Origin of the sequence: Hydrogenophaga sp. SNF1 (assembly GCF_034421675.1) — a bacterium.
GTDB lineage: Bacteria > Pseudomonadota > Gammaproteobacteria > Burkholderiales > Burkholderiaceae_C > Hydrogenophaga > Hydrogenophaga borbori.
In genome coordinates this window covers 3,343,184-3,561,131 of record NZ_CP139793.1, presented here as the reverse complement: position 1 = coordinate 3,561,131, position 217,948 = coordinate 3,343,184, and the positions used below count along the sequence as shown (strand labels likewise).

221 protein-coding genes, 6 tRNA genes and 1 pseudogene (2 of these 228 cut by a window edge) are annotated in these 217,948 nt (G+C 70.5%); 122 read left to right on the top strand and 106 right to left on the bottom strand.

Features of this window, described 5'->3' with window-relative positions:
- Nucleotides 1-1,683, top strand: partial view of an Hpt domain-containing protein gene (locus tag SOM08_RS17135; RefSeq protein WP_322469366.1) — the final stretch only. 4,311 nt of this gene lie to the left of the window's left edge; 1,683 of the gene's 5,994 nt are visible here — the last part of the coding sequence; its start codon lies beyond the left edge, outside the window; the stop codon is at nt 1,681-1,683.
- Here the strand turns inward: SOM08_RS17135 and SOM08_RS17130 are convergent, their stop codons facing one another.
- Complete coding sequence (locus SOM08_RS17130; RefSeq protein ID WP_116959327.1) at nt 1,684-3,165, bottom strand: cryptochrome/photolyase family protein; 1,482 nt, start codon at nt 3,163-3,165, stop codon at nt 1,684-1,686. It lies immediately after the preceding gene.
- A 66-nt stretch (nt 3,166-3,231) separates the two neighbouring features.
- Here SOM08_RS17130 and SOM08_RS17125 point away from each other — a divergent pair, with 66 nt between their 5' ends.
- The 7 genes from SOM08_RS17125 to SOM08_RS17095 are packed head-to-tail and all read left to right on the top strand — an operon-like array spanning nt 3,232 to nt 8,906.
- Nucleotides 3,232-3,828, top strand: coding sequence for a YqgE/AlgH family protein (locus SOM08_RS17125; RefSeq protein ID WP_116959329.1), 597 nt, complete (start codon nt 3,232-3,234; stop codon nt 3,826-3,828).
- The gene (ruvX, locus tag SOM08_RS17120; RefSeq protein WP_116959331.1) at nt 3,812-4,237 is read left to right on the top strand and encodes a Holliday junction resolvase RuvX; all 426 of its coding nucleotides are present in this window, start codon (nt 3,812-3,814) and stop codon (nt 4,235-4,237) included. Before SOM08_RS17125 ends, ruvX begins: the two co-directional genes overlap by 17 nt.
- Nucleotides 4,234-4,734 (top strand): bifunctional pyr operon transcriptional regulator/uracil phosphoribosyltransferase PyrR, encoded by a 501-nt coding sequence (gene pyrR / locus SOM08_RS17115; protein WP_116959333.1) that lies wholly within the window; start codon nt 4,234-4,236, stop codon nt 4,732-4,734. The genes ruvX and pyrR overlap by 4 nt, the downstream gene beginning before the upstream one ends.
- Nucleotides 4,731-5,693 (top strand): aspartate carbamoyltransferase catalytic subunit, encoded by a 963-nt coding sequence (locus SOM08_RS17110; RefSeq protein ID WP_116959335.1) that lies wholly within the window; start codon nt 4,731-4,733, stop codon nt 5,691-5,693. The genes pyrR and SOM08_RS17110 overlap by 4 nt, the downstream gene beginning before the upstream one ends.
- Nucleotides 5,690-6,808, top strand: coding sequence for a histidinol-phosphate transaminase (gene hisC, locus SOM08_RS17105; RefSeq protein WP_322469365.1), 1,119 nt, complete (start codon nt 5,690-5,692; stop codon nt 6,806-6,808). The genes SOM08_RS17110 and hisC overlap by 4 nt, the downstream gene beginning before the upstream one ends.
- Nucleotides 6,805-8,124, top strand: a complete 1,320-nt coding sequence (locus SOM08_RS17100; protein WP_116959339.1) for a dihydroorotase — start codon at nt 6,805-6,807, stop codon at nt 8,122-8,124. Before hisC ends, SOM08_RS17100 begins: the two co-directional genes overlap by 4 nt.
- Nucleotides 8,121-8,906 carry a lysophospholipid acyltransferase family protein gene (locus tag SOM08_RS17095; RefSeq protein WP_245980968.1) on the top strand — a complete coding sequence of 262 codons (786 nt, stop codon included), beginning with the start codon at nt 8,121-8,123 and terminating at the stop codon, nt 8,904-8,906. Before SOM08_RS17100 ends, SOM08_RS17095 begins: the two co-directional genes overlap by 4 nt.
- Before the next feature lie 18 nt (nt 8,907-8,924).
- Here the strand turns inward: SOM08_RS17095 and SOM08_RS17090 are convergent, their stop codons facing one another.
- Complete coding sequence (locus SOM08_RS17090; RefSeq protein WP_116959341.1) at nt 8,925-10,112, bottom strand: helix-turn-helix domain-containing protein; 1,188 nt, start codon at nt 10,110-10,112, stop codon at nt 8,925-8,927.
- 244 nt (nt 10,113-10,356) lie between these two features.
- Here SOM08_RS17090 and SOM08_RS17085 point away from each other — a divergent pair, with 244 nt between their 5' ends.
- Nucleotides 10,357-12,483 (top strand): PQQ-dependent dehydrogenase, methanol/ethanol family, encoded by a 2,127-nt coding sequence (locus SOM08_RS17085; RefSeq protein ID WP_116959343.1) that lies wholly within the window; start codon nt 10,357-10,359, stop codon nt 12,481-12,483.
- A 112-nt stretch (nt 12,484-12,595) separates the two neighbouring features.
- On the opposite strand, the gene SOM08_RS17080 is transcribed toward SOM08_RS17085, so the two are convergent.
- Nucleotides 12,596-13,240: a glutathione S-transferase gene (locus SOM08_RS17080; protein ID WP_116959345.1), complete on the bottom strand. Its 645-nt coding sequence runs from the start codon at nt 13,238-13,240 to the stop codon at nt 12,596-12,598.
- 110 nt (nt 13,241-13,350) lie between these two features.
- Here SOM08_RS17080 and SOM08_RS17075 point away from each other — a divergent pair, with 110 nt between their 5' ends.
- The 3 genes from SOM08_RS17075 to SOM08_RS17065 all read left to right on the top strand — a co-directional run bounded on the left by SOM08_RS17075 (nt 13,351) and on the right by SOM08_RS17065 (nt 15,558).
- Complete coding sequence (locus SOM08_RS17075) at nt 13,351-13,737, top strand: DUF2946 family protein (RefSeq protein ID WP_322469364.1); 387 nt, start codon at nt 13,351-13,353, stop codon at nt 13,735-13,737.
- A 68-nt stretch (nt 13,738-13,805) separates the two neighbouring features.
- A complete protein-coding gene (locus SOM08_RS17070) occupies nt 13,806-14,288 on the top strand; it encodes a copper chaperone PCu(A)C (protein WP_322469363.1) in 483 nt (160 codons plus the stop codon).
- 25 nt (nt 14,289-14,313) lie between these two features.
- Complete coding sequence (locus SOM08_RS17065) at nt 14,314-15,558, top strand: PepSY domain-containing protein (RefSeq protein WP_322469362.1); 1,245 nt, start codon at nt 14,314-14,316, stop codon at nt 15,556-15,558.
- On the opposite strand, the gene SOM08_RS17060 is transcribed toward SOM08_RS17065, so the two are convergent.
- On the bottom strand, nt 15,559-16,689 hold the full coding sequence (locus SOM08_RS17060; RefSeq protein WP_245980969.1) for an ABC transporter ATP-binding protein: 1,131 nt from the start codon (nt 16,687-16,689) through the stop codon (nt 15,559-15,561).
- Between the two features lie 83 nt (nt 16,690-16,772).
- Between SOM08_RS17060 and SOM08_RS17055 the strand changes: the two genes are divergently transcribed.
- The 3 genes from SOM08_RS17055 to SOM08_RS17045 all read left to right on the top strand — a co-directional run bounded on the left by SOM08_RS17055 (nt 16,773) and on the right by SOM08_RS17045 (nt 20,214).
- The gene (locus SOM08_RS17055; RefSeq protein ID WP_322469361.1) at nt 16,773-18,380 is read left to right on the top strand and encodes an iron ABC transporter permease; all 1,608 of its coding nucleotides are present in this window, start codon (nt 16,773-16,775) and stop codon (nt 18,378-18,380) included.
- 77 nt (nt 18,381-18,457) lie between these two features.
- A complete protein-coding gene (locus SOM08_RS17050; protein ID WP_322469360.1) occupies nt 18,458-18,922 on the top strand; it encodes a hypothetical protein in 465 nt (154 codons plus the stop codon).
- Nucleotides 18,923-18,960: 38 nt separating this feature from the next.
- Nucleotides 18,961-20,214 (top strand): nucleoside recognition domain-containing protein, encoded by a 1,254-nt coding sequence (locus tag SOM08_RS17045; RefSeq protein ID WP_322469359.1) that lies wholly within the window; start codon nt 18,961-18,963, stop codon nt 20,212-20,214.
- A gap of 16 nt (nt 20,215-20,230) precedes the next feature.
- On the opposite strand, the gene SOM08_RS17040 is transcribed toward SOM08_RS17045, so the two are convergent.
- The 7 genes from SOM08_RS17040 to SOM08_RS17010 all read right to left on the bottom strand — a co-directional run bounded on the left by SOM08_RS17040 (nt 20,231) and on the right by SOM08_RS17010 (nt 29,725).
- On the bottom strand, nt 20,231-20,662 hold the full coding sequence (locus SOM08_RS17040) for a VOC family protein (RefSeq protein ID WP_116959360.1): 432 nt from the start codon (nt 20,660-20,662) through the stop codon (nt 20,231-20,233).
- A 147-nt stretch (nt 20,663-20,809) separates the two neighbouring features.
- Nucleotides 20,810-20,884: transfer RNA gene (locus SOM08_RS17035), tRNA-Arg, on the bottom strand.
- A gap of 55 nt (nt 20,885-20,939) precedes the next feature.
- On the bottom strand, nt 20,940-25,031 hold the full coding sequence (locus SOM08_RS17030) for a translocation/assembly module TamB domain-containing protein (RefSeq protein WP_322469358.1): 4,092 nt from the start codon (nt 25,029-25,031) through the stop codon (nt 20,940-20,942).
- A gap of 7 nt (nt 25,032-25,038) precedes the next feature.
- Nucleotides 25,039-27,081: an autotransporter assembly complex protein TamA gene (locus SOM08_RS17025; RefSeq protein ID WP_322469357.1), complete on the bottom strand. Its 2,043-nt coding sequence runs from the start codon at nt 27,079-27,081 to the stop codon at nt 25,039-25,041.
- A 7-nt stretch (nt 27,082-27,088) separates the two neighbouring features.
- Complete coding sequence (locus SOM08_RS17020; RefSeq protein WP_070397354.1) at nt 27,089-28,276, bottom strand: vWA domain-containing protein; 1,188 nt, start codon at nt 28,274-28,276, stop codon at nt 27,089-27,091.
- Nucleotides 28,277-28,292: 16 nt separating this feature from the next.
- On the bottom strand, nt 28,293-28,886 hold the full coding sequence (locus SOM08_RS17015; RefSeq protein ID WP_322470712.1) for a GNAT family protein: 594 nt from the start codon (nt 28,884-28,886) through the stop codon (nt 28,293-28,295).
- Nucleotides 28,883-29,725 carry an AAA family ATPase gene (locus SOM08_RS17010; protein WP_116959366.1) on the bottom strand — a complete coding sequence of 281 codons (843 nt, stop codon included), beginning with the start codon at nt 29,723-29,725 and terminating at the stop codon, nt 28,883-28,885. Before SOM08_RS17010 ends, SOM08_RS17015 begins: the two co-directional genes overlap by 4 nt.
- Nucleotides 29,726-29,851: 126 nt before the next feature.
- On the opposite strand from SOM08_RS17010, the gene SOM08_RS17005 reads away from it, so the two are divergent.
- A complete protein-coding gene (locus tag SOM08_RS17005) occupies nt 29,852-30,520 on the top strand; it encodes a c-type cytochrome (protein WP_116959368.1) in 669 nt (222 codons plus the stop codon).
- Between the two features lie 54 nt (nt 30,521-30,574).
- Here the strand turns inward: SOM08_RS17005 and SOM08_RS17000 are convergent, their stop codons facing one another.
- Together SOM08_RS17000 and SOM08_RS16995 are read right to left on the bottom strand one after the other, a co-directional pair.
- Nucleotides 30,575-31,009, bottom strand: coding sequence for a DUF1841 family protein (locus SOM08_RS17000; protein ID WP_116959370.1), 435 nt, complete (start codon nt 31,007-31,009; stop codon nt 30,575-30,577).
- Between the two features lie 20 nt (nt 31,010-31,029).
- Nucleotides 31,030-31,620: a trimeric intracellular cation channel family protein gene (locus SOM08_RS16995; RefSeq protein ID WP_322469356.1), complete on the bottom strand. Its 591-nt coding sequence runs from the start codon at nt 31,618-31,620 to the stop codon at nt 31,030-31,032.
- Nucleotides 31,621-31,685: 65 nt separating this feature from the next.
- Here SOM08_RS16995 and SOM08_RS16990 point away from each other — a divergent pair, with 65 nt between their 5' ends.
- The 3 genes from SOM08_RS16990 to SOM08_RS16980 are packed head-to-tail and all read left to right on the top strand — an operon-like array spanning nt 31,686 to nt 33,627.
- Complete coding sequence (locus SOM08_RS16990) at nt 31,686-32,450, top strand: sulfite exporter TauE/SafE family protein (protein WP_070397359.1); 765 nt, start codon at nt 31,686-31,688, stop codon at nt 32,448-32,450.
- Nucleotides 32,451-32,503: 53 nt separating this feature from the next.
- Nucleotides 32,504-33,112: a ParA family protein gene (locus SOM08_RS16985; protein ID WP_116959374.1), complete on the top strand. Its 609-nt coding sequence runs from the start codon at nt 32,504-32,506 to the stop codon at nt 33,110-33,112.
- A gap of 59 nt (nt 33,113-33,171) precedes the next feature.
- Nucleotides 33,172-33,627: a MaoC family dehydratase gene (locus SOM08_RS16980; protein ID WP_116959376.1), complete on the top strand. Its 456-nt coding sequence runs from the start codon at nt 33,172-33,174 to the stop codon at nt 33,625-33,627.
- A 9-nt stretch (nt 33,628-33,636) separates the two neighbouring features.
- Here the strand turns inward: SOM08_RS16980 and SOM08_RS16975 are convergent, their stop codons facing one another.
- From SOM08_RS16975 to SOM08_RS16965, 3 genes are all read right to left on the bottom strand, one after another.
- The gene (locus tag SOM08_RS16975) at nt 33,637-34,038 is read right to left on the bottom strand and encodes a hypothetical protein (RefSeq protein ID WP_139146913.1); all 402 of its coding nucleotides are present in this window, start codon (nt 34,036-34,038) and stop codon (nt 33,637-33,639) included.
- A 65-nt stretch (nt 34,039-34,103) separates the two neighbouring features.
- Entirely contained in the window at nt 34,104-34,577 is a 474-nt protein-coding gene (gene trmL, locus SOM08_RS16970; RefSeq protein WP_116959379.1) for a tRNA (uridine(34)/cytosine(34)/5-carboxymethylaminomethyluridine(34)-2'-O)-methyltransferase TrmL, read from the bottom strand.
- 28 nt (nt 34,578-34,605) lie between these two features.
- Entirely contained in the window at nt 34,606-35,157 is a 552-nt protein-coding gene (locus tag SOM08_RS16965) for a ComF family protein (protein WP_322469355.1), read from the bottom strand.
- 243 nt (nt 35,158-35,400) lie between these two features.
- Here SOM08_RS16965 and SOM08_RS16960 point away from each other — a divergent pair, with 243 nt between their 5' ends.
- From SOM08_RS16960 to SOM08_RS16930, 7 genes are all read left to right on the top strand, one after another.
- Nucleotides 35,401-36,306, top strand: a complete 906-nt coding sequence (locus tag SOM08_RS16960) for a biotin synthase (RefSeq protein WP_322469354.1) — start codon at nt 35,401-35,403, stop codon at nt 36,304-36,306.
- A 264-nt stretch (nt 36,307-36,570) separates the two neighbouring features.
- Nucleotides 36,571-37,743 (top strand): cytochrome c oxidase subunit II, encoded by a 1,173-nt coding sequence (coxB, locus tag SOM08_RS16955; RefSeq protein WP_116959618.1) that lies wholly within the window; start codon nt 36,571-36,573, stop codon nt 37,741-37,743.
- Nucleotides 37,744-37,783: 40 nt separating this feature from the next.
- Nucleotides 37,784-39,403, top strand: coding sequence for a cytochrome c oxidase subunit I (ctaD, locus tag SOM08_RS16950; RefSeq protein ID WP_070397366.1), 1,620 nt, complete (start codon nt 37,784-37,786; stop codon nt 39,401-39,403).
- Nucleotides 39,404-39,422: 19 nt separating this feature from the next.
- Nucleotides 39,423-39,533 carry a cytochrome oxidase small assembly protein gene (locus SOM08_RS16945; RefSeq protein WP_220377561.1) on the top strand — a complete coding sequence of 37 codons (111 nt, stop codon included), beginning with the start codon at nt 39,423-39,425 and terminating at the stop codon, nt 39,531-39,533.
- A 13-nt stretch (nt 39,534-39,546) separates the two neighbouring features.
- Nucleotides 39,547-40,149, top strand: coding sequence for a cytochrome c oxidase assembly protein (locus SOM08_RS16940; RefSeq protein ID WP_116959385.1), 603 nt, complete (start codon nt 39,547-39,549; stop codon nt 40,147-40,149).
- 35 nt (nt 40,150-40,184) lie between these two features.
- Nucleotides 40,185-40,355 carry a DUF2970 domain-containing protein gene (locus tag SOM08_RS16935; RefSeq protein ID WP_322469353.1) on the top strand — a complete coding sequence of 57 codons (171 nt, stop codon included), beginning with the start codon at nt 40,185-40,187 and terminating at the stop codon, nt 40,353-40,355.
- Between the two features lie 66 nt (nt 40,356-40,421).
- A complete protein-coding gene (locus SOM08_RS16930) occupies nt 40,422-41,303 on the top strand; it encodes a cytochrome c oxidase subunit 3 (RefSeq protein WP_116959387.1) in 882 nt (293 codons plus the stop codon).
- Between the two features lie 76 nt (nt 41,304-41,379).
- Here the strand turns inward: SOM08_RS16930 and SOM08_RS16925 are convergent, their stop codons facing one another.
- On the bottom strand, nt 41,380-41,625 hold the full coding sequence (locus tag SOM08_RS16925) for a twin transmembrane helix small protein (protein ID WP_416186969.1): 246 nt from the start codon (nt 41,623-41,625) through the stop codon (nt 41,380-41,382).
- Nucleotides 41,626-41,679: 54 nt separating this feature from the next.
- Here SOM08_RS16925 and SOM08_RS16920 point away from each other — a divergent pair, with 54 nt between their 5' ends.
- Genes SOM08_RS16920 through SOM08_RS16900 form a run of 5 tightly spaced genes read left to right on the top strand, consistent with a single transcriptional unit; the run spans nt 41,680 to nt 45,714 of the window.
- Entirely contained in the window at nt 41,680-42,417 is a 738-nt protein-coding gene (locus SOM08_RS16920) for an SURF1 family protein (RefSeq protein ID WP_322469352.1), read from the top strand.
- Nucleotides 42,398-43,096 carry a hypothetical protein gene (locus SOM08_RS16915; RefSeq protein ID WP_322469351.1) on the top strand — a complete coding sequence of 233 codons (699 nt, stop codon included), beginning with the start codon at nt 42,398-42,400 and terminating at the stop codon, nt 43,094-43,096. The genes SOM08_RS16920 and SOM08_RS16915 overlap by 20 nt, the downstream gene beginning before the upstream one ends.
- 4 nt (nt 43,097-43,100) lie before the next feature.
- Complete coding sequence (locus SOM08_RS16910; RefSeq protein ID WP_116959393.1) at nt 43,101-44,222, top strand: COX15/CtaA family protein; 1,122 nt, start codon at nt 43,101-43,103, stop codon at nt 44,220-44,222.
- Between the two features lie 8 nt (nt 44,223-44,230).
- The gene (gene cyoE / locus SOM08_RS16905; RefSeq protein WP_416187021.1) at nt 44,231-45,121 is read left to right on the top strand and encodes a heme o synthase; all 891 of its coding nucleotides are present in this window, start codon (nt 44,231-44,233) and stop codon (nt 45,119-45,121) included.
- Nucleotides 45,115-45,714 (top strand): SCO family protein, encoded by a 600-nt coding sequence (locus SOM08_RS16900; RefSeq protein ID WP_116959397.1) that lies wholly within the window; start codon nt 45,115-45,117, stop codon nt 45,712-45,714. The genes cyoE and SOM08_RS16900 overlap by 7 nt, the downstream gene beginning before the upstream one ends.
- Nucleotides 45,715-45,780: 66 nt before the next feature.
- Here the strand turns inward: SOM08_RS16900 and SOM08_RS16895 are convergent, their stop codons facing one another.
- On the bottom strand, nt 45,781-46,743 hold the full coding sequence (locus SOM08_RS16895; RefSeq protein ID WP_116959399.1) for a Bug family tripartite tricarboxylate transporter substrate binding protein: 963 nt from the start codon (nt 46,741-46,743) through the stop codon (nt 45,781-45,783).
- A gap of 27 nt (nt 46,744-46,770) precedes the next feature.
- Nucleotides 46,771-47,802, bottom strand: a complete 1,032-nt coding sequence (locus SOM08_RS16890; RefSeq protein WP_116959401.1) for a CDP-6-deoxy-delta-3,4-glucoseen reductase — start codon at nt 47,800-47,802, stop codon at nt 46,771-46,773.
- An 88-nt stretch (nt 47,803-47,890) separates the two neighbouring features.
- Here SOM08_RS16890 and SOM08_RS16885 point away from each other — a divergent pair, with 88 nt between their 5' ends.
- Nucleotides 47,891-48,811 carry an NAD-dependent epimerase/dehydratase family protein gene (locus SOM08_RS16885; RefSeq protein ID WP_322469349.1) on the top strand — a complete coding sequence of 307 codons (921 nt, stop codon included), beginning with the start codon at nt 47,891-47,893 and terminating at the stop codon, nt 48,809-48,811.
- A gap of 61 nt (nt 48,812-48,872) precedes the next feature.
- Here SOM08_RS16885 and SOM08_RS16880 read toward each other — a convergent pair.
- Nucleotides 48,873-48,957 (bottom strand) — tRNA-Leu (locus SOM08_RS16880).
- Nucleotides 48,958-48,992: 35 nt separating this feature from the next.
- Between SOM08_RS16880 and cysM the strand changes: the two genes are divergently transcribed.
- From cysM to SOM08_RS16860, 4 genes are all read left to right on the top strand, one after another.
- The gene (cysM, locus tag SOM08_RS16875; RefSeq protein WP_116959404.1) at nt 48,993-49,895 is read left to right on the top strand and encodes a cysteine synthase CysM; all 903 of its coding nucleotides are present in this window, start codon (nt 48,993-48,995) and stop codon (nt 49,893-49,895) included.
- 108 nt (nt 49,896-50,003) lie between these two features.
- Nucleotides 50,004-50,543: an NUDIX hydrolase gene (locus tag SOM08_RS16870; protein WP_116959406.1), complete on the top strand. Its 540-nt coding sequence runs from the start codon at nt 50,004-50,006 to the stop codon at nt 50,541-50,543.
- 36 nt (nt 50,544-50,579) lie between these two features.
- Nucleotides 50,580-50,807, top strand: a complete 228-nt coding sequence (locus SOM08_RS16865; protein WP_116959620.1) for a sulfurtransferase TusA family protein — start codon at nt 50,580-50,582, stop codon at nt 50,805-50,807.
- An 11-nt stretch (nt 50,808-50,818) separates the two neighbouring features.
- Complete coding sequence (locus SOM08_RS16860) at nt 50,819-51,865, top strand: NAD(P)-dependent oxidoreductase (protein WP_245980971.1); 1,047 nt, start codon at nt 50,819-50,821, stop codon at nt 51,863-51,865.
- A gap of 81 nt (nt 51,866-51,946) precedes the next feature.
- On the opposite strand, the gene SOM08_RS16855 is transcribed toward SOM08_RS16860, so the two are convergent.
- The 4 genes from SOM08_RS16855 to SOM08_RS16840 form a co-directional block, all read right to left on the bottom strand.
- On the bottom strand, nt 51,947-54,826 hold the full coding sequence (locus SOM08_RS16855; RefSeq protein WP_322469348.1) for a valine--tRNA ligase: 2,880 nt from the start codon (nt 54,824-54,826) through the stop codon (nt 51,947-51,949).
- 110 nt (nt 54,827-54,936) lie between these two features.
- Nucleotides 54,937-55,122, bottom strand: coding sequence for a DUF2783 domain-containing protein (locus SOM08_RS16850; protein ID WP_116959413.1), 186 nt, complete (start codon nt 55,120-55,122; stop codon nt 54,937-54,939).
- Entirely contained in the window at nt 55,119-56,858 is a 1,740-nt protein-coding gene (locus SOM08_RS16845; RefSeq protein WP_116959415.1) for an FAD-dependent oxidoreductase, read from the bottom strand. Before SOM08_RS16845 ends, SOM08_RS16850 begins: the two co-directional genes overlap by 4 nt.
- 12 nt (nt 56,859-56,870) lie before the next feature.
- Nucleotides 56,871-57,494: a VOC family protein gene (locus SOM08_RS16840; protein ID WP_070397385.1), complete on the bottom strand. Its 624-nt coding sequence runs from the start codon at nt 57,492-57,494 to the stop codon at nt 56,871-56,873.
- A gap of 159 nt (nt 57,495-57,653) precedes the next feature.
- Here SOM08_RS16840 and yaaA point away from each other — a divergent pair, with 159 nt between their 5' ends.
- From yaaA to SOM08_RS16820, 4 genes are all read left to right on the top strand, one after another.
- Nucleotides 57,654-58,430 carry a peroxide stress protein YaaA gene (gene yaaA / locus SOM08_RS16835; protein WP_116959417.1) on the top strand — a complete coding sequence of 259 codons (777 nt, stop codon included), beginning with the start codon at nt 57,654-57,656 and terminating at the stop codon, nt 58,428-58,430.
- Between the two features lie 20 nt (nt 58,431-58,450).
- Nucleotides 58,451-59,341: a 2OG-Fe(II) oxygenase gene (locus SOM08_RS16830; protein ID WP_322469347.1), complete on the top strand. Its 891-nt coding sequence runs from the start codon at nt 58,451-58,453 to the stop codon at nt 59,339-59,341.
- 7 nt (nt 59,342-59,348) lie between these two features.
- Nucleotides 59,349-60,200, top strand: coding sequence for an NADPH-dependent 7-cyano-7-deazaguanine reductase QueF (queF, locus tag SOM08_RS16825; protein WP_116959421.1), 852 nt, complete (start codon nt 59,349-59,351; stop codon nt 60,198-60,200).
- Between the two features lie 233 nt (nt 60,201-60,433).
- Nucleotides 60,434-60,724 carry an RNA-binding protein gene (locus SOM08_RS16820; RefSeq protein WP_322469346.1) on the top strand — a complete coding sequence of 97 codons (291 nt, stop codon included), beginning with the start codon at nt 60,434-60,436 and terminating at the stop codon, nt 60,722-60,724.
- A 57-nt stretch (nt 60,725-60,781) separates the two neighbouring features.
- Here SOM08_RS16820 and SOM08_RS16815 read toward each other — a convergent pair whose 3' ends face one another.
- A complete protein-coding gene (locus SOM08_RS16815; RefSeq protein ID WP_116959423.1) occupies nt 60,782-61,570 on the bottom strand; it encodes an anti-sigma factor domain-containing protein in 789 nt (262 codons plus the stop codon).
- A gap of 10 nt (nt 61,571-61,580) precedes the next feature.
- Complete coding sequence (locus SOM08_RS16810; protein WP_116959425.1) at nt 61,581-62,162, bottom strand: RNA polymerase sigma factor; 582 nt, start codon at nt 62,160-62,162, stop codon at nt 61,581-61,583.
- 181 nt (nt 62,163-62,343) lie between these two features.
- Between SOM08_RS16810 and SOM08_RS16805 the strand changes: the two genes are divergently transcribed.
- Together SOM08_RS16805 and SOM08_RS16800 are read left to right on the top strand one after the other, a co-directional pair.
- Nucleotides 62,344-62,913 (top strand): ferritin-like domain-containing protein, encoded by a 570-nt coding sequence (locus SOM08_RS16805; RefSeq protein WP_322469345.1) that lies wholly within the window; start codon nt 62,344-62,346, stop codon nt 62,911-62,913.
- A gap of 73 nt (nt 62,914-62,986) precedes the next feature.
- On the top strand, nt 62,987-63,535 hold the full coding sequence (locus SOM08_RS16800; RefSeq protein ID WP_181936490.1) for a DUF3455 domain-containing protein: 549 nt from the start codon (nt 62,987-62,989) through the stop codon (nt 63,533-63,535).
- Nucleotides 63,536-63,638: 103 nt separating this feature from the next.
- On the opposite strand, the gene SOM08_RS16795 is transcribed toward SOM08_RS16800, so the two are convergent.
- The 3 genes from SOM08_RS16795 to SOM08_RS16785 are packed head-to-tail and all read right to left on the bottom strand — an operon-like array spanning nt 63,639 to nt 66,802.
- Nucleotides 63,639-64,700: a histone deacetylase family protein gene (locus tag SOM08_RS16795; protein ID WP_181936491.1), complete on the bottom strand. Its 1,062-nt coding sequence runs from the start codon at nt 64,698-64,700 to the stop codon at nt 63,639-63,641.
- A gap of 13 nt (nt 64,701-64,713) precedes the next feature.
- On the bottom strand, nt 64,714-65,559 hold the full coding sequence (locus tag SOM08_RS16790; RefSeq protein WP_322469344.1) for an enoyl-CoA hydratase-related protein: 846 nt from the start codon (nt 65,557-65,559) through the stop codon (nt 64,714-64,716).
- Nucleotides 65,522-66,802: a DNA polymerase Y family protein gene (locus SOM08_RS16785; protein ID WP_245980972.1), complete on the bottom strand. Its 1,281-nt coding sequence runs from the start codon at nt 66,800-66,802 to the stop codon at nt 65,522-65,524. The genes SOM08_RS16790 and SOM08_RS16785 overlap by 38 nt, the downstream gene beginning before the upstream one ends.
- 72 nt (nt 66,803-66,874) lie before the next feature.
- Here SOM08_RS16785 and SOM08_RS16780 point away from each other — a divergent pair, with 72 nt between their 5' ends.
- Nucleotides 66,875-67,600 (top strand): SIMPL domain-containing protein, encoded by a 726-nt coding sequence (locus SOM08_RS16780; RefSeq protein ID WP_116959433.1) that lies wholly within the window; start codon nt 66,875-66,877, stop codon nt 67,598-67,600.
- A gap of 21 nt (nt 67,601-67,621) precedes the next feature.
- Here SOM08_RS16780 and SOM08_RS16775 read toward each other — a convergent pair whose 3' ends face one another.
- A complete protein-coding gene (locus SOM08_RS16775; RefSeq protein ID WP_116959435.1) occupies nt 67,622-68,776 on the bottom strand; it encodes an alpha-hydroxy acid oxidase in 1,155 nt (384 codons plus the stop codon).
- A gap of 169 nt (nt 68,777-68,945) precedes the next feature.
- Between SOM08_RS16775 and SOM08_RS16770 the strand changes: the two genes are divergently transcribed.
- Complete coding sequence (locus tag SOM08_RS16770; protein WP_116959436.1) at nt 68,946-69,278, top strand: DUF4124 domain-containing protein; 333 nt, start codon at nt 68,946-68,948, stop codon at nt 69,276-69,278.
- Nucleotides 69,279-69,296: 18 nt separating this feature from the next.
- Here the strand turns inward: SOM08_RS16770 and SOM08_RS16765 are convergent, their stop codons facing one another.
- From SOM08_RS16765 to argH, 4 genes are all read right to left on the bottom strand, one after another.
- Nucleotides 69,297-70,301, bottom strand: a complete 1,005-nt coding sequence (locus SOM08_RS16765) for a Bug family tripartite tricarboxylate transporter substrate binding protein (RefSeq protein WP_322469343.1) — start codon at nt 70,299-70,301, stop codon at nt 69,297-69,299.
- Between the two features lie 36 nt (nt 70,302-70,337).
- Complete coding sequence (locus SOM08_RS16760; RefSeq protein WP_116959438.1) at nt 70,338-71,492, bottom strand: mandelate racemase/muconate lactonizing enzyme family protein; 1,155 nt, start codon at nt 71,490-71,492, stop codon at nt 70,338-70,340.
- 154 nt (nt 71,493-71,646) lie between these two features.
- Nucleotides 71,647-72,534, bottom strand: coding sequence for a LysR substrate-binding domain-containing protein (locus tag SOM08_RS16755; protein ID WP_116959439.1), 888 nt, complete (start codon nt 72,532-72,534; stop codon nt 71,647-71,649).
- Between the two features lie 22 nt (nt 72,535-72,556).
- Nucleotides 72,557-74,008, bottom strand: coding sequence for an argininosuccinate lyase (gene argH, locus SOM08_RS16750; protein WP_116959440.1), 1,452 nt, complete (start codon nt 74,006-74,008; stop codon nt 72,557-72,559).
- A 96-nt stretch (nt 74,009-74,104) separates the two neighbouring features.
- Here argH and SOM08_RS16745 point away from each other — a divergent pair, with 96 nt between their 5' ends.
- Together SOM08_RS16745 and SOM08_RS16740 are read left to right on the top strand one after the other, a co-directional pair.
- Nucleotides 74,105-75,166: a sensor histidine kinase gene (locus SOM08_RS16745; protein ID WP_116959441.1), complete on the top strand. Its 1,062-nt coding sequence runs from the start codon at nt 74,105-74,107 to the stop codon at nt 75,164-75,166.
- Nucleotides 75,167-75,202: 36 nt separating this feature from the next.
- Nucleotides 75,203-75,943: a LytR/AlgR family response regulator transcription factor gene (locus SOM08_RS16740; protein WP_070397404.1), complete on the top strand. Its 741-nt coding sequence runs from the start codon at nt 75,203-75,205 to the stop codon at nt 75,941-75,943.
- A gap of 23 nt (nt 75,944-75,966) precedes the next feature.
- Here SOM08_RS16740 and recJ read toward each other — a convergent pair whose 3' ends face one another.
- A complete protein-coding gene (recJ, locus tag SOM08_RS16735; protein ID WP_322469342.1) occupies nt 75,967-77,688 on the bottom strand; it encodes a single-stranded-DNA-specific exonuclease RecJ in 1,722 nt (573 codons plus the stop codon).
- Nucleotides 77,685-78,635 carry a phosphoglycerate mutase gene (locus tag SOM08_RS16730; protein ID WP_116959443.1) on the bottom strand — a complete coding sequence of 317 codons (951 nt, stop codon included), beginning with the start codon at nt 78,633-78,635 and terminating at the stop codon, nt 77,685-77,687. Before SOM08_RS16730 ends, recJ begins: the two co-directional genes overlap by 4 nt.
- 37 nt (nt 78,636-78,672) lie before the next feature.
- Between SOM08_RS16730 and SOM08_RS16725 the strand changes: the two genes are divergently transcribed.
- Complete coding sequence (locus SOM08_RS16725) at nt 78,673-79,929, top strand: lipoprotein-releasing ABC transporter permease subunit (RefSeq protein WP_116959444.1); 1,257 nt, start codon at nt 78,673-78,675, stop codon at nt 79,927-79,929.
- The gene (gene lolD, locus SOM08_RS16720) at nt 79,922-80,596 is read left to right on the top strand and encodes a lipoprotein-releasing ABC transporter ATP-binding protein LolD (RefSeq protein WP_116959445.1); all 675 of its coding nucleotides are present in this window, start codon (nt 79,922-79,924) and stop codon (nt 80,594-80,596) included. Before SOM08_RS16725 ends, lolD begins: the two co-directional genes overlap by 8 nt.
- A gap of 6 nt (nt 80,597-80,602) precedes the next feature.
- On the opposite strand, the gene SOM08_RS16715 is transcribed toward lolD, so the two are convergent.
- Nucleotides 80,603-81,028 (bottom strand): META domain-containing protein, encoded by a 426-nt coding sequence (locus SOM08_RS16715; RefSeq protein ID WP_322469341.1) that lies wholly within the window; start codon nt 81,026-81,028, stop codon nt 80,603-80,605.
- 66 nt (nt 81,029-81,094) lie between these two features.
- On the opposite strand from SOM08_RS16715, the gene SOM08_RS16710 reads away from it, so the two are divergent.
- From SOM08_RS16710 to SOM08_RS16700, 3 genes are read left to right on the top strand one after another with little or no spacing between them, the layout of a single operon-like run.
- The gene (locus SOM08_RS16710; RefSeq protein ID WP_116959447.1) at nt 81,095-81,934 is read left to right on the top strand and encodes a TatD family hydrolase; all 840 of its coding nucleotides are present in this window, start codon (nt 81,095-81,097) and stop codon (nt 81,932-81,934) included.
- A complete protein-coding gene (locus SOM08_RS16705; protein WP_116959448.1) occupies nt 81,931-82,425 on the top strand; it encodes a DNA-deoxyinosine glycosylase in 495 nt (164 codons plus the stop codon). The genes SOM08_RS16710 and SOM08_RS16705 overlap by 4 nt, the downstream gene beginning before the upstream one ends.
- Before the next feature lie 26 nt (nt 82,426-82,451).
- Nucleotides 82,452-83,147 carry a haloacid dehalogenase type II gene (locus SOM08_RS16700; RefSeq protein ID WP_116959449.1) on the top strand — a complete coding sequence of 232 codons (696 nt, stop codon included), beginning with the start codon at nt 82,452-82,454 and terminating at the stop codon, nt 83,145-83,147.
- 20 nt (nt 83,148-83,167) lie between these two features.
- On the opposite strand, the gene SOM08_RS16695 is transcribed toward SOM08_RS16700, so the two are convergent.
- The 6 genes from SOM08_RS16695 to SOM08_RS16670 all read right to left on the bottom strand — a co-directional run bounded on the left by SOM08_RS16695 (nt 83,168) and on the right by SOM08_RS16670 (nt 87,703).
- Nucleotides 83,168-83,983 carry a DUF4399 domain-containing protein gene (locus tag SOM08_RS16695; protein WP_322469340.1) on the bottom strand — a complete coding sequence of 272 codons (816 nt, stop codon included), beginning with the start codon at nt 83,981-83,983 and terminating at the stop codon, nt 83,168-83,170.
- A 69-nt stretch (nt 83,984-84,052) separates the two neighbouring features.
- Nucleotides 84,053-85,222, bottom strand: coding sequence for an NAD(P)/FAD-dependent oxidoreductase (locus SOM08_RS16690; RefSeq protein WP_116959451.1), 1,170 nt, complete (start codon nt 85,220-85,222; stop codon nt 84,053-84,055).
- Between the two features lie 34 nt (nt 85,223-85,256).
- Nucleotides 85,257-85,715 (bottom strand): DoxX family protein, encoded by a 459-nt coding sequence (locus tag SOM08_RS16685; RefSeq protein ID WP_116959452.1) that lies wholly within the window; start codon nt 85,713-85,715, stop codon nt 85,257-85,259.
- The gene (locus tag SOM08_RS16680) at nt 85,712-86,500 is read right to left on the bottom strand and encodes a DNA-binding domain-containing protein (protein ID WP_116959453.1); all 789 of its coding nucleotides are present in this window, start codon (nt 86,498-86,500) and stop codon (nt 85,712-85,714) included. The genes SOM08_RS16685 and SOM08_RS16680 overlap by 4 nt, the downstream gene beginning before the upstream one ends.
- Nucleotides 86,497-87,399 (bottom strand): DUF692 domain-containing protein, encoded by a 903-nt coding sequence (locus SOM08_RS16675; RefSeq protein WP_116959454.1) that lies wholly within the window; start codon nt 87,397-87,399, stop codon nt 86,497-86,499. Before SOM08_RS16675 ends, SOM08_RS16680 begins: the two co-directional genes overlap by 4 nt.
- Before the next feature lie 22 nt (nt 87,400-87,421).
- Entirely contained in the window at nt 87,422-87,703 is a 282-nt protein-coding gene (locus SOM08_RS16670; RefSeq protein WP_116959455.1) for a DUF2282 domain-containing protein, read from the bottom strand.
- A gap of 141 nt (nt 87,704-87,844) precedes the next feature.
- Between SOM08_RS16670 and SOM08_RS16665 the strand changes: the two genes are divergently transcribed.
- From SOM08_RS16665 to SOM08_RS16655, 3 genes are all read left to right on the top strand, one after another.
- On the top strand, nt 87,845-88,417 hold the full coding sequence (locus SOM08_RS16665; protein ID WP_116959456.1) for a sigma-70 family RNA polymerase sigma factor: 573 nt from the start codon (nt 87,845-87,847) through the stop codon (nt 88,415-88,417).
- Nucleotides 88,414-88,626 (top strand): zf-HC2 domain-containing protein, encoded by a 213-nt coding sequence (locus SOM08_RS16660; RefSeq protein ID WP_116959457.1) that lies wholly within the window; start codon nt 88,414-88,416, stop codon nt 88,624-88,626. Before SOM08_RS16665 ends, SOM08_RS16660 begins: the two co-directional genes overlap by 4 nt.
- Nucleotides 88,627-88,807: 181 nt before the next feature.
- Entirely contained in the window at nt 88,808-89,245 is a 438-nt protein-coding gene (locus SOM08_RS16655; RefSeq protein ID WP_322469339.1) for a hypothetical protein, read from the top strand.
- A gap of 15 nt (nt 89,246-89,260) precedes the next feature.
- Here the strand turns inward: SOM08_RS16655 and ftsY are convergent, their stop codons facing one another.
- Nucleotides 89,261-90,334 carry a signal recognition particle-docking protein FtsY gene (ftsY, locus tag SOM08_RS16650; RefSeq protein WP_116959459.1) on the bottom strand — a complete coding sequence of 358 codons (1,074 nt, stop codon included), beginning with the start codon at nt 90,332-90,334 and terminating at the stop codon, nt 89,261-89,263.
- A 29-nt stretch (nt 90,335-90,363) separates the two neighbouring features.
- Between ftsY and SOM08_RS16645 the strand changes: the two genes are divergently transcribed.
- The 5 genes from SOM08_RS16645 to SOM08_RS16625 all read left to right on the top strand — a co-directional run bounded on the left by SOM08_RS16645 (nt 90,364) and on the right by SOM08_RS16625 (nt 94,595).
- On the top strand, nt 90,364-91,740 hold the full coding sequence (locus SOM08_RS16645; RefSeq protein ID WP_322469338.1) for a pitrilysin family protein: 1,377 nt from the start codon (nt 90,364-90,366) through the stop codon (nt 91,738-91,740).
- Nucleotides 91,737-93,071 carry a pitrilysin family protein gene (locus SOM08_RS16640; RefSeq protein WP_322469337.1) on the top strand — a complete coding sequence of 445 codons (1,335 nt, stop codon included), beginning with the start codon at nt 91,737-91,739 and terminating at the stop codon, nt 93,069-93,071. Before SOM08_RS16645 ends, SOM08_RS16640 begins: the two co-directional genes overlap by 4 nt.
- A gap of 117 nt (nt 93,072-93,188) precedes the next feature.
- The gene (gene rsmD, locus SOM08_RS16635; RefSeq protein WP_116959462.1) at nt 93,189-93,770 is read left to right on the top strand and encodes a 16S rRNA (guanine(966)-N(2))-methyltransferase RsmD; all 582 of its coding nucleotides are present in this window, start codon (nt 93,189-93,191) and stop codon (nt 93,768-93,770) included.
- A gap of 20 nt (nt 93,771-93,790) precedes the next feature.
- Entirely contained in the window at nt 93,791-94,291 is a 501-nt protein-coding gene (gene coaD / locus SOM08_RS16630) for a pantetheine-phosphate adenylyltransferase (protein WP_070397426.1), read from the top strand.
- 13 nt (nt 94,292-94,304) lie between these two features.
- Nucleotides 94,305-94,595: a YfhL family 4Fe-4S dicluster ferredoxin gene (locus tag SOM08_RS16625; RefSeq protein ID WP_116959463.1), complete on the top strand. Its 291-nt coding sequence runs from the start codon at nt 94,305-94,307 to the stop codon at nt 94,593-94,595.
- Here the strand turns inward: SOM08_RS16625 and pth are convergent.
- The 7 genes from pth to SOM08_RS16590 all read right to left on the bottom strand — a co-directional run bounded on the left by pth (nt 94,553) and on the right by SOM08_RS16590 (nt 100,407).
- The gene (gene pth, locus SOM08_RS16620; protein ID WP_116959464.1) at nt 94,553-95,203 is read right to left on the bottom strand and encodes an aminoacyl-tRNA hydrolase; all 651 of its coding nucleotides are present in this window, start codon (nt 95,201-95,203) and stop codon (nt 94,553-94,555) included. The genes SOM08_RS16625 and pth overlap by 43 nt on opposite strands.
- 149 nt (nt 95,204-95,352) lie before the next feature.
- A complete protein-coding gene (locus SOM08_RS16615; protein WP_070397429.1) occupies nt 95,353-95,982 on the bottom strand; it encodes a 50S ribosomal protein L25/general stress protein Ctc in 630 nt (209 codons plus the stop codon).
- 87 nt (nt 95,983-96,069) lie between these two features.
- The gene (locus tag SOM08_RS16610; protein WP_070397430.1) at nt 96,070-97,044 is read right to left on the bottom strand and encodes a ribose-phosphate pyrophosphokinase; all 975 of its coding nucleotides are present in this window, start codon (nt 97,042-97,044) and stop codon (nt 96,070-96,072) included.
- Between the two features lie 94 nt (nt 97,045-97,138).
- A tRNA-Gln gene (locus SOM08_RS16605) sits at nt 97,139-97,215 on the bottom strand.
- A gap of 83 nt (nt 97,216-97,298) precedes the next feature.
- A complete protein-coding gene (gene ispE / locus SOM08_RS16600) occupies nt 97,299-98,156 on the bottom strand; it encodes a 4-(cytidine 5'-diphospho)-2-C-methyl-D-erythritol kinase (protein WP_116959465.1) in 858 nt (285 codons plus the stop codon).
- Nucleotides 98,153-98,650: a lipoprotein insertase outer membrane protein LolB gene (locus tag SOM08_RS16595; RefSeq protein ID WP_322469336.1), complete on the bottom strand. Its 498-nt coding sequence runs from the start codon at nt 98,648-98,650 to the stop codon at nt 98,153-98,155. Before SOM08_RS16595 ends, ispE begins: the two co-directional genes overlap by 4 nt.
- Entirely contained in the window at nt 98,647-100,407 is a 1,761-nt protein-coding gene (locus tag SOM08_RS16590; RefSeq protein WP_116959467.1) for a tetratricopeptide repeat protein, read from the bottom strand. The genes SOM08_RS16595 and SOM08_RS16590 overlap by 4 nt, the downstream gene beginning before the upstream one ends.
- A 103-nt stretch (nt 100,408-100,510) precedes the next feature.
- On the opposite strand from SOM08_RS16590, the gene mutM reads away from it, so the two are divergent.
- The 3 genes from mutM (at nt 100,511) to mutY (ending at nt 104,465) form a co-directional block, all read left to right on the top strand.
- A complete protein-coding gene (gene mutM, locus SOM08_RS16585) occupies nt 100,511-101,326 on the top strand; it encodes a bifunctional DNA-formamidopyrimidine glycosylase/DNA-(apurinic or apyrimidinic site) lyase (RefSeq protein ID WP_116959468.1) in 816 nt (271 codons plus the stop codon).
- 74 nt (nt 101,327-101,400) lie between these two features.
- The gene (locus SOM08_RS16580) at nt 101,401-103,344 is read left to right on the top strand and encodes a dynamin family protein (RefSeq protein ID WP_116959469.1); all 1,944 of its coding nucleotides are present in this window, start codon (nt 101,401-101,403) and stop codon (nt 103,342-103,344) included.
- 59 nt (nt 103,345-103,403) lie between these two features.
- A complete protein-coding gene (mutY, locus tag SOM08_RS16575; RefSeq protein WP_116959470.1) occupies nt 103,404-104,465 on the top strand; it encodes an A/G-specific adenine glycosylase in 1,062 nt (353 codons plus the stop codon).
- On the opposite strand, the gene rapZ is transcribed toward mutY, so the two are convergent.
- From rapZ to SOM08_RS16560, 3 genes are read right to left on the bottom strand one after another with little or no spacing between them, the layout of a single operon-like run.
- Nucleotides 104,447-105,331: an RNase adapter RapZ gene (gene rapZ / locus SOM08_RS16570; protein ID WP_116959471.1), complete on the bottom strand. Its 885-nt coding sequence runs from the start codon at nt 105,329-105,331 to the stop codon at nt 104,447-104,449. The two genes, mutY and rapZ, sit on opposite strands and share 19 nt — an antisense overlap.
- Nucleotides 105,331-106,974 carry a DNA repair protein RecN gene (gene recN, locus SOM08_RS16565; RefSeq protein WP_116959472.1) on the bottom strand — a complete coding sequence of 548 codons (1,644 nt, stop codon included), beginning with the start codon at nt 106,972-106,974 and terminating at the stop codon, nt 105,331-105,333. Before recN ends, rapZ begins: the two co-directional genes overlap by 1 nt.
- A gap of 28 nt (nt 106,975-107,002) precedes the next feature.
- A complete protein-coding gene (locus tag SOM08_RS16560) occupies nt 107,003-107,920 on the bottom strand; it encodes an NAD kinase (RefSeq protein ID WP_116959473.1) in 918 nt (305 codons plus the stop codon).
- A gap of 89 nt (nt 107,921-108,009) precedes the next feature.
- On the opposite strand from SOM08_RS16560, the gene hrcA reads away from it, so the two are divergent.
- The 4 genes from hrcA (at nt 108,010) to greB (ending at nt 109,871) form a co-directional block, all read left to right on the top strand.
- On the top strand, nt 108,010-109,029 hold the full coding sequence (gene hrcA, locus SOM08_RS16555; RefSeq protein WP_116959474.1) for a heat-inducible transcriptional repressor HrcA: 1,020 nt from the start codon (nt 108,010-108,012) through the stop codon (nt 109,027-109,029).
- Between the two features lie 31 nt (nt 109,030-109,060).
- Nucleotides 109,061-109,137 (top strand) — tRNA-Ile (locus SOM08_RS16550).
- Nucleotides 109,138-109,164: 27 nt separating this feature from the next.
- A tRNA-Arg gene (locus tag SOM08_RS16545) sits at nt 109,165-109,241 on the top strand.
- A gap of 72 nt (nt 109,242-109,313) precedes the next feature.
- Nucleotides 109,314-109,871, top strand: a complete 558-nt coding sequence (greB, locus tag SOM08_RS16540; protein WP_116959475.1) for a transcription elongation factor GreB — start codon at nt 109,314-109,316, stop codon at nt 109,869-109,871.
- On the opposite strand, the gene SOM08_RS16535 is transcribed toward greB, so the two are convergent.
- The 4 genes from SOM08_RS16535 to SOM08_RS16520 all read right to left on the bottom strand — a co-directional run bounded on the left by SOM08_RS16535 (nt 109,872) and on the right by SOM08_RS16520 (nt 114,038).
- Nucleotides 109,872-112,136 (bottom strand): RelA/SpoT family protein, encoded by a 2,265-nt coding sequence (locus SOM08_RS16535; RefSeq protein WP_116959476.1) that lies wholly within the window; start codon nt 112,134-112,136, stop codon nt 109,872-109,874.
- A gap of 140 nt (nt 112,137-112,276) precedes the next feature.
- Nucleotides 112,277-112,480 carry a DNA-directed RNA polymerase subunit omega gene (gene rpoZ, locus SOM08_RS16530; RefSeq protein WP_009519945.1) on the bottom strand — a complete coding sequence of 68 codons (204 nt, stop codon included), beginning with the start codon at nt 112,478-112,480 and terminating at the stop codon, nt 112,277-112,279.
- 18 nt (nt 112,481-112,498) lie between these two features.
- Entirely contained in the window at nt 112,499-113,119 is a 621-nt protein-coding gene (gene gmk / locus SOM08_RS16525) for a guanylate kinase (RefSeq protein WP_116959477.1), read from the bottom strand.
- A 7-nt stretch (nt 113,120-113,126) separates the two neighbouring features.
- Nucleotides 113,127-114,038: a YicC/YloC family endoribonuclease gene (locus tag SOM08_RS16520; protein ID WP_322469335.1), complete on the bottom strand. Its 912-nt coding sequence runs from the start codon at nt 114,036-114,038 to the stop codon at nt 113,127-113,129.
- Nucleotides 114,039-114,097: 59 nt separating this feature from the next.
- Between SOM08_RS16520 and SOM08_RS16515 the strand changes: the two genes are divergently transcribed.
- The 5 genes from SOM08_RS16515 to hemW are packed head-to-tail and all read left to right on the top strand — an operon-like array spanning nt 114,098 to nt 118,595.
- Nucleotides 114,098-115,108, top strand: a complete 1,011-nt coding sequence (locus tag SOM08_RS16515) for a serine/threonine protein kinase (RefSeq protein ID WP_070397458.1) — start codon at nt 114,098-114,100, stop codon at nt 115,106-115,108.
- Nucleotides 115,105-116,007: a PP2C family protein-serine/threonine phosphatase gene (locus SOM08_RS16510; protein WP_116959479.1), complete on the top strand. Its 903-nt coding sequence runs from the start codon at nt 115,105-115,107 to the stop codon at nt 116,005-116,007. Before SOM08_RS16515 ends, SOM08_RS16510 begins: the two co-directional genes overlap by 4 nt.
- Before the next feature lie 28 nt (nt 116,008-116,035).
- Nucleotides 116,036-116,764, top strand: a complete 729-nt coding sequence (rph, locus tag SOM08_RS16505) for a ribonuclease PH (protein WP_116959480.1) — start codon at nt 116,036-116,038, stop codon at nt 116,762-116,764.
- A complete protein-coding gene (gene rdgB, locus SOM08_RS16500) occupies nt 116,761-117,378 on the top strand; it encodes an RdgB/HAM1 family non-canonical purine NTP pyrophosphatase (RefSeq protein ID WP_116959481.1) in 618 nt (205 codons plus the stop codon). Before rph ends, rdgB begins: the two co-directional genes overlap by 4 nt.
- Nucleotides 117,375-118,595 (top strand): radical SAM family heme chaperone HemW, encoded by a 1,221-nt coding sequence (gene hemW / locus SOM08_RS16495; protein WP_322469334.1) that lies wholly within the window; start codon nt 117,375-117,377, stop codon nt 118,593-118,595. The genes rdgB and hemW overlap by 4 nt, the downstream gene beginning before the upstream one ends.
- Nucleotides 118,596-118,612: 17 nt before the next feature.
- Here hemW and SOM08_RS16490 read toward each other — a convergent pair whose 3' ends face one another.
- Both SOM08_RS16490 and SOM08_RS16485 read right to left on the bottom strand, forming a co-directional pair.
- A complete protein-coding gene (locus tag SOM08_RS16490) occupies nt 118,613-120,001 on the bottom strand; it encodes a heavy metal sensor histidine kinase (RefSeq protein WP_220377562.1) in 1,389 nt (462 codons plus the stop codon).
- The gene (locus SOM08_RS16485; protein WP_116959483.1) at nt 119,998-120,681 is read right to left on the bottom strand and encodes a heavy metal response regulator transcription factor; all 684 of its coding nucleotides are present in this window, start codon (nt 120,679-120,681) and stop codon (nt 119,998-120,000) included. Before SOM08_RS16485 ends, SOM08_RS16490 begins: the two co-directional genes overlap by 4 nt.
- Nucleotides 120,682-120,888: 207 nt before the next feature.
- On the opposite strand from SOM08_RS16485, the gene SOM08_RS16480 reads away from it, so the two are divergent.
- Nucleotides 120,889-121,290, top strand: coding sequence for a DUF4148 domain-containing protein (locus SOM08_RS16480; RefSeq protein WP_116959484.1), 402 nt, complete (start codon nt 120,889-120,891; stop codon nt 121,288-121,290).
- 140 nt (nt 121,291-121,430) lie between these two features.
- On the top strand, nt 121,431-122,681 hold the full coding sequence (locus SOM08_RS16475; RefSeq protein WP_181936492.1) for a serine hydrolase domain-containing protein: 1,251 nt from the start codon (nt 121,431-121,433) through the stop codon (nt 122,679-122,681).
- Nucleotides 122,682-122,690: 9 nt separating this feature from the next.
- Here SOM08_RS16475 and SOM08_RS16470 read toward each other — a convergent pair whose 3' ends face one another.
- The 9 genes from SOM08_RS16470 to SOM08_RS16430 form a co-directional block, all read right to left on the bottom strand.
- The gene (locus tag SOM08_RS16470) at nt 122,691-123,224 is read right to left on the bottom strand and encodes a DsrE family protein (protein ID WP_116959486.1); all 534 of its coding nucleotides are present in this window, start codon (nt 123,222-123,224) and stop codon (nt 122,691-122,693) included.
- Nucleotides 123,225-123,304: 80 nt separating this feature from the next.
- Nucleotides 123,305-123,392 (bottom strand) — tRNA-Ser (locus tag SOM08_RS16465).
- Nucleotides 123,393-123,454: 62 nt separating this feature from the next.
- Nucleotides 123,455-124,126, bottom strand: a complete 672-nt coding sequence (gene ureG / locus SOM08_RS16460) for an urease accessory protein UreG (protein WP_116959487.1) — start codon at nt 124,124-124,126, stop codon at nt 123,455-123,457.
- Entirely contained in the window at nt 124,123-124,839 is a 717-nt protein-coding gene (locus tag SOM08_RS16455; protein WP_116959488.1) for an urease accessory protein UreF, read from the bottom strand. Before SOM08_RS16455 ends, ureG begins: the two co-directional genes overlap by 4 nt.
- Complete coding sequence (gene ureE / locus SOM08_RS16450) at nt 124,805-125,371, bottom strand: urease accessory protein UreE (protein ID WP_322469333.1); 567 nt, start codon at nt 125,369-125,371, stop codon at nt 124,805-124,807. The genes SOM08_RS16455 and ureE overlap by 35 nt, the downstream gene beginning before the upstream one ends.
- The gene (gene ureC, locus SOM08_RS16445; protein ID WP_322469332.1) at nt 125,371-127,089 is read right to left on the bottom strand and encodes an urease subunit alpha; all 1,719 of its coding nucleotides are present in this window, start codon (nt 127,087-127,089) and stop codon (nt 125,371-125,373) included. The genes ureE and ureC overlap by 1 nt, the downstream gene beginning before the upstream one ends.
- Nucleotides 127,089-127,394: an urease subunit beta gene (locus tag SOM08_RS16440; protein WP_322469331.1), complete on the bottom strand. Its 306-nt coding sequence runs from the start codon at nt 127,392-127,394 to the stop codon at nt 127,089-127,091. Before SOM08_RS16440 ends, ureC begins: the two co-directional genes overlap by 1 nt.
- A 5-nt stretch (nt 127,395-127,399) precedes the next feature.
- Nucleotides 127,400-127,987: a HupE/UreJ family protein gene (locus SOM08_RS16435; RefSeq protein ID WP_322469330.1), complete on the bottom strand. Its 588-nt coding sequence runs from the start codon at nt 127,985-127,987 to the stop codon at nt 127,400-127,402.
- 16 nt (nt 127,988-128,003) lie between these two features.
- Nucleotides 128,004-128,306: an urease subunit gamma gene (locus SOM08_RS16430; protein ID WP_070397473.1), complete on the bottom strand. Its 303-nt coding sequence runs from the start codon at nt 128,304-128,306 to the stop codon at nt 128,004-128,006.
- An 83-nt stretch (nt 128,307-128,389) separates the two neighbouring features.
- Here SOM08_RS16430 and SOM08_RS16425 point away from each other — a divergent pair, with 83 nt between their 5' ends.
- The 12 genes and pseudogenes from SOM08_RS16425 (at nt 128,390) to SOM08_RS16370 (ending at nt 143,630) form a co-directional block, all read left to right on the top strand.
- On the top strand, nt 128,390-131,902 hold the full coding sequence (locus tag SOM08_RS16425; RefSeq protein WP_322469329.1) for an ATP-binding protein: 3,513 nt from the start codon (nt 128,390-128,392) through the stop codon (nt 131,900-131,902).
- Nucleotides 131,895-132,911 carry a response regulator gene (locus tag SOM08_RS16420; RefSeq protein ID WP_116959494.1) on the top strand — a complete coding sequence of 339 codons (1,017 nt, stop codon included), beginning with the start codon at nt 131,895-131,897 and terminating at the stop codon, nt 132,909-132,911. The genes SOM08_RS16425 and SOM08_RS16420 overlap by 8 nt, the downstream gene beginning before the upstream one ends.
- A 49-nt stretch (nt 132,912-132,960) precedes the next feature.
- A complete protein-coding gene (locus tag SOM08_RS16415) occupies nt 132,961-134,289 on the top strand; it encodes a cache domain-containing protein (RefSeq protein WP_116959624.1) in 1,329 nt (442 codons plus the stop codon).
- A gap of 8 nt (nt 134,290-134,297) precedes the next feature.
- Nucleotides 134,298-134,933 (top strand): annotated as a pseudogene (locus SOM08_RS16410) (response regulator).
- Between the two features lie 166 nt (nt 134,934-135,099).
- Entirely contained in the window at nt 135,100-137,172 is a 2,073-nt protein-coding gene (locus SOM08_RS16405) for a carbon starvation CstA family protein (protein WP_116959496.1), read from the top strand.
- Nucleotides 137,173-137,194: 22 nt separating this feature from the next.
- Complete coding sequence (locus SOM08_RS16400) at nt 137,195-137,389, top strand: YbdD/YjiX family protein (protein WP_070397764.1); 195 nt, start codon at nt 137,195-137,197, stop codon at nt 137,387-137,389.
- A gap of 189 nt (nt 137,390-137,578) precedes the next feature.
- On the top strand, nt 137,579-138,886 hold the full coding sequence (gene urtA, locus SOM08_RS16395; RefSeq protein ID WP_116959497.1) for an urea ABC transporter substrate-binding protein: 1,308 nt from the start codon (nt 137,579-137,581) through the stop codon (nt 138,884-138,886).
- Between the two features lie 18 nt (nt 138,887-138,904).
- Nucleotides 138,905-140,503 (top strand): urea ABC transporter permease subunit UrtB, encoded by a 1,599-nt coding sequence (urtB, locus tag SOM08_RS16390; protein WP_181936494.1) that lies wholly within the window; start codon nt 138,905-138,907, stop codon nt 140,501-140,503.
- A complete protein-coding gene (urtC, locus tag SOM08_RS16385) occupies nt 140,500-141,624 on the top strand; it encodes an urea ABC transporter permease subunit UrtC (protein WP_416186968.1) in 1,125 nt (374 codons plus the stop codon). Before urtB ends, urtC begins: the two co-directional genes overlap by 4 nt.
- The gene (urtD, locus tag SOM08_RS16380) at nt 141,621-142,496 is read left to right on the top strand and encodes an urea ABC transporter ATP-binding protein UrtD (RefSeq protein WP_116959499.1); all 876 of its coding nucleotides are present in this window, start codon (nt 141,621-141,623) and stop codon (nt 142,494-142,496) included. The genes urtC and urtD overlap by 4 nt, the downstream gene beginning before the upstream one ends.
- A gap of 10 nt (nt 142,497-142,506) precedes the next feature.
- Nucleotides 142,507-143,211, top strand: a complete 705-nt coding sequence (gene urtE, locus SOM08_RS16375; RefSeq protein WP_116959500.1) for an urea ABC transporter ATP-binding subunit UrtE — start codon at nt 142,507-142,509, stop codon at nt 143,209-143,211.
- Between the two features lie 218 nt (nt 143,212-143,429).
- Nucleotides 143,430-143,630: a hypothetical protein gene (locus SOM08_RS16370; protein WP_116959501.1), complete on the top strand. Its 201-nt coding sequence runs from the start codon at nt 143,430-143,432 to the stop codon at nt 143,628-143,630.
- Nucleotides 143,631-143,639: 9 nt separating this feature from the next.
- Here SOM08_RS16370 and SOM08_RS16365 read toward each other — a convergent pair whose 3' ends face one another.
- From SOM08_RS16365 to SOM08_RS16355, 3 genes are read right to left on the bottom strand one after another with little or no spacing between them, the layout of a single operon-like run.
- Nucleotides 143,640-144,608, bottom strand: coding sequence for a tripartite tricarboxylate transporter substrate binding protein (locus SOM08_RS16365; RefSeq protein WP_322469328.1), 969 nt, complete (start codon nt 144,606-144,608; stop codon nt 143,640-143,642).
- Between the two features lie 41 nt (nt 144,609-144,649).
- On the bottom strand, nt 144,650-146,236 hold the full coding sequence (locus tag SOM08_RS16360; protein WP_322469327.1) for an indolepyruvate oxidoreductase subunit beta family protein: 1,587 nt from the start codon (nt 146,234-146,236) through the stop codon (nt 144,650-144,652).
- Between the two features lie 7 nt (nt 146,237-146,243).
- The gene (locus SOM08_RS16355) at nt 146,244-148,403 is read right to left on the bottom strand and encodes an indolepyruvate ferredoxin oxidoreductase subunit alpha (RefSeq protein ID WP_116959504.1); all 2,160 of its coding nucleotides are present in this window, start codon (nt 148,401-148,403) and stop codon (nt 146,244-146,246) included.
- A gap of 98 nt (nt 148,404-148,501) precedes the next feature.
- Here SOM08_RS16355 and SOM08_RS16350 point away from each other — a divergent pair, with 98 nt between their 5' ends.
- Nucleotides 148,502-149,410, top strand: a complete 909-nt coding sequence (locus SOM08_RS16350; RefSeq protein WP_181936495.1) for a LysR family transcriptional regulator — start codon at nt 148,502-148,504, stop codon at nt 149,408-149,410.
- Nucleotides 149,411-149,439: 29 nt separating this feature from the next.
- On the opposite strand, the gene SOM08_RS16345 is transcribed toward SOM08_RS16350, so the two are convergent.
- From SOM08_RS16345 to SOM08_RS16320, 6 genes are all read right to left on the bottom strand, one after another.
- The gene (locus SOM08_RS16345; protein ID WP_116959505.1) at nt 149,440-151,110 is read right to left on the bottom strand and encodes a response regulator; all 1,671 of its coding nucleotides are present in this window, start codon (nt 151,108-151,110) and stop codon (nt 149,440-149,442) included.
- A gap of 206 nt (nt 151,111-151,316) precedes the next feature.
- Entirely contained in the window at nt 151,317-152,147 is an 831-nt protein-coding gene (locus SOM08_RS16340) for an urease accessory protein UreD (RefSeq protein ID WP_322469326.1), read from the bottom strand.
- A 154-nt stretch (nt 152,148-152,301) separates the two neighbouring features.
- Entirely contained in the window at nt 152,302-153,078 is a 777-nt protein-coding gene (locus tag SOM08_RS16335; RefSeq protein WP_116959507.1) for an ABC transporter permease, read from the bottom strand.
- Nucleotides 153,079-153,085: 7 nt separating this feature from the next.
- Complete coding sequence (locus SOM08_RS16330; protein ID WP_116959508.1) at nt 153,086-153,922, bottom strand: ABC transporter ATP-binding protein; 837 nt, start codon at nt 153,920-153,922, stop codon at nt 153,086-153,088.
- A 63-nt stretch (nt 153,923-153,985) separates the two neighbouring features.
- Entirely contained in the window at nt 153,986-155,020 is a 1,035-nt protein-coding gene (locus tag SOM08_RS16325) for an ABC transporter substrate-binding protein (RefSeq protein ID WP_116959509.1), read from the bottom strand.
- Between the two features lie 298 nt (nt 155,021-155,318).
- Complete coding sequence (locus SOM08_RS16320) at nt 155,319-157,595, bottom strand: NADP-dependent malic enzyme (protein WP_116959510.1); 2,277 nt, start codon at nt 157,593-157,595, stop codon at nt 155,319-155,321.
- A gap of 230 nt (nt 157,596-157,825) precedes the next feature.
- Here SOM08_RS16320 and SOM08_RS16315 point away from each other — a divergent pair, with 230 nt between their 5' ends.
- Nucleotides 157,826-158,743, top strand: coding sequence for a hypothetical protein (locus SOM08_RS16315; protein ID WP_322469325.1), 918 nt, complete (start codon nt 157,826-157,828; stop codon nt 158,741-158,743).
- Between the two features lie 2 nt (nt 158,744-158,745).
- Nucleotides 158,746-160,119 carry a hypothetical protein gene (locus SOM08_RS16310; RefSeq protein ID WP_322469324.1) on the top strand — a complete coding sequence of 458 codons (1,374 nt, stop codon included), beginning with the start codon at nt 158,746-158,748 and terminating at the stop codon, nt 160,117-160,119.
- Between the two features lie 67 nt (nt 160,120-160,186).
- Here SOM08_RS16310 and SOM08_RS16305 read toward each other — a convergent pair whose 3' ends face one another.
- Genes SOM08_RS16305 through SOM08_RS16290 form a run of 4 tightly spaced genes read right to left on the bottom strand, consistent with a single transcriptional unit; the run spans nt 160,187 to nt 164,853 of the window.
- Nucleotides 160,187-161,434 (bottom strand): M20 family metallopeptidase, encoded by a 1,248-nt coding sequence (locus SOM08_RS16305; protein WP_116959513.1) that lies wholly within the window; start codon nt 161,432-161,434, stop codon nt 160,187-160,189.
- Between the two features lie 2 nt (nt 161,435-161,436).
- Nucleotides 161,437-163,218: a 2-oxo-4-hydroxy-4-carboxy-5-ureidoimidazoline decarboxylase gene (uraD, locus tag SOM08_RS16300; protein ID WP_322469323.1), complete on the bottom strand. Its 1,782-nt coding sequence runs from the start codon at nt 163,216-163,218 to the stop codon at nt 161,437-161,439.
- A 4-nt stretch (nt 163,219-163,222) separates the two neighbouring features.
- Nucleotides 163,223-164,170 carry an allantoinase PuuE gene (puuE, locus tag SOM08_RS16295; RefSeq protein ID WP_116959515.1) on the bottom strand — a complete coding sequence of 316 codons (948 nt, stop codon included), beginning with the start codon at nt 164,168-164,170 and terminating at the stop codon, nt 163,223-163,225.
- An 8-nt stretch (nt 164,171-164,178) separates the two neighbouring features.
- The gene (locus tag SOM08_RS16290) at nt 164,179-164,853 is read right to left on the bottom strand and encodes a GntR family transcriptional regulator (protein ID WP_116959516.1); all 675 of its coding nucleotides are present in this window, start codon (nt 164,851-164,853) and stop codon (nt 164,179-164,181) included.
- 65 nt (nt 164,854-164,918) lie between these two features.
- On the opposite strand from SOM08_RS16290, the gene uraH reads away from it, so the two are divergent.
- A complete protein-coding gene (uraH, locus tag SOM08_RS16285; RefSeq protein WP_116959517.1) occupies nt 164,919-165,272 on the top strand; it encodes a hydroxyisourate hydrolase in 354 nt (117 codons plus the stop codon).
- 86 nt (nt 165,273-165,358) lie between these two features.
- On the opposite strand, the gene SOM08_RS16280 is transcribed toward uraH, so the two are convergent.
- Nucleotides 165,359-165,913, bottom strand: coding sequence for a hypothetical protein (locus tag SOM08_RS16280; protein WP_245980973.1), 555 nt, complete (start codon nt 165,911-165,913; stop codon nt 165,359-165,361).
- A 153-nt stretch (nt 165,914-166,066) separates the two neighbouring features.
- Here SOM08_RS16280 and xdhC point away from each other — a divergent pair, with 153 nt between their 5' ends.
- From xdhC to SOM08_RS16245, 7 genes are all read left to right on the top strand, one after another.
- Nucleotides 166,067-166,894: a xanthine dehydrogenase accessory protein XdhC gene (gene xdhC / locus SOM08_RS16275; RefSeq protein ID WP_322469322.1), complete on the top strand. Its 828-nt coding sequence runs from the start codon at nt 166,067-166,069 to the stop codon at nt 166,892-166,894.
- Between the two features lie 141 nt (nt 166,895-167,035).
- Nucleotides 167,036-168,232, top strand: a complete 1,197-nt coding sequence (locus SOM08_RS16270; protein WP_116959519.1) for a urate hydroxylase PuuD — start codon at nt 167,036-167,038, stop codon at nt 168,230-168,232.
- A 98-nt stretch (nt 168,233-168,330) separates the two neighbouring features.
- Nucleotides 168,331-169,437 carry an S-(hydroxymethyl)glutathione dehydrogenase/class III alcohol dehydrogenase gene (locus tag SOM08_RS16265; RefSeq protein ID WP_116959520.1) on the top strand — a complete coding sequence of 369 codons (1,107 nt, stop codon included), beginning with the start codon at nt 168,331-168,333 and terminating at the stop codon, nt 169,435-169,437.
- Nucleotides 169,437-170,285 carry an S-formylglutathione hydrolase gene (gene fghA, locus SOM08_RS16260; RefSeq protein WP_116959521.1) on the top strand — a complete coding sequence of 283 codons (849 nt, stop codon included), beginning with the start codon at nt 169,437-169,439 and terminating at the stop codon, nt 170,283-170,285. The genes SOM08_RS16265 and fghA overlap by 1 nt, the downstream gene beginning before the upstream one ends.
- Nucleotides 170,286-170,288: 3 nt before the next feature.
- A complete protein-coding gene (locus SOM08_RS16255; protein WP_116959522.1) occupies nt 170,289-170,945 on the top strand; it encodes an HAD family hydrolase in 657 nt (218 codons plus the stop codon).
- 12 nt (nt 170,946-170,957) lie between these two features.
- Nucleotides 170,958-171,338 (top strand): Rieske (2Fe-2S) protein, encoded by a 381-nt coding sequence (locus SOM08_RS16250; protein WP_116959523.1) that lies wholly within the window; start codon nt 170,958-170,960, stop codon nt 171,336-171,338.
- Nucleotides 171,286-172,326, top strand: coding sequence for a S49 family peptidase (locus SOM08_RS16245; RefSeq protein WP_116959524.1), 1,041 nt, complete (start codon nt 171,286-171,288; stop codon nt 172,324-172,326). Before SOM08_RS16250 ends, SOM08_RS16245 begins: the two co-directional genes overlap by 53 nt.
- Here SOM08_RS16245 and galE read toward each other — a convergent pair.
- Together galE and SOM08_RS16235 are read right to left on the bottom strand one after the other, a co-directional pair.
- On the bottom strand, nt 172,314-173,345 hold the full coding sequence (galE, locus tag SOM08_RS16240) for a UDP-glucose 4-epimerase GalE (protein WP_322469321.1): 1,032 nt from the start codon (nt 173,343-173,345) through the stop codon (nt 172,314-172,316). The two genes, SOM08_RS16245 and galE, sit on opposite strands and share 13 nt — an antisense overlap.
- Nucleotides 173,346-173,353: 8 nt before the next feature.
- Entirely contained in the window at nt 173,354-174,784 is a 1,431-nt protein-coding gene (locus SOM08_RS16235; protein ID WP_116959526.1) for a mannose-1-phosphate guanylyltransferase/mannose-6-phosphate isomerase, read from the bottom strand.
- A 121-nt stretch (nt 174,785-174,905) separates the two neighbouring features.
- Here SOM08_RS16235 and galU point away from each other — a divergent pair, with 121 nt between their 5' ends.
- Entirely contained in the window at nt 174,906-175,793 is an 888-nt protein-coding gene (gene galU, locus SOM08_RS16230) for a UTP--glucose-1-phosphate uridylyltransferase GalU (protein WP_116959527.1), read from the top strand.
- Between the two features lie 14 nt (nt 175,794-175,807).
- Here galU and SOM08_RS16225 read toward each other — a convergent pair whose 3' ends face one another.
- Nucleotides 175,808-176,581 (bottom strand): SAM-dependent methyltransferase, encoded by a 774-nt coding sequence (locus tag SOM08_RS16225; RefSeq protein WP_322469320.1) that lies wholly within the window; start codon nt 176,579-176,581, stop codon nt 175,808-175,810.
- Nucleotides 176,578-177,177 carry a Maf family nucleotide pyrophosphatase gene (locus tag SOM08_RS16220; protein WP_116959529.1) on the bottom strand — a complete coding sequence of 200 codons (600 nt, stop codon included), beginning with the start codon at nt 177,175-177,177 and terminating at the stop codon, nt 176,578-176,580. Before SOM08_RS16220 ends, SOM08_RS16225 begins: the two co-directional genes overlap by 4 nt.
- Nucleotides 177,178-177,211: 34 nt before the next feature.
- Here SOM08_RS16220 and SOM08_RS16215 point away from each other — a divergent pair, with 34 nt between their 5' ends.
- From SOM08_RS16215 to nagZ, 22 genes are all read left to right on the top strand, one after another.
- Complete coding sequence (locus tag SOM08_RS16215; protein WP_116959530.1) at nt 177,212-177,778, top strand: YceD family protein; 567 nt, start codon at nt 177,212-177,214, stop codon at nt 177,776-177,778.
- Between the two features lie 150 nt (nt 177,779-177,928).
- Nucleotides 177,929-178,111, top strand: coding sequence for a 50S ribosomal protein L32 (rpmF, locus tag SOM08_RS16210; protein WP_009518787.1), 183 nt, complete (start codon nt 177,929-177,931; stop codon nt 178,109-178,111).
- Nucleotides 178,112-178,239: 128 nt separating this feature from the next.
- Nucleotides 178,240-179,301, top strand: coding sequence for a phosphate acyltransferase PlsX (gene plsX / locus SOM08_RS16205; protein WP_322469319.1), 1,062 nt, complete (start codon nt 178,240-178,242; stop codon nt 179,299-179,301).
- Nucleotides 179,302-179,310: 9 nt separating this feature from the next.
- Nucleotides 179,311-180,288, top strand: a complete 978-nt coding sequence (locus SOM08_RS16200; RefSeq protein WP_322469318.1) for a beta-ketoacyl-ACP synthase III — start codon at nt 179,311-179,313, stop codon at nt 180,286-180,288.
- A gap of 46 nt (nt 180,289-180,334) precedes the next feature.
- Nucleotides 180,335-181,285: an ACP S-malonyltransferase gene (gene fabD, locus SOM08_RS16195; RefSeq protein WP_322469317.1), complete on the top strand. Its 951-nt coding sequence runs from the start codon at nt 180,335-180,337 to the stop codon at nt 181,283-181,285.
- A gap of 29 nt (nt 181,286-181,314) precedes the next feature.
- Nucleotides 181,315-182,076: a 3-oxoacyl-ACP reductase FabG gene (gene fabG / locus SOM08_RS16190; RefSeq protein ID WP_070397518.1), complete on the top strand. Its 762-nt coding sequence runs from the start codon at nt 181,315-181,317 to the stop codon at nt 182,074-182,076.
- A gap of 75 nt (nt 182,077-182,151) precedes the next feature.
- Complete coding sequence (gene acpP / locus SOM08_RS16185; protein ID WP_070397519.1) at nt 182,152-182,391, top strand: acyl carrier protein; 240 nt, start codon at nt 182,152-182,154, stop codon at nt 182,389-182,391.
- Nucleotides 182,392-182,398: 7 nt separating this feature from the next.
- Nucleotides 182,399-183,643 (top strand): beta-ketoacyl-ACP synthase II, encoded by a 1,245-nt coding sequence (gene fabF / locus SOM08_RS16180; RefSeq protein WP_116959534.1) that lies wholly within the window; start codon nt 182,399-182,401, stop codon nt 183,641-183,643.
- A gap of 4 nt (nt 183,644-183,647) precedes the next feature.
- A complete protein-coding gene (locus SOM08_RS16175) occupies nt 183,648-184,097 on the top strand; it encodes a hypothetical protein (protein ID WP_147326232.1) in 450 nt (149 codons plus the stop codon).
- A 54-nt stretch (nt 184,098-184,151) separates the two neighbouring features.
- Nucleotides 184,152-184,793: an RNA polymerase sigma factor RpoE gene (rpoE, locus tag SOM08_RS16170; protein WP_070397522.1), complete on the top strand. Its 642-nt coding sequence runs from the start codon at nt 184,152-184,154 to the stop codon at nt 184,791-184,793.
- A gap of 27 nt (nt 184,794-184,820) precedes the next feature.
- Nucleotides 184,821-185,483, top strand: coding sequence for a sigma-E factor negative regulatory protein (locus tag SOM08_RS16165; protein WP_116959536.1), 663 nt, complete (start codon nt 184,821-184,823; stop codon nt 185,481-185,483).
- 11 nt (nt 185,484-185,494) lie between these two features.
- The gene (locus SOM08_RS16160; protein ID WP_245980974.1) at nt 185,495-186,571 is read left to right on the top strand and encodes a MucB/RseB C-terminal domain-containing protein; all 1,077 of its coding nucleotides are present in this window, start codon (nt 185,495-185,497) and stop codon (nt 186,569-186,571) included.
- Nucleotides 186,572-186,606: 35 nt separating this feature from the next.
- Nucleotides 186,607-188,094 (top strand): DegQ family serine endoprotease, encoded by a 1,488-nt coding sequence (locus SOM08_RS16155; RefSeq protein WP_322469316.1) that lies wholly within the window; start codon nt 186,607-186,609, stop codon nt 188,092-188,094.
- 533 nt (nt 188,095-188,627) lie between these two features.
- The gene (lepA, locus tag SOM08_RS16150) at nt 188,628-190,436 is read left to right on the top strand and encodes a translation elongation factor 4 (RefSeq protein WP_116959539.1); all 1,809 of its coding nucleotides are present in this window, start codon (nt 188,628-188,630) and stop codon (nt 190,434-190,436) included.
- The gene (gene lepB / locus SOM08_RS16145; RefSeq protein WP_416186967.1) at nt 190,436-191,413 is read left to right on the top strand and encodes a signal peptidase I; all 978 of its coding nucleotides are present in this window, start codon (nt 190,436-190,438) and stop codon (nt 191,411-191,413) included. The genes lepA and lepB overlap by 1 nt, the downstream gene beginning before the upstream one ends.
- A 23-nt stretch (nt 191,414-191,436) precedes the next feature.
- Nucleotides 191,437-191,784 carry a DUF4845 domain-containing protein gene (locus SOM08_RS16140; protein WP_116959540.1) on the top strand — a complete coding sequence of 116 codons (348 nt, stop codon included), beginning with the start codon at nt 191,437-191,439 and terminating at the stop codon, nt 191,782-191,784.
- Nucleotides 191,785-191,803: 19 nt separating this feature from the next.
- Nucleotides 191,804-192,487: a ribonuclease III gene (rnc, locus tag SOM08_RS16135; RefSeq protein ID WP_116959541.1), complete on the top strand. Its 684-nt coding sequence runs from the start codon at nt 191,804-191,806 to the stop codon at nt 192,485-192,487.
- An 11-nt stretch (nt 192,488-192,498) separates the two neighbouring features.
- Entirely contained in the window at nt 192,499-193,497 is a 999-nt protein-coding gene (gene era / locus SOM08_RS16130; protein ID WP_116959542.1) for a GTPase Era, read from the top strand.
- Nucleotides 193,498-193,587: 90 nt separating this feature from the next.
- A complete protein-coding gene (recO, locus tag SOM08_RS16125) occupies nt 193,588-194,385 on the top strand; it encodes a DNA repair protein RecO (protein WP_322469315.1) in 798 nt (265 codons plus the stop codon).
- Between the two features lie 12 nt (nt 194,386-194,397).
- On the top strand, nt 194,398-195,153 hold the full coding sequence (locus SOM08_RS16120) for a pyridoxine 5'-phosphate synthase (RefSeq protein WP_322469314.1): 756 nt from the start codon (nt 194,398-194,400) through the stop codon (nt 195,151-195,153).
- Nucleotides 195,150-195,560: a holo-ACP synthase gene (gene acpS, locus SOM08_RS16115; RefSeq protein ID WP_322469313.1), complete on the top strand. Its 411-nt coding sequence runs from the start codon at nt 195,150-195,152 to the stop codon at nt 195,558-195,560. The genes SOM08_RS16120 and acpS overlap by 4 nt, the downstream gene beginning before the upstream one ends.
- Entirely contained in the window at nt 195,557-196,636 is a 1,080-nt protein-coding gene (nagZ, locus tag SOM08_RS16110; RefSeq protein WP_322469312.1) for a beta-N-acetylhexosaminidase, read from the top strand. The genes acpS and nagZ overlap by 4 nt, the downstream gene beginning before the upstream one ends.
- Before the next feature lie 18 nt (nt 196,637-196,654).
- Here the strand turns inward: nagZ and SOM08_RS16105 are convergent, their stop codons facing one another.
- The 19 genes from SOM08_RS16105 to SOM08_RS16015 form a co-directional block, all read right to left on the bottom strand.
- Complete coding sequence (locus SOM08_RS16105; protein ID WP_322469311.1) at nt 196,655-197,335, bottom strand: LON peptidase substrate-binding domain-containing protein; 681 nt, start codon at nt 197,333-197,335, stop codon at nt 196,655-196,657.
- A complete protein-coding gene (gene accD / locus SOM08_RS16100) occupies nt 197,332-198,210 on the bottom strand; it encodes an acetyl-CoA carboxylase, carboxyltransferase subunit beta (RefSeq protein ID WP_070397536.1) in 879 nt (292 codons plus the stop codon). The genes SOM08_RS16105 and accD overlap by 4 nt, the downstream gene beginning before the upstream one ends.
- 38 nt (nt 198,211-198,248) lie before the next feature.
- Complete coding sequence (trpA, locus tag SOM08_RS16095) at nt 198,249-199,058, bottom strand: tryptophan synthase subunit alpha (RefSeq protein ID WP_116959548.1); 810 nt, start codon at nt 199,056-199,058, stop codon at nt 198,249-198,251.
- On the bottom strand, nt 199,055-200,326 hold the full coding sequence (trpB, locus tag SOM08_RS16090; protein ID WP_116959549.1) for a tryptophan synthase subunit beta: 1,272 nt from the start codon (nt 200,324-200,326) through the stop codon (nt 199,055-199,057). The genes trpA and trpB overlap by 4 nt, the downstream gene beginning before the upstream one ends.
- A gap of 46 nt (nt 200,327-200,372) precedes the next feature.
- Complete coding sequence (locus SOM08_RS16085) at nt 200,373-201,059, bottom strand: phosphoribosylanthranilate isomerase (protein WP_116959550.1); 687 nt, start codon at nt 201,057-201,059, stop codon at nt 200,373-200,375.
- 11 nt (nt 201,060-201,070) lie between these two features.
- Nucleotides 201,071-201,859, bottom strand: a complete 789-nt coding sequence (truA, locus tag SOM08_RS16080) for a tRNA pseudouridine(38-40) synthase TruA (protein WP_322470710.1) — start codon at nt 201,857-201,859, stop codon at nt 201,071-201,073.
- A gap of 51 nt (nt 201,860-201,910) precedes the next feature.
- Nucleotides 201,911-203,845, bottom strand: a complete 1,935-nt coding sequence (locus SOM08_RS16075; RefSeq protein ID WP_322469310.1) for a FimV/HubP family polar landmark protein — start codon at nt 203,843-203,845, stop codon at nt 201,911-201,913.
- Nucleotides 203,846-204,723: 878 nt separating this feature from the next.
- Nucleotides 204,724-205,854 carry an aspartate-semialdehyde dehydrogenase gene (gene asd / locus SOM08_RS16070; RefSeq protein WP_322469309.1) on the bottom strand — a complete coding sequence of 377 codons (1,131 nt, stop codon included), beginning with the start codon at nt 205,852-205,854 and terminating at the stop codon, nt 204,724-204,726.
- A 245-nt stretch (nt 205,855-206,099) separates the two neighbouring features.
- On the bottom strand, nt 206,100-207,170 hold the full coding sequence (gene leuB, locus SOM08_RS16065) for a 3-isopropylmalate dehydrogenase (RefSeq protein WP_116959553.1): 1,071 nt from the start codon (nt 207,168-207,170) through the stop codon (nt 206,100-206,102).
- A gap of 10 nt (nt 207,171-207,180) precedes the next feature.
- Entirely contained in the window at nt 207,181-207,831 is a 651-nt protein-coding gene (gene leuD / locus SOM08_RS16060; RefSeq protein WP_116959554.1) for a 3-isopropylmalate dehydratase small subunit, read from the bottom strand.
- Between the two features lie 11 nt (nt 207,832-207,842).
- Entirely contained in the window at nt 207,843-208,037 is a 195-nt protein-coding gene (locus tag SOM08_RS16055; protein WP_116959555.1) for an entericidin EcnAB, read from the bottom strand.
- A 25-nt stretch (nt 208,038-208,062) separates the two neighbouring features.
- Nucleotides 208,063-209,484: a 3-isopropylmalate dehydratase large subunit gene (gene leuC / locus SOM08_RS16050; protein ID WP_116959556.1), complete on the bottom strand. Its 1,422-nt coding sequence runs from the start codon at nt 209,482-209,484 to the stop codon at nt 208,063-208,065.
- 124 nt (nt 209,485-209,608) lie between these two features.
- Entirely contained in the window at nt 209,609-210,916 is a 1,308-nt protein-coding gene (locus SOM08_RS16045) for a citrate synthase (protein ID WP_116959557.1), read from the bottom strand.
- Nucleotides 210,913-211,224: a succinate dehydrogenase assembly factor 2 gene (locus tag SOM08_RS16040; RefSeq protein ID WP_116959558.1), complete on the bottom strand. Its 312-nt coding sequence runs from the start codon at nt 211,222-211,224 to the stop codon at nt 210,913-210,915. The genes SOM08_RS16045 and SOM08_RS16040 overlap by 4 nt, the downstream gene beginning before the upstream one ends.
- 23 nt (nt 211,225-211,247) lie before the next feature.
- Nucleotides 211,248-211,949 carry a succinate dehydrogenase iron-sulfur subunit gene (locus SOM08_RS16035; protein ID WP_116959559.1) on the bottom strand — a complete coding sequence of 234 codons (702 nt, stop codon included), beginning with the start codon at nt 211,947-211,949 and terminating at the stop codon, nt 211,248-211,250.
- Nucleotides 211,950-211,971: 22 nt separating this feature from the next.
- Complete coding sequence (gene sdhA, locus SOM08_RS16030) at nt 211,972-213,777, bottom strand: succinate dehydrogenase flavoprotein subunit (RefSeq protein WP_116959560.1); 1,806 nt, start codon at nt 213,775-213,777, stop codon at nt 211,972-211,974.
- A 4-nt stretch (nt 213,778-213,781) separates the two neighbouring features.
- The gene (sdhD, locus tag SOM08_RS16025) at nt 213,782-214,147 is read right to left on the bottom strand and encodes a succinate dehydrogenase, hydrophobic membrane anchor protein (RefSeq protein ID WP_322469308.1); all 366 of its coding nucleotides are present in this window, start codon (nt 214,145-214,147) and stop codon (nt 213,782-213,784) included.
- Nucleotides 214,148-214,167: 20 nt separating this feature from the next.
- Nucleotides 214,168-214,599: a succinate dehydrogenase, cytochrome b556 subunit gene (sdhC, locus tag SOM08_RS16020; protein WP_322469307.1), complete on the bottom strand. Its 432-nt coding sequence runs from the start codon at nt 214,597-214,599 to the stop codon at nt 214,168-214,170.
- 159 nt (nt 214,600-214,758) lie between these two features.
- On the bottom strand, nt 214,759-215,535 hold the full coding sequence (locus SOM08_RS16015) for a GntR family transcriptional regulator (RefSeq protein ID WP_116959563.1): 777 nt from the start codon (nt 215,533-215,535) through the stop codon (nt 214,759-214,761).
- A gap of 198 nt (nt 215,536-215,733) precedes the next feature.
- On the opposite strand from SOM08_RS16015, the gene SOM08_RS16010 reads away from it, so the two are divergent.
- The 3 genes in view from SOM08_RS16010 to SOM08_RS16000 are tightly spaced (at most 15 nt apart) and all read left to right on the top strand, a layout consistent with a single transcriptional unit that may run on beyond the window.
- A complete protein-coding gene (locus tag SOM08_RS16010) occupies nt 215,734-216,720 on the top strand; it encodes a malate dehydrogenase (protein ID WP_070397552.1) in 987 nt (328 codons plus the stop codon).
- A gap of 15 nt (nt 216,721-216,735) precedes the next feature.
- Complete coding sequence (gene tam, locus SOM08_RS16005) at nt 216,736-217,512, top strand: trans-aconitate 2-methyltransferase (RefSeq protein ID WP_116959564.1); 777 nt, start codon at nt 216,736-216,738, stop codon at nt 217,510-217,512.
- Nucleotides 217,509-217,948: the 5' portion of an HpcH/HpaI aldolase/citrate lyase family protein gene (locus tag SOM08_RS16000; protein ID WP_116959565.1), read on the top strand. It continues 538 nt past the right edge of the window; only the first 440 of its 978 coding nucleotides appear in the window; its start codon is at nt 217,509-217,511; its stop codon lies beyond the right edge, outside the window. The genes tam and SOM08_RS16000 overlap by 4 nt, the downstream gene beginning before the upstream one ends.

Genomic DNA, 217,948 nt, shown 5'->3' with positions numbered 1-217,948 from the left:
GAGACGCAGATGCAATCGCGCCTGGCCCAGGCCCGCGACCACGTGCAGGCCTTCGACCCGCTGGAGTTCGACCGCTTCACCCGTGTGCAGGAGCTCACCCGCATGATGGCCGAGTCGGTGAACGACGTGGCCACGCTGCAGCGCAACCTGCAGCGCGCCGTGGAGGCGACCGAAGACAACCTGGTGGCCCAGGCGCGCCAGACGCGCGAGCTGCAGCGCGACCTGCTGCGCACGCGCATGGTGGAGTTCGAGGGCATCTCCGAACGCCTGTACCGCGTGGTGCGCCAGGCCTCCAAGGAAACCGGCAAACAGGTGCGCCTGGACATCACCGGCGGCAACATCGAAATGGACCGGGGCGTGCTGGACCGCATGACCGGCACCTTCGAACACCTGCTGCGCAACCACGTGGCCCACGGCATCGAATCGCCCGAGCTGCGCGAGCAGCGCGGCAAGCCGGCCGAAGGCCGCATCGACATCGAGCTGCACCAGGAGCGCAACGACGTCTCGCTGGTGTTCGCCGACGACGGTGGCGGCATCGACCTGGAGCGCCTGCGCGAGAAGGCCCGCGAGGCCGGCCTGCTGGCGCCCGATCAAGTGATCGACGACGAGCACGCCGCCCAGCTCATCTTCGAGGCCGGCATCAGCACGGCCCGCGAAGTCTCCGAGCTGGCCGGGCGCGGCATCGGCATGGACGTGGTGCGCAGCGACGTGCTCGCGCTCGGTGGCCGCATCGAGACCGCCACGCGCGCCGGGCAGGGCACCTCGTTCAAGCTGGTGCTGCCGCTGACCACGGCGGTCACGCAGGTGGTGATGCTGCGCGCGGGCGAGCTCACGTTCGGCGTGCCGTCGAACCTGGTGGAGATCGTGCGCCGCGTGCCGCCGGCCGAGCTGCAGGCGGCCTACGCCAGCGGCCACATGCGCCATGGCGACGAGGACGTGCCCTTCTTCTGGAGCGGTGCCCTGCTGCAGTCCACGGCGCAGTCGCAGGAGCCGCAGAACCGCACGCTGCCGGTGGTGGTCTTCCGCAGCGCGTCCCAGCGCCTGGCCATGCACGTCGACGAGGTGCTGGGCAACCAGGAAGTCGTGGTCAAGAACCTGGGCGCGCAGCTGTCGCGGCTGCCGGGCCTGGCGGGCATGTCGGTGCTCGCCTCGGGCGCGGTGGCGCTGATCTACAACCCGGTGGCGCTGTCCACGGTGTACGGGCCGCAGGTGCCCGAGTGGGTGCGCCAGCAGGCGGCCCTGCCCCAGGCCACGGAGCGCGTCGCCACCGGTGGCGACGCGGGCGCGGACGCCGCGCTGGCCAGCGTGCCACTGGTGCTGGTGGTCGACGACTCCATCACCGTGCGCCGCGTCACCCAGCGCCTGCTGCAGCGCGAGGGCTACCGCGTGACGCTGGCGGCCGACGGCCTGCAGGCGCTGGAGCGGCTGCAGATGGAGCGCCCGGCCGTGGTGCTGTCCGACATCGAGATGCCGCGCATGGACGGTTTCGACCTCGTGCGCAACATCCGGGCCGACGCCCGCCTGGCCGATCTGCCGGTGATCATGATCACCTCGCGCATCGCCGAGAAGCACCGCGAGCACGCGCGCGAACTGGGCGTGGACCACTACCTGGGCAAGCCCTATTCCGAAGACGAGCTGCTGGTGCTGGTGGCGCGCTACGCCCGGGCCACCGCCGACGCCTGATCAGGCGTTGCCCTGCTCCTTCACCACCGCATACCGCGCCAGGGTCTTCTCGCGGGCCTGCGCGTGGTCCACCAGCGGCAGGGGGTAGTTGTCGCCCAGCACCAGCCCGGCGGCGGCCAGCTCCACGGGGCTGGCCTTCCAGGGCGCGTGGATCGCCGCGTCGGGCAGGCCGGCGAGCTGGGGCAGGTAGCGCCGGATGAAGCGGCCCTGCGGGTCGAAGCGTTCGCTCTGGGTGACGGGGTTGAAGATGCGGAACCAGGGTTGCGCGTCGCAGCCGCTGGAGCTGGCCCACTGCCAGCCGCCGTTGTTGGCCGCGAGGTCGAAGTCGATCAGGTGCTCGGCGAAGTAGCGTTCGCCCCATTGCCAGTGGATGCCGAGGTCCTTCACCAGGAAGCTGGCCACCACCATGCGCAGGCGGTTGTGCATGTAGCCGGTCTGCAGGATCTGCGCCATGGCCGCGTCCACCAGCGGGTAGCCGGTGCGGCCCTCGCACCAGGCCTGGAACAGGGCGTCCGCGGCCTTGCCGTGCTCGTAGCGCACGGCGTCGTAGGCGGGCTTGAAGGCGCGCTGCGCCACGTGCGGAAAGTTGGCCAGGATCTGGTGGTAGAAGTCGCGCCAGATGAGTTCGGACAGCCAGGTGCTGGCGCCCGGGTTGCCCTGGGCGTGCAGGCCGTGCGCGATGGACGCCAGCGCACGCACCGACACGGTGCCGAAGCGCAGGTGCGCGCTCAGGTAGCTGGGGCCCTTGACCGCCGGGTAGTCGCGCGCCTCGTCGTAGCGGTCGATGCGCTGCAGAAAGTCGTCGAACAGCTGGTGCGCGCCGTCCTCGCCGGTGGGCAGGGCGAGCTGCGAGAGGTTGGTGCGCTGGAAGCCGATCTCCGCCAGCGTGGGCACCGGGCGCGACAGGCCTTCGGGCAAGGGCGCCAGGGCGCCCGCGTGCTTGGCGATCGGGTAGGCCTTGAGGTGAAAGGGCGTGAGTGCCTTGAGCCAGGCGTTCTTGTAGGGCGTGAACACGCCGAAGGCCCGCTCGGACTGCGTGAGCACCTCGCGGCGCTCGAAGATCACGTGGTCCTTGTGGGTGCGCAGCAGCACGCCCTGGTGCGCCAGCGCGCCCAGCACCTGGGCGTCGCGCGCCAGCGCGGCGGGCTCGTCGTCGTGGTTGGCGAACACGGCTTGCACGCCCAGGCGCTCGGCCAGGGCGGGGATGGCGCGCGAGGCCTGGTCGTGCAGCACGATCAGGCCGGTGCCCGGCCGGCCGTGCTCGGCGCCCAGCTCGCGCAGCCGCGCGTCCAGCGCCACCAGCGATTCGCGGATGAACTCCACCCGGCGGTCGGCGCGCGGCAGCGGGTCCAGGATGTCGCGGTCGAACACGAATACGCACCACAGCTGGCGGCAGTGGCGCAGCGCGTGGTGCAGGGCCGCGTTGTCGCTGGCGCGCAGGTCGCGGCGGAACCACATCAGGCCGGTGTCGAAATGGCTCATGGGCGGTGGTGGGCGGAGGTGACCGGCGAAGCCGGGCGGGCGGGGGGCGGGACATAGAATCCACGCATGGCCGCCGATTTTGCTCCGACCAACCTGACCCATCATTTCCTGATCGCGATGCCGGGGTTGACCGACGAGTTGTTCGGCCGCAGCGTGGTGTTCATGTGCGAACACAGCGAACGCGGCGCCCTCGGCCTGGTCATCAACAAGCCCAGCGACATCCTGCTGCCCAAGCTGTTCGAGAAGGTCGAGCTGCCGCTGTCGCGCGAAGACCTCATGGACCTGCCCGTGTTCCAGGGCGGCCCGGTGCAGACCGAGCGCGGCTTCGTGCTGCACGAGGCCGTCAACCCCGAGCAGGACGGCGAGTCGGTCTACGCCTCCACGCTGTCCATCCCCGGCGGCCTGGAAATGACCACCTCCAAGGACGTGCTCGAGGCCATGGCGGCCGGCGCCGGCCCGCGCCGCGTGTTTGTCTCGCTGGGCTATGCCTCCTGGGGCCAGGGCCAGCTCGAATCCGAGCTCGCCGAGAACGCCTGGCTCACCGTGCCGGCCGACATCGAGATCATTTTCGAGGCCCCGGTGGCCGAGCGCTACGACCGCGCCATGGCCCTGCTGGGCCTGCAGCAGCCCTGGATGCTCTCGCCCGATGCCGGCCATGCCTGAGCCGGCCATGCCCGAAGTCGCCGCCACGCTGCAGACCTTCCTGGCCTTCGACCTGGGCCAGCGCCGCACCGGCGTGGCCAGCGGCAACCGGCTCACCCGCAGCGCCACGCCGCAGCCCACCATCGTGGCCACCGGCGACGCGCGCCTGGAGCGCGCGGCCGAGCGCATCCGCGAGTGGGCGCCCGACGCGCTGGTGGTGGGTGTGCCCTTCCATCCCGACGGCGCCGAGCACGCCAACACCGCCATGGCGCGCAAGTTCGCGCGCCGCCTGCACGGCCGCCATGGCCTGCCCGTGTTCGAGGTGGACGAGCGATACAGCACCACCGAGGCGCACGCGCAGGGCGCGCGGGACGCCGACGCCGCGTCCGCCTGCATCATCCTGGAACAGTTCCTGAGGAGCCTGCCTTGACCCCACCCGATGCCGAAGCGCTCTACGCGCAACTGCTCACGCGCGTGCGGGCCGTGCTGGAGGCCGAGCCCGCGACGCGGCTCGTGGGCATCGCCACCGGCGGCGCCTGGATCGCCGAGCGCCTGCACGCCGACCTGAAACAGCCCGGCGCCTGCGGCGTGGTCTCGTCCGTCATGCACCGCGACGACTTCGCGCGCCGTGGCCTGGCCAGCAGCGTGCAGACCCGGCTGCCCTTCGAGGTGGACGGCGCGAGCCTGCTGCTGATCGACGACGTGCTCTACACCGGCCGCACGCTGCGCGCCGTGCTCAACGAGCTCTTCGACCACGGCCGCCCCGCGAGCGTGCGCCTGGCCGTGCTGGTCGATCGCGGCGGACGCCAGCTGCCGATCGAGGCGCAGCTGAGCATGGCGCGTGTCGAGGTGCCCGCCGGCCAGTCGCTCGAACTCGCGCGCGACGGCGACGGCCGCCTGCGCTTCGTGCTGGAAAGCCAAACATGACCCCCGCCCGCAACCCCCAGCTCAACAAAAACGGCGAGCTCATCCACCTGCTCTCCACCGAAGGCCTGTCGCGCGACATCCTCACGCACATCCTGGACACCGCGGCCAGCTTCACCAGCGTGAGCAACCGCGAGGTGAAGAAGGTGCCGCTGCTGCGCGGCAAGAGCGTGTTCAACCTGTTCTTCGAGAACAGCACACGCACGCGCACCACCTTCGAGATCGCGGCCACTCGGCTGTCGGCCGACGTCATCAACCTCGACATCGCGCGCAGCTCCACCGCCAAGGGCGAGTCGCTGCTCGACACCATCGCCAACCTCAGCGCCATGGCGGCCGACATCTTCGTCGTGCGCCACAGCGAATCGGGCGCGCCCTACCTCATCGCACAGCACGTGGCCCCGCACGTGCACGTGGTCAACGCGGGCGACGGGCGCCACGCGCACCCCACGCAGGGCCTGCTCGACATGTACACCATCCGCCACTACAAGCGGGACTTCACGCAGCTGTCGGTGGCCATCGTGGGCGACGTGCTGCACTCGCGCGTGGCGCGCTCCGACATCCACGCCCTCACCACCCTGGGCTGCCCCGACGTGCGCGTGGTCGGCCCGCGCACCCTGGTGCCGAGCGATCTCTCGCACATGGGCGTGCGCGTGTGCCACACGCTCGAAGAGGGCATCAAGGGCTGCGACGTGGTCATCACCCTGCGCCTGCAGAACGAGCGCATGAGCGGCGCGCTGCTGCCCTCCAGCCAGGAGTACTTCAAGAGCTTCGGCCTCACGCCCGAGCGCCTGAAGTGGGCCAAGCCCGACGCCATCGTCATGCACCCGGGGCCCATCAACCGCGGCGTGGAGATCGACTCCGCCGTGGTGGACGGTCCGCAGAGCGTGATCCTGCCGCAGGTCACCTTCGGCATCGCCGTGCGCATGGCGGTGATGTCCATCGTCGCGGGCAACGAAGCGTGAGCACGCCCGCGCCCGACCCCGACACGCGCTTCTGGAGCCCGGCCCTGCGCGGGCTGAGCGCCTACACGCCCGGCGAGCAGCCGCAGGGCACGGGCTGGATCAAGCTCAACACCAACGAATGCCCCTACCCGCCCTCGCCGCTGGCGCTGCGGCGCATGGCCGAGGCGGTGGACGAGCGGCTGCGCCTCTACCCCGATCCCTCGGCGCTGGCGCTGCGCCAGACCATCGCCGCGCAGCACGGGCTGCGGGTGGAGCAGGTCTTCGTGGGCAACGGCTCGGACGAGGTGCTGGCGCACGCCTTCATGGGCCTGCTGCGCCACGGCCGGCCGGTGCTGGTGCCGGATGTCAGCTACTCCTTCTACCCGGTCTACTGCGCGCTCTACGGCGTGGCCTGCCAGCCCGTGCCCCTGGACGCCGATTTCCGCGTGCGGGTGGCCGACTACCTGCAGCCCAACGGTGGCATCGTGCTGCCCAACCCGAACGCGCCCACCGGCATCGCGCTGCCCCTGGACGAGATCCGCTGGCTGCTGCAGCGCAACCCCGATTCGGTGCTGGTGGTGGACGAGGCTTACGTGGACTTCGGCGCGCAGAGCGCCGTGTCGCTCATCGACGAGTTTCCCCAGCTGCTGGTGGTGCAGACCTTGTCCAAGTCGCGCGCGCTCGCGGGCCTGCGCGTGGGTTTCGCCCTGGGCCACGCCGACCTGATCCGGGCGCTGAGCACCGTCAAGGACAGCTTCAACTCCTACCCGCTGGACCGCGTGGCGCTGGCCGGCGCGCAGGCCGCGCTGGAGGACCAGGCGCACTTCGCCTCGCTCACGCGGCGCATCGTCGACAGCCGCGAATGGCTCGCGCGCGAGCTGCAGGCCCTGGGCTTTCACTGCCTGCCCTCGAGCGCGAACTTCCTGCTCGCGCGGCACCCGCGCCACGGCGCGGCCCGGCTGCAGCAGGACCTGCGAGAGCGCCGCATCCTGGTGCGCCACTTCAGCCAGCCGCGCATCGCCGAGCACCTGCGCATCACCATCGGCTCGCCGGCCGAATGCGAGGCCCTGGTGGCCGCGCTGCGCGAGCTGATCGATCCCGTCCGGCACCGCGATTCCAAGGTGACACCCGCATGAAAATCCTGATCCAGAACGGCCGCGTGATCGACCCGGCCAGCGGCCGCGACGAGATGGCCGACGTCGCCATCGCCGCCGGGCGCATCATCGCCATCGGCCGCGTCGCCGCCGACTTCCACCCGGCGCGCACCATCGACGCCGGTGGCTGCGTGGTCGCGCCGGGCCTGGTGGACCTGTCCGTGCGCCTGAAGGAGCCCGGCCAGGAGCACGCCGGCATGCTGGAGAGCGAGACCGCGGCGGCGGTGGCCGGCGGCGTCACCTCGCTGGTCTGCCCGCCCGACACCGAGCCCGTGCTCGACGAGCCCGGCCTGGTGGACATGCTCAAGTTCCGCGCCGAGAAGCTGCACCGTTCGCGCGTCTTCCCGCTCGGCGCGCTCACGCGCGGCCTGGCCGGCGAGGTGCTGACCGAGATGGCCGAGCTCACCGAGGCCGGCTGCGTGGGCTTCGGCCAGGCCGAAACCACCATCCAGAACACCCAGGTGCTGCTGCGCGCGCTGCAGTACGCGGCCACATTCGGCTACACCGTGTGGCTGCGCCCGCAGGACCTGTGGCTGGGCAAGGGCGTGGCCGCCAGCGGCCCGCTGGCCACGCGCCTGGGCCTGGCCGGCGTGCCCGTCGCGGCGGAGACCATCGCGCTGCACACGCTGTTCGAGCTGATGCGCGCCACCAAGGGCGGTGCGCGCGTGCACCTGTGCCGCCTCAGCAGCGCGGCCGGCGTGGACCTGGTGCGCGCCGCCAAGGCCGAGGGCCTGCCCGTCAGCTGCGACGTGAGCGTGCACAACCTGCACCTCACCGACGTGGACATCGGCTTCTACGACAGCCGCTTTCGCCTGCAGCCGCCGCTGCGCCAGCAGCGCGACCGCGACGCCCTGCGCGCCGGCCTGGCGGACGGCACCATCGACGCGCTGGTGTCGGACCACAACCCGGTGGACAGCGACGCCAAGACCCTGCCGTTCGCCGAGGCCGAGCCCGGCGCCAGCGCGGTGGAGCTGCTGCTGGGCCTGGCCTGCACCTGGGCGCAGCAGGACGGCCTGGGCCTGATGCAGGCGCTGGCGGTGCTCACGCACGGCCCACAGCGCGTGCTGGGCGCCAGCCTGGGCACGCTGCAGGCCAGCGTGGGCCAGCTCGCCGTGGGCGGCGCGGCCGACGTGCTGGTCTTCCACCCCGACGCGCCCTGGACCGTGTCGCCCGCGGCCCTGCGCAGCCAGGGCCGGCACACACCGTTCGAAGGCCACGAGATGCCGGTGTCGGTGCGCGCCACGCTGGTCGGCGGGCAGATCGCGCACGCGGCCGAGGGCGTGGCGGCGCCGGCGTGAACGCGCCGCACGGCCAGGCCGGGGGCGTGCGCCTCCGGGGAGGGCAGCTGCGCGCGGCCTGGCGCGCCCTGCGCGCCGTGCTGCACGTGCTGCGCGGCCTATGGATCATCCGCAGCGAGTTCGGCCGCCTCACGCACGCGCAGAGCCAGCTCATCGTGCGCGAGTGGTCGCGCCGCATGCTGGCCATCATGGGCGTCGCGCTCGACGTGCAAGGCCAGCCGCCCGCGCGCGGCGCCGTGCTGATGGTGGCCAACCACATCTCCTGGCTCGACATCCTGGTGATGAACGCCGCGCACCCGAGCCGCTTCGTGTCCAAGGCCGACGTGCAGCGCTGGCCGCTGCTGGGCTCGCTCATCACCGGCGCGGGCACGCTCTACATCGAACGCGAGAGCCGGCGCGATGCGCTGCGCGTGGTGCACCGCATGGCCGAGCGGCTGCGAGAGGGCGAGACCGTCTCGGTGTTCCCCGAAGGCACCACGGGCGACGGCGCCCAGCTGCTGCCTTTCCACGCCAACCTGCTGCAGGCCGCGATATCGGCCAGCGCGCCGGTGCAGCCGGTGGCGTTGCGCTACCTGGAACGCAGCAGTGGCCAGCCGCACCCGGGCCCGGTGTTCATCGGCGACGACACCCTGGTCGCGTCGGTGTGGCGCACGCTGCGCTCGGACACGGTGCGCGCCGTGGTGCGCTACGGCACACCGCAGCGCGCCGGCGCGCGCGACCGCCGCGCCTGGTCCGAGGCGCTGCGCGCCGAGGTGCAGGCCGAGTTCGACGCGGCGCGCTGAGCGGGCCCGCGGGCCGGATCAGGGGGCGGAGGCCTCGGCCGCCGGCGCGGCCCGCAGCCGCCGGTACAGCAGCCCGCGCGACACGCCCAGCTGGCGCGCGGCGCGCGCGATGTTGCCGCCGCAGGCCGCCAGCGTTTCGGAGATGACGCGGTCGCGGTGGTCGTCCAGCGTGGACGAGGGCGCGGTGTCGGCGATCGGCGCGTCGGGCGCGGCCTCGTCGGCCGCGGACGGCGGCCCGCCGGTGGCCACGGCGCGGTTGAAGTCCACACCGTCGGCGCTGCCGATGTGGGCGCGCACCCAGACCGTGAGCCCATTGGGCAACCGCAGCGCGCGCGGTTCGCGGGCGCGGTGCAAGGCCAGCAGTTCCTCGAAGGCCAGGCCGAACACGGTGTCCACGGGCGGGTGGGCCAGGGCGTTGGCGCCGGTCAGGCGCTGCGCCACCGGGTTGAGCCAGGCCAGCTGGCCGCTCACGTCGATGCCGGCCAGGCCTTCCAGCGGCGTGCCCAGCACGCGCGGGCTGGCCTGGAACTGCAACACCAGGTGCGCGGGTGATTGCAGTCGCAGCAGCCGGTTTTCGATGGTGCTGGCGTAGAGCGCCACCAGGCCGGCGGCGTCGAAGCCGAAGGGCGAGCCTTCGATGGACAGGTCCAGCACGCCGGCCAGGCGGCCGTGCACGTCGCGGATGGGCGCGGCCGCGCAGTGCAGGGTCTGCAGCATCTCGTGGAAGTGCTCGGCGCCCTGCACGGTGCAGGCGCTGGCCGCGCGCGCCACGATGCCCGGCGCGGTGGTGCCGATCTCGCCCTCGGCCAGGTTCACGCCCACGCGGCTGCCCGCGTCCAGCAGCGGCTGCGGTGCCGTCCCCAGCGGCGCACTGGCGTGGATGACCACGCCCTGGCCGTCGGTGAGCAGCACGCGGCAACTGGTGCCGCCCAGCGCCGCGGCGAGCTGCTGCAGGTCGTCGTTGCCGGCCAGCAGCAGCTGCTGGTTGCGCGTCAGGCAGGCGTGCATGCGGCTGCGCGTCACGGGGTCGAAGCTGACGGCATGGCGCGGGTTGCGGCGCGTGGCGGTGCAGCGCATCCACGATTGGATGACGGCTTCGTTCACCAGTCCGGTGGGGCGTTCGCCTTCGTCGAAGAACCGCTGCCGCGCGAGCGCTGTGCGCTGCTCGGCGGTCTGGAAGAAGAGGGGGCGGGCGGGCTCGGCCATGGGTCACTGTTGGGGGGGCCAGGGCAGTATCGGCGGCGCGCGCGGGCACCGCGCTGCGGGAAATCCCTGCGCCATCCGCCGACTCTGTTCCACCGTGGAACAAAACACTTGAGGGAAATCCCGGGGGTGTCGGGCGACGGCCGGCTGCGGAACATGGCCGTCGCGGCATCCGTGTTCCGGGGGGATGCGCGAGCCTTGCCACCGACCCCACACGCCGGCCCGGACCGGCACATCAGGAGACAACATGAGCACCTATTCGCTCACCGCCCGCGCCGCCGTCGGCCTGGCGCTGCTGCTGGGCGCCGCGCTCGGCGCGCAGGCCCAGCAGGCGACGGTCAAGGGATCGGCCGCGCACATCAGCGCGGTCACGAAGAAGGTCGACGGCGCCTTCGTGCGCAGCAACGCGCGCGCCACGCCCGACTGGCCCAGCCACGGCCTGGACTACGCCGAGACCCGGCACTCCAGGCTCGACCAGGTGAACACCGGCAACGTGAAGGACCTGGGCCTGGTCTGGTCCTACAACCTGGAATCCACGCGCGGGGTGGAGGCCACGCCGCTGGTGGTGGACGGCATCATGTACGTCACCGCCTCGTGGAGCGTGGTGCACGCCATCGACGTGCGCACCGGCAAGCGCATCTGGTCCTACGACCCGCAGGTGCCGCGCGAGGGTGGTTTCAAGGGCTGCTGCGACGTGGTCAACCGCGGCGTCGCCCTGTACGAGGGCAAGGTCTTCGTGGCCTCCTACGATGGCCGCCTGGTGGCGCTGGACGCGGCCACGGGCCAGAAGGTGTGGGAGAAGGACACCATCATCGACCGCAAGTTCAGCTACACCATCACCGGCGCGCCGCGCGTGGTCAAGGGCAAGGTCATCATCGGCAACGGCGGCGCCGAGTACGGCGTGCGCGGCTATGTCACGGCCTACGACGCCAAGACCGGCGAGCAGAAGTGGCGCTGGTTCACCGTGCCGGGCGACCCGTCCAAGCCCTTCGAGGACGAGTCCATGGCCAAGGCCGCCAAGACCTGGGACCCGGCCGGCAAGTGGTGGGAGGCGGGCGGCGGCGGCACGGCCTGGGACGCCATGGCCTTCGACCCCGAGCTGAACCTGCTCTACATCGGCACCGGCAACGGCTCGCCCTGGGCGCGCAGCAAGCGCAGTCCGGCCGGCGGCGACAACCTGTACCTGGCGTCCATCGTCGCGCTCAACCCGGACACCGGCAAGTACGTCTGGCACTACCAGGAAACGCCCGGCGACAACTGGGACTTCACCTCCACCCAGCCCATGATCCTGGCCGACCTCACGCTGGACGGCAAGAAGCGCAAGGTGGTGATGCACGCGCCCAAGAACGGCTTCTTCTTCATCATCGACCGCACCAACGGCAAATTCATCTCGGCCAAGAATTTCGTCGACGTGAACTGGGCCACGGGCTACGACAAGAACGGCCGCCCGATCGAGACCGACATCGCGCGCACGGCCGACCGCCCGCGCGAGATCATCCCCAGCGCCTTCGGCGCGCGCAACTGGCATTCCATGTCCTTCAACCCCAAGACCGGCCTGGTCTACATGCCGGTGCAGGGCGTGCCGCTCACGCTCATGGACAACAAGAACTGGAACTTCAACGGCGTGCGTCCGGGCGAGCCGCACAGCAACATGGGCTGGAACCTGGCCACCTTCGCCAACGTGGAGCCGCCGTCCAGCAAGCCCTTTGGCCGCCTGGTGGCCTGGGACCCGGTGAAGCAGCAGGCGCGCTGGACGGTGGAGCACGTCTCGCCCTGGAACGGCGGCACGCTCACCACGGCCGGCAACCTGGTGTTCCAGGGCACGGCCGACGGCCGCTTCGTGGCCTACAACGCCGCCAGCGGCGAGAAGCTGTGGGAGACGCCCACCGGCACCGGCGTGGTGGCCGCGCCCACCACCTATCTGGTGGACGGCAAGCAGTACGTCTCCATTGCCGTGGGCTGGGGCGGCGTGTATGGCCTGGCGCAGCGCGCCACCGAGCGCCAGGGTCCGGGCACGGTCTACACCTTCGCCGTGGGCGGCAAGGCGCCGGCGCCGGACTTCGTGGCCTACCGCCTGGGCCAGCTCGTGCAGGGCGTGAAGTACGACCCGGCCCACGTGCCCGAGGGCACCGCGCTGTACGTGAGCAACTGCGTGTTCTGCCACGGCGTGCCGGGCGTGGACCGCGGCGGCAACATCCCCAACCTGGGCTACATGGACTCGGCCTTCATCGACAACCTGGACAAGTTTGTCTTCAAGGGCCCGGCCATGGCGCGCGGCATGCCCGACTTCACGGGCAAGCTCACGCCGGACGACGTGCAGAAGATCAAGGCCTTCATCCAGGGCACGGCCGACGCCATACGTCCGAAGAAATAGCGCAGCAACCCCCGCCGCGCTTCGCGCGCCCCCCTCGAGGGGGGCGGGCACCTGAGGCCCGGCCCAGCCGGTTCCTCGGTGCCTCGGCCGTGGGTGGCGGGTGGGCGCTCGTTCAGCGCTTGCTTCGGCTGAGCATCAGCTCGGTGCTGGCCTTGCGGTCGGCGTTGAGCTTCTGCACCGTGGGCCGCTCGCCCAAGCGCTTGAGGTAGTCGCGCACGGGCAGCTCGGCCAGGAAGTCGCGGCCGTAGATGATCTTGGTGGCGCTGCTCACCAGCGGCAGGTGCACCGCGCCCGCGCAGTCGGCCAGGGTGAACGTCGGGCCCGCGAGGAAGGGCGAGAAGCTGGCGAGCTTCGCGAAGCCCGCGATGTTCTTCTCCAGCTGCGGCGCGATCTTCTCTTTCGCGCTGTCGCTGACCTTGCCGCCGAAGAAGGCCTCGGGGTAGAGGTTGCGCGCCACCAGTTCCAGGTGCAGCTCCAGATAGCGCACCAGCTCGCGCACCTTGGCGGCCGCGAAGGCGTCGGCCGGCAGCAGCGGCGGGTGCGGGTAGGCGTCCTCCAGGTACTCCAGGATCACGGTCGACTCCGACAGCGCGCCCTGGTCGGTCTTGAGGTAGGGCACCTTGCCCAGCGGGCTGCAGCTGGGGTCGGTCTCGCCGATCCAGGCCAGTTCTTCCTCGAAGGGGACACCCTTTTCCAGCAGGGCGAGCCGGACCTTGTTGTAGTAGTTGCTGGCCGCGAAGCCGCAGAGCTTGAGCATGGGCGATGTCTCCGGTGGTCGTTCGAAACGGGCGATCGTGGCCCCGATGCCGGGGGGGCGCAAGGCCCCGGGCGTCGCGGGCGGGACCCCCACCCGTAGAATCCCGCCCCATGTTCCTGCACCGCTGGCCGCGCCGCCTCACCGCGTGGATCGCCCTCCTGGCGGTCTGCTTCGGTGCCTTCGCGCCCGTGCTGTCGCAGGCCGCGCTGCAGGCGCGCGGGCCCGACGCCGGCCACTGGGTGCAGATCTGCAGCGCCAGCGGCATCACCTGGGTGCGCGCCGACGCCGGCGACAGCGCCGACGGCCACGCGCCCGAGGCCGCGCTGACCTGCCCCTGGGGCGCCATCAGCGCTGGCGGCGCGGGCCTGCCGCCCGCGCCCGCGCTGGCCTTGCCCGAGGCGGCGCCTCAGCCCGTGCCGCTGGCCCAGGCGCAGCGCGGGCAGGAAGCGCCGGCCACGGCCCACGCGCCGGCGCGCGCGCCACCCCGGGGCATCTGAATCCCTTCCCGCACGGCGCGCCGCTTCGGCCCGCGCCGTGTCCTCCCCATTGCCGATTCGGATTCCCCATGAAACACCTGTTCATCGCCTCTTCCTTCGCCATCGCCGCCACCGCCTGGGCCCAGACGCCCGTGCAGGTGCAGGACGCCTGGACGCGCGCCACCGTCGGCGCGCAGTCGTCCACCGGCGCCTTCATGAAGCTCACCGCGCCGCAGGCCACGCGCCTGGTGGAGGTGCGCTCGCCGGCCGCCGGCATCGTCGAGGTGCACGAGATGAAGCTCGAGGGCGATGTGATGCGCATGCGCGCCGTCATCGCGCTGCCGCTGCCCGCGGGCCAGACCGTGGAGCTCAAGCCCGGCGGCTACCACGTGATGATGATGGACCTCAAGGCGCCCGTGAAAGCGGGTGACGCGGTGCCCCTGACGCTGGTGTTCGAAGGCGCCGACGGCCAGCGCCAGACCCAGGACGTGAAGGCCACGGCCCGCGCCATGGCGCCCATGCCGGCAGCGCCCGCGGGCGCTGGCCATGGCAGTGGCCACGGCAAGCACTGAGCGCCGCCGCCGAGGTTTCTTCCCCATGTCTTTCTCGCCCGATACCCCGGGCGCGGACGCGCCTGCGCGTGCCCGCGCCGACCTGCGCGCCATCGCCTGGCGCTGGCACGCCATCGCCGGCCTGCTGGTGGTGCCCTTTCTGCTCACGCTCGCCCTCACCGGCGCCGTGATGGTGTTCTACACCGGCTTCCAGACCCGCCTGGGCGCCGATCCGCGCGTGGAACCGCTGCCCCTTGCCCAGCCGGTGAGCGCGCAGGCGCTCGCCGCGATGGTGGAGGTGCCCGACGGCCGCCTGCGCAGCTACGTCGCGCCGCGCGCGCCCGACCGCGCCGCCTGGTTCGTCATCGAACGCGGCGGGCAGACCCTCGCGGCCGCGGTCGACCCTTACCGCGCCACCGTGCTGCGCTGGGTGGACAAGGGCGACACGCCCTTCGCCTGGGCCCAGCGCATCCACGGCACCCTGCTCATGGGTGAGTGGGGCGACCGCCTGATCGAGATCGCGGCCTGGGCCATGCTGGTCATGCTGCTGACCGGTCTGGTGCTGTGGTGGCCGCGTGGCGGGCTCGGCTGGCGCTCGCGCCTGTGGCCCGACGCGCGCCTGCGCGGCCTGGGCTGGTGGCGCTCGCTGCACGGCAGCCTGGGGCTGGGCACCGGGGCCGTTCTGCTGGCCTTCCTGCTCACGGGCCTCACCTGGACCGGGGTGACCGGCGAGCGCTGGCTGCAGGCCTGGGGCAGCTTCCCCGCCGAGCAGTGGGACGCCGTGCCCCTGTCCGGCGAGCCGCACGCGGCGCTGAACACCGCCGGCCTTCAGGAAGTGCCCTGGGGCCTGGCCCAGACGCCGCTGCCGGCCTCCGGCTCCGCCGCCGGGCGCGATGGCCTGTCCGCGCGCACGCCGGTGGACCTCGACAGCGTCGCCGCTTTCGCGAAGCGAGAGGGCTTCCAGGGCCAGCACCAGATCGCGGTGCCACGCGATCCGCGCGGCGTCTACACCGTCTCGGCCAGCACCATGAGCGGCGACCTCGGCCAGCCCACGGGCGACCGCACCGTGCACCTGGACCGCCACAGCGGGCGCGTGCTGGCGGACATCCGCTTCGGCGACTACGGCGCCATGGCCAAGACCATGGCGGTGGCCATCGCCCTGCACCAGGGCGACATGGGCCTGTGGAACGCGCTGCTCAACCTGGCCGCCTGCGCGGCCGTGGTGCTGCTGTGCGTGGCCGGGGTGGCGATGTGGTGGCTGCGGCGGCCGGGCCGCGCGCGCCCCGGCTGATCAGCCGGGCGTGAGCGGCACGCCGGGCGAGCGGTGCACGCCCGGCGCGGGCGGCGAGGAAGCCGAGCCGCCGCGCTCGAAGGTGACCACATGGTCCACCTCGGCGCGGATGCCGATCCACTCGCCCACCGCGTGGTTGTGGTGCGAGGGCACGTGGGTCATGAGCGTCTCGCCGCTGGCCAGGCGCAGGGTGTAGAGGAACTCGGAGCCCCGGAAGGCCTTGCGAACGATCTGCGCCTTCACGGGCGCCGCGTCGTCGTGCACGATGTCGTCGGCGCGCAGCAGCACGTCGCACAGCCCGGCCTCGTAGGCATTGGGCAGCGGGCATTCTTCCATGTCCTGCAGGGCCCCCAGCGGCGTCTGCACAGCCACCTGGCCGCCGTTCTGCAGGATCTGCGCGGGCGCGAACACGCCGTGGCCGATGAACTCGGCCACGAAGCGCGTGGCCGGGCGGTGGTAGAGCGCGTAGGCCTCGTCCCACTGGTGCAGCCGGCCTTCGTGCATCACGCCAATGCGGTCGCCGATGGCGAAGGCCTCCAGCTGGTCGTGGGTGACGAACAGCGCCGTGGCGTTGGCGGCCTTCAGGATGCCGCGCACCTCGTGCGCGAGCCGCTCGCGCAGGTCCACGTCGAGGTTGGAGAAGGGCTCGTCGAGCAGCAGCAGGCGCGGGTTGGGCGCCAGCGCGCGCGCCAGCGCCACGCGCTGCTGCTGGCCACCCGACAACTCGTGTGGGTGGCGCGCGCGCAGGCCCTCCAGGCCCACCAGGCGCAGCACCTCAACCACGCGCGCCTCGCGCTGGGCGCGTGGCATCTGGTGGATGCCGAAGGCCACATTGGCCGCCACGTCCAGGTGCGGGAACAGCGCGTAGTCCTGGAACACCATGCCGATGCGCCGGTGCTCGGGCGGCAGGTGGTGGCCGGGACTGCTCACGGTCTCGCCGTCGAGCACGATCTCGCCGCCCTGCGCGCGCTCCAGGCCGGCCACCGCGCGCAGCAGCGTGGTCTTGCCGCAGCCCGAGGGGCCGATCAGCACGCCGATCTCGCCCGCCGCCAGGCCGAAGCTCACGCCATCGACGGCCGGGTGTGGCGCGCCGGCGTAGCGCACCTGGAGTTGCGAGACCTTCAGGAACATGGGGCCCATTGTAGATGTCTACAATTCTCATTTGCGTTGGTGCGGTCGATCCTTTGGGCCGCGGCGCCCCAAAAGAACCTTCCATGCCGCGCTGGCCCGCTCAGGTGCTCTTGTTGCTGCTGGCCGCCGCGCTGGTGCTGCCGGTGTTCGCGCTCGCCGCCTCCTGGTTCGGCTTCGATGCCGCCGCCCGGGACGTGCTCTCGCAGATGGCGCAGACCGTGCTGCCCGAGTACACGCTCACCTCGCTGCTGCTGTGCGCGAGCGTGGCGCTGGGGGTGGCGCTGGTGGGCGTGCTCACGGCCAGCGCGGTCACCCTGTTCGACTTTCCCGGCCGGCGCAGCTTCGAATGGGCGCTGCTGCTGCCGCTGGCCATGCCGGCCTATGTGGTGGCCTATGCCTACACCGACTTTCTGCAGTTCAGCGGCCCGCTGCAGACCTGGATGCGCTCGTCCTTCGGTCTGAGTGGCCGCCTGCTGCCCGAGGTGCGCAGCACGGGTGGCGCGGTCTGGGTCTTCACCTTCACGCTCTATCCCTACGTGTACCTGCTGGCGCGCACCGCGCTGGCCGAGCGCGCCGCGCAACTGATGGAGGCCGCGCGCTTGCTGGGCGCGCCGTTGGGCCGGCGCATCCGCACCGTGGCGCTGCCGCTGGCGCGCCCGGCCGTGGCGGCCGGCGTGGCGCTGGCGCTGATGGAAACCCTGGCCGACTTCGGCGTGGCCAGCTACTTCGGCATCCAGACCTTCACCGCCGGTGTCTACAAGGCCTGGCTGGTGATGGACAACCGCCTGGCCGCCGCGCAGCTGGCCACGCTGCTGCTGCTCACCGTGGCCGCGCTGCTGTGGGTGGAGCAGCGCGCGCAGCGGCGCATGCGCTTCGCCACCTTGCGCGGCCAGCGCGCCGGCAGCGCCGAGGCGCAGCCCGTGCGCCTGCGCGGCGGGCGTGCCGCGCTGGCGGTGGGGGTGTGCGCGCTGCCGGTGCTGGCCGGCTTCGTGCTGCCGGTGCTGTTCATGCTGCACCCGCTCATCGGTGGCTGGGACGTGCTGCCCTGGGGCCAGTTCCAGCAGTGGGCGCGCAACAGCGTGTGGCTGGCGGGCCTGTCGGCCGCGCTGGCGGTGCTGATCGCGCTGGCGCTGGGTTTCTCGGTGCGCGCGCGGCCCTCGGGACTCACGCGCGGCGTCTCGCAGCTGGTGAGCCTGGGCTACGCCATCCCGGGCGCGGTCATTGTGGTGGGCCTGCTGCTGCCGGTGGGCTGGGTGCAGGAGCGCTGGCCCGAGGCCGGCGTGGGCTACTGGGTCACGGCCACGGCGCTGGGCATCGTCTGGGCGTACCTGGTGCGCTTCACGGCGGTGGCCTTGCAGTCGGTGCAGGCCGGCTACGCCCGCATCCCCGCCAGCCTGGACGACTCCGCCCGCATGCTGGGCACCACCGGCGCGGCGCTGGCCAGGCGCGTGCACTGGCCGCTGCTGCGGCGCGCCACGGCGGCGGCCGCGCTGCTGGTGTTCGTGGACGTGATGAAGGAGCTGCCCGCCACCCTGGTGCTGCGGCCTTTCAACAGCGACACCCTGGCCGTGGTGACTTACAACCTGGCGCGCGACGAGCGCCTGGGCGAGGCCGCGCTGCCCGCGCTGGCCCTGGTGCTGGTGGGCTTGATCCCGGTGATCCTGCTCAGCCGCACGCTGCGCGGCAAGTGAAACACCCCGCCGCGCGCCGGCGTAAGCACTTGTATGCCTCCTTGTGCGCCGTTGCGCGTGCTGCTTCAATGCCGCGCATGGAACCGCTACCCCCCCATCCCATACCCGGCCGCCGCCAGCTCCTGGCGCTGGGCGCTGCCACCGGCGCCGCCGCACTCATGGCCGGCTGCTCCGTGTGGCCCTCGCTGCCCGTGCCGGGCCGACAGGCGCCGGCCGCCGATCCGGCCTACCGCCGCACCGCCGCCAGCCACCTCTATCGCCGCTACCCGCAGCGCATCTACCCAGGCAAGCTGCCGCCCATGCTGTACGCCATCGGTGTGCTGGAGGTGGTGGTCGAAGGCAATGGGCGCGTCGGCTCCTTCAAGTGGCTTCGCTCGCCCACGCACGCGCCCGAGGTGGTGGCGCAGATCGAGCGCCTGGTGCGCGACGCCGCACCCTTTCCTTCGCCGGGCAGCCGCACCAGCTACATCGACACCTGGCTCTGGGACCGCAGCGGGCGTTTCCAGCTCGACACGCTGAGCGAAGGCCAGCTGCAGGGCTGAACCGATCCCCCTCGCCGCAGGCCCTACCATCGCCTCCCATGGCGATGAACTGGGCCTGGATCGGTCTTTTCACGGTGGCCTTCGCCACCGCCCTGGTGCGCTGGGCGCTGGGCGAGGACGGCATCCTCCCCGCGCTGCTCGGCGCGCTGTTCGACGGCGCGCGCTCGGGCTTCGAGATATCGCTCGGCCTGGCCGGCGTGATGGCGCTGTGGCTGGGCCTGATGCGCGTGGGTGAGCGCGCGGGAATGATCGAACTGCTGGCGCGCCTGGCCGGTCCGCTGCTGCGCCGCCTGTTCCCCGAGGTCCCGCAAGGCCACCCGGCGCAGGGCGCCATGACCATGAACATCTCGGCCAACCTGCTGGGCCTGGACAACGCCGCCACGCCGCTGGGCCTGAAGGCCATGCGCGAACTGCAATCGCTCAACACCGAACCCGCCGGCACCGCCAGCCACGCGCAGATCATGTTCGTGGTGATGAACACGGCCGGGCTCACGCTCATTCCCACCTCGGTGATCGCCATCCGCCAGAGCGTGGCGCTCAAGCAGGGCCTGGGCGCGGACTTCAACGCGGCCGACATCTTCCTGCCCACGCTGCTGGCCACCTTCATCGCCCTGCTGGCCGGCGTGCTGGCGGTGGCCGTGTGCCAGCGCCTGCCGCTGTGGCGCGCGCGTTTCCTGCTGCCCGTGCTGGTGGTGGGCGGCCTGCTGGCGGCCGCCGTGGCGGGCATGGCCCGCCTGCCGGCCGATCAGGCCGCGCGTTTCGCGGGGACCACGGGCGCGGCCGTGATCCTGGGCGTGGTGATGCTCTTCCTGCTGGCGGGCGCGTGGCGGCGCGTGAACGTCTACGAGGCCTTCATCGACGGCGCCAAGGACGGCTTCGGCGTGGCCATTCAGATCGTGCCCTACCTGATCGCCATCTTGGTCGCCGTGGGCCTGTTCCGCGCGGCGGGCTGCATGGACTTCCTGCTCGCGGGCATCGGCGCCGGGGTGTCGGCCCTGGGCCTGGACACCGACTTCCTGCCCGCGCTGCCCGTCGGCCTGATGAAGGTCTTCTCGGGCGCGGGCGCGCGTGGCCTGATGATCGACGTGATGCAGGTGCACGGCGTGGACTCCTTCGCCGGGCGCCTGGCGGCCATCGTGCAGGGGTCCACCGAGACCACGTTCTACGTGCTCGCGGTGTACTTCGGCAGCGTGGGCGTGCAGCGCACGCGCTACGCGCTGGCGTGCGCGCTGTTCGCCGACGCGGTGGGGCTGGTGGCGGCCATCGCCATCGGCTACGCGATGCTGCGCTGAGCCGGCCCCGGCCGCTTCAGGGCTGCTTGAAGTTCTTCGGCCCGCCGTTGACGCCCCAGGGCGTGCCGAAGCGGTCGGTGACCATGCCGAAGGTCTGCGCCCAGAAGGTCTCGCTCAGGGGCATGGTGACGTTGCCGCCCTCGCTGAGCGCCTGGAACACGCGCTGCGCCTCGGCGGTCGTGTCGAAGCTGATGGCCATCATGGCGCCCGCGATGCCCTTGAACTCCATGCCGGGCGGCGTGTCGCCGGCCATGATCGTGAAGCCGGGGTGCACCAGATGGGCGTGCATCACCAGCTTCTCGGCGCCCGGCGCGCACGGGCCCATCTCGGGCGGCATGTCACCGTAGGTGAGCAGCGTTTCCAGCTTCGCGCCGAACAGCTTGGCGTAGAAGTTCATGGCTTCGGTGCAGTTGCCGTTGTAGGACAGGTAGGGGCTGAGCGAGGTCATGCGGGGTCTCCGGTTGAGGGGTGATGAAGGCGGGGAATGGCCCCGGCAGGCTTCATGCCCACGACGGATGGGGGCGCGGCGTTTCGACACCGGCGCGGGGGCGGGCCGACGAACGGTGCGGGAGGGGGGAGGGGCCGGGAAGAGGGGTGGCGCCTCCGGCAGGAATCGAACCTGCATCTAGCGCTTAGGAGGCGCTCGTTCTATCCATTGAACTACGGCGGCGCGGGGAGCAGCGATTGTATCGGCGGGGTCCGCCCCGCCTGGTCGTGCGCAAGGCCTAGTCGTAGCGCAGCGTGAAGATCAGGTCGATGGCGTTTTCGCTGCCCGCGCGGGCGCGCACGGTCACGCGGCGCGAGACGTCGTAGAACATGGACACCGTGCTCAGCGTGCCCGCCAGGCTGCGCTCGTAGCTGAGGTACAGGTTGTCGGCGATCTGCTTGCCCAGGGTGACGGCGGCCGAGGTGGAGCCGCTGTCGCCGGTGGCGCTGGCGCTGCTGCCGGTGAAGCTCAGCGTGTCCAGGCCCAGGGCCTGGGCCAGGCCGCCATCGAGCGGGCCGCCGTCGCTGCCGGCCAGCAGGGCCAGCGCGGCCTGCTGCAGCACAGCGGCTTCGGCGCCGGCGCCGCTGGCCGGGCGGCCCAGCACCAGGTAGGCCAGCTTCTCGCTGTCGGGCATCTCGGGGTCGGAGAAGAGGCGCACGCGCGGCGCCTGGGCCGTGCCGGTGATCTGCACGCCCACACGCTGTGCGGTGTTGGGGCGCACGGCGGTGATGTCGAGCAAGGGGTTGTCGTAGGCGCCGGCGAAGCCCAGCACGCCGGACTCGATGGCGAGCTGCTGGCCGTAGGCGCGGTAGGTGCCGCGCGCGGTGCGCACTTCGCCCACGATGCGCGGCGCCGGGTCGGGCGGGTTGGTGCGGATTTCCAGCTGGCCGGCCAGGCGCGTCTGCAGGCCCTGGCCGCGCAGCTCGAAGGACGGGCCCAGGTCGACGGTGATGCGCACGTCGGGGACCACGGGCACGCCGCCGCGCCGGTCGATGGGGTACTCGGTGCCGCGCACCACCACGTCGTCGCCCAGGCTGGGCGCGGCCTCGTCGGGCAGCACGATGAGGGCCTGGTCGGCGCGCAGCTGGCCGCGCAGCCGCAGGGCCGCGCCCTCCAGGCGCGCGCTGACCTGGCCGCTGACGGTGACGTTGCGGTCCGGGCGCGAGGAGGCGCGCAGCTGCTCGGCGCTCACGTCCAGCGCGATCAGGGGCTCGCGCACGGTGGCGCCGTCGCGCTGCACGCGGCGCCATTCGGCGCTGCCGGTGGCCTGCAGCACGCCGCCGCGCTCGGCGCCGCCGCGGCCTTCGAGGCGGAAGCGCTCGATGACGAGGCGCTCGCCCGCGAGCGTGGCGCGCAGCTCGCCGCCCCGGAACACGATGCCGTCGACCAGCGAGCGCAGGGCCAGGTCCTTGGCCTCCAGCAGGCCGCTGAGCTGTGGCGCGGCGCGGGTGCCGGCGATGTTGAATTCGGCGCCGAGGCTGCCGCGCACGCGCCAGCCCGGCGGTGCCAGCACGCTCCACACGCCCACCTCGGGCAGGCTGGCGCGCACGCGGCCCGACAGCGGCGCGCTCTCGGGCCAGTGCCAGGCGCCGTGTGTGGCGTCGGGCGGGCCCAGCTCGCTGCCCAGTTCGGCCTCGGCCTGGCCGAAGCGCTCGCTGTCCCAGCGCAGGCGCGCGCTGACGCGCCGGCCCTCGGTGCGCAGTTCGAGCTCGGCGGTCTTCACGCCGGCCTGGATGCGGTGCGCGCTGGCGCGTGGATCGTCGAAGGCGCCCAGGGTCTGCACGGCGAGGTCGCCGCCGCGGCGCTGCAGCAGGGCGCTCAGGCGCGGCGGCTCGCTGGCCTGGGCGGGCAGGTTCAGGTCCCAGCGGCCGTCGAACACCAGGTCGCCGCCCAGGCCGGCGCGCGCCAGGGCGCCTTCGGGGTCTTCCTCGCCGAGGGTGAGCGCGTCGGCCCAGGCCAGTGGCAGGCCCTCGAGGCGTCCTCGCGTCTGCAGGGCGCCGCCGCGCCAGATGAGTTGCTCCCAGGCCAGGGTGACGGGCGCGGGCGCGGCGCCGCCGGCGCGCCTGGGCTGGGCGTGCAGGCGGGCGCCGTCGAGCTCGGCGTCGATGGCCTCGCCGCGCGGTTGCCAGCGCGCGCGCAGGGGCGAGTCGCTGGTCAGCGCCCACGACACGGCGCCGCCATTCCCGCCGCTGGTTGCCCGGCCGGCGCCCTGGCCGTTGCCGGCCGGTGTGGCCGACAGCGCGAGCCGGCTCAGGGCCAGCTGGCCGCGCCGCGCGTCCAGCGGCCGGCCGATGAAGCCCAGCTCGCCGGCGGTGTCCAGCTCGGCGCGCCAGCCCGAGGCCTCGGCGCGCGTGCGCAGGGCCACGGCCAGGGCCTCGGGCGGACCCTGCACGGTGAGGCGTGTGGCGCCCAATTCCAGGGCCAGGGGGGCGTCGCCACCACGGGCCAGTCGCAGGCGCTCGGTGCCCAGGCTCAGGTCCAGGCGCGGCGCGGCGGCGCGGCCCGGCCCGGGGAAGCCGAAGGCGCCCAGGCCGCCCTGCCAGCGCAGGCGGGCCTGGGCCTGGCCCTCGGCCTGGCCGTCGGCCAGCGCCGCCAGGGCCGGCTTCAGGTGTTCGCCGAGCAGCGGCACCTCGCCCAGGGCGCGCACCCAGGCCAGCAGGCGCGCGCCGTCGGCCAGGTCCAGGTTCAGCTCGCCCTGGCCCTGCGCGTGCGCGAGCAGGCCGCTCCAGCGCGCGCGCAGGCCTGGCAGCGTGGCGTCGAGCGAGCCCTCCGCCAAGGGGCGCGCGGTGTCGATGCGGCCCTGGGCGTTCAGCACGCCGTCGAGCGCGTCCAGGCGTGCCTGGCGCACGGTGAACTGGCCCTGGCCGGGCGTGTCGCCGGGCTGCCAGCGGCCTTGCAGCAGCAGTTCGCGCAGGCGCCAGGCCTCGGCCGCGCTGCGGCGGGGCTGGCGCCCAGCGGGCGCCACGCGGGCGTCGATGTCGATGGCGGGGCGGGCGGCGTTCGGGTCGACGGCGCGGGCGTCGACGCGGGCGTCCAGGGCGGCCGGCGCCAGCGCGCTCCAGGCCAGGGCCGGGTTCAGGCCACTGGCGCGCAGCTGGCCCCGCCAGTCGCCCCAGGCGGAGGCGGCGCCCTCGGCGGGGGCGTCGCGCCGGCCCTCGGCCCGCACGCGGCCACCGGCCACGGCGGCGTCCAGGCGCTCCAGGGTCCAGCGCGCGCCGCTCTGCACCACCTCGGCGTCGATGGACTCCAGCGGCAGCCGGCGCTGGTCCAGCGGGCCGGCCGCTTCGTTGTTCAGTGCCAGGCGCGCGCGCCAGTCGGCGCCGTCGGGTCGGGCCTGGGCGGTGCCGGTGAGCGCGGTGGTGGGGGCCTGGGGCCACAGCAGCGCCAGGTTCAGGCGGAACAGCCGCAGGTCGGCTTCGGCCAGGGGCTGAGGGGCCCAGGGGCGCAGGCGCGCGGTGCCGGCCAGCGTGGGCGTGGCCTCGGTGCGGCCCTGGGGTTCGATCTGCGCGACCAGGTTGAGCGCCGCGTCGGCGCCGGCCAGCGGGCCCTGGGCCGTGGCGCGCGCGCGCAGGTCGAGGCGCCCGCCCTCGGGCACCTCGGCGCGGAGTTCGCCTTCGGCCTGCAGGCGCAGCGGCATGGGCGCCTGCGCGCCCAGCGTGGCCTGGGCGCTGTAGCGGCCCTCGGCCCATTGCAGCGAGCGCAACAGCAGGGTGTGCGCCTGTTCGGTGCCCAGGCCGGGCTCGGCGCGGCCGTAGCGGTAGCGCGCGTCCAGCGCGCGCAGCGCCAGCGGCGCCTGCCCGGGCAGCAGCAACTCGTCCACCGACAGGTTGGCCTCGATGTCGATCGGCAGCACCAGGGACTGCAGGGGCTCGGTGGGCGAGGGCGGTGCGGGCGGGCGCTGGTCGGTCACGCGCACGCGCGCGGCGTGCAGCTCGCTCACCAGCAGGTCGCGGCGCAGCAGGCCGAGCCAGAACAGCCCGCCCAGGCGCAGGCGCAGCCCCTCCGCCTGCACCGACAGCCCGTCCCGCGACCAGCCGAGCGCCTGCACCTGGCCGCCGCCGATGAGGCTGCCGCTCACGCCCTCGGCCTCGATCCGGCCGGCCTCGGGCGCTTTTTCCGCCTGCCAGGCCAGGCCCCAGCGCAGCGCCTGCGCCAGCGAGCCTTCGCTGGCGGCCCAGGCCCCGAGCAGCAGCGCACCGGCCAGCCCGGCGCCGGCGAGCGCGCCGAACAGCCACACCAGGGCGCGGCCGAACCAGCCGGCGGCGCCGGGCCAGCGCGGGGCCGGCGGCGGCGCGACCGGCGGAGGAAGGGGGCGCGGGGGCTCGGCCATCGCCACCTCAGAAAACGAAGCCCACGCTCAGGTGCAGGCGCAGCTTGCGCGGCTGCACGCCATAGGCGATGTCCACCTGCAGCGGGCCCACCGGGCTGTTGTAGCGCAGGCCGGTGCCGACACCCCACTGGAAATCGAGGTCGCTCACGCGGTTGGCGACGGCACCGCCGTCGATGAACAGCACGTGCTCGAAGGGCGAGCGCGACACGCCGTCACCCCAGACGGGGCGCTGCCATTCCAGGCTCACCACGGCCTTGTAGCGGCCGGCGAGCACGCTGCCGTCGGGCTGCACCACGCCGATGTCGCGCAGGCCGTAGCCGCGCACCGAGGCGTCGCCGCCGGCGTAGAAGAGCTGGGTGTCGGGCACGGGCGTGGACTGCTCGGCGATCACGGCGCCGCCTTCCAGCCGCAGCGCCAGCCGGCCCAGGCGCGTGGGCGGGCGAGCGGTGGCGCGTTCGCCGGGCACGGTGGAGGGCAGCTCGGCCTCGCGGTCGAGCGGGAAGTAGCCCAGCCAGCGCGCCTGCGTGCGGCCGAAGGGCTTGCGCGTGATGCCCAGGGTGCTGCCCACGCCCAGCTCCACCGCCAGCGCATGGCCGCGGTTGGGCGAGATCGGGTCGTCGAAGCGCTCGCGCGACCAGGCGTAGTTGGCCGTGATGGACGACTCGATGCGGCCCTTGATGCCGCTCAGGCGTTCGCTGTCGGTGAGGGTGCGCGCGCGGTCGTATTGCAGGTACACGCCGCGGTCGTACTCGACGCCGTCCTGCGCCCGGCCGAAGCGCGCGCGCTGGCTGGTGGTCTCGACCTGATTGGTCTCCTGGCGGGCGGCCTGCAGCAGCGAAACCCAGCGCCAGCCCTCCTTGTCCAGCGGCGAGGACCACTCTGTCTTGGCCAGGCTGTCCTGGCGCTCGAAGCGCAGGGTGGACAAGGCGCGCCAGCCGATGCCGGGCAGGCGGTTGTGGATGTGCTCCAGCGACAGGCGCGCGCCGTTGTCGGTGCTGGCGCCGATGCCCAGCACCAGCTTCTGCCGCATCGCCTCGCGCAGCTGCACCTTCACCGGCAGCGCGCCGCCGCCGGCGCCGGGCTCCACGTAGACGAAGGCGGCGTCGTAGTAGCCGCTGTCGAGCAGGCGCTGCTGGGCCTGCTGAAGCAGGGCGAGGTCGTAGTCGCTGCCCGGCGTGAGGCCGGTGAGGCGCACGATGCGCTCGCTCATCTCGCGGTCGTAGCGCTGCGCGCCGTCGATCTCGATGGCGCCGAAGCGCCGGTGCGCGCCGGAGTCGAGCTCCACGTACAGGCGCGCGCTGGCGCTGGCGCCGTCGACGTCGGCCAGGCTGCTGCTGATGCGCCCGCCGGGGTAGCGCTGGGCGGTCAGGCGGCGCAGCGCGGCGGTCTTGGTGCGGTCCCACTGGTCTTGCGTGAAGCGCTGGCCCGCGAGCAGGGCGGCCTCGCGCTGGATCTCCTCGCGCTGCGCCTGGGCCTCGGCGTCGCTGGCGATGTCGCCCAGAAAGCTGATCTGCACGCTTTGCACCGTGGTGGGCGGGCCGGGGTCCACCCGCACCGGGATGCGGCCCAGCGGCGCCGGGCCCTGGCCGGCGGCGGCGAGGGCGGCCTCGGTGGGCGGCAGCGGCTCGCCGATCTCGATGCGCGGCGCGAAGTAGCCGCGCGTGGCGATCAGTTCGCGCGCGTTGGCGGGCAGCTCGCTCAGCAGGCGCTCCAGTTCGGTGGCGTCCAGGCTGCGCTGTTCGCGAAAGCGCTGGATGTCCAGGTGGCGCAGCAGGAAGGCGTGCAGTTCCTCGGGGGCGTCGAGCTCAATCTCGAAGCGTGGCGTGACGGGGGGGCGGGCGGCCCGCGCGGCGCGGCGGGTGTCGGCGCTGGCGGGGCGGGCGTCGTCCTCGTCCGCGGCGGGTGGTGGGGTGTCGGGCGATGCGGGGGCCGCGGCCGGGCCTGCCGTGGTGGGGTCGACCTGCGCCCAGGCCGGCGTGGCGCCGCAGGCGAGCGCCAGCACAAGCCGCCACGCGGCCCGGCGGTGGCGGGCCGGAGACAGGAAACGCATGCGCCGATTATTTCGACAGCATGCGCATCGTGTCTTCCAGGCCCTTCAGGGTGAGCGGAAACATGCGTTGGCCCATGAGCTGCTGGATGATGCTGATGCTCTGTCGATACTGCCAGACGCCATGGGGTTCCGGGTTGATCCACGCGAACTTGGGAAACGCGTGCGTGAGGCGCTGCAGCCACTCGGCGCCGGCTTCCTCGTTGTTGTATTCCACGCTGCCGCCGGGCTGCAGGATCTCGTAGGGGCTCATGGTCGCGTCGCCCACGAAGATCAGCTTGTAGTCCTTGTTGTACTTGCGGATGATGTCCCAGGTCGGGAACTTCTCGGCATAGCGGCGGCGGTTGTTCTTCCACATGAAGTCGTAGACGCAGTTGTGGAAGTAATAGAACTCCAGGTGCTTGAACTCGCTCTTGACGGCCGAGAACAGCTCCTCGACGCGCTGGATGTGCTCGTCCATGGTGCCGCCCACGTCCATGAGCAGCAGCACCTTCACGTTGTTGTGCCGCTCCGGGATCATCTTGATGTCCAGGTAGCCGGCGTTCGCGGCGGTGCTGCGGATGGTGTCGGGCAGGTCGAGTTCGAGGTCGTTGCCCTCGCGCGCGAACTTGCGCAGGCGGCGCAGCGCCACCTTGATGTTGCGCGTGCCCAGTTCCTGCGTGTCGTCGTAGTCGCGGTAGCTGCGCTGCTCCCACACCTTCACGGCGCTCTTGCCGCCGCCTTTGCCGCCGATGCGGATGCCCTGCGGGTTGACGCCTCCGTTGCCGAAAGGCGAGGTGCCGCCGGTGCCGATCCAGCGGTTGCCGCCTTCGTGGCGCTCCTTCTGCTCTTCCAGTCGCTTGCGCAGCGTCTCCATGAGTTCATCCCAGTCCATCTTGGGCGCGTTGGCCTTCTGCTCCTCGGACAGGATGCGCTCCATCTCCTGGCGCAGCCAGTCGGCGGGGATGGGCTTGGTGAAGTCCGCGATCATCTCCACGCCCTTGAAGTAGGCGGCGAAGGCGCGGTCGAACTTGTCGAAGTGCTTCTCGTCCTTCACCAGCGCGGTGCGCGAGAGGAAGTAGAAGTCGTCCATGCTGCAGGCCTCGGGGTTGGCCGGTCCGACCACGTCGGCCTTGAGCGCCTCCAGCAGCGTGAGGTACTCCTTCACCGACACCGGCAGCTTGGCCGCGCGCAGGGTGTAGAAGAAGTCGATCAGCATGGCGATCTCCCCGGGTTCAGTCGTGCCGCGCCCGCAGGTACAGCAGCTGCGCACGCGCCTCGGGCCATTCGCCCGCGCGCATGCTGTACATGACCGTGTCGCGGATGGTGCCGTCGCGGCGCAGAGCGTGGCCGCGGATGACGCCGTCCTTTCTCGCGCCCAGCCGTTCGATGGCCTGTTGCGAGGCGAAGTTGTAGTTGTCGGTGCGCCAGCCCACCACGTGGCAGCCCAGGGTGTCGAAGGCGTGGCCCATCATGAGCAGCTTGCAGGTGGTGTTGACGTGGGTGCGCTGCGCGCGCCGGGCGTACCAGGTGTAGCCGATCTCCACGCGCTTCACCGCGGGCAGGATGTCGTGGTAGCTGGTGCTGCCCAGCACCGCGCCACTGGCTTCGTCGACCACCGCGAAGGCGAAGCGGCTGCCCTCTTCGCGCATGCGCAGCGCGGTGTCGATGTAGTCGCGCGTCTGACCGGGTTCGGGCACGGAGGTGACCCGCAGCGTCCAGAGCTCGCCGTCGGCCGCCGCCGCGCGCAGGCCGTCCTCGTGGCGCCGGTCCAGGGGCTCCAGCCGCAGGCCGCGTTCGCTCAGGACGACGGGGGCCACGAACATCAGCGGTTCCTCTGGTTCATGAACACCAGCTTCTCGAACAGCGTGGTGTCCTGCTCGTTCTTGAGCAGCGCGCCAACCAGCGGCGGAATGGCGACCTTGTCGTCGGCGCTCTGCAGCGCCTCCAGCGGGATGTCCTCGGCCATCAGCAGCTTGAGCCAGTCGAGCAGTTCGCTGGTGCTGGGCTTCTTTTTCAGGCCGGGCAGGTTGCGCACGTCGTAGAAGGTCTTCATGGCGACCTTCAGCAGGTCCTGCTTGAGCTGGGGGAAGTGCACGTCGACGATCTTGTGCATCGTCTCGGCGTCGGGGAACTTGATGTAGTGGAAGAAGCAGCGGCGCAGGAAGGCGTCGGGCAGCTCCTTTTCGTTGTTCGAGGTGATGAAGACCAGGGGGCGGTGCTTGGCCTTGATGAGTTCGTGCGTTTCGTAGCAGTAGAACTCCATGCGGTCGAGCTCGCGCAGCAGGTCGTTCGGGAATTCGATGTCGGCCTTGTCGATCTCGTCGATCAGCAGCGCGACCGGCTGGTCGGCCGTGAAGGCCTGCCACAGCACGCCCTTGACGATGTAGTTGTGGATGTCCTTCACCCGCTCGTCGCCCAGCTGCGAGTCGCGCAGGCGGCTGACGGCGTCGTATTCGTACAGGCCCTGCTGGGCCTTGGTGGTGCTCTTGATGTGCCACTGCAGCAGGGGCATGTCCAGGGCCTGGGCGACCTCCTCGGCGAGCATGGTTTTGCCGGTGCCGGGCTCGCCCTTGACCAGCAGCGGGCGCTTGAGCGTGATGGCGGCGTTGACCGCCAGCATCAGGTCTTGCGTGGCGACGTAGTTCTGGGAACCCTGGAATTTCATGGAGGCGGCCTCGGGATGGCGGCGCGGCTGTCCGCGCGCGGGACTCGGGATGTGGCGGGAGACGCGGCGACCGCTCATATAATTCGCGGTTGATCTTTCCCGGCCGTTCTTGATTGTGCTAGCAAAATGACCCCACTGCTGAAACCGATCGCCCGTACCCTTGTCGCCGCTGCGACGCTGTTTGTCGCTGCCGCATCGGCCCAGGCGCAGGGCGTCACCGGTGACGTCGAAGCCGGCCACAAGAAGGCCGAGATGTGCATCGGCTGCCACGGCATCCCCGGCTACCAGAACAGCTTCCCCGAAATCCACAAGGTGCCCAAGATCTCGGGCCAGGGTGCGCCGTACATCGTGGCGGCCCTCAAGGCCTACCAGAAGGGCGACCGCAAGCACCCGTCCATGCGCGGCATCGCCGGTTCGCTGAGTGAGCAGGACATGGCCGATCTCGCGGCCTTCTATGCTGGCCAGGCCGGCCCCGCCGCGCCGGAGACCCCGGCCGCCGCGAGCGCCGAGGTCGCCGCGCTGCTGCAGAAGGGCGCCTGCGTCTCCTGCCACGGTGTCAACTTCAGCAAGCCCATCGACCCGAGCTACCCCAAGATCGGCGGCCAGCACCCCGACTACCTGTTCGTGGCGCTCAAGTCGTACACCGTCGAGGGCAACAAGCTGATCGGCCGCAGCAACGGCATCATGGCCGGCATCGCCAAGCAGTACACCCCGGCCGAGATGCGCGCCATCTCCAAGTACCTGAGCACTGTGCAGGGCGAGCTGCAGACCGTGCCGCAGTCGCGCTTCCGCTGAGCACGCGACGGGCATCAGAAAAAAGGCCGCTCACCGAGCGGCCTTTTTGTTGGTTCAGTCCAGTGTCGCCCGCCGGCGCACGGCGTCGATGTAGGCCTGGCCGTCGGGCGGGCGGCCGGCGCGCTGGCTTTCCCAGAGCATGGCGCCCAGGCACTCCATCACCTCATGGTGGGCGGTGTGCAGGTCGCCCCGGCGCGCGGTGAGCAGTTCCACGGCCTGGCGGATGCCCGGCGGCTGGTCGATGCTGGACTGCTCGCTGATCGACAGGTGCATGGACAGGTGCAGGAAAGGGTTCTCGCGCGCCGCGTCGGGCTGGCTCAGCCGCGCCACGGCGGCCTCGGCGTCGGCCAGATCGCCGTGGTATTCGGGGTGCTCGGCGATCCACTGGGCGGCGAGCCGCTCCAGCGCGTCCATGGGCTGGGCGTCGCGCAGCTTGGCGTAGGCGCCGCAGAAGAAGCGGCGCACGTCGGCTTGGGAAGGGTTGAACATGGCGCGATTGTCCCCGGGACTCAAAGCCGCCACTGCGGCAACTGCCAATCGCGCCACAGCGCCAGGCCGCGCAGCCCGGCCGTGACGCCCACGCAGCCCGACAGCGCCAGCCAGCCCGGTGCCGCGATCGCCCACAAGCCCACATAGACCCAGCCGCCCACAAAGGCGCAGACCGCGTAGGGCCGGTGGTCGCGAAAAGCGCTGGGGATCTGGTTGCAGACCACGTCGCGCAGCACGCCGCCGGCCACGCCGGTGACGATGCCCATGAGCACGGCCACCAGGGGCGGCATCTCCAGCAGCAGCGCCTGGTGCGCGCCGGTGGCGGCGAACAGGCCCAGGCCCAGGGCGTCGGGCCACTGCATGGCGCGCTCGGTGACCTCGAAGTGCCGCGTGCGCAGGAACAGCATGGCCAGCACGCTCAGGCCCAGCACGCCCCACAGCAGCTCCACGTGGTGCACCCAGAAGAACGGGCGCTGGTCGAGCAGCAGGTCGCGCAGCGTGCCTCCGCCGAAGGCCGCCAGAAACCCGACGACGACCACACCGACCGCGTCGAGCCGCTTGCGCGCGCCCTCCAGGATGCCCGACAGCGCGAACGCCGCGGTGGCGGCCACCTCCACCAGCAGCCTGAGGGTTTCCCCCCCACAATGTCACGTTTTGCATCGCCGGATTGTCTTCCGTGTCATCGCTTCCCCTCATCACCGACCCTTTCTTCTATGCCGTGGCCGTGCCGGCCGTGCTGCTGCTGGGCATCAGCAAGAGCGGCTTTGGCGCTGGCTTCGGTTCGCTGGCGGTGCCGCTGATGGCGCTGGCCGTGACGGTGCCGCAGGCCGCGGCCATCCTGATGCCGGTGCTGCTGGTGATGGACCTGCTGGGCATGGCGGCCTTTCGCAAGAACGTGGACCGGCAGCTGCTGAAGTTCCTGTTGCCCTATGGCCTGCTGGGCATCGTGATCGGCACGCTGCTGTTCCGCTGGCTGGAGCCGCGGCTGGTCGCGGGCATCGTGGGCGCCTTCACGCTGCTGTTCCTCGCCCAGCGCCTGCTGTTCCCGCCCCGGCCCGACAGCGCGCCGCCGCCGCGCTGGGTGGGCGCCATCCTCACCGCCACCTCGGGCTTCACCAGCTTCGTGGCGCACGCGGGCGGGCCGCCGATCAACGCCTACGTGATCCCCATGCGCCTGCCGCCACTGCTGTTCACGGGCACCATGGCCTTCTTCTTTTTCTTCGTGAACATGGCCAAGTGGGTGCCCTACGCCTGGCTGGGGCTGATCGACCTGCGCAACATGGCCACCTCGCTGGTGCTGCTGCCGCTGGCGCCGGTGGGGGTGTGGATCGGGGTGCGCATCGCGCACCGCATCCGGCCGGTGCTGTTCTACCGCCTCATCTACACCGGCATGTTCCTCACGGGCTGCAAACTGGTCTGGGACGGGCTCGGGCTAACATAGGCTTACCTGTGCCAGTACCGGCCGCCCCAGGGGGCCGAACTCAAGGAGACGACATGCCGATCGTGGTGGTTGCGAATCCGAAGGGGGGCGTCGGCAAGACCACGCTGTCGACCAATGTGGCCGGCTACTACGCCAGCCGCGGCCACACCGTCATGCTGGGCGACGTGGACCGCCAGCAGTCATCGGCGCTGTGGCTGCGCCTGCGGCCACCCACGGCGCGCCCTATCCACACCTGGGAGGTGTCGCACGACCAGATCGCGCGCCCGCCAAAAGAGGCCACGCACGTGGTGCTGGACACGCCCGCCGGCCTGCACGGCAAGCGCTTCAAGGACGTGCTCAAGCTGGCCAACAAGGTCATCGTGCCGCTGCAGCCCAGCATCTTCGATATCTACGCCACGCGCGATTTCCTCGACGAGCTGACCGAGACGCGGCGCGCCGCCGTGGGCATCGTGGGCATGCGGGTCGATCCGCGAACCATCGCGGCCGACAAGCTGGCCGAGTTCGTGGCCAGCCTGGACCTGCCGGTGCTGGGTTATCTGCGCGACACGCAGAACTACATCCACCTGGCCGCGCGCGGCCTCACGCTGTTCGACGTGGCGCCCTGGCGGGTGGAGAAGGATCTGCAGCAGTGGCAGGGCATCTGCGACTGGCTGGACCGCTGAGGCCGGGGCTTGTCGCGCGCCCGACATCCGATCGCGGCCCGGATTTGTAGAGTGCGCCAATGCGCACATTCGACACCCTCGAGGAATTCGATGCGCTGGTGGGCCGGGCCGTGGTCACCAGCGACTGGGTCACCATCACCCAGGAGCGGGTGAACCGCTTCGCCGACGCCACCGGCGACCAGCAGTGGATCCACGTCGATGTGGAGCGGGCCAGGGCCGGTCCTTTCGGCGCGCCCATCGCGCACGGTTTTCTCACGCTGTCGCTGCTGCCGGTGTTTTTCGAGTCCGCGATGAGCGTGCGCGCCTCGCGCATGGGCGTGAACTACGGGCTGAACCGGGTGCGCTTCACCGCCCCGGTGCCGGTGGGCAGCCGCCTGCGCGCGCACATGGCGCTGCAGGCCTGCGAGCCGATCGACAACGGCGGGCGCCAGATGACCTGGGCGGTCACGGTGGAGCGGGAAGGCAGCGAGAAGCCGGTGTGCCTGGCCGAGTCGCTGGTGCGCCACTATCCCTGAGCGCAGGGCTCAGCGGATGCGGGCGAGCTGCTTGGGGTCCAGCCAGTCTTCGAACAGCTGGCGCAGGGCGTCGATGCGCGCGGCGGCCACGTGCTGGCTGTGTCGCTGGGCGATGAGCTGGAAGGCGTCGTTGCGCAGCAGCCAGAGCTCCTGAGGGCTGCGTGCCTGCTCGATCTGGCGGCGCAGGCGCAGGGCCGGCACGGAGTGCACGCAGTCCTCGATGGTGGCCAGCAGGCGCTGGCGGATGGCGACGATGTCCCGCAAGTGCGGCGTGCGCGGCTGGGGTTGGGGGTGCACCACGCCGATCCATCGGGCGATGCGCGCGATCACCGGGTGTCCCTGCGGCCCGCGGTCCCGGCGCGGACCGGTGGCGGGCAGCCGGTGGTGGCGGGGGTTGATCGTGGTCTCCATGGCGCGCATGGTGGATCAGTTGCCACAAATGGGGGATGTTTCAGGGGGAGCTCGCGTGATATGGATCACGCAACCCCGCCTTGGAAGCCGTTTTGGCGCCAGGCTTCGAACACGGCGACGGCCACCGCGTTGGACAGGTTGAGGCTGCGCTGGCCCGCCCGCATGGGCAGGCGCAGCCATCGCTCGGGGGCGATGTCCGCCCGGACCGCCTCGGGCAGGCCGCTCGATTCCGCCCCGAACACCAGCCAGTCGCCCGCCCGCCACGCGGTGTCGTGCACGCCGCGCTGGCCGCGCGTGGTCAGCGCGAACAGGCGCTCGGGATCGGGTCGCTCGGCTTGCAGGAAGGCCCCCCAGCCGGCGTGGCGACGCACCTCGGCGTACTCGTGGTAGTCCAGTCCGGCGCGCCGCATCAGCTTGTCGTCCATGGAAAAGCCCAGGGGCTCGATCAGGTGCAGCGCGCACCCGGTGTTGGCGCACAGGCGGATCACGTTGCCCGTGTTGGGCGGGATTTCGGGGTGGACCAGGACGACATTGAACATGGTGGGGCGCGCATGATAGTGGCGCGCCTCAGTCCGCGCGCTCGTGCGGTGCCGGGGTGCGGGCGAAGACCAGGGCGTCGACGCGCGCGGCGCCCGCCGCCAGCAGGGCCTGGGCGGCGGCGTCCAGGGTGGCGCCGGTGGTGACCACGTCGTCCACCAGCAGCAGCCGGGCGCCGCGCAGTCGCGGCAGGTCTTTGGCCGGCACCGCGAACGCGCCGCGGAGGTTGCGCAGGCGTTCTTCGCGGGCCAGGCGGTGCTGGGCGGGGCCGTCGCTCAGGCGCATCAGCGCGTCCGGCCGCAGTGCGCCTGGGCGCCGTGGCACGAGGGCCCGGGCCAGCGCCCAGGGCGGGTGGTGGCCGCGTTCGGCCAGGCGCCCGGGGGTCAGCGGCAAGGGCACGATGCCGTCGGCCGCGTCGAGCAGGGCGTCGGCGCCGGGCGCGGCCCGCATCAGGCCGGCGAAGGTCCGGGCCCAGGCGGTCTCGCCGTGGAACTTGAAGCGCGCGATCAGCCGGTCCCAGGGAAAGGCGTAGTCCACCGCGGCCACGCAGGCGCCGAGCACGGGATCGACGGCCCGCGCCATGCAGGGGCAGAGGGACGGGTCGGTGGCGGGGGCGGGGGCGGCGCAGCGCGGGCAGCGGGGGCGCGCCGGCGCGAAGCGCTGGCGGCAGGCCTCGCACAGCGGCCAGGCCGGCCACCGGCCGCACACATGGCATTGGCTGGGCCATGACCCACCGGGTGTCCATACGGCGAAGCGGCGCATGCGGGCTCAATATACTGAGCGCTCCCTCCCGATACCGGGGCCGGTTCGCACCGGCTCGCCGCCTTGAACCCATCCCCCCCCGACGCTGCCGACGCCGTGCCCGGCCTCGATGCCGTGGCCTGCGCCCGCTGGCAGGGTCTGCCGCGCACCGACAGCCCCTGGCTGCACGAGGAAGTGGGCGGGCGCATGGCCGATCGCCTGCAGTGGTTCCGCGAGCCGCCCACGAGCTGGCTGCACTGGGAGCCCGTGCTCGGCGGCCTGAAGACGCACGCGCGGCTGCGCGCGGCGCTGCCCCGCGCCGAGTGGCAGGTGTGGTCGCGCGACATGGCGCGCGCCGCCGCGGCCACCCGGGAGCCCGCACCCCGGTCCTGGAACCCGCTGCGCCCGCGCTGGGTGGAGCCCCGAGCCGCCGACCCGCAGCGACCGGTGCAGATGCTCTGGGCCAATATGGGCCTGCACGCCGAGCCCCAGCCGCAGCGCCTGATCGCGCGCTGGCATTCGCACATCGCCACCGGCGGCTTCCTGATGTTCGCCTGCCTGGGCCCGGACAGCCTGAACGAGCTGCGCGCGGTCTGGGCGGCCGAGGGCTGGCCCGCGCCCGCGCACGCCTTCACCGACATGCACGACTGGGGCGACATGCTGGTGCATGGTGGCTTCGCCGAGCCGGTCATGGACATGGAGCGACTCGAACTCACCTACGGCAGCGCCGCCAGCCTGGTCGATGAGCTGCGCGGTTTCGGGCGCAACCTCTCGACCGAGCGCTTCGGGGCCTGTCGGGGCCGGGGCTGGCGCGAGCGCCTGTTGGCGGCGATCGAGGCGCGAGGCCCGCGAACCGACGGCGGCCGCCTGCGCCTGACGGTCGAAATCGTCTATGGCCACGCCTTCAAAGCGGCGCCCAAGCCGCCGCGCGGGGACGCCACCGTGCCGCTGGACGCGCTGCGCGAGCAGCTGCGCCAGCGCCGCAGCTGAACCAAACCCGACCAAGGGGTCCCGGCTTGCAGCAGGGGCGCCCTATGGCGGCGGCTACAATCCCGCGGTTTGGGTTCAAGGGCATTTCCCCCTGTGCCGGCGTGCCGCGTCCGGGGGCGCGTTCCTGATTGGCGCGTGAGATGCGACTGCCTTGCACGGCGCGCGAAGCGCTGGCGCAGGCCTGGCAGGTTTTGGTGTAATCGGGGTCGATATCAATCGACACTTATATTTGAGGCGCAACAAGTGAGCAAGACGACAAAGACGCTGCAAGCCCTACGTGCAGCGCGGAACGCGGTGGGACTGGCGCTGCTGAGCGCCGGGGTCTGGACCTCGGCGGCCGCGCAGAAGGTCAACGATCTGCCGGGCGGCCCCGCGGTCAACCAGCTCAACTTCGCCCCGCCGGTCACCAAGATCGCCGAAGAGCAGCACTGGCTGCACTGGTTCATGATGGGCATCTGCGCCGTGATCTTCGTGATCGTCTTCGGCGTCATGTTCTATTCCATCCTCAAGCACCGCAAGTCGGTGGGCCACCAGTCGCAGGCGCTGCCCGAGCCGATCTGGGTGGAGCTGGGCTGGACCATCGTCCCCCTGCTCATCGTCATCGGCATGGCGCTGCCCGCCACCAAGGTGCTGGTGGCACAGAAGGACACCACCAACGCCGACGTGACCATCAAGGCCGTGGGCATGCAGTGGAAGTGGGGCTACGAATACATCAAGGGCGAGGGCGAGGGCATCGGCTTCCTCTCCACGCTGGACACCTCGCACCGCGTGATGTCCAACAGCGGCAAGCCCGAGGCCACCGACGACTACCTGCTCAAGGTCGACAACCCGCTGGTGGTGCCCGTGGGCAAGAAGGTGCGCATCATCACCACCGCCAACGACGTGATCCACGCCTGGATGGTGCCGGCCTTCGGCGTCAAGCAAGACGCCATCCCCGGCTTCGTGCGCGACACCTGGTTCCGCGCCGAGAAAACCGGCGATTTCTACGGTCAGTGCGCCGAGCTGTGCGGCAAGGAACACGCCTACATGCCGATCCACGTGAAGGTGGTGTCGGCCGAGGAATACAGCGCCTGGGTGGGTGAGAAGCACAAGGCCATGGCCGCCGCGGCCGACGACCCGAGCAAGGTCTGGACGCTGACCGACCTGGTCAAGCGCGGCGAATCCGTCTACGCCGCCAACTGCGCGGCCTGCCACCAGGCCAACGGCAAGGGCGCGGGCCCCATCAAGCCGCTCGACGGCTCGGCCGTCGTGCTCGACGCCGACAAGGGCAAGATGACCCACGTGCTGCTCAATGGCCAGAACAACGGCGCCATGCCCGCCTGGAAACAGCTGTCTGACACCGAGCTGGCCGCGGTCATGACCTACGCCAAGAACAGCTGGAGCAACAAGACCGAGCAGATCGTGCAGCCCGCCGAAGTGCAGGCCGCGCGCAAGTGACCCGTCCGCGCATCGAGATTGAGAACCTGAGGAACAGACCATGAGTGCAGTGCTTGACCACCACGACGCGCACGGCCACGACCACGACCACCACGCCCCCACGGGCTGGCGCCGCTGGGTGTTTGCCACCAACCACAAGGACATCGGTACCCTGTACCTGCTGTTCTCCTTCACCATGCTGATGATCGGTGGCCTGCTGGCCCTGGGCATCCGCGCCGAGCTGTTCCAGCCCGGCCTGCAGCTGGTGAACCCCGAGCTGTTCAACCAGCTCACCACCATGCACGGCCTGATCATGGTGTTCGGCGCCATCATGCCGGCCTTCGTGGGCTTCGCGAACTGGATGATCCCGCTGCAGATCGGGGCCTCCGACATGGCCTTCGCGCGGATGAACAACCTGAGCTTCTGGCTGCTCATTCCGGCGGCCCTGATGCTCGTGGGCTCGTTCTTCATGCCCGGCGGCGCGCCCGCCGCGGGCTGGACGCTCTACGCGCCGCTCACGCTGCAGATGGGCCCCTCGATGGACGCCGGCATCTTCGCCATGCACATCATGGGCGCCTCGTCGATCATGGGCTCGATCAACATCATCGTGACCATCCTGAACATGCGCGCGCCCGGCATGACGCTGATGAAGATGCCCATGTTCTGCTGGACCTGGCTCATCACCGCCTACCTGCTGATCGCCGTGATGCCCGTGCTGGCCGGCGCCATCACCATGACGCTGACCGACCGTCACTTCGGCACCAGCTTCTTCAACCCCGCCGGCGGCGGCGACCCGGTGATGTACCAGCACATCTTCTGGTTCTTCGGCCACCCCGAGGTCTACATCATGATCCTGCCGGCCTTCGGCATCGTGAGCCAGGTCGTGCCCGCTTTCGCGCGCAAGAAGCTGTTCGGCTACGCCTCCATGGTGTACGCCACCGGCTCCATCGCCATCCTGTCCTTCGTCGTGTGGGCGCACCACATGTTCACCACCGGCATGCCGGTGACGGGCCAGCTCTTCTTCATGTACTCCACGATGCTGATCGCCGTGCCCACGGGCGTGAAGATCTTCAACTGGGTCGCGACCATGTGGAAAGGCTCGATGACCTTCGAGACCCCGATGCTGTGGGCCGTGGGCTTCATCTTCGTGTTCACCGTGGGCGGCTTCACCGGCCTGATCCTGTCGGTCGCGCCGATTGACATCCAGATGCAGGACACCTACTACGTGGTGGCGCACTTCCACTATGTGCTGGTGGCCGGCTCGCTGTTCGCCATGTTCTCCGGCCTCTACTACTGGCTGCCCAAGTGGACGGGCGTGATGTACAGCGAGACCCGCGGCAAGATCCACTTCTGGTGGTCGATGATCTCGTTCAACATCACCTTCTTCCCGATGCACTTCCTGGGTCTGGCCGGCATGCCCCGCCGCTACGCCGACTACCCCATGCAGTTCGCCGACTTCAACATGATTGCGTCCATCGGCGCTTTCGGCTTCGGTTTCGCGCAGGTGTACTTCTTCCTCGCCGTGGTGCTGCCTGCCATGCGCGGCCAGGGCGAGAAGGCCCCTCAGAAGCCCTGGGACGCGGCCGAAGGCCTGGAATGGGAAGTGCCCTCGCCGGCGCCTTTCCACACCTTCGAGAACCCGCCCAAGCTCGATGCCACCGCCACCAAGGTGATCGGCTGAACGCCTCGCACGCCACGCCATGACGCCTGAACAGAAAAAGAGCAACGCGCGCCTGGGCCTGATCCTGGCCTCGGTGGCCGTGGTCTTCTTCCTCGGCTTCGTGGCCAAGATGGTGCTGCTGGGCGGCTGAGCGGAGCGTTTCGATGGGTCTGCGCCAGGAAAACCTCAAGATCGTGGGCAAGCTCTGCGTGATCGCGCTGGGCATGTTCGCGTTCGGCTACGCGCTGGTGCCGATCTACCGCCACATCTGCGAGGCCCTGGGCATCAACGTGCTGGCGGTGTCGGAGACGCGCATTCCCGGCGCGGCCCAGTTGCCCGCCAATACGCAGGTGGATCGCAGCCGCACCATCACCGTCGAGTTCGACACCAATGTGCGCGGTCCCTGGAATTTCAAACCCGCCGTGCGTTCGCTCCAGGTCCACCCGGGTGAACTCACCACGGTGCTGTACGAGTTCCAGAACATCCAGAACCGCACCATGGCCGCGCAGGCCATCCCGAGTTACGCGCCCAAGCAGGCGGCTGCCTTTTTCAACAAGCTCGAGTGCTTCTGCTTCACGCAGTACACGCTTGCGCCTGGCGAGAAGAAGGAGTGGCCCGTGGCCTTCGTGATCGACCCGCGCCTGTCCAAGGACGTCACCACCATCACGTTGTCGTACACCTTCTTCGAGGTGGGCGGCAAGACACCACCGGCGCCCGACGCGGCCGCCCTGGCGCCCGACGCCAAGGCGCAGCAGGGGGGCGCGTGAACCGCATGGCCACGCCGCCGCGGTCTGGGTCCCTGATGAGCACTGTCAAGGCGGTGCTCTGGGGTTTCCTGGGCCTGCGCCAGCGCGGCGAGTACGAGAAGGACATCAAGCGCCTCAACCCGCTGCACCTGGTGGCGGTGGGCCTGGTGATGGCCTTCATCTTCGTCGGCGCGCTCATCGCGCTGGTGAATTGGGTCGCCGGATGAGGGCGGCGACCCGCGCAGACTATTCATTGACATCGACACAGCGATAGCACAACAGGAGTGAGCAGCATGTCCGCAGCATCCCATGGCTCGACGCCGTACTACTTCGTCCCCGGACCGTCGCGTCATCCGGTCATGGCCGCCATCGGCCTTTTCTTCGTGATCCTGGGCGCTGCCCAATGGGTCAACGGCCACGGCTGGGGTGCGTATGCGCTCGCCTTCGGCCTGGCCTTCTGGCTGTTCGTGCTGTTCCAGTGGTTCCGCGACGCCGTGCACGAGAGCGAGACCGGCATGTACGGCCGCAAGATCGACCTCTCGTTCCGCTGGAGCATGAGCTGGTTCATCTTCTCCGAGGTGATGTTCTTCGGTGCCTTCTTCACCGCTCTGTGGTGGGCGCGCGCGCACTCGGTGCCCAACCTCGGCAGCATCGAGAACGCGCTGATCTGGCCCGACTTCTCGGCCGTGTGGCCCAGCCTGCAGGCCGGCGCCACCGCGTCGCCGGGCAACATCGTCGAGCCCTTCCAGACCGTGGGCCCGTTCTGGCTGCCCACCATCAACACGGCCCTGCTGCTCACCTCGGGTGTCACGCTGACCATCGCCCACCACGCGCTGCAGGCCGGCCAACGCGCCAAGACCATCGGCTTCATGTGGATCACCGTGCTGCTGGGCTTCGTCTTCCTGCTGGTGCAGGGCTACGAATACGCGCACGCCTACGCCGACCTGAACCTCAAGCTCAGCTCGGGCATCTTCGGCTCCACCTTCTTCATGCTCACCGGTTTCCACGGTTTCCACGTGTTCGTGGGCATGCTCATGCTGCTGTTCATCACGCTGCGTCTGCACAAGGGCCACTTCACCGCCGAGCGCCACTTCGGCTTCGAAGGCGCGGCCTGGTACTGGCACTTCGTGGACGTGGTCTGGCTGGGCCTGTACATCCTCGTCTACTGGATGTAATGCCCGCCCCGGGACGATCGCCCCATGAAAAAAGCGCCGCGAGGCGCTTTTTTCTTTCGGTGCCGGCGCGCCGGGCTCAGCGTTGCACGGGCAGGCCGGTCGGTTGGATCCAGCCCATGAAATACGCCACCAGCACCAGCACGAACAGCAGCACGGAAAAGCCCACGCGAAAGGCCAGGGCGCGCGCCATCTGTCGCTTGCGCGGGGCCTCGCCCTCGCTGCCGTCGTGCACGCCGCCGCGCATCATGAACACCAGCGCCGCGGCCAGGCTGCCGATGATGGCCACGAAAGCCACGATCACCACGTATTTCATGGCCCGCATTATCCGGGGCCGGCCGCGCGCCGCTGTCGGACAAGGCCGCGCGGAGGACGGGCGATGAGCCGCGCGCGATTCCTGGTCGTCACCGTGGCCACGGCGCTCACCATGGCCGCGACCGCGTCGCTGGGTCTCTGGCAGCTCGACCGCGCGCGGCAGAAGACCGCGCTGCAGGCCGCCATCCTGTCGCGCGCCGAGCTGCCCGCCTGGGACAACGCCGCGCTGCTGGCGCAGACCGACCCCTCCGCCGGCCTGTACCGGCCGGTGCGCCTGCGAGGCCAATGGATCGCGCGCCACAACGTGTTCCTGGACAACCGCCAGATGGACGGCCGCGTGGGCTTCTTCCTGGTCACGCCGCTGCGCCTGAGCGGCAGCGAGCGCGTGGTGCTGGTGCAGCGCGGCTGGGTGCCGCGCGACTTCCACGACCGCGCGCGCGTGCCCGACGTCGACACCCCCGCGGGCGAGGTGACCGTGCAGGGCCGCTTGGCCCCGCCGCCCGGGCGCCTTTACCAGTTCGGCGAGGCCGGCACCGGGGCCATCCGGCAAAATATCGACCCCGCTGCCTACCGCCTGGAAACCGGGCTGGCGCTGCTGGACCCCTCGGTTCAGCAAACGGGCGACGACGAGGGCCCGCTGCGCCGCCAATGGCCGCTGCCGGCCGTCGACGTGAGCAAACACCACGGCTACGCCTTCCAGTGGTTCGCCCTGTGCACCCTGGTCGCTGGCCTTTACCTCTGGTTCCAGATCATTCAACCCCGCCGCCAACGCGCCCGCCTCCATGGCCAAGACGCCCGATGAACCCCTGACGCTGACGGTGCACAGCCTGCCCACGCCCGACCGCGGCGACGCCGAGCGCGCCGCCGCCACACGCACCGGCCGCTGGAAGATGCTGGCCATCCTGCTGGTCTGCGCCTCGCCCGTCATCGCTTCGTACCTCACCTACTACGTGATCCGGCCGGAGGGCCGCCGCAACTACGGCGAACTCATCGCGGCGCAGCCCTTGCTGCCGGCGATCAGCGGCACCGACGCCCAGGGCCGCTCCGTGCCCCTGAGCGCGCTGGAAGGCCAGTGGCTGCTGGTCAGCGTGGCCGACAGCGCCTGCGACGCCGCCTGCGAGAAGCACCTGTACCTGCAGCGCCAGCTGCGTGAGACCCTGGGCCGCGAGAAAGACCGCCTCGACTGGGTCTGGCTGCGCACCGGCGCCAGCGAGCTGCGCGAGCCGCTGAAAGCCGCGACGGCCGCCGCCACCGTGCTGCACGTCGACGCCGCTGCGCTGGCGCAGTGGCTGCAGCCCGCGCCCGGCCATCGCCTGGAAGACCACCTCTACGTGGTCGACCCGCTGGGCCACTGGATGCTGCGCTTCCCGGCCGACATCGACCCCACACGCGCCAAGCGCGACCTCGACCGCCTGCTGCGCGCCTCCTCGGCCTGGGACCAGCCCGGCCGCGGCGCCAACGGCGAACACCACGGCGGCTGATCGCATGGACGCCCCGTCTTCCCTGGTGGACCTCGCGCCGCTCACGCGCATGATGCTGCTGGGCATCGCGATCGCGTTCGGCCCGCTGGTCTGGATCGGCCTCAAGCACCGCCAGGCCAGCCCCGCGCAGCGCCTGCGCGTGCTGACCCTGGTCACGCTCTTCCTCACCTTCGACCTGGTGCTGTTCGGCGCCTTCACGCGCCTCACCGATTCCGGCCTGGGCTGTCCCGACTGGCCCGGCTGCTACGGCGCGGCCAGCCCGCTCGGCGCGCACGCCGACATCTCGGCCGCGCAGTCGGCCATGCCCACCGGCCCGGTCACCTTCTCCAAGGCCTGGATCGAGATGGTCCACCGCTACCTCGCCACCGGCGTGGGCGTGCTGATCATCGTGCTGGCCGTGGGCAGCTGGATCGAGCGCCGGCGCATCCACGTGCACTGGGTCTGGCCGGTGGTCACGCTGGCCTGGGTCTGTCTGCAGGGTGCCTTCGGCGCGTTCACGGTGACCATGAAGCTCTTCCCCGCCATCGTCACCCTGCACCTGCTGGGCGGCCTGGTGCTGCTGGCGCTGCTGCGCGCGCAGGCGGTGGCCTACCGCCTGGGCGAGCCGGGCAGCGCCGGCCCCGCGCCCATCGGCGCGGCGCAGCGCGGCTGGCTGCTGGCCGCCTTCGCGCTGGTGTGGCTGCAGATCGCGCTGGGTGGCTGGGTCAGCACCAACTACGCCGTGCTCGCCTGCCGCGATTTCCCCACCTGCCAGGGCAGCTGGTGGCCCGCCATGAACCTGCGCGAGGGCTTCACGCTCTGGCGCGAGCTGGGGGCCAACCACGCGGGCGAGGCCATCACCTTCCCGGCGCTCACCGCCATCCACTACGTGCACCGCCTCATGGCCTACGCCGTGTTCGCGCTGTTGCTGGCGCTGGCCTGGGCGCTGTGGCGCGTGCCGGGACTCCAGCGCTTCGCGCGCGTGCTCGTGGCCCTGTGCGCCTGGCAGTTCCTCACCGGTCTCAGCAACGTCGTGCTCGGCTGGCCGCTGCTGGCCGCCGTGGGGCACACCGGCGGCGCCGCTGCGCTGGTGATCGCGTTCACGGGCGCCGTGGCCGCCACGCGCCGCGCGGAGGTTGTCCAGTGAACACAGAAGTGCATCCCTTGCCCCTGCCGTCGACCTGGCGCCAGTTCCACGCGCTGACCAAGCCGCGCGTGATCCAGCTGATCGTGTTCTGCGCGCTCATCGGCATGGTGCTCGCCGTGCCCGGCCTGCCGAGCTGGCCGCAGGTGCGTCTCGCGGCCATCGCCTGTTTGGGCATCTGGCTGGTGGCCGGCGCGGCGGCGGCCTTCAACTGCGTGGTCGAGCAGCACATCGACGCGAAGATGAAGCGCACCGCCTGGCGCCCCACGGCCAAGGGCGAGCTCACCACCTGGCAGACGCTCACGTTCTCGGCCGCGCTGTGTGCGGTCGGCTCGGCCATCCTCTGGTTCTGGGTCAACCCGCTCACCATGTGGCTGACCTTCGCCACCTTCGTGGGCTACGCGGTGATCTACACCGTCATCCTCAAGCCACTCACGCCGCAGAACATCGTGATCGGCGGGGCATCGGGCGCCATGCCGCCGGTGCTCGGCTGGGCGGCCATGACGGGCACCGTCGCGCCCGAGGCGCTGGTGCTCTTTCTCATCATCTTCCTCTGGACGCCGCCGCACTTCTGGGCGCTGGCGCTCTACCGCGTGGAGGACTACCGCAAGTCCGGCCTGCCGATGCTGCCGGTGACGCACGGTTCCGAGTTCACGCGCCTGCAGATCCTGCTCTACACCTTCGTGCTGCTGGCGGCCACGCTGCTGCCCTTCATGCTGCGCATGAGCGGCTGGTTCTACCTGGCGAGTGCGCTCGCGCTCGGCCTGGGCTTTTGCGGCTACGCCTTCGCGCTGTGGCGGAACTATTCCGACGCCCTGGCTCGAAAGACTTTCCGCTTCTCGCTCATCCACCTGTCGCTGCTCTTCGCGGCGCTGCTCATCGACCACTACCTGCCATGGTGAAGACCACCGTCTCCCGCCGCCGCCTGATGGCCGCTGGCGCCGCTTCCCTGCTGCTGGCCGCGTGCTCCGAGTCGCCGCCGGCGTTCAAAGGGATCGACATCACCGGCGCCGACTACGCCACCGGCTTCTCGCTCACCGACCACAATGGCCAGAAGCGCACGCTGGCCGATTTCAAGGGCAAGGTGGTGGTGATCTTCTTCGGCTTCACGCAATGCCCCGACGTGTGCCCCACCTCGATGACCGAGATGGCCGAGGCCAAGCGCCTGCTGGGGGCCGACGGCGATCGCTTCCAGGGTCTGTTCATCAGCGTGGACCCCGAGCGCGACACGCCCGAGGTGATGAGGCAGTACGTGACCCAGTTCGACCCGAGCTTCCTCGCGCTGTACGCAGCGCCCGGCGAGCTGGAGGCCGTGGCCAAGAGCTTCAAGGTCTACTACAAGAAGGTCGAGGGCAAGACGCCCACGAGCTACACCATGGACCACTCGGCGGGCAGCTACGTGTACGACACGACGGGACGCATCCGCCTCTACAACCGCTACAACAGCGGCGCGCAGTCGCTGGCCGACGATGTGAAGCTGCTGCTCAAGGGCTGAGCAAGCACCGGCCACGCAAAAAAACAGGGCGCCCTCGGGCGCCCTTGTCGCGTGTGGCGTTCGAATTCAGTCCACCTTGGCCCCGCTGAGCTTGACCAAGCGCTCGTACTTGGCGCGCTCGCGGGCCATGAACTCGCCGAAGGCCTGGGGCGTGCTGGGCGCCGGCTCGGCCATCAGCGCCGCGAACTTGCCTTTCACGTCCGGCGACTGCAGGGCCTTGGTGAAGGCGGCGTTGAGCTGCGACACCACGTCGGCCGGCGTGCCGGCCGGGGCCACCAGGCCCCACCAGGTGTCGATCTCGAAGCCGGGCAGGGTCTCGGCCACGGTGGGCACCTCGGGCATCACGCCGCTGCGCTGCGCGGTGGTGACGGCCAGGGCCTTGAGCTTGCCCGCGCGGATGTTGGCCGCCGCGGTGGCGAGGTTGTCGAAGTTGAAGTCGACCTGGCCCGACAGCAGCCCCAGCTGCGCCGGGTTGCCGCCGTTGTAGGGAATGTGCACCGCGAACACACCGGCCTGGTTCTTGAACAGCTCGCCCGCCAGGTGGCCGGCGCTGCCGTTGCCGCCCGAGCCATAGTTGAGCTTGCCCGGGTTGGCCTTGCCGTAGCGGATGAGGTCGCGCACGCTCTGGATGTTCAGGCGCTGCGCGGTCTCGGCGTTCATGACCAGCACGTTGGGCACGCGCAGCATCTGCGTGACGGGCGCGAAATCCTTCGCCGGGTCGTAGGGCAGCTGCTTGAACAGCCAGGGGTTGATGCCGTGCGAGGCCGTGGTGGCGATGCCCAGGGTCAGGCCGTCGGGTGCGGCCTTGGCGACCTGGCTCACGCCGATGTTGCCGCCGGCGCCGGGTCGGTTCTCGATGATCACCGTGCCCAGCGAGTCCTTCACCGCGTCGGCCAGGACACGCGCCGTCACGTCGATCGGCCCACCGGCCGCGAAGGGCACCACGATGCGCGTGGTGCGGGCCTGTGCCCAGGCGGGCAGCGCGAGCGCGGTGGCGGTGAGGGCGATGGCTTGGCGGCGGGAAATCATGCGGTGTCTCCTAAGGGGTGGGGGTGTTCAGACCTTGTCCGCGGCGGAAGTGAAGGCGTCGGCGTAGAAGCACTCCTCGGGCAGGCCGGCCTGCGCCACGTAGTCGCGCTTGGCCGATTCGACCACGATGGGCGCGCCGCAGGCGTAGACCTCGAAGCCGCTGAGGTCGGCGTGGTCTTCCAGCACGGCGCGGTGCACGAAGCCCGTGCGGCCGGTCCAGCCGTCCTCGGGCTGGGCGTCGGACACCACGGGCACGTACTTGAGGTTCGGCATGGCGGCCAGCTGTTCTTCGATCCAGGCGCTCTGGTACAGGTCGGCCGGGCGGCGGCCGCCCCAGTACAGGGTGGCGGGGCGCTGGATGCCCTTGAAGCGCATGTGCTCGACGATGGCCTTGATGGGGGCGAAGCCCGTGCCGGAGGCGAGCAGCACCATGGGCTTGTCGCTGTCCTCGCGCAGGAAGAAGCTGCCGAAGGGGCCTTCGATGCGCAGGATGTCCTTCTCCTTCATGGTGGAGAAGACCTGGTCGGTGAACTTGCCGCCGGGCATGTGGCGCAGGTGCAGCTCCAGCCCGGGCGCCTCGGCCTGCGTGTGCGGCGCGTTGGCCATGGAGTAGCTGCGGCGGTCGCCGTCGCGCAGGATGAACTCCACGTACTGGCCCGCGCGGTACTGGAAGGTGTCGCTGGCGGGCAGCTGCAGGCGCACCACCATCACGTCGTGCGAGGCGCGCGTGAGGCTGTTGACGCGCGCGGGCATCTTCTTGATGGGGAAGGCGCCGAGTTCGGTGACCTGGCGCGACTCCAGCACCACGTCGCTGTGGGCCACGCCGCAGCAGGTGAGCACGTAGCCCGCGGCCTCCTCGTCGGCCGACAGGGCCTTGGCCTGGTGCGGCCCGTGCACCACGGTGCCCGACACGAGCTTGCACTTGCAGGAGCCGCAGGCGCCGTCCTTGCAGCCATAGGGCAGGCCGATGCCCTGGCGGATGCCGGCGGCCAGCATGGCTTCGTCGGGGTTGGCGGTGAAGGCGCGCCCGCTGGGCTGCACCGTGATCGTGAATGTCATACTCGCCGTCTTCTTTCTGTCGAGGGGCGCGCTCCGGTGGCGCGCTCCGTTCCAAGCAACCGCGCATTGTCGCAAAAACCCGTTTTGCATGAGTTTCCTTGGGGCCTTGCCCGCGCGCTTCCGGCGTGAACGGGTACTGATCGTGGGCTGTGGCGACGTCGGCCTGCGAGCGGCCGGCGCCTTGGGCGCCGGTCGGCGCGCGCGCCTGCTGGCGCTCACCTCCAGCCCGGAGCGCGTGCCCCGCCTGCGCGCGGCGGGCCTGGTGCCTTTGCGGGGCGACCTGGACGATGCGCGCAGCCTGCGCCGCCTGGCCGGCCTGGCCACGCGCGTGCTGCACCTGGCGCCGCCGCCTTCGCAGGACATGGCCGACTGGCGCATCGACCCGCGCACGCGCGCCCTGGTGCACGCGCTCGCGCAGCGCACGCCGCCGCTGGCGCTGGTCTACGGCTCCACCACCGGCGTCTATGGCGACCGCGGCGGCGCCTGGACCAGCGAGTCGCAGCCTGCGCGGCCGCGCACCCCGCGCGCGGCGCGCCGCGTGGACGCGGAGGACCGCGTGCGCTGGCTGGGCCGCGCCCTGGGCGTGCGCGCCAGCGTGCTGCGCATCCCGGGCATCTACGCCAACGACCGCGAGGGCGGCACGCCGCGCGAGCGGCTGCAGCGCGGCACGCCCGTGCTGCGCGCCGAGGACGACGTCTACACGAGCCACATCCACGCCGACGACCTGGCGCGGGCCTGCGCGCTGGCGCTGTGGCGCGGCCGCGCGCAGCGCGTGGTCAACGTGGTGGACGACAGCGAACTCAGGATGGGCGACTACTTCGACCTCGCGGCCGATCTCTATGGCCTGCCACGCCCGCCCCGCGTGCCGCGCGACACGGCGCAGGACCAGTTGCCGCTGGTGCTGCTGAGCTTCATGAGCGAATCGCGCCGACTGCGCAACCAGCGCCTAAAGTTCGAGCTGGGGCTGCGGCTGCGCTACCCCACCGTGGCCGACGGCCTGCGCCGCTGAGGCCGGCGAACGGCCAACAAAAAGCCCGCGTGGAGCGGGCTGGTTGCAGGGCTTGCTCTGGTGGTGCCGAAGGCCGGACTCGAACCGGCACGCCTTGCGGCGGCGGATTTTGAATCCGCTGCGTCTACCGATTTCGCCACTTCGGCCCGAGCAAGGGCGCGGATTATGGCACAGTGGCGCCATGCAATACCCCACCATCGAAGACGCCGTCGGCCGCACGCCGCTGGTGGCGCTGCAGCGCATCGGCGCGGCGGACAACGGCCCGCGCGGCAACGTCATCCTGGCCAAACTGGAAGGCAACAACCCGGCCGGTTCGGTGAAGGACCGGCCCGCGCTGTCCATGATCCGGCGCGCCGAGGAGCGCGGCGACATCAAGCCCGGCGACACCCTGATCGAGGCCACGTCCGGCAACACCGGCATCGCGCTGGCCATGGCGGCGGCCATCAAGGGTTACCGCATGGTGCTCATCATGCCGGAGGACCTGTCCATCGAACGCGCCCAGACCATGAAGGCCTTCGGCGCCGAGCTGATCCTCACGCCCAAGAGCGGCGGCATGGAGTCCGCGCGCGACCTGGCCGACAAGATGCAGGCCGATGGCAAGGGCCGGGTGCTCGACCAGTTCGCCAACCCCGACAACCCGCGCATCCACTACGAGACCACCGGCCCCGAGCTGTGGGAGCAGACGGGCGGGCGCATCACCCACTTCGTGAGTGCCATGGGCACCACCGGCACCATCACCGGCGTCTCGCGCTTTCTCAAGGAAAAGAACCCGGCCGTGCGCATCGTCGGCGCCCAGCCCAGCGAGGGCTCACGCATCCCCGGCATCCGCAAATGGCCGCAGGAATACCTGCCGAAGATCTACGACCCCAAGGCGGTCGACGAGATGATCTACGTCTCGCAGGCCGACGCCGAGGACATGGCCCGGCGCATGGCGCGCGAGGAAGGCATCTTCGGCGGCATCTCCGCCGCCGGCGCGCTCTGGACGGCCCTGCAGGTGTCGCGCCAGGTCGAGAACGCCACCATCGTGTTCGTGGTCTGCGACCGTGGCGACCGCTACCTGTCCACCGGCGTCTTTCCCGCCTGACATGAAACACCCCCGCCGCGTTTCGCACGACCCCCTCGAGGGGGCCATGCCTGAGGTCCGGCAAGACCGGTTCCGCGGCATGCCTGGATCAGGCGCCTGATGGGCCACATGGCTGGCGAGTTTCGGTTCTGTCCGCAATGCGCGGCCGAATTGCAGTTCATCGTCCAGGCCGAGGACGGCGGCGACAAGCGGCGCCTGCGTTGCCCGGCCTGCGGCTACACCCACTGGAACAACCCCACGCCGGTGCTGGCGGCCATCGTCGAGCTTGACGGGCGGGTCCTGCTGGCGCGCAACGCCGCCTGGCCGGGCCGCTTTTTCGGGCTGATCACCGGGTTCATGGAAGCCGGCGAGACGCCGGAGGAGGGCATCCGCCGGGAGATCGCCGAAGAAACCTCGCTGGACACCGAGGCCCTGAGCCTGGTGGCCGTGCACGATTTCCAGCGCATGAACCAGGTCATCATCACCTACCACGCCCGCTGCCGGGGCGAGGTGCGCCTGTCGCCCGAGCTGTCGGAGTACCGGCTGCTGGAGCCGGCGGCGGTGCGCTGTTGGCGCGCGGGTACGGGGCTGGCCCTGGCCCAGTGGCTTATGTCACGGGGCTTCCAGCCGCAATTCCTGGACGACACACCAAAGGCCGACGCGGCCTAAAATGCGCCGTTACCCAGACGGAGCCCTGCCTTCATGATCGCTGCTGACCGAGAACTCGACGCCCGGGGCCTGAACTGCCCGCTGCCCATCCTGAAGGCCAAGAAAGCCCTGGCCGAGATGCACAGCGGCCAGACCCTGAAGGTGGTGGCCACCGACGCCGGCTCGGTGCGCGATTTCCAGGCCTTCGCCAAGCAGACCGGCAACCTGCTCGTCCACCAGGAAACGCTGGGCGGCGATTTCGTGTCGGTGCTGAAACGGCGCTGATGGCCACTCCCATGGACGTCCTGCTCGTCGACCCGCTGGTGCCCGAAGCCCTGGCGTGGCTGCAGGAGCGCCATGACGTGGTCTACCTTCCCGAGCTGGCGGACGACCCCGCCGAGCTGCGCCGTGCGCTGGCCGAGGCGCGCGCCGTGGTGCTGCCGCCGCATGTGGTGGTCTCCCAGGAATTCCTCGACCATGCGCCCCACCTCATGATGGTCGCGCGCATGCAGATCTCCAGCGACAACACCGACCTCAACGCTTGCGCGCAGCGCGGCGTGCGGGTGCTGCAGGCGCGCAGCGCCACCGTGCGCTCCAACGCCGAGTACCTGCTGTATGGCCTGCTGATGCTGTACCGGCGGGGCATGGTGAGCGCGCTGCTGGGCCGCAAGCTGGGCCAGGTGCGCATGGGCCGTGAACTGGCGGGCAGCACCGTGGGCCTGCTGGGCCTGGCGCCGGTGGCGCACACCCTGGCGCCCATGCTGCGCAGCCTGGGCGTGCGCGTGCTGGGCTACGACCCGGCCGTGCACCACGCCGCCGAGCTCTGGGGCAAGCTGCACGTGGAGCCCGTGCCCCTGCACGAGCTGCTGGAGCGCGCCGACGCGATCTCGCTGCAAATGGTCTATGCCTCGCGCTTCAAGGGCTGGATCAACGAGCGCCTGCTCAACCACTGCAAGCCCGGCCAGCTCTGGGTGGGCGTGAGCCGCAGCGCGCTGTTCGACCCCGAGGCCCTGGCCCTGGCCCTGTGCGACGGTCGCATCGACGCCTGCCTGCTGGACGGCGCCAACGCCCAGTTCGCCGCGCCCGGTTCGCCGCTCTACGGCATCCCCAACCTGCACCTCACGCCGCGCCTGGGTTCGCACACGCGCGAGGCCAAGCTGCGGGCGAGCTGGTACCTGGCCCACCGCATCCACGAAACCCTGTCGCCCGACGACGCGCGCCGCGAGCCGGGCAGCAGCGATTTCTCCATGCTCGACAGCCTGGGCTTCCCCGAGTCGGGCGACCCGCCGCAGTCGGCCTCACCCTCGCAATGGGCCTCGCTCGCGGCGCTGTCCAGGGACTGACCCCCGCCGCGTGGCGCGCGCGCCCCTGAGAGGGGGCGGTGCCAGCGGCCCCGGCCCAGCCGGTTCCGCGGCACCCCAGGCTCAGCCCAGGCGCGCCAACTGGGCCTTCACCTTCTCCAGCGTGGCGCCGAAGTCGGCCAGGCGCTGTTTTTCCTGCTCGATCACCGCCGCTGGCGCGCGCGCCACGAAGCCCTCGTTGCCCAGCTTGCCCTGGGCCTTGGCGATCTCACCCTGCAGGCGGGCGGCTTCCTTGCCCAGGCGGACCTTCTCGGCCGCGACGTCGATGGCCATGAACAGGCACAGGCGGGCGTCGCCCACCACCGCCACGGGCGCGGCGCCCGCGGCCTGGGCCCAGGCGGCCTCGTCGTCGAACACGCGCACCTCGGCCAGCTTGGCCAGCGACTGCAGCACCGGCGCGGCACCGCGCAGGAAGGCGGCGTCGCCCACGGCGTAGAGCGGCAGGCGCTGGGCCGGTGACACGCCCATCTCGCCGCGCAGCGTGCGGCAGGCGTCCACCAGCTTCTTCAGGCGCGCCACGTGGGCTTCGGCGGCCTCGTCGATGCGCTCGGGCTGGCTCACCGGGTAGGCGGCCAGCGCCACCGATTCGCCGGCCCGCCCGGCCACCGGCGCCACCTTCTGCCACAGCTCTTCGGTGATGAAGGGAATGATGGGGTGGGCCAGGCGCTGGATCGCCTCCAGCGTGCGGATCAGGGTGCGGCGCGTGGCGCGCTGCTGCGCGGCGTCGCCGGTCTGGATCTGCACCTTGGCGATCTCCAGGTACCAGTCGCAGAACTCGTTCCAGACGAAGTCGTAGATGGCGTTGGCGACGTTGTCCAGGCGGTACTCGGCGAAGCCCTGGGCCACGGTGGCCTCGGTGCGCTGCAGCGTCGAGCTGATCCAGCGGTCGGCCTGGCTGAAGCTGAGGTAGCCGTGGAAGGGCTGCCCGACGGCGCATTCGGCCTTGGTGTGCTCTTCGAGGCCGCAGTCCTGGCCCTCGCAATTCATCAGCACGAAGCGCGTGGCGTTCCAGAGCTTGTTGCAGAAGTTGCGGTAGCCCTCGCAGCGCTTGCTGTCGAAGTTGATGCTGCGGCCCAGCGAGGCCAGGGCCGCGAAGGTGAAGCGCAACGCGTCGGCGCCGTAGGCGGGAATGCCCTCGGGGAACTCCTTCTCGGTGTCCTTGCGCACGCGCGGCGCGGTCTCGGGCTTGCGCAGGCCGGTGGTGCGCTTGTCCAGCAGCGGCGCCAGGGCGATGCCGTCGATCAGGTCCACCGGGTCGAGCACGTTGCCTTCGCTCTTGCTCATCTTGCGGCCCTGGGCGTCGCGCACCAGGCCGTGGATGTAGACGTGGCGGAACGGCACGCGACCCGTGAAGTGGGTCGTCATCATGATCATGCGCGCGACCCAGAAGAAGATGATGTCGTAGCCCGTCACCAGCACGCTGCTGGGCAGGTAGACGTCGTAGTCTTCGGTGGGGCCGCTCTTCTGGTTCGGCCAGCCCATGGTGCTGAAGGGCACCAGCGCGGACGAGTACCAGGTGTCCAGCACGTCGGGGTCGCGCGTGAGGGTCTTGCCCGGGGCCTGGGCCTGGGCATCGGCCTCGCTGCGCGCCACGTAGACGCGACCGTCCTCGTCGTACCAGGCGGGGATCTGGTGGCCCCACCAGAGCTGGCGGCTGATGCACCAGTCCTGGATGTTCTTCATCCACTGGTCGTAGGTGTTGACCCAGTTCTCGGGCACGAACTTCACCTCGCCCGAGTCGACGGCGTCGATCGCCTTCTGCGCGATGCTCTTGCCGCTGGGGTCCTGCTCGCTGACCTTGGTCATGGCCACGAACCACTGGTCGGTGAGCATGGGCTCCACCACCTGGCCGGTGCGCGCGCAGCGCGGCACCATGAGCTTGTGCTTCTTGGTCTCGACCAGCAGGCCCAGGGCCTCGAGGTCGGCCACCACGGCCTTGCGGGCCTCGAAGCGGTCGAGGCCGCGGTACTTCTCGGGGGCGTTCTGATTGATGGCCGCGTCCAGGGTGAGCACGCCGATCTGGGGCAGGCCGTGGCGCTGGCCGACGGCGTAGTCGTTGTGGTCGTGCGCAGGGGTGACCTTCACCACCCCGGTGCCGAAGGCGGCGTCCACGTAGTCGTCGGCGATCACGGGGATCTCGCGATCGGACAGCGGCAGCCGGACCTTCTTGCCGACGAGGGCGGCGTAGCGCTCATCGCCGGGGTGCACCATGACGGCGCTGTCGCCCAGCATGGTTTCGGGGCGCGTGGTGGCCACCACCACCGAACCGCTGCCGTCGGCCAGGGGGTAGCGGATGTGCCAGAGGAAGCCGTCTTCCTCCTCGCTCTCCACCTCCAGGTCGCTCACCGCCGACTTGAGCACCGGGTCCCAGTTGACCAGGCGCTTGCCGCGGTAGATGAGGCCCTGCTCGTACAGGCGCACGAAGGTCTCGGTCACCACGGCCGAGAGCGCGGGGTCCATGGTGAAGTACTCGCGCGACCAGTCCACGGTGTCGCCCATGCGGCGCATCTGCGTGGTGATGGTGTCGCCGCTCTTTTCCTTCCACTGCCAGACCTTCTGCGTGAAGGCCTCGCGGCCGAGGTCGTGGCGCTTGACGCCCTGTTCCTGCAGCTGGCGCTCGACCACGATCTGGGTGGCGATGCCCGCGTGGTCGGTGCCCGGCACCCACAGCGTGTTCGCGCCCATCATGCGGTGGTAGCGCGTGAGGCTGTCCATGATGGTCTGGTTGAACGCGTGGCCCATGTGCAGGGTGCCGGTCACGTTCGGCGGCGGCAGCTGGATGGAGAAGGCCGGCGCGCCGGCCTGGGCCTCGCCGGTGCCGCGGAACCCGGCCTTTCCTACGCCGCGCTGCTCCCACCAGGGGCCCCAGCGGGCTTCGATGGGGGCGGGTTCGAAGGACTTGGCCAGCGAGGCCAGGCCGGGTTGCTGCACGGTGTCGGTCATGGGGGACGCCAGTAATGGCAACGGCATCCCGTGGGATGCCGTTGGAGATGACGGGGGGAAGCGGGCATTTTAGCCCGCCACCCCCCGGGGCATGGGGCCTGGTGCCTCTCTCAGGCGGCCTCTCGGGCCGCCTGGATGCACTCGGCCAGCACCGCCGCGTCGCCGACCTGATTGGCCAGCAGCAGGACCAGGCGCGCGCTGAAGGCCTGGAGCTGATCGGGCGACAGGCCGGCCTGCGCGTCCAGCAACTGCTCGTAGAAGGTGTCGGCGTCCTGCCAGTGGGGGGTGGTGATCATGCGTGCACTCCGGTGAGGCCCAGGGTCAGGCCGATGGCCTGCACCAAGCGGCCGTCGATGGTGCCGCCGCTGGCGGCGAGGTAGCCGTCCGGCCGCACCAGGGCCCAGGCGGGTTCGTCGCCTTCGGCCAGGCCGCAGGCGCCGCGCAGGTGGCCCTGCGGGTCGCGGACGTGTTCGTTGGCTTGGGCCGGGGCACGGCCGGCGGGCACCTGCACCGCGCGCAGCGGCGTGGTGGCCAGCACCTCGCGCAGGCGGCGCAGCGCGGGCGCGTCCAGCGCGCCGAAGCACAGCAGCAGCAGTTCGCCGCCGGCCCAGTCCAGCAGCTGGTTCATGCGGCCCGCCTGGCCATTGGCCCAGCGGAACGCCACGTTCTGGACCGACTGGCCCGCGGCGCTGCCAGGGGCGTACTGCACGATGCGCGATTGCGTGTAGGGGTTCGCCACGGCCATGCGGCCGGTGTTGACGAGGGCGCGCGCGAAGGGATGGCGCTTGGCCAGGGCGATGGCCGCGTCGCGGTAGACCCGCTCGATGCCCTCGGCCGGGCGCAGGAAGCGCGCGGTGCGGTTGGTCACGCGCACGTTCTCGCGCGCGGCCTCCAGGCGCTCGTCCTCGTAGCTGTCCAGCAGGCCGGGCGCGGCCTGACCGCGCAGCACGGCGGCCAGCTTCCAGGCCAGGTTGTCGGCGTCGGCCACGCCGGTGTTGCCGCCGCGCGCGCCGAAGGGGCTGACCACCTTGGCCGAGTCGCCCATGAAGTACACGCGCCCGTGGCGCATGTGGTGCACGCACTCGCTGCGGTAGGCGTAGGGGCCCACCCAGACGATCTCGACCTCCACCTCGGGGCCGAACTGGCGCGCCAGGCGCTCGCGCACCACGTCCTCGCGGCTCACGTGGGCGGGGTCGGCGTTGGGCGCCATCTGGTAGTCGATGCGCCAGACGTCGTCGGCCATCAGGTGCTGCCAGACCGCGCGGTTCTCGTTGAAGGGCGCCTCGATCCAGGTGTGGCGCTCCGTCGGCGGGCGGGTGCTGAAGCGCACGTCGGCGATGCACCAGCGGTCGTCGCCGCGCTTGCTGTCGAACGGCACCTGCAGCCACTTGCGCAGCGGGCTGTTGCTGCCGGTGGCGTCGATGACGTGCTCGGCCTCGATGCGGTAGCTGCCCGCGGGCGTTTCCACTGTGAGCGTGGCCAGCCGCTCGTTCTGCTCGAAGGCGGTGAGGCGGTTGCGCCAGCGCAGCTCGACGTGGCCGAGTTGCTGGATGCGGTCGACCAGGAAAGCCTCGATATAGAACTGCTGGATGTTGATGAAGGGCGGCTGCTGGCTGAGGTTGAAGCTGCCCTGCTGGCGCAGGTCGAAGCTGTAGACCTCGTCGTCGCCGGCGAAGGTGCGGCCCACGCTCCATTGCGTGCCTTTGGCGGCGATGGGTTCGTAGACGCCCAGGCGCTCGAAGATCTCCAGCGACTTCTGCGTGTAGCAGATGCCGCGCGAGGAGGCGCCCTTGACGCCGACGGTGTCGTCCTCGTCGATCAGGATGGCCTTGACGCCCAGCCGCGCGAGCGAGCAGGCCAGGGTGAGGCCGGTGATGCCGCCGCCGACGATGACGATGGGGTGCCGGGCCGGCGCCTTGCCGTGGAGTTCCGGGGGCGGCACGAAGGGGTAGGTGGGCAGCTCGTAGCCGCCGCCCTGGGTGAACTCATAGCCATTGGTGTGGGCGACGTCCCGGTAGGTGTTCAGCGACATGGGTGCCGTCCTTCAACCCTTGGCCCGCTCGGCCACCTCGGGCCGGTCGTTCTGCTGCGGCTTGAGCGGCGCGGCGCTCTTGCCCGCGGCGCGTTCCTTGCGCCACTGCTCCTTGCGGGCGTTCCATTCGCCCAGGCGGGCGTGCGCGGTCTTGCTTTCCTGCAGCATCTGGAACTCGTCGGCCAGCTGGGCCGTCAGCTCCAGCCGGATGCCGTTCGGGTCGAAGAAATAGATGCTCTTGAAGATGTGGTGGTCGGTCACCCCCAGCACCTCGATCCCGCTCGCCTCCAGGCGCGCCTTGGTGTTCTCCAGCTCGCCGACGGTGTTCACCCGGAAGCTGATGTGGTTCACCCACTTCGGCGTGTTCGGGCTTGGCAGCGCCGCCTCGTCGTCGCCCAGATCGAAGAAGGCGATGAAGGAGCCGTCCTGCAGCCGGAAGAAGAAGTGCGTGTACGGGCAGTACTCGCCCGTGCTGGGCACGTAGTCGCTCTGGATGATGTGGTAGAGCGGCAGGCCCAGGATGTCCTCGTAGAAATGCCGCGTTTCCTCCGCGTCGCGCGCGCGGTAGGCGTAGTGGTGCAGTTGCTGGATCGGGGCCGGCGCGGGCAGGTCGGCACGGGGCATGGCAGGCGTCATGGCGGTCTCCTTGAACGGTGCTGGCAATTTACCATAGTGAAATGCATTTCGCAAAACGTAATTCTCTGGGCGGCGGACATGGCCCTGGGGCGGGGGCCGGCGGCGGGGCTTCGCGATAATCGAGGTTGCCGTCGGCCCGTCTGGTTCCACCGTTCATCCATGCTATTCCTGATCTCGCCCGCCAAGGCCCTCGATTACGAGACGCCCCCCCATGTGAAGGCGCACACCCAGCCGCTGTTCGTCGAGCAGTCGGCCGAGCTGATCGAGGTGCTCAAGCGCAAGACGCCGCAGCAGATCGCCACGCTCATGGACCTGTCGGACAAGCTGGCCGCGCTCAATGCCGCGCGCTACGAGGCCTGGGTGCCGAAGTTCACCGCCAAGAACGCCAAGCAGGCCGTGCTGGCCTTCGATGGCGACGTCTACGGCGGCCTGGACGCCAAGAACCTCTCCGAAACCGAGCTGGAGTGGCTGCAGCAGCACCTGTGCATCCTCAGCGGCTTGTACGGCGTGCTGCGCCCGCTCGACTGGATGCAGCCCTACCGGCTGGAGATGGGCACGCGCCTGAAGACGCCGCGCGGCGCCAACCTCTACGCCTTCTGGGGCAGCCGCATCGCCGACTACCTGAATCAGCGCGCCCTGGCCGACAAGAGCCCGGTGGTGATCAACCTGGCCAGCGAGGAGTACTTCAAGGCCGTGGACCTGAAGGTGCTGCGCCCGCGCGTGGTCAGCTGCGTGTTCGAGGAGCGCAAGCCCGCTGGCTACAAGGTCATCAGCTTCATGGCCAAGCGCGCGCGCGGGCTCATGGTGCGCTGGGCCGTGCGGCACCAGGCCAGCACGCCCGAGCAACTCAAGGCCTTCGACCTCGAGGGCTACCGCTTCACGCCCGACGCGTCCGGGCCCGACCGGCTGGTGTTCCGGCGCGAGGCCACCTCCTGAGAGCGACACCGGAGACCGCCATGTCCCAGTCCGTCACGCCCGAACTGCGCCGCTGGATCATCGAGCAGGCCAGCGCCGGCTGCACGCCCGAGTCCGTGCTCAAGGCCATGCTCGACGCCGGCTGGAACGCCGGCGTGGCCGAGGCCGCGCTGGAGCGCACGCTGCTGGAGCACCTGTCCACCGTCTCGCCCGGCGCGCTGGCCCAGGCCGCCCCCGAGGTGCGGGAGGCCGTGCAGGGCGTGGTGGGCCAGGGCTTGGCGGTGCCGGTCATCGACACCTCGGCATCGCCGCGCCGCATCGACGCCGGCGACCGCTGGGTGGACATCATCACCCACATGAACCACCCGCGCGTGGTGGTGCTCGGCAACCTGCTCAGCGCCGAGGAGTGCGAGGCCATCATCGAGTCGGCCAAGCCCCGGCTGGCGCGCTCGCTCACGGTGCAGACCGCCACCGGCGGCGAGGAGCTCAACCCCGACCGCACCAGCAGCGGCATGTTCTTCGCGCGCGGCCAGACGCCCGAGGTCACGGCCGTGGAGCAGCGCATCGCGCGCCTGGTGGGCTGGCCGATGGAAAACGGCGAGGGTCTGCAGGTGCTGCACTACCGCCCGGGCGCCGAGTACAAGCCGCACTACGACTACTTCGACCCCAACGAGGCCGGCACGCCCACCATCCTCAAGCGCGGCGGCCAGCGCGTGGCCACGCTGGTGATGTATCTCAACGAACCGGCGCGCGGCGGTGGCACCACCTTCCCCGACGTCGGCCTGGAGGTCGCGCCCGTGCGCGGCCACGCCGTCTTCTTCAGCTACGACCGGCCGCACCCGAGCACGCGCACCCTGCACGGCGGCGCGCCGGTGCTCGAGGGCGAAAAGTGGGTCGCCACCAAGTGGCTGCGCGAGCGAGAGTTCAGTTAAAGCCGAGATGAGCCAGAACACCCCCGAACAATCGCAGCTGGGCAAGGCCTCGGCCTACGTCGACCGCTACGACCCCTCGCTGATCTTCCCGCTGCCGCGCGAGACCAAGCGGCGCGAGATCGGCATCGCCGGCGGCGTACCCTTCGTGGGCTGCGACCTGTGGACGGCCTACGAGCTGTCCTGGCTCAACCCGCGCGGCAAGCCGCAGGTGGCCATCGCGCACATCACCGTGCCGGCCGAGAGCACGCACATCGTGGAGAGCAAGTCCTTCAAGCTCTACCTCAACAGCTTCAACAACACGCCCTTCGACAGCGCCGACGCCGTGCGCGATCGCCTGCGCGCCGACCTGAGCGCGGCCGTCTGGCATGGCGGGCCCATGCAGGCCGGCGTGGGGGTGAAGCTGCTGGCGCCCGATCGCTTCGACGCCGAGCCCATCCACGAACTCGACGGCCTGAGCCTGGACCGGCTCGACGTGGAGTGCACGCGCTACGAGCCCGCGCCCGAGCTGCTCACGGCGGCCTTCGACGAACAGCCCGTGAGCGAAACCCTGGTCAGCCACCTGCTCAAGAGCAACTGCCTGGTGACCGGCCAGCCCGACTGGGGCAGCGTGCAGATCGCCTACAGCGGCCCGCAGATCGATCAGGCCGGCCTGCTGCAGTACCTGGTGAGCTTTCGCAACCACAACGAATTCCATGAGCAGTGCGTGGAGCGCATCTACATGGACCTGTGGACGCGCTGCAAGCCCGCCAAGCTGAGCGTCTACGCGCGCTACACGCGCCGCGGCGGGCTGGACATCAACCCCTGGCGCAGCAGCCACCCGCAGCAGCCACCGGCCAATGTGCGCACGGCGCGGCAATGAGGGAGGGGCCTGACCGTTGGTCAGGCCAATCGCTGAATGGCCGAAATCCTTAGGTGAATCCCGCCTTCGCGGGTAGGATCGCGGGCTTCGCCGTCTCGAACGGCCGATCACTGACCGCTCGGTCCTCCTCGGGCAGGCGGTCTTCTCAGGTGGCCCACTTCCACGTGGCAACCGCCTTCTCTCGCGGCGTCTGTGCCATTGCAGGCCGGCCCGCTTCTCTGAAAGGCTCAGTCATGAGCAGCAAACTGTACGTGGGCAACCTGCCCTACTCTGTCGATGACGACTCGCTTCGTCACAACTTCTCCGAATACGGCGCCGTGGCCTCGGCCAAGGTCATGACCGACCGCGACAGCGGCCGCTCCAAGGGTTTCGGTTTCGTCGAGATGTCCTCCGAGGCAGAAGCGCAAGCCGCCATCGACGGCCTCAATGGTCAGTCGGTGGGCGGTCGCCAGATCGTGGTCAACATCTCGCGCCCCAAAGAGGGCGGCGGCGGTGGCTACCGCAGCAACGGTCCGCGCTACTAAGCCCTGACCCTCTCGTCAAAAAGCCGGCGCTCGCGCCGGCTTTTTTCTTTGGCCGCCTCAGATCTGCTTGTGGATCAGCGGCCCGTGGAACAGCACCGGCCCGGTGGGGCCGCGCTCGCTGGGCACGCCGCCCAGGGGTTCCAGGCTGATGGCCAGCGCGGGCACCTCGCGCACCGCGCTTTCGCTGGCCGCCAGCTGCAGCAGGCGCTCGGGCGTGAGCACGCCCAGCGAGCGGGGCGCCGCGCCCGGCGGCAGCGCCCAGAGCTGCAGCGAGCGGTCGGCCGCTTCCTGGTAGCCGCCCACGCGCTGCAGGCTCAGGCGGTTGTGCTTGGGGTCGAAGGTGATCAGCACCGCCGGCCGGGCCTGGTCGTCGTTGAGCACGGACACGTAGCGCACGTCGGGGGTGGCCAGCAGCTGGCGCTGCAGCGCGGCCACTTCGGCACCGCGCCGCTCCAGTTCGCCGCGCAGCGCGGGCAGCAGCGCCAGCGCCAGCGCCACCGCGCACAGTCCGGCCAATCCGGCGCCGCGCCACAGCGCCAGGCTGTGCCACCAACCCGTGGACGGCGCCACCGCCGCCCCTTGGCGCTGCCGCGCGAGGGCGGCGCCCTCGGCGTCGGCGCGCACCAGGTTCTGGATGCGTGTCCACACCTGTGGCCCGGGCTCGGCGCCCGCCTGCAGCTCGTTGAGGCTGGCCACGCGGGTCTGCCATTCGATGGCGGCCGCGCGCACCGCGGGGTGTTCGCGCGCGATGGCCTCGAAGCGGCGCCGCGCGCCGCCGCGCAGCGTGCCCAGGGCGTGCGCGGCCGCCAGGCGCTGCAGCAGTTCGGGGTGGCGGTGCAGTTGCATGGCGCGGGCCTCAGGCGAAACGGGCCATGCAGTCGCGCAGCTTGTCCAGGCCGCGGCGGATCCAGGTCTTGACGGTGCCCAGCGGCAGCGCCAGGCGCTCGGCCAGCTCGCCGTGGCTCAGGTCGCGCAGGTAGGCCAGGCTGATCACTTCGCGCTGCTTGTTCTCCAGTTGTCCCAGGCACTGGTGCATGGCCCAGGCCTGCTGGCTCGCCAGGCTGGTGTCCATGGGGTTGGGCGCGTCGCCCGGCAGCGTGTCGGCCAGGGTCTCGTCCAGCTCCTGTGTGAGGTGGGCGCGATCGGCCGCGCGGCGGCGCAGCAGGTCCAGCGAGCGGCTGCGCACGATCAGGCCCAGCCAGGCCATGGGCGGGCTCAGTGTGGCGCGGTAGTCGCCCGCGCTGCGCCAGACCTGCAGGTAGGCCTCCTGCAGCGCGTCCTCCGCCGCCTCGGCCGAGCCCAGCACGCGCAGCGACAGCCCATAGAGCTTGCGCGCGGTGAGGTCGTAGAGCGCTTTCAGCGCGGCCTCGTCGCGCCGGGCGATGCGGTCGATCAGGTCCATGAGGGGTTCATCGGGGTCGGCGCTCATGCGGCGCATTGTGGGGGCGTTTCCATCCACCACTACGCCGGTGTTTCCCGTGTGGATTCAACGCGACCGTGCGGAGGCGCACAACCCAGCAAAACAGTCGGGTTCGCTGAATCCGGTGCGGGGCCGGCCTGCGTATTGGTGTCGACGGCCGCCGCTCACCCTCCTCAAACCCACTGCAAGAGACAAGACCATGAGCACCTCCCTCGACCCGCGCCGCGCCTTCCTGCGCACCGGCGCCACCCTGTCCGCTGTCGGCCTGGCGATGCTCGCCGGGCGGCCCGCCCTGGCCCAGGGCATGAAGGCCGACGTCGCCAAGGACGTCGACATCCTCAACATCGCGCTCGGTCTGGAGCACGAGGCCATCAACGCCTACCAGCTCGGCGCGGGCAGCGGCCTGCTGCAAAAGCCCGTGCTCGACGTGGCGGTGCAGTTCCAGGGCCACCACAAGGCGCACCGCGACGCCCTGGCCGCCACCATCCGCCAGCTCGGCGGCCAGCCCGTGGCGGAGAAGAAGCTCGACGAGTACGCCAGGAACCTCAAGGCCGATTCGCTGAAGAGCCAGGCCGACGTGCTGTCGCTGGCCGCGCGCCTGGAGCTGGGCGCGACCAATGCCTACCTGAGCGTGATCCCGCCGCTGAGCGACCGCGCGCTGGCCCAGGTGGCCGCGCGGCTGGCCGCCGACGAAACCATGCACTTCACCGTGCTCAGCAGCGCGTTGGGCCGGCCCTTGCCCGCGAACGCCCTCTCGTTCGGCGCCTGAGACCCATTCCAACACGGGTGGGCCATGCACCCGCCCGGCTTTCCCTTCCCCAACCTTTGACCGGAGTATGTCCATGATCCTCAAGACCACCCTGGCCGCCTCGGCCGTTCTCGCCATGACCGCCTGCGCCTCTTCGATGGGGGGCCAGCCCATGATGTTCTCGCAGGCGGGCCTGCCCGACGCGGTGAAGGTGCCGGCGGGCCACCGCGTGGCCATGGAGACCGTGGGCGCGGGCGACATCACCTACGAATGCCGCGCCAAACAGGGCATGGCGGGCCAGTTCGAATGGGTCTTCGCCGGCCCCGACGCCCGCCTGATGGACCGCGGCGGCAAGCAGGTCGGCAAGTACTACGGCCCGCCCGCCACATGGGAGTCCATGGACGGCTCGAAGATCACCGGCACGCAGGTGGCCGTGGCCCCCGGCGGCAGCGGCAACATCCCGCTGCAGCTGGTCAAGGCCAACCCGGCCATGGGCATGGGTGCCATGCAAGGCGTGACCTACGTCCAGCGTGTGGCCACCATGGGCGGCGTGGCGCCGGCCATGGCCTGTGGCGCGGCCAACCTGGGCGCGAAGCAGGTGGTCCAGTACCGCGCCGACTACATCTTCTACAAGGCCGCCTGAGCCCCGCCGCCCCGAGGTCTCCTCAGGGGCGCGGCCCGCGGGCGGGCGCCCCTTTTGCCCTGCGGACGGTGGATCGCCGCAGGGCGCTTTTTCCCGCGCGGCCTCAGGCCGCGCGCTCGAAGCCTTCGAGCAGGTTCACCGCATTGACGCCCACTTCGGCCACCGCATAGCCGCCTTCGAAGGTGAAGAGCGTGGGCAATCCCGGCGATGCCAGCGCCGCGCCAATGCCCGCGTAGTCGGCCGAGCGCAGCCGAAAGCCCGAGATCGGGTCGCCCTCGAAGGTGTCCAGGCCGAGCGGCACCACGAGCGCGGTGGCGCCAAAGTCCGACACGGCCTGCAGGGCCTGGTCGAGCGCGGCGCGCCAGGTCGCCAGCCCCGTGCCGCGCGGCAGCGGCCAGTTGCGGTTGAAGCCTTCGCCCGCGCCGGCGCCGCGCTCGTCGGCGTGGCCCAGGAAGAAGGGGTATTCGGTGCGCGGGTCGCCGTGCAGGGAGAGCGTGAGCACGTCGGCCCGTTCGTAGAACACGGTTTGCGTGCCGTTGCCGTGGTGGTAGTCCACGTCCAGCACGGCCACGCGGGCGTGGCCGCCGTCGCGCAGCGCCTGCGCGGCGATGGCGGCGTTGTTGAGGAAGCAGTAGCCGCCGCAGAAGCCCGGGCCCGCGTGGTGGCCCGGCGGGCGCGTGAGCGCGAAGGCGCCGCGCTCGCCAGCCAGCACGGCCTGGGCGGCGGCCAAGGCGCAGGCGGCACCGCCCAGCGCGGCGCGCCAACTGCCGGCGGTGAGCGGTGTGCCCGAATCGAAGGCGAACTGACCCAGGCGCGCGGCAATGTTGTCGGGCCAGCCGTCCTGCCGGAAGCCGTGCCGGTTGGGCAGCGGCCAGACCGAGGGCAGGGCGTCGAGGTCTGCGTTGGCCGGGTCCAGCGCCACCCAGTCGTCCCAGGCGGTGCGCAGGAAGTCGAGGTAGCGCGGCTCGTGCACGGCCCGCACGGCGGGCATCAGCGCGGTCTCGTCCAGGGCGGGTTCGCGCAGTTCGCCCAGCGGGCGGCGGCGCAGCTCCGCCAGGACGTGCTCCAGGCGCGCCGGGCTTTCGTGGCTGGCCACCAGCCGGCCCCTGAACATCTCCTGGCGGCCGGCGTGTTCGGCGTGGCGCGGGTTCAGCAGCGTCAGCACGGCGGGGCGGGCTTCACTCGGCGTCCAGGAAGGACTTGAGGGGCGCCAGTGGCGCGAACCGGCCGGCGCGCCGTTCCTTGGCCGCCACGATGGCCTCGCCCACCTGGGCGTTGCTCCAGATCGCGCCCTGCAGCCAGCCCATCTGGCGCAGGCTGTCGTCCACCGAGTGGTCGCGCGCGTAGTTCACCGCCTGCTTGGTGCCCCAGATGGCCACCGGCGGCTTGCTGGCGATCTCGCGCGCGCACTGCAGCGCGGCCTCCACCGTGGCGGCGTGGCTGTCGAAGACCTCGTTCACCAGGCCCAGGGCCTGGGCGCGGGCGGCTGGCAGGCGCCGCCCGGTGTAGGCCAGCTCCTTCACCAGGCCCAGCGGGATCAGCTTGGGCAGGCGCTGCAGCGTGCCCACGTCGGCCACCATGCCGATGTTGATTTCCTGGATGCAGAAGAAGGCGTCGGCCGAGGCGTAGCGGATGCAGCCGGCGGTGACCATGTCCACCGCGCCGCCCACGCAGCCCCCCTGGATGGCGAAGATGACCGGCGCGCGCAGTGTTTCCAGCCGCGTGAAGGTGGCTTGCATCTGGGCCAGCAGGTCGAAGACCGCGGCGCGGCCCTCGGGGTTGCGGTCGTCCAGGGTGATGGCGCCGCCGAAGGTCTCCAGCGCCATGCCGGCGCTGAAGTGCTTGCCGGTGCTGCTGATGACCAGGGCGCGCGCCCGGCCCTCGTCGTGGATCTCGCGCAGCAGCGCGTCGAGTTCGCGCCAGAACGTGGGCCCCATGGTGTTGAGCGATTCGGGGCGGTTCAGCGCCAGGTGCGCCACGTCGGGCTCAGTCCAGTTCAGGGAAAAGCAGGTCGGTGTGGTCATCGCGGCGGGCCTTGTCTCGGGGCTTGGGGTGGCGGGCATTCTGGTCGGGCGCCGCGGGGCCGTCTGTCCCCGGTTTGACCAGCTTGGACGAGCGCACGCCCAGCAGGCGCAGGCGCCGCGTCAGGTCCACGCGCTTGAGGCACAGGCCGGCCGCGCGGCGGATGGTGGCGGCGTCGGCCGTGGGCTCGTCCAGCGTGAGGTCGCGCGTGACCTTGGTGAAGCCCACGTAGGTGAGCTTGATGCCGATGGTGCGCGCCAGGTAGCCCTTGCGCTGCAGGTCGCCGGCCACCTGCTCGCACAGCTCGGTGAGGATGGCGCCGAGCTCGGCGCGGTCGTGCACGGCGTGCAGGTCGCGCTCGAAGGTGGTCTCGCGGCTCATGCCCACGGGCTCGCTCTCGGTCACCACGGGGCGGTCGTCGCGGCCCCAGGCCACCTCGTGCAGCCAGGCGCCGTAGCTCTTGCCGAAGTTCGCGATCAACCACTCGGGCTCGCGCGCGGCCAGCTCGCCGATGGTGTGGATGCCGAAGGACTGCAGCTTGGCGTCGGCCTTGGGCCCCACGCCATTGACCTTGCGGCAGGGCAGGGGCCAGATCAGGCGCTGCAGGTCCCCGGCGTGCACGATGCTGATGCCGTTGGGTTTGTTGAATTCGCTGGCCATCTTGGCCAGCAGCTTGTTGGGCGCCACGCCGATGGAGCAGGTCAGGCCCGTGGCCTCGAAGATGCTTTTCTGGATGAGCCGCGCCAGCACGCGCCCGCCCTCGCGCTGGCCGCCGGGCACCTCGGTGAAGTCGATGTAGACCTCGTCCACGCCGCGGTCCTGCATCACCGGCGCGATCTCGGTGATCACGCGCTTGAAGGTGCGCGACAGGCGCTTGACCTCGTCGAAGTCCACCGGCAGCAGGATGGCCTGCGGACAGAGCTTGGCGGCCTTCATCAGACCCATGGCCGAGCCCACGCCGAACTGGCGCGCCGCGTAGGTGGCGGTGGTGGCCACGCCGCGGCCCGCGTATTCGCTCAGGCGGGGGAAGAACGCCACGGGGATGCGGTCCAGCGTGCCGGGGCCCCAGTCGGTGTCGGGGAAGGCCTCGCGCAGGCGCTCGAACATGGCGGTCTCGCGCCGGCGCCCGCCGCCGATGACCATGGGCAGGCCCTTGAGCTGCGGGTAGCGCAGCAGCTCCACGGACGCGAAGAAGGCGTCCATGTCGAGGTGGGCGATGCGGCGCTCGGGTTTCAAGCCGGCCATCGTAGCCGGCTTACCATGCCCGGGTATGTCGTTTGCACCGGCTGTCCGGTGCGCCACCGTCGGAGGACCCCCATGACCCATCCCTTCACCCGTTTGCTCGCGGCCGCGCTGGTCGGCGCGGGCGTCGCCATCGCCGGCCTGGCCGTCAGCCACGGCCTGGAGCGCTTTCGCCTGGCCGACCGCAGCGTCACCGTCAAGGGCCTCGCCGAGAAGAACGTGGAGAGCGACTTCGCCGTCTGGACACTGGGTTTTCGGCGCGGCGGCAACGCCTTTGGCGATGTCCAGAAGGCGCTGGCCGGCGACCGCGACGCGGTGGTGGCCTTCCTCAAGCAGCGCGGCTTCAAGGACGAGGAGATCGAGGTGCGCCCGCTGGGTGTGCAGGACCTGTTCGCGCGCGAGTACGGCTCTGGCAACCAGCCGCTGCGCTTCAATGGCACGGGGCAGGTGATCGTGCAATCCGCGCGCGTGGCGGACGTGCAGGCGGCGGCGCTGGCGGTGGACCCGCTGATCCAGGCCGGCGTGCAGCTGGGCGGCGAAGGCAACGGGCATGGCGGCCCGCAGTTCCAGCTGCGCGGCTTCAACGATGTGAAGGCCCCGCTGCTGGCCGAGGCCACGCGCAACGCGCGCGAGCAGGCCGAGAAGTTCGCCGCCGAGGCCGGCGCCCAGCTGGGCGCGCTCAAGAGCGCCAACCAGGGCGTGATCCAGATCAGCGGTGCCGCCGGCAGCGACTACGACGACGGCAGCTCGCGCGAGAAGCGCCTGCGCGTGGTCAGCACCTTCGTGTACGAGCTGCGCTGAGCGCGCCGCCTCGGGCGACCGTCAGGCCGTCGGGTAGCTGCCCGGCAGCAGGATGGACTTGTCGACGGACTCGATGTTGGTGTGGCCGCAGAAAGCCATGGTCAGGTCGAGCTCCTTGTGGATGATCTCCAGCGCCTTGCTCACGCCTTCCTCGCCCATGGCGCCCAGGCCGTAGAGCATGGCGCGGCCGATGTAGCAGCCGCGCGCGCCCAGGGCGCGCGCCTTCAGCACGTCCTGCCCGCTGCGCACGCCGCCGTCCATGTGCACCTCGATCTGTCCACCTACGGCCTCCACGATGGCGGGCAGGGCCTCGATGCTGCTTTGCGCGCCGTCGAGCTGGCGCCCGCCGTGGTTGCTCACGATCAGCGCGTCGGCGCCGGTCTGCACCGCCAGGCGGGCGTCTTCCACGTCCTGGATGCCCTTGAGGATGAGCTTGCCTCCCCAGCGCTTCTTGATCCACTCCACGTCGCCCCAGTTGAGGCTGGGGTCGAACTGCTGCGAGGTCCAGGCGCCCAGGTTGGCCATGTCGGTCACGCCCTGCACGTGGCCCACGATGTTGCCGAACTGGCGGCGCTTGGTGCCCAGCATGCCCAGGGCCCAGCGCGGCTTGCTGGCGATGTTGATGATGTTGGGCAGCGTCAGGCGCGGCGGCGCGGTCAGGCCGTTCTTCAGGTCCTTGTGGCGCTGGCCGATGATCTGCAGGTCCAGCGTGAGCACCAGGGCGCCGCAGTTCGCGGCCTTGGCGCGGTCGATCAGGCGCTCGATGAAGGCGCGGTCCTTCATCACGTAGAGCTGGAACCAGAAGCCCTCGCCCGCGTGCTGCGCCACGTCCTCGATGGAGCAGATGCTCATGGTGGACAGGGTGAACGGGATGCCGAACTTCCTGGCCGCGCGGGCTGCGAGGATCTCGCCGTCGGCGTGCTGCATGCCCGTGAGGCCGGTGGGCGCGATGGCCAGCGGCATGGCGGCGGACTGGCCCACCAGGGTGGTGCGCGTGCTGCGGTTCTCCATGTTCACCGCCACGCGCTGGCGCAGCTTGATCTTCTGGAAGTCCGCCTCGTTGGCGCGGTAGGAGCCCTCGGTCCAGGAACCGGAATCGGCGTAGTCGTAGAACATGCGCGGCACGCGCTTTTGCGCCAGCACGCGCAGGTCTTCGATGTTGGTGATCACGGTCATGGGCGGGTCTCCTCGTTGTCGGTGGGGGGCGGCGGGCTGGCCGCGATGGTAGCCAGCCGCCTCGCCCGGCGCGCGTGAAAGCGCGCTGGCGCGGATTGAAACATTTTCAGAAGGGCGCCCGGGGCGGATTGACAGGCCCCGGGGAACCGGGCGGATACTGGCCGCTCCCATGCCCATGCGCCGCCTCACGCTCCCCGCCCTCGCGCTGGCCGCCGCCGCGTTGCTGCCCTTGTGCGCCGCAGCAGCGGAGATCTGGCGCTGGGTCGACCGCGACGGCTATGTGCACTACACGCAGTCGGTGGACATCCCCGAGCGCTACCGGGCCAGCGCCGTGCCGGCCGACGCGCCCTTGCCGCCGGGCACCAGTGCCTGCGAGGCGGCCTGGCACCGCTACGCGGCCAGCCAGGCCTGCTTCGACGCCTACCGCCTGGTGGGTGGCGGCCTCAAGCCCGAGGCCTTCCAGCGCTGCCGCGAGCTGCCCGAACCCGAACCCTGCCGCTGAGCCGGGCCCGGCCCAGGCTCACTGGTTGCTGATCTTCTGCTCGCGGATGACCTTGCCCCAGGCGGCGGACTCGCGCGCGATGTCGGCGGCCAGCGGCCCGGCCGGCATGTAGGCCGGCACGGCGCCCTGCGCGGCGGCGGCCTGCGCGATGTCCGGCGCGTCCATGACCTTGCGCAGCGAATCGCTCAGCCGCTCCACGATGGGCGCGGGCGTGCCCGCGGGGGCCAGCACGTACAGGCGCGGCACGGCCGAGAAGCCGGGCAGGGCGTCGGACAGCGGCGCGATGTCTTCGCCGCCCTGCAGCTTCACCGGGTTCATGACCGCCAGCGCGCGCAGCTTGCCGGCGCGCGCCTGGGCGATGGCCGAGGCCGCGCTCACCACGCCGATCGGCACCTGGCCGCTCATCACGTCGGGCACGATCTGCGCCGCGCCGCGGTAGGGGATGTGCACCACGTAGGCGCCGGTCTGGCCCTTGAGCATCTCGAAGCCCAGGTGGTGCACCGTGCCCACGCCCGAGGTGGCGAAGGAGTAGCGGCCGGGGTTTTTCTTCAGCAGGGACACGAACTCGGCCGGCGTCTTGGCCGGGAAGTCGTTGGCGGTGACGATCACCAGCGGCAGCGTGAACAGGCTGGCCACGGGCGTGAAGGCCTTGACCGGGTCGAAGCTCATGCGCGGCTGCAGGTACTGGGCGATCAGCAGCGAGCTGTCGCCCAGCATCAGTGTGTAGCCGTCGGGCGCGGCGCGCGCCACGGCGTCGCCGGCGATGAGGCCGGCCGCGCCGGTGCGGTTGTCCACCACCACCGACTGGCCCAGCAGCTCGGCCAGGCGCGGCGCCACCAGTCGCGCCACGGCGTCGACGCCGCCGCCGGCCGAGTAGCCCACCACCAGGCGCACGGGGCGCTGGGGCCAGTACTGCTGCGCCGAGGCGCTGGTGGCCAGGCCGGTGGCGGCGAAGGCGGCCAGCAGCCCCGCGATCAGCGCGCGGCGGCCGGGGCGGTGCGAGGGGGTGTCGTGCTTGTGCATGTCTGTCTCCTGTGTTTGTGTCGCGGGGAAAATCGTTCAGGCCTTGCCGGCGCCGCGCGAGCCGGGCCGCTTGGCGAGTTCCGCCAGGCGATCGGGGTGGGGCTTGAAGCCCAGGCCCGGTGCCTCGGGCAGGCGCAGCACGCCACGCTCGGGCTTGGGCAGGTCGTCGAAGACCAGCTCGCAGCACTGCACGGCCACCGAGTGGTACTCAACCAGCGAGCCGTTGGCCAGGCCCGCGTGCAGGTGCATGTTGTGGTGCGGCCAGGCGCCGCCGTTGGCGAAGCGCGTGTTGAACGCGGCCGCCATGCCGGCGATGCGGCCGCACTGCGTGAAGCCGCCGCTGATGCAGGCGTTGGGCTGCACCACGTCCACGGCCTGCGCCACCAGCAGGTCACGAAAGCGCGTGGCCAGGCCCTCGTTCTGGCCGGCCGCCAGGGGGATGCTGGTCTTGGCGCGCAGCTTCTGCAGGTTCGGGATGTCGTTGTGCGTCACCGGCTCCTCGAAGAAGCTGATGTCGTAGGGCTCGACCTGCTTGGCCAGCTTCAGGGCGTGGAAGTAGTCCAGGCTGCAGTTGGCGTCGATGTAGATCTGCACGTCGGAGCCCACGGCCTCGCGCACGGCGCGGATGCGTTGCACGTCCTCGGCGATCACCGCGTCCAGCGGGCGCGGCTCGTCGCGGCGCGCCAGCGCGTGGTGGCCCACGGTCATCTTCAGGCGGGTGAAGCCACGCGCCACCCAGTCCTTGGCGGCGGCGGCGAGCTCGTCGCGCTCGAAGAAGGCGAAGCCGAAGGTGGCGTACACGGGCACCTCGGCGCGCGCGCCGCCCAGCAGGCGCCAGCAGGGCTCGCCCAGGGCCTGGCCTTTGATGTCCCAGAGCGCGAGGTCGATGGCGGCGATGGCGTGGCTGGCGTAGCCCGACTGCCCGCGCGGCGTGAGCAGCCAGTACAGGCGCTCCCAGATCTGCTCGTGGCGCATCGGGTCCAGGCCCACCAGGTGGTGGGCAGCGATGTCATTGACGATGCTGCCGATCACCTCTTCTTCGGTGATGGCGGTCATGCCGGTGCCGACCAGGCCGGTATCGGTCTCGATGGACACCAGGCAGACGGACAGGCTGGTGGTCTTGGTGCCGCCGCTGGCCGGCACGGTGACGGGCAGGTTCAGCGGCGTGGCCCAGACGCGGGCGATCTTCATCTTGTCTCCTGCGCCGCCGGGGGGCGGCGGCGTGTGTGGGTTGCGGTTCGCGGGCAGTGTAGGAAGGGGCGCCGGCGTGCGGCAATGGCCTGCGCGTGAGGCCGCTTTCGCGTTTGGCGAAAGCCGAAGGGTCCGTGGAAGCCCGCGCGGGCGCTCAGCGCAGGAGCGCGCGCACCAGCGTGGCCGCCGCCGGGGCCAGCGGGGCGTCAGTGCGGGTGGCGATGCTGTGCGTGCGCCGGGCCCAGGCGTCGCTCAGCGGCACGGCCGCCAGCGGCAGGTGGGCCAGCTGCGGCGCCACGGCTTCCAGCGGCAGCACGCCCACGCCCAGGCCGGCGGCCACCATGCGGCAGACGGCGTCGAAGCCGCGCATGCGCATGCGCACGTTCAGCGGCTGGCCGGCGTCGGTGGCCGAAGCGAGCAGGCGGTTGGACAGGGCGGTGCCGTCGCTCAGGGTGATGAAAGGCTCGTCCAGTGCCTCGGCCAGGCGCAGCTTCTGGCGGCCCGCCAGACGGTGCGAGCGCGGCGTGAGCAGCACCAGGGTGTCGCTGAAGAAGGGCGTGAAGGCCAGGCCGGCCGGGGGCACCGGCAGGTCGACCACGCCGAAGTCGGCGCGGCCTTCGATCAGGGCCAGCGGGATCTCGGGGCTGCCGCGCTCCTCGATGTCCACGCGGATCAGCGGGTGGCTGGACAGGAAGCGCTGGAGGCGCTGCGGCAGCACCTCCAGCAGGGCCGAGGTATTGGCCAGCACGCGCACCTGGCCTTGCAGGCCCTGGCTGTAGCCTTTGAGGTGCTGGGCCAGCCGGTCGGCGTCGGTCAGCAGGGCGCGGCTGCGCTGCACCAGCATCTGGCCCGCGGGCGTGAGCTGCACGCCGCGCGAGGAGCGCTCGAAGATGCGGAAACCCAGCGAGTCCTCCAGCGCGCTGATGCGCGAGCTGGCGGCGGCCACCGCCAGTTGCAGGCGCTCGCTGGCGGCGCTGATGGAGCCGAGGTCGGCGGCGGCGATGACCACGCGCAGCGTGCCGAGGTCGATGGGCTCGAGCATGCCGTGGCGCCGGGCAGCGGCCTCAGCCCAGTCGGGCGCGGTGGCGCGCGATCTGCGCGCGCACCTGGGCCGGCGCGGTGCCGCCCAGTGTGTGGCGCGCCGAGAGCGAGCCGCGCAGGCTCAGCACCTCGTACACGTCCTTTTCGATGCTGGGGTGAAAGCCCTGCAGCACGGTGAGCGGCAGCTCGGAGAGGTCGCAGTTGTGCGAGGTGGCGGCCTTCACCGCGTGCGCCACGGTCTCGTGCGCGTCGCGGAAGGGCAGGCCCTTCTTGACCAGGTAGTCGGCCAGGTCGGTGGCGGTGGCGTAGCCCTTCTGCGCGGCGGCCTCCATGGCGGGGGCGTTCACCGTGAGGCCGCCTTCCTTGGCGCCCGTGGCCGGGTTCAACTGGCCGCCCACCATCTCCGCGAAGATGCGCAGCGTGTCGGTGAGGGTGTCCACCGTATCGAACAGCGGCTCCTTGTCTTCCTGGTTGTCCTTGTTGTACGCCAGGGGCTGGCCCTTCATGAGGGTGATGAGCCCCATGAGGTGGCCCACCACGCGCCCGGTCTTGCCGCGCGCCAGCTCGGGCACGTCGGGGTTCTTCTTCTGCGGCATGATGGACGAGCCGGTGGTGAAGCGGTCGGCGATCTTCACGAAGCCGAAGTTCTGGCTCATCCACAGGATCAGCTCTTCGCTCAGGCGGCTGATGTGCACCATGCACAGCGAGGCCGCGGCCGTGAACTCGATGGCGAAGTCGCGGTCGCTCACGCCGTCCAGGCTGTTCTGGCACACCGCGGGGGCCCCGTGCTCGTCGACCATGCCCAAGGTGCGGGCCACGCGCTCGCGGTCCAGCGGGTAGGTGGTGCCGGCCAGGGCGGCGCTGCCCAGCGGCAGGCGGTTGGTGCGGCGGCGCACGTCGGCGAAGCGCTCGGCGTCGCGCGAGAACATCTCCACGTAGGCCAGCAGGTGGTGCGCGAAGCTCACGGGCTGGGCCACTTGCAGGTGCGTGAAGCCGGGCAGGATCACCTCGACGTTCTTCTCGGCCACTTCCACGAGCGCGCGCTGCAGCTCGGTGAGCAGGCCGCCGATGAGGTCGATCTCGCCGCGCAGCCACAGGCGCACGTCGGTGGCCACCTGGTCGTTGCGGCTGCGGCCGGTGTGCAGTCGCTTGCCCGCGTCGCCCACCAGCTGCGTCAGGCGCGCCTCGATGTTGAGGTGCACGTCCTCCAGGTCGAGCTTCCACTCGAAGGCGCCGCTCTCGATCTCCTGCGTGATCTGCGCCATGCCGCGCTGGATGTCGGCGTGGTCCGACGGGCCGATGATGCCTTGCGCCGCCAGCATCTCGGCGTGTGCGAGACTGCCCGCGATGTCGGCCTGCCACAGTCGCTTGTCGAAGAAAACGCTGGCGGTGTATCGTTTGACCAACTCGCTCATCGGCTCCGAGAATAGGGCGGACCAGGCTTCGGATTTCTTGTCGAGTTGGTTGGATGACATGGTGTTGTCAGCGGCTGGACGGGGGAGTGTGAGAGCGCCTGGGCAACCAAGCGCGGGCCTGGGCGGCCGACCGAATGGAAAACGGCATCGCTTCCCATGAAAGATTCGCGGATTTTATCGACCTTCCAGGAACTGCCCCACGCGGCCGGGGCGCGCCCGCTCACCGAGATGCCCGAGCACGTGCGGGCCCGCGTGCAGGTGTTCGACACCTGCCAGGTCGGCGTGGTGCTGCGCGCGGTGCTGTTCGTGCAGGCCGTGGTGGCCGTGGCGGCGCTGTTCACCGCCACCAGTTTCGTCACCTGGGGCGCCTCGCTGGCCATCTACACCGGCGCCGCGCTGCCCGCCGTGCTGGCCTGGTTGCTGGCCATCTGCGCGCTCAAGCGCCAGCTGGGCCGCCTGGCCTCGCACTGGCAGTGGGCCGTGGGCGTCTCGCTGGGGGCGCTGGCGGGCCTGTACGGCTGCGCATTGGTGGTCTGGCTGGGTGTTCTCACGCAGCAGCTGTGGCTGGCCTCGGCGGCGGCCGGGGCGCTGGTGGCGGCGGTGCTGGTGGCCGGGCTCGTGTGGCGGGCCAAGGCGCGCATGCCGGCGGGCACCACGGCCCGGCTGGCCGAGCTGCAGGCGCGCATCCGTCCGCACTTTCTGTTCAACACGCTCAACAGCGCCATTGCCCTGGTGCGCGAAGAACCGGCCAAGGCCGAGAGCCTGCTGGAGGACCTGAGCGAGCTGTTCCGCCACGCCCTGGCCGATCCGAAGGAGGCCGTGCCGCTGTGGCAGGAGCTGGAGCTGGCCGAGCACTACCTGGCCATCGAGCAGGTGCGCTTCGGCGATCGCCTGCAGGTGGAATGGGCGATCGACGAAGCGGCGTCCAAGGCCCGCCTGCCGCCCCTGATCCTGCAGCCGCTGGTGGAGAATGCCGTCAAGCACGGCGTGGAGCCCAGCCCCACCGGTGCCACGGTGCGCATCAGCACGCAGCGCCGGGGCGGGGTGGTGGTGATCAAGGTCACCAACACCGTGCCGGCGGGCAGCGGCAAGCGCGGCAATGGCCTGGCACTGGACAACGTGCGGCAGCGGCTGACCTTGTTGCATGATGTGCAGGGGCGCTTCCAGAGCGCGCTGGTCAACGGCGTTTTCCAGGTGCGCCTCGAAATCCCGGTATAAGCGCGACATGGCAAAAGACCGACCACGGAGCAAGACATGGCACTGAAGGTTCTGATCGTCGACGATGAAGCCCTGGCGCGATCGCGCATGCGCACCCTGCTGGCCGAGTGCACGGAGCCGCGCACCGACGTGGTGGGCGAGGCCGGCAACGCGGTGCAGGCGATGGACATGATCCAGCGCACCCATTGCGAGCTGGTGCTGCTGGACGTGCACATGCCGGGGGTGGATGGCATCACCCTGGCCAACACCCTGCGCCAGATGGCCGCGCCGCCCTCGATCGTGTTCGTGACGGCCTACCCGGAACACGCGGTGAGCGCCTTCGAGGTGGAGGCGGTGGATTACCTGACCAAGCCGGTGCGCCGCGAGCGGCTGCAGCAGGCGCTGCAGAAGGTGGTGAAGGTGCGCGCGGGCAAGGAGGGCAGTGGCGATTCCGGTCCGCCGGAGGCGCTGATCATCCAGGAGCGCGGGCGCAGCGAGCGCGTGGCGCTGTCGGACATCATCTACCTGAAGGCCGAGCTGAAGTACATCACCGTGCGCACGGCGGAGAAGGAGCACATCTACGACGGCGCGCTGAGCGACCTGGAGGCGCGCTACTCCCACCTCTTCGTGCGCGTGCACCGCAACGCCCTGGTGTCGCGGCGGGCGGTGCGGGCGGTGGAAAAGCACAGCGACCCGGTCGAGGGCGAAGGCTGGACCGTGCGGCTCGACGGGGTCGAGGAGCGGCTGGCGGTGTCGCGCCGCCAACTGGCGGCGGTGCGCGAAGCCCTGATGGGCTGAGGCCCCCCGCGCGGCGCGCGGGTTCAGATGTCGGCGGCTTCCACCAGAAACCGCACCCGACGCTGGCCCTGCCAGTCGTCCAGTTCCAGCCGGAAGGCGAGCTTCACCCGCTCGGGCAGCGGCTCGGTGCGCCCGAACCAGATGCCGTCCACCGCATCGCCCTGGTGCTGCAGCTTGAGCGCCAGGTGCTTCTCGCCGACGATGCGCTGGCTCACCACCCGCAGTTCCTCGCAGAACACCGGTGGCGCGAAGCCCTGGCCCCAGACCTGGCCTTGCAGCACCTCGACCAGGTCGGGCCGACGGTATTGCCGGTCCAGGGCGCCGTCGGCCTCCAGGCGGCGCTGCAGCGTGGCGGCGTCCAGCCACTCGTGCGCCACCTGCTGCAGGGCCTGCTCGAACACGTCCAGGTGCTCTTCGGCGACGGTGCAGCCCGCGGCCATGGCGTGGCCGCCAAAGCGCAGCAGCACGCCCGGGTGGCGCTTGGCCACCAGGTCCAGCGCGTCGCGCAGGTGAAAGCCGGGGATCGAGCGGCCCGAACCCTTGAGCTCGTGTTCCTTGCCCGGCGCCGCGCTCGCGGCGAAGACGAAGGTCGGCCGGTGCAGCTTGTCCTTCAGGCGCGAGGCCACGATGCCCACCACACCCTCGTGGAAGTCCGGGTCGAACAGCACCAGCGCCGGTGGCGGCTCCTCGCCCTCGTCGAACAGGGCCTCGGCCATCTCCAGCGCCTGCTCGCGCATCTCGCCCTCGATGGCCTTGCGCTCGCGGTTGATGCCGTCCAGGGTGCGCGCGAGTTCCTCGGCGCGGGCCTTGTCGTCGGTCAGCAGGCATTCGATGCCCAGCGTCATGTCGGACAGGCGGCCGGCCGCGTTCAGGCGCGGGCCAAGCGCGAAGCCGAAGTCGAAGCTGCTCGCGGTGTCGAGGCGCCGGCCCGCTGCCGCGAACAGCGCGTCCATGCCGGCCGGCAGGGCGCCCGCGCGCACGCGTTTGAGTCCCTGGGCGACGAGGCGGCGGTTGTTGCCGTCGAGCTTCACCACGTCGGCCACGGTGCCCAGGGCCACCAGGGGCAGCAGGGCGTCGATGCGCGGCTGGTTCTTGGCATCAAACACCCCGCGTTCGCGCAGCTCGGCGCGCAGCGCGAGCAGCACGTAGAACATCACGCCCACGCCGGCGATGCTCTTGCTGTCGAAGGCGCAGCCGGGCTGGTTGGGGTTGACGATCACGCAGTCGGCCGGCAGCTGCGGGCCCGGCAGGTGGTGGTCGGTCACGATCACCTGCAGGCCCAGTTCGCGCGCGACACGCACGCCGTCGACGCTGGCGATGCCGTTGTCCACGGTGATCAGCAGCTCGGCACCGCTGTCCTTGACGCGCCGCGCGATGGCGGGGGTGAGTCCGTAGCCGTCGACCACGCGGTCGGGCACCAGGTAGTGCACGCTGTCGAAGCCCAAGGGCGCGCCCAGCAGCCTGAGGCCGCGCACGCCCACCGCGCAGGCGGTGGCGCCGTCGCAGTCGTAGTCGGCCACGATGCACAGGCGCCGTTTCGCCGCCATGGCGTCGGCGAGCTGGCGGGCGGCCTCGCGTGCGCCCAGCAGGGTGTCGGGGGGGAGCAGGCGCGCGAGCCCGTCGTCGAGTTCGTCGGAGGTGGTGACGCCGCGCGCGGCGAACAGGCGCGCCAGCAGCGGGTGCAGGCCGGCCTGTTCGAGCGCCCAGGCGGCGCGCGGCGGTACGTCGCGGGTGATGATCTTCATAGGGTCTTGAGCAGGTCTTGGGCGCTGGCGCGCGGGCGCAGGCCGACGGCGCGGGCGAGCCGCCGCGCGAGGCCGGGCCGTTCGGCCAGCAGCGTGACGGCCGCGCGCTCGCCGCACAGGGTGAGGGCCAGCGGCTCGCCGCGCCGCGCGCGGTCGAGCAGGGGAGCGAAGAGGCTGTGGTCGAGTGCCGTGGCGGCGCGGCGCCAGGCCTCGAGGTCGCCGCCGAGCGCGGCGGCGCGCAGGCTGTCGTCGACCTGGGGCGGTGGGCGCAGGCGGGTGTGTGCGTCCAGCGCGCCGGGCGCGCTGAACCACAGGCCGTTGATGGGCAGGCGGCGCGCGGCCTCGCGGGCGTCGTTCACCCGGTGCGTGTAGAAGAGCATCTGCGCCTCGCTCTGCAGGCGCTGCAGCCAGCGCGCCGGTTCGCCGCGCGGCAGCCAGGCGGCCAGCGAGCGGCCGCTGACGCGGTCCAGGCTGGCGCAGGCCAGGTCACGCAGGCGCTCGCCGCGCGCTCGCCAGCGGGTGGGTTCGTCGAACAGCAGTTCCACGCCGTCTTCGGCGCACAGCGGTTCAAAGGCCGCGAACAGCGCGCGCGATTCGTCGGCGCCCAGGCCACCGGCCTGTTCGGCGCGCTGCAGCATCACCTGGTCCATGCCCACCTGCAGGTGCACGGGGTGCACCCAGGCCTGCGGCGCATGCGGTGTGTCGCTGGCCAGCGCGGCCCAGGGCAGGGCGCCGTCGCGCGGCGGCAGACCACGGGCGCGCGCCAGCGCGCGCTCGTGGGGCGGGCTCAGGCTGAGGCCGTCGTCGCCGTCGCGCGCGGCCTCGCGCAGGTGGGCGAGCAGGGCGTCGAGCGCGGGCAGGGCGGGGGGCTCAATGGCCGCGCCCAGGGCGGCGAAGGGAACCAGCCAGTGGTGCGCGGGATCCAGGACCAGGGGCTCGTCGGGCATGGTGCGATTGTCGGCGATGCCACAATCGCCCTCAGAAATGCAAACCCCCTACGAACTCCTGCTGGGCTGGCGCTACACGCGCGCCGGCCGCGCCACGCGGCGCAACGGTTTCATCTCCTTCATCTCGGGTGTGTCCATGCTGGGCATCGCGCTCGGCGTGGCGGCGCTGATCATCGTGCTGTCGGTCATGAACGGCTTCCAGAAGGAAGTGCGCGACCGCATGCTGGGCGTGCTCTCGCACATCGAGGTGTTCGAGGCCAATGGCCAGGCCATTGCCAACCTGCCCCAGGTGCTGTCCACCATCGAGGCGCGGCCCGAGGTGCTGGGCGCCGCGCCCTTCGTGGGGGCGCAGGCCCTGATCGCCCGCGGCGAGGACATGAAGGGCGCGCTGGTGCGCGGCATCGACCCCACGCTGGAGCCCAAGGTGACCGACCTCGCGGCCGAACTGGCCGACACCGTGCTGCCGCGCCTGGCGTCTGGCGGCTACGGCATCGTGCTGGGTGGCGAGCTGGCGCGCAGCCTGGGCGTGGTGGTGGGCGACACGGTGACCCTGATCGCGCCGAGCGGGCAGGTGACGCCGGCCGGCGTGGTGCCGCGCGTGCGCAGCATGACGGTGGTGGGCACCTTCGATTCGGGCCACTACGAATACGACTCGGCCCTGGCCATGCTGCACCAGGACGACGCCGCGCGCATCTTCCGCGTCGAGGGCCCCACGGGCGTGCGCGTGAAGATCCGCGACCTGCACGCCGCGCGCGAGGTGGCGGTGAAGATGGCGGCCGATCTGCCGCCGGGCCTGGTGGTGCGCGACTGGACGCGCCAGAACCGCACCTGGTTCGCGGCCGTGCAGCTCGAAAAACGCATGATGTTCATCATCCTCACGCTGATCGTGGCGGTGGCCGCGTTCAACCTGGTGTCCACCCTGGTGATGACCGTGACCGACAAGCGCGCGGACATCGCCATCCTGCGCACCCTGGGCGCGAGCCCGCGCAGCATCATGGGCATCTTCGTGGTGCAGGGCGCGGCGGTCGGCCTCATCGGCACCGGCCTGGGCCTGCTGCTGGGCCTGGGCGTGGCCTTCAACATCGACACCCTGGTGCCCGCGCTGGAGCACCTGCTGGGTGCGCGCTTCCTGCCGCAGGACATCTACCTCATCAGCCGCATGCCCAGCGACCCGCAGCGCGGCGACATCGTGCCCGTGGCGGTGATCTCGCTGGTGCTGGCCTTCCTGGCCACGCTGTACCCGAGCTGGCGCGCCAGCCGCGTGAACCCTGCCGAGGCCCTGCGTTATGAGTGAAGTCGTCCTTCAGGCGCGCGGCCTGAGCAAGCGCTTTGTCGAAGGCCGTCTCGACGTCACCGTGCTGCAGGGCGTGGACCTGGAGGTGCGTGCGGGCGAAACCGTGGCCATCGTCGGCGCCTCCGGTTCCGGCAAGAGCACGCTGTTGCACCTGCTGGGCGGGCTGGATGCGCCCAGCGCCGGCACGGTGGCCCTCAAGGGCCAGCAGCTCTCGGCCCTGGGCCCGGCGCGCCAGGGCGAGCTGCGCAACCAGCACCTGGGCTTCGTGTACCAGTTCCACCACCTGCTGCCCGAGTTCAGCGCGCACGACAACGTGGCCATGCCGCTGTGGATCCGCCGCCTGCCGCGCGCCGAGGCGGCCGAGCGCGCCAGCGCGACGCTCGCGCGCGTGGGCCTGAGCGAGCGCCTGGCGCACCGGCCGGCCGAGCTGTCGGGCGGCGAGCGCCAGCGGGTGGCCATCGCGCGCGCCCTGGTCACGCAGCCGGCCTGCGTGCTGGCCGACGAGCCCACCGGCAACCTGGACCGCGCCACCGCCGACGGCGTCTTCGCGCTGATGATGGACCTGGCGCGCGACCAGGGCACGGCCTTCGTGGTGGTCACGCACGACGAAGGCCTGGCCGCGCGCTGCGGCCGCGTGCTGCGCCTCAGCGCCGGCCGATTGGGCTGAGCCCGTTCACGGCCTGGTGCGCACGAAGCGCAGGGGCTTGTCCATGCCCTCGACGCTCAGCGTGAGCGTCGAGCCTTGCACCTGCACGCGCTGGGCCTTCTGCAGCGCTGCCATGTAGCGGTTCTCCTGCTCGCCCACCGCGCCCGCGCAGGCCATGCGCGTCATGCCCATCTGGCCGAAGGCGATGCGGTCCTGCACCAGGGTGTAGCTGCCGAAGAAGCGGTTGCAGGAGCCCTGGCCCGCCACGCGACCCGCCTCGGGAAAGGCCAGCGTGGCCGGTACGCGGTCGAGCACGCCGCTGCCGCCCAGGTCCTCCAGCCGCCACTCCGTGCTCACCAGGGGCGGCGCGCCGCCGGGACCGGCGGGCATGGCGCAGGCGCCCAGGCCGGCGATGAAGGGCAGGGCGAGCGTGGCGATCCAGCGGGGTGTCATGGGGGTCCTCCTGGGGGCTTGGGGTGTTGCGGTCACAATGACCTGCCCGAGCTTATACGCGCAACGATGACGCCCTTGTGGATCGACACGCACGCCCACCTCGACGCGCCCGAGTTCGCGGCCGCCGAGGTCGCTGCCCTGCGCAGCGAGGCGCGCGGGCGCGGCGTCGCGCGCTGCGTGATCCCTGCCGTGGCGCGCTCGAACTGGGACACGGTGCGCGAGCTCGCGCACCGGCTCGGTGACGCCTACGCGCTGGGCATCCACCCGATGGGCGTGCCGGCCGCGGACGAGGCCGACCTGGACGCCTTGGATGAGGCCCTGCGCGCCCACCGCGACGACCCGCGCCTGGTGGCGGTGGGCGAGATCGGCCTGGACTTTTTCGTGCCCGAACTCACCGAGCCCGCGATGCGCGAGCGCCAGATCCGCTTCTACCGCGCGCAGCTGCGCCTGGCGCGCCGCCATGGCCTGCCGGTGATCCTGCACGTGCGGCGCAGCGCCGACGCCCTGCTCAAGGGCCTGCGCGAGCTGCCGGTGGACGGCGGCATCGGCCACGCCTTCAACGGCAGCCTGGCGCAGGCGCAGGCCTTCACCGAACGCGGCTTCGCGCTGGGCTTCGGTGGTGCGTCCACCTTCGACACCGCGCGGCAGATTCGCCGCCTGGCCGGCGAGCTGCCCCTCGAGACCCTGGTGCTGGAGACCGACGCGCCCGACATCCCCCCGCAGTGGCTGTACGCCACGGCCGCCGAGCGCGCGGCCGGCCGGCCCCAGGGCGTGAACCACCCGCGCGAACTGCCGCGCATTGGCGCGGTGATCGCGGGCCTGCGCGGCGTGCCGGTGGACGAGCTCGCGCAGGCCACGAGCGCGAACGCGCGGCGCGTGCTGCCGCGACTGGCGGCCCTGGCATGACGCGCCTGCTCGGCCTGCCTCCCATTGCCGATGCGCGCACGCGGCTGGTGGTGCTGGGCAGCTTTCCGGGCGTGGCCTCGCTGCGCGCGCAGCAGTACTACGGGCACCCGCAGAACGCCTTCTGGAAGATCCTGGGCGCGCTGTGGGGCCTGCCGCTGGCCCAGGCCGGCTACGACCTGCGCGTGGCGGCCGTGCTCGAGCGCGGCCTGGGCGTGTGGGACGTGTACGCCAGCTGCGAGCGCGAGGGCAGCCTGGACACCGCCATCCGCGCGGCCGAACTGAACGACTTCGCGCAGCTGCGCCACCGCTGCCCCGAACTGCGCGCCATCGCGCACAACGGTGGCGAGAGTTTCCGCCACGCGCGGCTCACGCGCGCCTTTGGCCTGCCGGTGCACCGGCTGCCGTCCACCAGCCCGGCGAACGCCAGCTGGCCGTTCGAGCGCAAGCTCGCGGCCTGGGGGGCGTTGCTGCGCCAGTACGGCGTGGCCTGATCGCCGAACGCAGAAGGAGCGTTTCCATGTCCCAGGTGTCCATCCTCGTCTTCGACATCTTCGGCACCGTCGTCGACTGGCACGGCAGCATCGTGCGCGAGCTGTCGGCCGCTCACCCGCAGGTGGACGCCGACGCCTTCGCGCGCGCCTGGCGCGAGGGCTACCAGCCTGCCATGCAGCGCGTGCGCAGCGGCGAGCGGGCCTGGACGCGCATCGACGAGCTGCACCGCGGCATCCTCGACGAGATCCTGCCGCGCTTCGGGCTCGATCACCTGGACGAGGACCAGCGCGCCCGGCTCAACCGCGTGTGGCACCGGCTGGACCCCTGGCCCGACAGCGTGCCCGGCCTCACGCGGCTCAAGGCGCGCTTCACCCTCTGCTCGCTCTCCAACGGCAACATCGGTCTGCTCACGAACATGGCCAAGCGCGCGGGCCTGCCCTGGGACTGCGTGCTCTCGGCCGAGGTGTTCCGCGCCTACAAGCCCGATCCGCGCGTCTACCTGGGCGCGGCCGAGGTGTTCGACCTGCCGCCCGCCGAGGTCATGATGGTGGCCGCGCACCAGGACGACCTGGCCGCCGCGCGCGCCTGCGGCCTGGCCACTGCCTACATCGAGCGCCCGCTGGAGTTCGGCGCCGCGCACGTGAAGGACGTGTCGCCCGACCCCGCCAATACGCGTCACGCGCGCGACCTGCTGGACCTGGCGGAGCAGCTCGGCTGCTGAACCCGCCGTCCGGTCTGGCCTCAGCGCACCTCGATACGCGCCGCCGCGGCCTCGGCCAGCGGTTGGGCGGCGCCGAGGTTGTCGAGCATTTCGAGCTTGAGTTGGTAGGCGCCCGCGGGCGGCGCCAGCCAGACCTCGGTCTGCCCGTCGCGGAAGTCCATCACGGCGGGCGTGCCACCGCCGGCGGGGGCCACGGTGAGCTTGAAGTGGCCGGTGTCGGGGATCTTCTGCGACATCTGCGCCACGTTGAGCAGCGAGGCGTGAAAGCGCACCAGGAAGGGCGGGCGCGGACTGGCGCCGTCCGGCAGGTCGAGGGCCAGGCCCTTCTTCTGCAGGGTGGCCGGGTCGGCGCCGGTCTTGCGCGTGACGGTGATCCTGGCGGGCTTGCTGAAGACGAAGTGCGGCAGGTGCTTCTGGTCGGCCAGCAGCATGCGCAGCGTGTACTCGCCGGGCGCGAGGTTCAGCACGGTCTCCATCTGGCCCTTGCCGAAGTGGATGTACTGGTCGTTGAAGGGCAGGGCTTGCTTGAAGTTGAGCGGCAGGTCGCGGTTGACCAGCAGGTGGTGGTGGCCGCTCTTGCCGTGCCCGCTCTGCGCAATGGGCGCCAGGCCCCAGCCGCCCGAGAGTCCGAACTTCAGCACGTAGGGCGTCTCGATGCGGTCGCCGTCCTTGAGGTTGGTGAAATAGGCCTCGGCCGACAGCCGCGGGGGCGCGGCCTGCCAGGGGTGCACGGTGCGCACCGGTTCGGGGGCCGCCTGCGCGAGCGCGGCGCTGGCGCCCAGGGCGGCCACCAGGGCGATGGTGGATCGAAGAACAGGGGTAGGGCGCTGGCGCATGGTCGGTCGGTGTGGGTACCGGTAGGGGGCAGTGATCCCTCAGTTTACGGGCCGACCGTGGCGGCGGCGCTACCTCGTGGAGGCCGTTTCGCCCGCCGGTGGGGGTGGCGCCGCGGTCTCGCGGCGCTCGGCGCGGTCCTTCCAGCGCGCCACCCAGGCGCCTTGCGCGCGCAGCGGCCCCCAGGCGGCGATGGCGCGTTCCGTGCCGCAGGACAGCCGCGTGAGAGGTCGCTGCGCCGGCCAGTGCGGTTTCAGGGGCTGGCCCTCGAACGCGGCCAGCAGGTTGTGCGCCAGTGTGGCGCCGGCGCGCGCCGAGGTGGTGGCGGCGTCGGGGTAGGCGTGGTCGTCGCGGCGCGCGGCGGGGCCCACGGCGAAGACCTGCGCGTGGCTCGTGCTCTGTTGGAAGCGGTTCACCCGCACCTGCCCGCCCTCGGCCAGCGCGAGCGGCGTGCCGCGCAGCCAGGCGGGCGCCTGCGCGTCACCGGCCACCAGGGGCACGTCGCAGCGCAGCAGCGCGCCATTGGCCAGGCGCACGCCCTCGACCGTGATGCCCGTGCAGCGCTCGTTGAGCACGTGGATGCGCTGGCGCTTGAGCTCGCGCCGCACGCGCGAGGCCACGTCGGGCGGCAGCTCGCCGGCCAGCGCGCCGCCGTCGGTGAGCAGGGTGAGGATGCTGCCGGGCAGGCCCTCGGCGCGCAGGCGCTGGGCGGCGGCGAAGACCAGTTCGATGGCGGCCGCGCCCGAGCCGATGACGGCGATGGACAGCGGCCGCTCGCGCGCCATGTCGACCACGCGCGGCCACAGGCCCAGGAAGGCTTCGCTGGGGTAGCGCGCCAGCGCCTGCTCGCGCGCGCCGGGCAGGCGCTGCTCCAGCGCCTCGCGGTCGGTGCTGGCCGCGGTGTCCAGCGACAGCAGGTCGAAGGGGAGTTCGAGGGCGGCGCCACCGTCGGCCGGCGCGGCATGCACGCGCCGGCCCTCCAGGTCGAGCGCGAGGCAGCGCCCGGGCACCCAGCGGGCATGGGCCAGGGTGAGCAGGCCCGACAGGCCCACGCGGCAGGCGTCGGCCGTGTACCGTCCCGCGACCACGGCCGGCACCAGGGGTTCGTGCACGGGCGCGGGGGGCGGTGCCAGCAGGGTGACCTGCAGGTCGGCCGGGTGGTGCCGCGTCAGCCGGGCCAGCACCTCGCGGTGGGCCGGGCCGGCGCCGATGAGAACGAGTCGGGTGATGCCGCTGCGCATGGGCCGCGATGGTACGGCCCCCGCGCCGGCGGGCTCAGCAACGCCCGTGACGCCCCAGCCAGTGGTCCAGCGACCAGCGCCCCGGCCCGAACAGCGCCAGCGCCGCCAGCAGCGCGCCCCAGGTGAGGTGCTGCTGGAAGGCCGCCGGCGCGATCTCGCTCAGGCTGAGCACCGCCACCACGTTGACGACCGACAGCCCCAGCGCGGAGAAGCGCCCGGCCAGGCCCAGGGCCAGCAGCACCGGCAGTGCCAGCTCGCCGGCCGTGCCCAGGGGCGCGGCCAGGGCCGGTGGCAGCAGGGGCACGTGGTATTCCTCGGTGAACAGCAGCAGGGTGGTGTCCCAGTCGCGCACCTTGGTCAGGCCCGAGAGGAAGAAGACCTGGGCGATATAGAGCCGCGCCAGCAGCGCGCCCAGGGGCTGGGCGGCGTCGAGCAGACGGGCCAGGGGCCGCCAGCCGGCGGCGATGCGGTGGCTGAAGGTGTTCGTGCTCATGGGTGGGCTCCGTCGGTGGTGTTGGGGCTGGGTTCGGACGCGGGCGCCACGCCCACGCACAGTCCGCTGCGCACGGCCTCGCTCAGCCAGCCGAGGGCGTCGAGAGGGGCAACCTCCAGGGCCTGCGCCAGCGTGTGGCCGGCCAGCAGCGCGGCCTCGAAACGCGCGCTGGCGGGGTCCAGGGGGGTGAGCCGCACGGCCTGGCCCTGGCGCCAGACGCGCACGTTCTCGGCCACGCCGTCGCGCAGGCGGCGGGCGGCGGTGGCGAGGTCGGGCTCGCCGTGCAGGTGGGCGTCGAGCAGGCTGAGCACGGGCCAGCGGCTCAGAACCACGGCGGTGGCGGGCGCGAACCGCAGGCGCAGGCGCTCCGGCGGTTCGCGTTCGAGCCAGGCGAAGCTGGCGGCGTCGGCGCGGGCGCCCTCGGCGCGGGTGGCGCCATGCAAGGCCCATTCGAGGCGGGCCACGTCGGGCAGGTAGGGCAGGTGGTCGAGGCCGGTCTGCTCGGCGATGAACCCGGCCAGCGTGCCACCCCATTCGCCGAGGTCGCCGCGCGTGGGCGGGTGGTGGTGCCACAGGGCGCGCGCGAGCGTGGCGAAGGCCTCTTCGCCCAGCAGCGCGGCGACCACGGGGTAGGCGTCGAGCAGGGCGCGTTCGGCGTGGGCGTGCGCGTTGGCGCGGTAGGCGCCGAGGCCGGGGCCGTGCCAGGGGGATGCGGGCCCGGGTGGGCGGGCCCGCAGCAGGGCGTCGAGCAGGCCGCGCTGCTGACGGGCGAGCCGGGCGTTCATGCGCAGGGCTCCGGGACGCGCGTGTTCAGCGCGTCGATGGCCAGGGCCCGCGCGTGGTCGGCTTCGTCCAGCAGCACCGCCAGCGCGGGCAGGTCGGTGTCCCACTCGATCAGTGTCGGCACGGCGCCGAAGCGCGCGACGGCGTGCCGGTACGCCTGCCACACCAGCGGGGACACGCGGCTGCCGTGGTCGTCGATCACCAGATCACCGCGGTCTTGGTGGCCGGCGAGGTGCAGCTCGGCCACGCAGGCGGGCGGTATCGCGTCGAGCCAGGCGCGCACGGCGGGCAGCGCGGCCTCGACGCGGCCGGCGCGCCGCCCGTTGAGTGCGTTGACGACCAGGTTGTTGACGTCCACCAGCAGCCGGCAGCCCGTGCGCCGGCTCAGGGCCGCGAGAAAGTCGGCCTCGGTCATGTCGGCCTCGGGCCAGTGCACATAGGCCGAGAGGTTCTCCACCGCGATCGGGCGGCGCAGCCGGTCCTGCACGCGCTGCACGTTGGCGCACAGCACGGCGAGCGCGGCGTGCGTGAAGGGCAGGGGCAGCAGGTCGGCGGCGTGCACGGCCCGGCCCCTCCAGGTGCCGCGCGCGAAGCTGGCGTGCTCGCTCACGAAGCGTGGTTCGGTGGCGGCCACGAGTTCGGCCAGCCGGTCCAGGTGCCAGGGATCGATGCCCTCGGCCGAGCCCAGCGACAGGCCCACGCCGTGCAGGCTCAGGCCGTAGGACTCGCGGGCCTTGAGAAGAGGGGCCCGCAGGGCCGCGTGGGGCGCGAAGAAGTTCTCCGCGTGCACCTCGATGAAATCGAGCGCGGGCCGCTGCTCGAGCAGCGCGCGCTGGTGCGGCGCGCGCCAGCCGATGCCCAGCGCTGGCGCGGCGGCCTCGTGTGTCGGGACGGTCGGCATGGCGTGCGGCGGCCTGGCGCGATCAGCTCTTCATCGAGGCCTTCTTGGCCTCGTCGGCCGACAGGCCGCCCATCTGCTTGCAGGTGCCCGCGGGCACGTACTTCCAGTCGCCCTTGTCCATGTCCATCTTGGCCTGGCCCGCGCAGGAGTGCGTGCCCGCGAGATTGGCGCAGTCGTTCTGCCCGGCCTTGGCGATGCCGTAGCACTTCTCCTTGCCGCTGTTCTGCGCCAGCGCGGGGGTGGAGAGCAGGGCCAGCGACATCAGGGAGCCGGCGGCGGCGGCGAGGAATTGGCGTTGGTTCATGGGAGGGACTCCTCAAACCCAGTGCCCACCGCGCGATGGCTCGGTGCAGGCGATCTGGTGCGTGTGTGTCGCGGCGGCGCGTGGGTTCTTACACCGCCTGTCGTGGCGCGCCGCCATCGGCTTGACCTACACTGCCGCGCCATGCCGTCCCCAACGTTCGAACAGGAAGTGGCCGCGTCGCGCGGCTACCTCATGAAGTTCGCGCGCCTGCAGCTGCGCAATGAGGCCTGGGCCGAAGACGCGGTGTCCGAGACCGTGCTCGCGGCCATCGCCAAGCCGCAGGCCTTCGAGCGCCGCGCGCAGCTGCGGACCTGGCTCGTGGGCATCCTCAAGCACAAGATCGTCGACGCGCTGCGCCACCAGGGGCGCGAGGTGGCGCTGGGCCAGGGCGAGGACGACCAGGCCGACCCGCTGGACCATCTGCCCTTCGACGCCGGTGGCCACTTCGCCGAGCGCCCGGCCGACTGGGGCAACCCCGAGCAGGACCTGGGCAGCCGCCAGTTCCTGAGCGTGCTGGAGGCCTGCACCGAAAAGCTGCCCGCCGCGCAGGGGCGCCTGTTCCTGATGCGCGAGTGGCTGGAGATGAGCAGCGAGGAGATCTGTAAGGAGCTGTCGCTCACGCCGACCAACCTGTACGTCCAGTTGCACCGGGCCCGCCTGCGCCTGCGCGAGTGCCTCGAACTCAACTGGTTCGCCCGCCGAGACGCCGCATGAAGCCCCTCTACCCGTTGCGCCGCACCTGCAAGCAAGCCGTCGCGCTCATGATCGCGCGCGAGGACCGCGAGCTGCCGCGCCTGGAGCGCTGGGCCCTGCGGCTGCATCTGGCCGTGTGCAAGGCCTGCCCGAACTTCGAGCGTCAGCTGCTGACCATGCGCCAGGCCATGGGCGCCTGGCGCCACTACAGCGACGACGAGCCCCGCTGAGCCGAGCCTGCGCGCTCGCGCGTTGACGCATCAACAGTTCGCCTCTCGGGCAAGCCACCCATGGCCGCCAGGTGCGCAGCAAGTTTGCGCTGCGACAAACACGCCGCCCTCTTGCGCACGACATTGCCCTCGCATGGGATCGACCCATGAGCGCTTCAACAACCACTGAAGAGGATGCGTGATGAAGAAACTTTCGATGGCAGCGATGTTGGCTGCGGCCTTGCTGGGCGCGGGTGCTCAGGCCCAGGATCAGACCCGAGACCAGACCCGAGACCAGACCCGAGACCAGACCCGAGACCAGACCCGAGACCAGACGCAGGACCAGACGCGCGAGCTCTTGCGTGATCAAAACATCTACGGTTATCAGTTGATGACGCCCGCCGAGCGGGAGCAGTACCGCGCCCGGATGCGCGCCGCGCAAACCAATGAGGAGCGGGAACGCATTCGCGCGGAGAACCATGAGCGCATGGAAGCGCGGGCCCGCGAAAAAGGCGTCAATTTGCCCGATGCGCCGCCGCCCGGCCGCGGTCCGGGATCGGGTGCCGGCCCCGGCGGCGGCTCCGGTCCGGGCAGCGGAGGGGCCGGCCCCGGTGGCGGTGGATCCGGTCGCGGCCGCTGAAGCCGGCTGGCGGGCCTAGCTCAGCAGGGCCTGCGCGTACTCGCGGGCGTCGAAGGTTTCCAGGTCCTCGAGCTTCTCGCCCACGCCGATGAAGTACACCGGCACCGGCCGCTCGCGCGCGATGGCGCAGAGCACGCCGCCTTTGGCCGTGCCATCCAGCTTGGTGATGACCAGGCCGGTGAGTTGCAGCGCCTCGTCGAAGGCCTTGACCTGCGCGAGCGCGTTCTGGCCGGTGTTGCCGTCGATGACCAGCAGCACTTCATGGGGCCCCGTGGGGTCGGCCTTGTTCACCACGCGCTTGATCTTGCGCAGCTCCTCCATCAGGTGAAGCTGCGTGGGCAGGCGGCCGGCGGTGTCGACCAGCACCACGTCCTTGCCGCGCGCCCGGCCGGCGCTCACCGCGTCGAAGCACACGGCGGCCGGGTCGCCACCTTCCTGGGTGACGATGTCGACGGTGTTGCGGTCGGCCCAGACCGCCAGCTGTTCGCGCGCCGCCGCGCGGAAGGTGTCGGCGGCGGCCAGCAGCACGCTCGCGCCTTCGTCGGCCAGGTGGCGCGTGAGCTTGCCGATGGAGGTGGTCTTGCCCGCGCCGTTCACGCCCGCGACCATGATCACCGTGGGCTTGTGTTCGCCGATGACCAGGGGCTTCTGCAAGGGCTTCAGCAGGTCGGCGATGGCTTCGGCCAGCAAGGCCTTCACGGCGGCGGGCTCAGTGGCCTTGGCTTCTTTCACGCGGCGGCGCAGGTCGTTCAGCAGGTGCTGCGTGGCCGACACGCCGCTGTCGGCCATGAGCAGGGCGGCCTCGAGTTCCTCGTACAGGTCCTCGTCGATGCGCGTGCCCGTGAACACCGTGGCGATGCCGCTGCCGGTGCGCCGCAGGCCGGACTTGAGGCGGTCGAGCCAGCCCTGGCGCGGGGCCGCCGGCGCGGCCACCGGGGCGGGCAGGGGAGCGGCGACGGGCGCTGGCACCGCCACGGGCGCCGGCGCCGATGGGGGGGCCGATGCCGCTGCGGGACCGCCGACGGGGGCCTGGACGGCCGGCGCCTCCGGCGGGGGCGCGGGATTTTTTTTGCGAAAGAACGAGAACATTTCAGAATCTCTGGAATCCTTGGGATTCTATGAAACGCCTCCCAATGCTCCTGGGGCTGGTGCTGGCCGCGTCCATCGCGCGCGCGGCACCCCCACCCAACGCCGCCCCGGCGGTCCAGCAATTCACCCTCGCCAACGGCATGTCGCTGATCGTGCGGCCCGACCACCGCGCGCCCACGGCCGTGCACATGCTGTGGGTGCGCGTGGGCGCCATGGACGAGGTCGACGGCACCTCGGGCGTGGCGCATGCGCTCGAGCACATGATGTTCAAGGGCAGCGCCACGCTCAAGCCGGGCGAGTTCTCCGAGCGCGTGGCCGCGCTGGGCGGCCAGCAGAACGCCTTCACCAGCCGCGACGCCACGGCCTACCACGAGCAGGTGCCGGCCGAGCGGCTGGAGGCGGTGATGGCGCTCAATGCCGAGCGCTTCGCCAGCAACCAGTGGCCCGACATCGAGTTCACGCGCGAGATCGAGGTGGTCAAGGAAGAGCGGCGCCAGCGCACCGAAGAGTCGCCGCGCGCGCGCCTGTTCGAGGCCTTCAATGCGATGGTCTGGCAGGCCAGTCCCTACCGCCGGCCCATCATCGGCTGGATGAGCGACATCGACGCCATGACGCCGCAGGACGTGCGCGATTTCCACCAGCGCTGGTACGTGCCGGCCAACGCGGCCGTGGTGGTGGCCGGCGACGTGGACCCGCAGCGCGTGCGCGAGATCGCCGAGCGGACCTACGGGCGCATCCCGGCGCGCGCCGTGCCCGCGCGCAAGCCGCGCACGGAACCGGCGCAGCAGGGCCCGCGCCGGCTGGAGTACCGCGCCGTGGCCGACCAGGCCCTGGTGGTGCTGGCCTGGCACGCGCCGCGCTACAGCGGCAACGACGACGCGGCCAGCCGCGATGCGCTGGCGCTGGCGGTGCTGTCGGGCGTGCTCGACGGCTACAGCGGGGCGCGGCTGGAGCGCGCGCTGGTGCAGGGACAGGGCACGGGGGGGCAGCGCATCGCCGACAGCGCCAGCTCGGGCTACGGCCTGATGGGGCGCGGGCCGCAGGTGTTCACGGCCTCGGCCGTGCCGGCGCGCGGCGTCACGCCCGAGGCCGCCATGGCCGCGCTCAAGGCCGAGATTCAGCGGATCGCGCGCGAGGGCGTGAGCGAGGAAGAGCTGCAGCGCGTGAAGACGCAATGGACCGCCTCCGAGGTCTACAAGCTCGACTCGGTCTTCAGCCAGGCGCAGGAGCAGGGCAGCTACTGGGTCAACGGCCTGCCCACCGACGCGGGCGAGCGCCTGATGGCGGGCCTGCGGGCCGTGACGGCCGAGCAGGTGCGCGCGGTGGCGGGCCGCTACTTCACGGACCGCACGCTCAACACTGGCGTGCTGGTGCCCGAGGCGCGGGCGGCGGAGGGCCGGCCATGAGCACGGTGCGAGCCATTCGCCAAACGCTGGCCGCGCTGGGCCTGGCGCTGGGCCTGGGCGCGGCCTCGGCGGCCATCCCCATCGAGCATTGGGTGCACCCGAGCGGCACCCGGGTCTATCTGGTCAACAGCCCCGCGATCCCGATGGTCGACGTGCAGATGGACTTCGACGGCGGCAGCCGGCGAGAGCCGACCGAGCGCGCCGGCCTCGCCAACGCCACGGCCGGCCAGCTGTCGGGAGACGTGGCCGCCTACGAGGGCCAGCCCGCGCGCGACGAAAACGCGCTGGCGGCGGCCTGGGTGGACCTGGGCGCGCAGTTCGACGCCAGCGCGGGCAGCGACCGCTTCTCGGTGCAGCTGCGCAGCCTGAGCGACCCGGCGATCCTGCCGCGCGCCGTGGCCCTGGCGGCGCAGCAGCTGGCGCGGCCCACCTGGCCCGAGGCCGTGTGGCGGCGCGACCGCGAGCGATCGGTGGCGGCGCTGCGCGAGGCGCTGAACCGGCCGTCCACCGTGGCCAGCCAGGCCTTCGGCCGCGCGGTCTACGGTGACCATCCTTATGGCCGCTTCGCCACGCCCGACACCCTGGGCGCGATCGGCGTGGACGACATGCGCAGCTTCTACCGCCGCCACGTCACCGCCTGCCGCGCGCAGGTCGTCATGGTGGGCGCAGTGGACCGCGCGGGCGCCGAGCGCATCGTCGACGCCCTGGTGCGCGCCATCGCGCCGAACGGCTGCGCCGAGCTGCCGCCGGTGGCCGAGGTGAAGCCCCTGGCCGCGCCCACGGAACAGCGCCTCCCCATGGCCGCCGCGCAGGCGCAGGTGCTCATGGGCCAGCCGGGCATCAAGCGCGACGACCCCGACTTCTTCCCCCTGCTTGTGGGCAATCACATCCTGGGGGGCAGCGGCTTCACCTCGCGCCTGACGCAGGAGGTGCGCGAGAAGCGTGGCCTGACCTATGGCGTGTACAGCTACTTTTCGCCCGGCCGCCATGCGGGCGCCTTCCAGATCGGCCTCAGCACCCGGCCCGATCAGGCCGACGAGGCCGTGCGCGTGGTGCGCGAGACCCTGGCGCGCTACGTGAGCGACGGTCCCAGCGAGGCCGAGCTGCAGGCCGCCAAGGACTACCTCGTCAACGGCTTCGCGCTGCGCTTTGACAGCAACCGCAAGCTGCTCGACAACGTGGTCAACATCGCCTGGAACGGCCTGCCGCTGGACTACCTGGACACCTGGACGCAGCGCGTGCGCGCGCTGAGCGTGGATGAGGTGCGCCGTGCGATGCAGCGGGTGGTGCATCCCGATCGCCTGGCCACGGTCATCGTCGGCGGGAAATAGGGGCCGCCCCTGCCGCGCTTCGCGCGACCCCCTCGAGGGGCGACACCGGCCGTCCGGCGAAGCCGGTCCGGCCGCGTCCCACGCCGGGGGCGGGCGCTCCCCGGTAAGCTCGCAGGCATGACAAGACATTCGGGCGCGCCGCCGCAGGAAGTCCGCCTGCTCGGCGGGCAGTGGAAACGCAGCAAGCTGCCCGTGGCCGACCGGCCCGGGTTGCGGCCCACGCCGTCGCGCGTGCGCGAGACCCTGTTCAACTGGCTGGGCCAGGACCTGAGCGGCTGGCGCGGCCTGGACGCCTTCGCGGGCACGGGCGCGCTGGGCTTCGAGGCCGCCTCGCGCGGGGCGCGCGAGCTGCTGATGGTGGAGCAGGAGCCCGCACTGGTGGCGCAGCTGCAGGCCGTGCGCGCGCGCCTGAAGGCCGAGGCCGTGCGCGTGCAGCGGGGCGACGGCCTGGCGGCCCTGCGCGCGGCGGCGGGGCAGGGCCTTGACGTGGTCTTCCTTGACCCCCCTTTCGACGCCAGCGGCCTGTTCGAGCCGGCGCTGCGCGCGGCGCGCGAGGCCGTGTCGGCCGAGGGGTTCGTCTACCTGGAGTCCCCGCGCCCCTGGACCGACGCCGAGCTGGCGCCCCTGGGCCTGGTCCTGCACCGGCACGGCCGCGCGGGCGCCGTGGCCTTTCACCTGCTGCGCCCGGTCGCGCCCTGAGCCCACGGGATAATCCCCCTATGCCCGAGACCACCGCCCGCATCGCCGTCTACAGCGGCACCTTCGACCCCATCACCCTCGGCCACGAAGACGTGGTGCGCCGCGCCGCCGGGCTGTTCGACGAGGTGATCGTGGCCGTGGCCGTGGCCCACCACAAGAAGACACAGTTCGGCGTGAATGAGCGCCTGGCGATGGTGGCGCAGGCCGCGCAGCGCCTGCCGGGCCGCGTGCGCGCGCTGCCCTTCGATGGCCTGATCATGGACTTCTGCCGCGAGCATGGCGCCCAGGCCGTGGTGCGCGGCATCCGCAACCTCACCGACTTCGACTACGAGGCGCAGATGGCGGCCATGAACCGCAAGCTGCATCCGGGGGTGGAGACGGTCTTCCTGCTGCCGCAGGCCGACCTGCAGTGCATCAGCAGCACCCTGGTGCGCGAGATCTCCAAGCTCGGCGGCGACGTATCGACCATGGTGCATCCCTCGGTGGCCGCGCGGCTCGTGCCGCCGCCGCTGCAGGCCTGAGGGGAGGACCGCCATGGCGCTGATGATCACCGACGAGTGCATCAACTGCGACGTCTGCGAGCCCGAGTGCCCGAACCAGGCGATCTCCATGGGCGAGGAGTTCTACGTGATCGAGCCCTCGCGCTGCACCGAGTGCGTGGGCCACTTCGAGGAGCCGCAGTGCGTCCAGGTCTGCCCCGTGTCCTGCATCCCGGTCAACCCGGCGCACGTGGAGTCCAGGGAGACGCTGTGGCAGAAGTACCAGCGCCTGCAGAAGGCCGGTCAGGGCTTGTCGTCGGCCTCGGGTGAGGTTCCGCCCGCCTGAGGCGGCGCGGCGGGTCGTGGCGGCTTCGGCCGTGGCGGCTTGCTGGTGTGGATCAGGGCGGTGGCCTTGTCCATTTCGCCCGCGATGAGCTGGGGCAGGGCCTTGAGGCAGCGGTCCAGCGCCTGCGCGATGGCGATGCGGTCGTCGGGCGAGGGCTTCTTGAGCACCCAGTTCGCCACCTCGTTCTTGTTGCCCGGGTGGCCGATGCCGATGCGCAGGCGCCAGTAGTCGGCGCTGCCCAGTTGCGCGTGGATGTCGCGCAGGCCGTTGTGGCCCGCGTGGCCGCCGCCCTTCTTGAGTTTGGCCTCGCCCGGGGGCAGGTCCAGCTCGTCGTGGACCACCAGCACCTCCTCGGGCGCGATCTTGTAGAAGCGCGCGAGCGAGCCCACCGACTTGCCCGAAAGGTTCATGAAGGTCTGCGGCTCGACCAGCCAGACCGGCTGGCCGCCCACGTTGGCGCGCGCCACCAGGCCGAAGTGCGAGCGCTCCATCTGCAGCGAGACCTTGAGCAGGCGCGCGGCCTCGTCCACCCACCAGAAGCCGGCGTTGTGCCGCGTCTGTTCGTACTCGGGGCCCGGGTTGCCCAGGCCGGCGATGAGCTTGATCATGGGGCGGGATTGTCCCAAAAGAAAAGGCCCGCGCGGGGCGGGCCTTCGGGAGGGCAGAAGAGGGTTCCGGCGCCGGGCCGCCCCAAGCCGGCACGCGCCCCCTTGGGGGGGGCAGCGACCCGCGAAGCGGTGGGGCGTAGGGGCCCTGCTTACTTCTTGCCCTTGCCCTTTTTCTTGTCGTCGGCGGGAGCGGCGGCGACCGGCGCGGCCACCACTTCTTCCACCGGCTCCACCACGGTGGCGACGGTGATGTCCTTGCGGCCGTGGGTGACGATCTTCACGCCCTTGGGCAGCTTGATGTCGCCGGCGTGCACGGTGGCGCCCTTGGTGACCTGGCTCAGGTCCACGGTGATGTGCTCGGGCAGCTGGGTGGCCAGGCACTCGATCTCGATGTCGTTGATCACGTGGTTGACCAGGCACTTGTCGAGCTTGACGGCCGGCGACTCTTCGGCGCCGGTGAAGTGCAGCGGCACCTTCTTGCGCAGGCGGGTCTTGTCGTCCACGCGCTGGAAGTCGACGTGCAGCACCTGCGGCTTGAACGGGTGGTATTGCACATCGCGCAGCAGGACTTTCTCGACCTTGCCGTTGAGCTCCATGTCGAGGATGGAGGCGTGGAAGGCTTCCTTCTTGAGGGCGTGCCACAGCGCGTTGTGATCGAGTTCGATCGAGACGGGGGCGGTGGTACCACCAAAGACGATGCCGGGCGCGCGACCGGTGATGCGCAGGCGGCGGCTCGCACCCGTGCCCTGCTTGGCGCGCTCGAAAGCGACGAATTGCATGACTGACTCCAGTTGAGGGGTTCCGCGACCAGAACGCCTCGGGTTGACGAAGGCCGCCTCGCGGCGGCCGGGGCTATCGTCCGACGATCAGAACAGGTTGTCCTGGTCGGCGAACAGACTCATGACCGACTCGCCCGAGGCAATGCGCGCGATCGACTCGGCGATCAGCGGCGCCACGGAGAGCTGGCGGATCTTGCCGCAGGCCTGGGCGGACTGCGACAGGGGAATGGTGTTGGTGACGACCACCTCGTCGAGCGCGCTGCCCTTGGCGATGCGCTCGATGGCGGGGCCGGAGAAGATGGGGTGCGTGCAGTAGGCGTAGACCTTCTTGGCGCCGCGTTCCTTGAGCACCTCGGCCGCCTTCACCAGCGTGCCGGCGGTGTCGATCATGTCGTCCATGATCACGCAGTTGCGGCCTTCGATGTCGCCGATCACGTGCATCACCTCGGACACATTGGCCTTGGGGCGGCGCTTGTCGATGATGGCCATGTCGCAGTTGAGCTGCTTGGCCAGCGCGCGCGCGCGCACCACGCCGCCCACATCGGGCGAGACCACCAGCAGGTCTTCGTAGTTCTTGGTGCGCAGGTCGCCCAGCAGCACGGGCGAGGCGTAGATGTTGTCGACCGGGATGTCGAAGAAGCCTTGGATCTGGTCGGCGTGCAGGTCCATGGTCAGCACGCGCTGGACGCCCACGGTCTGCAGCATATTGGCCACGACCTTGGCGCTGATGGGCACGCGGCTGGAGCGCGGGCGACGGTCCTGACGGGCGTAGCCGTAGTAGGGGATGACGGCGGAGATGCGCTCGGCCGAGGCGCGCTTGAGCGCGTCGACCATGATGAGCAGCTCCATCAGGTTCTCGTTCGTGGGCGCGCAGGTGGACTGCACCACGAACACATGGCGGGCGCGCACGTTCTGGGTGATCTCGACGGTGACCTCGCCGTCCGAGAAGCGGCCCACGGTGGCCGCACCGAGCTGCGTGCCCAGGTGCTGGGCGATCTCGGCCGCCAGCACGGGATTCGCGTTGCCGGTGAAGATCATGTAATCCGGGGGCTGAACTTGCATGGCATTCCCAGCGGTCTGGCGGCCACCGGCGGGGCCGCGATCAAAAAACAACGGCCATCAACGATGGCCAGTGTGAGTGATGTCAGAAAAACGGTGGCAGGGGAGGAAGGACTCGAACCCTCGCATGCCGGAATCAAAATCCGGTGCCTTTACCAACTTGGCGACTCCCCTACGCTGGAGATCCGTGGCGAAACCACGAACCACCGAATTGTCGCAGGTTGCTCAACCGCTGCGCCGTCTGATGGGCCGGCCGTTCAGCCGTCGCACCAATCGAGCAATGGATGGGCATCCATGTTGCCGCAAACCCGCACCTGCCAGGACGCTGGCGCCGGACCGAGAACCGGGTTCGCGCCGCACGGTGCGAACACCGCCGTTCCCGAACCGGTCATGCGCCCCGACAGACCTTGGTCTGCCAGCCAGTGAAGGCATTCACCGACCTCGGGGCACAGGGCCCGTGCCACCGGCTCCAGATCGTTGTGGCCGAAGGCCATCAGCGATTCGAGGTTGCCGTTTGCAGCAAAGCCTTGGATTGTAGCAGTTTTCGAATCGCGTTTGAGCGCTGGGTCGGCAAAGATCTGCGGCGTCGACGCTCCCCCCGGCGGTTTGACCAGCACCAGGTGACCGCGCGGCAGCGCGATCGGCGTCAGGCGCTCGCCGATGCCCTCGACCCAGGCGTGGCGTCCGCCGATGAAGAAGGGCACGTCGGCGCCCAGCGCGAGGCCGATGTGCGCGAGCGCCTCGCGCCGCAGGTTCAGGTTCCACAGCCGGTTGAGCGCCAGCAGCGTGCTGGCGGCGTCGGACGAGCCACCGCCCAGGCCGGCCTGGGCGGGCAGGCGTTTGTCCAGGGTGATGCGCACGCCTTGCGTGCAGCCCGTGGCCTGGCGCAGGGCGCGGGCGGCGCGCACGCACAGGTCGTCCTCGGGCAGCGCGCCGGGCGTGCTGTCCACGCGCTCGATGGCGCCGCTGTCCAGGCGCTCGAAATGCAGGTGGTCGCACCAGTCGATGAGCATGAACACCGACTGCAGCTCGTGGTAGCCGTCCGGGCGGCGGCCCACGATGTGCAGGAACAGGTTGACCTTGGCCGGCGCGGGAACGTCGTACAGGCGCTTCATGGCTGCTCGAACACGAGGCGCAGCTCCGCCGAGGGCTGGGGCTGTTCGCGCCGGGCCACCAGGCGGCCGCTGGCGTGCTGCGAAAGGTCGACGCGCCAGCCGCCGGCCGGGGCGTCGCGACCCGCCAGCCAGTCGAACATGGCCAGCACGGGCAGCGGGGCGCCGCTGAGTTCGGTGGTGAGCGCATCCAGGCTGTCGCGGCGGGTGGTGTGATTGCCGCGCTGCAGTTCGGCGCCCTGGGCGGACCAGCGCACCGTGGCCAGGGTCTGGCCAAGCGCCGATGTGAGCTGCAGTTCGCCGGTATCGGCACTGCCGCGCAGGTCGAACAGCGCCGAGAAGGCCTGGGGCGGCGCGCTGTCCACGCGCAGCGCGAGCCGGCCAGCCCAGGCGGTTTCGCCGGGCGCGCGCGGGAGGCGTGGCGTGGCGCAGCCGGCCAGGCCGACGGCCAGGGCGAACATGGCCGAACGCCGGGTGAAGGGGGAAGCCGTTGTCACGGCTCGACGTTGAGGCGCTTGAGCGTGCTCTTCAGCGTCTCGTTGTCGCTGGCGAGCGCCAGGCCCTCGCGCCAGACGCGGCGGGCGTCGTCGTGCTGCCCCTTCACCCAGAGCACCTCGCCCAGGTGGGCGGCGATCTCGGGGTCGGGGCGCTTGCCATAGGCCTCGCGCAGGATGCCAAGCGCGCGCTCGGTGTTGCCCAGGCGGAACTCGACCCAGCCCAGGCTGTCCTGGATGTAGGCGTCGTTGGGCGCCATGGACACGGCCTTCTCGATGAGCTGCTTGGCCTCGGGCAGGCGCTCGTTGCGGTCGGCCAGGGAGTAGCCCAGCGCGTTGTAGGCGTGGTGGTGGTTGGGATCGATGGCGATGAGCTGGCGCAGCAGGCGCTCCATGTCGGCGGGCTGACCGGCCTTGTCGCCCATCATGGCCTGCTCGTAGAGCAGTTCGGTGTCCTGCGGGAAGCGCTGCACGGCTTCGCCGTAGACCTGGTAGGCCTCGCGCCAGGCCTTGAATTCGCGCAGCAGCTGGGCTTCGCTGATCAGCTTGAGGCGCGCATCGTCGGGCCGGCGCTCGGGCTGGCTGCGCAGCAGGGCGCGGGCCTCGTCGAGACGGCCTTGGCGCGCCAGCACCGAGGCGCGGCGCATCTGCGCGGCCATGATTTCCTCGGGGTTGTCGATGCGGTCGATCCAGGCGTTGGCGGCGACGTAGTCTTGCTGCTTCTCGGCGATCTCGGCCTTGAGCAGATAGGCCTGCGTGAGCGCGCGGCGCGTGCGCTCGTCGTTGGCGTCGCGCACCAGTTGCAGGTAGGTGTCGAGCGACACGTTGGCGGCGGGCAGGGCGTTGTCGCGCACCTGGAGCATGCCCAGCAGCAGCCAGGGGTCGGGCTGCTGCGGCGCGCGGGTGGTGAGCCGCTCCAGCTGCACGCGCGCGTCGCGCAGGCGGCCCAGGTCCAGCAGCACGCGGGCGTAGGCGGTGGAGATGGCGGTGTTGGCGGGGTCCTTGGCGCGGGCGGCGTCGATGTGTTCACGCACCACCGGCTCGGCATCGGCCTGGCCGCGCTCCAGCAGCTCCAGCGCCAGCAGCGCGGGGTAGGGCGAGGCCGGGTCCGCCGCGTGCCCGCGCCGCGCGGCGTCGGTGGCGGCGACCGGGCGGTCGAGGTCGAGTTCGAGCCGGCCGATGGTGGACCAGGCCGCGCCCGCGTGGGCCGGCTGGGTCAGGAAGGGGGCCAGGGCCTCGCGCGTGGCGGCCAGCACCTGGGCCTTGTCGTTCACCCGGGCGTACATCTGGGGAATGGCCGCGATGCCGCCGTTGCGGTCGTCGGCCGGCGTCGCCATCAGCACGGCGCGCAGGGGAGCCGCGGTTTCGCTCACCCGGCCCAGGGACAGCAGCGCGAGCAGCGTGAAGCGGCTGGCGTCGGCGTCGCTGGGGATGTCGCGGGCCCAGGCGCGCGCGGCGGCCAGCGCGGCGTCGACCTGGCGCGACTGCAGCGCGACCTCCACGGCCCGCCGGTAGAGCTCGGGGTTCTTCTGCTGCTGGGCGGCTTCGAGGAAGAGGGAGTAGCCCGCGCCGGGGTCGCCGCCGCGCACGTTGAGCTCGCCCAGCAGCAGCTGATAGAACAAGGGCGCGTCGAGCGAGGAACTGCTCGCGGCCGGGTTGAGCGGGCTTTGTGCCAGGGCCGCCGGGCCGGCCAATGCGCCGGCGCAGGTCAGCACGATCAGCGGGAGGCGAAGACGTCTGTGCAGCGGCGCAGGTTTCATCGGGTCATGATAATTGAAGGGGTTGAGGCCTTTGGTGTCTTGATCCCAATCCCCGGCGGGCGTTCCCCGCGCGCCGTCCCACCCATTCCTTCGCCGAATCGCCGTGCCCGAATTGCCCGAAGTCGAGGTCACCCGACGCAGCTTTGCCGACCGCATCGCCGGCGCCACCGTGCGCGCCGCCCGGCTGGGCAAGCCGCTGCGCTGGCCGCTCGGCGTGGCGCCCGAGGCGCTGGTGGGGCAGCGCGTGCGCTCGGTGGGGCGGCGCGGCAAGTACCTGCTGGTGGAGATGGACCGCGGCTGGCTTTTGGTGCACCTGGGCATGTCGGGCAGCCTGCAGTTCGCGCCGGCGCTGCCGCCCCCCGGCCCGCACGACCACTTCGAGCTCGACACCAGCCAGGGCTTGCTGCGGTTGCACGACCCGCGGCGTTTTGGCGCGGTGGTTTGCGTGCCTTCGCTGGACCACGCCCGCGCGGTCCAGCTGCTGGGCGGGCTGGGCGTGGAGCCGCTGGAGGCCGGCTTCGACCCCGTGCGCTTCCATCAGGCCCTGCGCCAGCGGCGGGCACCCATCAAGCAGGTGCTGCTGGCGGGCGACATCGTGGTCGGCGTGGGCAACATCTACGCCAGCGAGGCGCTGTTCAGCGCCGGCATCCGTCCGACCACGCGGGCCGACCGCATCAGCGGCCCGCGCGCCGCGCGGCTGCACGCGGCCATTGTCCAGGTGCTGCAGCGCGCCCTGGCCGTGGGCGGGAGCACGCTGCGCGACTTCGTCAGCGCCGATGGCCAGAGCGGCTACTTCCAGCTCGACACCATGGTGTACGACCGCGCCGGCCAGCCCTGTCGCCGGTGCGCGACGGCGATCCGGACCATCCGCCAGGGCCAACGTTCGACCTACTTTTGCCCGCTCTGCCAGGCCCGCTGACCATGCGTCCCCGATAGGCGGCCCCGCCAAGGGGTGGGTGCTATATTGATCGATCGCCCGCAAAGCACTGCCGCATGAGTTTCATTCAAGCCTTTGATCAGCACGGCGCCTGGCGCAAGCAGTTCGCGCTGCGCCTGAAGCTCCTGTCCGAATGGCTGGCCGACCACGACCTGATGGAGCCGGGCATCCGCGAACGGCTGGACCAGCTGCACGCCCAGATCAAGAACGACAAGATCACGGTCGCCTTCGTGGCCGAGTTTTCGCGCGGCAAGTCCGAACTCATCAACGCCGTGTTCTTCGCGGGTTACGGCCGGCGCATCATGCCGGCGAGCGCGGGTCGCACCACCATGTGCCCCACCGAGCTGGCCTACGACGCCGACCTGCCCCCCTGCCTGCGCCTGCTGCCCATCGAGACGCGCCTGCAGCCGCAATCCCTGCTCGACTGGCGCCACGCCCCCGCCAAGTGGGAGCGCGTCGACCTCGACGTGAACGACCCCAAGCAACTCGCCAAAGCGATCCAGAAGGTGTCGGAGGTGCGGCACGTGCCGGTGGACGAGGCGCGCGCCCTGGGCTTCTGGCACGACGAACTGCCCGAGGACAACCCCTTGCCCGGCCCGGACGGCCTGATCGAAGTACCGCGCTGGCGCCACGCGCTCATCAACATGGCGCACCCGCTGCTCAAGCAGGGCCTGGTCATCCTGGACACGCCGGGCCTCAACGCCATCGGCGCGGAACCCGAGCTCACCGTGAGCCTGCTGCCCCAGGCGCACGCGGTGGTGTTCATCCTGGCGGCCGACACGGGCGTGACCAAGTCCGACCTGAGCATCTGGCGCCAGCACCTGGCCACCCTGGGCGACGGACAGGCCTCGCGCCTGGTCGTGCTCAACAAGATCGACACCATGTGGGACGCGCTGAGCTCGCCCGAGCAGGTGCAGCTGCAGATTGCCGCGCAGCGCGCCGATTCGGCCGAGATCCTGGGCGTGCCTCAGTCGCAGGTGCTCGCGGTGTCGGCCCAGAAGGGCTTGCTCGCCAAGGTCAACCGCGACGAGGAACTGCTCAAGGCCAGCCAGCTGATCGACCTGGAGCGTGCGCTCGGCGAAGGCCTGCTGGGCCAGCGCCGCCGCATCCTGGGTGCGGCCGTGGCGTCCGGCGTCGAGGCGCTGCGCGGCGAGGCCGGTCGCATGGTGCATTCGCGCCTGCGCGACCTGGTCGAGCAGATCCAGGAGCTGGACGGCCTGCGGGGCAAGAACGCGGGCGTGATCAAGCAGATGCGCCTGCGCATCGAACAGGAGCAGGCCGACTTCGACGCCAGCGGGGCCAAGATCCAGGCGGTGCGCTCGGTGCACCTGCGCCTGCTCAAGGACCTGTTCGCGTTGCTCAGTCCCTCGCACCTGAAGGCCGAGGTCGCCACGCTCGCGAAGCAGCTCAAGAGCCCCGGCATCAAGCTCGGCGTGCGCCGCGCCTATGACGGCACCTTCAACCGCCTGCGCGAAGACCTCGCGCGCGCCGATGAGATGGCCGGCGAGATCCAGTCCATGCTGGAAGGCAGCTTCAAGAACCTCAACGCCGAGTACGGCTTCTCGCTGCAGGCGCCGTCATCGCCGCAGCTCGCGCTCTACCGCCGGGACCTCGACCTGATCGAGAAAAGCCACCTGCAGTACCTGAGCCTGGGCAACGCGCTGCGCCTGGCGCAGCCCGAGTTCGCCGAGCGCCTGGCGCGCGCGCTGATGAGCCGCCTGCGCGTGGTCTATGAGACCGCGGTCAACGAGGTCGAGCTCTGGAACAAGTCGGCCGCGGCCCAGCTCGACGCGCAGCTGCGCGAGCGCCGCCGCAACTTCACGCGCCGCATCGAGGCGGTCTCGCGCATCCAGCAGGCCGCCAGTGGCCTCGACGAGCGCATCCGCGAGTTGCAGGGGCAGCAGACGGCGCTCAACCAGCTCGAGGCCAAGTTCGAGGAACTCACCGCGCACTTGCTGGCGGCGCCCGACGAAGAACCCGCCGAAGCCCTCGCGGCATGAGCGGCGCACGGCCGCCCGGAGGCGCTCGCACCGCAGCGCGCAGCACGGTGGGGCATCCCATGCGGGCGCTGCCCGCGGACTTCGCGCCGCGCCTCATCCACTGGCAGGCCCGGGACGGCCGGCACGGACTGCCCTGGCAGGGCACACGCGACCCCTACCGCGTCTGGCTGTCCGAGATCATGTTGCAGCAGACGCAGGTGTCGACCGTGCTGGCCTACTACCCGCGCTTCCTCGAGCGTTTTCCCGATGTGGCCGCGCTCGCGGCCGCGCCCATCGACGAGGTGATGGCCCTGTGGAGCGGCCTGGGCTACTACAGCCGCGCGCGCAACCTGCACCGTTGCGCGCAGGCGGTGGTGGCCGATCACGCGGGCCGCTTCCCCACCACGGCCGCCGGGTTGGAAACGCTGCCGGGTATCGGCGCGTCCACGGCGGCGGCCATCGCGGCGTTCTGCTTCGGCGAGCGCGTATCCATCGTGGATGGCAACGTCAAGCGCGTGCTGGCGCGCCTGCTGGCGTTCGACGGCGACGTGGGTCAGGCCGCGGGCCAGCGCGCGCTGTGGGACCTGGCCCAGGGTTTGCTGCCGCCCCAGCCGTCGAATGAGGACATGCGCGCCTACACCCAGGGCCTGATGGACCTGGGCGCCACGGTGTGCACGCGCACCCGCCCGCGCTGCGAGGTTTGCCCGGCGCGCGGGCTCTGCCTGGCCTTCGAGCGCGAGGCCATCGCGCGCTACCCCGTGAAAACGCGCCGGGTGCAGCGGCGCTTCGAGCGCTGGTGGCTGCTGTTCGCCGTGCGCGGCGACGCCGTGTGGCTGCAGCGCCGACCCGAACGAGGCATCTGGGCCGGCCTGCACTCGCCCCCGGTGTTCGCGGGCGAAGACGACATGCGGGCCGCGGTGCCGGCCGGCTGGCCTTCGCACTGGAATGCCACCGAGCCGGTGGCCCACGCGCTGACCCACCGCGAACTGCAGCTGCTGCCGCATTGGGTGGCGGTGAGCGAGGCCCCCGCCGGCTGGGCCGGCGAGTGGGTGAAGCGGTCGGCCCTGGCCTCGGTGGGCCTGCCGGCGCCGGTGCGCAGCCTGCTCGGCGGCGCCTGGGCCACTCAGGTCCTGGACCAGTAGTCGGCCTCGCGGTGGCGCACGCGCGCCACCCAGTCCTGGCCGAAGTGCGCGGCCAGGCGCTCCACCAGGAACACCGAACGGTGCTGCCCGCCCGTGCAGCCGATGGCCACCGTGACGTAGCTGCGGTGGTCGCGTTCCATGTGGGGCAGCCAGTGCCGCAGGAAGGTGCGGATCTGCTCCTCCATCGCCAGCACGTCGGGACTGGCCTCGAGGAAGCGCGCCACCGGCGCGTCGCGCCCGGTCAGGGGCTTGAGCAGCGGGTCGTAGTGCGGGTTGGGCAGCATGCGCACGTCGAACACGAAGTCGGCGTCCATGGGAATGCCGCGCTTGAATGCGAAAGACTCGAACACCAGCGTCATGGGCGTGCGCGTCGCGCCCACCAGCTCCTTTACCTGGCTGCGCAGCTGCGCCGCGCGCGTGAGGCTGGTGTCGAGGACCAGGGCCTGCTCGCGCAACTCGGCCAGCAGCTCGCGCTCGTACTCGATGGCGTCGGTCAGCGCGCGGCGCTGGTCGTCGGTTTCCTGCAGCGACAGCGGGTGCAGGCGGCGCGTTTCGGAGAAACGGCGCACCAGGGTGTCGGTGGTCGAGTCGAGGAACAGCGTGGTGAGGTGGACGTCGCGCGAGCGCAGCGCGGCCAGGCGGCGCGGCAGGCCGGGCAGCGACTGGGCGCTGCGCACGTCCATGGCGATGGCGACCTTGCGCACGCGGTCGTGGCGGTCCAGGTCGATGAAGGCCTCGAGCAACTCGGGCGGCAGGTTGTCGACGCAGTAGAAGCCCAGGTCTTCGAGGGCGGTGAGCGCGACCGACTTGCCCGAACCGGACATGCCGGTGATGACGACGAGTTCGGTGGGGGAGTGGGTGTTCATCAGGCCGACAAAAGCTCGCGCGCGTGCGCAAGCGAGATTTCAGAGTGTTCGTTGCCGCCGAGCATGCGCGCCAGTTCGCGCACGCGCGCTTCGGCGTCGATGGGCTGCACGCTGCTCAGGGTTTGCTGGCCCTGGCGCTGCTTGGCCACCAGCAGGTGGTGGTCGGCGCAGGCCGCCACCTGGGCCAGGTGGGTCACGGCCAACACCTGGCGGTCCTGGCCGAGCTGGCGCAGCATCTGACCCACCGTGTGCGCAACGGCGCCGCCGATGCCGGCGTCCACCTCGTCGAAGATGAGCGTGGGCGCCTGGCCGAGGCGGCTGGTGACGACCGAGATGGCCAGGGCGATGCGCGAGAGTTCGCCGCCCGAGGCGACCTTGGCCACCGGCTTGGGCGTGCTGCCGGCGTGGCCCGCGACGCGCAATTCCACCTGTTCCAGTCCAAACGACTGGGGTTCGGCCAGCGCTTGCAACGCCACCTCGAACCGGCCGCCCTGCATGCCCAGGGTCTGCATGGCGTCGGTCACGGCGGTGGCCAGGCGCGGCGCGGCCTTCTGGCGCTGGCGGCCCACGGCGCGCGCGGCCTGGTCGAAGGCGGCGCGCGCGCTGGCTTCGCGCCGCTCCAGGGTGTCCAGGTCCAGGGTGTCGGCGAGGCGCTGGAGTTCGTGCTTCCACTGCGCGTGCAGCGCGGGCAGCTCCTCTGGCGTGGTGCGGTAGCGGCGGGCGAGCGAGAGCCAGGCGCCCAGGCGCTCGTCGAGCGCGGCCAGGGCGGAGGGGTCGAGTTCGGCATGGCGCTGGTGCTGGTGCAGCTCGTGCACCGCGTCCTGCACCTGGGCCAGCGCGCCGTTCAGGGAGTCGATGGTCTGGGCGAAGGCGGGCTCCACGTGCGCCTGGGCCTGCAGCGCGGCCACCGCGCGGCTGAGCAGGCGGCTGGCGCTGTCGTCCTGCTCGTCGAGGGCCTGCACGGCGGTTTCGGCGGCGTCGATCAGGGCCTGGGCGTTGGCCAGGCGGCCGTGGCGCGTGTTCAGTTCTTCCCATTCGCCGGTCTGCGGGCCGAGCTTGTCGACCTCGGCGATCTGCCAGGCCAGGCGTTCGCTGTCCTGGCGCGCGGCGTCCTGTCGCTCGCGGGCCTCGCGCAGCGCTTGGGCGGCCTGACGCCAGGCGGTCCAGGCCGCGCTCAAGGCGGTGGCGTCGATACCGGCATAGGCGTCGAGCAGCTCGCGCACCGCCTCGGCCCGCGTGAGGCTCTGCCAGGCGTGCTGGCCGTGGATGTCGACCAGCGCGTCGGCGGCCACGCGCAGCTGAGCGAGCGTGGCCGGGCTGCCATTGATCCAGGCGCGGCTGCGGCCGTCGGTGTCGATGGTGCGGCGCAGCAGCAGCGTGCCGTCGTCGGCGAAGCCTTGCTCGTCGAGCCAGGGCTTCAGGGACGCGGGACGGTCGAACTCGGCGGCGATCTCGCAGCGCGGCGCGCCTTCGCGCACCACGCCGGCCTCGCCGCGCGCGCCCAGCGCCAGCTGCAGCGCGTCGATGAGGATGGACTTGCCGGCGCCGGTTTCGCCCGTGAGCACGCCGAAGCCGCCGGCCAGCTCCAGGTCCAGCGAGGTGACGATGACGAAGTCGCGCAGGACGATGCGTCGAAGGCTCATGGCAGGGAGTGGGTGAATCGGGCCCGCGTCAGGCGCCCTCGTTCCAGTGCAGCTTGCGGCGCAGGGTGTCGAAGTAGTTCCAGCCGACCGGGTGCAGCAGGCGCAGCGCGTGTTCCGAACGCTTCACGACGATGCGGTCGCCGTGCAACAGGCTCGTGAAAGTCTGCATGTCGAAGTTCGCGCTGGCGTCGCGCCCGTTGACGAGCTCCAGGGCAATCTCGCAATGCGCGGGCAGCACCACGGGGCGGTTGGACAGGGTGTGCGGCGCGATCGGCACCATCACCCAGCCGCCGATGCTCGGGTGCAGCAGCGGCCCGCCGGCCGACAGCGCATAGGCGGTGGAGCCGGTGGGCGAGGCGATGATCAGGCCGTCGGCGCGCTGGTTGGCCACGAAGCGGCCATCGACCTCCACGCGCAGCTCGATCATGCTGGCCACGGCGCCGCGGTTGACGACCACGTCGTTGAGCGCGGTGGCCTCATAGACGCAATGGCCATCGCGCCAGACGCTGGCCGCCATCAGGGCGCGCGCCTCTTCCTGGTAGTCGCCGCGCAGGATGGGGCACAGGGCTTCGCGGTAGTCCTCGAAGGCAATGTCGGTGATGAAGCCGAGCCGTCCCTGGTTGATGCCCACCAGCGGCACGCCCTGGCGCGCCATCTGCCGGCCGATGCCCAGCAGGGTGCCGTCGCCCCCGACCACCAGCGCGAGTTGGGCGTGCCGGCCGATGCCGGGCACGTCGAGCGAGGGGTAGTCCGTCAGCCCCGTGTTCTGCGCGGTCTGCTGCTCCAGAGAGACCTCGCAGCCCTGGGCGTGAAGGAACTGGGCGATCTCCTCGACCACATGGCGGGCGCCCGGCGCCTGGTACTTGCCCACGATGACCACGTGGACGAAGCGCAAGGGGCGTTTCGCGGCGGGTGTCGTGGCGCGGGGATCCAGCGGGGCATTCATGCGCAAATTACATCACACGGTGTCGTGGGCGAAGCGGGTTGCGCCGCACCGCAGCGCGCGCCGCCGGGGCTTTCCTTAGAATGGTCTGAATGATGGACGATCGCGCTAAGTTGCTGCTCAAGGCGCTGGTGGAGCGCTACATCGCCGACGGGCAACCGGTGGGCTCGCGCACGCTGGCCCGGGCCGCCGGGCTGGAACTGTCGCCAGCGACCATCCGCAACGTGATGAGCGACCTGGAAGAGCTGGGCCTGATCGCCAGTCCGCACACCTCGGCGGGGCGCATTCCCACGGCGCGTGGCTACCGGCTCTTCGTGGACACCATGCTCACCGTGCGGCGCGAGGAAATGATGCCGCGCGTCACCGAGTTCAGCGCGCCGGGCGCGGAATCGCCGCAGCGCGTCATCAGCCAGGCCGCGCACCTGCTGTCCAGCCTGTCGCAGTTCGTTGGCGTGGTCATGGCGCCGCGCCGCGCCTCGGTGTTCCGACACATCGAATTCCTCAGCCTGTCCGAGCGGCGCGTGCTGGTGATCATCGTCTCGCCCGACGGCGAGGTGCAGAACCGCATCATCCAGACCCAGGCCAGTTTCACGCAGTCGCAGCTGGTCGAGGCGGCCAATTTCCTCAACACGCACTACGCGGGCCTCACCATCGAGGCCGTGCGCGAGCGCCTCACCACCGAGCTGGACGCGCTGCGCGGCGAGATTGCCGACCTGATGAAGCAGGCCGTGGACATCGGCGCGCAGCCGGCCCAGCAGGACGAGGTGGTGGTCGCCGGCGAGCGCAACCTGCTGTCGGTGAGCGAGTTCAGCAGCGACCTGGGCAACCTGCGCCGCCTGTTCGACCTGTTCGAACAGAAGACCCAGCTCATGCGCCTGCTCGATGTCTCCACGCAGGCCGACGGCGTGCGCATCTACATCGGCGGTGAAAGCCAGGTGGTGCCGTACGAGGACCTGTCGGTGGTGACGGCGCCCTACGAAGTGGATGGCCAGGTCGTCGGCACCCTGGGCGTGATCGGCCCGCAGCGAATGCCCTACGACCGCATGATCCAGATCGTCGACGTCACGGCCAAGCTGGTGAGCAATGCGCTGAGCCACACCAAGCAGGGGTAGGCGCGCAGGGGCGCCCTACAATCCCGCGCTCGGGCCGTTAGCTCAGTTGGTCAGAGCAGAGGACTCATAATCCTTTGGTCGTTGGTTCAAGCCCAACACGGCCTACCAAAAAAGCCTGCTATACTGCGAGGCTTCGCGGCTGTAGCTCAGTTGGATAGAGTACTTGGCTACGAACCAAGGGGTCGTGGGTTCGAATCCTGCCAGCCGCGCCACTACTGAAAGCCCGCAGCCACAAGCTGCGGGCTTTTCTCTTTCCGGCGCCTCTTTCGCGCGTACCCGTCACCATGAGCAAGGCATTCACCCGCGAATCCGATTCGGACGACGATGACGACGCCGTCGGCGCGCCAGCCACACCGGGTGGCAAGAACTACGTCACCCGCACGGGCTACGAGCGCCTTCGCCGGGAGCTCCTGGGCCTGATGGACGAGGAGCGGCCCAAGGTGGTCGAGGCCGTGCACTGGGCCGCCAAGAACGGCGACCGCTCGGAGAACGGGGACTACCTGTATGGCAAGAAGCGCCTGCGCGAGATCGACCGGCGCATCCGCTTTCTCACCAAGCGCCTGGAGATCGCCGAGGTGGTGGATCCTTCCGCGCACCACGGCAGCGACCAGGTGTTCTTCGGTGCCACCGTCACCTACGCGGATGAGTCGGGGCGCGAGACCACCATCACCATCATCGGCATCGACGAGGCCGACAGCACGCAAGGGCAGGTGAGCTGGGTGGCGCCGGTTTCGCGCGCCTTGCTCAAGGCCCGTGTGGGCGACGTGGTCAAGCTCGCCGTGCCGGGCGGTGTGCAGGAACTCGAGGTGCTGGACGTGAGCTACCCGGCGCCCGCCGCCTGATCAGGCCTTGGCCGCGGCCTTGTAGCGCTGGGCCTTGATGACCGAAGGCGTGCGTTTGAGGCTGCGCAGCACGTCGGCCAGGTGCTGGCGGTCGCGCACCGCCACCGAGAAGCGGATGTCCGTGGCGGTCTGCGCGGGTTCGTCGCCCATGTCCACGTGGGTGATGTCGGCCTCGGCCGCGGCGATGCTCGAGGCCACGCGCGCCAGCACGCCTTTGCCATTGGCCACGGTGACGACCACGGTGGTGTCGAAGGAGCGCACGGGTTCGTCGGCCCATTCCACTTCAAGGAAGCGTTCGGCATCGCGGTCGCGCAGCCGGCGGGCGGTGGGGCAGTCCTCGGCATGCACCACCAGGCCTTCTCCTCGGCCCAGGTAGCCGACGATGCGATCGCCCGGGATGGGCTTGCAACATGGGGCGTACTGCACCGACAGGCCTTCGCTGCCGTCCAGTGTGACCACGCCCTGCAAGGCGCTCTCGCCATGACCGGCGGTGGCGTAGCGCTCGGTGCTGATCAGCACCGCGTCGGGCTTGAGCCCGGTTTCGGACAGCAGCACCGCGAGCTTCTTGCCCACCATGCTGGCGATGCGCCGGCCCATGCCGATGTCGGACAGCAACTCGGCCCTGCTCTTGTTGCCGGTGAAGCGCAGCAGCTTCTCCCACACCAGCGCCTGCTCACCGTCTTCGCCCGGCAATTGCGCGATGCCTTCGGAGCGCAGGGCCTGGCTGAGCATGCGCTCGCCCAGTTCAAGGGATTTTTCCTGCGCCACCGTCTTGAGGTGGTGGCGGATCTTGGAGCGCGCCCGGCCGGTCTTGACGAAGGACAGCCAGGTGGGATTGGGCTCGGCCTTCTCGTCCGTGATGACTTCGACCACGTCGCCGTTGGCCAGTTCGGACCGCAGCGGCCGCTGCTCGCCATTGATGCGCGCGGCCACCGTGCGCTGGCCGATGTCGCTGTGAATGGCGTACGCGAAGTCGACCACCGTCGCGCCGCGCGGCAGCGCGAGGATCTTGCTCTTGGGCGTGAACACGTAGACCGCGTCGGGGAAGAGGTCGATCTTGATGTGGTCCCAGAACTCGCTGGCGTCGTGCGTTTCCTGCTGGATGTCCAGCAGCGACTGCAGCCACTGCGTGCCCAGGCGCTGCGACATGTCGCTGCCGGGCTCGTTGGCCTTGTAGAGCCAGTGCGCCGCCACGCCCGATTCGGCCACCACGTCCATGCCATGCGTGCGCACCTGGAACTCGATGGCGGTTCCGAAGGGCCCCACCAGCGTGGTGTGCAGCGACTGGTAGCCATTGACCTTGGGAATCGCGACGTAGTCGCGGAACTTGCCCGGCAGCGGCTTGTAGAGCTGGTGCAGCACGCCCAGAGCGGTGTAGCAGTCGGTCAGCTCGGGCACCACGATGCGAAAGCCGTAGATGTCGGTCACCTGGGCGAAGGACAGGTGCTTGCTGTCCATCTTGCGGTAGACGGAGTACAGCGTCTTCTCGCGGCCCATGATGCGCACCGGCATCAGCTGCCGCTTGAAGGCGGTTTCCACTTCCTGCTGCACGCGCGCGATCAGGTCGCGGCGGCGGCTGCGCGCCCGGTTCAGCGCCTTGGACAACACCTCGTAGCGCCAGGGGTGCAGGAACCGGAAGGCCAGGTCCTGCAGTTCGCGGTAGGTGAAGTTCAGGCCCAGGCGGTGGGCGATCGGGGCGTAGATTTCCAGCGTTTCCGAACTGATGCGCTGCCACTTGCTGCGCGGCATGTCGGCCATCGTCCGCATGTTGTGCGTGCGATCGGCCAGCTTGATCAGGATGACCCGCACGTCCTTGGCCATGGCCAGCAGCATCTTGCGGAAGGACTCGGCCTGGTTGTGCTCGCGCGAGGTGAACTCCAGCCGCTCCAGCTTGGTCAGTCCGTCGACCAGCTCGGCCACCGGCGCGCCGAAGCGCTCGACCAGTTCCTGCTTGGTCACGCCGCAATCCTCGATGGCGTCGTGCATCAGCGCGGCCATCAGGGCCTGGGCGTCGAGCTTCCATTCCGCGCACATCGAGGCCACCGCGATGGGGTGGGTGATGTACGGATCGCCGTTCTTGCGCAGTTGGCCCAGGTGGGCCTCGTCGGCGAAGCGGTAGGCCTGCCGGATATGCTCGATGTCCGTGGGGCCGAGGTAGTCGAGCTTGCCCAGCAGCGCGGCGAAGCTGGCCGCAGCCGCGCTCGCGGCCGCGGTGGCCGCGTCAGGCGGGCTGACCGCCAGGGTACCGTCGACGGTAGGGGTCATCCTGCAACTGTAGCGCCAGACGGCATGCACCGCTTTGGGTCACCGATCTAGGCCCTGGTCCCGGGGCGGAATCGGGGCCGCCAGAAACAAAAAGACACCGTCGAACGGTGCCTTTTGTGGGGAGGGTGCGACGCTGCGACTCAGGTCGGCACTTTTTTGAGCATCTCGAGGCCGACCTTGCCTTCGGCGATCTCGCGCAGGGCGGTGACACCCGGCTTGTTCTTGCTCTCGATCTTGGGGGCGTGGCCCTGGCTCAGCATGCGGGCGCGGTAGGTGGCGGCCAGCACGAGCTGAAAGCGGTTGGGGATCTGTTCCAGGCAGTCTTCGACGGTGATGCGTGCCATGGCGGGCTCCGGGCAATGTCAGGGGATGTTGAGCGCTTCGAATGTGTCGCTGCGGGCGCTGCGCTGCGCCGCGTACTTCAAGCGCTGGGCGTGAACGATGGCCTTGAGATCAAACAGGGCCCGTTCAAACAACTCATTGATTATAACGAAGTCGAAATCCCGGGCGTGGGCCATCTCCAGGGCGGCATTGCGCAGGCGCAGATCGATCACATCGGCGGTGTCCTCGGCGCGCCGCTCCAGGCGCGAGCGCAGCTCTTCCCAGCTGGGCGGCAGGATGAAGATCAGGACCGCGTTGGGAAAGATGCGCTTGACCTGCAGCGCGCCCTGGTAATCGATCTCCAGCACCACGTCGGCGCCTTGCTTGATGCGCTGCTCGATGGCGGTCTTGGACGTGCCGTAGCGGTTGCCGTGCACCTGCGCCCACTCCAGGAAAGCGTCCTGCGCGATCATCTGGTCGAAGCTCTCCTGGCTCACGAAGTAGTACTCGCGGCCATGCAGCTCCTGCCCCCTCGGCGGGCGCGTGGTGTGCGACACCGAGGGCTGCACGCGGGCATCGAGCTCCATCAGCGCCTTGACCAGACTGGATTTGCCTGCCCCGCTGGGCGCGGCCACGACGAACAGGTTGCCGGGGTATTGCATCAGGGTCTCATTCGAGGTTCTGCACCTGCTCGCGCATCTGTTCGATGAGCACTTTCATGTCCACCGAGACGCGGGTGAGTTCCAGGCTCGACGACTTGGAGCCCAGGGTGTTGGCTTCGCGGTGCAGCTCCTGGATCAGGAAGTCCAGGCGCTTGCCCACCTCGCCGCCGCGCTGCAGCAGGCGTTCGATCTCGTCCAGGTGGGAGCGCAGGCGCGTGAGTTCTTCTGCCACGTCGATGCGGATGGCGAAGGCCGTGGCCTCGGCCAGGGCGCGGTCGCGCGCGGCCTCGCTGGCGGCGATGCTGCCCGAGGCGTCGGCGCCCAAGGCTTCCTGCCAACGGTCGAGGAAGCGCTGGCGCTGCTGGGCCACGAGCTCGGGGATCAGGGGTTGGGCCGTGTCGGTGAGGGCGCGCAGCTGGCCCACGCGATCGAGCAGCATGCTGGCCAGCCGGGCCCCTTCGCGCGCCCGGGCTTCGAGCAGCTGTGTCAGGGCGGTGTCCAGCAGTTCGGGCAGGCGTTCGTGCAGATCGGCCGGCGGGGCGCTGCGGCGTCCCACCAGGGTCAGCACCTCGGCCACCGACAGCGGTTGCGCCTGCGGGAGCCAGGTGCGGATGCTGTCCTGCGCCCCCAGCAGGCGCTGCAGTTCGGCGCTGCCCGGCGCGCGCGGCGTGGCGTCGGACGGGGTTTCGATCCAGGCGCGCACCTCGACCTTGCCGCGCTTGAGCCGCTGCGTGAGGCGTTCGCGCAGGGCGGGTTCGCTCGCGCGCAAGTCGTCCGGGAGCTTGAAACCGAGATCGAGGAATCGGCTGTTGACGGATCGGATTTCGACACCGACGGACGGGCCGGATTCTCCCGCGGCCGGCTCTGCGCCAGCGTTTCGCTGGGCCGAGGCGTAGCCGGTCATGCTGTAAACTGCCATCGCTCTGGGCCGGTGGTGTTGGAGGTCCAAAACGGGGCGTTTCGGAAACCGGTCGAATTATGTCAAAGGTCAAACCCGCTCCTCTGCCACCCGACACGGTGATCGGTGGCTACCGCATCGTTCGCAAGCTGGCCGCCGGCGGTTTTGGCGTCGTGTACCTCGCGGTCGACACCGAAGGCCAGCAGGTCGCCGTCAAGGAATACCTGCCCTCGTCTCTGGCCACGCGTGGTCCCGGCGAGCTGTTGCCGCAGGTGCAACCCGAAAAGCTGTCGCTGTACCGACTGGGCCTCAAGAGTTTCTTCGAGGAAGGCCGCGCGCTGGCGCAGATCTCCCACCAGTCGGTGGTGAGCGTGCTGAACTTCTTCCGCGAGAACGAAACCGTCTACATGGTCATGAACTACCTGGAGGGCTCGTCCCTGCAGGAATTCATCATCACCGCGCGCGAGCTCAAGAAGCAGAAGGTCTTCCGCGAATCCACCATCCGCTCGCTCTACGACGAGGTGCTGCGCGGCCTGCGCATCGTGCACCAGCACAAGATGCTGCACCTCGACATCAAGCCCGCGAACATCTTCGTCACCGACGACAACCGCGCGGTGCTCATCGACTTCGGCGCCGCGCGCGAAGTGCTGAGCAAAGAGGGCAACTTCATCCGGCCCATGTACACGCCGGGCTTCGCTGCGCCCGAGATGTACCGCCGCGATTCGTCCATGGGCCCCTGGACCGACATCTATGCCATCGGCGCCTGCATCTACGCCAGCATGCAGGGCTACCCACCCAACGACGCGCCCCAGCGCCTCGAGAAGGACCGCCTCTCGCTGGCCCTGTCGCGCCTGCGTGGCGTGTACTCCGACAACCTGATCGAAGTGGTCGAGTGGTGTATGTCGCTCGACCCGCTCTCGCGCCCGCAATCGGTCTTTGCGCTGCAGAAGGAACTCAGCCGCGAGACCGAGCGCAGCTACACCAAGCTCACCGTGGCCGAGAAGATGCGCCTGCAGTTCGACAACATCGTCTCCGACAAGCAGAAGTCGCTGCTGCGCAAGTCCACCGACGTGGGCACCAAATTCCGATGAAGTTTTCGGTCTACCAGATCAGCCGGCAAGGCGGTCGCGAGCGCAACGAAGACCGCATGGGCTACGCCTATACGCGCGAGTCCGGGCTGTTCGTGCTGGCCGACGGCATGGGCGGCCATCCGGAAGGCGCCATGGCCGCGCAGCTGGCGCTGCAGACGCTCTCGGCCTACTTCCAGAAGGCGGCCAACCCGACGGTGCGCGAGGTGCCTGAGTTCCTCTCCAGCGCGCTCATGGCCGCGCACCACCAGATCATCCGCTACGCCGCCGAGAAGGGCATGCTCGACACGCCGCGCACCACGCTGGTGGCGGCCGTCATGGAGCGCGGCCACATCCACTGGGTGCACTGCGGCGACTCGCGCCTGTACGTGGTGCGCGACGGCGAGCTGCTCACGCGCACGCGCGACCATTCCTACATGGAGCAGCAGGCGCACCTGGGCCGCAACACCGAGCACATCAACCGCAACATCCTGTTCACCTGCCTGGGTTCGCCGGCCAAGCCGGTCTACGACCTGTCGGGCCCGGTGCAGCTCATGCAGGGCGACCGCGTGCTGCTGTGTTCCGACGGCCTCTGGGGCACGGTCGAGGACGACGAAATCGTGAACGAACTGTCCTCACGCCCGCTGGAGCAGGCCGTTCCCGACCTGGTGGAAACTGCGCTGCGGCGCGGCGGCCAGCGCTGCGACAACGTCACGGTACTCGCCATGGAGTGGGAAACCGCCGACGAGTACCAGACGACGCGCGTGTCCACCGAAGACATCGAGGACGGCGTGTTCGCCTCCACCATCCAGTCGGGCGTGCCCGACCCCACCGTCGAAGACCTGGACGACGCGGCCATCGAAAAGTCGATCGCCGAGATCAATGCGGCGATCGCCCGCACGGCGGCCGCGCGCAACGCCTGAGCTTCGTTTTTCCTGAGGTTTTTTCTCTATGACGGCTGTCCAACGACCGGGCCAGCGGGCCGCCAATGCCCTGCGCCCGGTGCGCATCACCCGTGGCTACACCATGCACGCCGAGGGCTCGGTGCTGATTGAATTCGGGCACACCAAAGTGCTCTGCACCGCTTCCGTGGAAGAAAAGGTGCCGCCGCACAAGCGCGGCAGCGGCGAAGGCTGGGTGACGGCCGAGTACGGCATGCTGCCGCGCGCCACGCACACGCGCAGCGACCGCGAGGCGGCCAAGGGCAAGCAGAGCGGGCGCACGCAGGAGATCCAGCGCCTGATCGGCCGCTCGCTGCGCGCGGTGTTCGACCTCAAGGCCCTGGGTGAGCGCACCATTTCGCTCGACTGCGACGTGCTGCAGGCCGACGGCGGCACGCGCACGGCGGCGATCACCGGCGCTTTCGTGGCCGCCCAGGACGCGGTGAGCCGCCTGATGGACGCCGGCAAGCTGACGGCCTCGCCGATCAAGGACCATGTGGCCGCGATCTCGGTCGGCATCCTGGACGGCGCACCACTGCTCGACCTGGAGTACGTGGAAGACTCTGCCTGCGACACCGACATGAACGTGGTCATGACCGGCGCCGGCCACTACGTGGAGGTGCAGGGCACGGCCGAGGGCGCGGCCTTCACCCGCGCCGAGATGGACCAGCTGCTGGTGCTGGCCGAAAAGGGCATCGCCGAACTCGTGGCCTTGCAGAAGGCGGCGCTCGGCGCATGAAGCTGGTTCTCGCGTCGAACAACGCCGGCAAGCTGGCCGAATTGCAGGACCTGTTCGCGCCGCTGGGTGTGCAGCTCGTGCGCCAGGCCGAGCTGGGCATCCCCGAGGCGCCCGAGCCGCACCGCACCTTCGTCGAGAACGCCCTGGCCAAGGCCCGGCACGCCGCGCGCGAGAGCGGCCTGCCGGCGGTGGCCGACGACGCCGGCCTGTGCGTGGAGGCTTTCGGCGGCCTGCCGGGCGTGGACACCGCCTACTACGCCACGCAGCACGGCTACCCCAAGGGCGACGACCACAACGTCACCGCGCTGCTGGAGCAGATGCGCGACGTGGGCGACCGCCGCGCGGCCCTGGTCAGCACCCTGGTGGCGCTGCGCCACGCCGACGACCCCGAGCCCCTCGTGGCCACCGGCCGCGCGCCCGGCCTGATCACACGCGAGCGTGTGGGCGCGCACGGCTTCGGTTTTGATCCGGTGATGTTCATTCCGGCCTTGGGCAAGACCTTCGCCGAGCTTGACCCCGAGGTGAAAAACCGGCACAGCCACCGCGGACAGGCCGCGCGCGCCATGCTCGAGCTCATGCGCGAGCGCTGGTTCTCGCCCACCCCACCGGTATGAGCGAACTGCCGCCCAGCCGCGACCCGCGCCACTGGATGCGGCCGGGCACGCTGCAGCTCGGCGCACCGCCGCCGCTGTCGCTCTACATTCACCTGCCGTGGTGCCTGAAGAAGTGCCCCTACTGCGACTTCAACTCGCACGAATGGAGCGCCACGGCCGCGTCGGGGCAGGCCATGCCCGAGGCGCGCTACCTCGACGCCTTGCGCGCCGACCTCGAGGCCTCGCTGCCCCTGGTCTGGGGCCGGCCGGTGCACAGCGTGTTCATCGGCGGTGGCACGCCCAGCCTGTTCTCCCCGGAGGCCATCGATCGCCTGCTGGCCGACGTGCGCGCGCGCCTCCCGCTGGAGCCCGACGCGGAGATCACCCTGGAGGCCAACCCCGGCACCTTCGAGAAAGACCGCTTTCGCGCCTTCCGCCAGGCCGGCGTGACGCGCCTGTCGGTCGGGGTGCAGAGCTTCGACGACGCGCAGCTCAAGGCCCTGGGCCGCGTGCACGACGGCGCGCAGGCGCGCGCCGCGCTGGAGGAGGCGGCCCAGGTGTTCGACACCTTCAACCTCGACCTGATGTACGCGCTGCCGGGCCAGACGCTCGCGCAGTGCGAGGCCGACCTGCGCACCGGGCTGTCCTTCGCGCCGCCGCACCTGTCGGTCTACCACCTCACGCTGGAACCCAACACCTACTTCGCCAAGTTCCCGCCCCCGCTGCCCGGCGACGACGAGGCCTACGAGATGCTGGACCGCATCACCGAGCTCACCGCGGTGGCGGGCCTGCAGCGCTACGAGGTCTCGGCCTACGCCCGGTCCGGGCACGCCTGCCGGCACAACCTCAACTACTGGCGCTTCGGCGACTACCTCGGCATCGGCGCGGGCGCGCACGGCAAGCTCAGCTTCGCGCACCGCATCGCGCGCCCGGTGCGCGTGCGCGAGCCGCGGCTGTACATGGAGCGCGCCCTGGCCGGCGATGCCGTGGCCAGCATGGACGAGGTGCCGCGCGCGCAGCTGCCGTTTGAATTCATGCTCAATGCGCTGCGCCTGCGCGAGGGCTTCGCGCTGGCCGACTTCATGTCCGGCACCGGCCTGCCGCTGTCCAGCATCGACGCGGCCTTGCGCGAGGCCGAGGCCAAGGGCCTGGTCGAACGGGAGGGGGGCTGGGTGCGGCCGACCGAGCGCGGCTTCGACTTCCTGAGCGACCTGCAGTCGCTGTTTCTGCCGGCCTGAGGCGCGGCAGGGCGGCGTCACACCATATTGAAGCCCACGCGCGTGCGGCCCGCGGCCGACTCGGCGGCCGCGAAGCCGTCGTGCATGCGCGCGATGGCGGCCACGATGGACAGGCCCAGTCCATGGTGCGGCTTTTCCAGTTCGCAGCGCGAGGCGTCGGCGCGGAAGAAGCGGTCGAACAGGCGTGGCAGGTGCTCGGGCTCGATGGCCGGTCCAACGTTCTCCACCCACAGCCGCACGCCCTGGTCGCCCTCGCGAAGGATGCGCACGCACAGGCGCGAGTCCTTGTCGGCGTAGCGAATCGCGTTGCCCAGCAGGTTGGACAGCGCGCGCTTGACCAGCGGCTCGTCCACCGAGAGCAGGGCGTCGCCTTCGATGTCGATGCCCAGGCCGGCTTCCTCCATGGGCGCCTCGTGGAACTCCACCACCTGCTGCACCAGCTCGGCCAGGCTCAGGGGCGCGCCGCGCCGCGCCTTCACGCCGCGGTCGGCCTGCGCCAGGAACAGCATGTCGTTGACGATGCCAGCCAGGCGCTGCAGCTCTTCCAGGTTGGACAGCAGCACCTCCTCGAGCTCGGGCGCGCTGCGCTCGCGGCTCAGCGCCACCTCGGTGTGGCCGATCAGGTTGGCCAGCGGCGTGCGCAGCTCGTGCGCCACGTCGGCGTTGAAGCCTTCGAGCTGAACGTAGGTGCGCTCCACGCGCTGCATCAGGCCGTTGAACTGCTCGATCAGTGGCTGCAGTTCTTCGGTGGGCTCGCACAGCGTCAGGCGCTGGTCCAGCCGGCGCACGTCGATGGCGCGCGTCTGCGCCGCCAGGTCCATCAGCGGGCGCAGGCTGCTGCGCACGCGCCAGTAGGTGGCCCAGGCCACGAAGGCGCCCCCCGCCAGCGTGGCGGCCACCAGCAGCAGCGCCATGCGCCGGCCGTACTGCGCGTCGCGCGAACAGTCCATCACCAGCCGGCCCTTGAGCGGCGCGCTGCCATCGGCGCGCGGCACCTCGAACCGCAGCTCGCTCGTCGGGGCGGTGGCGGGGTCGAAGCTGGGCAGGGGATCGCGGTACAGGGTGCTGCCGTCGGCCCGGCGCAGCTCCACGAAGTTGCCGGGGCGGCGCTCGCTCAGCCACAACAGCTTTTGCACCATGTCGGCCTCGCTGCCGTGGGCGTCGGTTTCCTTCAGCACCTCGATGAGCACGTGCGAGTAGCCGCGCAGTTCCTCCTGCTGGCGCGAGGCGAACAGCATCCAGGTGGCGGCGTAGATGACGGCCAGCAGCACGCCCAGGCCGATGATGGTCTGCACCGCGAGCAACAGCGACAGGCGCTTGCCGATGGAGTAGGCGCAGGGCGTGGGCGCGGCGCGCAGCGCCGTCGTGGCCGAGTTGGTGGGCGGGGTGATGGCGGTGGTGTTCACGCGCGTTCCTCCAGCACATAGCCCATGCCGCGCACGTTGTGCAGCAGCTTGGGGCGGAAGGGGTCGTCCATCTTGGCGCGCAGCCGGCGGATCGCCACCTCGACCACGTTGGTGTCGGAGTCGAAGTTCATGTCCCACACCTGTTCGGCGAGCGTGGTGCGCGACAGGATTTGCCCCTTGCGGCGCGCCAGCAGGGCCAGCAGGGCGAATTCCTTGGCGGTGAGTTCCAGGCGCTGGCCCGAGCGCGTGGCCTTGCGGCTGAGCAGGTCGATCTCGAGGTCGCTCACGCTGAGCCGGCTGTTGCTGGCCTCGTTGCTGGCCGCGGGGCCGCGGCGCAGCAGCGCGCCGATGCGCGCGAGCAGCTCGGAGAAAGCGAAGGGCTTGACGAGGTAGTCGTCGGCGCCGGACTGCAGGCCGCGCACGCGGTCCTCCACGAGGTCGCGCGCCGTGAGCATGAGCACCGGGGTGTTGCGCTTCTCGCGCAGCGCGGCCAGCACGCCGAAGCCATCCACGCCGGGCAGCATGATGTCCAGCACCACGAGCTGGTAATCGCCCTCGGTGGCCAGGTAGCGGCCCTCGATGCCGTCGCGGGCCACGTCGACGGTATAGCCGGCCTCGGTCAGGCCGCGCCGCACGTAGTCGGCCTGCTTGGCTTCGTCTTCGATGACCAGGATGCGCATGGCGTGGGCAGGGGCGGAAATAGGCGTGCGCTATTCGATTGCGCACCATGAAATTGTCACGGAAAGTGAGCCGACCTTGGGTTACGAATACGTAATTCAGGCGTTCGGTAAACGACAGCCCCGCTTCCTACAGTTCCTTCCATGCCGGCACACCGCGGCATTCAGAGCGTCTCCTCCCCTCCACCTGTCGTCATCAAAGGAACTGTCATGAAAGCCTCGAAAAGCCTCCTGTTGCCCATCGCCTTCGCCCTCACCGCTGGCGCCGCCTTCGCCGAAGGTCCGCTGGAGGGCAATGAAGTGTTCAACTTCCAATCGACCCTGAGCCGTGCCGACGTCCAGGCCCAGGTCGCACCGGCCTACAAGGCCGACCAGATCGCCCGCGGTGAAGCCAACCCCGCGCAAGCCCAGGCCACCGTGGTGGCCAGCCAGCTGACCCGCGCGCAGGTGCTGGCCGAGGCCGCCGAGGCCCGCCGCCTGGGCCTGATCGCCAGCGGCGAGATCCTGCCCGTGGCCACGCCCCAGCAGGCCGAGCAGATCCGACTGGCCGGCCTGCGCGCCGTGCAAGGCCATGCGGTGGTGCAGGCGCCGAGCGCCGTGCAGGCCCACTGACCCCGCGATTGCGCGTCTCCTCCAAGGTTTGGACAGCGGCCCATGGGCCGCTGTTTTTTTTGCGCCGGCGCGGGCGCCTCGCATAATGCCCACGACCGCCCCAGCGGGGCCCCACAGGAACCGCGATGCCGCCGCTTCCCTTGCGCAGACGCCCACTGGCCGCCGCGTTCTTCGGCCTGTTGGCCCTGATGGTCTGGGGCGTGCGGGCCGATCCCGTGTTCGTACCGGATGGCCCGCAGGCCGCGGCCTACGGCCAGGCGCAGGGCTACCCGGTGCCTCGGTCCGGCTTGCGAGCGGACGAGCTGCGCCAGGAGCACTACGTGGGCCTGCACAGCCACTACGACCAGGTCCGCCCCCTGAAGGAGGTGCCGACCGCCGCCGCGCCGTCCCCCTTGTCGCGCGCCGCGGAAAGCCTGGAGCTGCAGTACACCCACGAGGGGCGCACCCTCACGCTGGGCGACTACCTGCGCCGCCACCCGGTGACGGGCTTGCTGATCGCGCGCGACTCGACCATCCTGTTCGAGCGCTACCAGTACGGCCGCCGTGACAGCGACCGCTTCCTGTCGCACTCGCTGGCCAAGACCATCACCGGCCTGCTGGTGGGCGCGGCGTTGGAGGACGGCGCCATCCGCTCGATCGACGACAAGGTCTCGGCCTACCTGCCCGAACTCGCGGGCACGGCCTACGGCGCCACACCGATCCGCGCGCTGCTGAGCATGGCCTCGGGCCTGGCCTTCAACGAGAGCTACCAGCCGAACGACGACGTGCACCGACTGGCCGAGGCGCTCATCGGGCCCTCGCCCCTGGGCGCGGTGGCGGCGGTGCGCCAGTTCGACGCGCGCGTCGCCGAGCCGGGCACGGTGTTCCACTACTCCAGCGCCGACTCGCAGGTGCTGGGCATGGTGGTGAGCCGCGCGGTGGGCATGCCGCTGCCCGAGTACTTCAGCCGCCGGCTGTGGGCGCCGCTGGGCGCGGAGGCCAACGCCGCCTGGGACACCGACCCGTCGGGCGAGGCGCTGGGCTTTTGCTGCGTCGTGGCCCGCCTGCGCGACTGGGCGCGCCTGGGCCTCATGCTCGCCCACGACGGCCGCTGGAACGGGCGGCAGGTGGTCTCGCGCCCCTGGGTCTACGAAAGCACCGCGCCAGCGCGTGGCTTGAACGCGCCGTACGGTTACCAGATCTGGCTGTCGGGCGAGGCGCCGCGCTACTACGCCATGCGCGGCGTGCTGGGCCAGTTCGTGCTGATCGACCCGATCACGCGCTTCGTGCTGGTGCAGACCGCGGTCAACCTCAACCCCACCGACCCCGGAGCCACCGCCGAGCTGACGGCGCTGTGGCAGGCGCTGCTGGTGCAGCACGGTCCGCCCGGGCGCTTCGGGCGGACCTGGTGACTCACCGGCTTATTGCAGTTCGGGGATCTGCTTGACCAGTTCCTCGCGCGTCAGGCGCGGGAACCACTCGGCGTACATGTAGCTGTAGCCCTCGTTCTGCCACTTGGCCAGATCGATCACGGCCGCCGGCACCACGGTGATCACGTCGTAGAACTCATCGGGCTTGTAGCCGCGCGAGCGCGCCGCGTTGGCGCAGACGCGGATGGTCACGCCGGCGTCGGCCAGGGCTTTGAGCTCCTCGTACATGTCGGGATAGGCCGCGCGGTTCAGGCGCGAGAAGGCGTGCAGCTCGTTGCCGTGCGCCACGATCACGATGTGGGACTTCGGGTCGCCGTATTCCTTGATCGCGCGCAGGTGGTTCTTCACATAGCCGAAGGCGGGCTTGGCGTCCAGCGGCTTGGCGAAGTTGAAGTCGTACAGCGCCTTCTGCGGCGCGTAGCGGGTGCCGTCGAACTTGGACGGGTCGTTGGGCCCGGCGATGGCGGCGCCGCTGAACAGCAGGCCGGCGAACAGGGGCGCGAGGGCGCGGCGGGTGAGGGGCATGAGGGTCTCCGACAGTGTTGGAATGAGGGATCAACCGCAGGGGTTGAGCCGCCGACTGTAACGGGACCGTTGGGAGGCGCTGGCGGAGACGGTGAGATTCGAACTCACGGACCCTTGCGGGTCGGCAGTTTTCAAGACTGCTGGTTTAAACCACTCACCCACGTCTCCGCAGCGGCTGGGATTCTAGTGCGCCGCGACCGACAGCACACGGGGCCGGCGGGCCGAGGCCTTCAGGCCGGCTGCGCCGCCGTCAGCAGGCCGCGTGTTTCGATGAAGCGCACCACCTCGTCCAGCCCTTCGAGGGTTTTGAGGTTGGTCATCACCCAGGGGCGGCGCTGGGCGTCGGGGCGCATGCGTGCGGTGTCGGCTTTCATCACCTCCAGGTCGGCGCCCACGTGCGGCGCCAGGTCGGTCTTGTTGATGACGAAGAGGTCGCTCTTGGTGATGCCGGGGCCGCCCTTGCGCGGGATCTTCTCGCCGGCCGCGACGTCGATCACATAGATGGTGAGGTCGCTCAGCTCGGGGCTGAAGGTGGCGGCCAGGTTGTCGCCGCCGCTTTCCACGAAGACGATGTCGGCCTCGGGAAAGCGCTCGAGCATGCGGTCGATGGCCTCGAGGTTGATGGAGGCGTCCTCGCGGATGGCGGTGTGCGGGCAGCCGCCGGTCTCCACGCCCAGGATGCGCTCGGCCGGCAGCGCGCCGCTCACGGTGAGCAGGCGCTGGTCTTCCTTGGTGTAGATGTCGTTGGTGATGGCGATGAGGTCGTGGCGTTCGCGCATGGCCTTGCACAGCATCTCCAGCAGGGTGGTTTTGCCCGAGCCCACCGGGCCGCCGATGCCCACGCGCAAGGGGGGCAGGGGCTTGGTGCGGTTCGGGATGTGGTGCAGCGGTGTGGTGCTCATGATCGGAACAGGCGTGAGTACTGGGTTTCGTGGCGCGCCGAGAGGATGGCGAGCATGGGGGTGAAGGCCTGGCGCTGGTCGTCGCTGTCGCGCGCGATGGCCTCGTCCACGGCGGCGGGGATTTCGCCCACCAGGCGCGCGAGCAGGCGCTGGCCCATGCCCTGGCCCAGGGGCACGGCCTTGATGGCGGCCTGCACCATGTTCTCGGCCCAGCCAAAGGCCAGGCCGATGAGGGCTTCGCGGACCGTGGCCTCGCCCTGCGCGGCGGCGCAGGCGGCGGCCACGGGCCAGGTGGGCGGGTTCAGCGCGGCGTCGCTGAGGGCGGCATGCACGGCGGTGCCGTGTTCGCCCAGGGCCTGCGCCCAGGCCAGCAGGGACTTGCCCATCTGCTCGCTCTGCAGGCGCAGCTCGCTGCTCTCGCGGGTGGTGAGCACCCATCGGTTCAGCGCGCGCACGCGTTCGACGTCGCGCGCGCGCCAGGCGCTCAGTGCCTCGGCCATCACGGCCAGGTCGCTGCGGGCCTGGCCCAGGTGCAGCTGGTCGACGAGCCAGGTGGCGACGCTGGCCTCGTCGTGCGCCAGGCCGGCGTCGATGGCGGCCTCCAGGCCTTCGGAATAGGAGAAGCCACCCACGGGCAGGGCGGGCGAGGCCAGCCACAGCGTGCGCAGCAGGCCCGCGTCAGTGGTCGTGCGAATGGCCGTGTTCGTGGTCATGGGGGTGGCCGGGGGCGGCGTGGTCGTGCCCACTGCCGTGGGAGTGGCCGTGCGAGTGGCCGTGGCCCTGTCCGCCGTACGCCCCGCCTTCGGGTTCGAAGGCCTCGCTCGCCTCGGCCACCTCCAGGTGCATGGCGCGCAGCATGTCGGCCAGCACGTGGTCGGGTTCGATCTTCAGGTGGTCGGGCTTCAGCTCCATCGGCACGTGCCGGTTGCCCAGGTGGTAGGCGGCGCGCATCAGGTCGAAGGCCTGCTCGGCCAGCGGGTGCGCGGGGCAGGCGGTGATGCGCAGCACGGCCTGCGGCGCGGCGATCACGCGCACGAGTTCGCCCTCGGCCGTGACCAGCACGTCGCCGCCACGCACCACGCGGCCGCGCGGCAGGAAGACGGCGAGCGCGCGGCCGTCGCTCAGGCGCGCATCGAAGCGACTCTTCTGGCGGATGTCCCAGTCCAGCTCGACCGTGGGGGCGCGTTTGAGCAACACGGGCGCCAGGCCCTTGCCGGCGGCGATGAGTTGGGAGGCTTGTGGCATCAGAACAGGAAGTAGCGCTGCGCCATGGGCAGCGCGGTGGCGGCTTCGCAGGTGAGCAACTGCCCGTCGGCGCGCACGCGGTAGGTCTGGGCGTCGATCTCCATGGTGGGCAGCCAGGCGTTGTGCACCATGTGGGTCTTGTTCACGCCGCGGCAGCCCTGCACGGCGGACAGGGTCTTGCGCAGGCCGTAGCGCTCACCCGCGCCCGCGTCCAGCGCGGCCTGCGAGACGAAGCTCAGGCTGCCGCGCGCCAGCGCCCCGCCGTAGGCACCGAACTGCGGGCGAAAGTGCACCGGCTGCGGCGTGGGGATGGAGGCGTTGGGGTCGCCCATGGCGGCCAGCGCGATGCTGCCGCCCTTGAGCACGACGAAGGGCTTGACGCCGAAGAAGGCCGGCTTCCACAGCACCAGGTCGGCCCACTTGCCCACCTCCAGCGAGCCCACGGCGTGCGAGATGCCGTGGGCGATGGCGGGATTGATCGTGTACTTGGCGATGTAGCGCTTGACGCGGAAGTTGTCGTGGCGCGACGCATCTTCGGGCAGGGTGCCGCGCTGCAGCTTCATCTTGTGCGCGGTCTGCCAGGTGCGCAGGATGACCTCGCCCACGCGGCCCATGGCCTGGCTGTCGCTGCTCATCATGCTGATGGCGCCCAGGTCGTGCAGGACGTCCTCGGCCGCGATCGTCTCTTTGCGGATGCGGCTCTCGGCGAAGGCCAGGTCCTCGGGGATGGCGGCGTCCAGGTGGTGGCACACCATGAGCATGTCGACGTGTTCGTCGAGCGTGTTCACGGTGTAGGGCATGGTGGGGTTGGTGGAGGACGGCAGGAAGTTCTTCTCGCCCACCACGCGCAGGATGTCGGGCGCGTGGCCGCCGCCCGCGCCTTCGGTGTGGAAGGCGCACAGGGTGCGGCCCTTCGTGGCCTCGATGGTGTTCTCCACGAAGCCCGACTCGTTGAGCGTGTCGCTGTGGATGGCGACCTGCGTGTCGGTCTCCTCGGCCACGGCCAGGCACTGGTCGATGGCCGCGGGCGTGGTGCCCCAGTCTTCGTGCAGCTTGAGGCCGATCACGCCGGCGTGGATCTGTTCGCGCAAGGCGTCGGGCCGGCTGGCATTGCCCTTGCCCAGGAAGCCAATGTTCATGGGCAGGCCATCGGCCGCCTGCAGCATGCGCTCGATGTGCCAGGGCCCGGGCGTGCAGGTGGTGGCGAAGGTGCCCGTGGCGGGGCCCGTGCCGCCGCCCAGCATGGTGGTCACGCCCGAGGCCAGGGCCTCGTCCACCTGTTGCGGGCAGATGAAGTGGATGTGGCTGTCGATGCCGCCGGCCGTGACGATCAGGCCTTCGCAGGCGATCACCTCGGTGCCCGGGCCGATCACGATGTCCACGCCGGGCTGCGTGTCGGGGTTGCCGGCCTTGCCGATGGCGGCGATGCGCCCGTCCTTGAGACCGATGTCGGCCTTGACGATGCCCCAGTGGTCGACGATGAGCGCGTTGGTCATCACGGTGTCCACGGCGCCTTGCGCGCGCGAGCGCTGCGATTGCGCCATGCCGTCGCGGATGGTCTTGCCGCCGCCGAACTTGACCTCTTCGCCATAACCGCCGGCGGCCAGGGTGAAGTCCTGTTCCACCTCGATCAGCAGCTCGGTGTCGGCCAGGCGCACGCGGTCGCCCACCGTGGGGCCGAACATGTCGGCGTAGGCGCGTCGTCCAATGGTCGCCATCAGAGCTGTCCTTGTATGAGGCCGCGAAAGCCGAACACCACGCGGTCCCCGGCGTAGTCCACCAGTTCCACCGTGCGCTGCTGGCCGGGCTCGAAGCGCACGGCGGTGCCGCTGGCGATGTTCAGGCGCTTGCCGCGCGCGGCGGCGCGGTCGAAGTCGAGCGCGCCGTTGGTTTCGGCGAAGTGGTAGTGCGAGCCGACCTGGATGGGCCGCGTCGCGGTGTTCTTCACCACCAGCGTGAGGGTGGGCCGTCCGGGGTTGAGGGCGTGCTCGCCCTCGGCGATGAGGTATTCACCGGGCGTCATGGCCGTCAACCCGCCAGCAGGCCCCAGCCCATGTTCAGGCCCATCAGGGCCACCACCGCGCCGGCCGCGCGCGTCCACCACACGCTGTGGTGCCGCAGCCGCCGGCCCAGGGTGATGCCGGCCCCGTGGAGCAGGGCCGTGCCCGCCACCATGCCGGCCAGGGCGGCCAGCCCGCCGAGTTCCTGTCCGTGCGCCGCGCCATGGAACAGCGCGAAGCCCCCCACCAGCAGCGCGCCCGCGCCTGGCGGCAGCTTCGTCCGCGCCGCCAGCAGCAGGCCCACCACCAGCAGCGAGGCGGCGATCATGGGTTCGATGGCGGGGAAGCCCAGACCGCCCTGGGCGAGCAGGGCGCCGGCCAGGAGCGTGAGCGCGAAGGCGAGGGGGGCGGTCCACACGCGGCGCGTGGTGGCCGCGCTCCACACGCCCACGGCGAGCATCGCGGCCAGGTGGTCCGGGCCGGTGATGGGGTGCAGCAGCCCGGCGAAGAAGCCGTGGTGGCCGTGTCCGTCGGCCCCCACGTGGGCCAGGGCGATCGACCCCGTGCCCGCGAGCGCGGCGGCGCCCAGGGCCTTGATCCAGTGGCCTTGTGTCATAGGTGTGTCTCCTCGTTCATGGAATGGGTTGGTGGACGGTAACCAGCTTGGTGCCGTCGGGGAAGGTGGCTTCCACCTGGATGTCGGGAATCATCTCGGCCACGCCGTCCATGACGTCGGCGCGCGTGAGCACCTCGCGGCCCGCGCTCATGAGCTGCGCGACGGTCCGGCCGTCGCGCGCGCCCTCCATCACGGCGGCGGTGATCAGGGCGATGGCCTCGGGGTGGTTGAGCTTGAGGCCGCGCGCGCGGCGGCGTTCGGCCAGCAGGGCGGCGGTGAAGATGAGCAGCTTGTCCTTCTCGCGCGGGGTCAGGTCCATGGTGGTCGGTTTCTCCTGCGGGCCGGGTCAGCAAGACGCATACCCGATGAGGGTAGTGGCATGAAAGCTGCAGCGCCAGTCTCGTGAACGCCTCGTCCGCCGATCCCGCCGCCGCCGCGCCCGACGCCCCGCAGCGCATCATCAAGGTGCGGCGCGACTACAACAGCTGGGTCGGCAGCGAGACCCTGGAGGACTACGCGCTGCGCTACACGCCGCAGCGCTTTCGCAAGTGGAGCGAGTGGCGCGTGGCCAACACCGCCTTCGGCGTGGCCTCCTTCCTGGTGCTGGAGGCCGTGGGCGCCACGCTGCTGCTCGGCGTCGGCTTCACCAACGCGGCGCTGGCCATCCTCGCCACCGGCCTGATCATCTTTCTCGCCGGCCTGCCCATCAGCGTCTATGCCGCGCGCCATGGCGTGGACATGGACCTGCTCACGCGCGGCGCGGGCTTCGGCTACATCGGCTCGACCATCACCTCGCTCATCTACGCCTCCTTCACCTTCATCTTCTTCGCGCTGGAGGCCGCCGTCATGGCCTACGCGCTGGAACTGGCGCTGGACATCCCGCCCGCCTGGGGCTACCTCATCTGCGCGCTGGTGGTGATCCCGCTGGTGACGCACGGGGTGTCGGTGATCAGCCGCTTCCAGATGTGGACCCAGCCGCTGTGGCTGGTGATGATGGTGGTGCCTTTCCTGGCCGTCGCGGTGCACGCGCCCGAGACCTTCCGCGAGGTGGCGCACTACGCGGGTGCGTCCGGCACCGCGATGGGTTTCGACTGGCACCTGTTCGGTGCGGCCCTCACGGTGGGCATCGCCCTGATCACGCAGATGGGCGAGCAGGCCGACTACCTGCGCTTCATGCCGGCGCGCCAGTCCGGCCGGGGCCTGCGCTGGTGGGCAGCGGTCGTCGCTGGCGGCCCGGGCTGGGTGCTGATCGGGGTGCTCAAGATGCTCGGCGGCGCGCTGCTCGCCTACCTGGCCATCCGCCACAGCGTGCCGGCCGAGCGTGCGGTCGACCCGAACCAGATGTACCTGGCCGCCTACGACTTCCTGCTGCCCCATGGCTGGGCGGTGGCGGCCACGGCCCTGTTCGTGGTGGTCTCGCAGCTCAAGATCAACGTCACCAACGCCTACGCGGGGTCGCTGGCCTGGAGCAACTTCTTCTCGCGCCTCACGCACAGCCACCCGGGCCGCGTGGTCTGGGTGGTGTTCAACACCTTCATCGCCTTCCTTCTGATGGAGATGAACGTGTTCCAGGCCCTGGGCCAGGTGCTGGGCGTGTACGCCAACATCGCCATCGCCTGGATCATGGCCGTGGTGGCCGACCTGATCGTCAACAAGCCCCTGGGCCTGAGCCCGCCCGGCATCGAGTTCAAGCGCGCCCACCTGTACGACATCAATCCCGTGGGCGTGGGTGCCATGGCGCTGGCCTCGGTGGTGTCGATCACCGCGCACCTGGGCGTGATGGGGCCCACGGCCGAGGCGTTCTCGGCGGTGATTGCGATGGTCACGGCTTTCCTGGCCGCGCCAGCGATCGCCTGGCTCACCCGGGGGCGCTTCTATCTCGCGAGGCCATCCGACCCCGACACACCGCGGAGCCGGCGCCGCCAGGCCGCCGGTGCGCCCGCCATGGCGGGCGGGCGCGCCGGCGGTGCCGCGGGGGGCGTCTGCGTCATCTGCGAACAGGTCTACGAAGGGCCCGACATGGCCCATTGCCCGGCCTACCAGGGGCCCATCTGTTCCCTGTGCTGCACGCTGGACGCGCGCTGCGGCGACCTGTGCAAGCCGCACGCACGCCTGTCGGTGCAGTGGAACGGCGCCCTGCGCCGCCTCTTGCCCCGGCGGGCCTGGCCCTACCTGGACGCGGGCCTGGCGCACTACCTGCTGCTCATGCTCATCGTGGCGCCGATGCTGGCGGCCGTGCTCGGGCTGCTGTACCGGCAGGAGGTGCAGTCCCTGGCGGCAACCCTGGGCGGCGGCAGCGCCTCCCTGCTCGACACCGCGCTGCGCTCGGGCTTCCTGCGGGTGTACGCCGTGCTGCTGCTGATCGCCGCCACGGTGGCCTGGTGGCTGGTGCTGGCGCACAAGAGCCGCGAGGTGGCGCAGGAGGAGTCGAACCGGCAGACCCACCTGCTGATGCGGGAGATCGAGTCGCACCGCCGCACCGACGAGGCCCTGCAGCAGGCGCGCCACGCGGCCGAGCAGGCCAACCAGGCCAAGACGCGCTACATCAGCACCATCAGCCACGAGCTGCGCACGCCGCTCAACAGCATCCTGGGCTATGCGCAGCTGCTGCAGGAGGACAGCGGCCTGGCGCCGCACCGCGCCCAGGCCATCCGGGTCATCCACCGCGGCGGCGAACACCTGCTGTCGCTCATCGAGGGCACGCTGGACATCGCGCGCATCGAGGCCGGCAAGTTCGCGCTCGACGTCAAACCCATGGCCTTCGCGGCCACGCTGGCCGAGGTGGCGGGCCTGTTCGAGCTGCAGGCCGCGGCCAAGGGCCTGCGTTTCGTCTACGACACCGACGGTCGCCTGCCCGAGGCCGTGCGCGCCGACGACAAGCGCGTGCGCCAAATCCTCATCAACCTGCTCGGCAATGCCGTGAAGTTCACCCGGTCCGGCGAGGTGCGCCTGCGCGTGCGCCACGCGCGCGAAATGGCGCACTTCGAGGTGCACGACACCGGTCCCGGCATGGGCAGCGCCGACGTCGAGCGCGTGTTCGAGCCCTTCGCGCGCGGCGCGGGCGAGGCCGGCGATCGCTCGGGCGTGGTCGGCACCGGCCTGGGCCTGACCATCGCCAAGATGCTGACCGACCTGATGGGGGGCGAGCTCAGCGTGCGCAGCGCGCCGGGCCAGGGCAGCGTGTTCACCGTGCGCCTGTTCCTGCCCGAGATGCGCGGTGCGCTGCCGGTGCGCGAGCGCGTGGAGCTGCCGGCAGGCTACGAGGGGGAGCGCTGCCGCGTGCTGGTGGTGGACAACGAGGAAGCCGACCGCGAGCTGCTGCAGCGCTGGCTGGAGCCGCTGGGCTTCGAGGTGCAACTGGCGCGCAGCGGCGACCACGCGCTGGAACTGCTGGCCGGCCTGCGGCCCGGCGAGGCGCGCGCGCCTCACGCGGTGTTTCTCGATCTCGCGATGCCCGGCATCGACGGCTGGGAGACCCGCCGGCGCCTGCGCGCCGCCGGCTGGGCCGGTGTGCCGCTGGCCATCGTCTCGGCCAACGCCTTCGACAAGGGCCTGCACAGCGAACTGGAACCCGGCGAGGCGCTGCCGCCGCAGGACTTCTTCGTCAAGCCGGTGCGGCGGTCGGAACTGCTGGCCTGGCTGGCGCAGCGACTGGACCTGCGCTGGACCGAGGCGGCCGCGGCGCCCGAGCCGCCGCCGCTGGCGCGGCCCGAGGCGGCGCCCCCGGCACGCGAGGAGATCGCCCCGCTGCTGGAACTGGTGCGCCTGGGCTACACGCGCGGCATCCTGCAGTGGCTGGACGACTGGGTGCGGCGGCGGCCCGAGCGCGCGGGCCAGGCCGCCGCGCTGGCCACGCTGGCGCGTGAGTTCCGCTTCGAGGCCATCGAACGGCAGCTGGGGCAGGACCATGTCTGAGGCCATCGATCCGCAGCGCCTGTCGCCCCGCCTGCCGCGCGGCGAGCACCGCGTGGTGCTGCTGGTCGACGACGCGCCCGACAACCTGGCGCCCCTGCACGACGCGCTGGACGGCGCCGGCTACACCGTGCTCGTCGCGCTCGACGGCGAGAGCGCCATCCGCCGCGCGCGGCAGGCCCTGCCCGACATGGTGCTGCTCGACGCGCTGATGCCCGGCATCGACGGTTTCGAGGTGGCGCGCCGCCTCAAGGCCGATGCGCTGACGGCCACCACGCCCATCATCTTCATGACCGGCCTGACCGAGCCCGAGCACCTGGAGGCCGCGTTCGAGGCCGGGGGCGTGGACTACGTGACCAAGCCGGTCAAGCCGCGCGAGGTGATGGCCCGCATGGCCCTGCACCTGCGCCAGGCGCGCCAGGCCCGCGACGGCGCGCGCGAGCGCAGCCAGGCGCGCCACGCGCTGGACGCCTTCGGCTACGCCACCATCACCGTGCGCGCCAGCGACGGCCGCCTGCTGTGGCAGACGCCGCTCGCGCGCGAGCTGCTGCGCCAGCACGGCGGCGGCGATTCGGTGCACGCGCCCGAGGCCGTGCTGCACTGGCTGCGCCGCCACCTGGCCGACGCCCAGGCCCTGCGCGAGCCGCCCCGGCTCACCCTGCAGAACGGTCCGCGCCGCCTGAGCTTTCGCCTGCACCAGCGCGTGGGCGACGAGGACGGCGATCCCCTGGGCCAGGGCGACTGGCTGATCGTGATGCAGGAGACCTCGGATGAGTCCGCCTTCAGCGCGCTGTCGCAGGCCTTCGGCCTGACCGCGCGCGAGGCCGAGGTGCTCTACTGGGTCGTCAAGGGCAAGATCAACCGCGACATCGCCGACATCCTGGGCGCCAGCCCGGCCACGGTGAAGAAGCACCTGGAGCGCATCCACGCCAAGATGGGCGTGGAGACGCGCACGGCGGCGGCGGCGATGGCGATGCAGCGCGTGCGGCAGCTGGAGACGCTGAGGGGCTGAGGGCGGGCCGCGCTTGGCGGACAATCCGCGTTCGCTGCCCGTTCCCGCCATGCGACTGCGCACCAAGATCCTCCTGCTGGCCATCCTGCCGCTGCTGGCCGCGCTCGCGCTCATCGCCCTGGCCGTGCAGCAGCAGGAGCGCGCGCTGGCGCAGCGCGAGTACGCCCTGGTCGAGCGCGCCTACATGGACGCGCGGCGCAGCGAGTTGCGCAGCTACGTGGACCTGGCCGTGAGCACGGTGCGGCCGCTCTACGACCGGCGCGGCGGCGAGGCGGAGCGTGAACAGGCGCTGCGCCTGCTGGCGTCGCTCGACTACGGCCCCGACGGCTACTTCTTCGTCTACGACCTCCAGGGCAAGGTGCTGATGCACTCGCGCCAGACCGAGCTGGTGGGCCAGAACCTCTGGGCGCTGAGAGACCCGCAGGGCCGGCCCACCATCCAGCGCCTGATCGCCCAGGCGCGCGCGGGCGGCGGCTTCGTCGACTACCTGTGGCAACAGCCCTCCAGCGGCCTGGTCAAACCCAAGCTGGGCTATGTCATCGCGCTCGAGCGCTGGGGCTGGATGATGGGCACCGGCCTGTACCTCGACGGCATCCAGGCCACGCTGTCGCAGCTGGAGCGCGAGGCCAACCGCAACATCGCCACCACGCTGCTGTGGATCGCCGGCATCGCGGCCTTTGGCATCGCCCTCATCAGCGCCAGCGGCCTGGCGCTCAACCTCAGCGAGCAGCGCGTGGCCGAGAACAAGCTGCGCCTGCTCGCGCGCCAGGTGCAGCAGTCGCAGGAGGACGAGCGCGCGCGCCTGGCGCGCGAGCTGCACGACGGCGTCAGCCAGACCCTGGTGTCGAGCAAGCTGCTGGTGGAGGCGGGCGCGGCGGATGGCGATCGCGAGTCCCTGGCGCGCGCCCTGCGCCAGCTCGAAAACAGCCTGGTGGAGGTGCGGCGCATCTCGCACCGCCTGCGCCCCGCCTTGCTCGACAACCTGGGCCTGCCCGCCGCGCTGCAGCACCTGGCGCGCGAGGTCGAAGACGCCAGCGGCCTGGCGGTGGCCGTGCGCCTGGAGGGCGCGCCGCGCGAGCTGGGCGACGAGGTCAAGACGGCGCTCTTTCGCATCGCCCAGGAGGGCCTGACCAATGTGGTCAAGCACGCGCAGGCCCGCCAGGTCGAGTTGCTGCTGGGCTTTGGCACCGGCGGCGCGCTGCGCCTGAGCCTGACCGACGACGGCCGAGGCTTCGACGAGCAGGCCGTGCAGCTCGACCCGGAACGCGGCATTGGCCTGCGCAACATGCGCGAGCGCCTGGCGGCCATCGGCGGGCGCCTGCGCATCCAGTCCGCGCCCGGCCATGGCACCCAGCTGGAGGCCGCGCTGTCCGCCTGAGCTTTCCCATGAACGCCCCCGGCAAGCCCATCCGCATCCTGCTCGTCGATGACCACCCCATGGTGCGCGAGGGCTTGCGCGCGCGCCTGTCCAGCGTGCCGCGCCTGCAGGTGGTGGGCGAGGCCGGCGACGCCGCCGAGGCGCTGCGCCAGCTCGAGCTGAACCCGCCCGACGTGGTGCTGCAGGACGTGGGCCTGAAGGATGGCAACGGCATCGACCTGGTGCAGGCCATGCTGGTGCGCCAGCCCACGCTGCGCGTGCTGATGTTCAGCATGTACGACAACCCCGAGTACGTGCAGCGCGCCCTGCAGGCGGGCGCGCGCGGCTACGTGCTCAAGGAAACGCCGGCCGAGGAGGTGCTGGCCGCCATCGACGCTGTGGTGGCGGGCGGCACCTTCCTCAGCCCCGCCGTCTCGCGCCGCCTGTTCCGCGGCCAGGCGCCGCGGCCCATGCTCACGCCGCGCGAAAGCTAGATCCTCAGCGCCCTGGGCCGGGGCGAATCGAGCAAGCACATCGCCCAGGCCATGCACCTGAGCGTGCGCACCGTCGAGGCGCACCGCCAGAGCATCAAGCGCAAGCTGGGCATCGAAGGCCAGGCCGAGCTCATCAAGTACGCGGTGGAGCACGCGCGCGAAGCGCCCTGAGCCCGCTGCCGCCGCGCTGCGGGGGGTGATTAAGGGTTTTCCCTTAAGTGGTGCCGCGCGGGATCGATCGTGGTGCAACGGATGCGCCACGGCGGTGCGCTGACCATACTGCGCGGCGCCCGGCGGCCCCGCCTTTTCTGGGGGCGGGGCTCAAGAGGAGACTGGCATGTCTGGACTGGGTCGCCACCTCGGGTGGCTTTTCGTGGCCGTGTTGGGCGCCTTCGCGCTCGCGGCCGTGGCGCTGGGGCGCGGCGAGGCCGTCAGCGCCCTGTGGGTGGTGGTCGCCGCCGTCTGCGTCTACCTCATTGCCTACCGCTACTACAGCCTGTTCCTCGCCACCAAAGTGCTGGGCCTGGACGGCCAGCGCATGACGCCGGCCTGGCGCCACAACGACGGCCTGGACTACGTGCCCACGCACAAGTACGTGCTCTACGGCCACCACTTCGCCGCCATCGCGGGCGCCGGTCCGCTGGTGGGCCCGGTGCTGGCCGCGCAGATGGGCTACCTGCCCGGGCTGCTGTGGCTGCTGGCCGGCGTGGTGTTCGCCGGCGCGGTGCAGGACTTCATCGTGCTGTTCATCTCCACGCGCCGCGACGGCCGCTCGCTGGGCGACCTGATCAAGCAGGAGATGGGCACCGTGCCCGGCCTGATCGCGCTGTTCGGTGCCTTCATGATCATGATCATCATCCTCGCGGTGCTGGCGCTGATCGTGGTCAAGGCCCTGGCCGACTCGCCCTGGGGCACCTTCACCGTGGCGGCCACCATCCCGGTGGCGCTGTTCATGGGCGTGTACCTGCGCTTCATCCGCCCTGGTCGCATCGGCGAGGTCTCGGTGATCGGCTTCGTGCTGCTCATGCTGGCCATCGTGGGCGGCCAGTGGGTGCACGAGAGCCCGGTCTGGGCGCCGCTGTTCACCTACGACGGCAAGGCGCTGACCTGGATGCTCATCGGCTACGGCTTCGTCGCCGCTTCCATCCCGGTGTGGCTGCTGCTGGCGCCGCGCGACTACCTCTCCACCTTCCTCAAGATCGGCACCATCGTCGCACTGGCCATCGGCATCGTGATCGTCGCCCCGCCGCTGCAGATGCCTGCCATGACGCAGTTCGCGGCCGGCAACGGCCCGGTGTGGTCGGGCAACCTGTTCCCCTTCCTGTTCATCACCATCGCCTGCGGCGCGGTGTCGGGCTTTCACGCGCTGATCTCCTCGGGCACCACGCCCAAGATGCTGGACAACGAGACCCACGCGCGCTTCATCGGCTACGGCGGCATGCTGGCCGAGTCCTTCGTCGCCGTCATGGCCCTGGTCGCCGCCGCCTGCATCGACCCCGGTGTCTACTTCGCCATGAACAGCCCGGCCGCGCTGGTGGGCAACACGCCCGAGCTGGTCGCGGCCAAGCTGTCCACCTGGGGCTTCGTGATCACGCCCGAGATGCTGGTGCAGACCGCCAGGGACGTGGGCGAGAACACCATCCTGGCGCGCGCCGGCGGCGCGCCCACGCTGGCCGTGGGCATGGCCCACATCCTGCACCAGGTGGTGGGCGGCAAGACCATGATGGCCTTCTGGTACCACTTCGCCATCCTGTTCGAGGCCCTGTTCATCCTCACCGCGGTCGACGCCGGCACGCGCGCGGGCCGCTTCATGCTGCAAGACCTCATGGGCAGCTTCGTGCCCGCGCTCAAGCGCACCGACTCGCTGCCCGCCAACCTGATCGCCACCGCCCTGTGCGTGGCGGCCTGGGGCTACTTCCTCTACCAGGGCGTGGTCGACCCGCTGGGCGGCATCAACACCCTGTGGCCGCTGTTCGGCATCGCCAACCAGATGCTGGCCGCCGTGGCCCTGATGCTGGGCACCGTGGTGCTCTACAAGATGAAGAAGGACCGCTACGCCTGGGTCACCATGGCGCCCGCGGCCTGGCTGCTGGTCTGCACGCTGTCGGCGGGCTGGCTCAAGATCTTCTCCAGCGACCCCAAGGTGGGCTTCCTGTCCAACGCCCAGCGCTACGCCGACGCCATCCAGCAGGGCGTGCTGCTGGCGCCGGCCAAGACGGCAGAAGCCATGTCGCGCATCGTCTTCAACAACCGCCTGGACGCGGTGCTGTGCGGCCTGTTCATGTTCGTGGTGCTGAGTGTGCTGGTCTACAGCGTCAAGAGCATCTTGCAGGCGCGCGCCGAGCGGCACGCCACCGCGAACGAGGTGCCCTTCGAAGCGCTGCCGGCCGGCGCCAATGCCGGTGCCTGAGAACGCTTCGCCCGGCAAGGGCCTGCTCGACGACATCGGGCGGGCCGGCCGCTACCTGACCCAGAGCTTTCGCCTCATGGTCGGTGTGCCCGACTACGGCAGCTACGTGGCCCACATGAAGGCCACGCACCCGGACCAGCCGCCCATGAGCTACGAGGCCTTCTTCCGCGAGCGCCAGGCCGCGCGCTACGGCTCGCGCATGGGGCGCTGCTGCTGACCGGTCGGACGGGCGCGCCCACCGGGGCGCACCCAGCCTTCGCCCGAGGCGCGTACGCCAAGCGGCGTACATACGCCATCCCCGCTTCTTCCTAGCATCCGTTTCGTCCGCTGTCAGGGCCTTCGGGCCCGCCTCAGCGGCGCGAATCCCGTCCCACGGGCCCCCAACGGATCCAGCTGGAGAAGCGCCATGTCGTCGAACACCTCCCAACCGCGTCGCCTGACGCTCAAGACCCTGGCGGCCGCCGCCACCGCCGCCTCGCTCGGCTTCACCGGCCTGAGCGCGCACGCCCAGGACACCATCAAGGTCGGTGTGCTGCACAGCCTGTCGGGCACCATGGCCATTTCGGAAACCGTGCTCAAGGACACGGTGCTCATGGCCATCGACGAGATCAACGCCAAGGGCGGCCTGCTGGGCAAGAAGCTCGAGCCCGTGGTGGTGGACCCGGCCTCCAACTGGCCCCTGTTCGCCGAAAAGACCAAGCAGCTGCTCACGCAGGACAAGGTCGCGGTGATCTTCGGCTGCTGGACCTCGGTCAGCCGCAAGTCGGTGCTGCCGGTGGTGGAAGAGAACAACGGCCTGTTGTTCTACCCCGTGCAATACGAGGGCGAGGAGCTCAGCCCCAACGTGTTCTACACCGGTGCCGCGCCCAACCAGCAGGCCATTCCGGCGGTGGAGTACCTCATGAGCAAGGACGGCGGATCGGCCAAGCGCTGGGTGCTGCTGGGCACCGACTACGTCTACCCGCGCACCACCAACAAGATCCTGCGCGCCTTCCTCAAGAGCAAGGGCGTGAGCGAGGCCGACATCATGGAGGAGTACACCCCCTTCGGCCACAGCGACTACCAGACCATCATCGCCAAGATCAAGAAGTTCGCGGCCGAGGGCAAGAAGACGGCCGTGGTCTCCACCATCAACGGCGACTCCAACGTGCCCTTCTACAAGGAACTGGGCAACGCGGGCCTCTCCGCCAAGGACGTGCCGGTGGTGGCCTTCTCCGTGGGCGAGGAAGAGCTGCGCGGCGTGGACACCAAGCCGCTGGTGGGCCATCTGGCCGCCTGGAACTACTTCATGAGCATCAAGAGCCCGGCCAACACGGCCTTCGTGAAGAAGTGGAGCGACTACGCCAAGGCCAAGAACATCGCCGGCCACAAGGACAAGCCCATCACCAACGATCCGATGGAGGCCACCTACATCGGCTTCAACATGTGGGCGCAGGCCGTGACCAAGGCCAAGAGCACCGACGTGGACAAGGTGCGCGAGGCCATGGCGGGCCAGACCTTCCCGGCACCGGGCGGCTTCGTCTCCACCATGGACAAGGAGAACCACCACCTGCACAAGCCGGTGTTCATCGGCGAGGTGCGCGCCGACGGCCAGTTCAACGTGGTGTGGAAGACCCCGGGCCCGGTGGTGGCCGACCCCTGGAGCGACTACATCCCCGAGAACAAGGGCAAGAAGAACGTGCCCAGCAAGGCCGCCAAGGTGGCGTCCAAGTAAGCCGGTGGTGGAGGCCCGATGCGCGGTGTGATCGTCCGTTGCTGTGCCGCGCTGCTGGCCTGGTGCTGCCTGGCGGGACCCGTCCAGGCGCTGAGCGCGGCCGACGCGCTCGCGGTGGCGCGGGGCGACACGGACGACCGCATCGCCGCCATCCACCGCCTCGCCGGCTCGGCCGACGATCGCGCCACGGCCCTGCTGCGCGCGCTCGCCGCCGAGTCGCTGAAGTTCAGCGACTCCCAGGTCTTCATCGTCGAGGGCGAGCGCGCCCTCGACGCCCTCAGCGGCCAGCCCGCGGCGCTGCCCGACGCGGCCGAGGACGCGATGCTCAACAACCGCCTGCGCGGCGCGCTCGACACCGCCCTGGCCGGCATCGAGCTGTTCACTGCCGGTCCCGAGCGCCAACGCGAGGCCGCGCGCAGCCTGCAGCGCAACGCCTTCAACGACCCCGACCCCGAAGGCCTGCCCCTGATCGAGAAAGCCCTGGCCACCGGGCTGGACGCGGGGGCGCGCCAGTCGCTGGAGCTCGCGCAGGCGGCCCTGCAGCTCGCCAGCGCGGACCAGGCCCAGCGCCTGGCCGCCGCCCTCAAGCTGGGCGAGGCGCGCCAGCCCATCGTGCGCCCCTTGATCGAAGAGCGCCTGAAGAACGAGGCGAGTGCCGAGGTCCAGACCGCGCTGGCGGCGTCGCTCGCGGCCATCGACCGCCGCGTCGCCCTGGCCAGCGGCCTGGGCCAGGCGTTCACCGGCATCAGCCTGGGCAGCATCCTGCTGCTCGCGGCCCTGGGCCTGGCCATCACCTACGGGCTCATGGGTGTGATCAACATGGCCCATGGCGAGCTGATCATGATCGGCGCCTACGCCACCTGGCTGGTGCAGGGCCTGTTCCGCCAGTACCTGCCGGACTGGTTCGACTTCTACCTGCTGCTGGCGCTGCCCGCGGCCTTCGCCGCCTCGGCCCTGGTGGGCGCGGTGATGGAGCGCACCGTGATCCGTTTCCTCTATGGCCGCCCGCTGGAGACCCTGCTGGCCACCTGGGGCATCTCCCTGGTGCTCATGCAGCTGGTGCGCAGCCTGTTCGGCGCGCAGAACGTGGCGGTGGAAAACCCCAGCTGGATGAGTGGCGGCATCACCGTGCTGGGCAGCCTGAGCCTGCCCTGGAACCGGCTCATCATCCTGGCCTTCGCGGCGGCGGTGCTGATCGGCGTGTCGCTGCTCATCGCACGCACCCGGCTGGGTCTGTTCGTGCGCGGCGTGACCCAGAACCGGCCCATCGCGGCCTGCATGGGCGTGAACACCGCGCGCATCGACACCTGGGCCTTCGCGCTGGGCTCGGGCATCGCGGGCCTGGCGGGCTGCGCGCTCTCGCAGATCGGCAACGTCGGCCCCGACCTCGGCCAGGCCTACATCGTCGATTCCTTCATGGTGGTGGTGCTGGGCGGCGTCGGCCAGCTGGCGGGCACCGTCTATGCGGCGCTGGGCCTGGGCCTGATCAACAAGTTCATCGAAGGCTGGGCCGGCGCGGTGCTCGCCAAGATCGCGGTGCTGGTGTTCATCATCGTGTTCATCCAGAAACGCCCGCAAGGCATCTTCGCCCTCAAGGGCAGGAGCGTGGAAGCATGAGCCGGATGCCATCGCCGACCACCGTGGTGCTGCCCGCGCGCGCGCCGCTGCTCACACGCGCGGGCTGGAGCGCCTTCCTGGCCGCGCTGCTCGCCGTGTGCGCGCTGGCGCCGGTGCTCAACCTGCTGCTGCCCGCGGGCCACCCGCTGCACCTGAGCGACTACATGGTGAGCCTGGTCGGCAAGATCATGTGCTACGCCATCTGCGCGCTGGCCATGGACCTGATCTGGGGCTACAGCGGCATCCTCTCGCTGGGCCATGGGCTGTTCTTCGCGCTGGGCGGCTACATGATGGGCATGTACCTCATGCGCCAGATCGGTCGCGACGGCCAGTACCAGAGCGAGCTGCCGGACTTCATGGTCTTCCTGGACTGGAAGGAGCTGCCCTGGCACTGGGCGCTGTCGGACATCTTCCTCGCCACGCTCGCGCTCATCGTGCTGGTGCCGGGCGGCGTGGCCTTCGTGTTCGGCTACTTCGCCTTCCGCTCGCGCATCAAGGGCGTGTACTTCTCCATCATCACGCAGGCCCTGACCTACGCCGCGCTGCTGCTGTTCTTCCGCAACGAGACCGGTTTCGGCGGCAACAACGGCTTCACCGACTTCAAGCGCATCCTGGGTGTTCCCATCGCCACGCCGTCCACGCGCATGGTGCTGTTCGTGCTCACGGGCCTCACGCTGCTGGGCTGCTTTCTGCTGGCGCGCTGGCTGGTGCGCAGCCAGTACGGCCGCGTGCTGCAGGCCATCCGCGACGCCGAGAGCCGCACCATGTTCTGCGGCTACGACCCGCTGCCCTACAAGCTGAGCGTCTGGACGCTGTCGGCCGTGATGTGCGGCATCGCCGGCGCCCTGTACGTGCCGCAGGTGGGCATCATCAACCCCAGCGAGATGACGCCGGCCAACAGCATCGAGATCGCCGTCTGGGCGGCCGTGGGCGGGCGCGGCACGCTGATCGGGCCCATCGTCGGCGCCTTCCTGGTCAACGGCGCCAAGAGCTGGCTGACCGTGACCTTCCCCGAGTTCTGGCTCTACGTGCTGGGCGGCCTGTTCATCGCGGTGACGCTGTTCCTGCCGCAGGGGGTGGTGGGCCTGGTGAAGAAGCTGCGCCGGGGAGGCTCGGCATGACGCCCGACCTGATGCAGGCCGGCGCCGAGCGCATGCAGCGGTTCGCGGGCGTCCTGCCTTCGGGCAACACCGCCTCGGGCGGCCGCGCGGCAGGCTTCGCGCGCCCCCTGGTGCCGGGCGAGGTGGACGTCACGCACGGCCGCATCCTGTACCTGGAGGACGTGCACGTCGCCTTCGACGGCTTCAAGGCCATCAACGGCTTGTCTCTGGACATCGCGCCCGGCGAGCTGCGCTGCATCATCGGCCCCAACGGCGCGGGCAAGACCACGATGATGGACATCATCACCGGCAAGACGCGGCCGGACCGGGGCACGGTGTTCTTCGGCTCCACCATCGATCTGCTGCGCCACCGCGAGGCCGAGATCGCCACGCTGGGGATCGGCCGCAAGTTCCAGAAGCCCACGGTGTTCGAGCGGCTCAGCGTCTACGAGAACCTGGAACTCGCGCTGGCGACCCACAAGCGCGTCTGGCCGTCCCTGCGCTTCCAGCCCAATGGCGAGCAGCGCGACCGCCTGGCCGAGGTGCTGACGACCATCCATCTGGTCGAACACGTGGCGCGCACCGCCGGCGAGCTGAGCCACGGCCAGAAGCAGTGGCTGGAGATCGGCATGCTGCTGATGCAAGACCCCAAGCTGCTGCTGCTCGACGAACCCGTGGCCGGCATGACCGACGAAGAGACCGAGCGCACCGCGCAGCTCTTCCTCTCGCTCAAGGGCCGGCACTCGCTGATGGTGGTGGAGCACGACATGGCCTTCGTGCGTGCCATCGCCGCCACGGTGACGGTGCTGTGCGATGGCGCCGTGCTCGCCGAAGGCACGCTCGACGAGGTGCAGGCCGACGAGCGCGTGATTGAGGTCTACCTGGGCCGCTGAAGGACTCCCCATGCTCGACGCGAGAGACATTCACCAGGCCTACGGCGGCAGCCACATCCTGCGCGGCGTGAACCTGCAGGCCCGCGCGGGCGAGGTGACGGTGGTGCTGGGCCGCAATGGCGTGGGCAAGACGACGCTGCTCAAGTGCCTGATGGGCCTGGTGCCCCTCAAGAGCGGCGAGGTGGTGTTCGACGGCCGCTCCGTGCGCGCGGCGCCGCCGTACGCGCGGGCCCGCCTGGGCATGGGCTACGTGCCGCAGGGGCGCGAGATCTTCGCGCGCCTGACGGTGCAGGAGAACCTGCAGATGGGCCTGGCCACGCGCCCCCTGGGCACGCCCGTGCCGCCGCAGCTGTTCGAGCTGTTCCCCGTGCTCAAGCAGATGCTGGGCCGCCGCGGCGGCGACCTCTCGGGCGGCCAGCAGCAGCAGCTGGCCATTGCGCGCGCCCTGGCGAGCCGGCCCAAGCTGTTGATCCTGGACGAGCCCACCGAAGGCATACAGCCCAACATCATCAAGGACATCGGCCGCGTGATCCGCCAGCTCGCCACGCGGGGCCTGGACGGCGAGCCCATGGCCATCGTGCTGGTGGAGCAGTACTACGACTTCGCCGAGGCCCTGGCCGACCGCTACCTGGTGATGGAGCGCGGCGAGGTCATCGCCAGCGGGCCGGGCAGCGAGATGGCGGAGAAGGGCGTGCGGCAGCTGGTGGCCATCTGAGGCCGCGGCGCCCGCCCAGGGTCGGGGCCTGATCCGCTGGTTCGGCCAAGTCCTGGCCAACCGCGCCGCCGACGGGGTCTCTGCGCACAGGCCTGGGGCATGGGCGCACCATGGCACGGTCCCGGTGGGCGCGGCGCGCGGCGCATTCACCCGGACGTGCCTGCAGGAACGCCGCTTGCCGCGCGCATTGCCCATCAACCGTTGTGAGGGCCCCTGCCATGACGCACAAGTACCCACCCCCCGACCAGGCGCTGGCCGAGCACCCGAAGGATTACTCGGACCCGGAGCTCAAGGAATACACCGACGAGTTCGCCCAGGACATTCTCGACGAGGTCATGCCCATCATGCCGCTGGTGCTGCCGCTGATGGCGGTATTGCAAATGTTCATGCTGGCCTTCATTGCGGTGGTGATGGCCTGAACGCCTTGCTCAGTCCGCCGTGATCTTGCGTTCCTTGATGACCGCGCCGAAGCGCTTGGAGTCGTCCATGCCGCGCTTGCCGAACTCGGCGGGCGACAGCGGCAGGGCCTCGCCGCCGAGGTTGATCATCTTCTCGCGCACGGCGGGCGTGGCCAGGATCTTGTTGATCTCGGTGTTCAGCCGCGCGATGACGGCCGGCGGCGTGCCGGCCGGCGCGTAGAAGCCGAACACCGTGTCGGCGTCGAAGCCTTTGAGGCCGGCCTCGTCCAGCGTGGGCACGTTGGGGAACAGCGGCGAGCGCTTGCTGCTGCCCACGGCCAGCAGCTTCAGGCGCCCGCTCTTGGCGTGCTGCAGGCCGATGCCCGGGTCGAAGGTGTAGTCGATCTGGTTGCCCAGCAGGTCGTTGAGCGCGGGCGCCGCGCCGCGGTAGGGCACGTGCACGGCGAACAGGCCGGCCTGGCTCTTGAACATCTCGCCGGCCAGGTGCGGCGAGCTGCCGTTGCCCGGCGAACCGTAGCTGAGCTTGCCCGGGCGTGCCTTCACGTAGGCGATGAATTCCTGGATGTTGTTCACCTCCAGCCCGTTGCGCGCCATCAGGTAGACCGCGATGCGCGCGGCCGAGGCCACGGGCATCAGGTCCTTCGCCGGATCGAAGGCCATCTTGGCGTAGAGGTGCGGGTTCACCGAGACCATGCCGCCCGAGGACAGCAGCAGGGTGTAGCCGTCGGCCGGCGACTTGGCCACGGCGTCGCCCGCCACGTTGCCGTTGGCGCCGGCGCGGTTCTCCACCACCACGGTCTGGCCCAGGGCGTCGGCCAGGGGGGTGGAGACCAGGCGCGCGATCTGGTCGGCCGCGCCGCCGGGCGCGAAACCCACGATCACCTTGACCGGCTTGTCGGGCCAGGCCTGCGCGAGCGCGGCGGGGGCGGCCAGCAGCGTGGCGGCGGCCAGGGCGGTGGCGGTGAGCAGGGATTTCATGCGGGTCTCCTGGATGTGTGTGTTGTGGAGGGGAACGGAACTCAGTGGGCCGGCTTCTTCCGGCGCGGGTTGTGGTGCCAGCGGATGGGCTGGGCCTTGAGCGGGCGCGCGGGCGCGCCGTGCTGCACCAGGGCGCGGTCGAGCGCGGTGCCGGCCTCGTCGGCCAGCGCGGCCTCGCGGGCCTGGGCCACGGCCTCGGCGGCGCCGGCCTTGGTGGCGTCGGACAGGTGGTCCACGATGTGCAGCAGGTTGTCCTTGCCGCGCTCGTTGGTGCTGCCGTAGCCCTTGATGAGCCGGCCGCACTTCGCCAGCTCCAGTCCCAGGCGCGCGTCGGCGCGCGCGCCGCGCTCCACGGCGGCCAGCCAGCGGTCCATGAGCGCCTGTTCGGTGGCGAAGCGGCTGCCCAGGGGGCGCAGGCGCTTGGTGGCGGCCAGCGCGCGCAGCGCGAGCAGGCCCAGCACGCCATGGCTGGACACCTTGAGCGGCAGCGCCCAGGGCGCCTGGCCGCGCTGCACGCGGCGCTGGTCCCAGGCCAGCACGCGGCGCGCGAGGGACTCGGGCAGCATGGCGGCGAACTCGGGCGCGCCGGGCTTGAAGTGGTCGTAGACCCGCAGCAGATCGCCGTTGCCGGCCTTGACCTCGCGGCGCACGCGCTCGGCGCGGCTGGCGCGGGCCTTGAGCTCGGCCACGCGCACGATGTCGTCGAAGGCCATCCACAGCGCGAGCCAGCGCGCGGCCTCGCGCGTGGCGGCGAAGCCCTGCGCGCCGGCCGGATCGCCCGCGCGCTCGGCGGCGAGCACGCGCTGCAGGCGCTCGAGGTAGCGCAGGCCGTAGGCGGCGTTCTGGTATTCAACCGCACGCGCGTGGCCCAGGGCCAGGATGTCGTGCAGCGCGGTGGGGAATGGCGCCAGCAGGGCGGGCGGCGTGGCGGCCGCGGGCACCGGCGCTTCGGCGTCGTCGTTCATCACCTGCTCGACCCAGCGCGCCTGTTCGCGCTGCGCGCTCACGGCGTCGAAGGCGAGGGCGAAGCCGCGCAGGCTGGCCTTGGCGTGGCCGCCGGCGCCGCCCACCACGGCCTCGTAGTCGGCGCGCGTGAAGGGCAGCAGGCCGCTGGCGGCGATGGCGCCCAGCATCACCGCGCTGACCACGGTGCCGGCCTCGCGCGTGAGCGCGGCCATGTCCAGCACGTGGTGCGCGCGGCTGTGCTCGCGCACCAGCGCCAGCAGCGGGGCCTCGTCGCGGCGGCCGTCGCCCATCACCATCTTCTCGGCGGTGGTGAAGGCGCGCGAGGACGAGGTGATGACCAGCGTGTGCTCGCCCGACGCCAGGCCGTTGCCGATCTGGCGGCCGGTCTCCAGCAGCTCGGAGGAGACCAGCGCGTCGAGCCGGCCCGGCAGCGGGTTCAGGCCGAACACCGGGCGGCGGCCGCGCAGCTCGGCCAGCGGCGTGGGAAAGACCTCGAGGTAGTAGGTGGTGGCGCCGGTGCGCTGGGCCACGCCGGGGATGCTGGTGGCCTGGGCCGCGTAGCCGGCGTGGCGCGCGGTGTCCACCAGCCAGTCGGTCAGCGTGCCGCCGCCTTCGCCGCCGAGGGCGCAGAGCAGGAGGGAAATGGGTTGGGCGGAAGACATGTCGGTATCAGGCGGCTTGCAACAGGCGGACGAAGGGCGCGCGAACGGCATCGAGCAGGCGCTCGTGCCACTTCGGGTTCTGCACCACCTCGGCGCGGTAGAAGGAAGGGCACAGCGTGGCCGCGTGCGCGTTGGCGCCGCACAGGCCGCAGCCCACGCAGCCGTCGATGACGGTGGCCACGGGGTCGACCTTCAGCGGATCGGGGTTGTCCTTGAGCGTGAGCGTGGGGCAGCCCGACAGGCGGATGCAGGCGTGGTCGCCGTTGCAGACGTCCTCGTCCACGCCGTACTTCACGCGCACCACGCGCTGGCCCTTCTTCAGCAGCCCGGCGATCCAGGGCTTGATGCGGCGCTGGCGTTCCAGCTGGCATTCGCCCTCGGCCACGATGACCTTGAGGCCCTGGAACTCGGTGGTGAAGGCCTCGGTGAGCGTGGCGCGCACGGTGTCCACCTCGTAGGTGTGCACGGTGCGCATCCATTGCACGCCCAGGCCCTTGAGCGTGCTCTCGATGGTCTGGTTCACGTGGGCCAGGCTCTGCGCCTTGTTGGGCGCGGCGGCCTTGGCCTCGTCGTCGGGCGTGGAGATGATGTCCTGCGTGCCGGTGGCCGAGGTGTAGCCGTTCTTGAAGATCAGCAGCACCGCGTCGTCGCCGTTGAAGAGAGCGCTTTGCACGCCGGTGAGCAGGCCGTTGTGCCAGAAGCCGCCGTCGCCCATCACCGACAGCACGCGCCGGCGCATCAGCGGCGAGACGCCCGCGCGGCTGGCCAGGCTCATGCCGTAGCCCAGGATGGAGTGGCCAAAGGAGAAGGGCTCGAAGGTGGCGAGCGCGTGGCAGCCGATGTCGCCCGCGATGTGCACCGGGCCCACGTCCTGCTGGGCCAGCTTGAGCGCCGAGAACACCGGCCGCTCGGGGCAGCCGATGCACATGCCCGGCGGGCGCGCGGGCAGGGCGCCGCCCACGGCCTTGGCCACGTCGGCGCGGCGCTGCGCGTTGCCTTGCAGCCAGGCGCGCGCCGAGCCCAGCGCGGCGGCATCGCTGGCCAGGTACTTCTCGACGAAGCCGGCCAGGCCTTGCGACATCACCTCGGCCGTGTATTCGCCGGCGCTGGGCAGCAGGTCCTTGCCGTGCAGCGGCGTGGCAATGCCGGCGCGGCGCAGCAGCGTGGCCAGCTCCTGCTCGATGTACTCGGGCTGGCCTTCCTCGATCATGAGCACGGCGCGCTTGTCTTCGCAGAAGCGCTCCAGCTGATCGGGCACCAGCGGGCTGGTGACGTTGAGCACCAGCATGGGGATCTTCGACTCGCCGAAGGCGTCGGCCAGGCCGAACTGCTGCAGCGAGCGGATGAGGGTGTTGTAGAGCCCGCCCTGCACGATGAGGCCGAGGTCTTTGTGTTCGCCCTCGAACAGCTCGTTCAGGCCGTTCTCGGCGATGTAGCGGCGCGCGGCGGGGATGCGCTGCTCGCCCTTGAGCTTCTCGTGGCGGAAGGTCACGGGCGGGTGGGCCAGGCGCATGTAGTCGAAGCCCGCCGGCTCCTGGATCAGCTGGCGCGTGGAGATGGCGGGCGCGAGGTTGTCCTTGGTCTCGAAGCTGCCGCGCACGTGGCAGGCGCGGATGCGCAGCTCCATGATGGCCGGCATGTTCGAGGCCTCCGACAGGCGAAAGCCGTGCTCGACCATGTGCACCATGCGCGCGAGGTCGGGCCGCGGGTCGAGCAGCAGCATGCCGCTCTTGAGCGCGTAGGCGTGGGTGCGCTCCTGGATCACGCTGGCGCCCTCGCCGTAGTCTTCGCCGACGACGATCAGCACGCCGCCGGTGACGCCGGGCGAGGCCAGGTTGGACAGCGCGTCGGCCGCCACGTTGGTGCCGACGATGGACTTCCAGGTGACCGCGCCGCGCACCGGGTAGTGGATGGACGCGCCCAGCATGGCCGCGGCCGATGCCTCGTTGGAGCAGGCCTCCACGTGCACGCCCAGGGTGTCGAGGTAGGGCTTGGCCTGCACCATGACGTCGAGCAGGTGCGAGACCGGTGCGCCCTGGTAGCCGCCCACGTAGGACACGCCGGACTGCAGCAGCCCTTTGGTGATGGCGAGGATGCCCTCACCGTGAAATGTCTGGCCCGCGCCGAGCTGGAGGGATTGGATTTCCTCGCCAAATGAAACTTCCAAGGCCTGTGTCTCCGTGGGTTTGTCGTGTCGAACACGCGAGTATGGGCGCTCGATCGGCATCGATCCATACAATGAGCCGACTAACTGACATTAGATTCATGCATGTCAAAGACCTCGACCTGAACCTGCTTCGGCTGTTTGCCGAGGTGTACCGCGCGGGCAGCGTGAGCCGGGCGGCCGAGCGCCTGGGGCTGACGCAGCCGGCGGTGAGCCACGGCCTCACGCGGCTGCGCCTGCTGGTGAAGGACCCGCTGTTCACGCGCGCGCCCGGCGGGGTGCGGCCCACGCCGCGCGCCGTGGCCTTGGCCGAAGCGGTGCAGGACGCGCTGGACGCTTTGGAAGGCGCGCTCGGGCGCACCCGCGTGTTTGACCCCGCCACCTCGCGCCACCTGTTCCGTGTGCACATGAGCGACATCGGCGAGGGGCGCTTCCTGCCCGAGCTGATGGCCTGGCTGCACGCGCAGGCGCCCGGCGTGCGCGTGGCCACGCGGCCGGTGCCGCACGCGGCGCTGGCCGAGTCGCTGGACGCGGGCGCGATCGATTTCGCCTTCGGCTTCCTGCCGCAGGTTCGGGAGACGCGCCGCGTGGAGCTGCTGCACGACCGCTACGTGGTGCTGATGCGCGCCGGCCACCCCATGGAGGCCTCGCTGCGCAAGCTGCGTGGTGTGGCGCAGCTGCGCGCGCTGCAGCAGCTGGACTTCGTGGCCGTGCGCGCGCACGCCGACACGCTGCGCATCCTGCAGCGCACGGGGCTGCAGGAGCGCCTGCGCCTGACCACGGAGCACTTCATGGTGCTGCCCTCCATCGTGCAGGCCACCAACCTGTGCGGCGTGATGCCGCGCAACATCGCGCGCGGCTTCGTTCAGGCCGGCGGCTGCGCGGTGCTGGAGCCGCCCTTCGAGGGCGCCGACTTCACGGTCTCGCTGCACTGGAGCCACCGCTTCGAGGCCGACCCGGCCCACCGGTGGTTCCGCGAGGTCGCGGTCAAGCTGTTCGCCGAGTTCTGAGGGCCAGGCCCTCGCCTGGCCCCGCCGCCTCAGGCCGGCCGCGCGTCGAGCAGCCCGGCGCGCTCGGGTTCCCGGTAGCCCGTCGACAGCGCCACGCCACCCGGCGTCACGCCGGCGTGGTCGCCCAGGCGCAGCGGGCGGGCGCGGTAGCTCTGGCGCATGGCGTCCACGCGCTGCTGCAGGGCTTCTCGCGTGGCGATGCGGTCGGCGTGCCGCTGCAGCACCTGGTGGGCCGATTCGATGAGTTTGGCGTTGCGCGTGCGCTCGGCGTCGGCCAGCAGCTGTTCCACCGTGCCGGCGGGGTCGCCCTTGAGGCTCATGCGCATGGCGTGTTCGGACAGGTGCAGCACGCGCGCGTGCCCCTGCCGCAGGGTCTCGGCCCAGGCCTCATGGCCCTTGGCCGCGCAGGCCAGCAGCTCGCTCATGGCGCGGCTGGTGCCAAAGCGCAGGGAGATGGCACCGATGGCGGTGTCGGCCCCGGCGGGCGCCGTGCCGCGCTGGGCCAGGCGAACCATCAGCGTGATCAGGTTGCAGGCGCTCTCGGTGTCGAAGCCGGGCGCGAGCACCTCGCCCATGAGGCGGACCGTGGTGTCCAGCGCGGCCGCGCCCAGCTTGTTGTGCAGGTTGTTGATGGCGGCGGCCACCTCGTGCAGGCGGCGCGGGCGTTCGGGCTCGAAGCTGCGCTCGGCGGTGCGCGCCAGTTGGTCCACGCAGCGCTGCAGGCCGCGCGTGTCGTTGTTGTCGAAGCGCGCCAGCGCCAGCAGCACCAGCGCCTGGGGGTCGAAGAGCTTGGAGTCCACGCCCAGGCGCGCCGCGCGGTCCAGCAGGGCCACGCCTTCGCCGCGGTCGCCGCCATAAAAGGCCAGCATGCCGTGCTTGAGCAGCCGGCTCACCGAATGCGGCGTGAGCCGCGTGGCCATGGCATAGGTGCCCAGCGCGTGGTCGAACTGGCCCAGCTCGAACTGGGCGCGGCCCATGACGTCGTAAGCGTCGGCATAGGCGTCGTCGTCCACCAGCAGGCTTTCGATGGTGCTGACGGCCTTGGCAGGCACGCCCGATTCGAGCTGCGCGCGCGCCACGCCCAGGCGGGCCCAGGGCAGCGTCTTGGCCTCGATCACGGCCTCGTACAGGCGCTGCGCCTCGCCGATGTGGCCGGCGCGCAGCAGCAGCTCGGCGCCGATGCGCGCGGCATACAGCCAGTAGGCTTGTCGGGCTTCGAAGCGCGCCAGGCACAGCGCGGTGGCGTGGTCGAAGTCCTGCGCGTCGATGGCCGTGAAGATGGCGTGCAGCACCTGCTTGCGCTGGCGCGCGAGCTGGATGCGCTCGCCCAGGCTGGCGGCGGTGTGCGGCTTGAGCAGGTAGGCGTCAAGCGCCGACTCGGCCGCTTCGGCCACCCTGCTGTAGGTGGCTTCGGCGGTGAGCATCACGAACACCGTGTGGAAGGGCAGGATCTGGTGGCGGCGCAGGTCGTCCAGCAGCTCCTGCCCGGAGTAGCTTTCCTTGTCGAAGCGCTGTTCGCAGACCACCACGTCGTAGCGTTGCGCCTCCAGGCGGCGGCGCGCGTCGTGCACGCGCGCGCACTGCGCCACGTTGCCCACGCCCAGGTCCCGCAGCTGCGAAACGATGATCGCGCGCGATTGGGCGTTGCCCTCGATGACAAGGGCCGATGCGGTGTGCAGTGGGTTGGTGGTGACGTGCATGAAACGGCCCGGCCCGCAGGGGGCCGTGTGGGGATTTTGCGGGCTGGGGGCCGGGGCCGGTGCCGAAAAAAGCGCGGTGCGGGCGGCGCAGATGCCTCGATCGGTGCCGAGCGTCGCGGCAGAGGGCGCGGCGTGCGGGTGGGCGCCGGCTGCACCTGCCTGTCCAGGGCGTCCGATCTTGCGGCCGGGTCCCGGTGGGGCCGGTGTCAGACCCGCCAGATGCGGGGGGCCGTGCCGCCCAGCGACCAGGCCTGTTCGCGCAGCGCCGCCCAGGCGCGCTGCAAGGCCGCCATGAGCGGTTCGACCTGGGGCCCGAGCGCCCGTACCAGGAGCAGGCGCGGGTCGGGGCAGGTGGCGCCCGTCCGCACCTCGGGAGCCGCGCCAGCCAGGGCCAGGCGCACGCTGTCGAGCAGGGCCTCTCGCCGTGCGCTGGGCCAAGGCTCGCCGCTCGCCAGCCACAACGTGCCCAGGGCGCGTTGTCCGGCCAGGCCCAGGGGGCTGTCGAGCAGGCGGGTGTCGCTCGCGTCGATGCGCGCGCGCTCCAGCCACACGCCGGGCCACTGCAGCTCCTGCAGCAGGCGGCCCTGGTTGAAGGCCTGACCGGCGGCGGGCAAGCCCAGGGCACAGACGTCCCAGCCCAGGCACTCGCCGCCCGGGGCGATCTCCAGGGTGAGCGCGTTGCGCGCCTGGCATTGGGGGTAGGCGATGGCTTCCAGCGGCAGCCATTCGAGGCGCGCGCCCTCGTCCACGCGCAGTTGCACGCGCTGCGCGGCCTCAGCCCCATCGCTGCGGTAGAAGCGCGTGGCGCCGGGCGTGCTGATGAGCCCGTGGGCCCCGGCCTCGGCGTGCGCGGTGATGTCCAGCGTGTCGCCGCCGACCAGGCCGCCCGGCGGGTGCACGATCACGTTGTGGCAGACACCCTCGCCCTCGGGGTAGAGGCTTTTGAGGATGCGCAGCGGCCCGTCGTGCCGGTGCCGCAGCGTGGTGCGCGGACCGTCGCGGCGGTAGCTCAGGTCGAGGGTGGCGTGCCAGGGCATGCGGCGAGTGTAGGGGCGGGTACCGCTCCACGAGCGCTTTCAGGCAAGCGGCTTTCCGCTCCAGCGACGCCCCGCGCAGCGCGCTCTCCAGAGCGGCCCGCCGGGCCGCCGGTGCCCACGCGGCTCCTGGCGGTCAAGCTTGCCCGGTCGATCTTCAGCCGCCCTGCGAGCCCCGGTGCGCCCAGGCCGTGGTGTGCTTCTCGACGAAGCTGAACAGCTCGTACATGGCCATGGCCATCACGCCCACCACCAGCAGGCCGCTGAAGGCCAGCCCCATCTGCATGGATGAGCCGGCGGAGATCAGCAGGTAGCCGATGCCTTCGTTCGAGGCGGTCATCTCCGACACCGTGGTGCCCACGAAGGCCAGGGTGATGGCGACCTTGAGCGAGCCGAAGAAGTAGGGCATGGAGCGTGGCAGGCCGACCTTGGTGAGCACGTCCCAGCGCTTGGCGCCCAGCACGCGCAGCACGTCCTCCAGCTCGGGCTCCAGCGTGGCCAGGCCGGTGGCGATGTTGACCATGATGGGGAAGAAGCTGATGAGGAAGGCCGTGAGGATGGCCGGGCCCACGCCGATGCCGAACCACACCACCAGGATGGGCACGAAAGCCGCCTTGGGCAGGGCGTTGAAGGCGGTCATCAGCGGATAGACCGCCGCGTAGGCCAGGCGCGAGCTGCCGATGAGAAAGCCCAGCAGTACGCCCACCACGATGGCGAGGCCGAAGCCGGCCATGGTGACCCAGAAGGTGCGCCAGGCGTGGCCCATGATGGTGGCCTTGTGCTCCAGCGTCTGTTCCCAGATGCGCGAGGGGCTGGGGAAGATGAACTCGGACACGCCGAAGCCGACCGTGATGAGTTCCCAGACCACGACGATCGCGATCAGCAGCAGCAGCGGCGAGAGGCGTTCGAGGTTCTTTCGTTGTTGGCTGGTCATGGCGCGCTCATTGGTTGATGACGGCGCCGGCCTTGCGCATGGCGCCGATGTGGCCGCGCAGTTCGTGCACGACGTCGGTGAAGTCCTTGGTGTAGGTGACTTCGAGCTCGCGCGTGCGCGGAATCTGAATCTCGCGCTTGACGACGAATCGGCCCGGGCTCTTGCTCATGCAATACACCGTGTCGGCGAGAAAGACCGATTCGCGCAGGTCGTGCGTGACCAGGATGACGTTGAAGCGCTGCGCTTCCCACAGGTCGCGCAGGGTGCACCACAGTTCCTCGCGGGTGAAGGCGTCGAGCGCGCCAAAGGGCTCGTCGAGCAGCAGCATCTTGGGTTCGTGGATGAGCGCGCGGCAGATGCTGGCGCGCTGCTGCATGCCGCCCGACAGCTCCCAGGGAAACTTCTGGCCCATGCCGCCCAAGCCCACGCTCTCCAGCAGCTTGAGCGCGCGCTCCTCGAACTCCTTGCGGCGGTCCTTGAACTGGTGGCGGTAGGGCTCGACGATTTCCAGCGGCAGCAGCACGTTGTCGAGCGTGGTGCGCCAGGGCAGCAGCGAAGGCGCCTGGAAGGCCATGCCCGAGATCTTCAGCGGGCCGGTCACGGGCTGGCCATCGATGCGGATGCTGCCCATGCTGGGCATCTTCAGGCCCGTGGTGAGCTTCATGAAGGTGGACTTGCCGCAACCCGAGGGACCGACGATGGCGATGAACTCGCCGCGCTTGACCTTCAGGTTGATGTCCTCGACGGCGAAGACCTTGCGGGCCAGCAGGTCCTCGTTGTAGGCGAGCCAGACCTGGTCGAAGTCGACGAAGGCGGCGTCGTGGGGCGGGGCGTTGGTCGACATGGGCTTCTTTCGTGAGAAGGGCCAGCCACCCGTTGGGGAGGCTGGCCCCGGTCCGCGCGGGCCTTACTTCTTGGCGGGCGGCAGGATGTCGAGTTCGGCCTTGCTGGGCAGCATGGAGCCGTTCCAGACCTTGGACGGGTCGACGCGGGTCTTGGTGGCGTAGGCGTCCGACACCTCGGAGGCCATCAGGGCCAGGCGGCCCGGCACGACCTGGCCGAAGCCTTCGCGGCGGGCGTCGGGGCTGGCCACCACGGCGTCGATGGCGAGCTGCAGGCGGCGCGTTTCCAGCGGCACGTTGATGATGCCGTCGCGCGCCTTCACGGTCTCGATGGTGGCGGCCGGGTTGGCCATCACTTCCTTGGCGCCCTTAGCGAAGGCCGAGAGGAAGGCCTTCACCGCGCCGGGGTTCTCGGCGATCAGCTTGGGCGTGGCGACGATCACGTTGCCGTAGAGCTTCACGCCGTGCTCGGCGAAGGGCAGGATCACCACGTCTTCCGTCTTGACGCCGCGCGCTTCCAGGTTGAGCAGCGAGGTGAACGAGAAGCCGGTGATGGCCTCGATGTCGCCGCGCACCAGCATGGTCTCGCGCAGTGGCGGGTCCATGGAGGTCCAGCTCACGCTGTTGATGTGGTTGGCCTTCTGGAAGATGGGGAAGCCCTTGCGGCCGGCGTCGAACACAGGCGCGCCGAGCTTGCGGCCTTCCAGGTCCTTGGGTTGGGTGATGCCGCTTTTCTTGAGCGCGAGCACCGCGGCCGGCGTGTTGTTGTAGACCATCATCACCGCGACCGGCTTGTTGGGCGCGTCGGGGTTGTTGGCATGGAACTCCATCAGGGCGGCCATGTCGGCGAAGCCCATGTCGTAGGTGCCCGAGGCCACGCGGGTGACGGCGCCGCTGGAGCCGTTGCCGGAATCGATGGTCACGTCCAGCCCGGCCTGCTTGTAGTAGCCCTTGGCGGCGGACTGCAGGAACAGGGCGGCGGGGCCTTCGAAGCGCCAGTCGAGCTGGAACTTGATGGGGGTTTGCGCGTGCGCGGCGCCCGCGAAGCTGGCGGCCAGCGCCAGGGCGGTGGTGGTCTGGAGGAAGCGGCGTTTGTTCATGGTTTCTCCAAGGCTGGCGAGTCGTCGTTGTGGATAGGCGCCGCTGGCGGAGGCCGGCGGGCCATGCGGAACGGATAGCAACATCGGTGCCAGTGCGCGGTCGCTGGCGGCGGGGTGGCCGTGGCCCCTTTTGCACACGAAATCTGTATACACATTCTCCGTGCGGGGTCGGATCGGGGTTATCCAGACATACCCTGAAATGGCACGCCCCACGGCGGTGTGGGCACCGCCGTGGGGCGCATTGTTACCCCGATGTGGTGCGCGGCGCCCTCGGGCCAGTCCCGAGGGGGCGCCGCGCTCAGGCCTGGGCCGCCGCCAGTGCCGTCATGTTGAGCACGCGGCGCACGGTGGCCGCGGGCGTGAGGATGTGCACCGCGCCCTTGACGCCCATGAGCACCGGGCCCACCGTGACGCCGCCGCTGGTGGTGGTCTTCATCACGTTGTAGAGGATGTTGGCCGCGTCCAGGTTCGGGCACACCAGCAGGTTGGCCGAGCCGGTGAGGCTGCTCTCGGCCAGATAGGCGCTGCGGATCTCGGGCTGCAGCGCGGCGTCGCCGTGCAGCTCGCCGTCGCACTCGATGCCGGGGTGGGTGGCCACGAAGAGGTCGCGGGCGCGCGCCATCTTGCGCGCCGAGGCGCGCTTGCTGGAGCCGTAGCTGGAGTGCGACAGGAAGGCCACGCGCGGCTGGTGGCCGAAGCGCTGCACCGCGTGCGCGGCCATGCCGGCGATCTCGGCCAGTTCCTCGGCGCTGGGGTCCTCGTTGACGTAGGTGTCGGCGATGAACACCGGGCCGCGGTCGGTCATGAGGGCGTTGACCGCGGCGTACAGCTTGGCGCCTTCGCGGCGACCCAGGATGCTGTCGATGCGCTCCAGGTGCGTCATGTAGCTGCCCACCAGGCCGCAGATGAGGGCGTCGGCGTCGCCGAGCGAGATCATGAGCGAGCCGATGATGGTGTTGGAGCGGCGCACCGCGGCCTTGGCGACCTCGGGCGTGGCGCCCTGGCGGCCCATCAGCTGGTGGTAGTGCTCCCAGTACTGGCGAAAGCGCGGGTCGTCCTCGGGGTTGACGTTTTCCACGTCCACGCCCAGGCGCATGCGCAGGCCGGCCTTGGCGATGCGCGCCTCGATCACGGCGGGGCGGCCGATGAGGATGGGGTGGGCCAGGCCGTCGTCGATGGCCATCTGCGCGGCGCGCAGCGCGCGCTCGTCCTCGCCGTCGGCGTAGGCCACGCGCGCCTTCTTGGACTGGGCCTTGGCGGCGTTGAACACCGGCTGCATGAGGATGCCGGTCTGGTAGACGAAACGCCCGAGCTGCTGGCGGTAGGCGTCCATGTCGGCGATGGGCCGCGTGGCCACGCCGGAGTCGGCCGCAGCCTGTGCCACGGCGGGCGCGATGCGCAGGATCAGGCGCGAGTCGAAGGGCTTGGGAATCAGGTACTCAGGGCCGAAGCTCAGCTCCTGGCCGGCGTAGGCGTTGGCCACTTCCTCGCTGGTCTCGCTTTTCACCAGGTCGGCGATCTGGCGCACGCAGGCCAGCTTCATCTCTTCCGTGATGCGGGTGGCGCCGCAGTCGAGCGCGCCGCGGAAGATGTAGGGGAAGCACAGGACGTTGTTGACCTGGTTCGGGTAGTCGCTGCGGCCGGTGGCGATGATGCAGTCGGGCCGCACGGCCTTGGCCAGCTCGGGGCGGATCTCCGGCTCGGGGTTGGCCAGGGCCAGGATGATGGGCTTGGCGGCCATGGTCTTGACCATCTCGGCCGTCATCACGCCGGGGGCCGAGCAGCCCAGGAACACGTCGGCGCCGTTCACCGCGTCGGCCAGGGTGCGCTTGTCGGTGGCCTGCGCGTAGCGCTGCTTGGACTCGTCCATGCCGCCGGGGCGGCCCTGGTAGAGCACGCCTTTGGAGTCGCAGACGTAGATGCGATCGCGCGAGACGCCCAGGCCCACCATCACGTCCAGGCAGGCGATGGCGGCGGCGCCGGCGCCCGAGACGGCCACCGTGACCTCGCCGATGGCCTTGCCCACCAGCTCCAGGCCGTTGATCAGCGCGGCCGCGCTGATGATGGCGGTGCCGTGCTGGTCGTCGTGGAAGACCGGGATGTTGAGGCGCTCGCGCAGCTTCTTCTCGACGTAGAAGCACTCGGGCGCCTTGATGTCCTCGAGGTTGATGCCGCCCAGCGTGGGCTCCAGCGCGGCGATGATGTCCACCAGCTTGTCCGGGTCGCGCTCGGCGAGTTCGATGTCGAAGACGTCGATGCCGGCGAACTTCTTGAACAGGCAGCCCTTGCCCTCCATCACGGGCTTGCCGGCCAGCGGGCCGATGTCGCCCAGGCCCAGCACCGCCGTGCCGTTGGTGATCACGCCCACCAGGTTGCCACGGCTGGTGTAGTCGGCGGCCTTGTTGGGATCGGCCTGGATCTCCAGGCAGGGATAGGCCACGCCGGGCGAGTAGGCCAGGGACAGGTCGCGCTGGTTGGACAGCGGCTTGGTCGGGGTGACGGCGATCTTGCCCCGGCGGGGCGCGCGGTGGTATTCAAGCGCGGCGTCGCGCAAGGCCTGTTCGGCGGGGGTCATGCTTGTCTCCTCAATGGACCGGTTGCGAGCGCGGATTGTCGCAGGAGGACACGGCGGCTTCGGCCGGGTCTGGGCATGACCTCGCGCCGAGCTGACCCAGGGCAGCGCGTGACCCGCGTCACGGAGGGCAATGGCACGGCGGGTCCATGGTGCATCTGCACTATTCGACAGCACGGCTCCGCTCAATAGGCTCGGGTGGTCCCAGCCCATCGAGACCCATGCCCATGTTCATGAAGCCTTCCCACGCGCTGCGCGCGAGCCTTTTGCTGGCCTTGCCCTGGTGGTGCGGCCAGGCCCTGGCGTTCCCTGCACTGAAGGACGAGCCCTTGCAGCCGCTGATGGCGGCGGCAACCGCCGAGTACCAGCGGTACATGGCCCAGCCGCAGCCGGTCGCGCTGGCCGCGCCCAAGGACGGGCAGGCCTGGCCTTGTGCCGTGTCCCAGGCCGAACTGGACGTGTTCGCGAACACCGTCGACTCGGACAACGACCCGGTGGCGAAAGCGGAGCTGGTGAACGACGCGCGCTCCGGCGGCCTGCCGCCCAGCAGGATCGTTTATGCCAACAAGGTGGTCACGCCGGTGCGCGCCCAATGCGAAGGCGGCAAGCTGTCCGGTCCCGTCGAGTTCTGGATCGAATACGACCAGACCATCGGCAGCGGCCAGATCACGCTCAAGTACCACAACCTCATCCGCGTGCGGGCCCAGGCCCTGCAGGGCCGGCCGGACGGCGCGGTGCTGGTGACGGGGACCACCTTGTCGCAGCAGACGGTGTACGCCGACCGGGCGACCGCGGACATGATGGCGGCGCAGCCGAAGCCCAAGATCTCCACCGTGTTCTTCATGGCCTTCACGGTGGCCGGGCCGGCGCCCAAGACCTCGGTGGCCATCGCCCGCACCACCGTCGATGGCGCGCTCAGCCTGACCACCCGCACGCGGTTCTCGCGCCCGGACGGGCAGGTGGTCGAGGACGGCTATGGGGCGTTCGGCGGCCCCGGGCACCACGATTCCCGCACGCTGCGGCGCAACGGCAAGTTGCACGGGCCCCAGCAGACCTTCGCCGGCATGATGGGGCAGTTCCCCATCGCGGCCTCGACGGTGTGCTGGCAGGAGGGGGAAAAGGTCCTGACCAACACCTGCCCGGCGGACTGAGCATGCGCCCATTGATCCACCTGTTGCTGGCGAGCCTGGTCGCGGGCTGTGCCAACCGAAGCTACACCGAAGCGGAATTCAAGCGCCCGGCCCACGCCGAGTGCATCGCGGGGGACTGCCGCAACGGCACCGGGACCCTGCGCTACCTCGATGGCACCGAGGTCACCGGGGCGCGCGTCAACGGCGAGCAGACGGCCGGCACCTACCAGATCCGCTGGCCCTGCCAGCCGGACAGGACGCACGCCCTGACCTACGACGCGCAGAAGCGCCCGGTGTCGGGCACGATCATCCGTACCTGCATCAAGGACTCGCTGGCCATGAGCCAGGCGCCGCGCGTGGCCTCGTTCTCCGGGACCTTCTTCGCCGTGAACAATCCCTTCACCCGGGAAACCGTGTCCTCGTACAAGAGCGGTACCTACACCGACACGCGCGGCATCGTCTGGGAAGGCGAGTTCGACTACATCCCCATCCGCGACTCGGTGGAACTGCCCGGCTACGGCAAGACCTTTCTGCGCTCGGGCGCCTTCGTCTTCGTCGGCGCCAGGATCGACACCGAGCTGGACGAGGTGGTCCGCGGGCTGTTCATCAGCGAGCCGACCCGGCCCGAAGCGGACATCCGGCTGATCCGCGCCCGCCCTGACTACCTGGAAAGCCTGCGCTCCACCTTCGTGGCGGACCGCGCCGCCAATGCGGCGGAACTGGCCGAGGAACAGCGCGCCAGCCGGGAGGCCTTCAACACCGTCCTGAACGTCGCGGCCGGCGCCGCCATCGTTTATGGCAGCGCGCGGGCCATGGCCGCGGCCGACCGCGCGACGCTCGACTCGATGACGGGACTGATCCGCGGCGGGCGCCCGCCCGCGGCACCCGGTGCGCGCACGCCCACGGTGGCGGCCGCAGGCCGTGCCCCCACGCCAGTCTCCGTGGCCGAGTTCCGCCGGCTTCAGGGGGCGGCGGACAACGCCACCGCCGCGGGCCGGCCCGCGAACGCGCCGTCGCGGCCGGCCGCGACGCCACAGGCCACGGCACCAGGGAACGCCACCACCCCGGCGGCGGGCCCCCGGAACGCCCAGGCGCCCGCGCAGAACGCCGGCGGTGGCCAGCGCGGCTACCCGGGCCTGCCCAAGGTGCGGACCGACCAGTGGGACAGCACGGTCACGGGCAAGAAGAACGCCGACGCCTGGTGCCCCAAGTGGACCAAGTCCATCCGCGACGGGTTCATCGGCAGCAAGAACGACTTCATCGGCATGGGGCCGTGCGGCTGCGAACTGGCGAAGAACTCGGTGTCCAACACCATGCCGGGTGTCTTCGTGGCGGAGTACTTCTGCAAGTTCGACTACACCTGGCGCCAGAACGTCCCGGACACCACCAGCCGGTAGCGATCGGCCGGCGGCGGACCCGCCGGCGCGCCGCCGCCGGGGGCGGTCCCGCTGGTGAACGGCGCCCTCAGGCCCGCAGCAAGTCGTGCAGCGTGCGCGCGACGACCTTGGTGGCGCGGCGCAGGTCGTCCAGGCGCACGTGTTCGTCGGCGCGCTTGGCGTTGGACTCGCGCACGGTGCGCGGGCCGGCGCCGTAGATGACGCCGGGGATGCCGCGCTCGACGTAGAGGCGCACGTCGGTGTAGAGCGGCGTGCCGACGGCGGGGATGGGTTCACCGAAGACCTGCTCGCCATGCGTCTGCAGGGCCTTCACCAGGGCGGCGTTGCCCGCCAGGGGCTTCATGGCGCGCGCCAGCAGCATGCGCTTGATCTCGACCCGCAGCGCCTTGCCGCCGCGCGGCGGGTCGAAGCTGGCCGCCGCTTGCGCGATGGTCTCGCGCAGCGCGGCCTCCACCTGCGCGGGGTCTTCTTCGGGGATCATGCGGCGGTCGAGCTTGAGCACCACCTTGCCCGGGATCACGTTGGTGTTGGTGCCGCCACTGATGAGGCCGACGTTGAGGTAGGGGTGGCTGATGCCCTCGACCTTGGAGCGCACCTGCAGGTAGTCGCGGTTGAGCGCGTACAGGGCATTCAGGATGTGGGTGGCGCCCTGCAGCGCGTCGGTGCCGCTGTCAGGGATGGCGGCGTGCGCCATTTCGCCCTGCACCGTCACCTCCAGCTGCAGGCAGCCGTTGTGCGCCACCACCACCTGGTAGCTGAAGCCGGCGGCGATCATCAGGTCGGGCTTGGTCAGGCCCTTGGCGAGCAGCCAGCCCGGACCCAGTTCACCGCCGAATTCTTCGTCGTAGGTGAAATGCAGCTCCACGCCGCCCTTGAGTGGCGCGCCGAGCGATTCGAGCGCGCGCAGCGCGAAGGTGAAGCTGGAGAAGTCGCTCTTGCTCACGGCGGTGGCGCGGCCATACATCGCGCCGTCGACGATTTCGCCGCCGTAGGGGTCGTGGGTCCAGCCCTCTCCGGGGGGCACCACGTCGCCGTGCGCGTTCAGCGCGATGGTGGGGCCGCCCTCGCCGAATCGGCGGCGCACGATGAGGTTGGTGATGCTCTGCAGGCCGGCGGCCCTCACCTCGGCCTCGGGCACCGCGTGCTTCTCGGCGGCATAGCCCATGGGGGCCAGCAGCTCGGCGGTGCGCTCGGCGTGCGGCGCGTTGTTGCCGGGCGGCGAGTCGGTGGGCACGCGCACCAGTTCGCGCAGGAAGGCGAGCTGTTCGTCGAAGTGGGCGTCGATCCAGGCGTCGAGTTGGGTGTGGGCGGTCATGGTCAGGCGGTTTCTTTCGCGAGCTGCTCGAGGAGGTGGTCGAAGGCCAGCACGCTCAGTTCGATGTCGTCGCTGGTGCTGCTTTCCAGAGGGTTGTGGCTGATGCCGCTGTTTTCGCCGCGCACGAACAGCATGGCCTGCGGCATCACCTCGTGCAGCTTCATGGCGTCGTGGCCGGCGCCGCTGGGCATGCGGTGCACCGGCAGGCCCAGCGCGGCCACGGCCTTCTCCCAGCGGGCCTGCCAGTCGGGGTGGCTGGGGGCGGCGGACGCGGTCATGGTGCGCTCCAGGCGCTGGCCCAGGCCGCGGCGTTCACAAATGGCGCTGAGCTCGGCGAGCACGTCGCGCTCCAGCGCGTCGCGCTGGGTGTCGCTGGGCGCGCGCAGGTCGAGCGAGAACTGGCAGCGCCCGGGCACCACGTTGATGGAGCCACCGGGCACGTTGAGCAGGCCGATGGTGGCGACCGAGTCGCCGTCCTGGGCGGCGCGCCGCTCCATGTAGAGCGCGAGCTCGGCCACCGCGCAGGCGGCGTCGCGGCGGCGGTCCATGGGCGTGGTGCCGGCGTGGCTGGCCATGCCGATCACCTCGCCCACGTGGCGCACGCCGGCGTTGATGGAGGTGACCACGGCCAGGGGCAGGCCCATTTCGTTGAGCACCGGGCCCTGTTCGATGTGCACCTCGACGAAGCCCAGGTAGCGCGACGGGTCGCGGCGCAGCGCGCCGATGGCGTCCAGCGTACCCGGCAGGCCGCCGGCGCGCATGGCGTCCTGCAGGCGCACGCCATCCGCATCGGTCTGGTCCATCCAGGCGGGGTTGAAGTCGCCGGTGAGCGCGCCCGAGCCCAGGAAGGTGGCCTTGTAGCGCTGGCCTTCCTCTTCCGAGAACGCCACGACCTCGACGCCGAAGGGCAGGCGCCGGCCGGCCTGGTGGAGGCGCTGCACGCAGGCCAGCGGCACGAAGATGCCGAGTCGCCCGTCGTACTTGCCGCCGTTGCGCACGGTGTCGAAGTGGCTGCCGGTGAGCAGGCGCTTCGCATCGGGCGTGGCGCCGTGGTACACGCCGACCACGTTGCCCACGGCGTCGATGGAGACCTCATCGAAGCCGCATTCGCGCATGCGCGCCATCAGCGCCTGCTGGCAGGCCTGGTGCGCGGCGGTGAGGTAGGTGACGGTGAGCTGGCCGCTCTCTTTGAACCCCGGGTCGCTGTGGCGCGCCAGGTCTTCGTGCCAGTCCCACACATGGTGGCCCAGCGCGGGTTCTGCGCCGAACTTGTCGGCCAGGCGAATCTCGGCGATGCGGTGGATATTGCGCAGGGCCTCTTCGCGCTCGAAGTCCACCGGGTTGTGCAGGCGGCGCTGGAAGGTGGCGATGATCTGCTGGCGCGTGAAACCGCTGCCGCGCGGCCCGCGCACCGCCAGGATGAAGGGAAAACCGAAGCGCGCGTTGTAGTCGGCGTTGAGCCGCTGCAGCGCCTGGAACTCCTCGGGCGTGCAATGCGTGAGGCCGGCGCGGCTTTGCTCGCCCGTGCTTTCGCTGGTGAGGGTCTGGGCCACCATGGCCTTGCCGGCCAGTTCGGGGTGGGCGCGGATCAGCGCCAGCTGCTCGTCGCGCGAGGCCTGGGCCACCGCCTGCACCAGCGCCCACTTGAGCGCGGCCAGGCTGGCGAAGGGGCGCTGGGCCAAGGTGCGTTCCACCACCCAGGGCGAGTGTTCGTACAGGCCGTCGAGCAGGCGCAGGGCCTCGGCGGGCGCGGCGGCGTTGAAGGTGTCGAGCGTGAGGGCCATGGTGTCAGGCGGTGAGTGGGTGTTGGGCGCGCCAGTGGCGCGCGATGTCCAGGCGGCGCGCGACCCACACGCCGTCGTGCGACTGGACGTGGTCCAGGAAGCGCTGCAGCGCGGTGATGCGTCCGGGCCGGCCGAGCAGGCGGCAGTGCATGCCGACGCTCATCATCTTGGGCCGGTCCAGGCCGTTCGGGTCACCCTCGGCGTAGAGCGCGTCGAAGCTGTCCTTCATGTACTGGAAGAAGGGATCGGCGTGCGAATAGCCCTGCGGCAGCGCGAAGCGCATGTCGTTGCAGTCCAGGGTGTAGGGCACGATGAGCTGGTGCGCGTCGCTGCCGTCGCTCTTGCGCACCTTCATCCAGAAGGGCAGGTCGTCGCCGTAGTAGTCGCTGTCGTACTCGAAGCCTCCGAAGTCGGCCACCAGGCGGCGCGTGTTCGGGCTGTCGCGCCCGGTGTACCAGCCCAGCGGGCGCTGGCCCGTCAGCTCCGTGAGGAGGCGCATGGCCTCGGCCATGTGGGCGCGTTCGGTGGCCTCGTCCACGTTCTGGTAGTGGATCCACTTGAGGCCGTGGCAGGCGATGTCGTGGCCAAGTTCGGTGAAGGCGGCGCAGACCTCGGGGTGGCGCTGCAGCGCCTGCGCCACGCCGAACACGGTGAGCGGCAGGCCGCGGCGCTCGAACTCGCGCAGCAGGCGCCAGACGCCGGCGCGCGAGCCGTACTCGTAGATGCCCTCCATGCTGATGTGCCGCGCGGGGTAGGCCGCGGGGTTGAACATCTCGGAGAGGAACTGCTCGGAGGCGGCGTCGCCGTGCAGCACGCTGTTCTCGCCGCCTTCCTCGTAATTGAGGACGAACTGCACGGCGATGCGCGCGCCGCCGGGCCAGCGGGCGTGCGGCACATCGCGGCCGTAGCCGATGAGGTCGCGCGGGTAGGGGGCGGTGGCGTCGTAGGTCATGGAGGCGCTCAGGACAGGGCGAGCGAGAGGTCGTTGGCGGGCCGGGGGCGGTCGAAGGCCAGGCTGGCCTCGACGTGCTGCAGGTGTTCTTCCATCAGGCGCACGGCCAGGGCCTCGTCGCGACCGGCCAGGGCCTTGACGATGGCGGCGTGCTCGTCGCACGAATCGGCGGCGGCCTCGCTGCTCTGGTACATGAGCGTGATGAGCGCGCAGCGCGAGATCAGGTCGCGCAGCAGGTCGGACAGCACGCGGTTGCCCATGAGCTCGGCCATGCGCACGTGGAAGTCGCCCAGCAGCTCGGTGCGGCCGGGCACGTCCTGCCGCAGCACGGCCTGGCGCTCCTGCGCCAGGTGCTCGCGCAGGGCGCGCAGGGTGGCCGGCGTGGCCTGGCGGACGAAGGCGCGGGTCATTTCCACCTCGAGCATGCGGCGCACGGCGAAGACCTGGCGGGCCTCGTCGGCCGAGGGCGTGGACACGAAGGCGCCGCGCGCGGGCTCCAGCCGGATGAGGCGGTTCTGGGAGAGTTGGAACAGGGCCTGCCTGACCAGGGTGCGCGAGACGCCGAAGTGATCGGCGAGTTTCTGCTCGGCGAGCTTGGTGCCTGGACGCAGCCGGTGTTCGACGATGGCGCGCGTGAGGGCGTCGACGATCTGGGCCGTGCTGGACGTTTCCATGCGCCGCATGATAGCCAGATTCGCGCCAAAGTGTATACACTTTCGGTCGACCAAATTCACAGGAGAACGCGGCCATGGGCTTGAGCACCCACGTACTGGACACGATGCACGGTTGCCCGGCGGCGGGCATGGCGGTGGCGCTCTATGCCACGCAGGGCGAGCAAGCGACGCTGATCAAGCGCTTCACGCTCAACGCGGACGGGCGCAACCCGGATGGCCCCTTGCTGGACAACGCCTCGCTGAAGGCGGGGACCTATCGGCTGGTGTTCGATGTGAAGGGCTACTTCGACGCCCGCGGCGTCGACCTGCCGGAGCCCCGCTTCCTGGACCGCGTGGCGCTGGATTTCGGCGTGGCGCGGGTGGACCAGCACTACCACGTGCCGCTGCTGGTGAGCCCCTGGGCCTACTCCACCTACCGCGGCAGCTGAGCCGCCGTGCCAGCCGCAGGGCCGGCGTGCCGCCAACAAGAAGGCCCGCACGAAGCGGGCCTTGAAAACGTCTCAAACCACGGAGATCACTTGTTGCGCTGTCCCTCGGTCAGCGTGTCGAGTTGGAAGTTGCCGCTCTTGTCCCAGAGCCACACGTCGGTGTAGGTGACGCGACCCATGCGCACCGGCGCCGGGAAAGGTGCCGCTGCGCGCACCGTGCGCTCGATCTCGCGCATCACGTCGGGCGCATGGCTGGGCGCCCGCATCCAGCTCACCTGGCGGACCTCGCCGATGTCGTCCACCTCGACCTGCAGCACGCCCACGGCGTGCAGCAGCGGCGGCAGCTGGCCCTTGTAGATGCGGTGGCCGTTGCGGGCGTAGATGTGGCGCGCGCCGTCCTTGCGGTAGTCGGTTGCCGAGGCGGCTTGCGAGATGAACTTGGGGGTGGGGCGCTGGCTCACGGGCGGTGGCGGCGGTGCGGGCACCGGCGCGGGTGGGGGAGGAGGGGGCGGTGGGGGGGGCAGTGGCGCCGCGCAGGCGGCCAGCAGGGCGGCAATCGTCAGGCCAGTCCAGCGCAGCGCGCGGGCCCGGGGGGCGTCGCAGCGGGCGGGGGCGGAGGGCTTGGTGTCTCGGGTGCTCATGCGTTTCTCTCAGCGGGGCCGGCCTCGCCATACCGCGGGGCCGATGGAGTGTATGTGCGAAATCGCACGCGGTGCCAATCACAACGGCCGATACTGGCGGCCCTTGGGTTTCTCTTACAGATCCATACAGCTTTGTCGACAGGGACGCCACACATGGCGGGTGAGTTGCAGACCTTCCTTCGCCGCTTGCGCGACGAGCCCGCCGTGCTGGTGACGGTGCGCGCCTCACGCGGTTCGGTGCCCCGCGAGGCCGGCACCTGGATGGCGGTGTTTCGCAACGACACCATCGACACCATCGGCGGCGGACACCTGGAATGGGACGCGATGCGCCGCGCGCGCGAGATGCTGGCGCGACGCGCGGTCCAGCCATCCGTGCAGTCGGTCACGCTTGGCCCCAGTCTGGGCCAGTGCTGCGGCGGGGCACTGGAACTTTCGTATCAACCCGTCGGCGCCGCCGACGCGCCGGCGCTGCGCGAGCGCCTGGGCACGGCCCTGCGGCCGGTGGCGCTGTTCGGCGGTGGGCACGTGGGCCGAGCGCTGGTGCGCGCGCTTGCGCCACTGCCCTTCGCCATCACCTGGATCGACAGCCGCGACGAGGTCTTTCCCGACCCGCTGCCGGAGGGCGTGGCGGCCGAGCACTCCGACCCGGTGCAGGCCGCCGTGCCGGCGCTGGCCAGCGGCTCGCTGGTGCTGGTCATGAGCTTTTCGCACGCCGAGGACCTGGACATAGTGGCGGCCTGCCTGCGCCGCCTGCGCGAACGCGACGATCTCGGCTTCATCGGCCTCATCGGCAGCCGCACCAAGTGGGCCACCTTCCGCCACCGGCTCACGGAGCGCGGCTTCAGCGAAGAAGAGCTGGTGCGCGTGACCTGCCCGATCGGCCTGCCCGGCATCACCGGCAAGGCACCGGCCGTGATCGCGGCGGCGGTGGTGGCGCAGTTGTTGCTGCTGACGCCGAAGACCTCCGCGAGCGGTGTTTGAGCCGCTACACTGCGGGCCTTCTGTGGTCGCAGCGGAGCCGGTGCAACGCACCGTGTATCGCGGCCCTCGGTCGGCTCAGAGCGCCCGCGGTGGTGAGTCGAAACGCCGGATGGCCCAAAGCCATCCCTTGAACGAGGTGCCATGGAAACCTACCTGCTCGACTGGGCCAACCTGCTGTTGCGCTGGCTGCACGTCATCGTCGCCATCGCCTGGATCGGCTCTTCCTTCTATTTCGTTTTCCTCGACAGCAGCCTCACGCCGCCCGAGGACGAGGCGCTGCGCCGCGACGGCGCCACCGGCGAGCTGTGGGCCGTGCACGGCGGCGGCTTCTACCACCCGGTGAAATACGCGGTCTCGCCGCCGCAGTTGCCGGGCCACCTGCACTGGTTCTTCTGGGAAAGCTACTCCACCTGGCTCTCGGGCTTTGCGCTGTTCCTGGTGTCCTATCTGTGGAGCCCCAAGGTCTACCTGATCGACCCGCAGGTCTTCGACTGGTCGCCGGCCGCGGCCATCGCCACCGCGCTGGCCTTCCTGGTGGTGTTCTGGCTGGCCTACGACACCATTTGCCGCACCCTGGGGCAGACCAAGAACGGCGACGCCAAGGTGGGCGCGGCCGTGGCCGTGCTGGTGGCGGTGGCCGCGCTGCTGGCCACCTCGCTGTTCGCGGGGCGCGCGGCCTTCCTGCTGGTGGGCGCCATGATCGCCACGGCCATGAGCGCCAACGTGTTTTTCTGGATCATCCCGGGCCAGCGCAAGGTGGTGGCCGCGCTCAAGGCCGGCCAGCCGGTGGACCCCATCCATGGCCAGCGCGGCAAGCAGCGCAGCGTGCACAACACCTACTTCACGCTGCCGGTGCTGTTCGCCATGCTGAGCAACCACTACAGCTTCACCTACGCGAACCCGCACAACGGCTGGGTGCTGATCGCCATGATGGCCGCGGGCGCGGCGATCCGGCAGTTCTTCGTGCTGCGCCACGGCTTCAAGCTGGGCCGCAACCCGCACCCCTGGAAGTACGCGCTGGCGGGCGTGGTGGTGTTGATCGGCGTGATCGTCTGGCTCAAGCCCGCACCGGCCGCGCCGGCGGCCTCGCGGCCGGCGGTGAGCGCGGCCCGGGTGCAGGCCGTGGTGGCGCAGCGCTGCGTGATGTGCCACGGCGAGGCCCTGCAGTCCAAGGGCGTTCGGCTGGACAGCCCGGCCGAACTCCAGCGCCACGCGCAGGCGGTGTATCAGCAGGCCGTGGTCACCAAGGTGATGCCCATCAACAACGCCACCGGCATCACCGACGAGGAGCGCGCGCTGATCGGCGACTGGTTCCGCGCCGGCGCGCCCGCCGACTGAGCCGACCGGGCGCATGCCCGGCGCCGGGCTCGGGCATGGGCAGGCGGGTTAACCTCGCGGGTGTTCCCCGCATCTTTGACACCCGAGAGAGACCCACCATGAAAACGCGCGCCGCCGTGGCCTGGAAGGCCGGAGCCCCCCTCACCATCGAAACCGTGGACCTGGAAGGGCCGAGGGCCGGCGAGGTGCTGGTCGAGATCAAGGCCACCGGCATCTGTCACACCGATTACTACACGCTCTCGGGTGCCGACCCCGAGGGTCTGTTCCCCGCCATCCTGGGCCATGAGGGCGCCGGCATCGTGGTCGACGTCGGTCCGGGCGTGACCACGCTCAAGAAGGGCGACCACGTCATCCCGCTCTACACGCCCGAATGCCGCCAGTGCAAGTTCTGCCTGAGCCGCAAGACCAACCTGTGCCAGCTCATCCGCGGCACGCAGGGCAAGGGCCTGATGCCCGACGCCACCAGCCGCTTCAGCCTCGACGGCAAGCCCATCCTGCACTACATGGGCACCAGCACCTTCGCGAACCACACGGTGGTGCCCGAGATCGCGCTGGCCAAGATCCGCCCCGACGCGCCCTTCGACAAGGTCTGCTACATCGGCTGCGGCGTCACCACCGGCATCGGCGCGGTGCTGTTCACGGCCAAGGTGGAGGCAGGCGCCAACGTGGTGGTCTTCGGCCTCGGCGGCATCGGCCTCAACGTGATCCAGGGCGCCAAGATGGTGGGCGCCGACAAAATCATCGGCATCGACCTCAACCCTGAGCGCGAGGCCATGGCGAGGAAGTTCGGCATGACCCACTTCCTCAATCCCAAGGACCATCAGAACATCGTCGACGCCATCGTGCAGCTCACCGACGGCGGCGCGGACTACAGCTTCGAGTGCATCGGCAACACGAAGGTGATGCGCCAGGCCCTGGAGTGCACGCACAAGGGCTGGGGTCGCAGCATCATCATCGGCGTGGCCGAGGCGGGCGCGGAGATCAGCACGCGGCCCTTCCAGCTCGTCACCGGCCGCAAGTGGGAGGGCTCGGCCTTCGGCGGCGCGCGCGGGCGCACCGACGTGCCCAAGATCGTCGACTGGTACATGGACGGCAAGATCAACATCGACGATCTGATCACGCACAAGCTCAAGCTGGAGGACATCAACGAGGGCTTCGCGTTGATGAAGCGCGGCGAGTCGATCCGCTCGGTGGTGGAGTTCTGATGGCCGTGGAGACGCTGAGCGAGCACCGCTGCTTCGGCGGCGTGCAGGGCTTTTACCGGCACGAGTCGACCGCCATCGGCCTGCCCATGCGCTTCGGCGTGTTCCTGCCGCCGCAGGCGGCCAAGGGCCCGGTGCCGGTGCTCTTCTACCTCGCGGGCCTGACCTGCACCGAGGAAACCTTCGCCATCAAGGCCGGCGCACAGCGCCTGGCGGCCAAGCTGGGCCTGGCCATCGTCACGCCCGACACCAGCCCGCGCGCCACCGGCATCGAGGGCGCCGACGCGGCCTGGGACTTCGGCCACGGCGCGGGCTTTTACCTCGACGCCAGCGAGGCGCCGTGGTCGCGCCACTTCCGCATGGAATGCTGGATCGTGGAGGAGCTGCGCGCGCTGGTGTTCGAGCGCTTCGCCCTGCGCCGCGACCGCGTGGGCGTGTTCGGCCACTCCATGGGCGGGCATGGCGCGCTCACGCTGGCGCTGCGCCACCCGTCGCTGTTCCAGAGCGTTTCGGCCTTCGCGCCGATCGCCGCGCCCACGCAATGCCCCTGGGGCGAGAAGGCGTTCACCGGCTACCTGGGCGAGGACCGCGCCCGCTGGGCGGAGCACGACGCCACGGAGCTCATCCAGGCGGGCAAGCGCTGCCCGCCGCTGCTGATCGACCAAGGCCGCGCCGACCAGTTCCTGGCGGCGCAGCTGCACCCGGACAAGCTGGAAGCGGCCTGCCGCGCCGCCGGCCAGCCGCTCACGCTGCGCTGGCACGAGGGCTACGACCACGGCTACTACTTCGTCCAGAGCGTGGTGGCCGATCACCTGCGGCACCACGCCAGGACCCTAGAAAAGCTGGGCTGAGCCATGGTCCGCCGCTACGACCTCATCGCCTTCGACTGGGACGGCACGCTCTACGACTCCACGGCCGTCATCGCGCAGAGCATCCAGCGCGCCGTGGCCGACGTGGGCGGCACCGTGCCCACGCGCGAGCAGGCCAGCTACGTCATCGGCATGGGCCTGATGCAGGCCCTGGCGCACGCCGCGCCCGACGTGCCACCCGACCTGTACCCGCGCCTGGGCGAGCGCTACCGCCACCACTACCTGGCCAGCCAGAACGACCTCAGCCTGTTCGACGGTGTGCTGCCGCTGCTGCAGGCGCTCAAGGAACGGCACCATTGGCTGGCCGTGGCCACCGGCAAGAGCCGGCGCGGGCTCGACGAGGTGCTTCGCACGGTGGAGCTGAGCGGCGTGTTCGACGGTTCTCGCACGGCCGATGAAACGGCCGGCAAGCCCAGCCCGCTGATGCTGCACCAGCTGATGCGCGAGTTCGGCGTCGAGCCCGAGCGCACGCTGATGGTCGGCGACACCACGCACGACCTGCAGATGGCGGTGAACGCCGGTTGCGCGAGCGTGGGCGTGAGCTACGGCGCGCACGAGCCCGACGCCTTTCACGCCCTGGGGCCACGCTTCGTTGCGCACTCGGTGGCCGAACTGCACGGCTGGCTGCTCGAACACGCCTGAGGCCTGACCCGCATGGCGCCCGGACCCGCCGACGACCTGCACCCGCTGTGCCACAGCCGCGACCTGGTCGATGGCGGCCAGGGCGTGTCCTTCGACGTCAACTACGCGGGGCAGACCTGCCGGGCCTTCGCCATCCGCTACCAGGGGCGTGCCCACGCCTACCTGAACCGCTGCACCCACGTGGCCATGGAGCTGGACTGGCGTCCCGACCATTTCTTCGACGACAGCGCGCGCTGGCTGCTGTGTGCCACGCACGGCGCGGTGTACGCGCCCGACACCGGCGAATGCCGCGGTGGGCCCTGCCGGGGCGGCCTGTTCCGGATCGAACTGGTGGAGCTCGATGGCGTGGTGCACTGGCGCTCCCAGTACCATCTCAAACCCGTGGAATTCTGAAAGCGAGCCCGTCGTGAACGAGGACTTCAACACCGCCGCCACCCCTCGCCCCGCCGGCGTGTCCTGGGAGCGCGAGGCCATCGAAAAGCTGCTGTTCGCCCAGCTCAGGGAGCAGCGCGCCGCGCGCCGCTGGAAGCTGTTCTTCCGCTTCGCCTGGCTGCTGGTGATCGGCGCCATCGTCTGGCTGGCCGTCAAGGCCGAGCACATGGCGGGCTCGCAGCCCAGCACGCCGCACACCGCGGTGATCGAAATCGAAGGCACCATCGGTGCCGGCGCCCAGGCCAGCGCCGAGAACGTGCTGCCCGCGCTGCGCCAGGCCTTCGAGGACCACGGTGCCCAGGGCATCGTGCTGCTCATCAACTCACCGGGCGGCAGTCCGGTGCAGGCCGGCATCATCAACGACGAGATCCGCCGCTTGAAGGGCCTGCACGACAAGAAGGTCTATGCCGTGGTGGAGGAAACCTGCGCCTCGGCGGCCTACTACATCGCGGCGGCGGCCGACGACATCTATGTCGACAAGGCCAGCCTGGTGGGCAGCATCGGCGTGCTGATGGACGGCTTCGGCTTCACGGGCCTGATGGACAAGCTGGGCGTGGAGCGGCGCCTGATGGTGGCGGGCCGCAACAAGGCCATGCTCGACCCCTTCAGTCCGCAGGACGAGCAGCAGAAGGCCTACCTGCAGGCCATGCTCGACGAGATCCACCTGCAGTTCATCGAGGTGGTGAAGCAGGGCCGCGGCAAGCGCCTGAAGGAAGACGCCGACACCTTCACCGGCCTGGTGTGGAGCGGCCAGCAGGCCGTGAACCACGGCCTGGCCGACGGCCTGGGCAACCTCGACTACGTGGCACGCGAGGTGATCAAGGCCGAGGAGGTGGTGGATTACACCCAGCGCGAGAACCTGGGCCTGCGCCTGGCGCGCCAGTTCGGCGCGAGCTTCGGCGAAGGGGCGTTCAAGGCGGCGCAGTCCGCCGGCATTCAGCTGCGGTAACCCTTCGGGTTCTCGCGCTGCCAGCGCCAGGCGTCGGCGCACATTTCATCGAGCGTGTGGCGCGATTGCCAGCCCAGCAGCTGGCGCGCCAGCGAGGGGTCGGCCCAGCACTGGGCCACGTCGCCCGCGCGGCGCGGGGTCACGCGGTAGGGCACGGCCCGCCCACTGGCCTTCTCGAAGGCGGCCACCACCTCGAGCACGCTGTGGCCGCGCCCGGTGCCCAGGTTCACGGTGAAGCTCTCGCCCCGGCCCAGCAGGGCCTGGATGGCGGCGACGTGGCCGCGCGCCAGGTCCATGACGTGGATGAAGTCGCGCACGCCGGTGCCGTCGGGTGTGGGGTAGTCGCCGCCGAAGACGTTGAGGTGCTCGCGCGCGCCCACGGCCACCTGGGCCACGAAGGGCATCAGGTTGTTGGGGATGCCGGCCGGGTCCTCGCCGATCAGGCCGCTCGGGTGCGCGCCCACGGGGTTGAAGTAGCGCAGGGTGCCGATGCGCCAGTGCGGCTGCGCGGTCTGCAGCGCCTGAAGCATGTCCTCGATGACCAGCTTGGTGTGGCCGTAGGGGTTGGTGTGGCTGCGCGCGAAGTCCTCGGTGATGGGCACGCGCACCGGGTCGCCATAGACCGTGGCGCTGCTGGAGAACACCAGCGTGGGCGGCTGCGACGGGTCTTCGGCGGCCACGGCCGACATGGCCTGCAGCAGACTGGTGGCGCCGCCCAGGTTGTTGCGGTAGTACTTCAGCGGATTGGCCACGCTTTCGCCCACGGCCTTGTCGCCCGCGAAGTGCACGACGCCCGCCGGGCGGTGGCGGCGCAGCACCTCGGTGAGCCAGGGCGTGTCCAGCACGTCGCCGCGCTCCAGCAGCAGGGCCTGCCCGGTGATGCGCTGCAGGCGCTCCATCACCACCGGGTGGCTGTTGGCAAAGTTGTCGAGCACGATGGGCGCGTAGCCGGCTTCGACCAGGGCCACGGCGGTGTGGCTGCCGATGTAGCCGGCGCCGCCGGTGAGCAGGATGTTCATGCGGGTGCTTATTGGGGTTTGGGCTCACGGCCGTAGACGTCTTCGAGTCGCACGATGTCGTCCTCGCCGAGGTAGGCGCCGGATTGCACCTCGATCATCTCCAGTTCCATCTTGCCGGGGTTGTGCAGGCGGTGCACCTCGCCGATGGGGATGTAGGTGGACTGGTTCTCCGACAGCAGGAACACCTCCTGCCCGCGCGTGACCTCGGCCGTGCCCTTGACCACGATCCAGTGCTCGGCGCGGTGGTGGTGCTTCTGCAGGCTCAGCGACGCACCGGGCTTGACGCCGATGCGCTTGACCTGGAAGCGCGCCCCCGTATCGATGCTGTCGTACCAGCCCCAGGGCCGCGCCACGCGGCGGTGCGCGGCGGCCTGCGGCACATCGCTCTTGGCGAGGTGGGCCACCACGTCCTTCACCTGCTCGGCGTGGTCGCGCTGGGCCACGAGCAGGGCGTCGGGCGTGTCGACGATGAGCAGGTCGTGCGTGCCCAGCGCCACCACGGGCCGGTGCGGCGCGTGGATGAAGGTGTTGGCCGCGCGCAGGGCATGGCCCTGGCCCTGCACGCGGTTGCCGTTGCCGTCGGCGGGCGCGAGGTCGGCCACGGCATTCCAGCTGCCCACGTCGCTCCACTGGCCCTGGAAGGGCACCACGGCCACGTCGTCGTGCGGCTCCATCACGGCGTAGTCGATGCTCTGCGAGCGGCAGGCCAGGAAAGGCTCGGCCGCCGGGCGCACGAAGCGGCAGCGGCCCACGGACTCTTCCTTGGGCGCGGCCATGGCCTGCTCGCAGGCGGCCCAGATGTCGTTCGCGTGGCGCTGCAGCGCGCCCTGCAGGGTGGCCGCGCTGGCCAGGAAGATGCCCGCGTTCCACAGCACGCCGCCTTGCAGCAGCAGCGCCTGCGCGGCCTCGGCGGCAGGCTTTTCGATGAATCGGGCCACGCCGCGGCTGCCATCGGGGCGTGGCTCGCCCTGGGCGATGTAGCCGTAGGCCGTGCTGGGGAAGGTGGGCATCACGCCGAAGGTGACGATGGCGCCGGCCTGCGCCGCGGCGACGCCTTGCCGCACGGTGTCGGCGAAGGCCACGGCGTCGGGGATGTGGTGGTCCGCCGGGCAGAACAGCAGCAGTTCGCTGCCGTCGCCATCGCGCAGGGCCTGCAGCGTGGCCAGTGCCATGGCGGCCGCGGTGTTGCGTGCGGCGGGCTCCAGCAACAGCGTGCCGCCCTGGCCGCCCGATTCGATGGCGTCGGCCACCAGGAAGCGGTGCTCGTCGGCGGCCACGCACAGGGGCGGCTGTCCGCTCCAGGCCACACGGTCCAAGGTAAGGCGAAGTAAAGATTTGTTGCCCACCAGCGGGACGAACTGCTTGGGAAAACTCTGGCGCGACAGGGGCCACAGGCGGGTGCCCGAGCCGCCACACAGGATGACGGGAGTGATCTGCATTCGTGTGTATCCGGGAAGACCGCGCGTGATGCTGCGGTGCAATGGCGTGCCGGGTCGCGGGCACGGGCCGTGGGTATTATGGTCAGCTTGTTTGTCAAATCGCTCGGGAGCAGTGCACGACATGACGACGATTCGTAAAGCCGTATTTCCCGTGGGTGGCCTGGGCACCCGGTTCCTGCCCGCCACCAAGGCCATTCCCAAGGAGATGCTGCCCGTGGTGGACAAGCCGCTGATGCAGTACGCCGTGGAAGAGGCTTACGCGGCCGGCATCCGCGAAATGATCTTCGTCACCGGCCGCAACAAGCGGGCCATCGAGGACCATTTCGACGTGGCATACGAACTGGAGACCGAGCTGGAGGCGGCGGGCAAGGGCGCGCTGCTCAATCTGGTGACGTCCATCAAGCCCGACGACATGGACTGCTTCTATGTGCGCCAGCCGCGCGCGCTGGGCCTGGGCCACGCGGTGCTGTGCGCCGAGCGCCTGGTCGGCGACGAGCCCTTCGCCGTGCTGCTGGCCGACGACCTGATGCTGGGCAAGGACCAGCTCAACGGCGGCGCTACCGTGCTGGCGCAGATGGTCAAGGCCTATGAACGCAGTCCGGGCACGGTGCTGGCCGTGCAGGACGTCCCGCGCGCCGAGACCAAGCGCTACGGCGTGGTCGACGTGCACGGCGCGAACGCCGCGCTGGCCGAGGTCTTCGCCATGGTGGAAAAGCCCGCGCCGGAGAAGGCGCCGTCCACCCTGGCGGTGGCCGGACGCTACATCCTCACGCCGGCGGTGTTCGAGAGCATCCGCCAGCAGCCGCGCGGAGCCGGGGGCGAGATCCAGCTCACCGACGGCATCGCCGCGCTGATCGGCAAGGAGCGCGTGCAGGCCTACCGCTATGAAGGCCGGCGCTACGACTGCGGCAGCAAGGAAGGCTTTCTGGAGGCCACCATCGACCTCGCCCTGGCCAACCCCGAGCTGAGTGGCGCGGTGCGCGCGCACCTGCAGCGCGTGATGGGCTGAGGCCCGTCGCCCGTTCAGGGCCCGAAGAGAAACACGGCGGGCAGGTCCAGCGGCAGGTCGGCCGCCAGCGCGGGCTCGCGCCGCCAATCCGCCACGCGCGCGCTGCGGATGGCTTGCGTGTGCAGCGCCAGCCCGCAGGCCACGGCCAGGCGCGTGCCCGGCTGCAGGCTGTCGATCAGCGCGCGCAGCAGGGCCGCGTTGCGGTAGGGCGTCTCGATCAGGATCTGCGCCTGGCCGCTGCGTGTGGCCAGGGCGTCGAGTTCGCGCAGGCGCTTGGCGCGCGTGGGCGGGTCCTGCGCCACGTAGCCCACGAAGGCGAAGTGCTGGCCATTGAGCCCGCTGCCCGCGAGCGCGAGCATCAGCGACACCGGCCCCACCAGTGGGCACACCCGCAGGCCCAGGGCGTGCGCCGCGCGCACCACGCCGCTGCCGGGGTCGGCGATGGCGGGCATGCCGGCCTCGCTGAGCAGGCCGATGCCATGGCCCTGCAGCGCGGGCGCGAGCCAGTCGCGCGCCGCCCGGTCGTCCTGCGTGTGGTCGCCGCGCTTGTGCGTTTGCCGGGGCAATTCCAGGATGTGCTGTTCCTGCAGCGGCGCGGCCAGGCCCACGGCGGCGTCCACGCGCTTGAGGAAGGCGCGCGCGCTCTTGGCGTTCTCGGCGATCCAGTGCGTGAGCCGGCCGGCCACGGCCAGGGTCTCTCCCGGCAGCAGCGCCTCCAGCGGGTCCGTGGCCTCGGCCACGCCGAAGTCCAGCGGCGTGGGCACCAGGTAGAGCGCGCCCGGCGTCACGGCAGGCGCACGCCGGCGGCGCGCAGCATCTGGCAGGTGCGGATCAGCGGCAGCCCCACCAGGGCGGTGGGGTCGTCGCTGTCGATGCGCTCGAGCAGGGCGATGCCCAGGCCTTCGCTCTTGGCGCTGCCGGCGCAGTCGTAGGGCTGCTCGGCGAGCAGGTAGCGCTCGATCTCGCCGTCGTCCAGCTCGCGGAATGCCACGCGCACGGGCGCAATGTCCTGGCGCTCGAAGCCGCTGGCGCGGCAGACCACGGCCAGGGCGGTCTGGAAGACCACGGTCTGCCCGCGCATGCGGCGCAATTGCTGCACGGCGCGTTCGTGGGTGCCGGGTTTGCCCAGCGGCTCGCCGGCCAGATCGGCCACCTGGTCACTGCCGATGACCACGGCCTCGGGAAAGCGCTCGGCCACGGCGCGGGCCTTGGCCAGGGCCAGGCGCTGGGCGAGGGCGGCGGGTGCCTCGCCGGGCTGCGGCGTTTCGTCGACCTCGGGTGCGGCCACCTCGAACGGCAGGCCCAGGCGCTGCAGCAGCTCGCGCCGGTAGCGGGACGTCGATCCCAGGACCACGGCCCGGGCGGGGGAGGGGGTGTTGCTCATGGGCGTATTGTCGTGGCCTGCCTAGAATCGCCCGATGGCCAGCAAGCCCCCCGCTTCCGTTTTCAATCCGCAGCGCCTGGATGCGCTGCGCTTCGCCCAGGCCGGCGCCCGGCTCGAAGGCGATCCGCCGCTCACCGGTTTCGCGCGCCTCGCCAGCGACTTGCACCCGCCCGTCGACCCGAGCGAGCGCGTGCGCTGGCAGGCCCAGGGCGAGATGCGCGCCGGGCCGACCGGTGGTGCCCCGCAGGCCTGGCTGCACCTGGAGGCGCGCGCCCTCGTGCCCCTGACCTGCCAGCGCTGCCTGGCGCCGGTGCAGACCCCGGTGGAGGTGGACCGCTGGTTCCGCTTCGTGGCCGACGAGGCCACGGCCGAGGCGCTGGACGACGACAGCGAAGAGGACCTGCTCGCCCTGGAGCCGCGGCCCGGCCTGGTCGAGCTGGTCGAGGACGAGCTGATCCTGGCCCTGCCGCTGGTGCCCCTGCACGAGCGCTGCCCGCAGCCCCTGTTGGCGGCCGAGGAGCCCGCCGGTGGCGAAAAGGCGTCGGGCAGTGAGCGCCCGCACCCCTTCGCGGCGCTGGCCAAGCTCAAGGGCCGGCCGTGAGGGGGTCCCATCCGTATCCGGATAACTCGGGCTATAATGCTTGGCTTTGCGCCAGGGCGGGCCTGAAAGGCCGGGCAGCGTGCGGTTTCCACCCCGTGTCCCAGCCGATGACGCCCTCGAGTCCTCACCAACGCCTTCCAGGAGCCCAACATGGCTGTCCAGCAAAACAAGAAATCGCCCTCCAAGCGGGGCATGCACCGTTCGCACAACGCGCTGACCACCCCGGGCACCGCCGTCGAGCCCACCACGGGCGAAGTGCATCTGCGTCACCACATCAGCCCCAACGGCTTCTACCGCGGCCGCCAGGTGCTCAAGAACAAATCCGAAGCCTGATCCACGGGCTGCCTGCCGGGCGTGCGCGCGCGCGTCCGCTGGCCACGGAGACACGGGCCCGCATGCCGCATGCGGGCCTTTTTCATTAGAACGACGAGGTCGCCGCAAGCGTCCCGCAGGATGTCGAGATGATCACCATCGCCGTGGATTGCATGGGGGGAGACGTCGGGCCGGCCGTGACCATGCCCGCGGCCGAGGCCTTTCTGGCCGGCCACCCCCAGGCGCGCCTGCTGCTGGTGGGGCGCGCCGAGGACCTGCACGCCTGGTCCCGTCTCACGGGGCATGAGCGCTGCACCGTGGTGCCCGCCAGCGAGGTCGTGGACATGAGCGACCCGATCGAGGTCGCGCTGCGCCGCAAGAAGGACTCGTCCATGCGGGTGGCGGTCCAGCAGGTCAAGGACGGCCATGCGCAGGCCGCGGTCTCGGCCGGCAACACCGGTGCGCTGATGGCGATCTCGCGCTACCTGCTCAAGACGCTGGACGGCATCGAACGCCCCGCCATCGCCACCCAGATGCCCAATGCGCGCGGCGGCGCCACCACCGTGCTCGATCTCGGCGCCAACGTCGACTGCTCGGCCGAGCACCTGCTGCAGTTCGCGGTGATGGGCTCGGCCCTGGTGGCCGCCGTCACTGGGCGCGACGACCCCTCGGTGGGCCTGCTCAATGTCGGCGAGGAGGTCATCAAGGGCAGTGACGTGATCAAGCAGGCGGGTCAGTTGCTGCGCCACGCCGCCGCGGCGGGCGACCTGAACTTCCACGGCAATGTGGAGGGCAATGACATCTTCAAGGGCACCACCGACATCGTGGTGTGCGATGGCTTCGTGGGCAATGTGGCGCTCAAGGCGAGCGAGGGCGTGGCCTCGATGATCGGCGGCTTCATCCGCGAGGAGTTCACGCGCGGCCTGTGGCGCAAGCTGGCGGCCGTGGTGGCCATGCCGGTGCTCAACGCCATCCGCCAGCGAGCCGACCACCGCGTTTACAACGGCGCGGCCCTGCTGGGCCTGCAGGGCCTGGTGTTCAAGAGCCATGGCTCGGCCGACGCCTTCGCCTTCGAGCAAGCGCTGGCCCGCGCGTATGATGCCGCCTCCCGCGGCTTGCTGGACAACGTGAGACAACGCATTGCGCGTGCGCAGCCGCTGCTGTCGCCCGAGACGACCATCAGCGAGCGTGGCGGCATTCCGACCATCTGATTCCTCCGCATGAGCGCTTATTCCCGCATCACCGGCACGGGCAGCCATCTGCCGCCGCGCCGCCTGACCAACGACGACATGGTGGCCATGCTGGCGCCCAAGGGCATCGAGACCAGCGACCAGTGGATCATCGAGCGCACCGGCATCCGCGCGAGGCACTTCGCCGACGACGGCGTGTTCGCCAGCGACATGGGCGTGGCGGCGGCGCAGGCCGCGCTGGAAGCGGCCGGTCGCACGGCCAAGGACATCGACCTCATCATCGTCGCCACGTCCACGCCGGACATGGTGTTTCCGTCCACCGCCGCCATCATCCAGCACAAGCTGGGCATCGCGGGCTGCCCGGCCTTCGACCTGCAGGCCGTGTGCAGCGGCTTCGTCTACGCCCTCACCGTGGCCGACGCGATGATCCGTGCCGGCACGGCGCGCAAGGCCCTGGTCATTGGCACCGAGGTGTTCTCGCGCCTGCTCGACTTCAACGACCGCACCACCTGCGTGCTGTTCGGCGACGGCGCGGGCGCCGTGGTGCTCGAGGCCTCCGACATGCCCGGCATCCTGGCGAGTGACCTGCACGCCGACGGCAAGCACGTGGGCATCCTGTGCGTGCCGGGGCACGTGTCGGGCGGCCAGGTCACGGGCCAGCCGCTGCTCAAAATGGATGGCCAGGCGGTCTTCCGGCTCGCGGTCACGGTGCTGGAGCGCGCCGCGCGCACCGTGCTGCACAAGGCCGGCCGCGTGGACACCGACATCGACTGGCTGATTCCGCACCAGGCCAACATCCGCATCATGCAGGGCACGGCGAAGAAGCTGCACCTGCCGCTGGACAAGCTCGTCGCCACCGTGGACGAACACGGCAACACCTCGGCGGCCTCCATACCGCTCGCGCTCGATCACGCGGTGCGCGGTGGCCGCGTGCGCCCGGGTGACACCGTGCTGCTCGAAGGGGTGGGTGGTGGCTTCACCTGGGGTGCGGTGCTGCTCGATTTTTGAACGAACGGACGGCGCCGCCGCGCGCCGTCGCAGACAGCTGAACAGAATGAAACCGTTTGCCTTTGTCTTTCCCGGCCAGGGGTCCCAGTCCGTGGGCATGCTCGACGCCTGGGGTGACCACCCCGCCGTCGTCGACACCCTGCGCGAGGCGTCGGACGCCTTGGGCGAGGACGTCGGCCGGCTCATCAAGGAAGGCCCCAAGGAGGCTTTGGGCCTGACGACCAACACCCAGCCCGTGATGCTGGTGGCCGGTGTCGCCGCCTGGCGCGCCTGGCGCGCCGAGGGCGGCGAGCTGCCCGCCGCCGTGGCCGGCCATTCGCTGGGCGAGTACAGCGCGCTGGTCGCCGCCGAGGTGCTCACGCTGGCCGACGCAGCGCCGTTGGTGCGCTTTCGCGCCGCGGCCATGCAAGAGGCGGTGCCCGTCGGTGTCGGGGCGATGGCCGCGATCCTGGGCATGGACGCCGAGCGTGTGAAGGCCGGCTGTGCCGAGGCGCAGGCCACCTTTGGCGCGGGCAGCGCCGAGGTGGTGGAGGCCGTGAACTTCAACGACCCGGCGCAAACCGTGATCGCGGGCAGCAAGGCCGCTGTCGACAAGGCCTGTGAGGTGCTCAAGGCCATCGGCGCCAAGCGCGCGCTGCCGCTGCCGGTGTCGGCGCCGTTCCACTCCAGCCTCATGAAGCCGGCCGCCGAGCGCCTGCGGGAGAAGCTGGCCGGCGTGGCGCTGGCGGTGCCGCGTTTCCCGCTCATCAACAACATCGACGTGGCGGTCGAGTCCGACGCCGACCGCATCCGTGACGCGCTGTACCGCCAGGCCTTCGGGCCGGTGCGCTGGGTCGAATGCGTGCAGGCCATGCAGGCGCGCGGCATTGGCACCCTGATCGAATGCGGCCCTGGCAAGGTGCTGGCCGGCATGACCAAACGCATCGACGCCAGCATCCAGGGCGCCGCCCTGTACGACCCGGCCACGCTGGCCGAGGCCAAGGCCCTGCTGGCCTGAACCCGCCCCCATTCCACAACGAGGTCGATATGACGGACGTGAAATTCGCGGGCCAGGTGGCCCTGGTCACCGGCGCCTCGCGCGGCATCGGCGCGGCCATCGCGCACGAGCTCGCGCAACAGGGGCTGATCGTCATCGGCACCGCCACCAGCGGCGATGGCGCGGCCAAGATCGACGCCGCGCTGAAGGCGGTGGGCGGGGCCGGCGCCGGCAGCCGCGGCGCGGTGCTCGACGTCAACGACGCCAAGGCCGCCGAAGCCCTCATCGACGAGATCGTCAAGGCGCACGGCGCGTTGCATGTCCTGGTCAACAACGCGGGCATCACGCGCGACATGCTGGCCATGCGCCTGAAGGACGAGGACTGGGACGCCGTGCTCGACACCAACCTCAAGGCCGTGTTCCGTCTCAGCCGCGCGGTCATCCGCCCCATGATGAAGCAGCGCTACGGCCGCATCATCAGCATCACCAGCGTCGTCGGCGCCTCGGGCAACCCGGGCCAGGCCAACTACGCCGCCGCCAAGGCCGGCCTGGCCGGCATGACGCGCGCGCTGGCGCGCGAGCTGGGCAGCCGCAACATCACCGTCAACTGCGTCGCGCCGGGCTTCATCGAGACCGACATGACCGCTTCGCTGCCCGAAGAGCAGCAGAAGGCACTGCTGTCCCAGATTCCCCTGGGCCACCTCGGCAAACCCGCCGACATCGCGCACGCCGTGGCCTTCGTGGCCAGCCCGCGCGCGGCCTACATCACTGGCCAGGAACTGCACGTCAACGGCGGCATGTTCATGGCCTGATGTCTCTCGGGGTCCCGGCCCCGTCCCCCCGGCTAAAATGCCGCCCTGCATTCCAACCCACCCTTTGAGGGACCTATGAGCGATATCGAAGCACGCGTCAAGAAAATCATTGCCGAACAACTCGGCGTGGAAGAAGGTCAGGTCACCAGCGAAAAAGCCTTCGTGGCCGACTTGGGCGCCGACTCGCTGGACACGGTGGAACTCGTGATGGCCCTCGAAGACGAGTTCGGCATCGAGATTCCCGACGAAGAAGCCGAGAAGATCACCACGGTGCAGCACGCCATCGATTACGCGCTGAAGCACCAGAAAGCCTGATCGCCCCATGAGCCGTCGTCGCGTCGTCGTGACCGGCCTGGGTTGCATCAGCCCCGTGGGCAACACGGTGGCCGACTCCTGGGCCAATCTGTTGGCCGGGCGCTCCGGCATCTCCACGATCACCAAGTTCGACCCGTCGAACTTCGCGTGCCGCATCGCGGGAGAGGTCAAGGGGTTCGAGCTGGAGTCCTACATGAGCGCCAAGGAGGCGCGCACGATGGACACCTTCATCCATTACGGCATCGCCGCGGCCCATCAGGCCGTGATCGATTCCGGCCTGCCCACGGGCGAGGCATTGGGTGAAGAGGCCGCCACGCGTGTCGGCTGCATCATCGGCTCGGGCATCGGTGGCCTGCCGCTGATCGAAGAAACCCACACCGAGCTGACCAACCGCGGGCCCCGCCGCATCTCGCCGTTCTTCGTGCCGGCCTCGATCATCAACATGATCTCGGGCCACGTATCGATGCGCTTCGGCTTCAAGGGCCCCAACATCGCCATCGTGACGGCCTGCACCACAGGCCTGCACAGCATTGGCGAGGCGGCCCGCAAGATCGAGTACGGCGACGCCGACGTGATGGTGGCGGGCGGCTCGGAGGCCACGGTGTCGCCACTGGGCGTGGGCGGCTTTGCCGCGATGCGCGCCCTGTCGACGCGCAACGACGACCCCACCGCCGCCTCGCGTCCCTGGGACAAGGACCGCGACGGCTTCGTGCTCGGTGAGGGCGCGGGCGTCATGGTGCTCGAAGAGTACGAACACGCCAAGGCGCGCGGCGCGAAGATCTACGCCGAGGTGGCGGGCTACGGCATGAGCGCCGACGCCGGCCACATGACCGCACCCAACATGGACGGCCCGCGCCGCGCCATGCTGAACGCCCTGCGCAATGCCGGCGTGAACGCCGACGAGGTCGACTACCTCAACGCACACGGCACTTCCACGCCGCTGGGTGACATCAACGAGTCGAACGCCATCAAGGCCGCGCTGGGCGACCACGCCAAGCGCATGGTCGTGAGCTCCACCAAGTCCATGACCGGGCACCTGCTCGGTGGCGCCGGTGGCATCGAGAGCGTCTTCACGGTGATGGCCATCCACCAGCAGCAGATCCCGCCGACGATCAACATCGTCAACCAGGATCCCGAGTGCGATCTCGACTATTGCGCCAACACGGCGCGCGACCGCCAGGTGAACGTGGCGCTGAAGAACAACTTCGGCTTCGGCGGCACCAACGGCACCCTGGTGTTCAAGCGGGTCTGATCGTTTGACCACCCGGCCCGGCGCCCCATCGGTTGCCTATCCGGTGGGGCGTTGCCGTTTCTGGGGGCTGTCCCTGGCGGTCCTGGCGCTGGCCGTGGCCCTCCTGGTGGCCTGGATGGCGGCGTCCCTGGCGCTGAGTACCTGGCTGGCACTGGCCGTGGCGGGCCTGGCCTGGATGGGCTGGGCCGCAAGCATGGAGCGCCGCCCGGTCGCGGGCGTGCTGCGCTTCAGCGGTGCGCCGGGGCAGGGTGCGGCCTGGCGCTGGTCGCCGGACGGCTCGGGCGACGGCCTCGCGCTCGACGCGGTGCGGGTGGCGCTGGACCTGCAAAGCCGCGTGCTGTTGCACCTGAGGGGTGCCGCCGGCGCGCCGGCCTGGGTGTGGGTGGAGCGCGACCGGGCGCCCGCCGACTGGCTGGCGCTGCGCCGCGCCCTGGTGTCCGATCGGCCGGTTTGACGCCCCGTCCGCGCCCCTGGAGACGGTGGGGGCATGGGGTATAGTCCCGCGCGCATGACAACGGAAGACCACACCGCTCCGCCGCCGCCCGACAGCGACGTCATGCTGGTGCAACGCACCCTGGCCGGCGAGCGCCGCGCCTACGATCTGCTGGTCCTGAAATACCAGCGGCGCGTCGAACGCCTCATCGGACGCATGGTGCGCGACAGCGACCTGGTCCAGGACATCGCCCAGGAAACCTTCATCCGCGCCTACCGCGCCCTGGCCCAGTTCCGGGGCGATGCCCAGTTCTACACCTGGCTGTACCGCATCGCCGTCAATACGGCGAAGAAGCAGCTGATGGAACTGAAACGCGATCCGCTGGTCTTCCAATCGCAGCTCAAGGGGGGGGAGGACGATGAAACTTCCGCTCCGGAGCGCGAACTAAACGCCAACGTAGCCGACACCGAGACGCCCGAGGCGGTGCTGGCCAGCAAGGAAATCGCCAACGCGGTCAACGCCGCGATGGAGGCCTTGCCCGAGGAACTGCGCATGGCCATCACCCTGCGCGAAATCGAGGGCCTGAGTTACGAAGAGATCGCCCAAGCACTCGAATGCCCCATTGGCACCGTGCGTTCCCGCATCTTCCGGGCGCGCGAAGCCATTTCGGCCCGCATCAAGCCCTTGCTCGACCGGCAGTCGGGCAAGCGCTGGTGAGAGGCCTGTCACGCTGAGGTCGCCGCCATGAACCAGCCCACTTCCTTCGATTCGGCCCGCCCGGGCGCCGACCAGGTGTCGGCCTTGTGCGATGGCTACCTGGACGAGCGCGAAAGCGACGCCCTGTTCGCGCGCTGTCGCCTGGGCGACGAGGCCCTGGTGCAGTGGCGCGGCTACCAGCTCATCGGCGAGGTGCTGCGAGGCGATGGCGCGGCCCTGCCGGCCCGATCGCCCATGGATTTCCTGGCCGAGCTGAACCAGCGGCTCGACGCCGAGCACCAGCCCGCCGCGGACGCCGGGTCCCAGCCCGTGCGCGCCGTGCGTGGCGCGGCGGCGAACGACGCCCTGTTCCGCTGGAAGATGGTGTCGGGGCTGGCCAGCGTGGTGGCGGTCGCCGCCGTCGGCTGGACCGTGCTGGCCTCCGCGCCCAGCGGCCCGCAGGGGCCGGTGCTGGCCCAGGAGCGGGTGGCGCTGCCGCCCGCCACCCTGGCTTCGGCGGCGCCGCCGGCCGCGTCGGCCGGTGTGCCGTCCACGCGCCCGGTGATGGTGTCCACCTCGCAGGGCCCCCTCATCCGCGACCCGGCGCTGGAGCGCCTGCTGTCCGAGCACCGCCAGCACGGCGGCATGTCGGCCTTCCAGACCTCGACCGGTTTCATCCGCAACGCCACCTACGACGCCGACGCCCGCTGATGGCCGCGCCCATGACGACCGCCGCTTTCACCCCCGCCGTCCTGCCCTGCGCCCGTCGGCTTGGCGCGCCGCGGCTGCGCCGCTTCGGGGCCGCCCTGATCGTCTGGGCCTGCGCCGGTGGCTGGAGCGCACCGGCGCTGGCCCAGGGGGCCAGCGTGTCGCCGGGCGCGGGTTCCGCGCGCAGCGTCACCGAATGGCTCTCGCGCATGCACCAGGCCTCGCTCCAGCGCTCGTACACCGGCACGCTGGTCGTCAGCTCCGGCAGCGCGATGTCGGCCTCCAAGATCTGGCATGTGTGCGACGGCACGCAGCAGATGGAGCGCGTGGAGACGCTCACCGGCGCGCCGCGCACCACCATCCGCCGCAACAGTGAGGTCATCACCTTCGAGCCGGAAACGCGCACCGCCATGGTCGAGAAGCGCGAATCGCTCGGCGTCTTTCCCGACATGCTGCGCACGCCGGCCAGCGCCATCGCGCAGTTCTATGGCGCCCGCGAAGTGGGGTACCAGCGCGTGGCGGGCCACATGGCCGACATGGTGGAGATCGTGCCTCGCGATGAGTGGCGTTTCGGCTACCGGATCTGGTCCGAGAAGAAGAGTGGCCTGATCGTGAAGCTGCAGACGCTGGGCGCCCAGGGCGAGGTGCTGGAGCAGGTGGCGTTCTCCGAGCTGCAGCTCGACGCGCCCGTGAGCATGGACAAGCTCGCGCGCCTCATGAAGGACACGCGCGGCTACGAGGTGATCAAGCCCGCGCTGCGCAAGACCACGCCTCAGGCCGAGGGCTGGCAGTTGAAGGAGTCCATCCCGGGCTTCACCGCCATGAGCTGCCACACGCGGGAAGTGCCCGGCGGTCCCCTGCCGGCGGGCCAGGCCCCCATGCAGTGGGTGTTCTCCGATGGCTTGGCGTCCGTGTCGCTGTTTGTCGAGCCCTTCGACCCGCAGCGCCACGGCAACGAGGAGCAGCAGGTGGCCATGGGGGCCACCCACTCCGTCAGCCGCCGCGTCGGCGACCATTGGGTGACTGCCCTGGGCGAGGTGCCGCCTGCCACCCTGAAGCGTTTCGCCGACGCCCTGGAGCGCATCCGCTGAGACCGCCCTTGATCGACCACCGAAGAAAGCCGCCGATGTCCGTTGCCCGACTCCGTCCCTCCCTGCAAGCCCTGGCCCTGGCCGCCGCCTTCGGTGCGGCCGGGTCGCTGGCCTTGCTCACGCCGACCCCCTCGCTCGCCCAGGCGGCCGCGACCAACGCGCGCGGCCTGCCGGATTTCACCGACCTCGTCGACCTGGTCGGCCCGTCGGTGGTCAACATCCGCACGCTCGAGCGCGCCGCGGCGCGCGGCAATGCCGAGGGCGGCCCCGACGAGGAGATGCTGGAGTTCTTCCGCCGCTTCGGCATTCCGATCCCCCCGGGCGTGACGCCGCGCGGCCCGCGCCAGGGCCCGCCGTCCGACGAGGCGCGCCCGCGCGGCGTGGGCTCGGGCTTCGTGCTCAGCGCCGACGGCTTCATCATGACCAACGCCCATGTCGTGGACGGCGCCGATGAGCTGATCGTCACGCTGGCGGACAAGCGCGAATTCAAGGCCCGCATCGTCGGCGCCGATGCGCGCACCGACGTGGCGGTGGTGAAGATCGAGGCCACCGGCCTGGCGCCGGTGAAGGTGGGCGACATCAACCGCCTGCGCGTGGGCGAATGGGTGATGGCGATCGGCTCGCCCTTCGGCCTGGAGAACACCGTCACGGCCGGCATCGTGAGCGCCAAGCAGCGCGACACGGGCGACTACCTGCCCTTCATCCAGACCGACGTGGCCATCAACCCGGGCAACTCGGGCGGGCCGCTGATCAACATGCGCGGCGAGGTCGTGGGCATCAACAGCCAGATCTACTCGCGCTCGGGCGGCTTCCAGGGCATCTCCTTCGCCATTCCCATCGACGAGGCCGTGCGTGTGTCCAACGAGCTGCGCGCCAGCGGGCGCGTCACGCGCGGGCGCATCGGCGTGCGCATCGACCAGGTGGGCAAGGAAGTGGCCGAGTCGCTGGGCATGGCGCAGCCCAAGGGCGCGCTGGTGCGTGGCGTCGAGCCCGACTCGCCGGCCGCGAAGGCGGGCGTCGAGCCGGGCGACATCATCCTCAAGTTCGATGGCAAGGAGATCGACAAGTCGGTCGACCTGCCGCGCTTGGTGGGCAACACCAAGCCGGGCACGCGCAGCACCATGACGGTGTTGCGCCGGGGCAGCCAGCGCGAGCTGAACGTGGTGATCGCCGAGCTCGAGCCCGAGCGCCCCGAGGCGCGTGCCGCCACCCCCGAGCCCAAGCCCGTGCCGAGCAACAACGCCACGCAGTCGCTGGGCCTGACGCTGGCCGAACTCGGCGCGGACGATGCCAAGGCGCTCAAGGTCAAGGGCGGCGTTCGCGTGATCGGCGTCACCGGCCCCGCCACCCGGGCCGGCCTGCGCGAAGGCGACGTGATCGTGGCGGTGGCCAACACCGAGGTGTCCTCGGTCAAGGACGTGGAGGCCGTGCTCGCCAAGCTGGACAAGTCCAAGCCAGTGAATCTGCTGCTGCGCCGGGGCGAATGGGCGCAGTACGCGGTGGTGCGCCCGCAGCTTCGGTGACGGGCCCGGGTGTGGAACGCCTTTCGGGTGGCTTGGGCCAATAACCCCCGCCCGTCCCCGGGCATCGGCGCCGTCTGTCGCCAGGTGTTTCGGGGACGCGACGCCCTCCCAAGCCCGTCCGACGGGTCGGTCATCAGGGAAGTTAGTGAGCACCAACAGAAATTCGGCCAGTCTTGACCGGATTCGCTAAAATCCCGCGCGTTGTTGACGGATTGAAGCCGGCGCGCGAGCACCCAATTCACGATGCGGGAGCCCAAAGGTTCCCGGTGGTCCTTGATCCACAGCCGTTGCACAGCTTGTACCCAGAGCCTGTGGATAAGCTGTAAACAACTGCCCTGTTGCGGCCCGGCGACAGGGTGGGGAAGCTTGGTGGCGGCTGTCTGCGGGGGGCTTTTTGCCTACAATGAAACCCCAACTATCGCAGTTGCCATTGATTGTTGGTTACGGGCGCGTCAGCAGCTGACGCGCCCTTTTTTATGGTCGCGCGCCCTGGCCCGGCGCGCGATGAACATGGTCCCTGGCCCGGCCTTCCGATGAACCACATCCGCAATTTCTCGATCATCGCGCACATCGATCACGGCAAATCGACGCTCGCGGATCGCATCATCTCCCGCTGCGGCGGCCTCTCCGATCGCGAGATGAGCGAGCAGGTGCTCGACTCCATGGACATCGAGAAGGAGCGCGGCATCACCATCAAGGCGCAGACGGCCGCGCTGCAATACAAGGCGCGCGACGGCCGCGTCTACAACCTGAACCTGATCGACACCCCCGGCCACGTGGACTTCTCCTACGAGGTCTCGCGCTCCCTGTCGGCCTGCGAGGGCGCCTTGCTGGTGGTGGACGCCAGCCAGGGCGTGGAGGCCCAGACGGTGGCCAACTGCTACACCGCGCTCGACCTCGGTGTGGAGGTGCTGCCGGTCCTGAACAAGATGGACCTGCCGAACGCCGACCCCGAGAACGCCAAGAGCGAGATCGAGGACGTGATCGGCATCGACGCGAGCGATGCCATCCCGTGTTCGGCCAAGACGGGCATGGGGGTCGAGGACATCCTGGAGGCCGTGGTGGCCAAGGTGCCGGCGCCGCGCGGCAACCCGGACGCCCCCCTGCGCGCCATGATCATCGACAGCTGGTACGACGCCTACGTGGGCGTGGTGATGCTGGTCCGGGTGGTGGACGGTCGCCTGCTCAAGGGCGAGCGCTTCAAGCTCATGGCCACCAACGCGGCCTACAACGCCGACAACCTGGGCGTGTTCACGCCGGCCACCCAGCCCCGCGACTCGCTGGAGGCGGGGGAGGTGGGCTACATCATCGCCGGCATCAAGGAGCTCGCGGCCGCCAAGGTGGGCGACACCGTGACGCTGGAAAAGAAGCTGCCCAACAACGCCGGCCCGGCGGAGCAACCGCTGCCCGGCTTCAAGGAGGTGCAGCCGCAGGTGTTCGCCGGCCTGTACCCCACCGAGGCCAACCAGTACGACGCCCTGCGCGACGCCCTGGAGAAGCTCAAGCTCAACGACGCCTCGCTGCACTACGAGCCCGAGGTGTCGCAGGCCCTGGGCTTCGGCTTTCGCTGCGGCTTCCTGGGCCTGCTGCACATGGAGATCGTGCAGGAGCGCCTGGAGCGCGAGTTCGACCAGGACCTCATCACCACCGCGCCCAGCGTGGTCTACCAGGTGGTCAAGGGCGACGGCGAGGTGCTGATGGTGGAGAACCCCTCCAAGATGCCCGACGCCGGCCGCATCGAGGAAATCCGCGAGCCCATCGTCACCGTGCACCTGTACATGCCGCAGGAGTACGTGGGGCCGGTCATGACCCTGGCCAACCAGAAGCGCGGCGTGCAGATCAACATGGCTTACCACGGCAAGCAGGTCATGCTGACCTACGAACTGCCGCTGGGCGAGATCGTGCTGGACTTCTTCGACAAGCTCAAATCCGTCAGCCGCGGTTACGCCAGCATGGACTACGAGTTCAAGGAGTACCGCCGCTCCGACGTGGTCAAGGTCGACATCCTGCTCAACGGCGAGAAGGTCGACGCCCTGTCCATCATCGTGCACCGCAGCCAGGCGCAGTACCGTGGCCGCGCCGTGGCGGCCAAGATGCGCGAGATCATCAGCCGCCAGATGTTCGACGTGGCGATCCAGGCGGCCATCGGGGGCAACGTCATCGCGCGCGAAACCATCAAGGCGCTGCGCAAGAACGTGCTGGCAAAATGCTACGGTGGTGACATCACCCGCAAACGCAAACTGCTCGAAAAACAGAAAGCTGGCAAGAAACGCATGAAACAGATCGGCTCCGTCGAAGTGCCCCAGGAAGCGTTCCTGGCCATCCTGCAGGTGCAAGACTGATGAAGTCCACGATGGGTGCGGTCACGGGGATCATCCTCGCGGCGTTCGGGCTCTATGCCGTGGCCTGGTACATGGGCGCGGTCGAGGGCAATTTTTCACTCCTGCTGCTGCTGGCGACGCTCGTCACCGGCGTCTACTGGGTGATCGACAAGCTGGTCTTCCTGCCGCAGCGCCGCCGCGCGGCCGACCAGCTCGTGATGGAGCACCACCAGCGCAAGGAAGCCCTGGCCAAGCAGGGCTTCAGCCAGATCGAGGGCGACATCGAACCGGCGCGGCAGCGGGCGCTGGCCCAGCCCTGGTGGCTGGATTGGACGGCGGGCCTGTTCCCGGTGATCCTGGCCGTCTTCGTGCTCCGCTCCTTCCTGTTCGAGCCCTTCAAAATCCCCTCGGGCTCCATGATTCCCACCCTGCGCGTGGGCGACCTGATCCTGGTGAACAAGTACCACTACGGCATCCGCCTGCCCGTGGTCAACACCAAGGTCTGGGACAACCAGGCGCCGCAGCGCGGCGACGTGGTCGTCTTCCGCTACCCGCCCAAGCCCAGCCTGGACTACATCAAGCGCGTGATCGGCCTGCCCGGTGACGAGGTGGCCTACCTGAACAAGCAGCTCACGGTGAACGGCCAGCCCGTGCCGCGGGTGGCGCAGCCCGACTTCTTCGACAAGGACTCGATGCGCTACGCCAAGCAATGGCAGGAAAGCCTGGGCGGCAAGCAGTACAACACCCTCACCGAGGACAACCGCCCGGCCTTCGTCGACGGCGCCACCCAGTTCCCGTTCGCCGAGAACTGCCGCTACAGCGTGGAGGGCGCGGTCTGCAAGGTGCCGGCCGGCCATTACTTCATGATGGGCGACAATCGCGACAATTCGCTCGACTCGCGGTATTGGGGCTTCGTGCCCGAAGCGAATATCGTGGGCAAGGCCTTCTTGGTCTGGATGAATTTCGGCGACCTCGGTCGCATCGGACGATTCGAGTAAGAGCGAACCCTGAGGAGGAGCGCATGAAGCTGAAGCGGCAACAACGGGGCCTGACGTTCGTCGGCCTGATCATCGTCGGCACCCTGCTGGCGCTCGCGGGCATCGTGGCGGCCCAGGTGTTCCCCACCTACCTCGAGTACATGGCCGTGCAGAAGGCGGTGCAGAAGGCCTCGGCGGGCAGCACGGTGGCCGAGGTGCGCGACATCTTCGACAAGGCGGCCACGATCGACGACATCCGCACCATCTCGGGCAAGGACCTCACCGTGGGCAAGCAGGGCGACCGCGTGGTGGTGTCCTACGACTACGCCCGCGAAATCCACCTGGCCGGGCCGGCCTGGCTGGTCATGAAGTACAAGGGCAGCTCGCAATGAGCGCGGCCCGGTTGATGGTTTGAGCCCCGATCTCACCGCGCTGCAGGGCCGGCTGCAGCACCGCTTCGCCAACCCACGCCTGCTGGAGCGGGCGCTGACCCACCGCAGCTTCGGCGCCGACCACAACGAGCGCCTGGAATTCCTGGGCGACTCCGTGCTCAACCTGGCCATTTCCGGCCTGCTGTTCGAGAAGCTGGACGCCTTGCCCGAGGGCGATCTGTCCCGCATCCGCGCCAACCTGGTCAAGCAGGACACCTTGTTCGGGCTGGCCCAGGCGCTGGGCCTGTCGTCCGGCCTGCGGCTGGGCGATGGCGAGAAGCGCTCGGGTGGGCACAAGCGCCCCTCCATCCTGGCCGACGCCCTGGAGGCCGTGATCGGCGCCGTCTACCTCGACGCCGGTTTCGAGACCGCCTCGGCCCTGGTGCGGCGGCTGTACGGCGGCGTGGAGCTGAGTCACACCATGACGGCCCTGGGCAAGGACCCGAAAACCGAATTGCAGGAGTGGCTGCAGGGCCGCAAAATGAAGCTGCCCGTCTACCGCGTGGTGGCCACGCTGGGTGAAGCCCACAAGCAGACCTTCGACGTGGAGTGCACCGTGCAGGAGTCCGGTCACAGCGAGCGCGGCATTGGCGCCTCGCGGCGCGCGGGCGAGCAGGCCGCCGCCGCCGCCATGCTGCAGCACCTGATGGCCAGCGCGCGCTGACGAACCGATCCATGAGCCAGAAGACACCCGCCCCCCCGCCCGCCGACAACCTCGAGGCCATGCTGGCGCGCGCCCTGGGCAAGCCCGGCGCGACCGAGGCCGCTGAGCCCAGGCCCGAGGTGGCCGAGGCCGACAAGCGCTGTGGCTACGTTGCCATCGTGGGCAAGCCCAACGTGGGCAAGTCCACCCTGCTCAACGCGCTGGTGGGGCAAAAGGTCAGCATCACCTCGCGCAAGGCCCAGACCACGCGGCACCGCATCACCGGCATCCGCACCGAAGGCGCTTCGCAGTACATCTTCGTCGATACCCCGGGTTTCCAGACCCGCCATGGCAATGCGCTCAACCGCTCGCTCAACAAGACCGTGCTGGGCGCCGTGGCCGATGTCGACCTGATCCTCTTCGTGGTGGAGGCCGGCCGATTCAACCTGGCCGACGCCAAGGTGCTGTCGCTGCTGCCGCCGGACGTGCCGGTGATTCTGCTGGCCAACAAGCTGGACGAGGTGCACCGCCGCGGCGACCTGGCGCCCTGGCTGCGATCCATGCAGGAGCGTCACGCCTTCGCCGAGTTCGTGCCCATGTCGGCCAAGGCCGCCAAGGACATCCAGCGCCTGTTCACCATCTGCGAGAAGTACCTGCCGCAGCAGCCCTGGATCCACGACGCCGAGGACCTGACCGACCGCAGCGAGCGCTTCATGGCCGCCGAGATGGTGCGCGAAAAGCTGTTCCGCCTCACCGGCGACGAGCTGCCGTACACCTCCACGGTGATCATCGACCGCTTCGAGGAAGAGGGACAGCTGCGCCGCATCGCCGCCACCATCGTGGTCGAGCGCGAAGGGCACAAGGGCATGGTGATCGGCGACAAGGGCGAGAAGCTCAAGCGCATCGGCACCGAGGCCCGCATGGAGCTGGAAAAGCTCTGGGGCGGCAAGGTCTTCCTGGAGCTGTGGGTCAAGGTCCGCTCCGGCTGGGCCGACGACGAGGCCCGCGTGCGCTCCTTTGGATATGAATGAGCTCCCCCCGCTCCACCGCCGCGCGGGTCGCTGCCCCCCGCGGGGGCCGGTCTGCCTTGGGGCGGCCCGGTGGCAGGCCGATGCCTAGCGATGAAGGCCCGGGTAGCCGACGAGTCCGCGTTCGTCCTGCACCGCTACGACTGGAGCGAGACCAGCCTCGTGCTGGAGGTGTTCACGCGTTACCACGGTCGCATCGCCCTGGTGGCCAAGGGCGTGAAGCGGCCCACCTCGCAGTTCCGCCCCGTGCTGCTGCCGCTGCAGCCGCTGCAGCTGAGCTGGAGCGGCGATGCCGAAGTCCGCACGCTCAAGGCCGCGCAGTGGGTGGGGGGGCATGTCATGCCCACCGGCGAGGCGCTCATCGCGGGCAGCTACCTGAATGAGCTGCTGATGCGCCTGCTGGCGCGCGAAGACCCCTACCCGCGCCTGTTCGACTGGTTCGCCACGGCCGTGCACACCCTGGCCGAGCAGCCCGACGCGCGCAGCGTGGTGCTGCGCGCCTTCGAGCTGCTGCTGCTGCGCGAGACCGGCCTGTTGCCCGACCTGCGGCGCGAGGGTGCGACGCTGGCCCCCTTGAGCGAGGCCGGGCGCTACGTGTTGCAGCCCGAGTCCGGCCTGCGCCTGGCGCACGACGAGGACCACCACGCGCTGGACGCGGCGCGCTGGCGCGGGCTGCAGCAGGCGCTGGACGGGCCGGCCCCCTTCGTGCCCGTGTTGCGGGCCTGCGCCGAGATCGCGCCGACCCTGCGCATCCCCCTGCGCAACCTGCTGCTCTACCATGGCAACGTGCGCGTGTTCGGCACGCGCCAGCTTCTGCTCGATGTGCAGGCCCTGCGCCGCCGCCGCGGGCATGCCGCCGATGCCCCTTCCACCGATCCCACCGACTCCTGACTGGGCCTGAGCATGGTGCACAACCGGACCGCGCTGTCGGTCAACCTCAACAAGGTCGCGCTGGTGCGCAACACCCGCCACCTGGGCATTCCTTCCGTCGTCCGCGCGGCCGAGCTGTGTCTGCGGGCCGGCGCCGCCGGCATCACCGTGCACCCGCGGCCCGACGAGCGCCACATCCGCGCGCACGACGTGCACGAGCTGGCCGCCGCGCTCAAGGCCTGGCCCGGTCGCGAATACAACATCGAGGGCAACCCCTTCCACAACCTCATGGACTTCGTGCGCGCGGTGCGCCCGCACCAGGCCACCTTCGTGCCCGACGCCGAGGGCCAGTTCACCAGCGACCACGGCTGGCGCTTTCCCGGCGACGCCGAGCGCCTGCGCCCCCTGATCGCCGAATGCCACGCGCTGGGCGTGCGCGTGAGCCTGTTCATGGACGCCGAGGCCGACCAGATGGCCGCGGCCCGGGCGGTCGGTGCCGACCGGGTCGAGCTCTACACCGAACCCTACGCCGCCGCCTTCGGCACGCCGGCGCAGGACGAGCAGCTGCACCGCTTCGCGCGGGCCGCGCGGGCCGCGCTGGACGCTGGCCTGGCGGTCAACGCCGGGCACGACCTCAACCGCGACAACCTCGCGCCCTTCCTGCGCCAGGTGCCGGGCGTGAGCGAAGTCTCCATCGGCCACGCGCTGATCGCCGACGCAATGGAGCTGGGCTACGGGGCCACCGTCCAGGCCTACAACCGCTGCATCGACGGCGCGTTCGGCGCATGAGCATTTACGGCATCGGCACCGACATCTGCGACGTGCGCCGCATCGCGGCCACGCTGGAGCGCCAGGGCGAACGATTCGCCGGCAAGGTGCTCAGCGAGGCCGAGTTCGCCGTCTGGCAGCGCCGCAGCGCGCGCTGGCCGCAGCGCGGCCTGCGCTACCTGGCCACGCGCTTCTCGGCCAAGGAGGCTTTTTCCAAGGCCATCGGCCTGGGCATGCGCATGCCCATGAGCTGGCGCCGCTGCGAGATCGCCAACCTGCCCAGCGGCCAGCCCGTGATCGTGCTGCACGGCGAGCTCAAGGCCTGGTTCGAGGCGCGCGGCCTGCGCGCCCACGTGACCGTGACCGACGAAACCGACTACGCGGCCAGCTTCGTGGTCGTTGAGCGCACACCCCCCCCTTCGCCATGAACCACCACGCCCCCCTGATCATCGACGTCGCCGGCCTGACCCTGACCGACAGCGACCACCAGCGCCTGGACCACCCCCTGGTGGGCGGCGCCATCCTGTTCGCCCGCAACTGGCGCGACCGCGCGCAGCTCACGCGCTTGTGCGCCGAGATCAAGGCGGTGCGCGACGATCTGCTGATCGCGGTCGACCAGGAGGGTGGCCGCGTGCAGCGCTTTCGCACCGACGGTTTCACCGCGCTGGCGCCCATGGCGGCCTTCGGCGAGCGCTGGATGGCCGGCGGCGCCGACGGCGACGGCGCGATGCGCGCGGCCGACGCCGCCACGGCGGCCGGCTTCGTGCTTGGCGCCGAGCTGCGCGCCTGCGGCGTGGACCTGAGCTTCACCCCCGTGCTCGACCTCGACCACGGGGACAGCTCGGTCATCGGTGACCGCGCTTTCGCGCGCGACCCGCGCGTGGTCACGGTGCTGGCGCAGGCGCTGATGCACGGCCTGCGCCAGAGCGGCATGGCCAACTGCGGCAAGCACTTTCCCGGACATGGCTATGTGCGCGGCGACACGCACCACGAGGTTCCGCGCGACACGCGCTCGCTCAAGGCCATCCTGGCCGACGACGCCTTGCCCTACGGCTGGCTCAGCGCCTCGCTCAGCGCGGTCATGCCCGCGCACGTGATCTACCCCAAGGTGGACGCCCGGCCCGCCGGTTTCTCGTCGCGCTGGCTGCAGGACGTGCTGCGCGCGCGCCTGGGCTTCACCGGCGCGGTGTTCAGCGACGACCTGGGCATGGCCGCGGCGCGCCAGATCGAAGGCCGCGCGGTGCGCTTCGCCGAGGCCGCCACGGCGGCGCTGCAGGCGGGCTGCGACATGGTGCTGCTGTGCAACCAGAGCGTGGTGGACGGTGGCGCGCCGATCGACGAGGCGATCGACGAGCTTTCGCGCGCCGCGCTGCAGGGCGGCTGGACGCCGTCGCCCGCGAGCGAGGAGCGCCGCCGCGCGCTGCTGCCCCAGGGCCGGGCCATGGCCTGGGACGACCTGATGGTGGATCCGCGCTACATGCGCGCGCTGTCGCTGTTGCCTTGAGGCGCCCCGGGCGGGCGCTCAGCGGTCCAGCCCGAGCTTGTCGAGCAAGTCGGCCACGAGTTCGAGGCGCAGCAGCGGGTTGTCCAGCGCCATCAGCCGCTGCTTGAGCGCCAGCGGGGCGGGCACCAGTTCGCACCAGCGGTTGGCCACCCAGCCCGCGTCGTGCCAGTGGTACGGCGGCTGGATCGGCAGCTGGTCCTCGGCACCGGGTTGGCGCTCGCGCAGGTTTTCCAGCACGCGCTGGAGGCCGGTGGCCACCGAGGCCAGTTCGTCCGGCACGGGCGCGGGGACGTCGGCCGGCAGCAGCTCGACGTCGGCCACCCACAGGCCGTGCGGCAGCCGCGTGCGGCGCGTGACGTTGAAGCGCTGCAGGCCCTGGCAGCGGATCATGTAGAGACCTGGCTGGGGTTTCTCCAGCGATTCGATGCGCGCGAGCACGCCGATCGGGTGGAAATCTTCCTTGGCGAAGCCGTCGCCGCCGGGCGGGGCCTTGGGGTCGAGCCGGCGCACCTCGCTGCCTTCGCTCAGGCTCACCACGCCGAAGGGCGCGCCGGCCTTGTGGCAGCGGCCGATCATGTCGAGGTAGCGCACCTCGAAGATGCGAAGCGGCAGCCAGCCGCCCGGGAACAGGACGGTCTGCAGCGGGAAGAGGGGCAGCTGGGCGAGCTTGAGCGCCTCAGCCGCCGGGCCGTCGCTCAATCCTCGACCACCGCGTCGGCGCTCTGGCGCTGCATCATGGCCAGCAGGCTGGCCACGGTGGCGCGCAGTTCGCGGCGGTCACAGATGAAGTCGACCGCGCCTTTGGTCTGCAGGAACTCGGCGCGCTGGAAGCCTTCGGGCAGCTTCACGCGCACGGTGTTCTCGATCACGCGCGGGCCGGCGAAGCCGATCAGCGCCTTGGGTTCGGCGATCACCACGTCGCCCACGAACGCGAAGCCTGCGCTCACGCCGCCCATGGTGGGGTCGGTGAGCACGCTGATGTAGGGCAGGCCTTTCTTGGCCAGGCGCGTGAGGGAGGCGTTGGTCTTGGCCATCTGCATCAGCGACAGCAGGCCTTCCTGCATGCGCGCGCCGCCGGTGGCGGTGAAGCAGACGAAGGGCACTTTCTGCGCGATGGCCTCTTCGACGCCGCGCACGAAGCGCTCGCCGACCACCGAGCCCATGGAGCCGCCCATGAAGTCGAACTCGAAGCAGGCCGCGATCAGGCTGATGCCCTTGACGGCGCCGCCCATGACGATGAGGGCGTCGGTCTCGCTGGTGCTCTCCAGCGCTTCCTTCAGTCGCTCGGGGTACTTGCGGCTGTCCTTGAACTTGAGCGCGTCGACCGGCAGCACCTCCTGCCCGATCTCGTAGCGGCCCTCGGCGTCGAGGAAGGCGTTGAGGCGCGCGCGCGCACCGATGCGGTGGTGGTGCGAGCAGTGCGGGCAGACGTTCTGGTTCTTCTCGAGGTCGTTCTTGTAGAGCACGGCCTCGCAGCTGGGGCACTTCACCCACAGGCCCTCGGGCACGCTGCGGCGCTCGGTGGGGTCGGTCGGGGTGATCTTGGGGGGGAGCAGCTTTTCGAGCCAGGACATGCGGTTCTCCAGGGGGGAGTGAGGGGCGCGAGGCGGGATTATGCGTCCAGCGCTTTTCGGATGGTGCGCATGAACTGGACGGCCACGGGCACCACTTTTTCGTGCGGTTCGTCTTCTATGAGCTGGATGAGCTTGCTGCCGATCACCACCGCGTCGGCGGTGCGGCCGATGGCGCGGGCGGTGTCCGCGTCCCGGATGCCGAAACCCACGCCGACCGGGATGCTCACGTGCGCGCGGATGCGCGGCAGCATGGCCTCGACCTGCGAGACGTCCAGCGTGCCCGCGCCGGTGACACCTTTGAGTGAAACGTAGTACACGTAGCCGCTGGCCACGCGCGCCACCTGGGCCATGCGCTCGTCGGTGGAGGTGGGGGCGAGCAGGAAGATCAGGTCCATGTCGCGCGCGCGCAGGGCGCGGGCGAAGTCTTCGCACTCCTCGGGCGGGTAGTCCACCACCAGCACGCCGTCCACGCCGGCCTCGGCCGCGTCGTTCACGAAGGCGCCGGCGCCGTGCTTCTGGTCGTAGCGCTCCACCGGGTTGGCATAGCCCATGAGCACCACGGGCGTGGTGGTGTTGCGCTCGCGGAAGCGCTTCACCATGGCCAGCACCTGCGTCAGGCCGATGCCGGCGGCCAGCGCGCGGTCGCCGGCCTTCTGGATCACGGGGCCGTCGGCCGAGGGGTCGGAGAAGGGCACGCCGAGTTCGATGACGTCGGCGCCCGCGTCGGCCATGCCCAGCATCAGCTCGGGCGTGATGTCGGCGAAGGGGAAGCCGGCCGTGACATAGGGGATCAGCGCCTTGCGGCCCTGGGCCTTGAGGTCGGACAGGGTTTTTTCGATGCGGCTCATTTGTTCTGGCCTCCCTTGACGCTGTGGCCGCGCAGGGAAGGGCGGTCGTAGAAATCCACGCCCGAGAGATCGGCGACGGTACCGATGTCCTTGTCGCCGCGGCCCGAGAGGTTGACCAGGATGGACTGCGTGGGCCGCAGGGTCTTGGCGAGTTTCATGGCATGCGCCACGGCGTGGCTGGACTCGAGCGCCGGGATGATGCCCTCGGTGCGGCAGAGGTAGTGGAAAGCTTCCAGCGCTTCGGTGTCGGTGATGCCCACGTACTCGGCGCGGCCGATGTCCTTGAGGAAGGCGTGCTCCGGCCCGACGCCGGGGTAGTCCAGGCCCGCGCTGATGCTGTGCGTTTCGGTCACCTGGCCGTTGTCGTCCTGCAGCACGTAGGTGCGGTTGCCGTGCAGCACGCCGGCGCTGCCGCGCTGCAGCGAGGCCGAGTGCTTGCCGCTGTCCAGGCCTTCGCCGGCCGCCTCCACGCCGATGAGGCGGGTGCTGGCGTGCCCTATGTAGGGGTGGAAGATGCCCATGGCGTTGCTGCCGCCGCCCACACAGGCGATCACCGCGTCGGGCTGCTCGCCCGCGCAGCCGGCCTCGCGCAGCATCTCGGGCATCTGCTTCAGGCATTCCTCGCCGATGACGCTCTGGAAGTCGCGCACCATCATCGGGTAGGGGTGCGGGCCGGCCACGGTGCCGATGATGTAGAAGGTGTTGTCCACGTTGGCGACCCAGTCGCGCATGGCCTCGTTGAGCGCGTCCTTCAGGGTCTTGCTGCCGCTCTCCACGGGCACCACGGTGGCGCCCAGCAGCTTCATGCGGTAGACGTTGGGGCTCTGGCGCTTGACGTCCTCGCTGCCCATGTAGACCACGCATTCCAGGCCGTAGCGCGCGCAGATGGTGGCGGTGGCCACGCCGTGCTGGCCCGCGCCGGTCTCGGCGATGATGCGCGGCTTGCCCATGCGGCGCGCCAGCATGGCCTGGCCGATGGTGTTGTTCACCTTGTGCGCGCCGGTGTGGTTGAGGTCCTCGCGCTTGAGGAAGATCTGCGCGCCGCCCATCTCGCGGCTCATGCGCGCGGCATGGTAGACCGGGCTGGGCCGGCCCACGAAATGGGCGAGCTCGTGGTGGAATTCGGCCAGGAAGTCCGGGTCGTGCTGGTACTTCTCGTAGGCCGCTTTGAGTTGATTGATGGCGTGGGTGAGCGTCTCGCTCACGAAGCTGCCGCCGTAGATGCCGAAGTGGCCGCGGGCGTCGGGTTGCTGGTAGGGCGTCTGCATGCGAAATCCTGTGCGGTGAATGGCCCCCGCGCGACCCGGGAACGGGTCAGGATCGCTGCGGGGAGGGTGCTGGCGCCGCGTCGGCGGCGCGCACGGCGGCCACGAAGGCCTGCATCTTGTCGGCGCTCTTGATGCCCTTGGACACCTCGATGCCGGAGCTCACGTCAACGGCCCAGGGCCGGACGAGCCGAATGCCATCGGTCACGTTTGCAGGCGTGAGTCCACCAGACAAAACGAGGCGAGAGCTGGCGTTTAGTCGAGGGTGTGACCACGAGAAGGCCGTCCAGTCGAAGGATTGGCCGCCGCCGCCGAAACCCTCGACGTGGGCGTCGAGCAGGATGGCTTGGGCGGAGACGAAATCATCGGCGAATTGTAGGAGATCGAAGCGTTTGCCTGCCTCGCCGGCGGGAATGCGTGCCGCGCGCAGGTAGGGCCGGCCCGCGGCCTGTGCCTCGGCGGGCGTTTCGTCGCCGTGCAGCTGCAGCAGGGCGTGGGGCACGGCGCGCAGACCGCGCGCGATCCACTCGGGGCTGGCATTGACGAACAGCAGCACCGGCGTGACGAAGGCGGGCAGGCGGCGCGCCAGTTCGCCGGCGCGCTCGGGGGAGACGAAGCGCGGGCTGGGCTCGTAGAGCACAAAGCCGATGGCGTCGGCCCCGGCGCGCACGGCCGCGTCCACGTCGGCTTCGCGCGTGAAGCCGCAGAACTTGATGCGGGTGCGGTGGGCGGACATGGATGGAAGGGCTAGGGCAGCCAGTCGAAGGCCGGCGTGCGTTCGGGCAGGCCCCAGGCGGCATCGTAGACCGGCCCGAGAAAGTACAGGCCGTCGGGGGAGAAGGTGGGCGCCGCGGCGTCGCGGCTGCGCGCGGCCAACACCTCGGCCATCCACCCGGGCGGGCGGTTGCCGCTGCCGATGGCGATGAGGCAGCCCATGATGTTGCGGATCATGTGGTGCAGGAAGGCATTGGCCTCGAACTCGAAGCGCCAGTAGGCACCGCGCCGGGCGATCTCGATGCGCCGCAGCGCCTTCACCGGCGTGTGCGCCTGGCATTGCGAGGCGCGGAAAGAGGTGAAGTCGTGCTCGCCGATGAGCGAGGCGGCGGCCTGGCGCATCGCCTCGAGATTGAGCGGTCGGAACACCCAGCCCACTTGGCCCTGCTCCACGCTGGGCCGCACGGGCGACTCGAGCAGCACGTAGGCGTAGCGCCGCGCGATGGCGCTGGCGCGGGCGTGGAAGGCCGCGGGCACTTCCCGCGCCCATTGCACGGCAACGTCGGGCGGCAGGAAGCTGTTGGTGCCACGCACCCAGGCGTATTCGTCGCGGTGCAGGGGGGTGTCGAAGTGCACCACCTGCATGAGCCCGTGCACGCCTGCGTCGGTGCGGCCCGCGCACAGGGTGCTCACGGCGGGCAGGGCGCAGAACTGGGCGAGCGCGGCTTCCAGCTTGTCCTGGACGGTATTGCCGCTGGGCTGGCTCTGCCAGCCGTCGTAGCCGCGGCCGTTAAAGCTCACGCCCAGCGCGATGCGGAGCATCGGGCTGGGCGTGGGGGGGGGATCGGCGGGGGTGTCGGTCAAGCGATGGCGTCAGGTCGTCAGGTCGGCCAGGAAGGTGCTGGCCTTGGCCTTGAGCGGGCCGGACGCCTCGGCCAGCACTTCCTCAGCGAGCGAGCGCGCGCCCTCGAAGTCGCCGATGGCGCGGAATTCCTCGGCCAGCGAGAGCTTGGTCTCCAGCGGGTTTTCTTCCGTGAGTTCGCCCACGGGGGCCATGGTCACCGGCTCCTTGTGGCCGCTGTCGAGGTCGAGATTGAGCCCGTCGAGGTTGAAGTCCATCAGGTTGCCTGCGGGTGCGGGTGCGGGCGCCGCGGCATTGGTCAGGTCCAGATCGAAGCCGGGGGCGCTGATGCTGTCGGGCGCGTCGCGCAGGCTGGGCACCTCGATGTCGGCCGGCGTGGTGGCCGAGCGCTCGGTCTCGTGGGCGGGCGAAGGCAGGTCGAGATCGAAGTCCATGGAGCGCGAGGACGCGGCGCCGGCCGGCTGCACCGAGGGTGCGGTCAGGGCGTCGGTGGCGTCGAGGTCGTCCAGGTCCGACATGGCGGCCATGTCGGGGTGCTCGGCCGGGGCCGGGGGAGACGGCGGGGCGTCGTCCATGGGCAGGTCGAGGTCCAGGTCCAGCGGACCGGCGCCCGTGGAGGCCTGTGAATCGAGGTTGACCGTGCTGGGGCTGAAGGCGTGCAGCCCGCCGGCCAGGGTGGCGGCGGCGGCGCCGGCCTTGGCCACGGGCTTGCCGCCGGGGTGGTAGAGCGGGTTGGTGGGGTCGAGCTCGCGGCCGAGCTCGCAGGCACGCTCCCACTCGGGGCCCTCGCCCTGGGTGAGGCCGAAGGCCTCGCTCGCCACCACCTCGAAGGCACGGGCGTCGCGGCGCTTGGCGTAGATCTCCAGCAGCTTGGTGTGGATGGCGACGCGCGTGGGGGTGCTGCGCATGGCCTCCTTGAGGATTTCCTCGGCCTGCAGGTCGCGGCCATAGGCGAGGTACACATCGGCCTCGGCCACCGGGTCCACGTCGCCAGCGGCGTCGAGCTGGCTGGGCGAATAGACCATGGACGAGCCCGAGGCCATGGCCTCGGCGGTGTCGATGCGCTGGCCGCCGCTGGAGCCGAAGAACGAGTCGGGCTGCAGGCGGCTTTCCAGGAAGGAGCTGTCGACGTTGGCGTTGGCCTTGCGCTGTCGCACGCGCCACAGACCAAGGCCGGCCAGCAGCGCCAGCACGCCGCCCACCACGGGCAGCAGCAGGGGGTTCTCGGTGAGGCTGCTGAGGAAGCTGGGCTCATCGGCAGCGGGCGCCGGCACGGCGGGCGGGCTCGGGACCTTCACGGCAGGGGCCGGTGCCGTGGCTTCGGCCGGCGCGGGAGCGGGCGCAGGCGCGGCCGGCGCTTCGGCGGCCGGCGCGGGGGCCGTGCTGGGCGCAGGGGCCTCGGCGGCAGGTGCCGGTGCCGGGGCGGCGGGTGCCGCCGGTGCGGGCGACGCGGCGGCGGGCGCTGGCGCCGGGGTGGGGGCCGCAGGGGCCTTGGCCTGGTCGCCCAGCTTGGCGAGCTCCTCGATGTTGCGTTGCAACTCGGCGCTGCGCTGGGCCGCATCGGACGACTGGCGCTGCTGCGCGATCTGGGCTTCGCTGCTGGTGCCCGGTGTGCTGCCCGAGGGGCGGCTCAGCGTCAGGCGGTCGCTGGACGGCGCCGGGGCGCCCCGGTCCTGCACCTCGCTTTGCACGCGGCCAGTGGCTTCGCGCTGGGCGGTGTCGACCCGGGCGGCGGGCGCGGCACCGGCCAGGCGACGGCGGTACTCGTCGAAGTCGCGGCTTTGCGCGGCAATGGTCTGGCGGGCTTCACCGGCGTCGATGGCCGAGGCGCTGGCCTGCGAGGGGAGGTCGATGACGGCGCCCGCGCGGACGCGGTTGACGTTGTTGTCGATGAAGGCGCTGGGGTTGGCCTGCAGCATGGCGACCAGCATCTGGTCGAGCGACACGTTCGCCGGGCGGTGGGCCTGGGCGATGGCGCCGGCCGTGTCGCCGCGCCGTACCGTGACCTGGCGCGGCGCGTCGCTGGCCGGTGCGGCGGCAGGCGCTGGCGCCGGGCGCGGAAGCTGCGGGGGCCGGCGCGGGCGTCGGTGCCGGTGCCGCGGCCGCCGGGGCGGGCGCCGCCGGGGCCGGTGCACTGGCGCGCGGTGCGATGGGCGCCGGCTGCGGCGTCGACGCGCGCAGGTTCGGCGGATCGAACAGCAGGGTGTAGTCGCGCACCACGCGGCCGGTGGCCCAGTTGGCCTCGAGGATCAGGTCGACGAAGGGCTCGTTGACGGCGTTCGGGCCGCGCAGGCGCAGGTAGGCGCGGCCATCGGCGCGGCGCTGCAGGGTGATTTCGAGGCCGTTGAGCGCTGGGTTCACGTCCACGCCGGCGGCGCGGTAGGTGGCGCCGGGGGCGAGCGTCACGCGCAGGCTGGACGCCTCGTTGGCATTGATTTCAGGGACGTCGATCTCGGCGCGCAAGGGTTCGCCGAGGGCCGATTGCACCGAGACCCGTCCGAGGGCCAGTGCCTGGGCGTCGTGGGCGCTGAACACCAGCGTGGTGACCAGCGCGGCGGCTGCGATGGCGTGCAGGTTGGCCAGGCCACGCCGACTTGTGCGGTCCGACACGGACGAGGTCAAAGGCAATGGGGTGTGTCGGGTGTGGGATGGCACTGGAACCTCGATGGGAAAAACCGAGAAATGACCATAGCATCAACGGATTACGGTTACAAGCTGAGAATCCGCTTGAGTTTGTGAGCCTACCGTTCGTCCCGCTGAGCCCCTCCGGTCTCGTTGCAGGTGTGCAACGAGACCAGGGGCGCCTGGCCTGGCGAGGCCCTGCTCAGGCCTGCAGCAGAATCCGCAGCATGCGGCGCAGCGGCTCCGCGGCGCCCCAGAGCAGTTGGTCGCCGATGGTGAAGGCGCCGAGGTATTGCGGGCCCATCGCCATCTTGCGCAGGCGGCCCACGGGAATGGTCATGGTGCCCGTCACGGCCACGGGCGTGAGGTCGCGCAGGGTGTCTTCCTTGGTGTTGGGCACCACCTTCACCCAGGCGTTGTCGGCCGCGATCATGGCCTCGATGTCGGCCAGCGGCACGTCCTTCTTCAGCTTGAAGGTCAGGGCCTGCGAGTGGCAGCGCATGGCGCCGACGCGCACGCAGAAACCGTCCACCGGCACGGCCGGGCTGCCAAAGCCTTCGCCCTGGCCGAGGATCTTGTTCGTCTCGGCCATGCCTTTCCATTCTTCCTTGGACATGCCGTTGCCCAGGTCCTTGTCGATCCAGGGGATCAGCGAGCCGCCCAGGGGCACGCCGAAGTTGGCCACCTCGGCGCCGCTGAGCGAGCGCTGCTTGGCGATGACCTTGCGGTCGATTTCGAGGATGGCGCTCTTGGGGTCGTCGAGTAGGGCCTTCACCTCGGCGTTGAGCGTGCCGTATTGCGTGAGCAGTTCGCGCATGTGCTGCGCGCCACCGCCGCTGGCGGCCTGGTAGGTCTGGGTGCTCATCCACTCGACCAGGCCCGCCTTGTAGAGGGCGCCCACGCCCATGAGCATGCAGCTCACGGTGCAGTTGCCACCGATCCAGTCGCGCCCGCCCTTGGCGAGCGCGTTCTGGATGACCGGCAGGTTGACGGGATCGAGGACGATGACAGCGTCGTCCTTCATGCGCAGGCTGGAGGCGGCGTCGATCCAGTGGCCCTTCCAGCCGGCGGCGCGCAGCTGGGGATAGACCTCGTTCGTGTAGTCGCCGCCCTGGCAGGTGATGACGATGTCGCAGCGCTTGAGCGCCTCGATGTCGTTCGCGTCCTGCAGTTTCGTCTCGTTCTTCGCCATCGCGGGGGCCTGGCCGCCCCCGTTGGAGGTGGAGAAGAACAGCGGCTCGATCAGGTCGAAGTCTTTTTCCTCGACCATGCGATCCATCAGGACCGACCCGACCATGCCGCGCCAGCCAACCAGTCCAACCAACTTGCTCATTGAGATACGCCCTTTCGTTGAAGTCATCGGGTCCAGACCAGACCGACTTGCCCGGCTCGTCTGGCCGGGAAGGGCGCACGACGAACCAGGCTGGATCAGCCCTTAATGGTCGTGGTTTTGGTGGAGATTGCGCGCACGGCCACACCCGCCGTGGCGGCGGATGCGATGTTCAAGGCGAACGGGCGGGCGGCAAACATGGAGCGCGATTGTAGTGGATCGTCGGGCGCGTCAGGCCCCGGCGCGCGTCAGCGCAGCGCCTTCACCACAGCGGCACCCATCTCGGCGGTGCCGACGCGGGTCGTGCCTTCGCTGTGGATGTCGGGCGTGCGCAGGCCCTGGGCGAGCACCGCCTTCACGGCGGTCTCGATGCGGTCGGCGGCCTCGGGCTGGTTCAGGCTGAAGCGCAGCATCATGGCCGCGCTCAGGATGGTGGCCAATGGGTTGGCCACGCCCTGGCCCGCGATGTCGGGCGCGCTGCCGTGGCTGGGTTCGTACAGGCCCTGGTTCTTCGCGTTCAGGCTGGCCGAGGGCAGCATGCCGATGGAGCCGGTGAGCATGGAGGCTTCGTCGGAGAGGATGTCGCCGAACATGTTGCCGGTGACCACCACGTCGAACTTCTTGGGCGCGCGCACCAGCTGCATGGCGGCGTTGTCCACGTACATGTGCTCCAGCTCCACGTCGGGGTACTGGGCGTGCACCTCGGTGACCACGTCCTTCCAGAACTGGAAGGTTTCGAGCACGTTGGCCTTGTCGACGCTGGTGACCTTCTTGTGGCGCTTGCGCGCGGCCTGGAAGGCGACGTGCGCGATGCGCTCGATCTCCGGCTTGCTGTAGCGCATGGTATCGAAGGCTTCGTCGGCGCCGGGGAAGTGGCCATCGATGGCGGTGCGGCGGCCCCGCGGCTGGCCGAAATAGATGTCGCCGGTGAGCTCGCGGATGATGAGGATGTCCAGCCCGGAGATGACCTCGGGCTTGAGCGTGGAGGCGCCCACGAGTTCGGGGTAGCAGATGGCGGGGCGGAAGTTGGCGAACAGGCCCAGGTGCTTGCGCAGGCCCAGGATGGCCTGCTCGGGCCGCAGCGGTCGGTCGAGCTTGTCGTACTTCCAGTCGCCCACGGCGCCGAACAGCACGGCATCGGCCTGCTGCGCCAGTTGCAGCGTGGCCTCGGGCAGCGGGTGGCCATGGGCTTCATAGGCCGCGCCGCCGACCAGGGCGGTTTCCATTTCGAAGGAGAGGTCGAGCGCCTGCAGGACCTTCACCGCTTCGGCGACGATTTCGGTGCCGATGCCGTCACCGGGGAGAACTGCGATTTTCATGAATCAGGGGTCAGCCGTTGAGGGTGTGGGCCAGCCAGGGCTTGGTGGCCAGGCGCTGCGCTTCGTAGGCGGCGATCTTGTCCTTGTGGCGCAGGGTCAGGCCGATGTCGTCCAGGCCGTTGAGCAGGCAGTACTTGCGAAAGGGCTGCACGTCGAACGGGATTTCCTGGCCATTGGGTTCCACGACCACCTGGCGCTCCAGGTCGATGGTGAGTTCGTAGCCGGGGAAGGCGGCGACTTCGTCGAACAGGCGCGCGACCGTGGCTTCGGGCAGCACGATGGGCAGCAGGCCGTTCTTGAAGCAGTTGTTGAAGAAGATGTCGGCGTAGCTGGGCGCGATCAGTGCGCGAAAGCCGTACTGGTCGATGGCCCAGGGCGCATGCTCGCGGCTGGAGCCGCAGCCGAAGTTCTTGCGCGCCAGCAGCACCGAAGCGCCCGCGTAGCGCGGCTGGTTGAGCACGAAGTCGGGGTTGGGCTTGCGCACGGCCGGGTCCTGGCCGGGCTCGCCCTTGTCGAGGTAGCGCCACTCATCGAACAGGTTGGGGCCGAAGCCCGTCTTGCGGATCGACTTGAGGAACTGCTTGGGAATGATGGCGTCGGTGTCGACGTTCTCGCGGTCCATCGGGGCGACCAGCCCCTTGTGGAGGGTGAACTTCTGCATGTCGATGGCGCTTACTTGGAGATGTCCTGGATTTTTTCGCCGGCTTTCTCGATGCCGCGGCCCGTGGCCTGACCGGCTTTCTCGATGCCGCGCCCGGTGGCTTGGCCGGCTTCCTTGGCGTCTGCCTTGACGCCCTGCCAGGTGTTGCATGCCGCCAGCGAGAGCGACAGCGTCAGCGCGGTGACCATCCAGAGAGGGGATTTCATGCGGGTCTCCTGAAGTTGCGGTGGATCAGGCGAGGGTGCGCACGTCCACGAAATGGCCGTGCACCGCGGCCGCGGCCGCCATGGCCGGCGACACGAGGTGGGTGCGGCCACCAGCGCCCTGGCGGCCTTCGAAGTTGCGGTTGCTGGTGGAGGCGCAGCGCTCGCCGGGCTCCAGGCGGTCGGCGTTCATGGCCAGGCACATGCTGCAGCCCGGCTCGCGCCATTCGAAGCCGGCGGCCTTGAAGATCTCGTGCAGGCCTTCGCGTTCGGCCTGTGCCTTCACCAGGCCGGAACCCGGCACCACCATCGCCAGCCGCACGTTCTTGGCGACCTTCTGGCCCAGCTTCTTGACCATGGCCGCGGCCTCGCGCATGTCCTCGATGCGGCTGTTGGTGCACGAGCCGATGAACACCTTGTCGACGAAGATGTCGTTCAGGGGCTTGCCGGGCTCCAGGCCCATGTACTGCAGCGCGCGCTCGATGGCGCCGCGCTTGCTGGCGTCCTTTTCCTTGTCGGGGTCGGGCACGCGGGCGTCGATGCCCAGCACCATCTCGGGCGAGGTGCCCCAGGTGACCTGCGGCACGATCTTCGTGGCGTCGAGTTCGACCACGGTGTCGAACGTCGCGTCGGGGTCCGAGTGCAGGCTGCGCCAGTAGGCGACGGCCTGGTCCCATTCCACGCCATTGGGCGAGAGCGGGCGGCCCTTGAGGTAGTCGATGGTCTTGTCGTCCACGGCCACCAGGCCGGCGCGCGCGCCGGCCTCGATGGCCATGTTGCACACGGTCATGCGGCCTTCCATCGACAGCGCGCGGATGGCGCTGCCGGCGAACTCGATGGTGTAGCCCGTGCCGCCTGCCGTGCCGATGCGCCCGATGATGGCCAGCACGATGTCCTTGGCGGTGACGCCCTTGGCCAACTGGCCTTCCACCTTGATCAGCAGGTTCTTGGCCTTCTTGGCCAGCAGGGTCTGCGTGGCCAGCACATGCTCGACTTCGCTGGTGCCGATGCCGTGCGCCAGCGCGCCGAAGGCGCCGTGCGTGCTGGTGTGCGAGTCGCCGCAGACGACCGTCATGCCGGGCAGTGTGGCGCCGTTCTCGGGGCCGATCACGTGCACGATGCCTTGCCGCTGCGACAGGAAGGGGAAGAACGCGGCCGCGCCGAACTCGGCGATGTTGGCGTCCAGCGTGGTGATCTGTTCCTTGCTGATCGGGTCGGCGATGCCGGCGTAGCCACGCTCCCAGCCGGTGGTGGGCGTGTTGTGGTCGGCCGTGGCGACGACCGAGCTCACGCGCCAGACCTTGCGGCCGGCCTGGCGCAGGCCTTCGTAGGCCTGGGGGCTGGTCACCTCGTGCACGAGGTGGCGGTCGATGTAGAGGACGGCGGTGCCGTCTTCTTCGGTGTGGACGACGTGTTCGTCCCAGATCTTGTCGTAGAGCGTGCGTCCCATGGCTTGTCTCACAGGGCCTCTGTGGGCCGGGCAAACATTTTAGGCGTCGGAGCGAAAAAAGACGCCCGCCGCGGCTGGATGCCGCGGCGGGCGCAGGGTCAGGTGAAGGGGCGCGGGGGCCGCGTCACTTCTTGACGCCGGGCACGTCGCGGCGCGGCGAGCCGGTGAACAGCTGGCGCGGGCGGCCGATCTTGTACTCGGGGTCGCTGATCATTTCGTTGAGTTGCGCGATCCAGCCCACGGTGCGGGCCAGCGCGAAGATGCCGGTGAAGAGGTTGACCGGAATGCCGATGGCGCGCTGCACGATGCCCGAGTAGAAGTCCACGTTCGGGTAGAGCTTGCGCTGCACGAAGTAGTCGTCTTCCAGGGCGATCTTCTCGAGCTGCTTGGCCAGCTTGAACAGCGGGTCGTTGCCCAGGCCCAGCTCTTCCAGCACCTCGTTGCAGGTTTCCTGCATGAGCTTGGCGCGCGGGTCGTAGTTCTTGTACACGCGGTGACCAAAGCCCATGAGCTTGACGCCGGAGTTCTTGTCCTTGACCTTCTCCATGAACTCGCCGACCTTGGCCACGCCGCCGTTGCGCTGGATGTCTTCCAGCATGTTCAGGCAGGCCTCGTTGGCGCCGCCGTGGGCGGGGCCCCAGAGGCAGGCCACGCCGGCCGCGATGGCGGCGAAGGGGTTGGTCCCCGAGGAGCCGCACAGGCGCACGGTGGAGGTGGAGGCGTTCTGCTCGTGGTCGGCGTGCAGGATGAAGATGCGGTCGAGCGCGCGCTCGAGCACCGGGTTGACCTTGTAGTCCTCGCAGGGCACGCCGAACATCATGCGCAGGAAGTTGCCGGCGTAGGACAGCTCGTTGCGCGGGTACATGTAGGGTTGGCCGACGCCGTACTTGTAGGCCATGGCCACCAGCGTGGGCATCTTGGCGATCAGGCGGATGGCCGCGATCTCGCGATGCTGCGGGTTATTGATGTCGGTGCTGTCGTGATAGAAGGCCGACAGGCCGCCCACCAGGCCCGTGAGCACGGCCATGGGGTGCGCGTCGCGGCGGAAGCCGCGCAGGAAGAACTGCATCTGCTCGTTGACCATGGTGTGGTTGGTCACGAGCTTGTGGAAATCGGTGCGCTGCTTCTCGTCGGGCAGCTCGCCGTTGAGCAACAGGAAGCAGACGTCGAGGTAGTCGCAGTGCGTGGCGAGCTGTTCGATGGGATAGCCGCGGTACAGCAGCTCGCCCTTGTCGCCGTCGATGTAGGTGATGGCCGACTGGCACGAGGCGGTGGACAGGAAACCCGGGTCATACGTGAACATGCCCGTCTGCGCGTACAGCTTGCGGATGTCGATGACGTCCGGGCCGATGCTGCCGCCGTAGACCGGCAGTTCGACGCTGGGGCTGCCGTTGGAGAACGTCAGGGTGGCTTTGTTGTCGACGAGTTTCATGCGGATTCCTCGGGTGATGGAGTGGAGCGGGCGGCGCGCAGCAAGGCAAGCACTTGCGTCACGTCGTCGCGGTCGATGGCCCCTTCGGGGGGCTTGCGGCCGAGCAGCAGATCGAGCAGGTCGTTGTCCGACAGCTCCATCAGCTGGCCCAAGGCATCGGCCTGTCGCACCGTCAGCTGGTGGGCATGGCGGGCGAAAAAGCGCTCGATGAACAGGTCGTTCTCGAGCAGTCCACGGCGGCACCGCCAGCGCAGCTTGCTGAGGCTGCGCTCGTCGAGCAGGTCGTCAACGGCGGCGGTGGCGTGCATGGCGGGTGGGACGGCGGGCGCGCTCAGACGGCGCGCAGCACCATCATTTCCTTGATCTTGCCGATGGCCTTGGTGGGGTTCAGGCCCTTGGGGCAGACATCGACGCAGTTCATGATGGTGTGGCAGCGGAACAGGCGGTACGGGTCCTCGAGGTTGTCGAGGCGCTCGCTCGTGGCCTGGTCGCGGCTGTCGGCGATGAAGCGGTAGGCCTGCAGCAGACCGGCGGGGCCGACGAACTTGTCCGGGTTCCACCAGAAGCTCGGGCAGCTGGTGGAGCAGCTCGCGCACAGGATGCATTCATACAGGCCGTTGAGCTCTTCGCGCTCCTCGGGCGACTGCAGGCGCTCCTTCTCCGGGGGGATGCTCTCGTTGACCAGGTAGGGCTTGATGCTGTGGTACTGCTTGAAGAACAGCGTCATGTCGACGATCAGGTCGCGCACCACCGGCAGGCCGGGCAGGGGCTTCAACACGATGTCGCCCTTGAGCGTGTTCATGTTGGTCAGGCAGGCCAGGCCGTTCTTGCCGTTGATGTTCATCGCGTCCGACCCGCAGACGCCTTCGCGGCAGGAGCGGCGGAACGAGATGGACGGGTCCACGGCCTTGAGCTTCATCAGCGCGTCGAGCAGCATGCGCTCGTGGCCGTCCAGTTCGACCTGGATGGTCTGCATGTACGGCTTGGCGTCCTTCTCGGGGTCGTAGCGGTAGATCTTGAATGTGCGAAGCATGTGGGGCTCTCCGGGGGCGTGCTCAGAACGTGCGAACCTTGGGTGGCACGGATTCGACGGTCAGCGGCTTGAGGTTCACCGGTTTGTAGCTCAGCGAGTTGTCCGCGCTGTGCCACAAGGTGTGCTTCATCCACTCGGCGTCGTTGCGGCCCAGCGGGAACTGCGGATCGTCGGCGGGGCGCTCGTAGTCGTACACGGTGTGCGCGCCGCGGCACTCGCGGCGGGCGGCGGCCGAGGTCATGGTCGCCTGGGCGCACTCGATCAGGTTTTCCACTTCCAGCGCTTCGATGCGCGCGGTGTTGAAGACCTTGGACTTGTCCTTGAGCTCGATCTTGCCCACGCGCTCGCGCATGGCGTTGATCTTCTGCACGCCCTCGTCCATGCCGGCCTGGGTGCGGAACACGCCAGCGTGCTGCTGCATGGCCGAGCGCATGTCGTTGGCAACGTCCTGCGCGTACTCGCCGCTGGTGGTGGCGTCCAGGCGGGCCAGGCGCGAGAGCGTGCGGTCGGCGCCGTCCTTGGGCACCGGCTTGAAGCCCTTGTTCTTGTCGTTGTACTGGACGATGTGGTTGCCGGCCGCGCGGCCGAACACCAGCAGGTCGAGCAGCGAGTTGGTGCCCAGGCGGTTGGCGCCGTGCACGCTCACGCAGGAGCATTCGCCCACCGCGTACAGGCCGTTGACCACCTTCTGGCCGCCCGCGCCGTCGGGCACGACGACCTGGCCATTGACGTTGGTCGGGATGCCGCCCATCTGGTAGTGGATGGTGGGCACGACAGGGATCGGCTCGCGCGTGATGTCCACGTTGGCGAAGTTCACGCCGATCTCGTAGACCGACGGCAGGCGCTTGTGGATGGTGTCGGCGCTGAGGTAGCTGAAGTTCAGCATGACGTAGTCCTTGTTGGGACCACAGCCACGGCCTTCCTTGATTTCCTGGTCCATGCAGCGCGAGACGAAGTCGCGCGGCGCCAGGTCCTTGAGCGTCGGGGCGTAGCGCTCCATGAAGCGCTCGCCCTCGGAGTTGACCAGGAAGGCGCCTTCGCCTCGGCAGCCTTCGGTCAGCAGCACGCCCGCGCCGGCCACGCCGGTGGGGTGGAACTGCCAGAACTCCATGTCCTGCAGCGGGATGCCCGCGCGCGCGGCCATGCCCAGGCCGTCGCCGGTGTTGATGAAGGCGTTGGTGGAGGCCGCGAAGATGCGGCCGGCGCCGCCGGTGGCCAGCAGCGTGGTCTTGGCCTCGAGCAGGTAGACGTCGCCCGTTTCCATTTCGAGCGCGGTCACGCCCACCACGTCGCCCTCGGCGTCGCGCACCAGGTCAAGCGCCATCCACTCCACGAAGAAGGTGGTGCGAGCGGCCACGTTCTGCTGGTACAGGGTGTGCAGCATGGCGTGGCCGGTGCGGTCGGCCGCGGCGCAGGCGCGCGGCACGGCCTTCTCGCCGTAGTTGGCCGTATGGCCGCCGAAGGGGCGCTGGTAGATGGTGCCGTCGGGGTTGCGGTCGAACGGCATGCCCATGTGCTCGAGCTCGTACACCACCTTGGGCGCTTCGCGGCACATGAACTCGATCGCGTCCTGGTCGCCGAGCCAGTCGGAGCCCTTGATCGTGTCGTAGAAGTGGTAGTGCCAGTTGTCCTCGCTCATGTTGCCCAGCGAGGCGCCGATGCCGCCTTGCGCGGCCACGGTGTGCGAGCGGGTGGGGAAGACCTTGGACAGCACGGCCACCTTGAGGCCGGCGCGCGCCAGTTGCAGCGAGGCGCGCATGCCGGAGCCGCCGGCGCCGACGATGACGACGTCGAACTGGCGCTTGAGAAGGGATGCAGAGGCGGTCATGGCGTCAGAGTCTCCAGAGAACTTGAACGGCCCAGCCCAGGCAAGCCAGGAGCCAGACCAGGGTGAACACGTGCAGCACCAGGCGCAGGCCGGCGGGTTTGACGTAGTCCATCCAGATGTCGCGCACGCCGACCCAGGCGTGGTAGGCCAGCGCAATGAAGACGGCGAAGGTCAGGGCCTTCATCCACTGCGCGGCGAAGATCGCGGCCCAGCTGTCGTAGCCGAGCGGGCCGCTGGTGAACAGCACCTTCACCAGCAGCACGATGGTGAACACGGCCATGAGGGCGGCGGTGATGCGCTGGGCGAGCCAGTCGCGCGCGCCGTAGTGGGCGCCGGTGACGACGCGCTTGGAACCGTAGTTGACGGACATGGTGTAGGACCTCCCGGCGATCAGTACAGGCCGAACAGCTTGGCGCCCAGCACCACGGTCAGGCCGATGCTCAGCACCAGCGTGACCATGGCGGAGGTCTTGCCGAACTGCTTGCTCACGGCGTCGTGGCTCACGTCCATCCAGAGGTGGCGCAGGCCGGCGATGAAGTGGTGCAGGTAGGCCCAGATGAGCGCCAGCACCACGAGCTTGAGCAGCCAGCCCGGCAGCCAGCCGCCGCCGGCGAAGGCGCTGGTGAAGCGCTCGAAGGAAATTTCGGACGACACCGAGGTGTCGAACAGCCAGACGATCAGGGGCAGGAGCAGGAACATCAGCAGGCCGCTGACGCGGTGCAGGATCGATACCCAGCCGGCCGCGGGCAGGCGGTAGGTGGTCAGGTCCTTGAACGCGTTGATGTTGCGGAACTCAGGCCGCTTGCGGGTCAACTCGGGCATGGGAAGGGCTTTCGTGGGGAAGGCTCTCGGGCGGGGAGAGGGATGTAACCCATTGGTAACCGGGGTCACCGGGGCGGGCAAATTCTATTGCAATGCACCAAGCGATGGACTAAGCCGGGCCCGCTATGCCCGACTGCGCCGTGGTGGTGCGCGGCGGAATCAGCTCAATTCATTGCGGTAGTGCCGGGCGTCGGTGCGGTACAGGCCGCGCCGCAGTTCCATGGGCGTGTCGTTGTAGGTATAGGACAGGCGCTCCACGCTGAGCAGCGGGTGGCCCTCGGGAACGCTCAGGCGCTGGGCGGCGTCGGCGTCGGCCGCCACCGCCTTGATTTTTTCGGCCGCGCGCACCATGCGCACGCCGAAGCGCGATTCGAACAGCGCGTACATCGGGCCGGTGTCGCTGGCCAGGGTGTCGAGCGTGAGGCCCTTGAACGGCCCGCCGGGCAGCCAGATTTCCTCCAGGATGGCCGGCGTGCCGCCGAAGGCCAGCACGCGGCGCACCTGCAGCACGGCGTCGCCGCTGCGCAGGCCCAGCGGGCGCGCCACCTCGGCGGGGGCGCGCAGGCGGCGGCAGTCGATGATGCGGCGCTCGGCCGGGCCCTGGTCGTCCAGCGTGCCCTGGTCGGGCAGCAGGCGCAGGAAGCGGAACTGGATGTGCTGCTCGGCGTGCGTGGCAACGAAGGTGCCCTTGCCCTGGCGGCGCACCAGCAGGTTGTCGGTGGCGAGTTCGTCGATGGCCTTGCGCACCGTGCCCTGGCTCACGCGAAAACGCGCCGCGAGTTCGAACTCGCTCGGGATCATGTCGCCGGGTTTCCATTCACCGGCCTGCAGGCTGCGCAGGATCAGCCCTTTGATCTGCTGGTACAGCGGGCTGAACGCCGGCGCAAGGGCGTCGGGGTCCGGGCTGGGGTCGGGGGAGGTGGGCGTGGTGGCCATGGGAGGGCGTGGTGGCGCCAACATGGGGTGTCGAATCATATCTTATATAAGACATAAGACAAATTGACCGCCTAGGGTTCACCCGGGTAAACTCGCCGACCGTCACCCGACCCGCCCAGCCCGCCCGCCACGCCTTGTCGGCGGGCACCGGCGCCTGCGGCTGCCACGCTTTCCAACCCCATCCCTGGAGTCTTCACCATGACCAAGAAGCCCGTTCGCGTCGCCGTCACCGGCGCCGCCGGCCAGATCGGCTACGCCCTGCTGTTTCGCATCGCCTCCGGCGAAATGCTCGGCAAGGACCAGCCCGTGATCCTGCAACTGCTGGAGATTCCGGACGAGAAGGCCCAGAAGGCGCTCAAGGGCGTGATGATGGAACTGGAAGACTGCGCCTTCCCGCTGCTGGCCGGCATGGAAGCCCACAGCGACCCGATGACCGCCTTCAAGGACACCGACTACGCCCTGCTCGTGGGCGCGCGCCCGCGCGGCCCCGGCATGGAGCGCGCCGACCTGCTGGCCGCCAACGCCCAGATCTTCACTGCCCAGGGCAAGGCCCTGAACGCCGTGGCCAGCCGCAACGTGAAGGTGCTGGTGGTCGGCAACCCCGCCAACACCAACGCCTACATCGCCATGAAGAGCGCGCCGGACCTGCCGCGCGAGAACTTCACCGCCATGCTGCGCCTGGACCACAACCGCGCGGCCAGCCAGATCGCCGCCAAGACCGGTGGCAAGGTCGGCGAGATCCAGAAGCTCACCGTGTGGGGCAACCACTCGCCCACCATGTACGCCGACTACCGCTTCGCCACCATCGGCGGCAAGGCCGTCAAGGACCTGATCAACGACCAGGTCTGGAACGAAACCGTGTTCCTGCCCACCGTGGGCAAGCGCGGCGCCGCCATCATCGAAGCGCGCGGCCTGTCTTCGGCGGCCTCGGCCGCCAACGCCGCCATCGACCACATGCGCGACTGGGCCCTGGGCTCCAATGGCCAGTGGGTCACCATGGGCGTGCCCTCCAATGGCGAGTACGGCATCCCCAAAGACGTGGTGTTCGGCTTCCCGGTCACCACCGAAGGCGGCAAGTACAAGATCGTCGAAGGCCTGGCCATCGACGAATTCAGCCAGAAGTGCATCGACAAGACCCTGGCCGAGCTGCAGGGCGAGCAGGACGGCGTCAAGCACCTCCTGTAATTCCCACCGCGCACGATGGCCGACTGGAACCCCGCGCTGTACAGCCGCTACGAGGACGAACGCACCCGTCCCGCGCGCGAGCTGCTGGCGCGCGTTCCGCTGGCCACGCCGCGTGGGGTGGTGGACCTGGGCTGCGGCCCGGGCAATTCCACCGAGCTGCTGGTGCAGCGTTTCCCCGATGCCCGCGTGACGGGCATCGACAATTCCCCCGCCATGCTCGAGAGCGCGCGCCAGCGCCTGCCGGGCGTGGCCTTTTCCCTGGCCGACATCGCCAGCTGGCGGCCCGAGGGCGCGCCCGACCTCATCTACGCCAACGCCGCCCTGCAATGGGTGCCCGGGCATGAGGCGCTGTTTCCCCGCCTGTTCGCGCTGCTGGCGCCGGGCGGTGTGCTCGCGGTGCAGATGCCGGACAACCTCGACGAGCCCAGCCACCGCCTGATGCGCGAGACCGCGGCCCAGCCGCGCTTCGCCGCAGCCATCGGCGACGCCAGCCGAGTGCGCGAACCGCGCCGACCCATCGCCAGCTACTACGACCTGCTTGCCGGGGACGCCGAGCGGGTGGACGCCTGGCACACGGTCTACCAGCACCGCATGGACTCGGCCGCCGCCATCGTCGAGTGGGTCAGCGCCACGGGGCTGCGGCCCTTCATCGATCCGCTGCAAGAGCACCAGCGCGCGGACTTCCTGGCCGACTACCAGGGCCGCGTGGCCGCCGCCTACCCCACCCGCGCCGACGGCCGACGGCTGCTGGCCTTCCCGCGCCTCTTCCTCGTGGCGCAGCGCCCGTCATGAGCCGCCCGCGCGACATTCTGCTGGGGCCCCAGGCCGGCGCCATCGCGCTGCCGGTCTGCGACCACTACAGCGGCGTCGAGGCGCGCATGCGCAAGAGCCTGGCGCTGCAGGCCGAGCTCACGGCCGAGTTCGGCGCCTGCGTGTTCGACGTCACCCTCGACTGCGAGGACGGCGCCCCGGTGGGCGGCGAGGCCGAGCACGCCGCGCTGGTCACCGAGCTGGTGCTGTCCGCCCCCGCCGACGCCCGGGTCGCGGTGCGCGTGCACGCGGTCGACCACCCGGCCTTCGAGGCCGACGTCGCCCGCATCGTCGGCCGCGCCGGCGCGCGGCTCGCGCACGTGATGCTGCCCAAGGTCGAGACCGTGGCCGATGTCGAGCGCGCCGCCGCGCTGCTCGACGCCGCCGGCGCACCGCAGCTGCCGCTGCACGCGCTCAT

Excerpts from the sequence above, each read along its gene's own strand:
- SOM08_RS17130 (WP_116959327.1), bottom strand. The coding sequence starts at position 3,165 with ATGAGCCATTTCGACACCGGCCTGATGTGGTTCCGCCGCGACCTGCGC.
- SOM08_RS17125 (WP_116959329.1), top strand. The coding sequence starts at position 3,232 with ATGGCCGCCGATTTTGCTCCGACCAACCTGACCCATCATTTCCTGATC.
- ruvX (WP_116959331.1), top strand. The coding sequence starts at position 3,812 with ATGCCGGCCATGCCTGAGCCGGCCATGCCCGAAGTCGCCGCCACGCTG.
- SOM08_RS17110 (WP_116959335.1), top strand. The coding sequence starts at position 4,731 with ATGACCCCCGCCCGCAACCCCCAGCTCAACAAAAACGGCGAGCTCATC.
- SOM08_RS17100 (WP_116959339.1), top strand. The coding sequence starts at position 6,805 with ATGAAAATCCTGATCCAGAACGGCCGCGTGATCGACCCGGCCAGCGGC.
- SOM08_RS17090 (WP_116959341.1), bottom strand. The coding sequence starts at position 10,112 with ATGGCCGAGCCCGCCCGCCCCCTCTTCTTCCAGACCGCCGAGCAGCGC.
- SOM08_RS17085 (WP_116959343.1), top strand. The coding sequence starts at position 10,357 with ATGAGCACCTATTCGCTCACCGCCCGCGCCGCCGTCGGCCTGGCGCTG.
- SOM08_RS17080 (WP_116959345.1), bottom strand. The coding sequence starts at position 13,240 with ATGCTCAAGCTCTGCGGCTTCGCGGCCAGCAACTACTACAACAAGGTC.
- SOM08_RS17075 (WP_322469364.1), top strand. The coding sequence starts at position 13,351 with ATGTTCCTGCACCGCTGGCCGCGCCGCCTCACCGCGTGGATCGCCCTC.
- SOM08_RS17070 (WP_322469363.1), top strand. The coding sequence starts at position 13,806 with ATGAAACACCTGTTCATCGCCTCTTCCTTCGCCATCGCCGCCACCGCC.
- SOM08_RS17065 (WP_322469362.1), top strand. The coding sequence starts at position 14,314 with ATGTCTTTCTCGCCCGATACCCCGGGCGCGGACGCGCCTGCGCGTGCC.
- SOM08_RS17060 (WP_245980969.1), bottom strand. The coding sequence starts at position 16,689 with ATGTTCCTGAAGGTCTCGCAACTCCAGGTGCGCTACGCCGGCGCGCCA.
- SOM08_RS17055 (WP_322469361.1), top strand. The coding sequence starts at position 16,773 with ATGCCGCGCTGGCCCGCTCAGGTGCTCTTGTTGCTGCTGGCCGCCGCG.
- SOM08_RS17050 (WP_322469360.1), top strand. The coding sequence starts at position 18,458 with ATGGAACCGCTACCCCCCCATCCCATACCCGGCCGCCGCCAGCTCCTG.
- SOM08_RS17045 (WP_322469359.1), top strand. The coding sequence starts at position 18,961 with ATGGCGATGAACTGGGCCTGGATCGGTCTTTTCACGGTGGCCTTCGCC.
- SOM08_RS17040 (WP_116959360.1), bottom strand. The coding sequence starts at position 20,662 with ATGACCTCGCTCAGCCCCTACCTGTCCTACAACGGCAACTGCACCGAA.
- SOM08_RS17030 (WP_322469358.1), bottom strand. The coding sequence starts at position 25,031 with ATGGCCGAGCCCCCGCGCCCCCTTCCTCCGCCGGTCGCGCCGCCGCCG.
- SOM08_RS17025 (WP_322469357.1), bottom strand. The coding sequence starts at position 27,081 with ATGCGTTTCCTGTCTCCGGCCCGCCACCGCCGGGCCGCGTGGCGGCTT.
- SOM08_RS17020 (WP_070397354.1), bottom strand. The coding sequence starts at position 28,276 with ATGCTGATCGACTTCTTCTACACCCTGCGCGCGGCCAAGCTGCCGGTG.
- SOM08_RS17010 (WP_116959366.1), bottom strand. The coding sequence starts at position 29,725 with ATGAAATTCCAGGGTTCCCAGAACTACGTCGCCACGCAAGACCTGATG.
- SOM08_RS17005 (WP_116959368.1), top strand. The coding sequence starts at position 29,852 with ATGACCCCACTGCTGAAACCGATCGCCCGTACCCTTGTCGCCGCTGCG.
- SOM08_RS17000 (WP_116959370.1), bottom strand. The coding sequence starts at position 31,009 with ATGTTCAACCCTTCCCAAGCCGACGTGCGCCGCTTCTTCTGCGGCGCC.
- SOM08_RS16985 (WP_116959374.1), top strand. The coding sequence starts at position 32,504 with ATGCCGATCGTGGTGGTTGCGAATCCGAAGGGGGGCGTCGGCAAGACC.
- SOM08_RS16980 (WP_116959376.1), top strand. The coding sequence starts at position 33,172 with ATGCGCACATTCGACACCCTCGAGGAATTCGATGCGCTGGTGGGCCGG.
- SOM08_RS16975 (WP_139146913.1), bottom strand. The coding sequence starts at position 34,038 with ATGGAGACCACGATCAACCCCCGCCACCACCGGCTGCCCGCCACCGGT.
- trmL (WP_116959379.1), bottom strand. The coding sequence starts at position 34,577 with ATGTTCAATGTCGTCCTGGTCCACCCCGAAATCCCGCCCAACACGGGC.
- SOM08_RS16965 (WP_322469355.1), bottom strand. The coding sequence starts at position 35,157 with ATGGCGCGGGCCGTCGATCCCGTGCTCGGCGCCTGCGTGGCCGCGGTG.
- ctaD (WP_070397366.1), top strand. The coding sequence starts at position 37,784 with ATGAGTGCAGTGCTTGACCACCACGACGCGCACGGCCACGACCACGAC.
- SOM08_RS16945 (WP_220377561.1), top strand. The coding sequence starts at position 39,423 with ATGACGCCTGAACAGAAAAAGAGCAACGCGCGCCTGGGCCTGATCCTG.
- SOM08_RS16940 (WP_116959385.1), top strand. The coding sequence starts at position 39,547 with ATGGGTCTGCGCCAGGAAAACCTCAAGATCGTGGGCAAGCTCTGCGTG.
- SOM08_RS16935 (WP_322469353.1), top strand. The coding sequence starts at position 40,185 with ATGAGCACTGTCAAGGCGGTGCTCTGGGGTTTCCTGGGCCTGCGCCAG.
- SOM08_RS16930 (WP_116959387.1), top strand. The coding sequence starts at position 40,422 with ATGTCCGCAGCATCCCATGGCTCGACGCCGTACTACTTCGTCCCCGGA.
- SOM08_RS16925 (WP_416186969.1), bottom strand. The coding sequence starts at position 41,625 with ATGCGGGCCATGAAATACGTGGTGATCGTGGCTTTCGTGGCCATCATC.
- SOM08_RS16920 (WP_322469352.1), top strand. The coding sequence starts at position 41,680 with ATGAGCCGCGCGCGATTCCTGGTCGTCACCGTGGCCACGGCGCTCACC.
- SOM08_RS16915 (WP_322469351.1), top strand. The coding sequence starts at position 42,398 with ATGGCCAAGACGCCCGATGAACCCCTGACGCTGACGGTGCACAGCCTG.
- SOM08_RS16910 (WP_116959393.1), top strand. The coding sequence starts at position 43,101 with ATGGACGCCCCGTCTTCCCTGGTGGACCTCGCGCCGCTCACGCGCATG.
- SOM08_RS16900 (WP_116959397.1), top strand. The coding sequence starts at position 45,115 with ATGGTGAAGACCACCGTCTCCCGCCGCCGCCTGATGGCCGCTGGCGCC.
- SOM08_RS16895 (WP_116959399.1), bottom strand. The coding sequence starts at position 46,743 with ATGATTTCCCGCCGCCAAGCCATCGCCCTCACCGCCACCGCGCTCGCG.
- SOM08_RS16890 (WP_116959401.1), bottom strand. The coding sequence starts at position 47,802 with ATGACATTCACGATCACGGTGCAGCCCAGCGGGCGCGCCTTCACCGCC.
- SOM08_RS16885 (WP_322469349.1), top strand. The coding sequence starts at position 47,891 with ATGAGTTTCCTTGGGGCCTTGCCCGCGCGCTTCCGGCGTGAACGGGTA.
- cysM (WP_116959404.1), top strand. The coding sequence starts at position 48,993 with ATGCAATACCCCACCATCGAAGACGCCGTCGGCCGCACGCCGCTGGTG.
- SOM08_RS16870 (WP_116959406.1), top strand. The coding sequence starts at position 50,004 with ATGGCTGGCGAGTTTCGGTTCTGTCCGCAATGCGCGGCCGAATTGCAG.
- SOM08_RS16860 (WP_245980971.1), top strand. The coding sequence starts at position 50,819 with ATGGACGTCCTGCTCGTCGACCCGCTGGTGCCCGAAGCCCTGGCGTGG.
- SOM08_RS16855 (WP_322469348.1), bottom strand. The coding sequence starts at position 54,826 with ATGACCGACACCGTGCAGCAACCCGGCCTGGCCTCGCTGGCCAAGTCC.
- SOM08_RS16850 (WP_116959413.1), bottom strand. The coding sequence starts at position 55,122 with ATGATCACCACCCCCCACTGGCAGGACGCCGACACCTTCTACGAGCAG.
- SOM08_RS16845 (WP_116959415.1), bottom strand. The coding sequence starts at position 56,858 with ATGTCGCTGAACACCTACCGGGACGTCGCCCACACCAATGGCTATGAG.
- SOM08_RS16840 (WP_070397385.1), bottom strand. The coding sequence starts at position 57,494 with ATGACGCCTGCCATGCCCCGTGCCGACCTGCCCGCGCCGGCCCCGATC.
- yaaA (WP_116959417.1), top strand. The coding sequence starts at position 57,654 with ATGCTATTCCTGATCTCGCCCGCCAAGGCCCTCGATTACGAGACGCCC.
- SOM08_RS16830 (WP_322469347.1), top strand. The coding sequence starts at position 58,451 with ATGTCCCAGTCCGTCACGCCCGAACTGCGCCGCTGGATCATCGAGCAG.
- queF (WP_116959421.1), top strand. The coding sequence starts at position 59,349 with ATGAGCCAGAACACCCCCGAACAATCGCAGCTGGGCAAGGCCTCGGCC.
- SOM08_RS16820 (WP_322469346.1), top strand. The coding sequence starts at position 60,434 with ATGAGCAGCAAACTGTACGTGGGCAACCTGCCCTACTCTGTCGATGAC.
- SOM08_RS16815 (WP_116959423.1), bottom strand. The coding sequence starts at position 61,570 with ATGCAACTGCACCGCCACCCCGAACTGCTGCAGCGCCTGGCGGCCGCG.
- SOM08_RS16810 (WP_116959425.1), bottom strand. The coding sequence starts at position 62,162 with ATGCGCCGCATGAGCGCCGACCCCGATGAACCCCTCATGGACCTGATC.
- SOM08_RS16805 (WP_322469345.1), top strand. The coding sequence starts at position 62,344 with ATGAGCACCTCCCTCGACCCGCGCCGCGCCTTCCTGCGCACCGGCGCC.
- SOM08_RS16800 (WP_181936490.1), top strand. The coding sequence starts at position 62,987 with ATGATCCTCAAGACCACCCTGGCCGCCTCGGCCGTTCTCGCCATGACC.
- SOM08_RS16790 (WP_322469344.1), bottom strand. The coding sequence starts at position 65,559 with ATGACCACACCGACCTGCTTTTCCCTGAACTGGACTGAGCCCGACGTG.
- SOM08_RS16785 (WP_245980972.1), bottom strand. The coding sequence starts at position 66,802 with ATGGCCGGCTTGAAACCCGAGCGCCGCATCGCCCACCTCGACATGGAC.
- SOM08_RS16780 (WP_116959433.1), top strand. The coding sequence starts at position 66,875 with ATGACCCATCCCTTCACCCGTTTGCTCGCGGCCGCGCTGGTCGGCGCG.
- SOM08_RS16775 (WP_116959435.1), bottom strand. The coding sequence starts at position 68,776 with ATGACCGTGATCACCAACATCGAAGACCTGCGCGTGCTGGCGCAAAAG.
- SOM08_RS16770 (WP_116959436.1), top strand. The coding sequence starts at position 68,946 with ATGCCCATGCGCCGCCTCACGCTCCCCGCCCTCGCGCTGGCCGCCGCC.
- SOM08_RS16765 (WP_322469343.1), bottom strand. The coding sequence starts at position 70,301 with ATGCACAAGCACGACACCCCCTCGCACCGCCCCGGCCGCCGCGCGCTG.
- SOM08_RS16760 (WP_116959438.1), bottom strand. The coding sequence starts at position 71,492 with ATGAAGATCGCCCGCGTCTGGGCCACGCCGCTGAACCTGCCCGTCACC.
- SOM08_RS16755 (WP_116959439.1), bottom strand. The coding sequence starts at position 72,534 with ATGCTCGAGCCCATCGACCTCGGCACGCTGCGCGTGGTCATCGCCGCC.
- argH (WP_116959440.1), bottom strand. The coding sequence starts at position 74,008 with ATGTCATCCAACCAACTCGACAAGAAATCCGAAGCCTGGTCCGCCCTA.
- SOM08_RS16745 (WP_116959441.1), top strand. The coding sequence starts at position 74,105 with ATGAAAGATTCGCGGATTTTATCGACCTTCCAGGAACTGCCCCACGCG.
- SOM08_RS16740 (WP_070397404.1), top strand. The coding sequence starts at position 75,203 with ATGGCACTGAAGGTTCTGATCGTCGACGATGAAGCCCTGGCGCGATCG.
- recJ (WP_322469342.1), bottom strand. The coding sequence starts at position 77,688 with ATGAAGATCATCACCCGCGACGTACCGCCGCGCGCCGCCTGGGCGCTC.
- SOM08_RS16730 (WP_116959443.1), bottom strand. The coding sequence starts at position 78,635 with ATGCCCGACGAGCCCCTGGTCCTGGATCCCGCGCACCACTGGCTGGTT.
- SOM08_RS16725 (WP_116959444.1), top strand. The coding sequence starts at position 78,673 with ATGCAAACCCCCTACGAACTCCTGCTGGGCTGGCGCTACACGCGCGCC.
- lolD (WP_116959445.1), top strand. The coding sequence starts at position 79,922 with ATGAGTGAAGTCGTCCTTCAGGCGCGCGGCCTGAGCAAGCGCTTTGTC.
- SOM08_RS16715 (WP_322469341.1), bottom strand. The coding sequence starts at position 81,028 with ATGACACCCCGCTGGATCGCCACGCTCGCCCTGCCCTTCATCGCCGGC.
- SOM08_RS16710 (WP_116959447.1), top strand. The coding sequence starts at position 81,095 with ATGACGCCCTTGTGGATCGACACGCACGCCCACCTCGACGCGCCCGAG.
- SOM08_RS16705 (WP_116959448.1), top strand. The coding sequence starts at position 81,931 with ATGACGCGCCTGCTCGGCCTGCCTCCCATTGCCGATGCGCGCACGCGG.
- SOM08_RS16700 (WP_116959449.1), top strand. The coding sequence starts at position 82,452 with ATGTCCCAGGTGTCCATCCTCGTCTTCGACATCTTCGGCACCGTCGTC.
- SOM08_RS16695 (WP_322469340.1), bottom strand. The coding sequence starts at position 83,983 with ATGCGCCAGCGCCCTACCCCTGTTCTTCGATCCACCATCGCCCTGGTG.
- SOM08_RS16690 (WP_116959451.1), bottom strand. The coding sequence starts at position 85,222 with ATGCGCAGCGGCATCACCCGACTCGTTCTCATCGGCGCCGGCCCGGCC.
- SOM08_RS16685 (WP_116959452.1), bottom strand. The coding sequence starts at position 85,715 with ATGAGCACGAACACCTTCAGCCACCGCATCGCCGCCGGCTGGCGGCCC.
- SOM08_RS16680 (WP_116959453.1), bottom strand. The coding sequence starts at position 86,500 with ATGAACGCCCGGCTCGCCCGTCAGCAGCGCGGCCTGCTCGACGCCCTG.
- SOM08_RS16675 (WP_116959454.1), bottom strand. The coding sequence starts at position 87,399 with ATGCCGACCGTCCCGACACACGAGGCCGCCGCGCCAGCGCTGGGCATC.
- SOM08_RS16670 (WP_116959455.1), bottom strand. The coding sequence starts at position 87,703 with ATGAACCAACGCCAATTCCTCGCCGCCGCCGCCGGCTCCCTGATGTCG.
- SOM08_RS16665 (WP_116959456.1), top strand. The coding sequence starts at position 87,845 with ATGCCGTCCCCAACGTTCGAACAGGAAGTGGCCGCGTCGCGCGGCTAC.
- SOM08_RS16660 (WP_116959457.1), top strand. The coding sequence starts at position 88,414 with ATGAAGCCCCTCTACCCGTTGCGCCGCACCTGCAAGCAAGCCGTCGCG.
- SOM08_RS16655 (WP_322469339.1), top strand. The coding sequence starts at position 88,808 with ATGAAGAAACTTTCGATGGCAGCGATGTTGGCTGCGGCCTTGCTGGGC.
- ftsY (WP_116959459.1), bottom strand. The coding sequence starts at position 90,334 with ATGTTCTCGTTCTTTCGCAAAAAAAATCCCGCGCCCCCGCCGGAGGCG.
- SOM08_RS16645 (WP_322469338.1), top strand. The coding sequence starts at position 90,364 with ATGAAACGCCTCCCAATGCTCCTGGGGCTGGTGCTGGCCGCGTCCATC.
- SOM08_RS16640 (WP_322469337.1), top strand. The coding sequence starts at position 91,737 with ATGAGCACGGTGCGAGCCATTCGCCAAACGCTGGCCGCGCTGGGCCTG.
- rsmD (WP_116959462.1), top strand. The coding sequence starts at position 93,189 with ATGACAAGACATTCGGGCGCGCCGCCGCAGGAAGTCCGCCTGCTCGGC.
- coaD (WP_070397426.1), top strand. The coding sequence starts at position 93,791 with ATGCCCGAGACCACCGCCCGCATCGCCGTCTACAGCGGCACCTTCGAC.
- SOM08_RS16625 (WP_116959463.1), top strand. The coding sequence starts at position 94,305 with ATGGCGCTGATGATCACCGACGAGTGCATCAACTGCGACGTCTGCGAG.
- pth (WP_116959464.1), bottom strand. The coding sequence starts at position 95,203 with ATGATCAAGCTCATCGCCGGCCTGGGCAACCCGGGCCCCGAGTACGAA.
- SOM08_RS16615 (WP_070397429.1), bottom strand. The coding sequence starts at position 95,982 with ATGCAATTCGTCGCTTTCGAGCGCGCCAAGCAGGGCACGGGTGCGAGC.
- SOM08_RS16610 (WP_070397430.1), bottom strand. The coding sequence starts at position 97,044 with ATGCAAGTTCAGCCCCCGGATTACATGATCTTCACCGGCAACGCGAAT.
- ispE (WP_116959465.1), bottom strand. The coding sequence starts at position 98,156 with ATGAAGCGCCTGTACGACGTTCCCGCGCCGGCCAAGGTCAACCTGTTC.
- SOM08_RS16590 (WP_116959467.1), bottom strand. The coding sequence starts at position 100,407 with ATGAAACCTGCGCCGCTGCACAGACGTCTTCGCCTCCCGCTGATCGTG.
- SOM08_RS16580 (WP_116959469.1), top strand. The coding sequence starts at position 101,401 with ATGAGTTTCATTCAAGCCTTTGATCAGCACGGCGCCTGGCGCAAGCAG.
- mutY (WP_116959470.1), top strand. The coding sequence starts at position 103,404 with ATGCGGGCGCTGCCCGCGGACTTCGCGCCGCGCCTCATCCACTGGCAG.
- rapZ (WP_116959471.1), bottom strand. The coding sequence starts at position 105,331 with ATGAACACCCACTCCCCCACCGAACTCGTCGTCATCACCGGCATGTCC.
- recN (WP_116959472.1), bottom strand. The coding sequence starts at position 106,974 with ATGAGCCTTCGACGCATCGTCCTGCGCGACTTCGTCATCGTCACCTCG.
- SOM08_RS16560 (WP_116959473.1), bottom strand. The coding sequence starts at position 107,920 with ATGAATGCCCCGCTGGATCCCCGCGCCACGACACCCGCCGCGAAACGC.
- hrcA (WP_116959474.1), top strand. The coding sequence starts at position 108,010 with ATGATGGACGATCGCGCTAAGTTGCTGCTCAAGGCGCTGGTGGAGCGC.
- greB (WP_116959475.1), top strand. The coding sequence starts at position 109,314 with ATGAGCAAGGCATTCACCCGCGAATCCGATTCGGACGACGATGACGAC.
- SOM08_RS16535 (WP_116959476.1), bottom strand. The coding sequence starts at position 112,136 with ATGACCCCTACCGTCGACGGTACCCTGGCGGTCAGCCCGCCTGACGCG.
- rpoZ (WP_009519945.1), bottom strand. The coding sequence starts at position 112,480 with ATGGCACGCATCACCGTCGAAGACTGCCTGGAACAGATCCCCAACCGC.
- gmk (WP_116959477.1), bottom strand. The coding sequence starts at position 113,119 with ATGCAATACCCCGGCAACCTGTTCGTCGTGGCCGCGCCCAGCGGGGCA.
- SOM08_RS16520 (WP_322469335.1), bottom strand. The coding sequence starts at position 114,038 with ATGGCAGTTTACAGCATGACCGGCTACGCCTCGGCCCAGCGAAACGCT.
- SOM08_RS16515 (WP_070397458.1), top strand. The coding sequence starts at position 114,098 with ATGTCAAAGGTCAAACCCGCTCCTCTGCCACCCGACACGGTGATCGGT.
- SOM08_RS16510 (WP_116959479.1), top strand. The coding sequence starts at position 115,105 with ATGAAGTTTTCGGTCTACCAGATCAGCCGGCAAGGCGGTCGCGAGCGC.
- rph (WP_116959480.1), top strand. The coding sequence starts at position 116,036 with ATGACGGCTGTCCAACGACCGGGCCAGCGGGCCGCCAATGCCCTGCGC.
- rdgB (WP_116959481.1), top strand. The coding sequence starts at position 116,761 with ATGAAGCTGGTTCTCGCGTCGAACAACGCCGGCAAGCTGGCCGAATTG.
- hemW (WP_322469334.1), top strand. The coding sequence starts at position 117,375 with ATGAGCGAACTGCCGCCCAGCCGCGACCCGCGCCACTGGATGCGGCCG.
- SOM08_RS16485 (WP_116959483.1), bottom strand. The coding sequence starts at position 120,681 with ATGCGCATCCTGGTCATCGAAGACGAAGCCAAGCAGGCCGACTACGTG.
- SOM08_RS16480 (WP_116959484.1), top strand. The coding sequence starts at position 120,889 with ATGAAAGCCTCGAAAAGCCTCCTGTTGCCCATCGCCTTCGCCCTCACC.
- SOM08_RS16470 (WP_116959486.1), bottom strand. The coding sequence starts at position 123,224 with ATGCCCCTCACCCGCCGCGCCCTCGCGCCCCTGTTCGCCGGCCTGCTG.
- ureG (WP_116959487.1), bottom strand. The coding sequence starts at position 124,126 with ATGAGCACCACACCGCTGCACCACATCCCGAACCGCACCAAGCCCCTG.
- SOM08_RS16455 (WP_116959488.1), bottom strand. The coding sequence starts at position 124,839 with ATGACCACGAACACGGCCATTCGCACGACCACTGACGCGGGCCTGCTG.
- ureE (WP_322469333.1), bottom strand. The coding sequence starts at position 125,371 with ATGCCACAAGCCTCCCAACTCATCGCCGCCGGCAAGGGCCTGGCGCCC.
- ureC (WP_322469332.1), bottom strand. The coding sequence starts at position 127,089 with ATGGCGACCATTGGACGACGCGCCTACGCCGACATGTTCGGCCCCACG.
- SOM08_RS16440 (WP_322469331.1), bottom strand. The coding sequence starts at position 127,394 with ATGACGCCCGGTGAATACCTCATCGCCGAGGGCGAGCACGCCCTCAAC.
- SOM08_RS16435 (WP_322469330.1), bottom strand. The coding sequence starts at position 127,987 with ATGACACAAGGCCACTGGATCAAGGCCCTGGGCGCCGCCGCGCTCGCG.
- SOM08_RS16430 (WP_070397473.1), bottom strand. The coding sequence starts at position 128,306 with ATGGACCTGACCCCGCGCGAGAAGGACAAGCTGCTCATCTTCACCGCC.
- SOM08_RS16420 (WP_116959494.1), top strand. The coding sequence starts at position 131,895 with ATGTCTGAGGCCATCGATCCGCAGCGCCTGTCGCCCCGCCTGCCGCGC.
- SOM08_RS16415 (WP_116959624.1), top strand. The coding sequence starts at position 132,961 with ATGCGACTGCGCACCAAGATCCTCCTGCTGGCCATCCTGCCGCTGCTG.
- SOM08_RS16405 (WP_116959496.1), top strand. The coding sequence starts at position 135,100 with ATGTCTGGACTGGGTCGCCACCTCGGGTGGCTTTTCGTGGCCGTGTTG.
- urtA (WP_116959497.1), top strand. The coding sequence starts at position 137,579 with ATGTCGTCGAACACCTCCCAACCGCGTCGCCTGACGCTCAAGACCCTG.
- urtB (WP_181936494.1), top strand. The coding sequence starts at position 138,905 with ATGCGCGGTGTGATCGTCCGTTGCTGTGCCGCGCTGCTGGCCTGGTGC.
- urtC (WP_416186968.1), top strand. The coding sequence starts at position 140,500 with ATGAGCCGGATGCCATCGCCGACCACCGTGGTGCTGCCCGCGCGCGCG.
- urtD (WP_116959499.1), top strand. The coding sequence starts at position 141,621 with ATGACGCCCGACCTGATGCAGGCCGGCGCCGAGCGCATGCAGCGGTTC.
- urtE (WP_116959500.1), top strand. The coding sequence starts at position 142,507 with ATGCTCGACGCGAGAGACATTCACCAGGCCTACGGCGGCAGCCACATC.
- SOM08_RS16370 (WP_116959501.1), top strand. The coding sequence starts at position 143,430 with ATGACGCACAAGTACCCACCCCCCGACCAGGCGCTGGCCGAGCACCCG.
- SOM08_RS16365 (WP_322469328.1), bottom strand. The coding sequence starts at position 144,608 with ATGAAATCCCTGCTCACCGCCACCGCCCTGGCCGCCGCCACGCTGCTG.
- SOM08_RS16360 (WP_322469327.1), bottom strand. The coding sequence starts at position 146,236 with ATGTCTTCCGCCCAACCCATTTCCCTCCTGCTCTGCGCCCTCGGCGGC.
- SOM08_RS16350 (WP_181936495.1), top strand. The coding sequence starts at position 148,502 with ATGCATGTCAAAGACCTCGACCTGAACCTGCTTCGGCTGTTTGCCGAG.
- SOM08_RS16345 (WP_116959505.1), bottom strand. The coding sequence starts at position 151,110 with ATGCACGTCACCACCAACCCACTGCACACCGCATCGGCCCTTGTCATC.
- SOM08_RS16340 (WP_322469326.1), bottom strand. The coding sequence starts at position 152,147 with ATGCCCTGGCACGCCACCCTCGACCTGAGCTACCGCCGCGACGGTCCG.
- SOM08_RS16335 (WP_116959507.1), bottom strand. The coding sequence starts at position 153,078 with ATGACCAGCCAACAACGAAAGAACCTCGAACGCCTCTCGCCGCTGCTG.
- SOM08_RS16330 (WP_116959508.1), bottom strand. The coding sequence starts at position 153,922 with ATGTCGACCAACGCCCCGCCCCACGACGCCGCCTTCGTCGACTTCGAC.
- SOM08_RS16325 (WP_116959509.1), bottom strand. The coding sequence starts at position 155,020 with ATGAACAAACGCCGCTTCCTCCAGACCACCACCGCCCTGGCGCTGGCC.
- SOM08_RS16320 (WP_116959510.1), bottom strand. The coding sequence starts at position 157,595 with ATGACCCCCGCCGAACAGGCCTTGCGCGACGCCGCGCTTGAATACCAC.
- SOM08_RS16315 (WP_322469325.1), top strand. The coding sequence starts at position 157,826 with ATGAAGCCTTCCCACGCGCTGCGCGCGAGCCTTTTGCTGGCCTTGCCC.
- SOM08_RS16310 (WP_322469324.1), top strand. The coding sequence starts at position 158,746 with ATGCGCCCATTGATCCACCTGTTGCTGGCGAGCCTGGTCGCGGGCTGT.
- SOM08_RS16305 (WP_116959513.1), bottom strand. The coding sequence starts at position 161,434 with ATGACCGCCCACACCCAACTCGACGCCTGGATCGACGCCCACTTCGAC.
- uraD (WP_322469323.1), bottom strand. The coding sequence starts at position 163,218 with ATGGCCCTCACGCTCGACACCTTCAACGCCGCCGCGCCCGCCGAGGCC.
- puuE (WP_116959515.1), bottom strand. The coding sequence starts at position 164,170 with ATGACCTACGACGCCACCGCCCCCTACCCGCGCGACCTCATCGGCTAC.
- SOM08_RS16290 (WP_116959516.1), bottom strand. The coding sequence starts at position 164,853 with ATGCGGCGCATGGAAACGTCCAGCACGGCCCAGATCGTCGACGCCCTC.
- uraH (WP_116959517.1), top strand. The coding sequence starts at position 164,919 with ATGGGCTTGAGCACCCACGTACTGGACACGATGCACGGTTGCCCGGCG.
- SOM08_RS16280 (WP_245980973.1), bottom strand. The coding sequence starts at position 165,913 with ATGAGCACCCGAGACACCAAGCCCTCCGCCCCCGCCCGCTGCGACGCC.
- xdhC (WP_322469322.1), top strand. The coding sequence starts at position 166,067 with ATGGCGGGTGAGTTGCAGACCTTCCTTCGCCGCTTGCGCGACGAGCCC.
- SOM08_RS16270 (WP_116959519.1), top strand. The coding sequence starts at position 167,036 with ATGGAAACCTACCTGCTCGACTGGGCCAACCTGCTGTTGCGCTGGCTG.
- SOM08_RS16265 (WP_116959520.1), top strand. The coding sequence starts at position 168,331 with ATGAAAACGCGCGCCGCCGTGGCCTGGAAGGCCGGAGCCCCCCTCACC.
- fghA (WP_116959521.1), top strand. The coding sequence starts at position 169,437 with ATGGCCGTGGAGACGCTGAGCGAGCACCGCTGCTTCGGCGGCGTGCAG.
- SOM08_RS16255 (WP_116959522.1), top strand. The coding sequence starts at position 170,289 with ATGGTCCGCCGCTACGACCTCATCGCCTTCGACTGGGACGGCACGCTC.
- SOM08_RS16250 (WP_116959523.1), top strand. The coding sequence starts at position 170,958 with ATGGCGCCCGGACCCGCCGACGACCTGCACCCGCTGTGCCACAGCCGC.
- SOM08_RS16245 (WP_116959524.1), top strand. The coding sequence starts at position 171,286 with ATGGCGTGGTGCACTGGCGCTCCCAGTACCATCTCAAACCCGTGGAAT.
- galE (WP_322469321.1), bottom strand. The coding sequence starts at position 173,345 with ATGAACATCCTGCTCACCGGCGGCGCCGGCTACATCGGCAGCCACACC.
- SOM08_RS16235 (WP_116959526.1), bottom strand. The coding sequence starts at position 174,784 with ATGCAGATCACTCCCGTCATCCTGTGTGGCGGCTCGGGCACCCGCCTG.
- galU (WP_116959527.1), top strand. The coding sequence starts at position 174,906 with ATGACGACGATTCGTAAAGCCGTATTTCCCGTGGGTGGCCTGGGCACC.
- SOM08_RS16220 (WP_116959529.1), bottom strand. The coding sequence starts at position 177,177 with ATGAGCAACACCCCCTCCCCCGCCCGGGCCGTGGTCCTGGGATCGACG.
- SOM08_RS16215 (WP_116959530.1), top strand. The coding sequence starts at position 177,212 with ATGGCCAGCAAGCCCCCCGCTTCCGTTTTCAATCCGCAGCGCCTGGAT.
- rpmF (WP_009518787.1), top strand. The coding sequence starts at position 177,929 with ATGGCTGTCCAGCAAAACAAGAAATCGCCCTCCAAGCGGGGCATGCAC.
- plsX (WP_322469319.1), top strand. The coding sequence starts at position 178,240 with ATGATCACCATCGCCGTGGATTGCATGGGGGGAGACGTCGGGCCGGCC.
- SOM08_RS16200 (WP_322469318.1), top strand. The coding sequence starts at position 179,311 with ATGAGCGCTTATTCCCGCATCACCGGCACGGGCAGCCATCTGCCGCCG.
- fabD (WP_322469317.1), top strand. The coding sequence starts at position 180,335 with ATGAAACCGTTTGCCTTTGTCTTTCCCGGCCAGGGGTCCCAGTCCGTG.
- fabG (WP_070397518.1), top strand. The coding sequence starts at position 181,315 with ATGACGGACGTGAAATTCGCGGGCCAGGTGGCCCTGGTCACCGGCGCC.
- acpP (WP_070397519.1), top strand. The coding sequence starts at position 182,152 with ATGAGCGATATCGAAGCACGCGTCAAGAAAATCATTGCCGAACAACTC.
- fabF (WP_116959534.1), top strand. The coding sequence starts at position 182,399 with ATGAGCCGTCGTCGCGTCGTCGTGACCGGCCTGGGTTGCATCAGCCCC.
- rpoE (WP_070397522.1), top strand. The coding sequence starts at position 184,152 with ATGACAACGGAAGACCACACCGCTCCGCCGCCGCCCGACAGCGACGTC.
- SOM08_RS16165 (WP_116959536.1), top strand. The coding sequence starts at position 184,821 with ATGAACCAGCCCACTTCCTTCGATTCGGCCCGCCCGGGCGCCGACCAG.
- SOM08_RS16160 (WP_245980974.1), top strand. The coding sequence starts at position 185,495 with ATGACGACCGCCGCTTTCACCCCCGCCGTCCTGCCCTGCGCCCGTCGG.
- SOM08_RS16155 (WP_322469316.1), top strand. The coding sequence starts at position 186,607 with ATGTCCGTTGCCCGACTCCGTCCCTCCCTGCAAGCCCTGGCCCTGGCC.
- lepA (WP_116959539.1), top strand. The coding sequence starts at position 188,628 with ATGAACCACATCCGCAATTTCTCGATCATCGCGCACATCGATCACGGC.
- lepB (WP_416186967.1), top strand. The coding sequence starts at position 190,436 with ATGAAGTCCACGATGGGTGCGGTCACGGGGATCATCCTCGCGGCGTTC.
- SOM08_RS16140 (WP_116959540.1), top strand. The coding sequence starts at position 191,437 with ATGAAGCTGAAGCGGCAACAACGGGGCCTGACGTTCGTCGGCCTGATC.
- era (WP_116959542.1), top strand. The coding sequence starts at position 192,499 with ATGAGCCAGAAGACACCCGCCCCCCCGCCCGCCGACAACCTCGAGGCC.
- recO (WP_322469315.1), top strand. The coding sequence starts at position 193,588 with ATGAAGGCCCGGGTAGCCGACGAGTCCGCGTTCGTCCTGCACCGCTAC.
- SOM08_RS16120 (WP_322469314.1), top strand. The coding sequence starts at position 194,398 with ATGGTGCACAACCGGACCGCGCTGTCGGTCAACCTCAACAAGGTCGCG.
- acpS (WP_322469313.1), top strand. The coding sequence starts at position 195,150 with ATGAGCATTTACGGCATCGGCACCGACATCTGCGACGTGCGCCGCATC.
- nagZ (WP_322469312.1), top strand. The coding sequence starts at position 195,557 with ATGAACCACCACGCCCCCCTGATCATCGACGTCGCCGGCCTGACCCTG.
- accD (WP_070397536.1), bottom strand. The coding sequence starts at position 198,210 with ATGTCCTGGCTCGAAAAGCTGCTCCCCCCCAAGATCACCCCGACCGAC.
- trpA (WP_116959548.1), bottom strand. The coding sequence starts at position 199,058 with ATGAGCCGCATCGAAAAAACCCTGTCCGACCTCAAGGCCCAGGGCCGC.
- trpB (WP_116959549.1), bottom strand. The coding sequence starts at position 200,326 with ATGCAGACGCCCTACCAGCAACCCGACGCCCGCGGCCACTTCGGCATC.
- SOM08_RS16085 (WP_116959550.1), bottom strand. The coding sequence starts at position 201,059 with ATGTCCGCCCACCGCACCCGCATCAAGTTCTGCGGCTTCACGCGCGAA.
- truA (WP_322470710.1), bottom strand. The coding sequence starts at position 201,859 with ATGCTCCGCATCGCGCTGGGCGTGAGCTTTAACGGCCGCGGCTACGAC.
- asd (WP_322469309.1), bottom strand. The coding sequence starts at position 205,854 with ATGAGCAAGTTGGTTGGACTGGTTGGCTGGCGCGGCATGGTCGGGTCG.
- leuB (WP_116959553.1), bottom strand. The coding sequence starts at position 207,170 with ATGAAAATCGCAGTTCTCCCCGGTGACGGCATCGGCACCGAAATCGTC.
- leuD (WP_116959554.1), bottom strand. The coding sequence starts at position 207,831 with ATGCAGAAGTTCACCCTCCACAAGGGGCTGGTCGCCCCGATGGACCGC.
- SOM08_RS16055 (WP_116959555.1), bottom strand. The coding sequence starts at position 208,037 with ATGAAATCCCCTCTCTGGATGGTCACCGCGCTGACGCTGTCGCTCTCG.
- leuC (WP_116959556.1), bottom strand. The coding sequence starts at position 209,484 with ATGGGACGCACGCTCTACGACAAGATCTGGGACGAACACGTCGTCCAC.
- SOM08_RS16045 (WP_116959557.1), bottom strand. The coding sequence starts at position 210,916 with ATGAAACTCGTCGACAACAAAGCCACCCTGACGTTCTCCAACGGCAGC.
- SOM08_RS16040 (WP_116959558.1), bottom strand. The coding sequence starts at position 211,224 with ATGCACGCCACCGCCGCCGTTGACGACCTGCTCGACGAGCGCAGCCTC.
- SOM08_RS16035 (WP_116959559.1), bottom strand. The coding sequence starts at position 211,949 with ATGCTTCGCACATTCAAGATCTACCGCTACGACCCCGAGAAGGACGCC.
- sdhA (WP_116959560.1), bottom strand. The coding sequence starts at position 213,777 with ATGACCGCCTCTGCATCCCTTCTCAAGCGCCAGTTCGACGTCGTCATC.
- sdhD (WP_322469308.1), bottom strand. The coding sequence starts at position 214,147 with ATGTCCGTCAACTACGGTTCCAAGCGCGTCGTCACCGGCGCCCACTAC.
- sdhC (WP_322469307.1), bottom strand. The coding sequence starts at position 214,599 with ATGCCCGAGTTGACCCGCAAGCGGCCTGAGTTCCGCAACATCAACGCG.
- SOM08_RS16015 (WP_116959563.1), bottom strand. The coding sequence starts at position 215,535 with ATGGCCACCACGCCCACCTCCCCCGACCCCAGCCCGGACCCCGACGCC.
- SOM08_RS16010 (WP_070397552.1), top strand. The coding sequence starts at position 215,734 with ATGACCAAGAAGCCCGTTCGCGTCGCCGTCACCGGCGCCGCCGGCCAG.
- tam (WP_116959564.1), top strand. The coding sequence starts at position 216,736 with ATGGCCGACTGGAACCCCGCGCTGTACAGCCGCTACGAGGACGAACGC.